Origin of the sequence: Bacteriovorax sp. PP10, from assembly GCF_035013165.1 — a bacterium.
Lineage (GTDB): Bacteria > Bdellovibrionota > Bacteriovoracia > Bacteriovoracales > Bacteriovoracaceae > Bacteriovorax > Bacteriovorax antarcticus.
On sequence record NZ_JAYGJQ010000002.1, the window covers coordinates 863,400 to 1,088,955 of the forward strand.

Annotated in this window: 250 protein-coding genes (2 of these 250 only partly in view); 146 read left to right on the forward strand and 104 right to left on the reverse strand. The window is 38.6% G+C overall.

Features of this window, described 5'->3' with window-relative positions; genetic code table 11:
- On the forward strand, positions 1–615 hold the 3' portion of the coding sequence (locus SHI21_RS14145) for an OmpA family protein (protein ID WP_323577342.1). 15 nt of this gene lie to the left of the window's left edge; only the last 615 of its 630 coding nucleotides appear in the window; its start codon lies beyond the left edge, outside the window; it ends in the stop codon at positions 613–615.
- Positions 616–658: 43 nt separating this feature from the next.
- On the opposite strand, the gene SHI21_RS14150 is transcribed toward SHI21_RS14145, so the two are convergent.
- Both SHI21_RS14150 and SHI21_RS14155 read right to left on the reverse strand, forming a co-directional pair.
- A complete protein-coding gene (locus tag SHI21_RS14150) occupies positions 659–1,024 on the reverse strand; it encodes a DUF1428 domain-containing protein (RefSeq protein WP_323577343.1) in 366 nt (121 codons plus the stop codon).
- Positions 1,025–1,040: 16 nt separating this feature from the next.
- Positions 1,041–1,484: a DoxX family protein gene (locus SHI21_RS14155; RefSeq protein WP_323577345.1), complete on the reverse strand. Its 444-nt coding sequence runs from the start codon at positions 1,482–1,484 to the stop codon at positions 1,041–1,043.
- A gap of 60 nt (positions 1,485–1,544) precedes the next feature.
- Between SHI21_RS14155 and mltA the strand changes: the two genes are divergently transcribed.
- Complete coding sequence (gene mltA / locus SHI21_RS14160; RefSeq protein ID WP_323577347.1) at positions 1,545–2,711, forward strand: murein transglycosylase A; 1,167 nt, start codon at positions 1,545–1,547, stop codon at positions 2,709–2,711.
- Between the two features lie 233 nt (positions 2,712–2,944).
- Here the strand turns inward: mltA and SHI21_RS14165 are convergent, their stop codons facing one another.
- Complete coding sequence (locus SHI21_RS14165; RefSeq protein WP_323577348.1) at positions 2,945–3,715, reverse strand: transporter substrate-binding domain-containing protein; 771 nt, start codon at positions 3,713–3,715, stop codon at positions 2,945–2,947.
- A 251-nt stretch (positions 3,716–3,966) separates the two neighbouring features.
- Between SHI21_RS14165 and SHI21_RS14170 the strand changes: the two genes are divergently transcribed.
- From SHI21_RS14170 to SHI21_RS14180, 3 genes are all read left to right on the forward strand, one after another.
- Positions 3,967–4,182: a hypothetical protein gene (locus tag SHI21_RS14170; protein ID WP_323577349.1), complete on the forward strand. Its 216-nt coding sequence runs from the start codon at positions 3,967–3,969 to the stop codon at positions 4,180–4,182.
- A 12-nt stretch (positions 4,183–4,194) separates the two neighbouring features.
- Complete coding sequence (locus tag SHI21_RS14175) at positions 4,195–5,487, forward strand: erythromycin esterase family protein (protein ID WP_323577351.1); 1,293 nt, start codon at positions 4,195–4,197, stop codon at positions 5,485–5,487.
- 82 nt (positions 5,488–5,569) lie between these two features.
- The gene (locus tag SHI21_RS14180; RefSeq protein WP_323577353.1) at positions 5,570–6,061 is read left to right on the forward strand and encodes a DUF6496 domain-containing protein; all 492 of its coding nucleotides are present in this window, start codon (positions 5,570–5,572) and stop codon (positions 6,059–6,061) included.
- 74 nt (positions 6,062–6,135) lie between these two features.
- Here SHI21_RS14180 and SHI21_RS14185 read toward each other — a convergent pair whose 3' ends face one another.
- From SHI21_RS14185 to SHI21_RS14195, 3 genes are all read right to left on the reverse strand, one after another.
- Positions 6,136–6,540: an SPW repeat domain-containing protein gene (locus SHI21_RS14185; RefSeq protein WP_323577354.1), complete on the reverse strand. Its 405-nt coding sequence runs from the start codon at positions 6,538–6,540 to the stop codon at positions 6,136–6,138.
- A gap of 76 nt (positions 6,541–6,616) precedes the next feature.
- Entirely contained in the window at positions 6,617–7,363 is a 747-nt protein-coding gene (locus SHI21_RS14190; protein ID WP_323577356.1) for a type 1 glutamine amidotransferase, read from the reverse strand.
- Positions 7,364–7,380: 17 nt separating this feature from the next.
- Positions 7,381–8,334: a hypothetical protein gene (locus SHI21_RS14195; protein WP_323577357.1), complete on the reverse strand. Its 954-nt coding sequence runs from the start codon at positions 8,332–8,334 to the stop codon at positions 7,381–7,383.
- Between the two features lie 106 nt (positions 8,335–8,440).
- On the opposite strand from SHI21_RS14195, the gene SHI21_RS14200 reads away from it, so the two are divergent.
- Positions 8,441–9,187, forward strand: a complete 747-nt coding sequence (locus tag SHI21_RS14200; RefSeq protein ID WP_323577359.1) for a YoaK family protein — start codon at positions 8,441–8,443, stop codon at positions 9,185–9,187.
- Between the two features lie 15 nt (positions 9,188–9,202).
- On the forward strand, positions 9,203–9,994 hold the full coding sequence (locus SHI21_RS14205; protein WP_323577360.1) for an ion transporter: 792 nt from the start codon (positions 9,203–9,205) through the stop codon (positions 9,992–9,994).
- 5 nt (positions 9,995–9,999) lie between these two features.
- Here the strand turns inward: SHI21_RS14205 and SHI21_RS14210 are convergent, their stop codons facing one another.
- Positions 10,000–10,254 carry a helix-turn-helix domain-containing protein gene (locus SHI21_RS14210; RefSeq protein WP_323577361.1) on the reverse strand — a complete coding sequence of 85 codons (255 nt, stop codon included), beginning with the start codon at positions 10,252–10,254 and terminating at the stop codon, positions 10,000–10,002.
- Between the two features lie 145 nt (positions 10,255–10,399).
- On the opposite strand from SHI21_RS14210, the gene SHI21_RS14215 reads away from it, so the two are divergent.
- Genes SHI21_RS14215 through SHI21_RS14225 form a run of 3 tightly spaced genes read left to right on the forward strand, consistent with a single transcriptional unit; the run spans position 10,400 to position 13,511 of the window.
- Positions 10,400–10,921: a chemotaxis protein CheW gene (locus SHI21_RS14215; RefSeq protein WP_323577364.1), complete on the forward strand. Its 522-nt coding sequence runs from the start codon at positions 10,400–10,402 to the stop codon at positions 10,919–10,921.
- Positions 10,922–10,944: 23 nt separating this feature from the next.
- A complete protein-coding gene (locus tag SHI21_RS14220; protein WP_323577366.1) occupies positions 10,945–12,663 on the forward strand; it encodes a HAMP domain-containing methyl-accepting chemotaxis protein in 1,719 nt (572 codons plus the stop codon).
- Complete coding sequence (locus SHI21_RS14225; protein WP_323577368.1) at positions 12,663–13,511, forward strand: CheR family methyltransferase; 849 nt, start codon at positions 12,663–12,665, stop codon at positions 13,509–13,511. Before SHI21_RS14220 ends, SHI21_RS14225 begins: the two co-directional genes overlap by 1 nt.
- 1 nt (position 13,512) lies before the next feature.
- Here the strand turns inward: SHI21_RS14225 and SHI21_RS14230 are convergent, their stop codons facing one another.
- The 4 genes from SHI21_RS14230 to SHI21_RS14245 all read right to left on the reverse strand — a co-directional run bounded on the left by SHI21_RS14230 (position 13,513) and on the right by SHI21_RS14245 (position 16,081).
- The gene (locus SHI21_RS14230; RefSeq protein ID WP_323577369.1) at positions 13,513–14,856 is read right to left on the reverse strand and encodes a M1 aminopeptidase family protein; all 1,344 of its coding nucleotides are present in this window, start codon (positions 14,854–14,856) and stop codon (positions 13,513–13,515) included.
- Between the two features lie 109 nt (positions 14,857–14,965).
- Complete coding sequence (locus tag SHI21_RS14235; RefSeq protein WP_323577370.1) at positions 14,966–15,517, reverse strand: YaeQ family protein; 552 nt, start codon at positions 15,515–15,517, stop codon at positions 14,966–14,968.
- A 45-nt stretch (positions 15,518–15,562) separates the two neighbouring features.
- Positions 15,563–15,784: a hypothetical protein gene (locus SHI21_RS14240; RefSeq protein ID WP_323577372.1), complete on the reverse strand. Its 222-nt coding sequence runs from the start codon at positions 15,782–15,784 to the stop codon at positions 15,563–15,565.
- Between the two features lie 9 nt (positions 15,785–15,793).
- Positions 15,794–16,081, reverse strand: coding sequence for a hypothetical protein (locus SHI21_RS14245; RefSeq protein WP_323577374.1), 288 nt, complete (start codon positions 16,079–16,081; stop codon positions 15,794–15,796).
- A 182-nt stretch (positions 16,082–16,263) separates the two neighbouring features.
- On the opposite strand from SHI21_RS14245, the gene SHI21_RS14250 reads away from it, so the two are divergent.
- Positions 16,264–16,716, forward strand: a complete 453-nt coding sequence (locus tag SHI21_RS14250) for a YiiD C-terminal domain-containing protein (protein ID WP_323577376.1) — start codon at positions 16,264–16,266, stop codon at positions 16,714–16,716.
- A 61-nt stretch (positions 16,717–16,777) separates the two neighbouring features.
- Here SHI21_RS14250 and SHI21_RS14255 read toward each other — a convergent pair whose 3' ends face one another.
- On the reverse strand, positions 16,778–17,281 hold the full coding sequence (locus SHI21_RS14255) for a hypothetical protein (protein WP_323577377.1): 504 nt from the start codon (positions 17,279–17,281) through the stop codon (positions 16,778–16,780).
- Positions 17,282–17,687: 406 nt separating this feature from the next.
- Between SHI21_RS14255 and SHI21_RS14260 the strand changes: the two genes are divergently transcribed.
- The 3 genes from SHI21_RS14260 (at position 17,688) to SHI21_RS14270 (ending at position 18,801) form a co-directional block, all read left to right on the forward strand.
- On the forward strand, positions 17,688–18,029 hold the full coding sequence (locus SHI21_RS14260) for a CBS domain-containing protein (protein ID WP_323577378.1): 342 nt from the start codon (positions 17,688–17,690) through the stop codon (positions 18,027–18,029).
- A gap of 168 nt (positions 18,030–18,197) precedes the next feature.
- Positions 18,198–18,416 carry a hypothetical protein gene (locus SHI21_RS14265; protein ID WP_323577379.1) on the forward strand — a complete coding sequence of 73 codons (219 nt, stop codon included), beginning with the start codon at positions 18,198–18,200 and terminating at the stop codon, positions 18,414–18,416.
- Between the two features lies 1 nt (position 18,417).
- Positions 18,418–18,801, forward strand: a complete 384-nt coding sequence (locus tag SHI21_RS14270; protein ID WP_323577381.1) for a CBS domain-containing protein — start codon at positions 18,418–18,420, stop codon at positions 18,799–18,801.
- Between the two features lie 49 nt (positions 18,802–18,850).
- Here the strand turns inward: SHI21_RS14270 and SHI21_RS14275 are convergent, their stop codons facing one another.
- The 4 genes from SHI21_RS14275 to SHI21_RS14290 form a co-directional block, all read right to left on the reverse strand.
- Positions 18,851–19,141 (reverse strand): hypothetical protein, encoded by a 291-nt coding sequence (locus SHI21_RS14275; protein WP_323577382.1) that lies wholly within the window; start codon positions 19,139–19,141, stop codon positions 18,851–18,853.
- An 80-nt stretch (positions 19,142–19,221) separates the two neighbouring features.
- Positions 19,222–19,533 carry a hypothetical protein gene (locus SHI21_RS14280; protein WP_323577384.1) on the reverse strand — a complete coding sequence of 104 codons (312 nt, stop codon included), beginning with the start codon at positions 19,531–19,533 and terminating at the stop codon, positions 19,222–19,224.
- 62 nt (positions 19,534–19,595) lie between these two features.
- Positions 19,596–19,751, reverse strand: a complete 156-nt coding sequence (locus SHI21_RS14285; RefSeq protein ID WP_323577385.1) for a hypothetical protein — start codon at positions 19,749–19,751, stop codon at positions 19,596–19,598.
- Positions 19,752–19,822: 71 nt separating this feature from the next.
- Positions 19,823–20,605 (reverse strand): NYN domain-containing protein, encoded by a 783-nt coding sequence (locus SHI21_RS14290; RefSeq protein WP_323577388.1) that lies wholly within the window; start codon positions 20,603–20,605, stop codon positions 19,823–19,825.
- An 81-nt stretch (positions 20,606–20,686) separates the two neighbouring features.
- Here SHI21_RS14290 and SHI21_RS14295 point away from each other — a divergent pair, with 81 nt between their 5' ends.
- Positions 20,687–21,145, forward strand: coding sequence for a CBS domain-containing protein (locus tag SHI21_RS14295; RefSeq protein ID WP_323577389.1), 459 nt, complete (start codon positions 20,687–20,689; stop codon positions 21,143–21,145).
- Here the strand turns inward: SHI21_RS14295 and SHI21_RS14300 are convergent.
- Positions 21,142–21,372, reverse strand: coding sequence for a hypothetical protein (locus SHI21_RS14300; protein WP_323577391.1), 231 nt, complete (start codon positions 21,370–21,372; stop codon positions 21,142–21,144). The genes SHI21_RS14295 and SHI21_RS14300 overlap by 4 nt on opposite strands.
- A gap of 83 nt (positions 21,373–21,455) precedes the next feature.
- Between SHI21_RS14300 and SHI21_RS14305 the strand changes: the two genes are divergently transcribed.
- From SHI21_RS14305 to SHI21_RS14340, 8 genes are all read left to right on the forward strand, one after another.
- A complete protein-coding gene (locus SHI21_RS14305; RefSeq protein WP_323577392.1) occupies positions 21,456–21,590 on the forward strand; it encodes a hypothetical protein in 135 nt (44 codons plus the stop codon).
- Positions 21,578–22,600 carry a glutathione S-transferase family protein gene (locus SHI21_RS14310; protein ID WP_323577393.1) on the forward strand — a complete coding sequence of 341 codons (1,023 nt, stop codon included), beginning with the start codon at positions 21,578–21,580 and terminating at the stop codon, positions 22,598–22,600. The genes SHI21_RS14305 and SHI21_RS14310 overlap by 13 nt, the downstream gene beginning before the upstream one ends.
- Positions 22,597–23,355: a DUF72 domain-containing protein gene (locus SHI21_RS14315; protein WP_323577394.1), complete on the forward strand. Its 759-nt coding sequence runs from the start codon at positions 22,597–22,599 to the stop codon at positions 23,353–23,355. The genes SHI21_RS14310 and SHI21_RS14315 overlap by 4 nt, the downstream gene beginning before the upstream one ends.
- Positions 23,297–23,680 carry a CBS domain-containing protein gene (locus tag SHI21_RS14320; RefSeq protein ID WP_323577395.1) on the forward strand — a complete coding sequence of 128 codons (384 nt, stop codon included), beginning with the start codon at positions 23,297–23,299 and terminating at the stop codon, positions 23,678–23,680. Before SHI21_RS14315 ends, SHI21_RS14320 begins: the two co-directional genes overlap by 59 nt.
- 24 nt (positions 23,681–23,704) lie before the next feature.
- On the forward strand, positions 23,705–25,420 hold the full coding sequence (locus tag SHI21_RS14325; RefSeq protein ID WP_323577396.1) for a DEAD/DEAH box helicase: 1,716 nt from the start codon (positions 23,705–23,707) through the stop codon (positions 25,418–25,420).
- A 201-nt stretch (positions 25,421–25,621) separates the two neighbouring features.
- Positions 25,622–26,710, forward strand: a complete 1,089-nt coding sequence (gene rsgA / locus SHI21_RS14330) for a ribosome small subunit-dependent GTPase A (protein WP_323577397.1) — start codon at positions 25,622–25,624, stop codon at positions 26,708–26,710.
- 83 nt (positions 26,711–26,793) lie between these two features.
- Positions 26,794–27,609 (forward strand): DUF6279 family lipoprotein, encoded by an 816-nt coding sequence (locus SHI21_RS14335; RefSeq protein WP_323577398.1) that lies wholly within the window; start codon positions 26,794–26,796, stop codon positions 27,607–27,609.
- A 1-nt stretch (position 27,610) separates the two neighbouring features.
- Positions 27,611–28,699 carry an alkene reductase gene (locus tag SHI21_RS14340; protein ID WP_323577399.1) on the forward strand — a complete coding sequence of 363 codons (1,089 nt, stop codon included), beginning with the start codon at positions 27,611–27,613 and terminating at the stop codon, positions 28,697–28,699.
- Here the strand turns inward: SHI21_RS14340 and SHI21_RS14345 are convergent.
- A complete protein-coding gene (locus tag SHI21_RS14345; RefSeq protein ID WP_323577400.1) occupies positions 28,696–29,466 on the reverse strand; it encodes an ABC transporter permease in 771 nt (256 codons plus the stop codon). The genes SHI21_RS14340 and SHI21_RS14345 overlap by 4 nt on opposite strands.
- Positions 29,459–30,370 (reverse strand): ABC transporter ATP-binding protein, encoded by a 912-nt coding sequence (locus tag SHI21_RS14350; protein ID WP_323577401.1) that lies wholly within the window; start codon positions 30,368–30,370, stop codon positions 29,459–29,461. Before SHI21_RS14350 ends, SHI21_RS14345 begins: the two co-directional genes overlap by 8 nt.
- 85 nt (positions 30,371–30,455) lie before the next feature.
- Here SHI21_RS14350 and SHI21_RS14355 point away from each other — a divergent pair, with 85 nt between their 5' ends.
- The 3 genes from SHI21_RS14355 to SHI21_RS14365 are packed head-to-tail and all read left to right on the forward strand — an operon-like array spanning position 30,456 to position 32,685.
- Positions 30,456–31,061 carry a DUF938 domain-containing protein gene (locus SHI21_RS14355; RefSeq protein WP_323577403.1) on the forward strand — a complete coding sequence of 202 codons (606 nt, stop codon included), beginning with the start codon at positions 30,456–30,458 and terminating at the stop codon, positions 31,059–31,061.
- A gap of 4 nt (positions 31,062–31,065) precedes the next feature.
- Positions 31,066–32,394, forward strand: coding sequence for an Nramp family divalent metal transporter (locus SHI21_RS14360; protein WP_323577405.1), 1,329 nt, complete (start codon positions 31,066–31,068; stop codon positions 32,392–32,394).
- A gap of 9 nt (positions 32,395–32,403) precedes the next feature.
- Positions 32,404–32,685, forward strand: coding sequence for a helix-hairpin-helix domain-containing protein (locus SHI21_RS14365; RefSeq protein WP_323577406.1), 282 nt, complete (start codon positions 32,404–32,406; stop codon positions 32,683–32,685).
- Here the strand turns inward: SHI21_RS14365 and SHI21_RS14370 are convergent.
- Genes SHI21_RS14370 through SHI21_RS14380 form a run of 3 tightly spaced genes read right to left on the reverse strand, consistent with a single transcriptional unit; the run spans position 32,675 to position 35,068 of the window.
- On the reverse strand, positions 32,675–33,472 hold the full coding sequence (locus SHI21_RS14370) for an ABC transporter permease (protein ID WP_323577408.1): 798 nt from the start codon (positions 33,470–33,472) through the stop codon (positions 32,675–32,677). The genes SHI21_RS14365 and SHI21_RS14370 overlap by 11 nt on opposite strands.
- Positions 33,469–34,305 (reverse strand): ABC transporter permease, encoded by an 837-nt coding sequence (locus tag SHI21_RS14375; RefSeq protein WP_323577411.1) that lies wholly within the window; start codon positions 34,303–34,305, stop codon positions 33,469–33,471. Before SHI21_RS14375 ends, SHI21_RS14370 begins: the two co-directional genes overlap by 4 nt.
- Positions 34,238–35,068 carry an ATP-binding cassette domain-containing protein gene (locus SHI21_RS14380; protein WP_323577412.1) on the reverse strand — a complete coding sequence of 277 codons (831 nt, stop codon included), beginning with the start codon at positions 35,066–35,068 and terminating at the stop codon, positions 34,238–34,240. The genes SHI21_RS14375 and SHI21_RS14380 overlap by 68 nt, the downstream gene beginning before the upstream one ends.
- A gap of 122 nt (positions 35,069–35,190) precedes the next feature.
- On the opposite strand from SHI21_RS14380, the gene SHI21_RS14385 reads away from it, so the two are divergent.
- A complete protein-coding gene (locus SHI21_RS14385; RefSeq protein ID WP_323577413.1) occupies positions 35,191–35,526 on the forward strand; it encodes a hypothetical protein in 336 nt (111 codons plus the stop codon).
- A 70-nt stretch (positions 35,527–35,596) separates the two neighbouring features.
- Here SHI21_RS14385 and SHI21_RS14390 read toward each other — a convergent pair whose 3' ends face one another.
- On the reverse strand, positions 35,597–36,076 hold the full coding sequence (locus SHI21_RS14390; RefSeq protein WP_323577414.1) for an Hsp20/alpha crystallin family protein: 480 nt from the start codon (positions 36,074–36,076) through the stop codon (positions 35,597–35,599).
- 111 nt (positions 36,077–36,187) lie between these two features.
- On the opposite strand from SHI21_RS14390, the gene SHI21_RS14395 reads away from it, so the two are divergent.
- Positions 36,188–36,613, forward strand: a complete 426-nt coding sequence (locus tag SHI21_RS14395) for a GNAT family N-acetyltransferase (RefSeq protein WP_323577415.1) — start codon at positions 36,188–36,190, stop codon at positions 36,611–36,613.
- A gap of 2 nt (positions 36,614–36,615) precedes the next feature.
- Here the strand turns inward: SHI21_RS14395 and SHI21_RS14400 are convergent, their stop codons facing one another.
- The 6 genes from SHI21_RS14400 to SHI21_RS14425 are packed head-to-tail and all read right to left on the reverse strand — an operon-like array spanning position 36,616 to position 40,640.
- Entirely contained in the window at positions 36,616–37,092 is a 477-nt protein-coding gene (locus SHI21_RS14400; RefSeq protein WP_323577417.1) for a VOC family protein, read from the reverse strand.
- A 3-nt stretch (positions 37,093–37,095) separates the two neighbouring features.
- On the reverse strand, positions 37,096–38,373 hold the full coding sequence (locus tag SHI21_RS14405; protein WP_323577418.1) for a PQQ-dependent sugar dehydrogenase: 1,278 nt from the start codon (positions 38,371–38,373) through the stop codon (positions 37,096–37,098).
- A gap of 50 nt (positions 38,374–38,423) precedes the next feature.
- Complete coding sequence (locus SHI21_RS14410) at positions 38,424–38,804, reverse strand: hypothetical protein (RefSeq protein WP_323577420.1); 381 nt, start codon at positions 38,802–38,804, stop codon at positions 38,424–38,426.
- Complete coding sequence (locus SHI21_RS14415) at positions 38,801–39,070, reverse strand: MerR family transcriptional regulator (protein WP_323577421.1); 270 nt, start codon at positions 39,068–39,070, stop codon at positions 38,801–38,803. Before SHI21_RS14415 ends, SHI21_RS14410 begins: the two co-directional genes overlap by 4 nt.
- On the reverse strand, positions 39,067–39,990 hold the full coding sequence (locus SHI21_RS14420) for a J domain-containing protein (protein WP_323577422.1): 924 nt from the start codon (positions 39,988–39,990) through the stop codon (positions 39,067–39,069). The genes SHI21_RS14415 and SHI21_RS14420 overlap by 4 nt, the downstream gene beginning before the upstream one ends.
- Before the next feature lie 11 nt (positions 39,991–40,001).
- Positions 40,002–40,640: an SOUL family heme-binding protein gene (locus tag SHI21_RS14425; protein ID WP_323577423.1), complete on the reverse strand. Its 639-nt coding sequence runs from the start codon at positions 40,638–40,640 to the stop codon at positions 40,002–40,004.
- A gap of 201 nt (positions 40,641–40,841) precedes the next feature.
- Between SHI21_RS14425 and SHI21_RS14430 the strand changes: the two genes are divergently transcribed.
- Positions 40,842–41,231, forward strand: coding sequence for a hypothetical protein (locus tag SHI21_RS14430; RefSeq protein ID WP_323577424.1), 390 nt, complete (start codon positions 40,842–40,844; stop codon positions 41,229–41,231).
- Positions 41,232–41,291: 60 nt separating this feature from the next.
- Positions 41,292–41,804: a YceI family protein gene (locus SHI21_RS14435; protein ID WP_323577425.1), complete on the forward strand. Its 513-nt coding sequence runs from the start codon at positions 41,292–41,294 to the stop codon at positions 41,802–41,804.
- Positions 41,805–41,813: 9 nt separating this feature from the next.
- On the opposite strand, the gene SHI21_RS14440 is transcribed toward SHI21_RS14435, so the two are convergent.
- The 6 genes from SHI21_RS14440 to SHI21_RS14465 form a co-directional block, all read right to left on the reverse strand.
- The gene (locus tag SHI21_RS14440; RefSeq protein WP_323577426.1) at positions 41,814–42,434 is read right to left on the reverse strand and encodes an SOUL family heme-binding protein; all 621 of its coding nucleotides are present in this window, start codon (positions 42,432–42,434) and stop codon (positions 41,814–41,816) included.
- A 110-nt stretch (positions 42,435–42,544) separates the two neighbouring features.
- The gene (locus tag SHI21_RS14445; protein WP_323577428.1) at positions 42,545–43,189 is read right to left on the reverse strand and encodes a hypothetical protein; all 645 of its coding nucleotides are present in this window, start codon (positions 43,187–43,189) and stop codon (positions 42,545–42,547) included.
- 189 nt (positions 43,190–43,378) lie between these two features.
- Positions 43,379–43,618: a hypothetical protein gene (locus SHI21_RS14450; RefSeq protein ID WP_323577429.1), complete on the reverse strand. Its 240-nt coding sequence runs from the start codon at positions 43,616–43,618 to the stop codon at positions 43,379–43,381.
- A gap of 145 nt (positions 43,619–43,763) precedes the next feature.
- A complete protein-coding gene (locus SHI21_RS14455; protein WP_323577430.1) occupies positions 43,764–44,264 on the reverse strand; it encodes a peroxiredoxin family protein in 501 nt (166 codons plus the stop codon).
- Position 44,265: 1 nt separating this feature from the next.
- Complete coding sequence (locus tag SHI21_RS14460) at positions 44,266–45,606, reverse strand: phospholipase D-like domain-containing protein (protein WP_323577431.1); 1,341 nt, start codon at positions 45,604–45,606, stop codon at positions 44,266–44,268.
- Positions 45,603–46,355: an endonuclease/exonuclease/phosphatase family protein gene (locus SHI21_RS14465; protein WP_323577432.1), complete on the reverse strand. Its 753-nt coding sequence runs from the start codon at positions 46,353–46,355 to the stop codon at positions 45,603–45,605. The genes SHI21_RS14460 and SHI21_RS14465 overlap by 4 nt, the downstream gene beginning before the upstream one ends.
- Positions 46,356–46,582: 227 nt before the next feature.
- On the opposite strand from SHI21_RS14465, the gene SHI21_RS14470 reads away from it, so the two are divergent.
- The gene (locus SHI21_RS14470; protein ID WP_323577434.1) at positions 46,583–47,149 is read left to right on the forward strand and encodes a hypothetical protein; all 567 of its coding nucleotides are present in this window, start codon (positions 46,583–46,585) and stop codon (positions 47,147–47,149) included.
- A gap of 83 nt (positions 47,150–47,232) precedes the next feature.
- Positions 47,233–48,786 carry a bifunctional metallophosphatase/5'-nucleotidase gene (locus SHI21_RS14475; RefSeq protein ID WP_323577435.1) on the forward strand — a complete coding sequence of 518 codons (1,554 nt, stop codon included), beginning with the start codon at positions 47,233–47,235 and terminating at the stop codon, positions 48,784–48,786.
- A gap of 5 nt (positions 48,787–48,791) precedes the next feature.
- Here the strand turns inward: SHI21_RS14475 and SHI21_RS14480 are convergent, their stop codons facing one another.
- From SHI21_RS14480 to SHI21_RS14510, 7 genes are all read right to left on the reverse strand, one after another.
- Positions 48,792–49,340, reverse strand: a complete 549-nt coding sequence (locus SHI21_RS14480; RefSeq protein WP_323577436.1) for an SDR family NAD(P)-dependent oxidoreductase — start codon at positions 49,338–49,340, stop codon at positions 48,792–48,794.
- 14 nt (positions 49,341–49,354) lie between these two features.
- The gene (locus SHI21_RS14485) at positions 49,355–49,537 is read right to left on the reverse strand and encodes a hypothetical protein (RefSeq protein ID WP_323577438.1); all 183 of its coding nucleotides are present in this window, start codon (positions 49,535–49,537) and stop codon (positions 49,355–49,357) included.
- 785 nt (positions 49,538–50,322) lie between these two features.
- Positions 50,323–50,502 carry a hypothetical protein gene (locus tag SHI21_RS14490; RefSeq protein ID WP_323577439.1) on the reverse strand — a complete coding sequence of 60 codons (180 nt, stop codon included), beginning with the start codon at positions 50,500–50,502 and terminating at the stop codon, positions 50,323–50,325.
- A 362-nt stretch (positions 50,503–50,864) separates the two neighbouring features.
- Complete coding sequence (locus SHI21_RS14495) at positions 50,865–52,247, reverse strand: aspartate ammonia-lyase (protein WP_323577440.1); 1,383 nt, start codon at positions 52,245–52,247, stop codon at positions 50,865–50,867.
- A gap of 156 nt (positions 52,248–52,403) precedes the next feature.
- Positions 52,404–52,796: a hypothetical protein gene (locus tag SHI21_RS14500; protein ID WP_323577441.1), complete on the reverse strand. Its 393-nt coding sequence runs from the start codon at positions 52,794–52,796 to the stop codon at positions 52,404–52,406.
- Between the two features lie 719 nt (positions 52,797–53,515).
- Complete coding sequence (locus SHI21_RS14505; protein WP_323577442.1) at positions 53,516–53,662, reverse strand: hypothetical protein; 147 nt, start codon at positions 53,660–53,662, stop codon at positions 53,516–53,518.
- 194 nt (positions 53,663–53,856) lie between these two features.
- Positions 53,857–54,045: a hypothetical protein gene (locus tag SHI21_RS14510; RefSeq protein ID WP_323577444.1), complete on the reverse strand. Its 189-nt coding sequence runs from the start codon at positions 54,043–54,045 to the stop codon at positions 53,857–53,859.
- A gap of 214 nt (positions 54,046–54,259) precedes the next feature.
- Here SHI21_RS14510 and SHI21_RS14515 point away from each other — a divergent pair, with 214 nt between their 5' ends.
- The 4 genes from SHI21_RS14515 (at position 54,260) to SHI21_RS14530 (ending at position 57,295) form a co-directional block, all read left to right on the forward strand.
- Positions 54,260–54,811 (forward strand): NADPH-dependent FMN reductase, encoded by a 552-nt coding sequence (locus SHI21_RS14515; protein WP_323577445.1) that lies wholly within the window; start codon positions 54,260–54,262, stop codon positions 54,809–54,811.
- An 84-nt stretch (positions 54,812–54,895) separates the two neighbouring features.
- Positions 54,896–55,252, forward strand: coding sequence for a hypothetical protein (locus SHI21_RS14520; RefSeq protein WP_323577446.1), 357 nt, complete (start codon positions 54,896–54,898; stop codon positions 55,250–55,252).
- Between the two features lie 74 nt (positions 55,253–55,326).
- Positions 55,327–56,631 carry a guanine deaminase gene (guaD, locus tag SHI21_RS14525; RefSeq protein WP_323577447.1) on the forward strand — a complete coding sequence of 435 codons (1,305 nt, stop codon included), beginning with the start codon at positions 55,327–55,329 and terminating at the stop codon, positions 56,629–56,631.
- Entirely contained in the window at positions 56,621–57,295 is a 675-nt protein-coding gene (locus tag SHI21_RS14530; protein WP_323577448.1) for a hypothetical protein, read from the forward strand. The genes guaD and SHI21_RS14530 overlap by 11 nt, the downstream gene beginning before the upstream one ends.
- A 1-nt stretch (position 57,296) precedes the next feature.
- Here SHI21_RS14530 and SHI21_RS14535 read toward each other — a convergent pair whose 3' ends face one another.
- From SHI21_RS14535 to SHI21_RS14545, 3 genes are all read right to left on the reverse strand, one after another.
- On the reverse strand, positions 57,297–57,719 hold the full coding sequence (locus SHI21_RS14535) for a hypothetical protein (protein WP_323577450.1): 423 nt from the start codon (positions 57,717–57,719) through the stop codon (positions 57,297–57,299).
- 151 nt (positions 57,720–57,870) lie between these two features.
- On the reverse strand, positions 57,871–59,355 hold the full coding sequence (locus SHI21_RS14540) for an outer membrane protein assembly factor BamB family protein (RefSeq protein WP_323577451.1): 1,485 nt from the start codon (positions 59,353–59,355) through the stop codon (positions 57,871–57,873).
- Positions 59,333–61,627, reverse strand: coding sequence for a PEP/pyruvate-binding domain-containing protein (locus tag SHI21_RS14545; protein WP_323577452.1), 2,295 nt, complete (start codon positions 61,625–61,627; stop codon positions 59,333–59,335). The genes SHI21_RS14540 and SHI21_RS14545 overlap by 23 nt, the downstream gene beginning before the upstream one ends.
- A 136-nt stretch (positions 61,628–61,763) precedes the next feature.
- On the opposite strand from SHI21_RS14545, the gene SHI21_RS14550 reads away from it, so the two are divergent.
- Positions 61,764–62,921 carry a hypothetical protein gene (locus SHI21_RS14550; protein ID WP_323577453.1) on the forward strand — a complete coding sequence of 386 codons (1,158 nt, stop codon included), beginning with the start codon at positions 61,764–61,766 and terminating at the stop codon, positions 62,919–62,921.
- A gap of 42 nt (positions 62,922–62,963) precedes the next feature.
- Here SHI21_RS14550 and SHI21_RS14555 read toward each other — a convergent pair whose 3' ends face one another.
- Positions 62,964–63,449 carry a YybH family protein gene (locus SHI21_RS14555; protein ID WP_323577454.1) on the reverse strand — a complete coding sequence of 162 codons (486 nt, stop codon included), beginning with the start codon at positions 63,447–63,449 and terminating at the stop codon, positions 62,964–62,966.
- 203 nt (positions 63,450–63,652) lie between these two features.
- Here SHI21_RS14555 and SHI21_RS14560 point away from each other — a divergent pair, with 203 nt between their 5' ends.
- Both SHI21_RS14560 and SHI21_RS14565 read left to right on the forward strand, forming a co-directional pair.
- A complete protein-coding gene (locus SHI21_RS14560) occupies positions 63,653–64,666 on the forward strand; it encodes a tail protein X (RefSeq protein WP_323577455.1) in 1,014 nt (337 codons plus the stop codon).
- Positions 64,651–67,626: a tail fiber domain-containing protein gene (locus tag SHI21_RS14565; RefSeq protein ID WP_323577456.1), complete on the forward strand. Its 2,976-nt coding sequence runs from the start codon at positions 64,651–64,653 to the stop codon at positions 67,624–67,626. Before SHI21_RS14560 ends, SHI21_RS14565 begins: the two co-directional genes overlap by 16 nt.
- A gap of 2 nt (positions 67,627–67,628) precedes the next feature.
- Here SHI21_RS14565 and SHI21_RS14570 read toward each other — a convergent pair whose 3' ends face one another.
- Entirely contained in the window at positions 67,629–68,438 is an 810-nt protein-coding gene (locus tag SHI21_RS14570) for a TIGR02147 family protein (RefSeq protein ID WP_323577457.1), read from the reverse strand.
- A gap of 229 nt (positions 68,439–68,667) precedes the next feature.
- On the opposite strand from SHI21_RS14570, the gene SHI21_RS14575 reads away from it, so the two are divergent.
- Entirely contained in the window at positions 68,668–69,846 is a 1,179-nt protein-coding gene (locus SHI21_RS14575) for a hypothetical protein (RefSeq protein ID WP_323577458.1), read from the forward strand.
- A gap of 33 nt (positions 69,847–69,879) precedes the next feature.
- Here SHI21_RS14575 and SHI21_RS14580 read toward each other — a convergent pair whose 3' ends face one another.
- Positions 69,880–72,264 (reverse strand): ATP-dependent Clp protease ATP-binding subunit, encoded by a 2,385-nt coding sequence (locus SHI21_RS14580; protein ID WP_323577459.1) that lies wholly within the window; start codon positions 72,262–72,264, stop codon positions 69,880–69,882.
- A 301-nt stretch (positions 72,265–72,565) separates the two neighbouring features.
- On the opposite strand from SHI21_RS14580, the gene SHI21_RS14585 reads away from it, so the two are divergent.
- The 4 genes from SHI21_RS14585 to recQ all read left to right on the forward strand — a co-directional run bounded on the left by SHI21_RS14585 (position 72,566) and on the right by recQ (position 75,241).
- On the forward strand, positions 72,566–72,898 hold the full coding sequence (locus SHI21_RS14585; protein WP_323577460.1) for a hypothetical protein: 333 nt from the start codon (positions 72,566–72,568) through the stop codon (positions 72,896–72,898).
- A 103-nt stretch (positions 72,899–73,001) separates the two neighbouring features.
- The gene (locus SHI21_RS14590; RefSeq protein ID WP_323577461.1) at positions 73,002–73,139 is read left to right on the forward strand and encodes a hypothetical protein; all 138 of its coding nucleotides are present in this window, start codon (positions 73,002–73,004) and stop codon (positions 73,137–73,139) included.
- Between the two features lie 42 nt (positions 73,140–73,181).
- The gene (locus tag SHI21_RS14595; RefSeq protein WP_323577462.1) at positions 73,182–73,403 is read left to right on the forward strand and encodes a DUF3820 family protein; all 222 of its coding nucleotides are present in this window, start codon (positions 73,182–73,184) and stop codon (positions 73,401–73,403) included.
- 11 nt (positions 73,404–73,414) lie between these two features.
- On the forward strand, positions 73,415–75,241 hold the full coding sequence (recQ, locus tag SHI21_RS14600; RefSeq protein ID WP_323577464.1) for a DNA helicase RecQ: 1,827 nt from the start codon (positions 73,415–73,417) through the stop codon (positions 75,239–75,241).
- 185 nt (positions 75,242–75,426) lie between these two features.
- Here recQ and SHI21_RS14605 read toward each other — a convergent pair whose 3' ends face one another.
- Complete coding sequence (locus SHI21_RS14605; protein ID WP_323577465.1) at positions 75,427–75,936, reverse strand: DUF1993 domain-containing protein; 510 nt, start codon at positions 75,934–75,936, stop codon at positions 75,427–75,429.
- 98 nt (positions 75,937–76,034) lie between these two features.
- On the opposite strand from SHI21_RS14605, the gene SHI21_RS14610 reads away from it, so the two are divergent.
- Positions 76,035–77,201: a benzoate/H(+) symporter BenE family transporter gene (locus SHI21_RS14610; protein ID WP_323577466.1), complete on the forward strand. Its 1,167-nt coding sequence runs from the start codon at positions 76,035–76,037 to the stop codon at positions 77,199–77,201.
- Between the two features lie 9 nt (positions 77,202–77,210).
- Positions 77,211–77,723: a DUF1003 domain-containing protein gene (locus SHI21_RS14615; protein ID WP_323577467.1), complete on the forward strand. Its 513-nt coding sequence runs from the start codon at positions 77,211–77,213 to the stop codon at positions 77,721–77,723.
- Here the strand turns inward: SHI21_RS14615 and SHI21_RS14620 are convergent.
- Both SHI21_RS14620 and SHI21_RS14625 read right to left on the reverse strand, forming a co-directional pair.
- Positions 77,720–78,715 (reverse strand): LLM class flavin-dependent oxidoreductase, encoded by a 996-nt coding sequence (locus SHI21_RS14620; protein ID WP_323577469.1) that lies wholly within the window; start codon positions 78,713–78,715, stop codon positions 77,720–77,722. The genes SHI21_RS14615 and SHI21_RS14620 overlap by 4 nt on opposite strands.
- A gap of 74 nt (positions 78,716–78,789) precedes the next feature.
- Positions 78,790–79,602, reverse strand: a complete 813-nt coding sequence (locus tag SHI21_RS14625) for a hypothetical protein (protein WP_323577470.1) — start codon at positions 79,600–79,602, stop codon at positions 78,790–78,792.
- A gap of 162 nt (positions 79,603–79,764) precedes the next feature.
- On the opposite strand from SHI21_RS14625, the gene SHI21_RS14630 reads away from it, so the two are divergent.
- Entirely contained in the window at positions 79,765–80,784 is a 1,020-nt protein-coding gene (locus SHI21_RS14630) for an alpha/beta hydrolase (RefSeq protein ID WP_323577471.1), read from the forward strand.
- Between the two features lie 12 nt (positions 80,785–80,796).
- Entirely contained in the window at positions 80,797–81,606 is an 810-nt protein-coding gene (locus tag SHI21_RS14635) for an alpha/beta fold hydrolase (protein WP_323577472.1), read from the forward strand.
- On the opposite strand, the gene SHI21_RS14640 is transcribed toward SHI21_RS14635, so the two are convergent.
- Positions 81,592–82,197: a DUF924 family protein gene (locus SHI21_RS14640; RefSeq protein WP_323577474.1), complete on the reverse strand. Its 606-nt coding sequence runs from the start codon at positions 82,195–82,197 to the stop codon at positions 81,592–81,594. The two genes, SHI21_RS14635 and SHI21_RS14640, sit on opposite strands and share 15 nt — an antisense overlap.
- Positions 82,198–82,199: 2 nt before the next feature.
- Positions 82,200–82,415, reverse strand: a complete 216-nt coding sequence (locus SHI21_RS14645; RefSeq protein ID WP_323577475.1) for a hypothetical protein — start codon at positions 82,413–82,415, stop codon at positions 82,200–82,202.
- A 294-nt stretch (positions 82,416–82,709) separates the two neighbouring features.
- On the opposite strand from SHI21_RS14645, the gene SHI21_RS14650 reads away from it, so the two are divergent.
- The 3 genes from SHI21_RS14650 to SHI21_RS14660 all read left to right on the forward strand — a co-directional run bounded on the left by SHI21_RS14650 (position 82,710) and on the right by SHI21_RS14660 (position 87,120).
- Positions 82,710–83,288, forward strand: a complete 579-nt coding sequence (locus tag SHI21_RS14650; protein ID WP_323577476.1) for a uracil-DNA glycosylase family protein — start codon at positions 82,710–82,712, stop codon at positions 83,286–83,288.
- Between the two features lie 71 nt (positions 83,289–83,359).
- Positions 83,360–85,114, forward strand: a complete 1,755-nt coding sequence (locus SHI21_RS14655) for an autotransporter assembly complex protein TamA (RefSeq protein WP_323577477.1) — start codon at positions 83,360–83,362, stop codon at positions 85,112–85,114.
- Entirely contained in the window at positions 85,114–87,120 is a 2,007-nt protein-coding gene (locus SHI21_RS14660; RefSeq protein ID WP_323577478.1) for a translocation/assembly module TamB domain-containing protein, read from the forward strand. The genes SHI21_RS14655 and SHI21_RS14660 overlap by 1 nt, the downstream gene beginning before the upstream one ends.
- Here SHI21_RS14660 and SHI21_RS14665 read toward each other — a convergent pair.
- A complete protein-coding gene (locus SHI21_RS14665; protein ID WP_323577480.1) occupies positions 87,117–87,383 on the reverse strand; it encodes a hypothetical protein in 267 nt (88 codons plus the stop codon). The genes SHI21_RS14660 and SHI21_RS14665 overlap by 4 nt on opposite strands.
- A gap of 106 nt (positions 87,384–87,489) precedes the next feature.
- Between SHI21_RS14665 and SHI21_RS14670 the strand changes: the two genes are divergently transcribed.
- The 10 genes from SHI21_RS14670 to malG all read left to right on the forward strand — a co-directional run bounded on the left by SHI21_RS14670 (position 87,490) and on the right by malG (position 100,751).
- Positions 87,490–87,921 carry an MAPEG family protein gene (locus SHI21_RS14670; protein ID WP_323577482.1) on the forward strand — a complete coding sequence of 144 codons (432 nt, stop codon included), beginning with the start codon at positions 87,490–87,492 and terminating at the stop codon, positions 87,919–87,921.
- Complete coding sequence (locus tag SHI21_RS14675) at positions 87,914–88,372, forward strand: gamma-glutamylcyclotransferase family protein (protein ID WP_323577483.1); 459 nt, start codon at positions 87,914–87,916, stop codon at positions 88,370–88,372. Before SHI21_RS14670 ends, SHI21_RS14675 begins: the two co-directional genes overlap by 8 nt.
- Positions 88,373–88,555: 183 nt before the next feature.
- Positions 88,556–89,266: a superoxide dismutase gene (locus SHI21_RS14680; RefSeq protein WP_323577484.1), complete on the forward strand. Its 711-nt coding sequence runs from the start codon at positions 88,556–88,558 to the stop codon at positions 89,264–89,266.
- A 74-nt stretch (positions 89,267–89,340) separates the two neighbouring features.
- Positions 89,341–90,279 carry an ROK family protein gene (locus tag SHI21_RS14685; RefSeq protein ID WP_323577486.1) on the forward strand — a complete coding sequence of 313 codons (939 nt, stop codon included), beginning with the start codon at positions 89,341–89,343 and terminating at the stop codon, positions 90,277–90,279.
- Positions 90,257–91,420 (forward strand): maltose/maltodextrin ABC transporter substrate-binding protein MalE, encoded by a 1,164-nt coding sequence (malE, locus tag SHI21_RS14690; RefSeq protein ID WP_323577487.1) that lies wholly within the window; start codon positions 90,257–90,259, stop codon positions 91,418–91,420. Before SHI21_RS14685 ends, malE begins: the two co-directional genes overlap by 23 nt.
- A 101-nt stretch (positions 91,421–91,521) precedes the next feature.
- Complete coding sequence (locus tag SHI21_RS14695) at positions 91,522–94,371, forward strand: alpha-amylase family glycosyl hydrolase (protein ID WP_323577489.1); 2,850 nt, start codon at positions 91,522–91,524, stop codon at positions 94,369–94,371.
- Between the two features lie 14 nt (positions 94,372–94,385).
- Positions 94,386–96,983, forward strand: a complete 2,598-nt coding sequence (glgP, locus tag SHI21_RS14700) for an alpha-glucan family phosphorylase (RefSeq protein ID WP_323577490.1) — start codon at positions 94,386–94,388, stop codon at positions 96,981–96,983.
- Positions 96,984–96,986: 3 nt separating this feature from the next.
- Positions 96,987–98,462, forward strand: a complete 1,476-nt coding sequence (malQ, locus tag SHI21_RS14705; RefSeq protein ID WP_323577491.1) for a 4-alpha-glucanotransferase — start codon at positions 96,987–96,989, stop codon at positions 98,460–98,462.
- Positions 98,453–99,856: an ABC transporter permease subunit gene (locus tag SHI21_RS14710; RefSeq protein WP_323577492.1), complete on the forward strand. Its 1,404-nt coding sequence runs from the start codon at positions 98,453–98,455 to the stop codon at positions 99,854–99,856. The genes malQ and SHI21_RS14710 overlap by 10 nt, the downstream gene beginning before the upstream one ends.
- Before the next feature lies 1 nt (position 99,857).
- Positions 99,858–100,751: a maltose ABC transporter permease MalG gene (malG, locus tag SHI21_RS14715; protein ID WP_323577494.1), complete on the forward strand. Its 894-nt coding sequence runs from the start codon at positions 99,858–99,860 to the stop codon at positions 100,749–100,751.
- Here malG and SHI21_RS14720 read toward each other — a convergent pair whose 3' ends face one another.
- Together SHI21_RS14720 and SHI21_RS14725 are read right to left on the reverse strand one after the other, a co-directional pair.
- Positions 100,752–101,855, reverse strand: coding sequence for an ABC transporter ATP-binding protein (locus tag SHI21_RS14720; RefSeq protein WP_323577495.1), 1,104 nt, complete (start codon positions 101,853–101,855; stop codon positions 100,752–100,754). It abuts the gene before it with no gap.
- Positions 101,856–101,882: 27 nt separating this feature from the next.
- Entirely contained in the window at positions 101,883–103,139 is a 1,257-nt protein-coding gene (locus SHI21_RS14725) for a carbohydrate porin (RefSeq protein WP_323577496.1), read from the reverse strand.
- Between the two features lie 313 nt (positions 103,140–103,452).
- On the opposite strand from SHI21_RS14725, the gene SHI21_RS14730 reads away from it, so the two are divergent.
- The 3 genes from SHI21_RS14730 to SHI21_RS14740 all read left to right on the forward strand — a co-directional run bounded on the left by SHI21_RS14730 (position 103,453) and on the right by SHI21_RS14740 (position 105,135).
- A complete protein-coding gene (locus SHI21_RS14730; RefSeq protein WP_323577498.1) occupies positions 103,453–103,743 on the forward strand; it encodes a hypothetical protein in 291 nt (96 codons plus the stop codon).
- Between the two features lie 75 nt (positions 103,744–103,818).
- Positions 103,819–104,856, forward strand: a complete 1,038-nt coding sequence (locus SHI21_RS14735; RefSeq protein WP_323577499.1) for a M14 family metallopeptidase — start codon at positions 103,819–103,821, stop codon at positions 104,854–104,856.
- A 9-nt stretch (positions 104,857–104,865) separates the two neighbouring features.
- Positions 104,866–105,135, forward strand: coding sequence for a peptidylprolyl isomerase (locus tag SHI21_RS14740; protein ID WP_323577500.1), 270 nt, complete (start codon positions 104,866–104,868; stop codon positions 105,133–105,135).
- Here the strand turns inward: SHI21_RS14740 and SHI21_RS14745 are convergent.
- From SHI21_RS14745 to SHI21_RS14755, 3 genes are all read right to left on the reverse strand, one after another.
- On the reverse strand, positions 105,128–105,982 hold the full coding sequence (locus SHI21_RS14745; protein WP_323577501.1) for an alpha/beta hydrolase family protein: 855 nt from the start codon (positions 105,980–105,982) through the stop codon (positions 105,128–105,130). The genes SHI21_RS14740 and SHI21_RS14745 overlap by 8 nt on opposite strands.
- A gap of 80 nt (positions 105,983–106,062) precedes the next feature.
- Entirely contained in the window at positions 106,063–106,914 is an 852-nt protein-coding gene (locus SHI21_RS14750) for an alpha/beta hydrolase family protein (RefSeq protein ID WP_323577502.1), read from the reverse strand.
- Positions 106,915–106,976: 62 nt separating this feature from the next.
- Positions 106,977–107,492 (reverse strand): NADPH-dependent FMN reductase, encoded by a 516-nt coding sequence (locus tag SHI21_RS14755; protein WP_323577503.1) that lies wholly within the window; start codon positions 107,490–107,492, stop codon positions 106,977–106,979.
- Positions 107,493–107,659: 167 nt separating this feature from the next.
- Between SHI21_RS14755 and SHI21_RS14760 the strand changes: the two genes are divergently transcribed.
- Positions 107,660–108,982, forward strand: coding sequence for a phospholipase D-like domain-containing protein (locus SHI21_RS14760; RefSeq protein ID WP_323577504.1), 1,323 nt, complete (start codon positions 107,660–107,662; stop codon positions 108,980–108,982).
- Positions 108,983–109,022: 40 nt separating this feature from the next.
- On the opposite strand, the gene SHI21_RS14765 is transcribed toward SHI21_RS14760, so the two are convergent.
- Genes SHI21_RS14765 through SHI21_RS14775 form a run of 3 tightly spaced genes read right to left on the reverse strand, consistent with a single transcriptional unit; the run spans position 109,023 to position 110,930 of the window.
- Positions 109,023–109,637 (reverse strand): glutathione S-transferase family protein, encoded by a 615-nt coding sequence (locus SHI21_RS14765; protein WP_323577506.1) that lies wholly within the window; start codon positions 109,635–109,637, stop codon positions 109,023–109,025.
- A 44-nt stretch (positions 109,638–109,681) separates the two neighbouring features.
- A complete protein-coding gene (locus SHI21_RS14770) occupies positions 109,682–110,461 on the reverse strand; it encodes a hypothetical protein (RefSeq protein ID WP_323577507.1) in 780 nt (259 codons plus the stop codon).
- Positions 110,454–110,930: a hypothetical protein gene (locus tag SHI21_RS14775; RefSeq protein WP_323577508.1), complete on the reverse strand. Its 477-nt coding sequence runs from the start codon at positions 110,928–110,930 to the stop codon at positions 110,454–110,456. Before SHI21_RS14775 ends, SHI21_RS14770 begins: the two co-directional genes overlap by 8 nt.
- A 246-nt stretch (positions 110,931–111,176) precedes the next feature.
- On the opposite strand from SHI21_RS14775, the gene SHI21_RS14780 reads away from it, so the two are divergent.
- Positions 111,177–111,863, forward strand: coding sequence for a penicillin-insensitive murein endopeptidase (locus SHI21_RS14780; RefSeq protein ID WP_323577510.1), 687 nt, complete (start codon positions 111,177–111,179; stop codon positions 111,861–111,863).
- Here SHI21_RS14780 and SHI21_RS14785 read toward each other — a convergent pair.
- The gene (locus SHI21_RS14785) at positions 111,860–112,474 is read right to left on the reverse strand and encodes a hypothetical protein (protein WP_323577511.1); all 615 of its coding nucleotides are present in this window, start codon (positions 112,472–112,474) and stop codon (positions 111,860–111,862) included. The two genes, SHI21_RS14780 and SHI21_RS14785, sit on opposite strands and share 4 nt — an antisense overlap.
- Before the next feature lie 6 nt (positions 112,475–112,480).
- A complete protein-coding gene (locus SHI21_RS14790; protein ID WP_323577512.1) occupies positions 112,481–113,728 on the reverse strand; it encodes a hypothetical protein in 1,248 nt (415 codons plus the stop codon).
- A 242-nt stretch (positions 113,729–113,970) separates the two neighbouring features.
- On the opposite strand from SHI21_RS14790, the gene SHI21_RS14795 reads away from it, so the two are divergent.
- Positions 113,971–114,495: a lipocalin family protein gene (locus SHI21_RS14795; protein ID WP_323577513.1), complete on the forward strand. Its 525-nt coding sequence runs from the start codon at positions 113,971–113,973 to the stop codon at positions 114,493–114,495.
- 32 nt (positions 114,496–114,527) lie between these two features.
- Entirely contained in the window at positions 114,528–115,151 is a 624-nt protein-coding gene (locus SHI21_RS14800) for a lytic transglycosylase domain-containing protein (RefSeq protein WP_323577514.1), read from the forward strand.
- A gap of 33 nt (positions 115,152–115,184) precedes the next feature.
- On the opposite strand, the gene SHI21_RS14805 is transcribed toward SHI21_RS14800, so the two are convergent.
- Entirely contained in the window at positions 115,185–115,580 is a 396-nt protein-coding gene (locus tag SHI21_RS14805; RefSeq protein WP_323577515.1) for a hypothetical protein, read from the reverse strand.
- A 73-nt stretch (positions 115,581–115,653) separates the two neighbouring features.
- Between SHI21_RS14805 and SHI21_RS14810 the strand changes: the two genes are divergently transcribed.
- Entirely contained in the window at positions 115,654–115,962 is a 309-nt protein-coding gene (locus tag SHI21_RS14810) for a hypothetical protein (protein WP_323577518.1), read from the forward strand.
- 12 nt (positions 115,963–115,974) lie between these two features.
- On the opposite strand, the gene SHI21_RS14815 is transcribed toward SHI21_RS14810, so the two are convergent.
- Both SHI21_RS14815 and SHI21_RS14820 read right to left on the reverse strand, forming a co-directional pair.
- A complete protein-coding gene (locus SHI21_RS14815; RefSeq protein WP_323577519.1) occupies positions 115,975–116,985 on the reverse strand; it encodes a fatty acid desaturase in 1,011 nt (336 codons plus the stop codon).
- A gap of 133 nt (positions 116,986–117,118) precedes the next feature.
- Entirely contained in the window at positions 117,119–117,520 is a 402-nt protein-coding gene (locus tag SHI21_RS14820; RefSeq protein ID WP_323577521.1) for a YkgJ family cysteine cluster protein, read from the reverse strand.
- Positions 117,521–117,729: 209 nt separating this feature from the next.
- Between SHI21_RS14820 and mgtE the strand changes: the two genes are divergently transcribed.
- Together mgtE and SHI21_RS14830 are read left to right on the forward strand one after the other, a co-directional pair.
- Positions 117,730–119,055, forward strand: coding sequence for a magnesium transporter (mgtE, locus tag SHI21_RS14825; RefSeq protein ID WP_323577522.1), 1,326 nt, complete (start codon positions 117,730–117,732; stop codon positions 119,053–119,055).
- A gap of 152 nt (positions 119,056–119,207) precedes the next feature.
- The gene (locus tag SHI21_RS14830; protein WP_323577524.1) at positions 119,208–119,405 is read left to right on the forward strand and encodes a hypothetical protein; all 198 of its coding nucleotides are present in this window, start codon (positions 119,208–119,210) and stop codon (positions 119,403–119,405) included.
- A 37-nt stretch (positions 119,406–119,442) separates the two neighbouring features.
- Here the strand turns inward: SHI21_RS14830 and SHI21_RS14835 are convergent, their stop codons facing one another.
- Together SHI21_RS14835 and SHI21_RS14840 are read right to left on the reverse strand one after the other, a co-directional pair.
- A complete protein-coding gene (locus SHI21_RS14835) occupies positions 119,443–120,342 on the reverse strand; it encodes a DMT family transporter (RefSeq protein ID WP_323577526.1) in 900 nt (299 codons plus the stop codon).
- Between the two features lie 3 nt (positions 120,343–120,345).
- Positions 120,346–120,957 carry a hypothetical protein gene (locus SHI21_RS14840; RefSeq protein WP_323577527.1) on the reverse strand — a complete coding sequence of 204 codons (612 nt, stop codon included), beginning with the start codon at positions 120,955–120,957 and terminating at the stop codon, positions 120,346–120,348.
- Positions 120,958–121,045: 88 nt separating this feature from the next.
- Here SHI21_RS14840 and SHI21_RS14845 point away from each other — a divergent pair, with 88 nt between their 5' ends.
- The 7 genes from SHI21_RS14845 (at position 121,046) to SHI21_RS14875 (ending at position 129,692) form a co-directional block, all read left to right on the forward strand.
- Positions 121,046–122,152, forward strand: a complete 1,107-nt coding sequence (locus SHI21_RS14845; RefSeq protein ID WP_323577528.1) for a hypothetical protein — start codon at positions 121,046–121,048, stop codon at positions 122,150–122,152.
- Between the two features lie 15 nt (positions 122,153–122,167).
- Complete coding sequence (locus SHI21_RS14850; RefSeq protein ID WP_323577529.1) at positions 122,168–122,719, forward strand: hypothetical protein; 552 nt, start codon at positions 122,168–122,170, stop codon at positions 122,717–122,719.
- Positions 122,716–123,810, forward strand: coding sequence for a PQQ-dependent sugar dehydrogenase (locus tag SHI21_RS14855; protein ID WP_323577531.1), 1,095 nt, complete (start codon positions 122,716–122,718; stop codon positions 123,808–123,810). The genes SHI21_RS14850 and SHI21_RS14855 overlap by 4 nt, the downstream gene beginning before the upstream one ends.
- Before the next feature lie 124 nt (positions 123,811–123,934).
- Positions 123,935–126,982: a 5-histidylcysteine sulfoxide synthase gene (gene ovoA, locus SHI21_RS14860; RefSeq protein WP_323577532.1), complete on the forward strand. Its 3,048-nt coding sequence runs from the start codon at positions 123,935–123,937 to the stop codon at positions 126,980–126,982.
- Between the two features lie 3 nt (positions 126,983–126,985).
- Complete coding sequence (locus SHI21_RS14865; protein WP_323577533.1) at positions 126,986–128,101, forward strand: aminotransferase class V-fold PLP-dependent enzyme; 1,116 nt, start codon at positions 126,986–126,988, stop codon at positions 128,099–128,101.
- A complete protein-coding gene (locus tag SHI21_RS14870; protein ID WP_323577535.1) occupies positions 128,098–128,973 on the forward strand; it encodes an NAD-dependent epimerase/dehydratase family protein in 876 nt (291 codons plus the stop codon). The genes SHI21_RS14865 and SHI21_RS14870 overlap by 4 nt, the downstream gene beginning before the upstream one ends.
- 272 nt (positions 128,974–129,245) lie before the next feature.
- A complete protein-coding gene (locus SHI21_RS14875; RefSeq protein WP_323577536.1) occupies positions 129,246–129,692 on the forward strand; it encodes a hypothetical protein in 447 nt (148 codons plus the stop codon).
- Here SHI21_RS14875 and arfB read toward each other — a convergent pair.
- A complete protein-coding gene (gene arfB, locus SHI21_RS14880) occupies positions 129,689–130,093 on the reverse strand; it encodes an alternative ribosome rescue aminoacyl-tRNA hydrolase ArfB (protein WP_323577538.1) in 405 nt (134 codons plus the stop codon). The genes SHI21_RS14875 and arfB overlap by 4 nt on opposite strands.
- Before the next feature lie 120 nt (positions 130,094–130,213).
- On the opposite strand from arfB, the gene SHI21_RS14885 reads away from it, so the two are divergent.
- The 3 genes from SHI21_RS14885 to SHI21_RS14895 all read left to right on the forward strand — a co-directional run bounded on the left by SHI21_RS14885 (position 130,214) and on the right by SHI21_RS14895 (position 133,720).
- Positions 130,214–131,155: a hypothetical protein gene (locus SHI21_RS14885; RefSeq protein ID WP_323577540.1), complete on the forward strand. Its 942-nt coding sequence runs from the start codon at positions 130,214–130,216 to the stop codon at positions 131,153–131,155.
- Positions 131,156–131,534: 379 nt separating this feature from the next.
- The gene (locus tag SHI21_RS14890) at positions 131,535–131,801 is read left to right on the forward strand and encodes a hypothetical protein (RefSeq protein WP_323577541.1); all 267 of its coding nucleotides are present in this window, start codon (positions 131,535–131,537) and stop codon (positions 131,799–131,801) included.
- Between the two features lie 62 nt (positions 131,802–131,863).
- A complete protein-coding gene (locus tag SHI21_RS14895; RefSeq protein WP_323577542.1) occupies positions 131,864–133,720 on the forward strand; it encodes a YgiQ family radical SAM protein in 1,857 nt (618 codons plus the stop codon).
- Here the strand turns inward: SHI21_RS14895 and SHI21_RS14900 are convergent.
- Positions 133,717–134,175, reverse strand: coding sequence for a hypothetical protein (locus SHI21_RS14900; RefSeq protein ID WP_323577544.1), 459 nt, complete (start codon positions 134,173–134,175; stop codon positions 133,717–133,719). The two genes, SHI21_RS14895 and SHI21_RS14900, sit on opposite strands and share 4 nt — an antisense overlap.
- An 82-nt stretch (positions 134,176–134,257) precedes the next feature.
- Between SHI21_RS14900 and SHI21_RS14905 the strand changes: the two genes are divergently transcribed.
- From SHI21_RS14905 to SHI21_RS14925, 5 genes are read left to right on the forward strand one after another with little or no spacing between them, the layout of a single operon-like run.
- Positions 134,258–134,467, forward strand: a complete 210-nt coding sequence (locus tag SHI21_RS14905) for a DUF883 C-terminal domain-containing protein (RefSeq protein WP_323577545.1) — start codon at positions 134,258–134,260, stop codon at positions 134,465–134,467.
- Positions 134,464–134,931, forward strand: a complete 468-nt coding sequence (locus SHI21_RS14910; protein ID WP_323577547.1) for a hypothetical protein — start codon at positions 134,464–134,466, stop codon at positions 134,929–134,931. The genes SHI21_RS14905 and SHI21_RS14910 overlap by 4 nt, the downstream gene beginning before the upstream one ends.
- A gap of 6 nt (positions 134,932–134,937) precedes the next feature.
- Complete coding sequence (locus SHI21_RS14915; RefSeq protein ID WP_323577548.1) at positions 134,938–136,032, forward strand: AI-2E family transporter; 1,095 nt, start codon at positions 134,938–134,940, stop codon at positions 136,030–136,032.
- Positions 136,029–136,697, forward strand: coding sequence for a TVP38/TMEM64 family protein (locus SHI21_RS14920; RefSeq protein ID WP_323577550.1), 669 nt, complete (start codon positions 136,029–136,031; stop codon positions 136,695–136,697). The genes SHI21_RS14915 and SHI21_RS14920 overlap by 4 nt, the downstream gene beginning before the upstream one ends.
- 12 nt (positions 136,698–136,709) lie before the next feature.
- Positions 136,710–137,981 carry an NAD(P)/FAD-dependent oxidoreductase gene (locus SHI21_RS14925; protein ID WP_323577552.1) on the forward strand — a complete coding sequence of 424 codons (1,272 nt, stop codon included), beginning with the start codon at positions 136,710–136,712 and terminating at the stop codon, positions 137,979–137,981.
- Here the strand turns inward: SHI21_RS14925 and SHI21_RS14930 are convergent.
- Entirely contained in the window at positions 137,978–139,201 is a 1,224-nt protein-coding gene (locus SHI21_RS14930; protein ID WP_323577553.1) for an MFS transporter, read from the reverse strand. The two genes, SHI21_RS14925 and SHI21_RS14930, sit on opposite strands and share 4 nt — an antisense overlap.
- A gap of 143 nt (positions 139,202–139,344) precedes the next feature.
- On the opposite strand from SHI21_RS14930, the gene SHI21_RS14935 reads away from it, so the two are divergent.
- Positions 139,345–140,238 carry a LysR family transcriptional regulator gene (locus tag SHI21_RS14935; protein ID WP_323577555.1) on the forward strand — a complete coding sequence of 298 codons (894 nt, stop codon included), beginning with the start codon at positions 139,345–139,347 and terminating at the stop codon, positions 140,236–140,238.
- Here the strand turns inward: SHI21_RS14935 and SHI21_RS14940 are convergent, their stop codons facing one another.
- Entirely contained in the window at positions 140,239–140,910 is a 672-nt protein-coding gene (locus tag SHI21_RS14940; RefSeq protein ID WP_323577557.1) for a Dph6-related ATP pyrophosphatase, read from the reverse strand.
- A gap of 84 nt (positions 140,911–140,994) precedes the next feature.
- On the opposite strand from SHI21_RS14940, the gene SHI21_RS14945 reads away from it, so the two are divergent.
- From SHI21_RS14945 to SHI21_RS14960, 4 genes are all read left to right on the forward strand, one after another.
- Positions 140,995–141,852 carry a hypothetical protein gene (locus tag SHI21_RS14945; RefSeq protein WP_323577558.1) on the forward strand — a complete coding sequence of 286 codons (858 nt, stop codon included), beginning with the start codon at positions 140,995–140,997 and terminating at the stop codon, positions 141,850–141,852.
- Between the two features lie 41 nt (positions 141,853–141,893).
- Positions 141,894–143,570, forward strand: a complete 1,677-nt coding sequence (locus tag SHI21_RS14950; protein ID WP_323577559.1) for an ATP-binding protein — start codon at positions 141,894–141,896, stop codon at positions 143,568–143,570.
- Positions 143,571–143,890: 320 nt separating this feature from the next.
- Positions 143,891–144,946 (forward strand): response regulator, encoded by a 1,056-nt coding sequence (locus tag SHI21_RS14955; RefSeq protein ID WP_323577560.1) that lies wholly within the window; start codon positions 143,891–143,893, stop codon positions 144,944–144,946.
- A gap of 9 nt (positions 144,947–144,955) precedes the next feature.
- The gene (locus SHI21_RS14960; protein ID WP_323577562.1) at positions 144,956–145,624 is read left to right on the forward strand and encodes a TatD family hydrolase; all 669 of its coding nucleotides are present in this window, start codon (positions 144,956–144,958) and stop codon (positions 145,622–145,624) included.
- On the opposite strand, the gene SHI21_RS14965 is transcribed toward SHI21_RS14960, so the two are convergent.
- Positions 145,547–146,260: a methyltransferase gene (locus tag SHI21_RS14965; RefSeq protein WP_323577563.1), complete on the reverse strand. Its 714-nt coding sequence runs from the start codon at positions 146,258–146,260 to the stop codon at positions 145,547–145,549. The genes SHI21_RS14960 and SHI21_RS14965 overlap by 78 nt on opposite strands.
- Here SHI21_RS14965 and SHI21_RS14970 point away from each other — a divergent pair.
- The 5 genes from SHI21_RS14970 to SHI21_RS14990 are packed head-to-tail and all read left to right on the forward strand — an operon-like array spanning position 146,237 to position 150,296.
- Positions 146,237–146,596, forward strand: a complete 360-nt coding sequence (locus tag SHI21_RS14970; protein ID WP_323577565.1) for a hypothetical protein — start codon at positions 146,237–146,239, stop codon at positions 146,594–146,596. The two genes, SHI21_RS14965 and SHI21_RS14970, sit on opposite strands and share 24 nt — an antisense overlap.
- A gap of 9 nt (positions 146,597–146,605) precedes the next feature.
- Complete coding sequence (gene msrA, locus SHI21_RS14975; RefSeq protein ID WP_323577567.1) at positions 146,606–147,094, forward strand: peptide-methionine (S)-S-oxide reductase MsrA; 489 nt, start codon at positions 146,606–146,608, stop codon at positions 147,092–147,094.
- Positions 147,095–147,097: 3 nt separating this feature from the next.
- Entirely contained in the window at positions 147,098–148,489 is a 1,392-nt protein-coding gene (locus SHI21_RS14980) for an aldehyde dehydrogenase family protein (RefSeq protein ID WP_323577568.1), read from the forward strand.
- A gap of 18 nt (positions 148,490–148,507) precedes the next feature.
- Positions 148,508–149,809, forward strand: coding sequence for a DNA recombination protein RmuC (locus SHI21_RS14985; RefSeq protein ID WP_323577570.1), 1,302 nt, complete (start codon positions 148,508–148,510; stop codon positions 149,807–149,809).
- Positions 149,810–149,813: 4 nt separating this feature from the next.
- Positions 149,814–150,296, forward strand: coding sequence for an Mpo1 family 2-hydroxy fatty acid dioxygenase (locus SHI21_RS14990; RefSeq protein ID WP_323577572.1), 483 nt, complete (start codon positions 149,814–149,816; stop codon positions 150,294–150,296).
- Here the strand turns inward: SHI21_RS14990 and SHI21_RS14995 are convergent.
- The 4 genes from SHI21_RS14995 to SHI21_RS15010 are packed head-to-tail and all read right to left on the reverse strand — an operon-like array spanning position 150,271 to position 153,371.
- Positions 150,271–151,191: a 1,4-dihydroxy-2-naphthoyl-CoA synthase gene (locus SHI21_RS14995; RefSeq protein ID WP_323577573.1), complete on the reverse strand. Its 921-nt coding sequence runs from the start codon at positions 151,189–151,191 to the stop codon at positions 150,271–150,273. The two genes, SHI21_RS14990 and SHI21_RS14995, sit on opposite strands and share 26 nt — an antisense overlap.
- Entirely contained in the window at positions 151,172–151,891 is a 720-nt protein-coding gene (locus SHI21_RS15000) for a hypothetical protein (RefSeq protein WP_323577575.1), read from the reverse strand. The genes SHI21_RS14995 and SHI21_RS15000 overlap by 20 nt, the downstream gene beginning before the upstream one ends.
- The gene (locus SHI21_RS15005) at positions 151,888–152,463 is read right to left on the reverse strand and encodes a flavodoxin family protein (RefSeq protein WP_323577576.1); all 576 of its coding nucleotides are present in this window, start codon (positions 152,461–152,463) and stop codon (positions 151,888–151,890) included. The genes SHI21_RS15000 and SHI21_RS15005 overlap by 4 nt, the downstream gene beginning before the upstream one ends.
- Complete coding sequence (locus SHI21_RS15010) at positions 152,460–153,371, reverse strand: hypothetical protein (RefSeq protein WP_323577577.1); 912 nt, start codon at positions 153,369–153,371, stop codon at positions 152,460–152,462. The genes SHI21_RS15005 and SHI21_RS15010 overlap by 4 nt, the downstream gene beginning before the upstream one ends.
- Positions 153,372–153,452: 81 nt before the next feature.
- Here SHI21_RS15010 and SHI21_RS15015 point away from each other — a divergent pair, with 81 nt between their 5' ends.
- Both SHI21_RS15015 and SHI21_RS15020 read left to right on the forward strand, forming a co-directional pair.
- Complete coding sequence (locus SHI21_RS15015) at positions 153,453–154,079, forward strand: hypothetical protein (RefSeq protein ID WP_323577579.1); 627 nt, start codon at positions 153,453–153,455, stop codon at positions 154,077–154,079.
- Positions 154,080–155,378: a flavohemoglobin expression-modulating QEGLA motif protein gene (locus SHI21_RS15020; protein ID WP_323577580.1), complete on the forward strand. Its 1,299-nt coding sequence runs from the start codon at positions 154,080–154,082 to the stop codon at positions 155,376–155,378.
- On the opposite strand, the gene SHI21_RS15025 is transcribed toward SHI21_RS15020, so the two are convergent.
- Positions 155,375–155,965, reverse strand: a complete 591-nt coding sequence (locus SHI21_RS15025; RefSeq protein ID WP_323577581.1) for a glutathione S-transferase family protein — start codon at positions 155,963–155,965, stop codon at positions 155,375–155,377. The genes SHI21_RS15020 and SHI21_RS15025 overlap by 4 nt on opposite strands.
- A 69-nt stretch (positions 155,966–156,034) precedes the next feature.
- On the opposite strand from SHI21_RS15025, the gene rlmD reads away from it, so the two are divergent.
- Positions 156,035–157,177 carry a 23S rRNA (uracil(1939)-C(5))-methyltransferase RlmD gene (rlmD, locus tag SHI21_RS15030; RefSeq protein WP_323577583.1) on the forward strand — a complete coding sequence of 381 codons (1,143 nt, stop codon included), beginning with the start codon at positions 156,035–156,037 and terminating at the stop codon, positions 157,175–157,177.
- On the opposite strand, the gene SHI21_RS15035 is transcribed toward rlmD, so the two are convergent.
- Positions 157,149–157,532, reverse strand: coding sequence for a response regulator (locus SHI21_RS15035; RefSeq protein WP_323577584.1), 384 nt, complete (start codon positions 157,530–157,532; stop codon positions 157,149–157,151). The genes rlmD and SHI21_RS15035 overlap by 29 nt on opposite strands.
- Positions 157,533–157,619: 87 nt before the next feature.
- Between SHI21_RS15035 and pdxH the strand changes: the two genes are divergently transcribed.
- Both pdxH and SHI21_RS15045 read left to right on the forward strand, forming a co-directional pair.
- Positions 157,620–158,222, forward strand: coding sequence for a pyridoxamine 5'-phosphate oxidase (gene pdxH / locus SHI21_RS15040; RefSeq protein ID WP_323577585.1), 603 nt, complete (start codon positions 157,620–157,622; stop codon positions 158,220–158,222).
- 16 nt (positions 158,223–158,238) lie between these two features.
- Positions 158,239–158,649: an HIT family protein gene (locus SHI21_RS15045; RefSeq protein WP_323577586.1), complete on the forward strand. Its 411-nt coding sequence runs from the start codon at positions 158,239–158,241 to the stop codon at positions 158,647–158,649.
- 5 nt (positions 158,650–158,654) lie between these two features.
- Here the strand turns inward: SHI21_RS15045 and SHI21_RS15050 are convergent, their stop codons facing one another.
- From SHI21_RS15050 to SHI21_RS15065, 4 genes are all read right to left on the reverse strand, one after another.
- Entirely contained in the window at positions 158,655–159,218 is a 564-nt protein-coding gene (locus SHI21_RS15050) for a hypothetical protein (RefSeq protein WP_323577588.1), read from the reverse strand.
- Positions 159,202–159,954: a hypothetical protein gene (locus SHI21_RS15055; protein WP_323577589.1), complete on the reverse strand. Its 753-nt coding sequence runs from the start codon at positions 159,952–159,954 to the stop codon at positions 159,202–159,204. Before SHI21_RS15055 ends, SHI21_RS15050 begins: the two co-directional genes overlap by 17 nt.
- 252 nt (positions 159,955–160,206) lie before the next feature.
- The gene (locus SHI21_RS15060) at positions 160,207–160,818 is read right to left on the reverse strand and encodes a hypothetical protein (RefSeq protein ID WP_323577591.1); all 612 of its coding nucleotides are present in this window, start codon (positions 160,816–160,818) and stop codon (positions 160,207–160,209) included.
- Between the two features lie 142 nt (positions 160,819–160,960).
- Positions 160,961–161,887 (reverse strand): hypothetical protein, encoded by a 927-nt coding sequence (locus tag SHI21_RS15065; RefSeq protein WP_323577592.1) that lies wholly within the window; start codon positions 161,885–161,887, stop codon positions 160,961–160,963.
- A gap of 192 nt (positions 161,888–162,079) precedes the next feature.
- On the opposite strand from SHI21_RS15065, the gene SHI21_RS15070 reads away from it, so the two are divergent.
- On the forward strand, positions 162,080–164,227 hold the full coding sequence (locus tag SHI21_RS15070; protein ID WP_323577594.1) for an AarF/UbiB family protein: 2,148 nt from the start codon (positions 162,080–162,082) through the stop codon (positions 164,225–164,227).
- A gap of 14 nt (positions 164,228–164,241) precedes the next feature.
- A complete protein-coding gene (locus tag SHI21_RS15075; protein WP_323577595.1) occupies positions 164,242–164,622 on the forward strand; it encodes a response regulator in 381 nt (126 codons plus the stop codon).
- Between the two features lies 1 nt (position 164,623).
- Here SHI21_RS15075 and grxB read toward each other — a convergent pair whose 3' ends face one another.
- A complete protein-coding gene (gene grxB, locus SHI21_RS15080) occupies positions 164,624–165,265 on the reverse strand; it encodes a glutaredoxin 2 (protein WP_323577596.1) in 642 nt (213 codons plus the stop codon).
- 60 nt (positions 165,266–165,325) lie between these two features.
- Here grxB and SHI21_RS15085 point away from each other — a divergent pair, with 60 nt between their 5' ends.
- The 3 genes from SHI21_RS15085 to SHI21_RS15095 all read left to right on the forward strand — a co-directional run bounded on the left by SHI21_RS15085 (position 165,326) and on the right by SHI21_RS15095 (position 168,041).
- A complete protein-coding gene (locus tag SHI21_RS15085) occupies positions 165,326–166,636 on the forward strand; it encodes an MFS transporter (protein ID WP_323577597.1) in 1,311 nt (436 codons plus the stop codon).
- Positions 166,637–167,083, forward strand: a complete 447-nt coding sequence (locus tag SHI21_RS15090; RefSeq protein WP_323577598.1) for a phosphatase domain-containing protein — start codon at positions 166,637–166,639, stop codon at positions 167,081–167,083.
- A 253-nt stretch (positions 167,084–167,336) separates the two neighbouring features.
- Positions 167,337–168,041: a hypothetical protein gene (locus SHI21_RS15095; protein ID WP_323577600.1), complete on the forward strand. Its 705-nt coding sequence runs from the start codon at positions 167,337–167,339 to the stop codon at positions 168,039–168,041.
- Here SHI21_RS15095 and SHI21_RS15100 read toward each other — a convergent pair.
- Complete coding sequence (locus SHI21_RS15100) at positions 168,038–170,032, reverse strand: transketolase C-terminal domain-containing protein (RefSeq protein WP_323577601.1); 1,995 nt, start codon at positions 170,030–170,032, stop codon at positions 168,038–168,040. The genes SHI21_RS15095 and SHI21_RS15100 overlap by 4 nt on opposite strands.
- A gap of 209 nt (positions 170,033–170,241) precedes the next feature.
- Here SHI21_RS15100 and SHI21_RS15105 point away from each other — a divergent pair, with 209 nt between their 5' ends.
- Genes SHI21_RS15105 through gltX form a run of 3 tightly spaced genes read left to right on the forward strand, consistent with a single transcriptional unit; the run spans position 170,242 to position 173,449 of the window.
- Positions 170,242–170,496 carry a hypothetical protein gene (locus tag SHI21_RS15105; protein WP_323577602.1) on the forward strand — a complete coding sequence of 85 codons (255 nt, stop codon included), beginning with the start codon at positions 170,242–170,244 and terminating at the stop codon, positions 170,494–170,496.
- Between the two features lie 25 nt (positions 170,497–170,521).
- On the forward strand, positions 170,522–171,961 hold the full coding sequence (locus SHI21_RS15110; protein WP_323577604.1) for an aldehyde dehydrogenase family protein: 1,440 nt from the start codon (positions 170,522–170,524) through the stop codon (positions 171,959–171,961).
- 54 nt (positions 171,962–172,015) lie between these two features.
- Positions 172,016–173,449: a glutamate--tRNA ligase gene (gltX, locus tag SHI21_RS15115; RefSeq protein ID WP_323577606.1), complete on the forward strand. Its 1,434-nt coding sequence runs from the start codon at positions 172,016–172,018 to the stop codon at positions 173,447–173,449.
- Positions 173,450–173,535: 86 nt separating this feature from the next.
- On the opposite strand, the gene SHI21_RS15120 is transcribed toward gltX, so the two are convergent.
- The gene (locus SHI21_RS15120; protein ID WP_323577607.1) at positions 173,536–174,492 is read right to left on the reverse strand and encodes a hypothetical protein; all 957 of its coding nucleotides are present in this window, start codon (positions 174,490–174,492) and stop codon (positions 173,536–173,538) included.
- A 592-nt stretch (positions 174,493–175,084) separates the two neighbouring features.
- Here SHI21_RS15120 and SHI21_RS15125 point away from each other — a divergent pair.
- Complete coding sequence (locus tag SHI21_RS15125) at positions 175,085–175,519, forward strand: hypothetical protein (protein ID WP_323577608.1); 435 nt, start codon at positions 175,085–175,087, stop codon at positions 175,517–175,519.
- A 110-nt stretch (positions 175,520–175,629) separates the two neighbouring features.
- A complete protein-coding gene (locus SHI21_RS15130; RefSeq protein WP_323577609.1) occupies positions 175,630–177,312 on the forward strand; it encodes a c-type cytochrome in 1,683 nt (560 codons plus the stop codon).
- Here the strand turns inward: SHI21_RS15130 and SHI21_RS15135 are convergent.
- Positions 177,307–177,876, reverse strand: coding sequence for a 3'-5' exonuclease (locus tag SHI21_RS15135; RefSeq protein WP_323577611.1), 570 nt, complete (start codon positions 177,874–177,876; stop codon positions 177,307–177,309). The two genes, SHI21_RS15130 and SHI21_RS15135, sit on opposite strands and share 6 nt — an antisense overlap.
- A gap of 66 nt (positions 177,877–177,942) precedes the next feature.
- Here SHI21_RS15135 and SHI21_RS15140 point away from each other — a divergent pair, with 66 nt between their 5' ends.
- Genes SHI21_RS15140 through SHI21_RS15150 form a run of 3 tightly spaced genes read left to right on the forward strand, consistent with a single transcriptional unit; the run spans position 177,943 to position 179,570 of the window.
- Positions 177,943–178,434 carry a YajQ family cyclic di-GMP-binding protein gene (locus SHI21_RS15140; RefSeq protein WP_323577613.1) on the forward strand — a complete coding sequence of 164 codons (492 nt, stop codon included), beginning with the start codon at positions 177,943–177,945 and terminating at the stop codon, positions 178,432–178,434.
- Positions 178,434–179,021 carry a hypothetical protein gene (locus SHI21_RS15145; protein ID WP_323577615.1) on the forward strand — a complete coding sequence of 196 codons (588 nt, stop codon included), beginning with the start codon at positions 178,434–178,436 and terminating at the stop codon, positions 179,019–179,021. Before SHI21_RS15140 ends, SHI21_RS15145 begins: the two co-directional genes overlap by 1 nt.
- Positions 179,022–179,570 (forward strand): NUDIX hydrolase, encoded by a 549-nt coding sequence (locus SHI21_RS15150; RefSeq protein WP_323577617.1) that lies wholly within the window; start codon positions 179,022–179,024, stop codon positions 179,568–179,570. It abuts the gene before it with no gap.
- On the opposite strand, the gene SHI21_RS15155 is transcribed toward SHI21_RS15150, so the two are convergent.
- Positions 179,537–181,786: a hypothetical protein gene (locus tag SHI21_RS15155; RefSeq protein ID WP_323577620.1), complete on the reverse strand. Its 2,250-nt coding sequence runs from the start codon at positions 181,784–181,786 to the stop codon at positions 179,537–179,539. The genes SHI21_RS15150 and SHI21_RS15155 overlap by 34 nt on opposite strands.
- Before the next feature lie 169 nt (positions 181,787–181,955).
- On the opposite strand from SHI21_RS15155, the gene SHI21_RS15160 reads away from it, so the two are divergent.
- From SHI21_RS15160 to SHI21_RS15185, 6 genes are all read left to right on the forward strand, one after another.
- A complete protein-coding gene (locus tag SHI21_RS15160) occupies positions 181,956–183,269 on the forward strand; it encodes a hypothetical protein (protein WP_323577621.1) in 1,314 nt (437 codons plus the stop codon).
- 9 nt (positions 183,270–183,278) lie between these two features.
- Positions 183,279–185,261 carry a prolyl oligopeptidase family serine peptidase gene (locus SHI21_RS15165; protein WP_323577622.1) on the forward strand — a complete coding sequence of 661 codons (1,983 nt, stop codon included), beginning with the start codon at positions 183,279–183,281 and terminating at the stop codon, positions 185,259–185,261.
- A gap of 13 nt (positions 185,262–185,274) precedes the next feature.
- Positions 185,275–185,607: a hypothetical protein gene (locus SHI21_RS15170; protein ID WP_323577624.1), complete on the forward strand. Its 333-nt coding sequence runs from the start codon at positions 185,275–185,277 to the stop codon at positions 185,605–185,607.
- Between the two features lie 192 nt (positions 185,608–185,799).
- Positions 185,800–186,129 (forward strand): hypothetical protein, encoded by a 330-nt coding sequence (locus SHI21_RS15175; protein WP_323577625.1) that lies wholly within the window; start codon positions 185,800–185,802, stop codon positions 186,127–186,129.
- A gap of 10 nt (positions 186,130–186,139) precedes the next feature.
- A complete protein-coding gene (locus SHI21_RS15180; RefSeq protein ID WP_323577627.1) occupies positions 186,140–186,448 on the forward strand; it encodes a hypothetical protein in 309 nt (102 codons plus the stop codon).
- Between the two features lie 15 nt (positions 186,449–186,463).
- Positions 186,464–186,859: a hypothetical protein gene (locus SHI21_RS15185; protein WP_323577628.1), complete on the forward strand. Its 396-nt coding sequence runs from the start codon at positions 186,464–186,466 to the stop codon at positions 186,857–186,859.
- On the opposite strand, the gene SHI21_RS15190 is transcribed toward SHI21_RS15185, so the two are convergent.
- Positions 186,860–187,687: an Fpg/Nei family DNA glycosylase gene (locus SHI21_RS15190; RefSeq protein ID WP_323577630.1), complete on the reverse strand. Its 828-nt coding sequence runs from the start codon at positions 187,685–187,687 to the stop codon at positions 186,860–186,862.
- 279 nt (positions 187,688–187,966) lie between these two features.
- Here SHI21_RS15190 and ppsA point away from each other — a divergent pair, with 279 nt between their 5' ends.
- The gene (gene ppsA / locus SHI21_RS15195) at positions 187,967–190,393 is read left to right on the forward strand and encodes a phosphoenolpyruvate synthase (protein WP_323577631.1); all 2,427 of its coding nucleotides are present in this window, start codon (positions 187,967–187,969) and stop codon (positions 190,391–190,393) included.
- Positions 190,374–191,372: a 2-hydroxyacid dehydrogenase gene (locus tag SHI21_RS15200; RefSeq protein ID WP_323577633.1), complete on the forward strand. Its 999-nt coding sequence runs from the start codon at positions 190,374–190,376 to the stop codon at positions 191,370–191,372. Before ppsA ends, SHI21_RS15200 begins: the two co-directional genes overlap by 20 nt.
- Here the strand turns inward: SHI21_RS15200 and SHI21_RS15205 are convergent.
- Together SHI21_RS15205 and SHI21_RS15210 are read right to left on the reverse strand one after the other, a co-directional pair.
- The gene (locus tag SHI21_RS15205; protein ID WP_323577637.1) at positions 191,356–191,712 is read right to left on the reverse strand and encodes a rhodanese-like domain-containing protein; all 357 of its coding nucleotides are present in this window, start codon (positions 191,710–191,712) and stop codon (positions 191,356–191,358) included. The genes SHI21_RS15200 and SHI21_RS15205 overlap by 17 nt on opposite strands.
- 8 nt (positions 191,713–191,720) lie before the next feature.
- On the reverse strand, positions 191,721–192,596 hold the full coding sequence (locus SHI21_RS15210; RefSeq protein ID WP_323577639.1) for an MBL fold metallo-hydrolase: 876 nt from the start codon (positions 192,594–192,596) through the stop codon (positions 191,721–191,723).
- Positions 192,597–192,701: 105 nt separating this feature from the next.
- Between SHI21_RS15210 and SHI21_RS15215 the strand changes: the two genes are divergently transcribed.
- The 10 genes from SHI21_RS15215 to SHI21_RS15260 all read left to right on the forward strand — a co-directional run bounded on the left by SHI21_RS15215 (position 192,702) and on the right by SHI21_RS15260 (position 199,644).
- Entirely contained in the window at positions 192,702–193,358 is a 657-nt protein-coding gene (locus tag SHI21_RS15215) for an ArsR/SmtB family transcription factor (protein ID WP_323577640.1), read from the forward strand.
- A 9-nt stretch (positions 193,359–193,367) separates the two neighbouring features.
- Positions 193,368–193,781: a YeeE/YedE family protein gene (locus SHI21_RS15220; protein ID WP_323577642.1), complete on the forward strand. Its 414-nt coding sequence runs from the start codon at positions 193,368–193,370 to the stop codon at positions 193,779–193,781.
- Positions 193,778–194,194 (forward strand): DUF6691 family protein, encoded by a 417-nt coding sequence (locus SHI21_RS15225; RefSeq protein WP_323577644.1) that lies wholly within the window; start codon positions 193,778–193,780, stop codon positions 194,192–194,194. The genes SHI21_RS15220 and SHI21_RS15225 overlap by 4 nt, the downstream gene beginning before the upstream one ends.
- A complete protein-coding gene (locus SHI21_RS15230) occupies positions 194,191–194,931 on the forward strand; it encodes a sulfite exporter TauE/SafE family protein (protein ID WP_323577645.1) in 741 nt (246 codons plus the stop codon). The genes SHI21_RS15225 and SHI21_RS15230 overlap by 4 nt, the downstream gene beginning before the upstream one ends.
- Entirely contained in the window at positions 194,932–196,104 is a 1,173-nt protein-coding gene (chrA, locus tag SHI21_RS15235; RefSeq protein ID WP_323577647.1) for a chromate efflux transporter, read from the forward strand.
- A gap of 107 nt (positions 196,105–196,211) precedes the next feature.
- Complete coding sequence (locus SHI21_RS15240; RefSeq protein ID WP_323577648.1) at positions 196,212–196,568, forward strand: zinc ribbon domain-containing protein YjdM; 357 nt, start codon at positions 196,212–196,214, stop codon at positions 196,566–196,568.
- Positions 196,569–196,854: 286 nt separating this feature from the next.
- Positions 196,855–198,306, forward strand: a complete 1,452-nt coding sequence (locus SHI21_RS15245) for a S8/S53 family peptidase (protein WP_323577649.1) — start codon at positions 196,855–196,857, stop codon at positions 198,304–198,306.
- 73 nt (positions 198,307–198,379) lie between these two features.
- On the forward strand, positions 198,380–198,514 hold the full coding sequence (locus SHI21_RS15250; protein WP_323577650.1) for a hypothetical protein: 135 nt from the start codon (positions 198,380–198,382) through the stop codon (positions 198,512–198,514).
- A 3-nt stretch (positions 198,515–198,517) separates the two neighbouring features.
- Complete coding sequence (locus SHI21_RS15255) at positions 198,518–198,991, forward strand: GrpB family protein (RefSeq protein ID WP_323577652.1); 474 nt, start codon at positions 198,518–198,520, stop codon at positions 198,989–198,991.
- Between the two features lie 134 nt (positions 198,992–199,125).
- A complete protein-coding gene (locus SHI21_RS15260) occupies positions 199,126–199,644 on the forward strand; it encodes a hypothetical protein (RefSeq protein ID WP_323577654.1) in 519 nt (172 codons plus the stop codon).
- Here SHI21_RS15260 and SHI21_RS15265 read toward each other — a convergent pair.
- Entirely contained in the window at positions 199,634–200,047 is a 414-nt protein-coding gene (locus SHI21_RS15265) for a helix-turn-helix domain-containing protein (protein ID WP_323577656.1), read from the reverse strand. The genes SHI21_RS15260 and SHI21_RS15265 overlap by 11 nt on opposite strands.
- Before the next feature lie 97 nt (positions 200,048–200,144).
- On the opposite strand from SHI21_RS15265, the gene SHI21_RS15270 reads away from it, so the two are divergent.
- Positions 200,145–200,615, forward strand: a complete 471-nt coding sequence (locus SHI21_RS15270) for a hypothetical protein (RefSeq protein WP_323577657.1) — start codon at positions 200,145–200,147, stop codon at positions 200,613–200,615.
- Positions 200,612–201,142, forward strand: coding sequence for a permease (locus tag SHI21_RS15275; protein ID WP_323577658.1), 531 nt, complete (start codon positions 200,612–200,614; stop codon positions 201,140–201,142). Before SHI21_RS15270 ends, SHI21_RS15275 begins: the two co-directional genes overlap by 4 nt.
- Here SHI21_RS15275 and SHI21_RS15280 read toward each other — a convergent pair.
- From SHI21_RS15280 to SHI21_RS15300, 5 genes are read right to left on the reverse strand one after another with little or no spacing between them, the layout of a single operon-like run.
- Positions 201,114–201,509, reverse strand: a complete 396-nt coding sequence (locus SHI21_RS15280; RefSeq protein ID WP_323577659.1) for an acyl-CoA thioesterase — start codon at positions 201,507–201,509, stop codon at positions 201,114–201,116. The two genes, SHI21_RS15275 and SHI21_RS15280, sit on opposite strands and share 29 nt — an antisense overlap.
- A 23-nt stretch (positions 201,510–201,532) precedes the next feature.
- Positions 201,533–202,312, reverse strand: coding sequence for an alpha/beta fold hydrolase (locus SHI21_RS15285; protein WP_323577661.1), 780 nt, complete (start codon positions 202,310–202,312; stop codon positions 201,533–201,535).
- 40 nt (positions 202,313–202,352) lie between these two features.
- On the reverse strand, positions 202,353–202,739 hold the full coding sequence (locus SHI21_RS15290; protein WP_323577663.1) for an RrF2 family transcriptional regulator: 387 nt from the start codon (positions 202,737–202,739) through the stop codon (positions 202,353–202,355).
- A gap of 54 nt (positions 202,740–202,793) precedes the next feature.
- Positions 202,794–203,765 carry a 2Fe-2S iron-sulfur cluster binding domain-containing protein gene (locus SHI21_RS15295; RefSeq protein WP_323577664.1) on the reverse strand — a complete coding sequence of 324 codons (972 nt, stop codon included), beginning with the start codon at positions 203,763–203,765 and terminating at the stop codon, positions 202,794–202,796.
- Positions 203,766–203,771: 6 nt separating this feature from the next.
- Positions 203,772–204,143, reverse strand: a complete 372-nt coding sequence (locus SHI21_RS15300; RefSeq protein WP_323577665.1) for a group I truncated hemoglobin — start codon at positions 204,141–204,143, stop codon at positions 203,772–203,774.
- 279 nt (positions 204,144–204,422) lie between these two features.
- Between SHI21_RS15300 and SHI21_RS15305 the strand changes: the two genes are divergently transcribed.
- The 5 genes from SHI21_RS15305 to SHI21_RS15325 are packed head-to-tail and all read left to right on the forward strand — an operon-like array spanning position 204,423 to position 209,334.
- Positions 204,423–205,607, forward strand: a complete 1,185-nt coding sequence (locus SHI21_RS15305) for a cytochrome P450 (protein ID WP_323577667.1) — start codon at positions 204,423–204,425, stop codon at positions 205,605–205,607.
- Positions 205,600–206,481, forward strand: a complete 882-nt coding sequence (locus SHI21_RS15310) for a hypothetical protein (RefSeq protein WP_323577668.1) — start codon at positions 205,600–205,602, stop codon at positions 206,479–206,481. Before SHI21_RS15305 ends, SHI21_RS15310 begins: the two co-directional genes overlap by 8 nt.
- Positions 206,478–207,605 (forward strand): hypothetical protein, encoded by a 1,128-nt coding sequence (locus SHI21_RS15315; protein WP_323577669.1) that lies wholly within the window; start codon positions 206,478–206,480, stop codon positions 207,603–207,605. Before SHI21_RS15310 ends, SHI21_RS15315 begins: the two co-directional genes overlap by 4 nt.
- Positions 207,602–208,306 carry a glutathione S-transferase family protein gene (locus tag SHI21_RS15320; protein ID WP_323577670.1) on the forward strand — a complete coding sequence of 235 codons (705 nt, stop codon included), beginning with the start codon at positions 207,602–207,604 and terminating at the stop codon, positions 208,304–208,306. Before SHI21_RS15315 ends, SHI21_RS15320 begins: the two co-directional genes overlap by 4 nt.
- The gene (locus tag SHI21_RS15325; protein WP_323577672.1) at positions 208,303–209,334 is read left to right on the forward strand and encodes an aromatic ring-hydroxylating oxygenase subunit alpha; all 1,032 of its coding nucleotides are present in this window, start codon (positions 208,303–208,305) and stop codon (positions 209,332–209,334) included. The genes SHI21_RS15320 and SHI21_RS15325 overlap by 4 nt, the downstream gene beginning before the upstream one ends.
- On the opposite strand, the gene SHI21_RS15330 is transcribed toward SHI21_RS15325, so the two are convergent.
- Together SHI21_RS15330 and SHI21_RS15335 are read right to left on the reverse strand one after the other, a co-directional pair.
- The gene (locus SHI21_RS15330; RefSeq protein WP_323577673.1) at positions 209,318–210,226 is read right to left on the reverse strand and encodes a lipoprotein N-acyltransferase Lnb domain-containing protein; all 909 of its coding nucleotides are present in this window, start codon (positions 210,224–210,226) and stop codon (positions 209,318–209,320) included. The two genes, SHI21_RS15325 and SHI21_RS15330, sit on opposite strands and share 17 nt — an antisense overlap.
- Positions 210,227–210,346: 120 nt before the next feature.
- Positions 210,347–212,527, reverse strand: a complete 2,181-nt coding sequence (locus tag SHI21_RS15335) for an OsmC domain/YcaO domain-containing protein (protein WP_323577674.1) — start codon at positions 212,525–212,527, stop codon at positions 210,347–210,349.
- Positions 212,528–212,763: 236 nt separating this feature from the next.
- Between SHI21_RS15335 and SHI21_RS15340 the strand changes: the two genes are divergently transcribed.
- From SHI21_RS15340 to SHI21_RS15365, 6 genes are all read left to right on the forward strand, one after another.
- Positions 212,764–214,233 (forward strand): DASS family sodium-coupled anion symporter, encoded by a 1,470-nt coding sequence (locus SHI21_RS15340; RefSeq protein WP_323577675.1) that lies wholly within the window; start codon positions 212,764–212,766, stop codon positions 214,231–214,233.
- A gap of 213 nt (positions 214,234–214,446) precedes the next feature.
- Positions 214,447–215,424 carry a diiron oxygenase gene (locus SHI21_RS15345; protein ID WP_323577676.1) on the forward strand — a complete coding sequence of 326 codons (978 nt, stop codon included), beginning with the start codon at positions 214,447–214,449 and terminating at the stop codon, positions 215,422–215,424.
- The gene (locus SHI21_RS15350) at positions 215,421–216,233 is read left to right on the forward strand and encodes an alpha/beta fold hydrolase (protein WP_323577677.1); all 813 of its coding nucleotides are present in this window, start codon (positions 215,421–215,423) and stop codon (positions 216,231–216,233) included. The genes SHI21_RS15345 and SHI21_RS15350 overlap by 4 nt, the downstream gene beginning before the upstream one ends.
- Positions 216,230–217,063: a fatty acid desaturase gene (locus SHI21_RS15355; RefSeq protein WP_323577679.1), complete on the forward strand. Its 834-nt coding sequence runs from the start codon at positions 216,230–216,232 to the stop codon at positions 217,061–217,063. Before SHI21_RS15350 ends, SHI21_RS15355 begins: the two co-directional genes overlap by 4 nt.
- 113 nt (positions 217,064–217,176) lie before the next feature.
- A complete protein-coding gene (locus SHI21_RS15360) occupies positions 217,177–217,800 on the forward strand; it encodes a hemerythrin domain-containing protein (protein ID WP_323577680.1) in 624 nt (207 codons plus the stop codon).
- A 127-nt stretch (positions 217,801–217,927) separates the two neighbouring features.
- The gene (locus SHI21_RS15365) at positions 217,928–219,094 is read left to right on the forward strand and encodes an SGNH/GDSL hydrolase family protein (RefSeq protein WP_323577681.1); all 1,167 of its coding nucleotides are present in this window, start codon (positions 217,928–217,930) and stop codon (positions 219,092–219,094) included.
- Between the two features lie 4 nt (positions 219,095–219,098).
- Here SHI21_RS15365 and SHI21_RS15370 read toward each other — a convergent pair whose 3' ends face one another.
- From SHI21_RS15370 to SHI21_RS15385, 4 genes are all read right to left on the reverse strand, one after another.
- Positions 219,099–221,006, reverse strand: coding sequence for a methionine--tRNA ligase (locus tag SHI21_RS15370; RefSeq protein ID WP_323577682.1), 1,908 nt, complete (start codon positions 221,004–221,006; stop codon positions 219,099–219,101).
- A 102-nt stretch (positions 221,007–221,108) separates the two neighbouring features.
- Positions 221,109–221,780, reverse strand: a complete 672-nt coding sequence (locus SHI21_RS15375; RefSeq protein ID WP_323577683.1) for a TIGR02117 family protein — start codon at positions 221,778–221,780, stop codon at positions 221,109–221,111.
- 136 nt (positions 221,781–221,916) lie between these two features.
- Positions 221,917–222,759, reverse strand: a complete 843-nt coding sequence (locus tag SHI21_RS15380; RefSeq protein ID WP_323577684.1) for a hypothetical protein — start codon at positions 222,757–222,759, stop codon at positions 221,917–221,919.
- Between the two features lie 170 nt (positions 222,760–222,929).
- Positions 222,930–223,598, reverse strand: coding sequence for an NADAR family protein (locus SHI21_RS15385; RefSeq protein WP_323577685.1), 669 nt, complete (start codon positions 223,596–223,598; stop codon positions 222,930–222,932).
- A gap of 273 nt (positions 223,599–223,871) precedes the next feature.
- Between SHI21_RS15385 and SHI21_RS15390 the strand changes: the two genes are divergently transcribed.
- On the forward strand, positions 223,872–225,556 hold the 5' portion of the coding sequence (locus SHI21_RS15390) for a hypothetical protein (RefSeq protein WP_323577686.1). It continues 1,198 nt past the right edge of the window; 1,685 of the gene's 2,883 nt are visible here — the first part of the coding sequence; the start codon lies at positions 223,872–223,874; the stop codon falls past the right edge of the window.

Genomic DNA, 225,556 nt, shown 5'->3' on the forward strand with positions numbered 1-225,556 from the left:
ATTATGTCAATTTCAGCAATCTTATTTCTATCGGGATGTGCGAGCAGTGAGCATAAAAATGCTTACCGTGGAACAGCTATAGGTGCTGTTGCTGGAGGAGCTGTCGGTGCTCTTATTGGTAAAGAAAAAGGCGCCATCATTGGTGCAGGTGTCGGTGGTATCGCCGGAGCTTATGCTGGTGGTCGCATGGATAAACAAGCAAAAGAGCTCAAGGCCATTGCAGAAACAAAAAGGACTGAACAAGGTCTGGTGACAAAATTAAAAAGCGATATTCTATTTGATACGGGGAAAGCGAATTTAAAACCGCAGGCGAAAACCAATCTGAATCAAATGGCCGAGATTATGAAAAAATATCCAGAGAACGTTCTGGCCATCAATGGATACACTGACAATACTGGTAGCAATAGTGTGAATGAAGCACTTTCACAAAGACGTGCTCAAGCTGTCAAGGATCAATTGGTAGCTGCTGGAATGCCAAGCTCTGTTATCAGTACTTATGGTAAAGGGCCTAACAATCCTATTGCTGATAATTCTTCTGTCGAGGGAAGAAAACAAAACCGTCGTGTTGAAATCGAAGTGACTATTGATGAATCAAAGCTTCCTAAAGAAAAATAAAACAAATACTCCACCAGATTAAAAGTCTGGTGGAGATTAAAATCTACTTTACAGCTGCAACGACAGAAAACCCGCCGATCACTGCGCGTTTGGGATCAATAAATTTCGGTGTCATATCAATCTTATCCATAGCGGGATCTTTTTCCATCAGTTTAAAAACTTTATCTCTATGAGACTTAGATTTAAATTCAGCAAATGCCATAATAATCACTTCGCCTTTACCGATCTTTACAGCTTTTGGAAAAGAATACTTCTGTGCATTCTCATCATCGCTTACATAATCAGAGCTTGATAAAGCACCATGTTTAATTAAGAGTTTTCCAATATACTTTGTGAGCTTTTTATACTCTGCCAGATTTTTTTTAGGAATTGGTTGCATACAGATGTCGATATACTTACTTGTTGCCATGGGAACTCCTTGTTAATTATTTGTTATTCTTTTCACCGAAAATAAATTTATCTAAAGAAAATTTTCCAGGACCCACTGCCATTAAAACCAAAGCGATTGCAAAATATCCCAGAGCGGGCTCGTATGATGTTCCACCAGATGTTGTTACAAATGGATCATTGAAAACGAATAGATGCACAGACGTTGCCACAAGCATATTAATACTTATACCAAATGAGGCCAGTGGAGTAAGAAGCCCTAGTATCCATGCAATCCCTCCTGCAAATTCGGCCACAGCTGCAAGAAACTGGAAAAGAGCGGGAATGTGAATAGGAGCATTGGCTGGTAACCATCCTAACGGTGATTGGATTTTTCCCATGCCATGAATGATAAACGCAATTCCGGCAATGAGGCGTAAAACAAAAAGTGCAGTAGAAGCAAAATTTGTTTGCACCGATGGTTGAAAGTATTTCTTAATCATTTCTAAACTCCTTTTTATGTTATTCTATTCTCGTTTAATAGTGAAAATAAGGAAAGTGCTATGAAGAAGGTTTTTCTAGTTATTTTATTTGTTATGTTAAGTGCCTGCTCAAGAGCGCCTCTCAAAAATCGTGAAGACTTAATGAGACCAGCATCAGATGCTCCGGCCTTAATTGATAACCTTTCAAAAGAAAGTTTTTTTATCGCACTAAGAAATCATATTGATGTCATGAAAAAATCCAATCAGGTGAAAGACCCGATGGTTTTTGGTAAAAAACAAATCCCAAAAGCAGACTATATTGTCTCGTTAGAAAAAATCTTTGAACATGAATCAGACTGGCTGGATTATATTACTTTAAATTTTGAGGCCTACGAAGTTTATGGCCGCGATGACTGGGCCGATGTCATGGTCACTGGCTATTATGAACCGAAGGTACCGGGTTCAAAAACTAAAACTAAAGATTTTTTTCAACCTGCTTATGCAACACCTTCTGATATGTTGGTTGTCGATTTAAAAAAGTTTGCCAGCAAGTTTCCTAAAGGAGAAAAGCTGGGGACACTCACTGCAAGACTGGAGAATAAAAGAGTCGTGCCTTACTACGATCGCAAAGATATTGATGAAAACAATAAACTTGCCAACCAAAATCTAGAGCTGGCATGGCTGGATCCCATAGATGCTTTTTTTATTCAAATCCAGGGAACTGGTGTCGTTGAATTTGAAGATGGTGAAAAACTTCGCATTGGTTATGATGGACAGAATGGGCATGCTTATTTTCCGATTGGAAAATTTCTTACAGATCATATTCCTATGGAAGAGATGAGTATGCAGAGAATCAGATCGCATTTAAAAACTCTGCCATTTAAAGAACAACAAACTATTTTAAATAAAAATCCCAGCTATGTTTTTTTTAAGAAGTTAGATGGCAAAGCTCTCACTTATGCAGGAATGGAAGTAGAGGATGGAAGAACTATTGCGACTGACCTGCAGTTGTTTCCAAAAGGTGCTTTGGCATTTTTAGATATAGAAGAACCAGTATTTGATTCTGAGGCTGCGATAGTGGCCACAACGTGGGAGAGAAAACCAAGACTAGTTTTTGATCAGGACACAGGTGGAGCGATTAAAGGAAGTGGGAGAGTGGATTTATTTTACGGTGAAGGAGATCCTGCTGCACAAAAAGCGGGCGTGATGAAGCAGAAAGGAAAACTATTTTATTTGGTTCCACGCTAGCTAAACATTAAAATTTTTATGCAAAAACAGGCGACGGCCGTAAGAGAAATTTTAAAAATAAAAACAAATAGATCTTCCATACCCATTAAGTCATCCTCTCTGAAGGCCTATGTATCGTACAGAGTGGAAAAATAGTTGAGAGAATAATAAAAAAACTGAATGAATTGAGATTGGCGGTCTAAGTTAGACCGCTTTAATCGTTTTTTAAGCTGAAAAGATTGAAAGGGAGTTGCCTAAAATCCAGACGCATTTTTTTTGTATTCAGCACTTTCGCGGGCGATTGGAATGGCCTTCCATATTCTGTTTGAAATTTCCGGATGATGTGAGTAGAATTTTTTTGTAAAAAGCAGGTATTGATCGGCCACTTTGAATGGAGGCTTAAGCTCTACGATATTACTTTTTAATTTAGGATTATCATTAAGTGTTTTGATCGTCGCGTACTTTTGTAAAACGGCCACTGTAACGATGCTGGCATCAAGGGCCTGAATTAAGTCCTGTGCAGTAGAAAATGAAGAGTGAGTCGCATAACCTTGATCTTCTAAATCAGTTCCAACGCTGTAGCCGAGTTGAACACCAATAAGATTCTGGCCAAGATTTAAAAATCGTCCGTTCTTAAAACGTACCGGACTTCCTTTTGTAATAAATACCATGAAACTATCTGTATGCAGTCTTAGAGAACGATCAAGTTCTCCAGTTTTTAGAGTAGGATAAACTCCCCAGTTCGTTCTTTCTTTTGTAAAGCTTGCAGCGATTAATCCATCAAGCTTTCCATTTTGAGCATCGATCTGACAGCGCTTCCATGGCAAGCGGATGTAATTGAATTTAATTTTTGCAAGCTTTTCGACTTGCTGAAGTTCTTGAAGTACCAAACCTTTACGATCGCCAGTGATCCATGGATGTACAGTGACATCTTCGTAACACAATTTTATTTCTGGAAGAGCTTCTCCGGATGCGTTGGTATTACTTAAGAAAAGTAGAATAAATAAAAAACCGACAAACTTCATATTGTCCCTAGTGTCACTATTAAAAGTGTTAGATCATAACAAGTAATCCGTTGCGAATACAACTTAATATAACATTGAGAATCACTTGAATAAACGCCTTTCTTGTAAAGAGTCATACAATTTCAGATTAATTAGCAATTTGCGCTACATGTTGCAGCCTGGGATTTGAATATAATAATTTAGTTAAATGTTCCTTGGCACCTTTTATGCTTCTTATTTCTTAGGCGTATTAGAAGTGTGAAGGAGTATATATGACTAAAACAAATAAATTTGCCGACTGTGACGATAACTCTTGTTACACGGATGGGTTTCCCGTTAACGATAACCCTGAAAAAAAAGACAACATTCATTCCAAAGATCCCTCACGCCCTTTTGATTCCGGACGAACACCAGATGAAAGAGAGCGTAAAAAAAATTCTAATTATTCAGGCACAACAATGGATTATCCGGATAAATATAAAAAATAATTAGGAGTCGTTATGGGACAAAGTTTTTTTAATGCTCACTTGAAAAAACATGCAATGCCATTTGGGTCTATAGATGACTTTGGGCCATTGATTGAAACTTATAAAGATAAAAAGATTGTCATGATAGGCGAGAGCTCTCACGGGACTCATGAATTCTATGAATGGCGTGCACGTATTTCAAAAGAGCTGATTGAAAAGCATGGGTTTAATTTTATTGCAGTTGAGGGAGACTGGCCCGCATGTCATCAGGTTCATCAGCGTATTCAGAATCGTTCAAAAGAAAATCCCCTGCGCACTTTAAGTCACTTTTCCAGATGGCCAACCTGGATGTGGGGGAATCTTGAGATGGCAGATGTCATCAAATGGTTGAGCGAATGGAATGATCAAGGTCATAGTGTCGGGTTTCATGGATTGGATGTTTATTCTCTCTATGAATCTATCGAGCAGGTTAAAAAATCAGTGGAAAATAAAAAACCACAAATACTCGAAGTAGTTAAGGAATTTTACTCATGTTTTGATCCTTACCTGCATAATGAAAAGGCGTATGCTCGCTCTCTTTTTCAATATCCGGAAGGTTGTGCAGAAGAAGTCTCTTCTGCTCTAGAAGAAATTTTAAAAAGTAATATTCAAAATGATGAAGCCTTTTTCGATGCCGTTCAAAATGCCAAGATCATCAGGAATGCAGAAAAATATTATCGCACTATGATTACAGGTGAAGACTCATGGAATGTTCGCGATCATCATATGATGGAAACACTGGAGCGATTGATGGAGTTTTACGGCAGCGAGGCCCGCGCTATTGTATGGGCACACAACACTCACATCGGAGACTACCGTGCGACTGATATGCTTTTAGCTAATCAAATTAATATTGGAGGACTTGCAAGAGAGCGCTTTGGTGAAAAGAATGTCGCTCTGATTGGATTTTCAACATATGCAGGAAGTGTTATTGCTGGAGCTGCATGGGATGGGAAAATGGAAATCATGAAAGTGCCAGAAGGAGCACCTGGAAGTCTGGAGTATTATTTACATAGTGCTACTAATTTTATCGGAGCCAAACAATTTTATATTGAAATGAAGAAAGTTAAAGATGTTGAGATCTTCAATGATTTTATCGGCCATCGTGCCATCGGTGTCGTTTATCATCCTACCTATGAATCACGGGGTAATTATGTACCAACGATTGCGGCAAAAAGATACGATGCCCTTATTTTCATAGATAAAACGAGTGCACTATCTCCGCTTGAAATTTATTTTGACAGAGATAAAATTCCCGAAACATATCCATTCGGTGCGCATATGTAAGGATCTTCATAGCCGTTATAAATATTTTGGTATTGCATTTGCAAACGTGTTTTTTAACAACAATGTTATGGAGGATTTTTACATGCCAGAAAAAAGAACAATAAAAAAAGCACAATCGGCAAAACGTCAGGGGAAATCTGCTTCAACTCAAGCAGGACCTTTCGTTCATGAAGCAATTGAACATATTAGAAAGGGGAAGCATGGAGCAAAAAATACAAAGCAGGCGATTGCTATCGGATTATCTGAGGCCAGAAGATCAGGTGTGGCCATTCCAGATAAAAGTAAATTATCATCACCGACAAAAAAAGCAGTTACAAGAAAAGCACCACTTGCTAAGAAAACAGCAACAAGAAAAGCTACACCAGCTTCTTCAACATCACATATCGCTGCAAGAAAAGTTTCACCAGTTAAATCAAAGGCCGCAACAAAAAGGCTTCAAGGTGAACTTACAAGCACAGTGTCTCATGCAGCTCTTTCTCGACATGCTAAAAAAGCGGTCCATGCGCGCACTAAAGCAGACCTTCATGCGTCTGCTTTAAAAGGTGCCCGTACTCGTGCTAAACACCACAGATAATTAAATTTTTATTAGAAAGCTGCATGCAAAGATTTTTCTTCTTGCATGCAGCTTATTCAAAGAGAGATTAAACACTAATGCTTAATGGCCCTGTGATCTTTGTGATGATGTTTACGTAAAAGTCTGTTGTACATAATTTGTTTTTCTGCAATTGGAATTGCCAGAGCTGAAAGAGTGGTGATGGCTATACCGCAAGCAACTGAGTTCCATAATAGGAATGAGTTGTCCCAATAGATTAAAAATAACGGCGAACAAATTAACCAGACACCCACACATAAACTTAACCATTCGGCCCAAACTCTTAAGTGTCTAAGAGCAACGATTGAATTGAATATAACGACTGCCCCAATCATTGTGAAGTTCCACATCACGACGTTAATATCATTTGCTCCAAACCCCCAACTGACAGTCCACGGTATTGAAAAGAGCCAGAGCCCTATAAAAAGAATAACTATATTTTCCCATTTAGCAGTTTTCATATGATCTCCCATTTTTTTAAGCAATTAGGCCAGTGTACCCAACCTTTATAATTGCAAGATGAAAGCCGTCTGTAAGCTAGCGAGATCCCAAGCGAATTGATTTTTGTTTAAGGGAAAAAAGCCCGACGAATTTCTCGAAAGTTTGACGACTTAAGTCCATTGAATGGGGGAGGAATTCTTGTGTTTCAAGACTGATTTGATCTTTTGAAAAGTTTTGATGTGTACTAAACATTTCATCGTAATTTCTAGGATTATCCAGCCATCTTTGAATCATAGGTTGATCAACTTCAAGATGAAATTGTAGACCGTAAACTTTGTCACCGTATCTAAAAGCTTGTCCATGGCAGACATCGGATTTGGCCAGATGAACAGCAGACTTAGGGATATCAAAAGTATCACCGTGAAGTTGAAAGATTTTCTCTCTTGGCCTGAAGTGAGAAAGAAGCGGGTCTTGTAAACCGTCTTCCGTCAGATCAATATCACACCAGCCGATTTCTTTTTCATGATTCTTTTTTACATCAGCACCTAAGACATGGGCGAGGAGTTGGGCCCCAAGACAAATTCCAAGAATTGGGATTTCTTTTTTTAGGGCTTCTTCAATAAGCTGCATTTCAACTTTAATGTGTTTGTATTTTTCAGCTTCATAGACGCCCATGTGGCCGCCGAGAATAATAAGCCCATTATACTTTTGAACTGAAGGCTGTTCATCAGGAGTGCGCTCAAAGTTCACATAACGCATGTTCAGCCCACTTCCTTTAAGAGTAGGGTTGAGCGTACCTAAAATTTTGTGAGCAACGTGCTGGAAGACGAGAACTTTTCTCATATATTAATCATACTCAATCAAAGAAATAAAATAAGGGTGAAAGAGATGTCATGGACCAAAAAGTTATTATAGGCAATTCCAGTGTTAACGTGTTTGTTCCAGAGATACTGAACTCCAGCATAATAATCCCTTTTATCGCGCTCAAATGTTAAGAATCCTTTGTCTTCTTTAAGGTTGTCAGAAGATTCTTTTCTGTAGGCCAGGTTAAAAAGGAATTTTTTATAGTTGTAAGCAGAAGAGTAGATAGTGACCGAAGTTTCATTCTGATAAAACTTGTATTTGGTTTTAATCATTCCGGCATCCAGAGAAAGATTACCGATTTGAGTTCCCACTGATAAAGTTGTTGCTGTGAAAGTTTCAGTATAAGTACTGCTTCCAAATCTAACCGAATAGGGCATCTGACTGTAAGGATCGTAATAGTTTCCAAGATCAAGTTTAGTATCGTCTTTATAAACGTAGGCCCCAAAGTTTAAAAACCCAAGTCTTGCTGAAAAGCCTACACCTGGATTAATTTTTTTTACGTCAGGATTTCTCTTTAAGGAAACTCCCAGGTCAAATGCGTAGTTTTTTCCTTTAAGAATCTTAGCTCCTAAGGCCACATTAAGTTTTTTAGTCTTATAACGCTTTTTTTCATTACGTCTTTGTGCATAGACATCATCAATTTCAATGGCCCTGTTTCCAAAAAAGCTGTTTTCAGATGTAGGGGTAATAAGTGCTCCACCAACGTTTCCAGTACCTGTAACCAGGTTAAAACCGAGTGAATTGTTCGGTTGATAAAGAGTCTCAACTCCCAGTCCTTTAATGTTACTTATATTACTTGGGTTGAAATTGGCCGAACTACCGCTTGAAGGTTGTGACTTAGAAGTACTGCTTTGGCTGCCACTGCCACAGTTTTTAAAATAAGTGCAAAGATCATCCTCTGCTGATGCCTGAAATATGGATGAAAATAGGATGAGGATTATAGCAATCACAAATCCAGTATAAAGTCTTTTAGCGCAGCTTGATACAACTCCTTCATGGGGAGAATATTTCCATATAGAAGATCCTTTTCCGAGTATCGTCTGCTACTATTAAGTCATGTTGTACGGTAATGAATCCATTTCTTATTATTCAAAAAGTAATGTTTCTATCTGGATGCTGATGGCCTTTCAGGCAGGATTATTAAATATTGGCGGCTTTATGGCCTGCCATCGTTTCGTTTCTCATGTCACAGGCTTTGCGACTTTTTTTGGTTATGAAATCAATCAGGCCGATAACAGTCACGCCATTGGAATGCTGGTTGTCCCTTTATTTTTTCTTCTAGGTGCTATGATCAGTGGTTTTTTAGTTGATATACGATTGAAGATGCATAAAAGGCCAAAATACTATTTATCTTTTGGTTTTATTTTTATTTTATTGCTGGCAATTTATATCGGGGGAATTAGCGGCCTTTTTGGCGTCTTTGGAGAGCCTCTTAACAACCGCAGTGATTACCTCTTACTCATCATTCTTTGTTTTACATGCGGAATTCAAAACGGATCGATCACATCAGTTTCCAAATCAGTTATCCGGACTACTCATTTAACTGGGATTACAACTGATCTGGGGATTGGGCTAGCTCGGATGTTGAGTGCAAAAAAACTGAGTGAGACAATGGAAAATGAAAAGAAGGCCACTTTAATGAGAGTGGGGATTATTCTCTTTTTTGGGCTGGGCTCTGTGGCCGGTGGATTTGTTTTTAGCAAGCTTGCTTATTATGGATTTATCATTCCAGTTGCGACGTCAGGAGTTCTATTTTCATTGATGTTGTACTTCCAATTTTTGAAACCTAAGATGGCCAGTTAAATTCAAGAGGTGATTGTGACATTAAAAGAAAAATTACACACCACTATTTTTGAAAGTGAAACCCGTGCCGGAAAAATATTTAATATTGCTCTTATCATTCTTATTTTAATAAGTGTCTCCGCCGTTATTATTGAGAGTATTCCTTCTGTCCACGAAAAATATGGCCAGATTTTTTTGTACCTGGAATTATTCTTCACGGGAATTTTCACAATTGAATACTGCCTGAGATTGTACTCTGTAAAAAAACCTTTAAGTTATGCTTTCAGTTTTTTTGGAGTCGTCGATTTTTTTTCCATTATCCCCACTTTTTTAGTCATCGTACTTCCAGGGGCACAATCACTACTGATTTTGAGATCAATTCGTTTACTGCGAGTGTTTAGGATCTTCAAATTAGGAATTTACTTTGATGAAGGATCATCAATTCTTAACGCCCTTATAAAGAGCCGCTATAAAATTTCAGTTTTTTTCTTTTCGATTATTATCCTTGTCACGATTTCAGGTGGGCTAATGTATATGGTGGAAAGCCCGGAGAGTGGCTTTACAGATATTCCCACGAGTATTTATTGGGCGATTGTGACGATGACCACTGTTGGTTATGGAGATATCGCCCCAGCGACAGCATTGGGAAAAGGACTTGCTTCATTACTCATGATTAGTGGTTATGCCATCATCGCTGTTCCAACCGGAATCGTGACGGCAGAGTTAACAAAGACACATGTAATAACTAATAATGCCTGCCCAACTTGTGGCAGAGAGGGGCATGCAGCTGATGCTGTATTCTGTAAGTTTTGCGGAAGTAAGCTTTAATCTACTTAGGCAGCTTTACTTATTAGAGTTAAAGGGCTCAATCCTAATTGATTAGCAATTGCTGTAATCGTACTCATTCGAAAATCTTCGGCCTTCACATTTTCCAACTCCCATATTGTAGACGTTGAAATTTTTGCCGCTGTGGCAAGCTCTTGCATGCTCAGGCCTTGTTCAGTTCGGGCCTTTTTTAGATTTTTCGCCAGATTATTAATTAAAATTTTTAATTCTCTGTCTTTTATTCCCTTAATATTACGTCCCATAACATGTCTCCTTCTTCTCAGGATACATACTTATGTAAGTTTATATCCATAAGTATATATCCGTAAGGATAAATCCTTAAGGTTTTCATGTTTAGTTCCGATAAAGTCCGCATTCAGTAAGGCAAACACATTATATGGAGGGGCAATGAATCGAATCGAAAAAAATTTGTCTAGCGATCATAGGGCCCAGGCCCAAAGTGATGACAGTTTGCGCTATCTGATCTTCTCACTTTCAGAGGAGGAATTCGCGATTCCACTGTTAGATGTGAAAGAAGTTATCGGGTTATCTGCAACGACACCTATTCCTAATACTCCGGCGTATTTCAAGGGAATAATTAACTTACGAGGGCAGGTCATATCTATTATGGATTTGAGGTTGAAGCTCAATCTTAAAAAAGCAGATTATGGCCCTGAGGCATCCATCATTATCCTCGACATGGATTCACATTTCCTGGGAGTGATTGTTGATTCGATAAATTGCGTTTTGCCATTTACGCCTGAGGAAATGAGTGAGGCACCTTCATCGGCAGTCACTTCAGTTAAAGAGGCCTTTATTAAGAGTATTGGAAAAAAAGATAAACGTCTTATTCTCAATCTTGATATTGGGGCGATCTTAAACCCTGCAGACAGGGGCGCATTGGGAACTGTAAAAAAATTAGTAGCATAAATAAATATATTAGGGGAGTTAGTATGAGTACATGGAGTTTGAATCGTAAAGTATGGGCCATTTTGTCTTTGTTGATCGTGGCCTTTGTTGTGTCTGTTTTTTTAGCTTTAAATAGTATGGGAAAAATTCGTGATGACTTAAATGAAATTACGACAAAAAATGTGAAGCGCGATCAATTAACTTCAGCAATCCAGGACTCTCAAAGAGTTTTAACAATTTCTACTTTTGAGTTAATCCTAGAGCCGGATATGGCAAAGATGGTATCAAGCAAAAAAAAATTTGATAATGAGCTGACTGAACTAAAAAAGAGCATGGGATTGTATCGTGAACTGGCCTCTGAAAAAGGGAGAGGTTTTCTAGCAAGTTATGAAATGGCCCTTGATAAATGGGTTGACGTGGCGATCAAGGCACAGGATCTTGCCGTTAAAAACCAAAATAAAGAAGCATTTGAATTGATTTCCTCTGTCGATGAATCTCGCTCTGAAATGAGAAAATCAGTCCTGGCCATGAATCAGTTAACTGCAGACCAGTTGGCCGAAAAATCAGCTACTGCAAATTCAATGGCCTCTAATTCAATTTTTTTAACACTGATTATTTCGACATCATCAATTGCCGTTTCAATTGCTATCGCATTTTATGCTTTAAGAGCAGTGACGAATGCAATTAATAATGTCGTAAAGAGTCTTTTTGATAGCTCAATTCAAGTAAGTAGTGCAGCTGGGCAGATTGCTTCTTCAGCAGAAGAGCTATCGCAAGCAACGACAGAGCAGGCCGCATCTCTGGAAGAAACAGCAGCTTCAATTGAAGAAATGAATTCCATGGTTGCTAAAAACTCTGATAATGCAAATTCAACAGCAAGAACTTCTGGAGTGTCTCAACAAAAAGCGAGTGAAGGGAAAGTTGTTGTAGAGAAAATGATTAACTCAATGGATGAAATTAATAAAAGTAATTCAATGATTATGGATCAGGTTAATTATAGTAATAATAGAATTGCCGAAATTGTAAAAGTCATCGAAGAGATCGGAAACAAAACTAAGGTTATTAATGACATTGTTTTCCAGACAAAACTTTTATCTTTTAACGCTTCAGTTGAGGCCGCAAGAGCAGGTGAGCATGGGAAAGGATTTGCTGTCGTAGCAGAAGAAGTAGGAAATTTAGCGGCCATGAGTGGAAGTGCAGCGAAAGAAATTACGACACTTCTGGATGAAAGTATTCACAAGGTAAATGAAATCGTCAGCGAAACAAAGACTAAAGTTGAAAAACTTATTGTTGAAGGAAAAGGAATTGTTGAAAGTGGTGGAGTCGTGGCCCGTCAATGTGGTGATGTCCTGGAAGAAATCGTAACCAATGTTGCCAGTGTCTCTCATATGGCGACAGAGATTGCGACGGCCAGCGAAGAGCAGTCTCGTGGAGTCACAGAGATTACAAAGGCCATGGGGCAACTTGATCAGGCCACTCAGCAGAACGCCGCGACAAGTGAAGAATGTGCAAGTGCTGCCGAGGAATTATCAGCTCAGGCAGAGGCCCTGAAGAAATCAGTAGGGCAATTGGTTCTTACAATTAATGGTGCTAATGGAAATACTGAAACGGCCGAAGAAAAGGCTTCAACGAATATTTCTTATTTAAAGAAGAAAACTAAGGCCGCACCAATCGCCCATACAAAACCAGTGGTCCGTGAGGTTAAAAGAGTGTCTGGTGACAATACTCCTCACTATGATCATGATGGCTTTAAGGACGTTTAATGACGACGATGGAAAAAATAATACGAGAGGGTAATGACCCTCTCGTTCTTGATGAAAACGAAATGCAGTTTTTTAGTGAGACAATTTTTAAACTGACAGGGATTCATCTTACGCCTGCAAAATCAGATTTACTAAAAACCAGACTGCGAAAAAGACTACAAGACCGCGGTTTTTCCAGCTACCGCGAGTATAAGGTTTTATTAGAGAACATTCCACAAAGTGATCCTGAGTGGCAGTCTTTTATTAATATCCTTACCACTAATAAAACAGATTTTTTTAGGGAGCCAAAACACTTTGAATACCTTATTGAAAAATTTATACCTGAATGGCTTAAATCTAATGAAGAAACTCTTCGTGTATGGTCAGCTGCTAGCTCTACAGGTGAAGAGGCGTATACTTTGGCGATGGTATTGAGTAAATATCTTCCAAAGGATAGGAGCTTTACTATTTTAGGAACAGATGTCGATACTAATGTTTTAAAAAAGGCACAGAATGCGGTTTATTCAATGATGAAATTTAATGAAATTCCTCCTGAGTATCAATCAATGATTGATATCGGAAAGGATGAGGCCGAAGGATGGTTTCGTATTAAAAATGAAATTAAAAATAGAGTATCTTTCCGTCAGCATAATTTAATTGAAGGCAATTATCCTGCAGAAAATCCTTTTGATGTCGTCTTATGTCGGAATGTCCTCATTTATTTCGCCAGAGAAACAGTCGCAAAAGTTAATCGAAAACTTTATGCAGCGACAAAGGCAGATGGCGTTTGTATGATCGGCCATTCTGAGAGCTTCCACAACATTACTCATCAATGGAAGTCTCATGAAGCTTCTATATATAGAAAATAATTTATAAGTACTGATTCATTTCCGGGATGCTCATTTTCATGTGTCCCGGCTTACTGTCATTGCTCTGACCAGGATTTGTTTTATTGGTATATACATGATCTTTAAATAATGAAGTTAAATCTTCAGAATAATAAGTCGACATCTTCGCTGCAAACTCTTCAGTCGTCATGGGTTTAAAAGCATCATTTTTAATCATGTCATTTAAAAAAGCAGTTAAACCACCATTGCTTTGAAATTTATAATTTAAGTAAGACATAAAAGAGGCACCCTGAGTATAGGCCCTGTATTCCGTATAGCGACGGTATTGTGAATTGCCGGCCATGTTGGCAGCAATACCTTTTAAGTCTGGACGAGTTCCTGAACCTGAATCACTCCATGTCGTAACGGCTTCATCAATCCATCCTGCATTTCCGTTGGCCGGCATGAACCCACCACGGGCAAAATAGGAATGAGTCAGTTCATGATTTAATGAACTTAAATCAGTCATGGTTGCCCCACAGTATTCCATCCCACCATTGCCAGCAATAAAGACGATAATTTTTTGATGTAACCAAGGCCCGTATTTTGATTCCAGAACTTGAATGCTACTGATGATTTTCTTTTTAGCATCTTCCAGATTTGTGTAGGAGTCTTTTGCATAAACCACACCTGGAATATCCCTGCCATCTAGTGTTGTATAAGTGAATTTATTTTCAGGGTACCTGCCAATGGGTGTTGTGTGATAATAAAGTGAAGACGAAGTATAGGTTTCCGGGAATTCAACGGTGAATCTGTTACTGCCTAAGTCTGTCACATTTCCATTAGTATAAAATTTTTGTTTGTCCATCGTTTGGAAATCAATATTAAAAGTCATCTTAACTTGATCATATTCAAAATTGGCCGGCAGATAAGCTTCAAGAAAATTCCTATCTCCTAAATCGTTAAACCAAAAAGAAGAGGAAACTCCAGTCGTTATGAAGTTCACTCCCTGATCGATTACTGAAGTGACAACAAAAGTATGCACGCCTGGTTTAATACTTTTTAAGATAATTCGAAACCATGTATCTTGATCAATTGAGTTGATAACCTTTGTAGAAACTTCAGTGCCGTCCACGAAAAATTTAATTGGATTTTCAACCATGTCGATGACAGGCATTCCTTCTTCAGTATTCTCAAATGTAATTGTAGATTTTGCCGTGACGGTTTTAGACCCAGGGTCATAAGTTAGATCGTAATCGGCCTTCTTGAAATCAACAAAAATGGCGTAACCTTCAGGAGATTTAAAATTGGCCGGAGCATGCCCGATTTTTGCTAAGAGTGTTGAAGGGAGTATTGCCACTAACAGAATTATCAATTTCATTTTCATATACTTTCATCCTTGAGAGTCAGTCACAAGTTTTAGACTATTGTGTTCCGGCCTCAATCGTCAATTTGAAATTAGCATAATAAAATAGTGGTGTTTTATGATCGGATTTTTACAGATGCGAATTTTTTTGCATTGTAAGAGTGACGAGTAATCTTTCATTTTCAGTTGAAAGCCATATCTCATTATCTTCAATGGAAATCGATAAATTCATTCCTCTTTCAACCAGAGTTTCAAGAGATTCGTTATCTACGAAATCAAAGTGCCCGATATCGAGATTGTTAAAGCGGTCAGTTGAGTTTTTCACAGACTCAAACCACTGCAGGCTTTGATTGCCTTGGTAAGTATAGATGGACACTTTTTTAGCTTTTGAAGCAATCTGGCGAATTCTTCTTTCATCGAGATGGCCTAACTCAATCCAGTGATCAATTGAGCCATCGTGATTGATCTTCCATAAATCAGGCTCAGTGTCGGCAGCAATACCTTTAGTGAATGTCAGATTCTCTTCCTGTGCGTTCAGAGCAAAGGCCAGAAGACGTGCCATCATGCGAAGATTGTTCTCAGAAGGATGTCTTGCTAATGTAAGAGAGTAATCATCATAGTGATGAATATTCATGTTAGAGAGCGAAAGCTTTACTTTAAATATCGTTGCTTTTAATGCCATGTCGGACATCATAGTCGCATGACAGACCTTTTTCAATCAGATTAGTTATTGAATGTTTAAAACTCTAATTTTGGGCCTCTTGATAGGCTCTTTGATTGGGGCCTGTATAGGTCCTGGGATATCTGGTTCTGTCGGTTCATCCACTGGAATACTTTTAGGTTTATCTTCAGGGTATTGAGAAGGGATAGGTTGATCGTTGGGGATATGAGAGATATCCGGATGCTCTTCTTTATTATTTCTTTCCCCACTCATATTTAAAATCAACATAATTTTCTCCTAATCCTTTTTAATCAAAGCAATCTTTTTTTCTTCATTTTTTAAATTGTATTCAGTAAGAACTGCCAGAACCTGGATCTTATTTGAAAGCATGTTCATGACCTCTTTGGCCTTTTTCCAAAGATAAAATTTTAGTTTCTGTATTCTTCCTAAAGAAGCAGAGATTGAAGCGAGTGAATCCTCTTTTATTTCTTCAATTATTAACGTGTCAGCAAAGGCATCTAATAGATCTGAATTATCTAAAATTGCACTGACAACGTCGGTCTTTTCTTGATCTATATTATTCATAAAAAATCTTCCTCATGAATAGTTGCTGATTTTTAAATTGCAGAATCAATACCAAAATTTAAGGTATGGAAAATAGATACTAGAAGCGTCAAAAAATGGGGTGAAATTGGATTGGACAAAATTCCCACGGAAAAAATACCTCAAAGTGGTAAAATAATAGACAATGGAGATATAATCTCTGGATGAAGAAAAACATTCAAAACATCATCGAAAAAGAGATCCCAATTGTTAAAAGCATGGGGGTTGAATTTGTCGATTTTCAGGAAGACTCTTGCACAATTACTGTTCCTATCGGGCCTAACCATAATCATAAAGGTACTGTTTTTGGTGGAAGTCTTTATTCGGCCTGTACGTCTGCTTGTTATGGATTGATGTACTCAATTCAAATCGATAAAAAATTAGATGAGTATGACCTGGTGATAGGAGAGGGTTCTATCCGTTATCAAAAACCAGTGCATAACGATTTTCAGGTGAAGGCACAATTAAAACTCACAGATCTGGCAACCTTCATTGGGAAACTTGAAAAAAATGGCTTCGGTAAGATTTCAATAACTGCTTATGTTTTTATTCAAAACGAAGAGACCCATTTGTGTGAGTACTCAGCGACTTTTATTATGATGAAGAAAAAATCTTAAGCGTGGACCACTTTGTGATGATGTTCTTTTTTATCCGCGTTCCTTGAAGACTATTCAACTACTAGTTAAATAATTCGCAGGCCTCTTCATATTTTAAGGCCAGCTCTTTTCTAAAAACATTGGGATCATTGTAGGTAAAGCTCACACGCTTTGATTTGTATGAACCTTTGTGGATTTCATAATTGGGAAAATTCCAATTGATCATTGCTTCAATAATGATTTTGCCGCTGTCTTCTTTAAAGTCTTCCAGAGTCGTTTTAAGAGAGTATTGCACGCGAGGTTTCTCTTCGCGGGGAACACTCTTGGCCAGCCCTTTAATACCTTCTTTGATTTCGGGATCAAGGATCTTAAAAGCTTCGCCCATATTGCTTTCATAACTCACGGCCAATAATGTTTTTTGATCAAGACTTTGGATCTGAATATTTTTATCGCTGGAAGTTTCCATGTAACGATAAAGAAAATTACTTTTCGTTTGTAATAAGTATTCCAGATAAGCTTTGTTATCTTTAAATAGGTGATGGATTTTCTCGTCGAGTTCTTTTTTTAAATTAGTGATGTCATTCATACAATTATTATGAAGTTTTATCTTTGAATGACAACTGGAAAATTTCCCCTTTCATTTTTTCTGGGGCTAAATTCACCAATTAAAAGGCCACCCCGAAGGATGGCCATTATTGAAATTGGGATCAAGAGTTTTCGAGCGTTGAGCGTCGATGTCGAAATCGTCTCCTTTTTAGTCTGGATCCAGTATGTTAAACGGATTATGACATCCTACCTGTCCAGAACATAGTGAGCTCGATGTAACTTGTGTAAAAGACTATCCAATAAGTTCATCTTTTACTTTTAGTCCCGTATTTTTAGTTGCAGTTCCGGTGCCAAAATACTTTAGAGATGCGCACGTGCTTGCGTCCAATGCCTTGAGCGTGGTCTATGGATTGCACTACAAGCTTTGCTGAATCAAGGAGGTTAATATGGATCGAGTCAGTGAAATAATGATAAAAGAATTTGTATGTTGTTCACCAATGGCAAAACTAGAAGAGCCGAAAAATCTGATGGAGAAATATCACTGCTCAAAAATACCAGTGGTAGATAAGAACCATATGATCATAGGATCAATTAGTAGAGCAGATCTCGATAAGGATGCTCATAATGTAATTGAATGCATGTCCAAAAATACTCGCGCAGTAGAAGAAGACTCCACTGTCGATGAGTGTTTAAAGTTAATGATTTTAAATGATATAGAGCAGGTTGCTGTCATTGATAAACAGGGGCACTTTCGCGGTATCGTGACTGAAAAAGAACTTCTGCATTAATCTTTTTTCGGGGCAATTCGCCCTCAAAAAAAATCAGAAATAAAAAATCATATCAAGTGCAAAGCTCATCAAAGAGCTTTTAGTTTCTTTTCATTTATATGTAAACGGCATGGTTGATGCAGTAATCTTTTTATAGAGGATTCATCCATGTCTATATTAGGAGATCATATGAGTATAACGAAAGAAAATAATCGCGATAAGAGTTTGGATAAAAATCTTCAGGATGACTGGATACCTGATCAACAAAGAAGGGCCGGAGCTACATCAGAGGCGATTGCTGAGTACGGTGGAGATATTAAAAGAAAAGACACTATCATAGAGAAGAAAACAAACCAGGCCTCTCAAAAAGATCCAGACAACTGGAAAAAGAAAGACGTAGGAGTTTAAGATGAATTTAGTAACAGATATAATGCTGACTGATCCTGTTCTATGCACCTCAGACATGAGAGTGGCAGAGATAAAATATTTACTAAAAAAATATGACTATGATGAAATGCTGGTTGTCGATTCATTGGAGGAAAAACATCCCATTGGACTTGTCAGCTTAGCTGACATGGATTTACCAGAGATTGAAGAGGCAGACATGCCATCTGATGTCAGTGCGCTGGAGTGCATGCGAGAAATCCCGGCCGTCGTGCTTGATAGTTCAACGTTAGAAGAGTGTTTAAATGTGATGCGTGCAAATCATTTGGATCGAATTCCGGTTGTTGATTTGAATGGGCACTTTGAAGGGATTATTGAAAAAGATCAGATTGCGAAAACATTATATTAAATGAGAGATTCCACCAGGATCAACCTGGTGGAATAGTTTACCAATAGTCTTAATGAAAACGACTTGGCACTTCAGTTTTATCTGATCCATGGGTTTTAACAATTTTATTATAAACACCTAAAAGAAGTAGGCTTGGTACCCAGCTACCAACGAAGTTTGCCCATCCCTTTCTTTTACTCATCACTGCAAGACCCAGAGAGACTGCGACTGCTCCACCTGCTGCTGCAAGAAAATAAGAAGAAGGAATTTTGATCGTTTGATGTTCGATCGCTTTCGTTGTTGAGCCTTCACGAACAGGCATTGCTTTCCCACTGTCATTCAAAAAAGTATCGTTTTGCATTTCTCTCTCCTTGAAAAGGAATATTCCTTAACTTGTTTCATGCAACTTAGAAGCCTAAGTTTATTATTACTCCACATCTTTTAGACGTGGTGGCCTTCAAATTGAGCGCTTTCATCCATTTCATCACTACGGTCAGCATTCACATCCTCTGGGTCTTCATCGCTTTCTAATTCCTCATCAGAGAGCTCTAGAGCGATCTCATGATCTTCTTCATCTTCGAGTTCATCCAAATCTTCTAATTCATATTCCATCCCCATAAGTGTCTCTTCAAGTTGATTGATGTTTTCATCATCAAATAAAACTTCAGAGGGAAGTGGATCGTGATGTGTGTCTGTATGATCGGTGAGTTTGTTAAACTCCTTGTATCCTATAGTATCTGATTTGCGTGCCATGATAGTCTCCTTTTTTGGTACGCATAGGAGTTCAGAATTTCTGACTCCTATACGTAATAATATTATCTGTACTTCGGTAATCCTGACGGATCATTCTTTTTCGGAGCATTCTTACTTGATTTGTTTGAATGCTTATTCATTTGTTGCGATTGATTCTTTGTTGAATCAGATGATGGAGAAATTGATTTTTTTGCGTCTTTGTCTACTTTCTGTACCATAAGAAACCTCCATGGTTGGTACATAAATAGATAGCATCTTTCATGCCATGCTTAAGATTAACTTATTTTACTTAGTCATGACTTGCTAATCGGATCGTGTATTGCCCTGATTTATCATTTCTATTCATGATTAATAGATTATGTTTTTGAGCATCTTCCACTAATTCTCTGAAGGATTGATATCCATAAGCTGATTCAGTGAAACCAGGCTTTCTTCTTTTCATTGTAAGCTTTACCATTGAACCCCAGAATTCATCTTCACCACGTTCGTCTGATAAGGCCTCAAGCGTTTCAACGACAAAATCCATGGCCTCTTGTTTCTTAGAAATAGCAACCGTAGGCGATTTTTTTGCCACTGTTTTTTTAGAAGGGTGTTGAGCACGAATAAGATCATCATAGAAAATAAATTCATCACAGTTAGCACTAAGTAAACTTGATGTTGCATCTCTTACTCCAATGCCAATAACATGTTTGTTATTTTCACGAAGTTTAGAAACAAGAGGAGAGAAGTCAGAGTCTCCACTTAAAATAACAAAAGTATCAAGATGTGATTTGGTGTAACAAAGATCAAGAGCATCGACGACCATGCGGATATCAGCAGAGTTTTTGCCCGACTGTCTGACGTGCGGTATTTCAATTAGCTCAAAGGCCGCTTCGTGCATGGATTTTTTATACTCTTTATAGCGATCCCAATCGCAATAAGCTTTTTTTACGACAATGCTACCTTTTAAAAGTAGTCTCTCTAAAATACTTTGAATATCAAAGTGCGGATGTTTTGAATCCTTCACTCCTAAGACAATATTTTCGAAGTCACAGAACAGGGCAATATTTACGGTTTCATTTATTGATGTCATATAGTTTTTTCCTCAGTTAATCCTAGCGCACTGGTATCTTGATTGCATCTTATTTCATTAGGCAATGAAAAGGGAGCGTTTATGAAACGTGTTGATGAGATTATGACTAAAAATCCAGCATACTGCTTACCAGAGATGGGATTAGTAGACGTTGCGGAACTTATGTTACGTTATGACTGTGGCGAAATTCCTGTCGTCTACAGCAGAACAGAGAAAAAAATAATGGGGGTTATTACCGATAGAGATATCTGCGTCCGCGCGGTTGCTCTTGGGCTCAATCCACTTGCTATGAATGTAGAGCAGTGTATGTCATATCCACCAATTGTTGTAAAAACTTTTACAGATTTAAATGACTGCTGTCAGGTAATGGAAGACCATCAGATAAAAAGAGTTCCAGTGGTTGATGAAAATGAAAATTTGTGTGGAATGGTCTCTCTGGCAGATCTTACACGAAATGATGAAATCTCTCTGGCAGCAGAGGTTGTAAAAGAAATTTCACAACCCCGCGCTCATCACGCACCTAACAAGTATCTTGTTTAATGACAGTGACTACTTTTATCCTGTTTAGATTTCGATCTATGTCCTGGAGGATCACTCGCTGGAAAACTTTCCATGCCCTCCTGATCCAATAATTCATCTTCAGTAAAGGCATGATCTTGAGCATTTCTACTTTCTTTAGAAGATTTTCCTTCTACTTTTTGCTCTACAGTGACAAACCAATTTTTGAATTTGTGACCCATGCATTTAATTTCTTCCATAATAGTCATAATTGACCTCCCTCTTTTATCTAATATGCATCATATGTGCCATTGGCCCGAGGATTGCTTTGATACAGATTAAGGAGGCTTGTATGGCCATGGACATAGGTTTGGAAGAAAGTAATGTGGATCATTTCCTCATTTCAACGCGCGAAAACCAATTTATACTCATCTTTATTGATCAAGTAGAAATGATGAAAGAGGCGTTAAGCATATGGGAAGATTAAAATCCGGTAAATGGATTCAAGAAGAAATCATTCCCAATTCTCATAATGGAGAATTTTATCGCGAAGAAGCGAAGTTCAGAGACACCATAGAAGAAGGGGGCATTTATCCTCCTGAAACTGGACGCTATCATTTATATATTTCTCTTGCATGCCCTTGGGCTTGCCGTGCGTATATTATGATGAAGCTTAAAAAACTTGAAAGTGTGATTACAATGTCAATTGTTAGTCCACATCTGCTGGAGAATGGATGGACTTTTAAAGAAGACTTTCCAGGAGTCATTCAGGATTCAGTGTTAAATAAAAAATACCTTTATGAAGTTTATCAGGAGAGTGATCCAAAGTTTTCCGGCAGAGTGACAGTGCCGGTGCTATTCGATAAAAAAACCAAGACCATTGTCAGTAATGAATCCTCTGAAATTATCCGCATGATGAATACATCGTTTAATAAAATCACGGGAGACTCCAACGATTTTTATCCAGAGGCCCTGCGATCTGAAATTGATCAAGTTAATTCTTTTATATATGACAACATTAATAACGGTGTATACAAAACGGGCTTTGCTAAAAACCAGGATGCTTACAATAAAAATTTCAACTCCTTATTTAAGGCATTAGATAAAATTGAAGAAAGATTAGAGGGAAAAGAAACATTAGTGGGAAAGATTCTCACAGAAGCAGATGTGAGACTATATACAACCCTTGTGCGTTTTGATCCCGTCTATTACCTGCATTTCAAATGTAATAATAAAATGATCAGAGAGTATAAAAATCTTTCCCGCTATTTAAGCAATCTTTATTACAATGTGAAGGCCTTTAAAGATACGACAGATTTCGATCACATTAAGGAACATTACTATTTTTCTCATAAACAACTTAATCCCGGTCAGATTGTGCCAAAAGGACCGGAAATTTTAGTTCCGGAAATAAAAATAGAAAAATTAAATGCTGGGCCTGTTAAAAATGTAATACCGCCGCAGGAGTCAGTGTTTGATGAGGTTGGAGTTTCATGATTTATACTGGAACCGCTGCCTGGAGTATTCCAAAGATAGCAGCAGAACATTTTCCGATTGAGGGAAGCCAGCTCGAGCGATATTCACTACGTTTGAATGCGGTGGAGATTAACTCGTCTTTTTATAAAGATCATAAGGCCAAATCTTATAAAAGATGGGCAGACTCAACTCCGGATAATTTTAGATTTAGTGTAAAGTTGCATAAACGATTCACGCACGAGTGCAATTTAGAAATTGAAGAAGTGGACCTGATGGAAAACTTAAAAGACATTTCAGCGCTTGGAGAGAAGTGGGGCGTATTGTTATTGCAGTTTCCAAAAAGTCAGGATTTTGATCTTGATCATATGAAAATATTTTATCGAACGATTCGAAAAGTTTTTAAAGGTCCGGTTGCCCTCGAAGCAAGAAACCTGAGCTGGATGTCAGCAGAGTCCGTCAGTTTAATGAAGCAGTATCATATTTCGAAAGTTATAGCTGACCCTGAACAATGTCCGGGAGAAGTTGAAGGCGAGATTAAGTACTACCGGCTTCATGGCAGCCCGGAAATTTATAAAAGCAATTATGAGGATGATAATTTAAACAATCTTTATGAAGAAATGAATCATGCTACCACTGATGTCTGGTGCATCTTTGACAATACTACTTTTGGTTACGCAACCAATAATGCAGTCACTATAAGAGACATGGGAGGAAACTATGAGCGATATCAGAGAAATCATGACGGCAGATCCGAATATTTGCACACCATTAACTAGTATTGAAAATATTGAAAAGCTAATGGCCGACACAAATTCAAGAGAAATTGTAGTGGTCGATACGATTGAGGAAAAACATGTCGTTGGAATGATCAATAAAAGTGATATCGATGCAATGGCGGAGGCCCGGGAAGTTAAGCATGAAAGCTTAAATGCTGAGCAATGTATGCGACCAATTATCTTTCAAGTTCGTGAGACGACTCCTATTGAGGAATGTGACCGGATTTTAAAAGCGAATAAGATTGATCACCTGGTCATTGTGGATGAAGAAGGGCATTTATGTGGTCTATATAATCCAGCAGGACTACTTCCTATAGAACAATAGATTTCCGCGTGATACAATTTTTTCATGTATCAGTTAAGACCTTACCAACAAGATGCGGTTAATAGCACCATCAAGCATTTTCAAAAAGAAAATTCTCCCGCTGTTATTGTCCTGCCAACAGGGGCAGGGAAAAGTTTAGTTATTGCTGAACTTGCCCGCGTGGCCCGTGGTCGCGTTTTAGTCTTAGCTCACGTTAAAGAACTAGTTGAACAAAACCATGCCAAATATGAAAGCTATGACCTGAAAGCGGGAATCTATTCCGCTGGACTCAATCGCAAAGACAGCGGACAAAAAGTTATCTTCGGAAGTATTCAGTCCGTTGCCAATGCCGATGAAGAATTCTTTCAAGATTTCTCTTTGCTGGTGATAGACGAATGCCATCGTGTTTCGATGGAAGGTGAGACTCAGTACTTTCAAGTTATCAGTAAACTAAGACATGCAAGTCCCAAACTTTGTATCCTGGGACTCACGGCCACTCCTTACCGTCTTGGGCAAGGATGGATTTACCAATACAATGCTCATAAAGAAGATATGAAAACCGATGAAGATCGTTTTTTCAAAAAATGTATTTATGAACTCTCTATCGGCTACATGATTAAGAATAAGTTTCTTACTCCACCGATAAAAATTGATTCACCAGTGGCCTGTTATGATTTCTCAGCACTAGAGCTTCATGGTGCCCGTTATAATCAAAAAGAAATTGAAGGCATACTCAAAGATCAAAAAAGAATCACTCCTTCAATTATCGGCAATATTGTTGAAATGGCACGCGATCGCCAAGGGGTTATGATCTTTACTAGTTCAGTGGCCCATGCCAGAGAAATCCTTGGATTGCTTCCTATGGGCTCGGCGCTCGTTACTGGGGAAACAGATATTGCTGAACGCGACGAGATCATTACTGATTTCAAACTTAAGAAAATAAAATTCCTGGTTAACGTCTCCGTTCTCACGACTGGATTCGATGCTCCTCATGTTGATGTGATTGCTATTTTACGTCCGACTGAATCAGTGAGTTTATATCAACAAATCGTTGGACGTGGATTAAGACTGAGTCCGGGGAAAACAGATTGCCTGGTACTTGATTATACTGGAGTCGGGCATGATATTTTCTCACCTGAAATTGATGAGGATAGGCCTTCTGAGAACTCAGTGATCGTCGATATTGTTTGCCCGCAATGTGGTCACCATAATGATTTCTGGGGAATTGTTGAACATGAAGAAGTGGTTGAGCACTTTGGGAGAAGATGCAAGGGCGCTTTTGAAGATTTGGATACAGGTGAAATAGAAAAATGTGGATACCGATTCAGATTCAAAAGGTGTGATCAGTGTGGTGAAGAAAATGATATTGCTGCTCGTGTATGCAGCAGCTGTCAGCATTTACTGGTTGATAACGATAATAAGTTAAAAGAGGCCATGTCTTTAAAAGACGCCCATATCATGAAACCAGATACAATGATGTTTTCAAAAAGCTACGACAAAAAAGGCAAAGAGAGAGTTGAGGTTAGGTACTATGACTATGATGGCGAGCACTTAAGTGAAATGTTCTATTTAAATTCGCCGGAAGATGCACGCGCTTTTTATTTCAATTTCACTCGCATGCATAACCGCCTGCCGGAACAAAGTCTAAGGATCAACACAGCGGACGATGTTTTAAAAAATCAAAATCATTTCCGCAAACCAATGTATGTAATTGCACGAAAACAAAAGCACTATTGGGAAATTAGGGAAAAGATTTTTTAACCCACTTGACCAGAATCTAAAAATCGTTTATCTTCAAAAAATAACCACGTAACTCGTTACCAAAAAATGGAGGTCAGTATGTTGAATCAAATCATTAGAAGAGGCCTTCAATCAATTGCATTTTAATCATCTCGATTTAAATCATTACATTTAGAAGGCCTTAAGCATTCAGTTTTTTACAAACTAACTTAAGGAGTATTCATGACTAATTCCCAAAAGGAATTTCTCTCTCACTTTGGTTGGAACGACTTTTTTGAAAGTCAGGTTCTAACTATGTCTTCTGAGAACCTTCGTATCGCCCGAGTGGTGAATGAAGAAAAAAATCTTTATCGCGTTCAAGTTGATAAAGAAAAAACGATCTGGGCCAGCGTTGCCGGCAAGATGCAATTTACAGCATCATCCAGAGAGGATTATCCAGCGGTAGGAGACTGGGTTCTGGTGGCAATGCCACCGGGATCAGAACGGGCCGTTGTACATTTACTATTTAAAAGGAAAACTATTCTACAAAGAAAAAAAGTAGGAGAGGTTTCTGAGACGCAAATTCTGGCCGCCAATGTGGATACGATTTTTATCACCACATCGGTGAATATGGATTTGAATTTTGGCAGACTGGAGCGCTATTTGATTTTTGCATGGGAGTCTGGAGCGACACCGGTTATTTTATTAACCAAGACTGATTTGTGTGAAGACATTCAAAGCATCGTTGAATCAGTGAAAGAAAAATTTCCAGGTGTAGCGATTCACACTGTTAGAAGTGATGCTTTCACTGAATCAGATTATTTTGCGGATTATCTAGGCAGTGGAAAAACAGCAGTGCTGGTAGGATCTTCAGGAGTCGGTAAATCGACGATTGGGAACTATCTCATTGGTAATAATGTCATTGCGACTCAAGAAATCCGCGCTGATGATGAGAAGGGAAAACACACGACTACAAGTCGAGCAATGTATGAGAGCTTTTATGGCGGGCATATTATCGACACTCCGGGTATGCGTGAATTGCAATTCTCTGATCACGAGCAGGGATTTGATCATTTATTCGGTGACGTTGAAGAGTTAATCTCTCAATGCCATTTTAATAATTGTAAGCATCAGGAAGAAAAAGACTGTGCGATTCTTGCAGCACTAGAGTCAGGTGTTCTTGATCCTATTCGCTGGAGAAGTTTTAATAAACTTCAAAAAGAAGTAAGGCACGAACAGCGCAAGCAGCATAAATGGATTATGGCCGAGGATCGCAAGGCCTGGAAAAAGAAATCTATGGAGTGCAGACAGAAGTATAAAGGGTGGCAATAGCCGCCCTTCTTTATATATGACCAAACTCGTTATCCATTCTCACAATAGGCATCAGTATTGCTTACTATATAGTGAGGTGTCTGATGAAAAAAATTGTTTTATTGTGCTTTATTATTTTATGTACTGTCTTTTCATGTTCACGCCTTGATTTGGCCGTTAACCTTGCAAATTCATATATCACCAATAAGACGGACGATTTTTTAGATCTCACTAGAGAGCAGTCGAAATGGCTTAAAAAATCTATTGCGAAAGACATTGATAAAGTAAAAAAGACCATTTTTCCCCAATTGGCGACAGAAATGCTTAAGATTTCTCAAACTATCAATAACCAGAGAACATTTGATACAGCGACGGTTTTAAATAGCTACAAACGCCTGGAGAGTTTATTTTATGAGGGTTTAAGAATCTTTGCTCCAACTGCAGTTGGCCTTGCCGATCAACTTGTTCCTGCACAGATAGTTTACTTACAAAAAGAAGCAGATAAAAAATTCACCGAGATGAAAGAAGATCCTTCTAAAAAATCCTATAAAAAAATTAAAAAGCATTTTGATTCATGGGCGGGGGGAATGAATTCTGAACAAAAAAAAGAATTAAAAATATTTGTGGATAAAAATCCACCTCCCATAAATGAATCAGTCTATAGCAGGCAAAATCTTGTCCATGAATTTGTCCGATCATATTCGGATAAAGTGGCCCGTAAAAAATTTGTTGAGAAACTTTTTACAAATTACGATTCAATGCTAGACCCTAATTATAAAAAATTGCTGGCAGAAAAACATAATCGCGTGGCCGCTTTTGTAACGAATATTTTAAACAAAATGCCTGAGGATCAAAGACAGACTTTAGTGGAAACAATTCGAGACCGCGCCAATCAATTACTTAAAATTTCAAAAGGATAATATGAAAAATACTGAACATGAACTTTTTCAACCTTTTCAATTAGGGCCACTGGTTTTAAAAAACCACATTGTCATGGCCCCATTAACCAGAAGCCGGGCCAGCGAGGGAGATGTTCCCACTGAGATGAATGCTGAGTACTATGCTCAAAGAGCATCGGCCGGACTCATTATCAGTGAAGCGACTAACATTTCTCAACAGGGGAAAGGGTATGCCTTTACTCCAGGGATTTATACACAGGAGCAAATTGCAGGATGGAAGCTAGTGACAGATGCAGTCCATAAAAAAGGTGGATTAATTTTTTGTCAGCTATGGCATGTCGGAAGAATTTCACATCCTTCATTACAGCCTAATAATGAATTACCAGTTTCTGCTTCTGCCGTTAAACCAAATCAGCAGGCCTTCACTGAAACGGGAATGCAGGATTGTGTAACACCCAGAGCACTAGAGTTGATAGAGATTCCAGAAATCATCGAGCAGTACATTCATGCTTCAAAGTGTGCCAAAGAAGCAGGTTTTGATGGAGTTGAAATCCATGCGGCCAATGGTTATTTACTTCAGCAGTTTCTTGGAGAAAAAACCAATCTTCGAAATGACAAATACGGCGGCTCAATTGAAAACCGTGTGCGATTAACTGTCGAAGTGACAGAGGCCGTTTGCCAGATTTGGGAATCACATAGAGTAGGGATTCGTTTATCTCCCGTGACTCCGGCCAATGATATGGATGAAGATGATCCAATGGACACTTATCTTTATCTGGCCCAAAAATTAAATCCGCTAAAGCTTGCTTACGTTCACTTCGTTGAAGGGGCCACTGGTGGAGCACGTGATATCAAACCAGGTTTTGATTTTCATAAACTTCATCGTGCCTTCGATGCTGTGTATATGGCCAATAACGGATACAATTTAAAACTTGCTACCGATACGTTAAAACATGGGGACGCTGAACTCATTTGTTTTGGTCGTCCATTTATTTCCAACCCGGATTTAGTCGAAAGATTAAAACGAAAAATTCCGCTAACTCCTCTAGATCCTAAGACTCTTTATACTAGAGGCCCGGAAGGTTATACCGATTATCCAACTGTGACTTAAGCGATTAGTTTCTTTTTTATTTTATAATAGGCGAGGATGCAAAGGATAACACTTTGGACAACCAGAATGCTTCCGCTGTATAAAAATGCTTCACCTATTCCTCTCTGCCAGAATAAGGCCTGTGCTAATCTCACTCCGTGAATTAATGGAAAGAACTCGGCCACAAAACGAACTGGTGTCGCCATTTGTGAAATCGGAAAAAAGATTCCCGATAAAAAATAAAGTGGTGCAATTAAAAACGAGTACACCGTTTGAAATTGGTTCATGTTATTCACCATGGCAGACGAAAGTAATCCCATTGCTCCACAAGGAAGTGCGACTAAGAATCCCACTGAGGCCAGTGCAGGAATAAGCCATGGATTCACCATCAATCCAAAAAGAGCTAAAACAATGGCCACACCAACGGCCATGACGGCACCTTTAAGGCCTACCCAGATTAGCTCTCCCACAACAACTTCTTTCACTCCAATTGGAGTTGTCAGCATTGCTTTATAAACATTCTCAAAAGTCATACGGACATAAAATCCATAGCTACTTTCAAAGAATGAAGTAAAAAGTGCGGTTGCTACAGTTAGACCAGGAGCTAAGAACTGCATGTAAGTCATGCCTTCAACATTGGTAATGAATGAACCAAGGCCAAGTCCTAGTGAGACTAAAACCAGAGCAGGGTCCGCAACAGTCGGTGAAATATTGGCGATTAGATCTTTTTTATAAACGATCCAATTCCTTCTCGTTATATGCATGCAAAGTTTTAATGAATCAAGCATCGATTGCGAGCTCCTTTCCCGTAAGTTTTAAAAAGACGTCTTCAAGGTTTGAAGGTCTGATTTGTAATGGCAGAAGCCCGTGGTCAGAATGGAAGGCCGTAAGATCTGAAAGAGTCTGAGTTCTTAAATACAATCCAGAAGCATCTTCATGGAAAATATAAGAGTCTGAAGTTGAAATAATCTTTTTGATTTTATCCACATCATTTAAATTAAAAATTCCTACATATCCTGGGGCATGATCAAGAATCATTTTTTGAGGTGAACCCTCAGCTGCGACAGTACCCTGATTTAAAATAACCAGGCGGTCACATAAAACTTCTGCTTCATGCATGTAGTGAGTTGTAAGAACAATCGTCGTTCCATTTTGGTGAAGCTCACGAACTTTTCCCCAAAGAAGGTGCCGAACAGCTGGATCAAGACCAGTTGTCGGTTCATCTAAAATTAAAAGTTCTGGTTTCCCAAGCAAAGCGCGTACGAAAACAAGTCTTCTCTTCATACCACCTGAAAGCGTTTGTATAAGAGCGTCTCTTTTATGAGCTAAATTCATATACTCTAATAATTCATCAATGCGCTTAGTGCGTTCACTTTTTGGAACGCCGATAAATGCACAATAAATCTGCATATTTTCTAAAACTGTTAAACTCTCATCTAGAGCGTTATCTTGAGTGACAACACCGAGGCGGCTTTTAATCTCGCGGCTTTGATTGTTAGGATCGAAACCAAAAACAGTCAGCTCTCCGCCTGTTCTTCTAACAGTTCCATAAGTCATATTGATAAATGTCGATTTTCCCGCACCGTTAGGCCCTAAAAGTCCAAAACATTCACCTTTTTTAACTTCCAAATCGATTCCATTGACGGCATGAAAGTCGCCGAAGGATTTTTTTAAGTTTTTTGCAATGATCACATATCGCTCGTGGTTATAAGATTTAACAATGATAAGGGGGATCTTTCAATTTGTCTCGCTTCATCATTACTGTTATATTTTTCTCATGAAAAAAAATGAAACAGCATGTGACAGAAATCAAGGCCCTATATTAGAAGTACTAAAAGAGGTTATTTCTCCGGAAAATAGAAACCTTTTTGAAATTGGATCTGGCACCGGTCAGCACGCCATTTTTATGGCCCCACATTTTCCGGATATTTTCTGGACGACGTCAGATGTTGTGGCCAATGCTAAACTGATTAAAGAAAATCTGGCTGCAGCAAAAATTTCTAATATCAAAGGTCCGTTCCAATTTGAAATTGGAAAAGATGACTTCCCAAGAGTTCCATACGATCTGATTTTCACGGCCAATACATTTCATATTATGTCGTGGAAAAACTGCAAAACTTTAATGAAGGCATTAGGTACACGTTTAAGAGAAGGCTCTCAGGTTATTATCTATGGGCCATTTAATTACAACGGAACTTTCACAAGCGAGAGCAACGCTGCTTTTGATAAAATGTTAAAAGAGAGAAATCCAGAAAGTGGAATCCGCTCTTTTGAAGACGTGAATGCCAACATGTTAAAAAATGGATTCGCTCTTTATAAAGATTACGAAATGCCAGCGAACAACAGAACACTTGTTTATACACGACTAAATTTTATGAAGTAGGTCTATGAGTATCGCAAAATTTTTTAGATTGCCAAAATTTGCGACTGCCCCTTTTTGTCCTTCAGAAGTCCAAGGGGAAATTCATATTCCGAAAGACGCTTCGATGTGGAAAAAGATTTTAATCTTCATCGGCCCTGGGCTTTTAGTTTCTGTTGGATACATGGACCCAGGGAATTGGGCCACAGATATTGAAGCAGGCTCTAAATTTGGATACTCACTATTATCCATCGTTTTATTTTCAAGTCTCGCAGCGATGTTCCTTCAATGTATCACCATGAAAGTGGGGCTCGTCACTAAACGCGACCTGGCCCAACTTTGTAGTGACCGCTTCCCTAAAAAATTAAATGCAACTTTATGGATACTTGCTGAAATCGCCATCATCGCTACCGATGTCGCAGAAGTTTTAGGTGCGGCCCTGGCGTTTAAACTCCTTCTCGGTGTTTCCTTAAAAACCGGAATTCTCTTAACAGCAATGGATACCTTTATTGTTTTAGGACTCAGAGGAAAAGGCTTTAGAAAAGTAGAGGCCGTTATTTTAGGTTTAATCCTGACGATTGGTATTTGTTTTATGGCCGAACTTATTTTTATCAAACCTTACTGGCCTGATGTGGCCATGGGCTACATTCCCCGTGCCGAAGTACTGATGAATCACGACGCCTGGTATTTAGCGATTGGTATTCTAGGGGCGACCGTTATGCCTCATAATTTATTTTTACATTCATCTATTATCCAAACCAGAAAAATAGGCGACAGTGTAGAAGAAAAGAAATCGGCCATCAGGTATAATACTTTTGATACTGTCGGGTCTCTTTCGCTGGCCTTCCTGGTTAATAGCGCCATTTTAATTCTCGCAGGAGCAGCTTTTCATCATCAAGGAAATTTCACCGTTGCCGGAATTGATGAAGCTTATCATTTACTAGATCCTATAGTCGGCGGAACAATTGCAGGTCTTTTATTCGGGATCGCTCTGCTTGCTGCCGGACAAAGTTCAACTTTCACTGGTACAATCTCTGCTCAAATCGTGATGGAAGGTTTCATGAATTGGAAAATTCCTTGTTGGCAAAGACGATTGATTACCAGAGGACTGGCGCTCATTCCTGCTTATATTGGTGTGTCTATGTGGGGAGATAACTCGACTGGAAGACTCTTGGTTTTAAGTCAGGTTATTTTAAGTCTTCAATTACCATTTACTATTTTTCCTCTACTGATGTTTGCAGGAAATAAAGAATTAATGGGTGAGTTTAAATTGAATATTTTTACTCAGTACAGTGCCTGGTTATTGCTTACTGTGATTGTCACCGCCAATGGAATTTTACTCATTAATTTCTTTTAAGGAGCTTAGATGAAAGCAAAAAAAGCAAGTGAAGCATTAAAGCTGGCTCAAATACCCAACGTCGGAAAATCAATCGCACAAGATCTTATAAATATCGGTATTAAAAAACCAGAACAACTCATTGGAAAAGATCCCATCGCTCTTTATCATAAACTAGAGCGCGTGATGGGCGAACGTCACGATCCATGCGTCTGTGACACTCTCATGGCCGCTGTTGAATTTATGGAAGGTGGTAAGGTGAAACCTTGGTGGGATTTCACCGCAAAAAGAAAAAAACTTCTTAAGAACTAGCACTCGAATAAAACTTTAAAGCAAAATTCCAGAATCTATGTGTTCCATAAACTAACATGGGAGCAAGAATCAAAGGCCAAAGCAGATAAGTCAATTCAGGTGGATTTAACAGTGCCCTTGCTGGAATACTGATAATCACTCCAACCGGTAGAGCTGTCAGCACAACCATTTTCATATAAGGGTTGTACATCGAATCCGGTCTCATCCCCAATTTATAAATCTGCCACCACAAAAACTGCAAATTCTCTGAACGGGTAAAGATCACGGCCGTCGCTGAAAACATAAAGCGAATAGAGTAGACCACCATTAAACTGCAAGGAATTAAAATAACCAGCCATAGTAGGCGGTAGTAATTAAAACCTTCCAGGCCATGTAAGGCATAAAAGAGCCACGATAATGCCAGGATAAGATTTCCAAAAATCGCCGTGTTTGCTTTTTGAAGTGTCAGCATAAATTGTGAATCAACGGGTTTTGCCAGAAGAAGATCGAGATCTCCTTTGCGCACTTTCTCCGAAATGTTTTCCAGGTTCTCGTGAATGATAATCATATATATGGCATCAATCACAAATAAGAGACCTAAGAAAACTCGCATCTGATATTTATTCCAGTCACCAATCGTCTGAGTGTGCTGATAAATAACTTCAAAAGTCATGATCTGAGCAATGTACCAAAGAATGTCTGTCATAATTCTGGTAAAGAAATTCGCACGGTATTCAAGATCGGCAATGAAGCTTGCTTTAAACATGGCGATATATAATAGAATATATTTTTTAATTGTTTTAATCATGCGCCCGTTCCTACGTAACTCTCAAGTCCTTTTTTCCACATGTAGGCACCGATCAGATTTAAAACCACTAAACCAATCGTGACAGAGATAAATCCACTGTACATGGTTTGAATGTCCACACGACCGATAATATATCCCACGGGAATAAAGACTCCACTGGCAAATGGAGCTGCAATAAAGATGGCCTTAAACGGCTCAGGTAATAAATCCAGAGGGAAGAGCTCTCCCATCAAAATCCACATTAAAAGATTTTTGGCCGCAGTCATTGAAGAGATTTTTGTAAAATGAAAGGCCAGTGTTGAAATAATAAAACTGATTGAGTGAACCAGGATTAAATAATAAAAACATAAAAGCATCGCCAGTGGCACTCTCGAATAATCCGTTGGAAGTTTAAAGTACCAGGCAGCAATCAGAGGAATGATCAATGACACTAGAGTCGTCACGAGCTTGTATCCCATCAATTGCGACAAGTAGTACTCGTAAAAACTCATTGGTCTTACGATCAAACTATTAATCGTTCCCGAGCTCACTTCTTCAATCATGCGCGATTCATACATCCAGCTAGTGGCAATACGAGCAAAAAACGCAGACCAAAGAGCGTAACTTAAATAGTTATCTTTAGAAAAACCGGCAATCATATCAGTGTGTGCGCCTTTGAAGACGGCAATCCACAACAGAATTTCAATTCCGGTAGTAAGTGTAGGCTGAACTAATGCATCGATAAAATAATTTAGACGGTATTCTAAATTAGTTACGACAGCAAGGTTAGCGAATGCGAGATTCCGTTTCAAGAAAACGGCGAATGACTTCTTCAAAATCGACCTTGTCGTCATGTGCGAGTTCACTGTTAGTATTGTTGGTAAATTCGTCGACAGTTCCCTGATAAACAATGCGCCCCTTAGAAATTAAAAGAAGGCTATCAGCAAGCGTCGCGATGTCGTCCATGTAGTGACTGGTTAAAATCACTGTTGGCCCTTTATCTTTTACGTATGAACTTAAAAAGTTTCTGATATTTTCCTGAGCGACAATATCCAGACCAATAGTCGGTTCATCTAAAAATAAAATACGAGGCTCATGTAAAAGAGCACCGATAATTTCCATTTTCATACGCTCTCCTAAAGAGAGACGTCTCAATTGAGTATTAAGAACGTGTTTACAGTCCAGCATGGTTGCCAGCTCATCGACACGGATTCTGGTTTTCGCTACATCTAGGTCATAGATGCGGGCAAGCAGGGCATAAGAATCAAGCGGAGAGATATCCCACCACAGCTGATTTTTTTGTCCTAAAAGGATACTCATCTGTCTTAGGAAATCATTCTTTCGCTCCCAGGGTTTGTAACCTAAAACGGTTGCAGTCCCGGAGCTGGGAGTGACCAGACCTGAGAGGATCTTTAAGAGTGTGGTTTTCCCGGCACCGTTAGCGCCAACCAGACCGATAATTTTACCTGATTCAATTTTAAGGGTGGTTTTATCAAGGGCGACCTTGGCGTCGTATTTACGCTCCCAAATACCTTTAATTGAGTTCATCAATCCTTCAGGTTTTTGGTAGGTTTTATAGACTCTCGAAAGATCTTCGGTTTCAATTACGTATTTCATAGTTTTAATAGATTATTGGTCTGTTTACCCTCTGTAAAGAGCCTCTCATGAGTAAACTTTACAGAGATCAACCACCAAAAATGTAACCATGGTAAAAGAGGATTTTAACGGAGATAAACAACATGAAAACATTAATCCTTACGGCAATGGCCCTTAGCATTTCATCAACAGTATTTGCTGCTGATTTAAACCAAAATGCACTAGCGACACTTTTAACGACAAAAAACCTTACTGTGTCTGGTGACGTTCATTCAGATGAGTCTTTTAAATCAATCTACGGAAACGCTGTGAAAAATGGCGCTAAGATTGAGAACACTTGTGAAGTGACAAGTGCCAATACTGCAAAATGTATTCTTTGGTTAACATATGACCTGGGTGAAACGGCGCTTTCATACTCGGTATACCTTCCTGGAAACCAACTCGTTTCAACTAGACTTGATGTTTCTAGAGGCGACTAAAAAAAGTCCCGCCAGATAGGGATATAAACCTATCCTGGCGGAACCCTTCAAGGGGGAGAAATTTAGAAAATTAGTTGAGAGTTTTTTTAGAATCCTCAACCTTACCTGAATCGTCTTTGTTAACGTTCAGGAATTTAGACCAAAACTTAGGTTTTTCACCTGTCGACACTGCAATTTTCTTTTTCGCACTTTCTGCTTTTTTACTCTTATTTAATGCTAAATTTAAAACACCATTTTCATAGTGTGCTGAAATACTGTCTTTATCTACATCCTTTGGGATGCTGAAAGCGTACTCATATTTTTTATAGGATGAGTCTCTTTTATTATAAGTGTCTTTTCTTTCGGCAGTAATACGAATGTAGCTGTCTTCGACATCAATATTGATCTCGGAGGCGTTTACGCCTGGGATATCAACAGTCGTGAAGTAAGCGTCATCACTTTCCTGGAAATCTCTCAGGAAGTTTGTGCTTAGATCATCGTCGAAGTTTGGATCAAAAAAGAAAGGGGAATAGTTGGGTTGTAAATAGTTAACTAATGCTTTGTTTCTCATAAATCCTCCTTAGTTAAAGTCGTATTTATATATTAATAAGATGGGAGCAAACGAAGTGTCGTCAAGGGCCTTTTTTTTGAACATTGCTAATTTTTTTGATAGGATTTTAGTATGAAAATCCATATAGCAAAAACACCATCAGATTTAGAAAGTTTTTATCCACTCTTAACTGAGTTAAGAACTCATTTAACGTATGAGAATTTTCTGGATACTTATCATCATGCCCATAAAAATGATCAATATGAATTAGTAGGTTTTTTTGAAGAAGAAACTGTAATCGCTCTTATTGGTTATAGAGTGCTTTATGATTTTGTGAGAGGAAGACACCTGTATATTGATGACTTAATTACTAGTGAAACAGTCAGGTCACAAGGCATTGGTGCAAGGATATTAGAGTTTGCTGAAGAGAGAGCTAAAGAATTAAAATGCACTGGTGGGCTGCGATTATGCGCCGGAATAGAAAACACCGATGGAATTAAATTTTACGAAAAAAATGGATGGAAGGCGAGAGCGCTCGCCTTCGTTAAAAGAATATAGGTCTAGTTATAAACTTTCTCTGCACGTCTTCTTAATTCTTCAGGGTCCACATCTTCAATGTGCGTTCCAAGAGTCCAGATATGACCGAACGGATCTTCAAAAGTCCCGGCACGGTCACCATAGAATTGGTCCCGCACTTCTTTAATAAGCTTCATACCAGCGCCTAATGCTTTTTCAGCAGCAGCATCCACATCCGGAACATAAACCATAAAACTTACTGAACGGTATTCGCCCCTTTGGGGAGTCAAGTGCATTTCAGGACTGTTGCCGGCCATCATGATGATAGAGTCACCAACTTTAAATTCAGCGTGAGCAATTTCACCTGGAGAAATTTCCATTTTATAAATAACTTTTGCTCCTAATGCTTTTTCATAAAACTCCAAAGCTTTCGCCGGTTCATCGACGATGATATAAGGAGTGACTGCATGAAAGCCTTTAGGAATCGCGCGCACTTCTGATGATTGTTCTGTTGTGTTCATTGTTTACCTCTTTGTTATTTTCTCATTTGTATGAGTGACTTTCCAAACTGTATTACTGACATCGTCTGCTACGAGAATTGATCCATCGTTAAGGACAGTGACACCAACCGGGCGTCCGTAAACTTCGCTCTTTTTTAGATTGCTGACGAAACCAACTAAAAAATCTTCCGGTTCACCTGATGGTTTTCCATTTTTAAAAGGGACGAAGACGACCTTATATCCGGATAAAACAGCGCGGTTCCATGAACCATGCTGACCAATAAAAGCACCGTTGTGATATTTAACGGGAAATAAATTTTTGTCATAGAAGGCGAGACCTAGAGAAGCAGTGTGCGCTCCAAGAGAAACATTGGGGATGATGGCATTCTTCGCTTGATCAGCTCCCGCACCTTTAAGACGCGGATCCATGTGGTCTCCCCAATAAGAGTAAGGCCATCCGTAAAATCCATTTTCTTTTACTTCTGTTAAATAATCTGGAACCAGATCGTTTCCTAATTCATCTCGTTCATTGACGGCCGTCCAGAGTTTCCCTCCTGACCATCCCATTCCAACAGGGTTTCTAAGTCCGCTGGCATAGACGCGGAAACCTGATCCATCCGGATTAATTTCTATAATGCGAGCGCGTACTTTTTCTTTTTCAATTCCATCTTCTGCATGATCTGAAGCGGAACCAATCGCCACATAAATTTTTGAGCCATCGGCATTGGCAATAATATTTTTAGTCCAGTGTCTTCCGTCTGCAGGAAGATCCAGGATTTTCTCGCCCTGCCCGGTAATTTTTGTTTCCCCTGTTTTATACGGGTATCTCCAGAGTGAATCAGAGTTGGCGACATAAAAAGAATCTCTTAATAAAAGCATTCCAAAAGGCTGCTTTAAATCTGTGAGAAAGGATTCACGAAGCTCATAAGTGCCATCGCCATTAGCATCTCTAAAAAGTGTGATTCTATTTCCAGCATCGCCTTTGTTTCCAGACTTGGACGCACCTGACACCATCGCACCTACTTTTTTTATAGGGTTTTTTTCTTCAGTTTTGGCCTCCGCAATCAAGACGTCGCCATTGGGAAGAGCATAGATCCAGCGTGGGCTTTGCAGGTTGTTAGCAAACTTAGAAACCTTAAATCCCTGAGGAGCAACGGGCATTTTTCCCGCGGGCCATCCAATAACTTTACTGTAATTTTTTACGGAGCTTTTTTCATCAGGTGCAGGAAGATTTATATCTGCAGCGAAACTTATTGAACTTAGGAATAGAGCGATAGGTAAACAGGTTAACTTCCATTTCATGACGATCTCCTTGATCTTGAGTCGTAGGAAATCTTTCAAGTTTAGTGCCGTTATCTGCAGTCAATGCGCTCATTAAAATAGCCGCCGAAACTTATCCATCGGACATAATAAGAACCAATCCATCCGGTTAAGCTATACTCACTGTAGTTAACTGGCACAATTCTAAGATTCATAAAATTTCCGTTATAGTAACCTTGAATATTTCCCATTGTGACAAACCATGAAACATAGTTGTTATCAACTGTTCCAAGCAGTTCACCATTTCTGGTTGTTCCTTCCAGTCTAAGGCTTACATAACCTTTGATGGGACAATCTCGACTTATTTTTTCCGTAGAAGAAATATGATCGTCTGCATGAGTGAGATTAAAAACATTCAATCCTAAAATTAAAAATAATGTGAGAAGAACTTTTTCCAATGTGCCGTTCATCATAAAGAGTCTCCATGTGAATTATCTATAATAAAATTAAGTTGATCGACTAAATGTAATATAACCGGAACAGCTTCGTCGTTGACGCCGAATTTTTCCTGCAAGTCATGAATCAGTAGAATGCGGCAAACATCTTCTTCATCAAGCATCCGGAGTTCCTGATCAATGGGATTGACCCATTCTTCTTCAATAAAATGCACAATGACAGTAGAGGGGATTCCAGAGATCTCAGAGACTTCATCAAGTGGTCTTCTTAGTGGTAGTTTCATGCTTGGGCCCTCGGATTGTAGGCATACTGATTTTGAAGCTGGCCTATGGCCTCTCTCATATGGGGATCGATATTTTTTGGCATGACAATTTTTAGTGTGACAATCTGATTGCCTCGCGTTTCACCGTGGCCTGCACCTTTGTGTTTAATTCTAAGTTTAGATCCGGTAGAAACACCGGCAGGCACTTTCAGCATGACAGATCCATCAATAGTTGGAACTTCAATTTCAGCACCATTCAGAGCTTCAAAAAAACTAATGGGCACTTCAGTATGAATATCTTTATCAATGCGAGTGAAGCCTTCCATTGGTTTAATATTAATCTGAACATACACATCACCGGCAGGACCTGTACCTACACCAGGTTGACCGAGACCTTTAAATTTTAATTTTTTCCCGCTTTCGATACCTGCTGGAATTTTGATCTGCAGTTTTTTTCCATTGGGAAGAGTGATTACTTTTTCTCCACCTAATGCGGCCTCTGCGAAATCAACTTCCATTTGATACAGTTCATCTTCGCCAGCGAAGTTCATTCCCTGTGAAGAAAAACCACTGCGTCCACCGCGGGCACCACGTCCACCACCAAAGAGGCTTTCAAATAAATCTTCTCCCTCAAATCCTTCACCAAAAGATGAAGAGTAACGGTGGCCGCCGCTGCTCTGTCTGCCTTGGTGAGCTTTTTGGTATTGTTCATACTGCTGTCTTTGTTGATCTTCGGTTTCACCACGGTCAAATTTTCCTTTGGCCTCTGCTGTTCCGATTAAATCAAAAGCGTGAGAGATATCTTTGAATTTTTTTTCAGCTTCTTTGTTTCCGGGATTTAAATCCGGGTGGTATTGTTTGGCGAGTTTGCGATAGGATTTTTTGATCTCATCGAGAGAAGCCGTTTTTTCAACATGCAAAGTTTTGTATGGATCTATCATGTGTTCACCCGTTAGAGTCCGTTAACTTCAATGAGCACTTCATTTTTTCTGAGAAAAGGAATCGTTGAAGGCCCGTCATACTCTGCTGATTGGATTTCACCAATCGGATCATATAAATGATTTTTACTCAGCCATCGCATAAGCTCCGCTGAGTGTTTTTTTATTTTTTCCTGAGTGTTGACTCCCGAGTATCTTAAAACCGCCAGAACTCTGGCCGGCTGATTGTAGAGATGAATGCGTCTGTCTTTGGGAGTCGGTGCCGTTGCCAGATTGTATTCAACCGGCAGAACAAAAGACATCGTCCATCCTAAACCTGTCGGCTCATGTATTACCGGAGAGGTCATTTCGAGAACGTCGCTATTTTCTTCCTGTAAAACAGGAGTGGTCATTTTTAGATTTTTTTTGTCTTTATTTTTTCCGAATATGTAGCTGGATAGGGCTGCGAAGGCCTCTTTTCTTGCCTGATCAAAACTACCATTGATGGTAATAGAGGCCAGCAGAAGCGGTCTATAGCTTCTTATTTCTACTTCTCCATCTGACGTCAAAACATCGTAGGCAGGACCTCCGCTTAATCTAATACCGAAGATTCCTGGAATGCCTTTCAATTTTTCGGAGAAGGGAACGGTGAGGGAAGAATTTTCTGCGGCCATGAAAACCTCCAGTAAATGCCCAGTAGTAAAATTAGCATTTTTGGTGCCAAATTTTAGCGAGCTTTTTCGGGTTATAAAGGTATGGGTGAGGCAAATTAGTCAACTATGTGAGGCAAAAATAATTAACGCAGAAGACTGCTCTTGAAGAAGTCATGGAGAGCGGATATCATGTGACTTCAGAAAATTATTTTGGTGGGAATTATGGCAAGTTTAAAAGATGCATTATTAAAAGTTGGAATTAAGCCTACTGAGGCGCCAAAAAAACAAAACGAACGTGAGAAGATCGCAAAGAAACATGTGACTGAAGCGGTTACTCATCAAGGGCAAAGAAACTTCTGCGAGGCCTGTGATCAGGTACGTCCGGATGTTGAACTTTATAAACACAGAAATCCAACAACGGAAGCTGAGTGGATTTGTGTTCGTTGTGCTGATCAACTTCAGATTTTAGATAAGTTCAGACAGACAGCTCAAAGTGATACATCAATTAAAAAGATGTTCAGAAGAGAGTATGGTGAAACGATTAAAATCGCAGCGAGTAGTACAGCATCAGCTGGTTCAAAACCTCGTGGCGACTTCGACGGAAATCGTTAGGCACTGGTATTATAATTGCACTTTCATGGATTGAGTTAAGTCTCATACCAGGAGAGTGCAATGATCCATTCATACAAAGCAAATCCCGATAAAAGCACTGCTCATTTCAAATTACACAACATTCTTATACCCGATGTGGAAGGCGATTTCGAATGTCTTAGGGGAAAGTTCATTTACGATCCTGAAAACCTCAAATCAAGCGTTATAGAGGCCTATATCGACGTTAAAACCATTTCCACTGGAAAAGAGTCCAGAGACTCGCAATTCAAAGGAGAGGAGTTTTTTAACGCTAAAAAATACCCAACAATAGTTTTTCATTCGTTGAAGTTTGAAATTCAAGATGATTTGTTGAAGGTCTTAGGAAATCTCACAGTAAAACACATCACTAAAGAAGTGGTGTTGAATGTGGAGAGGCCAGACAATATCCATAAAAGGCAAATGAGTCTTGCCGCCTCAACAATTATTAACCGTGATGAATTTGGATTAGCATTAGGAAGAATTCTGGAAGTAGGTGAAGTATTGGTTGGTGACAATATTCAGATCACAATGGACATTCAATTAACCAAAGAATAGTTAAAAGAGTTAGTGCAGGTGTTTTACTTCAATATGAATTTCATTTTTTCTAAAAAATGGAATCGTTAGTGGCCCGTCAAATTGTGCTGTTTGAAAAGCACTCATTGGAATGTACCAAGGTCTCTTCTTTAGCCATTTTTTTAGAATACCTGTGTATTCTTCAACTTTTTCTTCGTTGTTGATTCCGGGATAACTTATACTGGCCACTAGATGTACTGGAAGCTCATGAAGTGTGATCCTCTTATCTGTTGGTGTGGGAGCAGTACTAATCAAATAATTTTGCGGAAGTATAAAAGACATAATCCAGTCTTTCGTAGGTTCTTTACGATGCTCAATTTTTTGTTCCATAAGGACAGGAGTCGTCATCGGTATTTTATCTTTTATTTGATTGTCGCCAAAAATATATCCGGCCAATAAATTAAAGGCCTCTTTTTGAGCTTCTTTGTATTCACCGTGCACTGACACTCTTGCCTGAGTCTGAGGTCTGTAACAACGTATTTCAATACCGCCATCTGATTTTAAGATATCATATGGTGCCTGTTCTTCAAGATGGATTCCAAAGAAACCAGGTAGAGCTTTTACTTTTTCACTTAACGGAATATCGATGTCAGAATTAGAATTATGACTCATAATCCCTCCTATTAAAGAAGGGTATTACAAAATCTGTGCCGAATGAGATTAACATGCTAATACACTGTTAATAAATAGTTCAACATTAAGAACGGTAAATTATCTGATAGTTATGGGGTATTTTGACTTGAGAGTGCCAGAGCTTTTTGTGTACTCAGCATGCGAGACTCTGCAAGCATCTTCATTCTCACTTCAATTTTAGTTAGGTAATCCATTTTATATTTTGTCGTATTCGAGTGGTATCTTGCATACCAACGACGATCTTTCTTGGCATGACGCTTTTTTAAGATGGAAAGAATCTGTGCCATCTTCTCCATTGCATAGGCCTGGTCTTCTGTCACAAGTTTTGCCTTTTCTATAAGAGGCATCTTCATTCTTTTAAATTCCACATTCCATACTTCAACGTTCACCTGTCCTAGAGAGAGATCTCCAGTAGATGAAACTTTGCTGTATGAAAAGTTACTTTCTGTATCTATTAGAGAGACCACAATTTGCGGCTCTACTTTATATTTTTTAATGGCGTGGTGGATATCGTTGGCAATCTTGTTTCTAGCATTGACTTCAAGTTCTGGCTGAACCACAGAAATCATTTGCGAGATAAGTGGTGCTTCGTTAGGAATGTAAACTTTATCAAAGTTTCCTAGCTTCGCATACAGGTCGCGGTGCTTGTTAATCTTCTTGGGAGCTGATGAACATCCTTGGAATAGGAGCGCAAGACCCAACAATAAAAGTAGTTTTGGTGTAAGTGTTTTCATATTGAAAGCAGTCTACACCAGAAAGGGATACCCAAGGCCATGTTGAAAGAATTCCATGGTAGGTGACTAAAATTTATACGGCCAAAATGCCACCATTCATAGGGGGTATAACAAAACAACGGGCTTAGAGACAACTACTAAATATCCCTAGGCCCGCTGCTTTATAAAAGATTGAACAGAAGCTGAATTTTAACGAGATGATTTCTCATAATCGTTTCGATCATTTCTTCTAGTCTCGTCTCTTTTAGGTTGATTTTTTTGAGACAGATCTGCATCTGATCTTCCACCTTTTAAAGGTAGATCAATTTCAGGTCTTGTTGTTGTTCTCGGTCCAGATCCGATATCTCTTTTTTCTCCGCCTCTTTCAGGCATTTCAGATTTCTTCCCTGGCGTTTGAGCAAATTTTGGGTCTTTTTTATTTTGTTCCATACACTCCTCCTTGGATTGTTTCTGCTTTATGTAAAGCACATCTAGTGCCAAATAATTGCTTAGAAATTTATAGTGCAAAAGATAGACAAGGAGAGAATTGAGGCAGATTAGTCAATTGATTGAGGCAAGGATACATAGTGCAATGCTATTTTAGAAATGAAGTTATGCGAAACTCTAGTGTAGGACTTAATCCAGATGTCATCCAATTCACAATTTGTTTTTCATCAATGAACATAATTGTAGGAGTGGCAGAAACTTGGTATTGATTGGCAATACTACCATTCGTATCAAGACCAATATTAAATAAATAATTTTCCCTCTTGGCCTTTTCTCTTACGATGGACTCTTCTTCATTGCTTGAGATCGCCAGAACATCCGAAGGTAGAATTTTTCTCTCCATCACCATCTTATTGATGCGTTTCAGTTCAATCTCACAAGGGCCGCACCATGTGGCCCAAAAAACGACGACGATTTTTTTTGGTTGTGTAACTAAATTAAAATTTTCACCGTTAGTCATCTTCACTGTAAAGTCAGGCGCTTTTTGATCCTGGTACTTAAAGTGAGTAAGAATAGACGGAAGCTTCAGGTAGAGTGCATACACGGCAACAATAAAAAATAATGTGTTTATAAAATTCTTTTTATTCATATTACATCTGCTGGTCAGCCGTTTTTCTATTTAACAGGATTTGCTTATAGACTAATAAGAAGCTTATAACAAAAAAAGGAAATCCGGGAATAATAGGCAGTAATGCCCCCAGTAAACCTAATATAAAGAAAAAAATTGAGCCGATAATTCTTAAGATATGGTAAAAGCGATGCTCTTTATTGTGGTCTTCCTGAAATGAGAGCCCGATTGAAAAGTTGGCAATGATGGCCAGGATTAAATAAAAAAACAAGCGAGACAGTCTCACTCTAAAAGTGTAGCGCTCTTTAAAAATTTCAGGATCGATTTTTACACACCCATCAGCGATATAATCATCAATCTGTTTATTTAAGTCCATCGTGAATTCTTTTGAATAAATATCGACGTTCATTTCCAGGTTCTGTTGGTAGCTGGTGTAGTTGAGATTAAATGACCCTATTGTCGACCAGCTTTGGTCAATCGTTGCCAGCTTTCCATGTAAAACAGATTTATTCCAAAGATAAATTTCCACACCACGCTTTAAAAAATACTCATACAAATACTCAGAGGCCATAATATAACTAGGCCAGTCCGAGTAACGTGGAAGAATTAATCTCACCCGTACACCACGAGCGGCCGCTTCTGTCAGTTGCTTCATAAATTTCTTACGAGGGAAAAAATAAGAATTAATAATCGTGATTGATTCTTGCGCCTCAAACGTCATACGCGCGTATTGTTTGGTGATTTTTGACCGGCCATGAATCCAGTCATTAACAGAGATCCCGACATCATATCCATGTGAGACGGAAATATAGTCGGTAATTTTTTTAATAGGCGTTTCACTCTTAGAGGCCTTCTTAAAAATATGCTGGCAGTAGTGAGCAAGATCCACTGTTTCAGGGCCTTTCAAATAAACAGCAAAATCCAGCTGGGGAATAGTTGATCCGGGAATGCAGGCGTACAGAACATTGATTCCGCCGACGATGGCCTCTTTATAATCAATCAAGAGGATTTTGTGATGAAGTCTTCTGCCCCAGCGATAAAGCCATTTAAACTGAATACCATTAAAGCGACAAAACTTAACTCCGCCATCTCGAAAAATTTGTTCAGCTTCAGGAGTTAAATTTCTTGAACCAATACTATCGACGAGTACACAAACTTCGACTCCACGTTTAGCTGCAAGAATAAGTTCGTCTCTGACTTTAGTCCCAATGCGATCAATTTCAAAAATATAAGTTTGCAGGTGAATGCTGGTGGTTGCACTGCGGATACAGCTTAGGTATTTTTCGTAATAATGATCGCCGTCTTCAAAAAACTCAATATGATTATTTTTAGTAATGGGAAAAAGAGCTCTTTTTATTTTCATTGAATATCCACCTCACAAAAAATCGGGAGGTGATCAGACAGGTGTTGATCGTAAAAAACAACGTTGGAGTTAATGACCTCCAGGTTTTTTACATAAATTCTATCCAGGCAAAGAATTGGGACATTCGCAGGAAAGGTACGGGCAAAGTTGCCGTTGGCATGTTTATGCACTTCTTTCATTCCTAAAATACGCTCAAAAGTTTCAAATGACTTTTGATTCCAGTCATTAAAATCTCCGGCAACGATAAAGGGGATATCTTTTTCTTCGCGATTTATACCTTCGATGTAGTTACTTATTTGTTGATACTGTTTTTTTCTTCCCGCATGAAATAAATTTAAATGCAGGCAAGAGGCAAAGAGTTTGCGCTCTATTGGATTTTCGGCAGTCACCGGAATTTTGATCTTGCACACCAACATCCCGCGCTTTTCCCACGAGTTGGTCGAAATGTTGAGATTCTCATAAGTCTCTATAGGGTACTTACTCATGATCAGATTGCCGTGGTGGCCGTGGTCATATAAAGCATTTTGAGCGTAAGAAAAATGCGGCCAGACTTCATCAGCTAAAAATTCAAACTGCGAATCAACTAAACCTTTTTCCTTGAAGACTTCACTTTTTCCCACAACTTCTTGCAGGAAAACAATCTCAGCTCCCGTGGACTTAATTAAATTCTTCATCTCCAGAAGGCCGTAGTTACGGTTATTCCAGTCAAAGCCTTTATGAATATTGTAAGATAAAATCTTAATGCGCATTGATCACCAACTCCCGCATATAAAGAAGCAATGTTCGCGCCATTCATATAATGAGCATGTAATAAGGTTTCCGAAGTTTTGCCCCAAACTCATGAGTCAATTAAGGGCAATAAGCCTCAAGTGTACCTAAAATCATCCTGAATACTTGGTACATGCCTTGCAACTTCATCCACATAAATTCCGATTTGCTTGAAGCGAGTCGGATGAACCAACACACGGAGAGATATATGTTTAAAACAGTACTTACAATTGCAGTCATGACGACGTCACTAAGCGCATTTGCGCAAATGTCGAAAGAAGAAAAAAGTAGCGCTCGAAGCAGACTTGAAGGATCACTTCCAGAGCCACAGGCAGTTGAGAGTAAAGATCAATACAGACTTCATATGGGTCTAACTGCTGGTGTAAGTTCACCACGCGGAGACGCTGATTCTTCTCCAGAGTTTGGTATCAACGTTGGTTTCCAACCATACGTACCATTTGGATTAGGAGCTGAAGTTATTACAGCTGAATTAGCTGATACTAATATTCAAAGAACATCAATTCTAGCTCGCGGGACATATAACTTTGGTGGAGACATTCCGGTTTTAAAAAGTAGTTACCTTGGAGTAACAGCGGGGCCAATGTTTGTTGATGGAAAGACTGAATTCGCAACAGGTCCACTTGCCGGATTCGATATTCCATTGCAAAATCAAACGAGTAACTTCTTATCGTTAGGGTTGCAGGCGAAGTACCTTTGGACGACGAATACACAAGATGCGTTGTCGGCTGGTGTCGCTCTTAAGTATTGGTATTAATACCTAAAATTTTTATAAATAAATAGTGCGCCGTCATGGGTCAATCCTTGACGGCGCACCTTGTTTTCGGATACTCCATTCAAATGAAAATGCCATCTTTAATCACTACAATCCTTTTTTCAATTTCTCTATTTGCGACTCCTGCTTATGCTGTTCGTCTGCAGATTCTTCATACGAATGACACTCATTCTTATTTAGACAGCAGTACTCATAATAAAAATGTTGGTGGGGCCGCTAGACTAAAAACTCTTATTGATTTTTATAAAAAGCAAGCGACAGATATCGGACTGAAAACCATAGTTGTTGATTCAGGTGACTTCCTGGAAGGTAATATTTATTACATGGCCGGTGATGGTAAGAGATCTTTCGATGTTCATAATGAAATGGGTTACGACATGGGGACTCTTGGAAACCATGACTACCAAATGGGTTCAGAAGAGTTGAATAAAATTCTTGGAGACATGGATTTAAAATTCGACCTTCTAGTGGCCAACCTTAAAGCAGAAAAACAATACGACAACATCAGAAATAAAGTCAGGCCTTATAAAGAAATTGAATTAGAAGGTTTGAAGATCGCTTTCTTAGGTTTAACAACTGATGAAATTTTATATAAGTGGCGCTTAACGACTGGAGCGATTTCAAATCCAATCGATGCTGCTCAGGAATATGAAAAGAAATTAAAAAATAGAGGAAACGATTTTATTATCGCTCTTACTCACATCGGAGTCCTTCATGATGTGAAGCTTGCAGAAAAAACCAGATATATTGACTTAATCGTTGGTGGTCACTCACACACATCACTTTTTCAACCAGTCTACGGAATCAATAAAGATAAAGGTCGTGTACCTATCGTTCAGGCCGGAATGCACACTGAGTTCTTAGGTAAGCTTGTCGTTGACATGCAAAAAGGTAAAGAGCTTAGAGTTGTGAGCTATGAACTTGTTCCCGTTAATGTCGAATCCTTACATGCAGACCCGGTTATTTCTGAAATGGTAAAACAAGCGGACACTGAACTGGATGTGAGTTATGGAAAAGAGTGGTTGGAAGAAAAAATCGCTTACTCTGATCTAAAACCAAAAGATGAGCAGGGAGCACGTAAGTGGGCCTACTTCATTACAGATGCACTAAGAGAAAAAACCGGAGCAGATATCGCGATTCACGCACCAGAGATGAATGGATCAAACTATCCGGTAGGTGATGTGACAAGACGTTCGATCGTAAACTCAATTCCAAGAGTTTTCGAAATGACTCAGAAATATGGTTGGGATATTTACACGACAAGAATTAAGGGAGCATGGCTTAGATTAACAATCGATGCTCTATCATACGTAGGACAACCTTTAACTTTTTCAGGTTTAAAGATGGAGTACGAACGAGGCCCTCTTGGTTTTAAAGTCAGACATGTGACAATCAACGGACAAAAAATAAATCCATTCAAAACATACACAGTCGCTTTCACAGAAGGAATTATTAGAGGGGCAGCGGGGATTGATCCACGTACAATTGCAATTCTTAGAAATCCAAAAAATACTGGTTTTAAAATTTGGGCAACTCTTGAAGAAAAACTCAAGAATCTAAAAGAGCCAATCAGTGCTATTTGTGAAGAAGGCCACACGACTATGTGGCCTGATAGATAAATTTATTAGTGCAGTAAATTTGGCTCTTCATATCCTTTTTTCAGAAAATAAATTTCAGAATTACCAGAGCGAAGTGCAGTTACAGTGACTCCAGTTCCTTGTGCTTCTTCTTGTAAAGCTTCACAAGCAGGACGAGCGTCTTCGTCTTTGTGAGACCCGGCAAATAAAATGCGGCCACGACCTCTGTCGGCCATATCCTTTAAAACTTTTTTTGCCAGTTCTGTTTCATTTGTTAAGTCTTTACTAATACCGGTGTTGATCACCATGGCCTCTACAGGGCGTCCTGTGGCGATGATTCTTCTGTAGAGTTGCTCTACACCTTCTGTTGTCGACAAGTCTAACTGGAAGCTTACGGCATCAACCCCATACTCTTTAAAGTCAAAAGCTTCTTCAACAATCGATGGATTCCCAGCTGCGACGATAAGGTCGTATCCGTTTTCAGCAAATTGCTTAGCTAGTTTATAGCCATCTGCATTCGTGTTACTAGCAACAACTGCTAGTGGTTTTTCTGAAGACAGCGTGTAAGGCTGTTGTTGTTGTGCTTGACTCATCATTGAAATATCCTCCATTAGGGCAATCGTGCAGTTTCCGTTCTTTTGATTTTTCTCTTCTTGGCGGGAACCGCTTCTTTTGTTGGCCAGTCGGTTTCGACGATATGTTTTGTACGACCCTTTGGTGACAAATCATCGTCTTTAAATTCAGCGATGCTTTTTATTTTTGGTTCTTGAGGTTTTTTAGTATTTTGAATCATAAACTCCTCCGTGATTTATTTAAAAATGAATGTAGTGGGTGATACGAAAATTAAAAAAAAGCCACCCGGAGGTGGCTTCTATATCAATAGGTGGGGATCAAACGTTAGTCAGCACAAATGGTGTATTGATATGTTTCTCCAAGTCTTTCGTCCCCTAGACTGTTTTATTCTTTTAGTTCTTGTACGATAGTGATGCCACCATCATTCGTTATGTATCCTTTAGCAAAAGCAGACGAAATAGTTACAGCCGTTATCAGTGCAATAAATGCGCATAATAAGTTAGACTTTAACATTTAATTTTTTCCTCTACTTTAGCTAAACAATCCAAAAAGTTTTTATAAAAAGCCACTCTTGCGAGTGGCTTCTAACTGAAATTTTGGAACCAGACTAAGTTTCAAGTTTAAGAGCGGACGAAAGTTTTACCTTTCCCGTTTTTCACCTACCATTGAATCGAACTTTCGTTCTCTCTTCGAGTGGGCAATTCTTATTCTGTCATCAGGTCTGTGCAGGAGTTATTACAATTACTTTTTCACTTCTGCCTTGCGATCCGTCCACTTTGGTTTGTCTTGCGACTTACCTCGGCTTCTTACTAATACAATATGCAGAAGAGGTGCCAATTTTTGGCATTTGGAAATATTTGAAAATACGTTTGTGAGATCTGCGTCTGTGGCATGATTCCTCAAAAAAATGCCCCGTAATCCCGATTTATTTAGTCTGAATACGAACAAAAAAACCATTCTGATGAATGGTTTTTTCGTGGATGGTGAGTTGGTCATAGAAAAATATTAAGGAAAGAAGTGATCTAAAAACATGTCTTGAACCAGGAATTCTAACTTGTGCTCTTCATCATTATTGCTGGAAAAGCTTTCATGATTTTTAGAAGAGTTGCCCTGGTATTCATAAGCAGGAAGAGTTTCTTCGAGCATTTCGAATAATCCATTTTCTCCTTGGTTGTTCTCGCTCATATAAGTTCTCCTGATTAAGTTCTTTTTTTAGGGCCACAAGTTCTTCGTGGTTACTAATAAATAGAGCAAGCTCAGGGCCAAATGTAAGAAAGACCAAAAACAATGTCAGAGTAGACTTCTTTCCTCCCCAGAAAAGGTCACCACTTAGTGACCTATTCGTGGATGGGATCAAATAACTAGGATGGTAGTTAGCTATCTGATGAGAAGTTCATATGGAAAATAGAAGGAGTCGCGGCCTTGTATTTCCTTATATTTTATAAATGCATTACGTATGCCGAATATTCTTGACTGAAACACTTTGAAAACCCGTTTCCGACATTATTGCTCGGGGCGTAATTCCCAGAATAATGCCACGAGACGTCCTAATGGGGGACAGTTAATTTTTTTGGATCGAGCAGGTCTTTGATTTGATCTTCAGACAGTAGCCCTTGCTCTCTCACAAGCTCAATAACCGTCTTTTTAGTTCTCAGGGATTCTTTGGTTAGCTCTGCTGCTTTTGCGTATCCAATGACCGGATTCAAGGCCGTGACGATCTGAGATGTCTGAGCAGCATACTTCGCACAGACTTCAACGTTGGCCTCGATGTCATTGATACAAAGTTCGCGGAGAGTTTTTAATGTATTCGTAAGAATGTGTGTCGACTCCAATGCTAATTGGGCCATCACGGGCATCATGACATTGAGTTCGAGTTGACCCGCTTGGATTGCATAGGCCATCGCCTGATCATTGCCTAAAACCTTGTAGAAAACCTGATTGGCCATTTCAAGAATAGAGGGATTTACTTTTCCCGGCATAATGCTTGAGCCTGGTTGTGTAGAAGGAAGATTGATTTCGCCTAAACCATTGGCGGGCCCTGAGCTTAAAAGCCTAAGGTCATTACAGATACGAGTGAGTTCAAGTGCGATCACTCGAAGTGCATTGGAGAAAACCATCATCGGGAGTTGAGACTGCATAGCTGAGCACATATTTTCTGCCATATGAAGATCTTCATCTTCAAAATACTCCTGCAATTCAATTAAAGCGTAATCTCTAAAACCATGAGGAACATTTATACCTGTTCCTACTGCAGAACCTCCGAGACCTAACTCGCGCAGGTAATCCTGAGAGTAGATAAGAATCTCGATGAGATGATCTATCGTTGTCTCGTAAGCTCCGAACTCTTGTCCTAGGCGAATCGGCACAGCATCCTGAAGATGTGTGCGTCCTGATTTAATGACTAAATCGAACTCCTGCGCCTTATCTTTAAAAGCATGAGAGAGTCTTTGAAGTTCAAGAACTAACTGCTTTGATAAGTTGAGAGTCGCAAGTCTCATTGCTGTTGGATAAGTATCGTTGGTACTTTGTGACATATTCACATGATCGTTTGGGTGAATGTGATCATAAGTCCCAAGGCCTCCCCCCAGTAAAACATTCGCTTTATTGGCAATCACTTCATTGGCGTTCATATTTTGAGATGTACCAGCACCTGCCTGATAAGCATCGACGATAAAATGTTTTAAGTAGTCTTCACCTAATAATTTATCAACTGCATCTTGAATCGCAGTTGATTTTTCATTATCAAGTACCTGTGCTTTTTCATTGGCCACAGCACATGCTCTTTTTAATAAAAGAAATGTTTTTATAAGTTCCGGGTGTACCTGTGTGCCACTGATTGGAAAATTCTTTGAGGCACGAAAAGACTGAATACCATAGTAAACATCCTCGGGGATTGATAATTCGCCAAGACCGTCTTTTTCAATACGCATAAATAATTTCCTTAGTAGTAGTGGATGTGGTTTTAGATTTGATTAAATTAATAGGGGATTTTTTTTGGACATAAAAAAAGCGCCAAATACTTTCTAATTTTTTCATAGATGTCTTCAGCGCTTTACAATATAGAATCTAGTAACATGTATTTCATCTTATAGACCTTTCCTTTTAGTAGTAGTGAAATGTCCAAATTCTGCTTTCGGAATGATAATGTCTGAATTATTTCTCCATTGAGTGGGCAAGCTTGGACAATACATTCCATTTCTTTTAGCTATTTTCTTCACAACAGATTCTTTCTCTTTTTTATTATTAGTAATTTTTTCTTTCTTATTCACATCACGGTTAATTCTAATTCCCGCATGTATTGCCGGCTTTTCTAGCGGAGGTCTTCTCGCTGCATAGAAAGCGGCTTCTAGCTCTTTATCTAACCCAATAATCGCTGCGATTTCTGGTGGGTTTTCTTCATTGTTGATATCGTTTTCAACAATATAAAATGCCATTCTTCTTTGTTTCGTTGAGTAATAGTTTTTAAGTTCCGGCGACATATAATCCTCCTTAATCTTGTCGTGCTTTGTTTTTTAACAATGAGTAACAATATAATAAATTCAGTCATAAATGTTTGTCGTTTCGAGAAAGATCACAGTGTGTAAAACGTAAGACTGATAATTGGTTTCTTCACTGAGTTCTTTGTAATTGTCATCCTCTTAAGGTAATCATCTGCCATCTTATACAACGGCTTCGATTCAATAAGTAGAGATCCAGCTTTACTATCGTGATCACTCACAATACCGAACAACGACCTTGACCTTTTCACTTCATCTATTCTGCTGTTCCAACTTGGTCCGTGTTGGAATCTTCTAGTTCCGTCATCTAAATATAAAGCATCTTTTATGCCAATCTTTTGGTGTTGAGCACCCACTCAATCTAGTTGAAAAGAGGTGAGTACCATAGGGTGCTGGGACAAATTTGTGAAGATCTACGAGGCAAAATTGGATTGTGCAACAATGACAAAGGTAAAGGGTATGGAATAAAAATAAACAAGTGCAGCAGAGAACGTTTCATCAAACTAAAATGATCCATTTAAATCAATAATTATAAACTGCTGCACATAAAGTAGTCATAGTCTTTGCAGATGAATTTAAAAAGAATTGAGAAGCCCTTTTCACTTGTACCATTTCATAGACCATTCGGCCGATAAAAGGGAGCTGCGATTGAGCAGTATTTAAAGAAAAATTAAAAGTATCAGTCCATCCTGGCGTAACACTTATAATTGCATTTTTAAATATTGAGTTCTTTTTTTGGCAATTGCATTGACTAAAAAAGAAGCAGTGACCGCGTGAGCGGCCACTGTTACGACTTCCATGAAACCAAATCGAAAAGATGGGAGTTTATAATTGGGTTTCACTTTCATCTATATATATTCTCGTTTTATTATTTCTGTGGAGAATGTAGAGGGAAAGACTCTTGTCAGGCCCTCTACATTAACACCGATACCAATTACGATATCAAATAACGAATGTGTTTTAATTTTTGTATGGTCAATATTCAATTTATCTTTTTCGTTAATGGGTGAAGATAACTTCACCCATTAATAATTTTTTTAAATTACTTACGTGAACCAACGTCGCGCTTTGAGCCGATGTCTTTATCTTTTGAAAGATTTTGGTCTTTCATAGATCCAGAGTGTGCAGTATCTTTATCTGGGGTATGCATATGCCCTTTTCTGTTGTCTAAGTTCTTAGACGTGTCAGTTGTTGCTTTTTTTCCTGAAGAGAATTTTTTGTCTTGTACCACTGAGTCCTCCATGGTTGTTTTTACCTGAAATGGGTTAAGCATGTTTGGTGCCAAGGTTTTTATCCGTTTTTTTTTGCTTAACAGACATACTTGAGGCAAATTGGTTAAGTTCTCGTGGCGAAAAAGGTGATGGAATTAATTTTGAATAGTTTTAATGAAGAGTTATTAACAAAAAATAGTTGATAAAATAAATACGCTAAAAGGAAAAAACAAAATGAAAATTTTATTATTTGCAGGAAGTTTAAGAAAAGATTCTCTTAATAAAAAATTAGTGAGGGTTGCAAATGTCTTAGTCAAAAGTAATAAAGATGTAGAAACAACTCTGGTCGATTTGCAAGAACTGCAGTTTCCAGTTTACGATGGCGACATTGAAGCAAAAGGAATTCCTGAAAGCGTACAAAAATTATCAAAACTTGTAGGTGAAGCCGATGCCATTATTATTTCTTCACCGGAGTACAATGCCTCTATCTCAAGCCCGTTAAAAAATACGATTGATTGGTTGTCGCGTGTGAAGCCTCTGGACCTCGCTAAGAAACAAATTCTTCTTTTAGGAGCATCTCCTGGAGAGCTGGGATCAATGAGGGCCTTGATTCATACGAAGCCTTCTTTTGAAACTCTGGGGAACTTTGTTTACCCTTCAGTCTTTGCTCTACCTAAAGCTGATAAAGCTTTTGATGAGGAGGGCAAACTTGTCGATCCCAAAAGAGAGGAAAGACTGCAGAAACTGGTGAATGAATTTATTGTTTATGCTCAGAAGAAAGAATAGTCCTGTAAAAAGTTCATAAGAGAGAAGAGCCGTGCTTTTTTGTGTTACAAGCTCTCCATTAAACAAACCTATGGAGACGAACATATGAAAGCACTTCTATTTACAGTTGCAACTCTTTTCTCAATCACTGCTATGGCAGACCAATGTGCATACATTTCTCAAGGAGAAGCTGAAAGAGCTGCTCTATTATTACAAAAAGGTTCAGTAGTTGCTGAGTACTGCGAACTTTGTGGTGACACAACAGCAACAGTATCAACTGTTAAGTCTGTATCTTTAGCAAAAGTTGCTAACGGTCAATACACACAAGTATCTGTTAACGGTAAAGCTGTAGACCTTGCTTACTTGTACCTTCAAGTAGCTCCAGGTAAAAAAGTTAACGTGGCTCAAGCTGTAAACTGCGAATCTCTAGACGCAACAACAGTATCAAGCGTTATTAAATAAATTTTAAAATCTAAAAGGGTTCCATCGGATCATTGATCTGGTGGAACCCTTTTTTTTTTGCTATAAGAGCGCCTATGAAAACAAAAATACTTCGCGGACAAGCTCTAAGCTTTAAAGCAGACCCATTTATCGTTGGCGACCAAGCTTCAATTCATTATGAAAGTGATGGTCTAATATTTCTTCAAGATGGCAAGGTCACAGAATTCGGATCTTACAAAAATCTAAAAGACAAAATTCCAGCGGGAGCTGAAATTAAAGTTTATACAGACTCGTTAATCATTCCGGGTTTCGTTGATACTCACGTTCATTACCCTCAGACTCAAATTATCGGGGCCTATGGTAAGCAATTAATTGACTGGCTTAATAATTATACGTTCATTGCTGAACAACAGTTTGCTGATTACTCACACGCTGAAAAGATCGCAAAAGTTTTCGTTCAAGAAAGTCTTCGCGCCGGAACAACAACATCTGCCGTGTTCTGTACAGTTCACCCGCATTCAGTTGATGCCATCTTTGAAGAAGCTCAAAAACTTAATTTAAGAATGGTTGCCGGTAAAGTACTGATGGACAGAAATGCTCCTGCTGCTTTAACTGACACTGCTCAAAGTGCTTATGATGACTCGAAAGCATTAATCAAAAAATGGCATGGCAAAGGAAGACTTTCATATGCCGTGACTCCACGTTTTGCTCCAACGTCATCTCCAGAGCAATTAGAACTTGCCGGTGCCCTTTGGAAGGAAAGCCCGGGAACATACATGCACACTCACATCTCTGAGAATCTTGGAGAGATTGCATGGGTAAAAGATTTATTCCCAGAAAGAAAAAGCTATCTCGATGTTTATGATCACTACGGACTAGTAGGAGAGAGATCTCTACTTGCTCACGGTGTTCACTTAACTGAAGAAGAATTCACGAGAATTCATAAAACAGGAGCGTGCGTATGCCATTGCTCAACTTCAAATGAATTTTTAGGAAGTGGTTTATTCCCATTCGAGCGAGCAAAAGATAAAAAGCGCCCGGTTCGCGTAGGACTTGGAACTGATATCGGTGCTGGAACAAGTTTTTCTCATCTTCAGACAATGAATGAGTCTTATAAGATTGCTCAGCTTCAAGGGTATTCATTATCTTCAGCATGTGCTTTCTATTTGGCAACTAAAGGTGGAGCGAACTCTCTTTACCTTGATGATAAAATCGGATCGATTGCACCTGGAATGGAAGCAGATCTTGTGGTGCTTGATTTAAAATCAACTCCATTAATGGATTTCAGAATGAGTTACTGCAAAGATATTCATGAAGTTCTCTTCATCCTTATGACTCTTGGTGATGACCGCGCTACAAAGGCCGTGTATGTAGCAGGCACTCAGGTTTATGGAGAATAAAAATCCAGAGCGTATTGTTGAATGTGGTGATGCCATTGAATGGCTAAAGGCCCACGACAAATTTGAGGGGGCCTCTGTTGTCGCTTCAATGCCGGATATTTCTGAGTTTACTAATACTACATTAGCGCAGTGGAAAGAGTGGTTCACGACAACTGCTGCGCTTATCATGTCTCGCTGTCCAGATGACGGTGTGGCAGTTTTTTATCAGTCAGACATTAAGTACGAAGGCGTTTGGGTTGATAAGGCCTATTTGGTTCAAAAAGCAGCGGAGAGTGTAGGGATGGAGCAGCTTTGGCATAAAGTTGTATGCCGTGTTCCTGCAGGAATCGCGACTTTTGGAAAACCTTCTTATTCACACATTTTATGTTTTTCGAAAAACGTCAGACTTCACGATATGTCTCGTTCGACTCCCGATGTGATCGGTGACCTGGGGGATAAGACTTGGGTGCGTGGAATGGGGCTTGAGAACTGTTTGATGATCACTAAGTTCATTGCGACTCATACGAATTCAACGAGAGTCGTTCACCCATTTTGTGGTGAGGGAAGTATTCTGGCTGCGGCCAATAAGAATGGGTTAAATGCTCTGGGTATTGAGCGCTCTCCCAAACGTGTTGAGAAAGCGCGGACTCTACAAATATCTGATGATAAAAAATGGATTCTTTAAGTTAAAGGTCTCTGTCACCTTTATCTACGTAAGGGAATAGCATGTTATGTTTAGCGTAGAAATCGGCATATCTTTTACCAATTTTTACAGTACATTCCATTTCCAATGTTTTTATTGAGCCGTCAGTATCTTCATATTTTACGATAGCATCTTTTGTGTTGTCTAATTGAACTCTAATACGAACACCATCTGCGATATCCCAATTCCCTTCTGATACAATTTTCAACTTCTGCTTAGAGTTAGTTAACTTAATCTCATAAGCTTCATTAAGATTTTCTACTCTAGAGTAATAATTGATGACTTTTAGATCAAGCTTGAATTGTTTTGATTCATCCTGGCAGTTTAATTTGTACATTGTTGCATGACCAGCAAATGCAGGAAGTGAAGTGGTAAGTGCAATCGCAAAAATAATTAGTGATTTCATTCTAGTGACTCCATTTTTTTTGTTATGTACATAATTGATAGCACAAATAAGGAGCACCACTATTTTCGTGTAAAATTTATAGGTGCCAGCAGACTTGTGGTAGTGCAGTTGCAAAACTACAAGTTTGCTAAGGCCTGAAATTTCTAAATCCTTAATTAACTTGAAACATCCTCAAATTACCATCGATATCCATTTGGTAAAGATTGCTTCCATCCACACTGATGGATGCATAATTTTCATTCCATTTAGACTGAGTACTGGATGGCACCCAGTGTGAAAGAATTTTTCCACTTTCAGGTTCGATTGCAAATAATCCATTGTTGAAACTTGGATACCACAATAATCCACTTTGAGGGGCGTACTCAAAACTCGTCATTGAATTACTTATTGGCGTTTGAGATGTTGAATGACACCACATTTTTTCTTTTAGATTGAGATTAACTCCACATGCATTTCCATTTATGTCTGCGAGAAAGATAAACTCTTGATCCTGTTTTTTTAGATAAAGAGGTTTTGAAGTTAAGGGAGCATCAAAGGGGATAGAAAAGTGTGGATTACCAGATTTTTTATCCAAACAGTGGAGAAGACCAATAGACGATTTGACATAGATCTCACCGAGAGCAAAACATACATCTTTTTCAGTGATCACCGGATGCATCCAATTTGAAAGTGGTAGCTCTTTTTTCCAAATCGTTTTGCCTGTCTGAAATTCGTAAGCGATAGCATAGCTTCTATCTCGAACAGTTCCTTTTTCTACTCCTGTTCCTGAATAAATAATTCCATTTTGTACCGAGACCGTTGCATCAAGATGTCCATCTTTACGATGCCATAATTCTTTCATCGTCATAGGATCGAGTGCATAGAGTCCATCGTTACCACCAGTAATGAACATTACTTCTTTGTCTTGAAAGTTTTCAATAAGGGGCTGGCCTTCCGTGTGTCCAGCTGTGTTGAAAGCATTAATAAACTTACCAGTGCTTAAATTAAAAGAGTAAATTCTCGCATGGTGAGTGGAGTGATTTCCTTCTCCAGCAAAAAGTCTATTTTTATAAATAATGGGTCTTGTTGTTACCTGAGTGCCAATGAAAAAAGCTCTTTTTATGGCCAGACTTTTTTTGTCAAACTCATAAATCTTTCCATCATCAGAACCATAAAAAATAGAGTTTCCTGAGATGACTCCTGACCTAAAAGCACCTTTGGATATTTTAGTTTCATTTATGAGCTTTAGTGAACTGATTGGTGAAGAAGTAATGTTGTTATCATAATTGTGCTTGCGAAAGCGAGAGTCCGGATAAACTTCATATGAAGGATGTGCATTTTTATTTGAATAATGCTCAATTGTATAAATGAAACTTGGTAGCGTATCTATATAGATGTAGCTTTTATAAATTCCCCATCCAAGAAGATTCATAATCATCATGGAAATAAGCACACGTTTTTTTAATAGCACTTCAAGGAACTGCTTTGGTCCTTCAGTGTGCAACTTAATTCCAAACCAGCCTGCCACTAAACTTGCCAGAGATGTAAGCGCTACTGTCAAGGCTGTCAGTGGTATAAAGACAGTAGGGATAATTCCCGGAATAAATCCTTTGGTGGCAAGTTCATGATTTTGGCTAAGCCAGTGTAATACGTCCATTATTCCCATCCACCCAGATTTTATCGCCATCCTTAAAACGGAGGTGACATTGTTTGATCCCACTTACAGCAGGTAAGTTCATTTCGCGGGCAACGATTGCGCAATGAGAGAGCACGCCTCCCTTTTCCACAATCACGGCCTTTGATTTTAAGAATAATCCTGTCCATCCAGGGTCAGTTGACTCTGCGACTAAGATCGTATTTTTCGGCCAGTTATCAACATCAATATTATCCGGAGAATTCACAACCCTCACTTCACCAAAAACTAATCCAGGAGACAAGGCCATGCCATTGAAAGATTTTATATTTGATTCATCTTTACTGGTCAGAATGTTTTCAAGCTTTGAGAGCTCCAGTATCGTTGGTAAATAAACAGACTTACTCAATTCAGTGGTATCTCTTCTTTTTTTTGCTCTTGAAAGATTAAAGTCGTTGTTTAAAATTTCCTGGAAAGAATGCCAGAATATTTCATTACCGATTTTGTTTCGCTTAGAAATTTCTAAAGCGATATAACGTATATGTGAGTATGGAGAAAGTAGACTCATTTTCCATTTTTCTCTAAGCTCAAGCATGTCACGCAAAAGTTTCCATTCTTTTTCTATAACTTGTTTTTTATATGTTTTAAGTTCATTAATTTCTGACTCAACCGATTTTAAACTAGAGTTATTCATTGCTCTTTCGTCTGCTGAAGATTTGAAAAAAGCATTATCAGAAAGTTCCATCCATCTGGGATGAGACAATTCAAGTTCTCCAGGACCGCGATGGCCATACTTCTGCATAAAATGAATTCTTTTGGCCGGGTCATTAGACGCTTTTTTATAATCCTCATTCATCTCCATTGTCACAGTATGAATGCCGATGGATAACCATTGGTTTAAGCATTTATCAATTTCATCGTGGGGAAGGACCCCTTTTAAAAGTGATCTAAGACTTTGCGAGGTTGATTCAATCAAAGTGATAAGAACTAATGGCCATGTTAAATGATCTTCATAGAAAAGTGTTACTTCTCTCTGAAAAAGTTCATGTAATTCTAGGTCAGAGATTTTTTGATAATGATCCAGTTCTTTTACACGAAAAGATTTATCAGAAAAAACGGTTAGCTCTTTTGCACATTCCAAAAGCCACTGTTGTCTTTGTGTTGAAAGACGAAGTCCTACTTTTAGCATTCTCAGCATTGTAAAAGGTGTGAGAATGAACATTTTTAAAGTCATCTTTTTAAAATCAAATTTTAACTTAGGTGTGCTTTTAAGTTCTAGGCGATACGGGATGGGCCCAAAGTAGAGTGGGGCCAGCATGGAGATGTTTACATAACCACGATTAAAAATTCTCTCTAGTAAAGAATGTGATTCATTTGGAAGTTCTTCATCAATACCTAAATAACCCAACTTCTTAAGTGCTTTGGAAAAAGCATGTTGTTTCGAAAATGCTTCCTTCCATATGCTAAAAGTTAATTCGCTGGGAGGACCATTCCATTCAGCAAAAGTTCCTCCATCCCATAATGTATTTGTTGGATAGGTCGACTTTAAGCGTTTTAATTCTTCTTCAATAATTCTTTTTTCTTCAGATTTACCTGAGAGAGCGGTAATAGGACGGGCCTGTAATATTTTTAGTTTATTGTCTTGATCTATGGCCCACTCGATATCAATTTCGTGGCCAAAAAAATTGCGAATGGCGATACCTGTGTTGACAAGTTCTTCTATGTTGAAAAGCTTTGTTGTTGCCACTTTTTTTTCTTCAAAATGCCATGGTGTTTTTTTCCCGGACACAAGGTCTTCACCAAGTCCTTCTATCGCTTCAATTATCCATCCTGCTTCATTGGTTCTTGGGTCGACACTAAAGAAGACACCAGAGAGCTTTGGGTTTACCATCACCTGTAAAACGACGTTCATTTTCACCAAATCTGATCTTTCTTTCAAAAAGTGTTCACGGTAAAGAGCACTGGATTTTTTATACATGGATTGAAAGCAATTTTTAATAGACGTCTTAATTCCAGTTTCGTTGTCGATATTTAAATAACTAGAATTTTGTCCAGCGAAACTTTGCTCACTTGAATCTTCTCCGATGGCCGAACTCCTGATCGCAAGTTTTGGCGAAGATTGTTTTTTCCACCACGAATAGATTTCATCCCATTCTTTATCACTAACCGGCATTTCGGTCAGGATTAAACCATCAGGAACGGGGAAGCCTGCATTCTTCATAAGACCTAAAGTGAAGCCTTTTCCGCCTAAAAAATTATCTTTCTTTGTAATTTGATCAAAATAATAAGTACTCATATGGATCAAGTTATAGTGTGCAGGGGAAAAAGAGTATGATGTGTGTCAGCCTTTATTTAAAATATACTGACATTGATCATAGTAATCTTTCTCATTATTCAGTTAGCATGACAGATAAACTAACAGAGGTGGATTAATGAAATTGTTGCTACTGATACTAGCTTTGTCTTTTAATACGGCAAATGCGAATACTGAGGCCGTCAATGATGACTCCAAAGTTCAAGCAAAGGCCATCATGAGTGGGGTATATGAGTCTTTTATTAAGGTTATTCCGTATGTTTATTCAGATGAAAATAGCATTGAAGCTTTAAAAAAGGATCCGGCCAAAAAAGCTGAACTGATTAAAAACCTCACAGATATCTCTGAGTTTTTTAAAAGCGCAAAGCATGTGGAGTATTTTCAAAGACCTGGCTTCAGGCCAAGTCTGGATACGATGAATTCTCATTTGGCCGATACTATTGTATCAGTTCAAAATAATAATTTTGCTTTTGCTCAAAAGCGCCTTGATGCTTTGACCTCGCTGTGTATTTCTTGCCATAGTCAATTATCAGCTCATGGAACTGCTAATGCTTTCGGGGATGCTGTCAATAAAGCACGCAGGGAAGATTTTGAATCTGATTATGCATTTGGTAATTACTTATATCTTATACGTCGATTTGATGATTCTGAAAAATATTTAAACCTAGCACTTGAAAAGGCACTTAAAGAATCCAGATCTCACGAACTGTATTCATCATTAAGAAGAATGATTTCAATTCATACAAAAATATCCTTTAATTATAAAAAGGCGAATGATTTTGTGAATAAGTATAAAACGGATCTTCGACTTCCAATACTGGCCAAAACAACATTAAATTCATGGAGTAGCTCACTTACACCCTGGAAAAAATTTGATGCAAGTAAAGTCGATTCTATCGAGCAGTTCATAAAGACTCATTTGAGTCCATTGGAAGAACTTAAAGAGCAAACAGGGAGTGACAATGATATTACTCTATTGATTGCATCCGGGATTTTATCGAAATATCTTAATGATCATCCTCAAACTCAAAATGCTCCATTAATATTATACTGGCTGGCCATTGCTGAACGTCGCTTAAGCAACACGTATTTTTTTACATTAAGTGATCTGTATTTAAAAGATTGCATAAGACTTTATCCTAAAACTGCTTTAGCAAAAAAATGTTATGCGCTATATGAAGAAGGTGTTCAGTTCGGATACAGCGGATCAGGTGGAACTGATATTCCTCCAGATGAAAAGAGAGAGCTTGCCCGAATGAGGGATTTACTTAAATAATTTAAACTGCCCCACAGGAAGACCTGATGGGGCTTAGTTTTATTAATGGAGTAAATTCTCAGGATGTAAATTGGCCAATCCCTTCATCTGATTATCCAAAGGAAGTGAATTATGCTCATGAGTGATAAGCCACTTGTCACCAAACTTTTTTAGACAAGTCGTATTTCTCATCCACATATCAACTTTTTCTTCACCATTTTTTGGTTCACCGCTCATATGCACAAGAGCGTGAGTAAAAGCGACATCGCCCTCAATCGTAAACTTCTGTTTGTCATAGTCAAAATGAACCGGGAATTTAAAGTAATTTATAAAAAACTCTTGCCATGATTTTTGATATTTATCTTTCCCCGCAAATTCTAAAGGCGGCATCATATCGTACGCAATAATATCATCGGAATAAAAAGACATGATGTGCTTAATATCTCCTTCGCGAATGGCCTCTGCAAAACTCTCTAAAGTTTGGTAGACTTCATCTCTTTGGTAAGTTTTATGGTCGTACCGGGGTAATTGAGTATTTAAATTTTCCATAGAATCCTCCTTGATTATGCACTTGAAAAGATATGTGCAAAATTAATTCCGTTTATCGAATGAGGAAGAGGTGACAATGTTTAGTGTGTGTCTTATCAATTATCAAGAAAGCTTAACAAATGAAAATGTTTTGCTTACCGAATCTAGGTAGGAAGTACCGTCTTATTTGTTCATTTTTTTTTTAGCAGTATAATGATGGTTAAATGCTAAAAGAAGTAAGCAAAACTCTATTTATATTTTCTACACTTGCAGGAATTAGTACTCAATCTGCGAGTGCTTTTACATATATTGCTAAAAAAGGCGATACACTATCTGATGTGCTTTATGAGAATGATTACAAACCCATTTATGGAAGAGGTGGCGCTCTTGAGCAAACCTTAAAAATCAATCCTGATATTAAATACGAAAAAGGAAATAAGATTTTTCCAGGGACGAAGATTGTTTTGTCCGGAAATATTGTCCCTGGGAATTATGTCTTGCGTTCTTCTGGTAAAAACACGGTAACTGAATCTGTTATTGAAAAAAATGAACCAGTAGTTATTCCTGAAGCTGCCCCTGTTATTGATCATGTTCGAGAAGTCTCAGATATTTTTGACCAGATTTTTTTCTGGCAGTTGTCTCCTTCAGTTAGTTGGAAAGAGCTGACAGCAAAGGATTCAAATATAAATCAAAATTCAAATGCAAGGGCCCTCTCTGATATGAGTTATGGTGCAACTGTAGTTTATGGGATGCGCTTTAATCCAGATGTGGATATTTACTCTAAGCTATTTTTAGAGGCCGTTAATTTCTCAAGTGATAACTCAATTAATATTGTTAAGAAAAATATTGTGACATCAAGTCTGGGAGTTGGACTCTTTTATAACAAAAAATGGCAAGTTGAAGTAGGAATGGGGGATGAGCTTTTTTTAACCAGTCCCAATGCCACATCAGTCGAAATAAAAAAGGTGAGTATGCCTCATTTTAAATCGGCCTATAAAAATGAATTTTATCAATTTCAAGAAGCAAGTCTTCTTTATGCATTGTCAGGAAAAGTACTACTACCAAGATCCGCTCCCGGAATTGATTCGAAGTTAAGTTATGGTGCTGGAGCAGGAATCGAAGCAAAACTTCGCAATCAATCTTTCTATTTAGGATATGAAAAAACAATTCTCAAAGCTTCTGGCAATTCAACAGATGGCCAAAATATTTTCTGGAGGTATACATGGGAAACACCATAAGTAAAAAGTGCTCGGCAGCTCTGATTGTCGGCTCATTGGTTTTCCAAGGGTGTATTGCCTATGGAAAAAAAGATAAGGTTTCACTAAGCACTGAATCGAAGAATTCTTCTTTAAATGCTTCACTGTCATCGTTTGATGTTTCAAATAATATCGTCTCAATTCATGGAGCGGGATTAGCTGCAGTGACTGGTTTAAAAATTAAGCGCAATGGAGTTGATACAACTTTGAGTATCAATACAAAATCTGATACCCAGATTATTGCTGTGGCCACTAGTGCTTTATCGCTTTTAGTAGGGAGTACATTTGAATTAATTCTGTCTTCTGCGTCGGCACAGGCTTCATTTCCCATTACATTTACACTCGATTCAATGAATGCTCTATCGGGACAAGTTCTAAAATTTGATGGAACAAGCTGGGGACCTGCTAACCTTGCAAGCTCACAAACCTATTTAGGGACATGGAATGCGGCCACGCAAACTCCAGCTTTAGAGGCCAATCCTAATTCGGGTGACTATTATATTGTGACTGTATCAGGGGATTATCCAAACCCTGGTGATACATATGATATTGGCGACTGGATTATTTATAATGGGACAGCGTGGGAAAAAGTGGTTAGTGGTTTAGGAGCAAAACTTTCAAACACTGGTGGTACTTTAACCGGCGATCTTAAATTAGATACGCTTCTAAAATTGAAAGGTGCAGCTAATTATGTCACGTTAAAGGCAAGTGCTTCGCTTGCTGCTGATATTATTTTAACTCTTCCAATAACTGTCGGAACAAATGGACAAGTTTTAACGAGTAATGGAGCAGGTGTTCTTAGCTGGACAACTCCGGCAACGAGTTTAACTCCTACTGGTGCAGCTGGTGGGGATCTTTCTGGAACTTACCCCAATCCAACAATTACTGCTCTTAGTGCAACTAAGATTGCTGATGGAAGTGTGAGTAATGCAAAATTTCAATACCTCTCTGGAGTGACATCCGATATTCAAACTCAACTGGATTCAAAACAATCTGGTGGAAATTTTTTAACGGCCCTTACTGGTGACGTGACAACAGCTGCAGGTCCTGGATCTGTAGCTGCGACAGTTGCTCAAGTTGGTGGTGTGAGTGCGGCCAATATTGCAGCAGGGGCAAATATTGCGAATGCTTCAACAAATACCAATACTGTAAGCACTGCCGTTAAAAGAGATGCTTCTGGAAATTTTAGTGCCGGAACAATTACGGCCACATTAAATGGGACTGCAACAAACGTTTCAGGAGTTGTTGCCGTAGCAAACGGAGGAACAGGAAGTTCTTCTCTCACATTGAATCAACTTTTATTTGGTAACGGAACGTCTGCGATTAGCGGTCTTGCTATCACAGGAACACCCAGTGTTCTTTTAAGTACCAACATAACTGGTGCGCCGGCATGGACGACTTCGACAACGGGAAATTATTTAAAAGCGACAACTGGTGTAGGTGTTTCATTCGGTTCAATTCTTGCTGCCGATTTACCGGCCGGAACTTTGAGTGGTTCTGGAACAATAGGAAAAATTCCTTATTATAGTGCTGCCACAACTCTTGCAGATTCACCAATAGCAATTTCTGGATCGACAGTGGGAATTACTGCTGCCTCAGCAACACCATTATTAGTAGAAAGTACGAGTGGGACAATTTCAGGTATTGAATTTAAAAATACAGGCTCTACTGGATCGGCAGAAGGGATTATGTCGAGTAATGATACAATCTTAGTTCAGACTGGTGGAGCAAATAGACTTTATATTGGAAGTAATTTTGGGGTTGGAGCTGCTGCCCCTTCTGCTGTTCCATTTTATGTCAGAAATGCTAGTCTGGTTGCCAGATTCGAAAATAATTCAGCTGCGAGTAATGCACTTGCAAACAATGGTAGTGGAATTGAGTTAGTAACTGGGAACATGAACACTACTGGAAAGTACGGTGTAGGTATAAAGTTTATGTCGACTGACTCTGATTTCGCGACAGAGCCGGTAAAGTTTTTAGCAGGAATTTATCCAAGAGCGACTGAGTTTTATAATGCTGATTCTCGAGGCGGGATGGCCATTGATTTTTTCGTGAGCCCAAATAATCCAGGGATCAATAATATTCCTGTATCGGCGATGACTATCGATCAATCTGGTTACGTCGGAATTGGAAATACGGCCCCTACGACTAAGCTTGATGTCACTGGAGGGATTACCGCAACCTCAATAAATTCACCAACGATTACCGGAACAACTATCTCTTCGAGTGCATTCTATGGTGCAACTTTATCAATTAATAGCGGGGCCGCTTTTGCATACAATGCTGCTGTTCAAAATACTGCGGCAAACGGTTTTTCTGCCATGGGATTTAACGATGCTGGCGGAACTGCTCAGGCCGTTGTTGGATACTCAAATGCATCAGCGCCATTTTTTACCGATACAGTCTTTTTCTCAGCATACGGTGGAAAGGCCATGACATTCGGTATCGGGCTAAATGAAATTGCCAGAATAACTCCCGGAGGATTCTTTGGAATTGGTACAGATGCACCAACACAAAAACTTCATGTTGTCGGTAATATTTTAGCTTCAGGAACTGTTACAGGTTCATCTGATAGACGACTTAAAAAAGATATCAGACCTATTTCAGATGCCCTGAAAAGATTGGATTCAATTGTTGGGGTTAGATATTTTTGGATTGATCCAGAACAACACAATGAAGGTGAACAAATCGGAGTGATCGCTCAGGATGTAGAAAAGGTTTTCCCGGAAGCCGTTATTACAGGTAGTGATGGGTATAAATCAGTTTCTTATATGGGGTTAGTTGCACCGGTGATCCAGGCGATTAAAGAGCTTCATACAAAGTTTAAAACATTAGTTGCTCATGTCGCTGGATTGGATTCAAGAGTAGAGAAGCTTGAGAAAGAAAACAACGAATTAAGAGAGCGTCTTCTGAAAATTGAAAACGCACTCGCCAAAAAATAATTTCATACTCCAAAGAAGTCGATGCAGATACTTTGAACCTGCTCTTCTTTGGAGTCACGGATAATCTTCCTGCATTCTTCAATCGATTTAATTAAAACTTCTTTGATGTGTGGTACATCAGCGGCCGACATGGAAATAATGGATGAGTAATGGAGATTACTCGGAATGTTCTCATCAATAGCATTGACTGCTTTCATTCTCCAGTTTACGTGATGGCGCTGAATTTGAGGTGAATCTTTTGTTAAGTGAATTTTTGTTACGCCAATTTCATAGCGAGCTCCTATTTTTTTCGCTAGCCCTGTTGATTCAAGAAAGTTTAGAACTTCCATGACTTTTTCTCTATTGAGATTAAGGTGTTTAGCAATGGCCAAAGGCGATTGGAAGTCAGGGATTGCAATCAACATGTGGATACATGTGTAATGCCAGCTAGAGTAGTAAACCTGTTGATCGACTTTCTTAAGTGAGTTTTTTATATCCAGCCTGTTTTTTAAATCAGATCTCTTATCTAGTATTTCTTTCATCTCTTCTTTAAGAAAAGATTTAAGTTCATTCGTTCCGGCCCTTTCACTATGAAGCAATAAAATAAAATAACGTGCTTCATCTTTGGTGTGATCGAAAAATGTATTGAGTTTTACAGCCTGCTCAAAACTAAAATTTGGGTCACCATTTAAAACCTGTGAAATAAAACTGGTATGACAGTTAAGATACTCTGACATTTTAAGCTTGGCCCCACGACCTTTAGAAGGGGAATCGTTGATTCTCTCTCTCAGATAGTTTTTATAATCGTTGAACTCAAAGATGGTTTTCTTCATGCAATTCCTGCTTATCGTGAAGTTTTTATAGGCTAGTCAAAACTTTGGTTAATTGGTCTTGTTGGTTTAATACTACAACAAAATTAGGAAGTTAAAAATCAAAACTTGATAAGATTATCAAGTTTAACGTTATTTTTTAATAAAATAGGTCTATTGCCGTATCCCGATTTCAATTAGTCTCTGGACTAAGAAAAACACTGCTAAAATAGCAAAATATACGGAGAGAATTATGATGACGAAAAAGCTTTTAACTTTAGGATTAGCGCTGACACTAATGAGTCCACTTGCAAGCTATGCGAAGATGGGGACAGAGACAAGTGGCGGTGGTGATGCTGTTTATTTAGACAATCAAATGGTTATTAGAGACTTGCTGGTGCAGGATCAGGTGAAAACATTAAGAAATAATAATTTTCTTAACAGTATCCCGGAGTTTAAAGTTCTTATTCTGAAACTTGCAAAAGTTGACCCACAATTTGCATCTGCTGTTATCAGAGATTTAATGTCTGATAAAATGTATTTGTCTCCGGGAACACTGCCCATTTTACCATATAATCAGACAACAGTTACTGGTAAGGCCGCGGATGTTCAGTTAGCAATTCGTAATGGAAAAGAAATTATTTTTAGTAAGCAGTTTTTAAATAGTAACCAGAAGGAATATATTTTAATTCATGAAGCTTTACATGGAATACTAGCAGATAACTCGGGACCTCTACACCATGTGCGCGTAAGAAACATTGTGAAATATATTTACGATAATCAAAACAATTTAGACTCTGAGGAGCTTAAAGCAACGTTAGCAGATAATAACTATAATACAAACACAGCATTCTTAGAAGAAGATACATATATTTGGAACCCTGAAGCCAATAAAAATTTAAGATGTTACTATTCGGGAGATGACAGATCTATCGTGCTTTTTTTAGGATTAGATTGCACATCCGAAAATACTTACAGAAATAATGTATATCTAAAAAAATTCTTGACTGAAAAACATCCTGAAATTGCAAAGAAAGCAGAAGGGAAAATGTATTATGGGTCCGCTATTTCAGCTCCTTATGCCTATACATTTGATCTTGTAAGAGATCCTGTTCTATTTGATAAATACATTACAACAGTGCAAATGAAAAATTGTAGCGAAAATTCAGACTCAATTGCCTATGTGAAAAAAGCATTAGTAGGAATTGAAGAAGAATTAGAAATGGCAAAACATATTAATACTATATTGGATGATGAGTTGATTCCGAAATTAGAAAAATCAGCTTTAGTTAAGGCAATTGGTAACATTTTTGAAGCAGATAAATTTCAAAAATCTGCTGAAGAAGCTGTTGGTGAAACCGAAGCTCTTTTGGTGAAGCTTGGAAAACAACAAAAGGCATGTGAAAAACAATACCCAAAACTTTTTAAATAATAAAGAAGGCCCCTTATCGGGGCCTTCTTCTTTTTATTGAAGCATTTCGAATTCGATGTGCTGATTGTTCTCATCGTTTTTCCACACACCTTTCATCTGACCTTTTTCCAAATGTCCTTCGAGCACTTTTTTAGACAGTGGGCGAGTGACAATCTGAGAGAAGACCGATTGAAGAGGGCGTGCACCGAAACGAGGGTCATAACCGCGTTTAGCTAACTCTTCGTAGACTTTTTTGTCTAACTGAATTGAAAGCTCTTTACCTTCCAGTCTTTCATTTAACATTTGAACTTGTCGATCAATCAGGTTTGCCATGATTGAAGTATCAAGTGGGTTGTACGTTAAAATCGCATCAAGGCGTCCAAGAACTTCGGGTTTAAAATCAGCTTCTAAATCTTTCGAGTTAGTCGTGATTAAAATGATCGTGTTCTTAAAATCAATAGTGCGACCTTTGTTGTCCGTCAAACGACCATCATCTAAAATCTGTAACAGAATATCAGAGAAGTCGCGATGGGCCTTTTCAACCTCATCAAATAAAATAACCGAGTATGGTTTTCTTCTGATCGCTTCGGTTAGAACACCACCTTCTTCGTAACCTACATAACCTGCAGGCGCACCAATCAGTTTCGAGACGGAATGTTTTTCCGAAAACTCTGAAAGGTCGAAACGAACTAGGTTGTCCTGAGAACCGAATAAGAATTCAGCAAGTGCTTTTGCTGTCTCCGTTTTACCGACACCAGATGGCCCTTTTAATAAGAAAGAACCCAATGGTCTCGATGGATCAGATAAACCCGCATGAGCGGTCACCAGTACTTCCGAAATCTCGTGTAGAGCTTCATCTTGTCCAAAGACCTTATTTTTTAAATATGCTTCCAGTTCAAGGATTTGCTCTTGTTTAGATTTTAAAATCTTCTCAACAGGAATCCCTTTTTGGCGCGAAATAACATTGGCAATATGCTGTGTAGAAAGAACCCATGTATTATGTGAGTTTGCTATTTGTGATTCAATTTCTGGAATCACTGAATATTTTAATTTCGAGGCAGCTTCATAGTCCTGAGTGCGCTGAGCTTGTTCCAGCTCAAACTTAGATCTCTCTAATTGATGTTTTAACTCTGAAACTTTCTTTAGTGCTAAAACTTCATGCTCCCATTTTTCTTTGCCTAACTGAAATTTTTCTTCCAACTGCTTAATTTCTTTTTCGATGTCAGACGATTTACTCTGCGACTTAGCGTAGATTTTTTTCGTTCTGATTTCACCTTCTAGTTCTGCGAGGTCGGCAGGCATTGCTTCTGCGGATAATTTGAGTGCTGAACTCGCTTCATCGATAAGATCAATTGCTTTGTCTGGTAAGTTTTTATCAGGGATATACTGGCTAGACAAAAAGACAGCATCGTAAATAGCTCTGTCAGATATTTTAATTCCATGGTGAATCTCCATCTTTTCTCTGATACCCATCAAAATTTCAATCGCGTCTTCTTTAGTCGGTTCATCCACTGGAACTGCACGAAAACGTCGATCAAGAGCTGAATCATTCAGAATATATTTTTGATACTCTTCGGGCGTCGTTGCCCCAATACAATGTAGCTCTCCACGTGCAAGAGCAGGTTTTAATAAATTAGCTGCGTCCATCGCCCCGTCAGTTCTTCCGGCACCAACAAGTTGGTGAAGCTCATCGATAAAAAGAATCGCTTGCCCGTTTTGGTCTTTAATAAATTTTAATAGAGTTTGTAATCTCTCTTCAAATTCACCACGGTATTTTGTTCCGGCCATTAAAGCACCAAGCTCTAATGAGTAAACTGTTTTACCTTCTAAGACATCAGGCACTTTTCCTTTTACGATAGCGTCCGCTAAACCTTCAACGATCGCAGTCTTACCAACACCGGCAGGTCCTACTAGGACAGGATTATTTTTTCCTCTACGTCCTAGAATTTCCATTACGGCGCGGATCTCTTTCGAGCGGCCGATAACAGGATCTAATTTCCCGCTCTCGGCAAGCTCGTTAAGATTGATAAGGAAGTTTGGCTTTTCAGTGACTCCCTCAGCATTTTCAGTTTTAAGATCATTGTAGTCGATCTTAAATTCTGGCAGCATTTGCGCCAGATATTTCAGCAGGTCGGTCTCAGTTACTTCCTGACGGCCGTTTTGAATGGCGTTTGATGAAGCATAAGTCAGCCACTCAGAGAATTTACTGCTGGCCTTGAGATGCTCCATTTCCAACTTAGTTTTAGTTGTTGGTATGTTTTTCAAAAGAGTTTCTAATTCTTTCGAGTATTTTTTTAGTGATCTACTTGAAAAAGTTTGTGGGTTGTTGATCAATCCATAAACCAGATGTTCCGGAGTTAGTTCACTATGTTTTCTTTTAAGCGCTTCACTTTGAGCAATGGATAGAGATCCCTCAACGATGCTGTCAAATTTGTTCATATTCCTCCCTTAAAGTCAGTCGACGCTTGAAGACGTCTTTCTATTAACTAAGATGGGGTCATAAGTGTGGGTGTCAAGGTTGACGCTAAAGTTTTACTACCTAAGCTTTTGACGAATATGAATAATGCTTATCTAAATGATCAAGAATTCATATTCTTATTATTGCGCTCATATTTAACTGATAGGTCAGCCCTCATTTATTTTTTTATTTCCAATAGTGCCTAGTTATTACCAGTACATCTAGATTCAACTCTAAAAACGCTAGTGCTTATCAAGTCTCCATATAAGGAGCATTGACAAAATGTGCAGTATACCGTACAGTGACAAAGCAGGACATGTTCGAATATTAAAGACATTCGAATTCTCTTCCTGGTTAAAAAAGCAACCACCAAAAACAATGGCCATAGTGACGGCCAGAATAGATATGCTTTCAATTGGACATTACGGTGATCATAAAAGATTTGATGGGCTGATTGAACTTCGTTGGAAAAATGGAATTCGAGTTTATTCTTTTATGTGGAATAAATCTTTGATCGTTGCGATTTCTGGAGGAAACAAAAATGGGCAAAACCGTGACATTAAAAAAGCAAAAAAAATCAGAGAAGAAATCATTAACGGAACACGTTCCGTTTAAGAGTAAAATTTTAAAAGACTCATCGGTTATTGCTGAAGCTCTTTTAGATTGTATTAAAAGTGGAGACCTTTTAACTTTTAGAGAGCTGCTTTATGCGCACCTAATGACGGTAAACAAAGTTGAACTAGCAAAAAAGGCCGGGATTGGACGCAGGACTCTATACGATCTTATTGATCCTAAAAAAGAATTTAATCCAGAATTGTCGACAATTTCTGCACTTATTCAAGCTTTAGCGGCTTAAACTTACTTGGCAACACGCCTTCAAAAACAGATAATTCCACTTATGAATTTTGAACAAAACGATTTAATAAAACTCACCACTGTGACCATGCCTTTTGGTAAGTATCAGGGAAGGCTACTCATAGATCTTCCTGAAAGTTACGTCCTATGGTTTTACGATCAAGGTTTCCCAAAAGGGGAACTTGGAACACTTCTAGGTCTTTTATATGAGATTAAGCTCAACGGACTGGATGATTTAATCAATCCATTAAAAGACTATAAGTGAGATGAATTAAAATGAGAGACCAAAAACTTCACCACATTTTGAAAGAAACATTCGGGTATGATAATTTCAGATTCGAGCAGTACAACATCATCAATTCAATTTTAGATGGTAAAGACACGCTTGCAATTATGCCTACCGGTGGTGGTAAGTCTTTGTGTTACCAAATCCCGGCCTTGTATCTTGATGGAGTGACATTAGTTATCTCTCCATTAATTTCTCTTATGCACGATCAGGTTATGAACTTGAAAGAGTATGGGGTAGAAGCAGTCTTTTTAAATTCATCTCAAAATTACGGTGAAGCTCAAAAAGCAAAAGCTAAAATTTTAAATGGTACTGTTAAAATTATCTACGTTTCACCCGAGGGAATCCTAAGTGGTGCTCTGGCGGGATTCTTTGATCAGATTAATGTTTCACTTATCGCCATTGATGAGGCCCACTGTGTGTCTCAATGGGGACATGAGTTCAGAAAAGACTATACACGCTTAGGTGAATTGAAAGAAAGATTCCCTGACGTTCCGGTGATTGCATTAACTGCTACGGCAGATGCAAAAACAAGAGTTGATATTACCAATCAGTTACATATGAAAGCGCCTTCGGTTTTTGTTTCATCATTTGATCGTCCGAATATTAAATACATGATCCTTGAGCGCAGTGATGAAATTAAGCAGCTTGATGAGTTTATTAAAACTCACCATCCCGATGATACGGGGATTGTTTACTGTCTATCGCGCGATAAAGTTGAGCGTGTTGCAACCGCTTTAAATAAACTTGGGTACAAAGCTGTTCCATATCATGCTGGTCTTTCTCAAAATGAAAGAGCGTTGAATCAGGAACTCTTTAACATTGAAGAAAAAATCATCGTTGTTGCTACCATCGCTTTTGGGATGGGGATCGACAGACCTGACGTTCGTTTTGTGGCCCATCTTGATTTACCAAAAAGTATTGAGAGTTATTACCAGGAAACGGGGCGAGCGGGCCGTGATGGAAAGGCCTCTACTGCATGGATGATCTATGGTCTTCAGGACATTGTGAAGCTTTCACAAATGCTCGAGACAACTGACGCCGATGAAAATTATAAAAAAGTTGCACGCTTTAAATTAGATTGCATGCTTGCTTTATGTGAAGCGGCCGCTTGTCGAAGAAGTTATCTGCTTCGCTACTTTGGCGAGATTGGAGCAGAGACTTGCGGGTATTGTGATTCTTGTATCGAACCACCAACTCTTTGGGACGCAACTGTCGATGCTCAAAAAATGCTATCTACTATCTATAGAACCAATCAGTCCTTTGGTGCCGGTCACATAATCGATGTTATTCGCGGAAGTAAAAACCAAAAGATTAATGATAGAAATCATCATGCGCTTTCAGTTTATGGAATTGGAAAGGATCAGCCTAAGGAGCACTGGAATAGTGTTCTAAGACAGCTTTTAAACCTTAATTACATCCATATAAAAAATTGGGAGTACAGAAGCCTTGCTTTAACCAGCAAAGCTCAGGAAATCCTTACAGGTAAAATTAAGCTTGAATTAAGAAAGCAGGATGAATCGGTGGCCCGTGCTAAAACGGCCGCGAAACAAGATAAGAAAAGAGTGGCCTCGAAAACCACAGGCGCTGCTCACGGTCAAAATGAACTTTTTGATGCTCTTAAAGATCTTAGGAATCGTCTGGCAAAAGAGAAGAATCTCCCTTCTTATATTGTTTTCAATGATAAATCGCTGCACGACATGTGCGCTTTAAGACCTAGAAACGCTTCGGAGTTTTTAATGGTCCATGGGGTTGGGCAAAATAAGCTGGAAAATTACGGGACTGTATTTATTGATACTATAAATAAATTTTTGTAGTAAACTGAAATAGACCGTTAAACCAAAAAAGGAGTTTCCCATGGCTAAAGGACAAGATAAGGGTAAGGATAAAGGCAAGGAAAAAACTAAGCCGAAACTTACGACAAAAGAAAAACAAGATAAGAAAAAAGAAAAAACGAAAAAAGCTTACTAAAAATAAAGGCCCCATTTGGGGCCTTTGTTATTTATGGAAGCTTGTAAGGCATTGCCCCTAAAAAGTCTTTCTTACCCACATCAACACCATTGTGTCTTAAAATCGCGTAAGCAGTTGTCACGTGAAAATAAAGATTCGGAATCATATGGTGAATTACATATTCATTTCCTGTAAGCGTCTTACCTTCCCAACGTGGTTGAGTGATCGTCGCTGTTGCTGCATTTTTGTAATCTTCTGGTTTGAAGCTTTCAAGGTATGCAATCGTCGACTGAATACGAGCTTTAACTTCAGCTAAAGTTTTTTCACTGTCATCGTTAGATGGAGCAGCTTTTCCAGTTAAACGAGAAGCTCCTAGTTTTGCTGTGTCACAAGCAATCTGTACTTGTCTGATTAGGTTAAACTGATCTGGTGCAAGTCTTGATTGAAGAAGAACATCAACATCGAATTTTTTAGAGTCAGCATATCCAGCTGCTTTTTCGAAAAAAGAGTCCATATTTTTTAAAGTTTTGATAAATTGAGTTACTGTAAGTTCATAAATCATGAAGCCTCCAAAATTGAATTTTTTCTACAGTAACTAACCGGTACGAGTTATGTCAATTTTAGATGCATTAAGATTGATTAGTGGATAATATTGATACCATGAAAAATATTATGAATGACTTTAGTCTCTCTACAATTGTCGCAGGTTTTATTGCAGTTCTTGTGGGTTACACCAGTTCGGCCGTTATTGTTTTCCAAGCAGCTACAGCAGCAGGGGCGAGTGCAGCCCAGGCCGGAGCTTGGCTTGGTATCATTTGTGTTGCCATGGGAATTCTTACAATATCTCTTTCAGCAAAATATAAAATTCCTATTATGTTTGCATGGTCAACACCTGGAGCAGCTCTACTAATTACCAGCGTTGGAGGATTTACTCTCTCGGAAGTGATTGGTGTATTTATTTTTTCAGCGGCCATGATTTTTCTCTGTGGTGTTACCGGATTCTTTGAAAAAATGATGAATAAGATTCCGGTAGGTATTGCTTCCGCGATGCTGGCAGGTATTTTACTGCATTTTGCTTTTGAGGTTTTTACTTCAATGAAGACCCAGATCGTTTTATCAATGGTGATGTTTTTTACTTACATGATAGGTAGAAGATTTTTTCAAAGATATAACATCATCGTCGTTTTAGTTTTTGGAGTGATGGTCGCATGGCTTCAAAATCTTCTCCATTTTACACCAGTTGATTTTACAGTTTTGCGTCCAGAGTTTATTGCTCCGACTTTTAGTCTTGCAAGTATTATTGGAGTAGGAATTCCTTTGTTTATTGTGACGATGACTTCTCAAAATATGACTGGAGTTGCTGTCATAAAGGCCTTTGACTACAAACCACAGATTTCAAAGATTATCGGTTGGTCAGGGTTTGTGAACCTTCTCATTGCACCTTTTGGTGGCTACACAATTAACCTAGCCGCTTTGACTGCTGCGATTTGTATGGGGCCTGAATCGCATCCCGATGAGACTAAGCGCTACACTGCAGCTATCAGTTCAGGGATTATCTATATTTTTATTGGCCTGTTTTCGAGTGCAATTGTTGGAATTTTTGTGGCGTTTCCAAAAGAGTTGATCATGACTATTGCCGGACTTGCTTTAATTGGTACTATCAATAGTGGGATCATTTCTGCAGTTCATCACGAAGCAGACCGCGAAGCTTCAATGATGACGTTTTTTGTCACAGCTTCAGGTGTTTCACTTTTTGGAATTGGATCGGCCTTTTGGGGATTAGTTGCAGGATGTGTTTTCAGTTTGATTTTAAAATTAAGAAAGTAAGGACGTTCGATGGAAGAGAAAATTGAAATTAAAGATCTCTTAAGCGAAGAAGAAAACCAGATTAAGAGTATGGAAGACCTGGTTAACCAGGCGCTGGAAGATGAAAAATTTCTCAGTACAAAACTTCACGAAGTCGAAAATGACGATGAAGCGACGTTTGGGCAAAAGGTTTCTGATAAAGTGGCCGACTTCGGCGGAAGCTGGACTTTCATTATTGGCTTTTGTACGTTTCTGGTATTTTGGGTTATCGTAAACACTTTTATCTGGACAGTGAAACCAGCTGATCCATATCCATTTATTTTCTTAAATTTAATACTTTCATGTATTGCCGCTCTACAGGCGCCGATTATAATGATGAGCCAGAATCGTCAGGAAGAAAAAGACAGGAGAAGAGCGCGCTCAGATTTTATGATTAACCTAAAAGCTGAAATGGAAATTAGAAATCTTCACGATAAACTCGATGCCTTTCAAAAAACTCACGAAGAGCTGATTAGAAGGCTTACGGAAAATAAAAATATTTAACTTAGTGCCTGTGCTGCAAGTTCAAATGATCTTAAACGATCTTTGTGATCGTAAAGATCAGATGCAATGATCAACTCGTCTGCACCTGTGGCCTCTGCCAGGGCATAAAGCTGAGCTTTAATTTTTTCAGGACCTCCGCGCACAGAAGTTTGAAGTTTCGCTCTCACATACTGCTCTTCATTGGCATTCCAAAGCCCACTCATATCTTTTACAGGTGGCCTCATCTTAAGCGACTGGCCTTTAATCAGTGCTAAAAATCTTTGATACACACTGGTTGATAAAAATTCTGCCTCTTCATCAGTTGGAGCACCAACCACCTGAACACCAATCATGATGTAAGGCGCTTTTAAGTGCACTGAAGGCGTAAAAAACTGGCGGTAGACATGAACTGCTTCCATCATAAGTTCAGGCGCAAAGTGGCCGGCAAATGAATAGGGAAGACCAAGACGACCGGCAAGTTCAGCGCTGTATAAACTTGAACCTAAAAGCCACACTGGAATTTTTGCTCCCATTCCTGGATTTGCAATCACTCGCGCTCCTTCTTGATTGCTAGAAAAATATTGGAAGAGCTCCTGAACTTGTTCCGCAAAATTTTGTCCAGCTAAATCTCTTCTCATCGCTCTCATCGTCGCCTGGTCACTTCCAGGAGCTCGTCCTAATCCTAAATCAATTCGTCCAGGATAAAGACACTCTAGTGTGCCGAATTGCTCAGCGATAACGAGTGAAGCATGGTTCGGTAGCATGATCCCACCTGAACCAACTCTGATGGTATTTGTTTTACCGGCAATGTGCCCGATTAAAACAGAAGTGGCAGAACTCGCAATCCCATCCATATTATGGTGTTCAGCAAACCAGATGCGATTGTATCCCCATTTTTCTGCATGCTGAGCAAGGTCTACTGAATTTCTAAAAGCATCAGCGGCCGTATGATTAACAGCAATGGGTGCGAGGTCGAGAACAGAATATTTAATTTTTTTGTTTGGTGTATTCATATATTGTGATCATACAATATTTGGAATTAAGAAACTATATGCCATTAGTCTGTAAGTTAGTATCGGCAGAGGAACTAGGCCGGGTTAGTTTTTTCAGTCGAGAAAAGACTCATTAAAGTAGTATAGATCATGTTGTCGATAATTGATTTAGGCATCAATGATCCTATACTCTTACCGTTTAAATCATTAATTTGAATTTTCTGATCGACAATCCCATCTACCATTACATTAAAAGTCATTCCAGAGCTAAATCCCATATTCAGTGTACGAAGTAGGGATCTTAAATCTTGTGAAAGTTTTAAGGCACCAGGATTCTCTTGTAATTTTTCTTCGGCCTGCTCCAGTATGCGGTTTATGAAAACCAGACTCACTCCTAAAACAATTAGTGGGAGAGTGGATTTTGAGAGCATTTTTTGTCTGGCACCTTTTTGAAAGGCCATGGCAAATACTCCGCTGTAAAGTGAGAGTTTTAAAATGTAATTCCCGCGGTCTTCATTGGTTTTTAAATGACTGTAGTCTGTAGCAATTTTTTTTGTAAAACGTGTCAGCCTGTCTTTAGCATCAGGAACATTCACACGGGCACTTTGAATAGAGCCTCTGATCAAATTCTTAGAGTTTTCAGCAAAGTTTTTAAAAACAGATTTAGTTCCGTCTTTTTTTATAGTGGTCTTTAATTCTTTTAATGAAATGATTTTTTTCTTCGTTGAATAGTAAATCGGTTTCATATCTTTAGAAAAAATATTTCCACCAACTGATTTCCAGTCATCAAGTTTTAAAGTTGCAATCGCAGCACCTAATGCAACGAGATTGTCCGTAGGTATCTTCTCATTGAGAAGTTTTTGTAGGAGAGTGATGAATTCTTGTGGAGATATTTTCGCGTTTTGCATTTGTATAGTGTTTCACTCCTAAAAAAAGATTTCAACTAAAACAATGGGGAAAAACGCCCTGATGGGCCTTTGTAAAAGAGGAACAGGACTTGCACTTTAATACTTAACTATTGCGCTATCAACGCGCAAACAAATATTAAACACTGCTAAGAGGATGAAGTTATGTTGAAAGTATTATTACCGGCCCTGCTCACAATCTCCTTACATAGTGCTTATGCGGCAAAAATGGCGACCCCTAATAAGGAAATGAATACTGTCTTAACCGAACTTAATAAAAAAGGTGGCAGGCCTATTGAGACATTAACAGCTGGAGAGGCGAGAAAACAGCCGACTCCAGCAGATGCTGTCAAAGCAGTAATGGAAACTAAAAAAGATATGCCGAAAGCGTTGGTCTCTATTAAAGAAGTTCAGGTCAATGGAGCTGATGGGCCAATCCCTGCCCGAATTTATATTCCAGAAGGCGGAATTAAGCCAATGCCGGTTGTGGTTTATTATCACGGTGGTGGATTTGTTATCGCCGATAATAATGTTTACGATGCAACTCCAAGATCCCTTGCAGATCAGACGAAATCTATTTTTATTTCAGTTGAATATAGAAAAGGTCCAGAACATAAATTCCCAGCAGCTCATGACGATGCTTTTGCCGCCTATAAATGGGTGTTGGCAAATGCAGGATCTTTTGGTGGAGATCCTAAGCGTGTGGCCGTAGCAGGTGAGAGCGCTGGCGGAAACCTTGCACTTAACGTGGCCATTAGAGCGCGTGATGAAAAAGTACAGATCCCTGCTCATGAACTTATCATTTATCCGATTGCTGGAAGTTATATGGGAACAGCTTCATATAAAGAAAACGCCAATGCAAAACCTCTTAACCGAGAAATGATGGGATGGTTTATGAACCAATACTTGTCAGACCCAAAACAAAAAGATGACAAGAGAATCAATCTTCTTACGGCCAATTTTCAAGGGCTCAATGATGCAACAATTATTACAGCACAAATTGATCCATTAAGAAGCGAAGGTTTTGAGTTGGCAGAAAAAATGAAAGCTCAGGGTGTAGATGTGAAATACAAAAACTATAAAGGTGTGACTCACGAATTTTTCGGAATGGCACCGGTTCTTAAAGAAGCTCGTGAAGCTCAAAAGCTTGCAGCTAAAGATCTCACGAAAGCATTTAAACAATAATTAGGAGGCCTCATGGATATTAACACTCTTTACGTACAAACTCAGGGGAGTTTTAGAAATGAGGCCATCATATTTCTTCATGCTTTTCCTATGACATCGGACATGTGGAAAGAGCAGATGAGTTTTTTTTCAAAAACACATTACACGCTTGCTCCAGACCTGCCAGGGTTCGGAAAAGGTGTGCTGCCTTTTCATGCCATTACATTTGAACATTATGTCGATGCGGTTATCAGTTTTTTAAGAGAGGCAGGAATCAAGCGTTCTATATGGTGTGGACTCTCAATGGGGGGCTACCTCGCGATGAGAATGTACGAGCGCGCTCCTGAATTATGTAGCGGCCTAATTCTGGCCAATACTAAAGCGGCAGCAGATGATAATGCGGCCAAAGAAAAAAGATGGAGTACGATTAAAATGCTTCATTCACACCGTGAGGAATTCATTGCAAAGCAGTGGCATGCGATGGTTTCAAAATCTTCTTTGGAAAAAGTTAAATTGAAAAAATGCTTTCAGGAGATTGTTTCTAAAAGTGATGAAGAAGGAATTAGTGCTGGTCTTGTGAGTCTTGCGACTAGAATGGATAATACCGAAACACTTGCCCATATTACAGTTCCGACACTTATCCTGGCAGGTGAGCATGATAAAATCATCCCATTAAGTGAGATGCAATTCCTGCAAGAAAATATTCAAGGAAGTCGTTTGGAGATTATTAAAGGTACAGGCCACTTAAGCAATATGGAAAATCCGGATGACTTTAATAAAGTCATCGCAGACTTCCTTGCAAGTTTACATACAGATCATGTTAATTCTTCATTGTTGAATTGATGTCGTTCTTTCAATTGTAATGCTTTCAAAGCTCGCCATGTTATTTCCAAATAAAGGACCCGCTTGTTTTAAGAATTCAATTTCTTCAGGAGTGGAAGTTCTACCTAAGATTTTATTGCGGTAAGGATAACGTCCAAAACGTTCAATAATTGATTTATGCTTTAATTCGAAATCAAAAGATTCTTCTAATCCTGGCTCTGAAAAAAGCAGCATCGCCGAATTATGAATCATGTCTGATTCACTGTGCATGTAGGGCATATAAAGAAACTGTTTATACTTGGGTGCCAGGTTTTTATTGTATTCACCTCTTACTGCTTCCTGAGCAAGGACTAAGGCCATAGGGTCATAGATAAAAGACTTGGGATCATCGCGGTAAATATTGCGTGAAAATTGGTCGATAACTAAAATTTCGGCCAGCCTTCCCATAGGCTCATTTCTCCAGGATGAATATTCACCGGCCACTACTGAGGAGTGGAGCGCTATAAAACGCTCTGTCATCTTTAAATCAATATTTTCATCTCTTTCAAATCGTTGTGTTGGAGTTAGTTCTTCAAACCAGAAGTCGATGACTTCTTGATAATTAGTAGTCATGACTATTTACCTCTATTCGAGTTTTTATGAGTGAATGATCCATTCACGTAATGATTTTCGACTGCAGCTGTTTCGCCAACTTGAATTCTTGAATTCTCTTTGCTCTTTTCGTCAGCAGCAAATGTAGCAGGTGTAACTTTTCTTTGTGGTGGTTGAGTTTGAGGTTTTTCTGCCTCGGTTTTCTTGGATAGGTCAGTGTCTAGTTTCTGCTTAGTCATGATTTTCTCCTTGAAATAAAAAGCCACCCGAAGGTGGCTTCTTATTGATGATGTGTGGAAATAGATTTTTAAGGTCTACACAATGGCGATCACAATAATCTTTGCCTTTGTCTTGCGTTCCATGGCCAAGATCTCTCTTGGTACTAATATATAATGCATCTGTGGTGCCAAGAATTTAGCTATGAAAATAGGTGATTTCTCATTGGGAATACTGATCGTGGGGAAAATGTCCGCAAGAATTGCGCCCCAGCAAAAAAATTGACAAAAGTATGTGTCGTGAGTGAATAATAAGTAATGGATCTTATCGAGTATCACCCATACAAACCTTTTATTCCACCTCACTCAAAAAAATTAATTATTGGCAATTTTCCGATTGGAAAATTTTCAAATCCAGCGCGCTTTCATGAAATAAAAAATGGAGAAATGAATTTTTATTACGGTGGAGCAAGCAACAAGCTATGGAGGTTACTATCAGAGTGTTTTGGAAGATCATTAACGACTATAAAAGAAATTAAATTTTTTTTGAAAGAACATCACTTTGCTCTGGCCGACATACTTCTGTCTTGTCGAAGAATAAATGGCAGTGGCCTTGATACGGCCTTATATGACAAAACTTACAACACTGATTTAAGAAAAATTATTGAAAAAGAAAACTTCGAAGAGCTGCTTTTTACCTCTCGTCATGTCTACACTCAGTTTAGAAAACATATTGGAAAATTCCCAAATATCAAGCAAACCATACTTATATCGCCATCGCCCACAGCGGTGCGAGGATTAGTCAAAAACAAAGAATACCTCGAATTAAAGAAGAAAAATCGGGACCTTTCAATCGAAGAGTTTCGTCTAATGAAATATAAGCAGGTATTTTCATGATTAGACTTTCAAAAACATGATGTATTACGTATAAAGAGGTAACTTTTTCGGCCTTTTTGATGCGTTGGTAAATGAACTTATCGAATCTCTTTTTCACTATCATTTTTCTCTTTTTACTCCAGGCATGCGCTACCAGTGCACCTAAGAGTGATAAGCTGTGTCCGAAAATTTACATCCATTCAAAAGACGAATTCGAATTAAGCGAAACAGAGCAAAGACTTATTTGCGGAGACAGTGAAATCGACGCTTACAAAGTCATTCCATCTTATCAGGCAAGTTATTTGTTGACGGGGTTTTTGCAATCCCGTGGTTATTCACGGCCTCGTTTTGAATATGAAGGCGATCTGCTTCATGTTTATCCTGAAAGTAAATCCTACTTAAAACATGTGATCGTTGTTTCAGATAGTATTGCCGACAATAAAATGGTGGCAGCAGAGATTATGAGAAAGTATGGTGAAGAAGTGATCACACCAAAACTTCTTGATGCCATTGAAGCCGAGTCAATCACACTTTTAAGAAACAATACTTATCCATGTGTAAAGTTGACTTCCACTGTTGATGCCAGCGTAGAGACAGTGACTATCACTTTGACTGGACTTGAGTCCTTTACGTTCGGCAATATTGAAAAAGAAGAGATTGCTGGAGTTTATAGCGAAGCTCTTGAGCGTTTTTATCCTTTCATCGCAGCTGATTTTTTTTCGGAAAGAAAACTCACACTCGCTGAAAAAAGATTTCTTAGGGCGGGAGTTGTTCAAGGAACATACTTTCAGGAGAAATGTGATTTAAAAAAGAAAACGTTTTCTCTGAATCAACAATTTATTCCTGGAACCAGCAAAACTGTCCGACTTGGAATTGGTGCCACGACAGAAGTGGGACCGATGTTTCGGGCCAGATGGTCCAATCAGAGATCTGGAAATATGGCCTCATTGAGTGAAGCTAATTTACAGTTGTCGTTCAGGAATCAATACTTCAGTTTAACTTCTGACAGGTATTTGTGGAGGGATGCTCCCAGAAGATCACTCTTAACGACACTTGAAGTGGAAAGAGATGATCAGGCCACATATCTGGAAACAACGACTCAATTAAAGCCCCATTTAAAATGGACCCGCGATGGAACTTCAAGACTGTGGACATGGTCGGCAGGACCTACGCTTATTTTTGGTTCATACATTACGAATGCCAACAACTCAGATACTAAAAGAGTGAGAACCGGTGCGCTGGAAGGAATGCTTCAGACTCAGAGTCACACTTATGAAATTTTTGACCTACACCCGGAAGATGGGGACTTCATGCAGTTTAATTTTGATTTCCGTCATCCGAGTATGGGATTTCAAGATCCTTTATTAAAATTAGATTTATCTTATTTAAAACTGCTGCGTCTTGGAAATCTTGGAAAAGGAAGTGCTATTGGAGGAATCCGTTTAAACACTTCTACCACATGGGTGCCTGAGAATGTTTTATTATCATCATTGCAGCCTTCGGTTAAGTATTATGGTGGAGGCAGCGATGATGTCCGCGGCTTTAAGCTGAGTACACTTCCGGATAATAACGGTCTGGGGGCACTGACAAAATTAAGTTTTAAATTTGAATTTAGAAAAACCTATGTCTTCATTCCAACGATAGAGAGTTTTACATTTATTGATACAACCTTCTTTGGTGCAAGACCTTGGGAAGTTGAAAACAGGTTATGGTATTCTCCGGGAACAGGCCTAAGATGGCTTTCTCCCATCGGAATCGTGCAGGGATATGTGGCCCGCGCGCTTTCAACTGAAGAAATTAGGGACAATGGGAATTATTACTATCTTGGTCTTGGAGGAGTTTTTTAATGAAAATTCCTGTGAAACAAATTTTAAAAAGACTTACTCTTGTCATAATAGGTTTTGTCGCTTTAATTCTGATTACAGTGATCACGATTCTCGTGACCTTCTTTTACAATCCTACTATTTTCATCAATCCAAAAAATCTGGATTACGCTCTTACCAGAACAAAAGTTTTAGAAAGCTGGTCTTGGAAAAATGCTGAAATTAATCATCAATGGATAGAGTGGAATCAAAGACGATTTTACGGAGGCTTTGAGGACTTGTGTCTGGTGTATGACAATCCGGATGTGAATGTTGATACATGTTTAGAAAAAATATCATGGAACGTAGAACTTAAGTGGACGCTTAGTGGGGGATTCAGCTATGTGGTGTATGAGCCGCTGATGATTGATTCCAGTAAACTTAAGATTCTTCCAAAGGAAAATGATGAAGAGATACCACCGCCGGATTTGATGAGCTACTGGGACATGTTATGGAGTCCACTCGTTCCGGATTTAAATATGAATTTCAAAAAGATTGAAGTTCTTAAAAAAGAGTCACCGCTAACCTTTGATTTAAAGGTCATTAAAAAGGCCAACTCTCTGACGGCCGAAGCCTTAGGGTTTAATCTTTTAGCGACTCCTAAAAAGATTAATATCTTTGCTCCTAAGAACATTCTTTTGCCTTTTGATTTAAAAACCCAAAATCCACTTTATTTCAGTGAAATAAAGTTAGAGGCCAATATTTTACCAACGACAATTCCTGTTGTTGTGTCGGCAAAATTAGAATCGGCCGTTTTTAAAATTCAAACGACGGTGGCAAAATCTTCTTTAAAAGAAGACCTCTCAAAACCAAAGTTTTTAAGTGATATTATCCTGGGGACAACGGGAAGTGTTGAAGTTTCGAAGGTGAAGTCGACTATCGAAAAGCTGGTGCGCCCACCTTATAATATTTTACCGGCCCCATTCAATGTCATGGAAGGAACTTTAAAAATCGGAGTAGTCACTGAGAAGTATGTTGAAAAAGATTCGGTACTTTTAAAAATTAAAACAGAACTGGATATGACGAGTGCCAAGCAGGACTTAAAACTTACTGTGAACTCTGAAGTGCCTTTCATGCTACGTGATAAAAGTATTGGCTCAATTGTTTTAGGTCTTGAACTTAAAAAAGTGAAACTACTTCTTCCAACACTTGCGCGAAATAGACTTCCACCACAGCTTATTCCTGATTCCAGATTTAAAAACTCAACAGTGGTTGTTAGAGAAAACTTAAATCAGCAAAAGCTTCCTCCCAAACTAAAAAAATCTCCCGTGAAAAAAGAGATGGAAGTGGACATGAAGCTGCAGGCATTGAGAGAAAATGCCCTACAGATTAATACCAATTTACTCGATCAAACATTAAGACTGAATTTTGATATTGAAATAAGTAATGGTGAGATTCAAAAAGGATGGATTCAAGCTCTGCCTCTCACAACCACTCTTTTTAAAAGAAAAATCGTGATTCATTCTCTGCGAGTTGTATTCAATGCACCACTTGAGCCGGAAGTTATTGCGACCATTGAATTCCAGTTGCCGGAATATGACATCACACTTCAACTGGAAGGGCCGGCCTCAAAACCACGTCAGGCCTTCTCAAGCCAGCCGCCACTACCAGTAGATGATATTTACGCCGTTTTATTATTTGGAAGACCATTAAGTGGACTTGATCCTGATGACAAAACAGCGGCACAGAAATCTAACCAGATTATCTCTAAAGGTGTTTTATCACTCGCAGTTCTTTATTACTTTGCTGGCAGTCCTATTGAATCGATTGGATATGATCCAGAATCAAATGAAGTGTCGGCGCAAATTGGTTTAGGTGCTAAGAACTCACTTCGAGTTGGAGGCTCTGGCAGTGGACTGAACTCCGCTGGTGTTAGACGTGCGCTTGGAAAGGGCTGGTATATCGACAGCTCTGTAGAGAGAACGACTAATCAAAATGGTGCGAATGGAAGCGGCTACGGTGTACTGCTAGAGCGAATTATTTCTTACTAGTGCAGTGGCGCGTGCTCTTCAAATAAAATTTTATGTAATAGGCGATCAAATTCCTTCGTGTCGTTAGTGTCCCAATCTGCCTCAATTGCCGGCGGTAATTTTACACTAACAGCTTCCTTTAATAGAGCGTGCTCATTTAAAACGGCCATCATTCTATCTGCATTTACCCACACCACGTCGTCAACTTTGTTAAGTGTATGGTTTATATCGTCTGTCATAGTTTCTAAATAATGATTAATGGCCTGTTGTTTTGATGTATACATGAAATACCTCCCAAATTAGTCACCCATAAAAGTGATGATCATAAGTATATAAGCAAGGCGCATGCCACTAAGCATTAGGTTTACATCATGGTTGATAAGTCAGGTAATGAGCATGTATTATTCTTTTGAGTCTCTTTTACAAAGGCACAGCATGATCTGGATTCATTTGGTTATTTTATTCTCTCTCTTTCAGCTTTTAGTTTTCGTGGTTATGGTTGGAAAGGCGAGAGCGACATTTAAAATAGCAGCACCTGCAATCTCGGGTCACGATGGTTTTGAAAGATACTACCGCGTGCAAATGAACACGATTGAAATGCTGGTGATGTTTATTCCTTCAATTCTTTTAGCTGCTACTTACTGGTCTCCATATTTAATGGCCGCTCTTGGTTTAATTTATTTAATCGGAAGAGTTTTGTACTTCAGAGCGTACGTTACAAGTAAAAAAAGAACGATTCCTTTTTTAATGGGACTTATTCCCATTCTTATTTTTTTAATCCTGGGAATTCTGGGAAGTATGAGAGCGCTGATCAATGTCTAAAATACCTTACTTCGCATACGGCTCTAATATGAATCTCTCACAAATGTTAGAGCGCTGCCCTCATTCAGAAAAAATCGGCATAGGGTTTATGAACGATGCTGAGGTTTTTTTTCCAAGTTTTTACGAACCGTGGAATAGCGGAATGGCCGGGTATAAATCTTCACCTGGAAATAAAATGTGGGGAGTGATTTTTAATCTCGACGAGCGCGACCTTGAAGTCATGCGTGACTATGAAGACTATGTTCCAGGAAGAGAAGCACACTTAAACAACTACAACGAAGTCATGGTTGATATTATTTCCAATGATGAAGTCATCAAATGCATGACTTATGAATCAATCATCACGGGGAATTATAGGCCATCATTAAAATACCTTCAGGGCATTATTCACGGGGCCACTGAAAATAATTTACCTGAAGAGTACATCGAAAAACTTTCTCAAGTCCTTTAGTGTGTTTGTTACAAATTAGTAACATCAATATTTATCACTCATTCTAGTGACTTAAAAATCTATCAAAAAAAGCGAATCATTTGGACAATATTGTGCATTTTTAGGATTCGAACTTGCATGGAAGAATACATTAAGCGGCCTTTATAAAACCGTTACATGTATTAACTTCACTAGGAGAAAAATATGAACTCTACAATTTTAGCAACAGCTGCTGCTATTGGAATTACAGCGGGCACAACAGGTCATGCAATGACTATGGCAGAGATCGGAAAATTAAAACCACCATTTGTCTTAGCAGCACTTCCATATGCGGCCGGATCTCTTGCTCCAACGATTGATCAAAAGACAATGGAAATTCACCATGGCAAACATCATAAGACTTACATTGATAATTTAAATAAACTGGTTGCGGCCGAAAAAGACAAAAAAGATTTGTTATCTATTCTGACTCACTTAAAAGGTAGAGAAGCAGGAGTGAGAAACAATGCCGGTGGACACTGGAACCACACATTTTTCTGGAGCGTTTTAACTCCTGAGAAAGAAAACCAAAAAATGCCAGAGAGATTAGCAAAAGAAATTACAGCACAGTTTGGTTCTGTTGATAAATTCAAAGAAGAGTTTCAAAAAGCAGGGGCCGCTCAATTTGGTTCAGGTTGGGCCTGGCTAATTAGAGATGCCAACGGAAAACTTGCCATCACGACAACGAGTAATCAGGACAACCCATTAATGGATATCGCAGAGACAAAAGGGAGACCGATTTTCACTGTGGACGTCTGGGAGCACGCTTATTACTTAACTTACCAAAATATGCGCGCTGATTACTTAAAGTCAGTTTGGAACGTAGTTAACTGGAATCAAGTAGATGCTTACGATAGAGAAGTGACTGCTCACTAAAAAATCTTATCATCACAGGGGCCCTGGCCTCTGTGATCATAGACAAAAGGTCCGCCAGATAGTAAATATTTTCCATGGAAAAAAAGTTTTATCTGGGGCTTGATGTCGGCGGGACTAAAGTTGAAGGCGCGATCGCATTATTAGATGAGAGTTCGCACTCGATTGCTGTTTTAGCTAAAAAAAGAATTGCATGTATTCAGGAAGTGACGCCATTTATGGAGTCATTAGTTCAGTTGATTCAAGATCTTCTCACAGAGGCGGCCTTATCTTTAACTGATCTTAGAGCGATTGGAATTGGTCTTCCGGGAACGATTCACCCTAAGACAAAAATCATGTTAAACGGCAACACTCAATTTCTTATTGGTGTTGAAGTTCTAAACACTCTTCAACAAAAATTAAATACCGATATTCCCATCGTCGTTCAAAACGACGCCAATCTTTTTGCCCTAGCAGAAGCATGGGGTGGAGCAGGTAAACACTACGCCATGGCCCGTGGAGTCCCTTTCAGTGAACAAATTGTCATCGGTGTAACATTGGGAACTGGTGTTGGTGGAGGATTTGTTTCAAAAGGACAAATCTTAAATGGTGCACATGGATCTGCTTTGGAAGTGGGGCATATTGTTCTTCATTCGGGAGGAAATAAATGCTACTGCGGACAACAAGGTTGCTCAGAAACTTATTTATCAGGAACAGCAATTAATAAGAAAATGGATTCAAAGGTTCTCTTTGAAAAAGCAAACAAAGGTGAAGCCGATGTTCTGCAGACCATGATCGATTACCGCATCGACCTGGTTCAGTTCTTAAGTATTTTAAACAATCTCTTCAACCCACATTACATCGTTTTCGGTGGGGGATTGTCTGCTCAAAAAGTTTTATTCGAAGACTTAAAAACAGACCTGGAAGAAAATATTTTCCTTTCAAAAGAGTACTGCCCTGACATTTATATAAACCATCTGGGTGACAGTGCCGGACTATTTGGGGCCATGATTTATGCTAACGAAATTCTTTCTTAGTTTTTTAGTATTATGTCTTCAAAGCACTTTTGCTTCTGACGTTCTTATCTGGACTTCAAACGAAGGTGCCGCTAAAGCAATCAATGAAATCAAAGTTGATTACGAAAAAGAGTACAAACAAAAAATCATTGTAGAAGTTTTAAATAAAGACTTAACATCACTTTTTAAAACGGCCGCTTTGACTGGCAAAGGCCCCGATATTTTATTATGGGCCAATGATGTAAGCGGCGAGCTTGCTCAATCAGGATTAGTGGAACCACTTGATGAATTGCCATTTTTAACTGAAAACTTTCTTCCTGTTTCACTTAAAGCATTTAAGTACAAAGGAAGACTTTACGGTTACCCATACGCAGTTGAATCATTGGCACTTTTCTACAATAAGAACATGATTAAAACTCCACCTTCGAGCTTTGAAGAGATCGAACAAATCGCTCTTAAAATTAATAATCCTGCAAAAAAGATTTATGGATTTTTATACGACTTCAAAACATTTTTCTTCTCATTTCCAATTTTGAACGCGAGTGGCGGATATATTTTTGGTGAAGACGCAAATGGATTAAATTCAAAAGACATCGGTATCACTCATCAAGGCTTTATTGATGGATTAACTTTCCTTCAAGGCCTAAACACAAAAGGAATCATTCCCTCATCAACTGACCGCGGGATTGCTTTTGAGAATTTTAAATCAAATAAATTAGCATTCATGATTGATGGCCCATGGGCGATTAAAGACCTAAATGAAAGCCGCGTGAATTATGGCATCGCTGTCCTTCCAACATTCAAAGGCAAAGTCGCAAAACCTTTTGTCGGTGTTCACGGATTCATGGTGAGAAGATCGAGTACCAATAAATTGCGTGCAAAAGAATTCATCGAAAAATTTCTTCTCTCGAAGAAAGGAATCACCACTTTTTACAAGTTCGATAACCGTGCTCCGGCCAGAATTGATGTCCTGGATGAACTCTCAAAAACTGACCCCAAGGTCGAAATTTTAAAGAGAAGTGCCGAAAATGGTGTTGCTATGCCCAATATTCCTCAAATGGGTTCTGTCTGGACAGCTATGGGCAAAGCGTTAAGTCTGAGTTTGGAACAGAAAATGCCAGCAAAAGAGGCCTTAAACCTCGTGGTTAACCAAATCAAATAGCTATTTTTTACATTCACACCTCTAATAGGATTTTTGTTTTTTCAAATAGCGTTCCTCCGCGTATATAAGGTGAACTTATATTATCTATTAAGGAAAGAGCGATGAAACTAAACTATAAAGTTTTATGCCTAACATTTTGTTTTGTTATGATTGGGTTGGCCCAAGCTGCAACTCCATTCAAAGACGATTGGACTCAAACTTTTTATACAGATGATTCTTCAGTCTATTTAACTTTGTATCCAGATGGATTTAAACAATTAATCCGCGTGAATGCAGAATCATGTCAGCAAATTTCTAAAGTCAGTATCGTTTTAAAAAACGATTCAAAAAATAAATTCAATACGACTACAAAGTTCAAAGCACTAACAACTCCAACTGTTCCCAAAATTTATGGTTTAGATGCAGCTGATTATTGTTGGTACGAAGTAGAGGTGAGAAACCTCACATCAATCAATGGATTAAAATACGTTATTCAGATTGATGACACTCACAGTGGCTCTCCTTATTTCTTCAAGGGAATCACAAACTCACTTATTCCACTTTACCGTTTAACTCAAAACTCTGCTATCGATGCATGGATTGATCTTGGATCTTTCGGGGCCACTCCAGTTGTTGGTGGTGGTGTGTATTTTAAAATCTGGGAGCCTCTTTCAGATGAAGTGCACCTGTTTTTAAATGCTGATAAACCAGTTAAACTTTTTTCAGAGTACCCGTTAAATGATGAGCGCCGTTACCACTACGCTTACATGAAAGCAGCTAACATCAAAGACAAGTATCACTACCAGTTCGTTAAAGGTGGTAACTACGAAACTCTTGAAGTGGCAAACTTCGATACATTCAGTCCCATTAAAATTGATCCAATGGCCAGAGAGCTTGTGTACGATAACAAAGGTGGACGCTTTAACGGTTACATCAATCCTCGCGGAGTGATTGCCCGTGACAACGAATACACTTGGAAAAACGACGCTGCTTTTAATGGCATGACGGCACTTGATTACAATAACTGGATCATCTATCAGTTATGGCCTTTAACGTTTAACCCGAAAGAAATTGACGGAGCTTACGTTCAAGGAAAATTCTTAGATATCATTCCAAAAATTCCTTACCTGAGTGACCTTGGGGTCAATGCAGTTGAGCTTCTTCCTGTTCATGAAAGCAGATTTAATGCTTCATGGGGATACGCTTTGGATTCATTAATCATTTTAGAAAACACGCTTGGAACAAAAGCGGATATGAAAAAATTGGTGGATGAACTTCACGCTAAAAAAATGCGCGTGCTCTTCGATGTTGTTATCAATCACGTCAATAACACTCTTTTAAGAGAGCCAATCAACGAAACAAATAAAACGTCTAAGTTCTACGGTGGGGACACTGCCTGGGGGCCACAGCCGCGTTTTGAGAGTGTGTGGGTAAGAAAGTGGATCACTGATTCATTAATCCATTTAATCACTGAGTATCACCTTGATGGATTCCGTTTTGATATGACGGATTCAATTTTCAATAACACCAAAGGTGGATATCGTTTTCTTCAAGAATTAACTTACTTAATCAGACAAAACTCGCCGAACTTCTATAACTCAGCTGAGCAGCTTCCAAACAATGTTTGGGTCACATACCCAATCTCTGAAAATGGATTAGGCTTTGATGCTCAATGGAACGATAGATTTAAAAACTTCTTCGAGCTTGAATTCGATCACTACTCGGAAGGAAGCCGCTCGATTGACCTGACTTTTTTAGGTCATTCAATGCAAGGCCTGAGTGATCATCAAATGACTCCGGGAGTGTGGTATCCGTTTGGCCATCCACAAAGAACAGTCAACTATCTTGGAAGCCACGACTTCATTGGAAACAAAGACCCTCTTATTAGAATCGTTTCTAAATATAGAAGTAGTGAAACTGAAGACAATAATGTTTTTTCAAGAGTCAATCCTCTGGAAGAACCGGGTGATCTTCGCATTCCATTTAGAACAATTCACAATCAATTCAGTCATGCAGCGACAAGACTTGCTTACGGTATTTTATTTACGAAACCAGGTGCTTCATTATTTTATCAAGGTGAAGAATTAGCTCAGGACTTAAACATCCAGAACGAGTGGGACTATGTTGACGCTCAAAAAGGAAATAGATTTCCAAGCAAGAACGTGAACATTAACAAGTATGTCCGCTCACACCGTATGCCTTGGTACTACAATGATCTTGCTGGCGGTAAAAGAGGTCCACTTCTAAACTTCACAACAGAGGCCGAAGCTTCTTTATTTGCAGGACATAAAACGTTTTTCAAGGAAATGATCAAGTTCAAGAAAAACAATCCTGAGATCAACAATCAAGACGCTCAAAACGTGCGCATTGATAACGGGTCTAAAACTTTTTCATATGAGTTAAGAACTTCAACTGCTAATTATTTTGTCGTTGGAAATTTCAACGTTGATAATGGTGGTGCTTGGGTACAATTCCCAGGTGACAATAAAACGTGGTGGACTGAAGTGATGAACTCATCACTAAGCAAGTACGGCGGAGATGATGAAAGATTCCAAAATATCATTTCAAATCTTGGTGGAAGAAAAAATCTTCTAAGACTTAAAGGCCCGGGCTTTTATATCTTTAAAGCAGGAGCTACTTCGACGATTTCAAAAAAGTTATACTTTAGAACTCTGGCCCTAAACTGGCTGGCAAACGAAGAAACTGAACTAAAAGTGAATCCAGCAAACAGTGATGAACTGATTATAGAGCTAGCTTTTGCTAAAGCGCAGACAATTGATTTCAAGTTGGGAACAAAGAACTGGGAAGCTGATTTTGGCAAGTCGAACGACTCAAAAGCCGTGAAGTCGCTTCTTTCTGGATCTATGACGTACATCCCGAATTCTGCAAACATTAAAGCAACAGTTGCTGCTGGAAAATACTTATTTAAATTTAACATTAAAAGCTATGCCTATAGCTTAGAAAAACTTTAAAGCGAGACATGATTATGATTAACACTGAAAAGCAATTACAAGACATGGCCTATAATTACTGGTGGAGTTGGACTCAAGAAACTTGGAGTTTATTCTCATCAATTAACAAAGAAGTTTGGACTGAAACAAGAAACCCTGTTTTAGTTTTAAAGAACACAGCAAACCTTGCTGAGATCTTAAAAAATGAAGATATCAAAAAAGAAATCAACACTCTTCATACAAGACTACAAACATACTTAGAAAGAAGAGAAAAAGGGACGACTTGGTTTGCAAAAACTTACCCAACGACAAAAGGACCAATCGCGTACTTCTCAGCTGAGTACGGGATTCACGAAGCACTTCCTATTTACTCAGGTGGATTAGGAGTTCTTTCAGGAGATCATGTTAAGTCTGCTTCAGACCTTGGTATCCCAATGGTTTTCGTTGGATTATTTTATTCAAACGGATACTTCACACAAAGAATTAACGAAGAAGGAAAACAACTAGACCTTTACGGTAAATTTGATCCAGCTAATCTATCGCTTACAACTGTTAATGGTTCTGATGGATCTCCACTTGTTTTCCCTCTGGAGCTTGCTGATAGAACAATTAAAGTTCAAGCATTCAAAGCAACAGTTGGTACAAGTGAATTATACCTTCTAGATTCAAATCATCCGGACAACTCTGACTCTGACAGACTTCTAACTGCAAAACTTTACGGTGGCGACAGAGAGATGAGAATTTCTCAGGAAGTTATCCTTGGTATCGGTGGGGTAAAACTTCTTAAAGCTCTAAACATTGAGCCAGAAGCTTTCCACATGAACGAAGGTCACTCAGGTTTCTTCCAACTTGAGCGTATCAAAAACATCATGAAAGAAAAGAACTTGAACTTCGAAGAAGCTCGCGTTGTAGCAGCAGCAAACTGTCTGTTTACAACTCACACTCCAGTTCCAGCTGGTAACGAAGCTTTCAGCCTTCCATTAATGCACAAGTATTTCTACAAAATGATCAAGGGATTCGATATCTCTTGGAGACGTTTTGTTGAGCTTGGACTTGTTCCAGAAAAATCTGATTACAAGTTCTTCTCGTTAACAGTTTTTGCCATCAACGTTGCAAGATTCTTTAACGGTGTATCTGAACTTCACGGAAAGATCGCGCAGAAAATGTGGCGTGAGTCTTGGCCGAATGTTCCTGAAGTACAAAACCCAATGTCATTCATCACTAATGGTGTTCACGTTCAAACGTGGATGGCCCTTGAAACTAAGAATCTTTTAAACAAGACGATTGGTACAGGTTGGGAAGAAGAATTAGCAAACCACGACTATTGGAAAAAAATAGGAGACGTTGCTAATACTGATATCAGAGCAACAAAGATCGAACTTAAATCTAAAATGATTACTATGGTTCGTGCTCAACTTAAGAAGCAACTTGCTTCTAACAATGAACCACAAGTTGAAATAGATGCTGTTGATAACTACCTTGATGACAAAACTCTTGTAATTGGTTTCGCGAGACGTTTTGCTACATACAAGCGCGCGACTTTAATCTTTAAAGATCTAAAGAAGCTTGAAGCGCTAGTTAACAATCCAGATCGTCCGGTAGCTTTCGTATTCTCAGGAAAAGCTCACCCTCAAGACGTTCCAGGACAAAAGTACATTCAAGACATTTATAAATTCTCTCGCATGCCTCAGTTCAAAGGAAAAATCATCATCCTTGAAAACTACGACATGAACATTTCTCGTCACATGGTTTCTGGATCTGACGTATGGTTAAACAACCCACGCCGTCCAATGGAAGCATCTGGAACATCTGGACAGAAAGTGCCTATCAACTTCGGTCTGAACTTCTCTGTCCTTGATGGATGGTGGAGAGAGGCATTCGATGGAAACAATGGTTGGGCAATCGGAGAAGAAAAAGACTTCGAAAACGACGACATTCAGGATTTAGAAGACGCTCAGGATTTCTACAATACATTAGAGCAGACTATCCTTCCGCTATACTATGCTGATAAGGCAAAGGGAGAAAACGGATCATCTGCAGCTTGGATTGAAAAAACAAAAGTGTCTTTCATTACAAACATCTCTCGTTACTCAACTCATCGTATGGTTCAAGACTATATGACGAAGTTTTATAGCGAAGCGATTAAATACGGTGAGAAGTTCGCTAAGAACCCTGACCTGATTAAGACTTACGTTGATAACCGTCGTTACTTCAAAATGAACTGGAAGACGATTTACTTCTCTTACGTTCACTTTGATGGAAACCATGTTGAAGTTCACTCGAACTTCGATAAGAGTTTTAAAACGCCACTTCACCACGTTGAGTATCCTGCTGAGTACACACTTCCAGGACGCCCATTCGAAACGGCGCAAGCTCACATCCACCTTGGTCTATACCTTGGGGATATTAAGCCAGAGACAATGGTGATTGAAGCGGTTATTGCCAGCTCTAAAACTGACAAAATCGAAACTCAAAAATTCACATTGAAAGGTCCATTAGAAGATGGTGTTGGTCACTTTGAATTAAAATTCAATTCTGATGATGCTAAAACTAAAAAACTTCGTTTCAGAGTATACGGGCATGATGAATTTTTAGTTCATCCGTTCGAGTACGGTTACATGATGTGGTACTAATTAATGGATAAAGTCGGCGGTATTAAAAATTCTGGTGTTCTTTGTCACGTGACGAGTCTCTCTACTTCTTATGGAGTAGGAGACTTCGGTCCTGTTGCTTACGAGTTTATCGACCGGATGAGTGAGGCTCACCAACACTATTGGCAGATTCTTCCAATCGGAAATACAAATGATTCAGGATGCCCTTATGCAACTGACTCAGCCTTTGGATGTGCGGACTACTACATTTCTCCTGATCTTCTAAGTAAAGAGTACGATATTTCGCCTCAGGCGTTTAATAAGTATTTTTTTAATTCAGAAAGAGTAGACTTTAAAAAAGTCGCAGAAAATAAGCAAAAGATGCTTCACACCGCTTATGAAAAATTCTTGCCGAATCCTAAATATGAAGCGTTTTTAAAAGAAGAAGAAAGCTGGATTGCGGCCTACTGCCTTTTTAGAACGTTTACTGAAACTCGTGGGTTTGATTGGAAAAAATGGCCTCATTTTTCTGATGCTGAAGCTTCAATGACGGCCGCAGAAAAAGAAAAATATAATTTTCATCTATTTGTTCAGTACACATGTTTTACTCAGCTTGCTGAGCTAAAAAAATACGCTAACAAAAAAAATATCAAGCTAGTGGGAGATCTTCCTATTTTCGTTTCCTATTACAGTATGGACGTTTGGAAAAATCCAAGTCAGTTCTATTTAGATAAAGAAACTCTGGATATGAAATATGAGACAGGAGCTGCTCCTGATGGATTCTCAGCAACCGGACAAAAGTGGGGAACACCAATCTATGATTGGGAATACCAAAAGAAAGACAACTATGAATGGTGGAATGTTCGTTTAAGTTTTCTTAAGCGTTATTTCGATATTATCAGAATCGATCACTTTAGAGGATTCTGTGCAACCTGGATTTCTGAAGTCACTGCTCCAGATGCTAGTGGTGGACAGTGGTACCCAGGGCCAGGTGCTGACTTATTTAAAAACCTTCGCAATTACCCGGAAGTTATCGCTGAAGACTTAGGTTATATCACTCCTGATGTAGAGGCCCTTCGTGATGAATTTAATTTCCCAGGAATGAAAGTTTTCCAATTTCAATTAGGGGATTCAACAAACCCACATAAGCTGCAGAATTATTATTATAATTGTGTGGCCTATTCAGGGACTCATGATTGTGACACTTTGATGGGATGGTATAAACACCTGACTCCATCGGAGAGAGATACACTTAATAAAGATCTTCATGTTCAATTTCCAAATCATTGGGACTTTTTAGATATTCTTTTAAAGACTCCGGCGAAAATCGTTTTAATTCAGGTTCAGGATCTTTTAGGTCTTGGAAGTGAAGCACGATTTAATTATCCAGGCACAGTTCAGGAAACGAATTGGTCATGGAAATTAAGTTTTAAAGAAACAAAGCATATCGATTGGGAACGCTTAAGAAGATTAACGATTGATAGCAACCGCTCAGTGACGAAGGGGCAGGTATGTGGCTAAGCTACGCACTATCGATCTCGGCAATCGTTTTAGCGCTTGTTGGAATATGGATCTATGCTTTTCAAAAGAAAGACGCTTATAAGTTTTTCTTTCCGGCATTAGTGCTCTTTGTCCTATTTAGTTTAGTTCCTATCTCATACAGTATTTATGTATCATTCACGAATTTAAAGACCGGACATTTACTAGAACGCAAAAATGTTATCGAGCTTTTTGAAAACGAAAAAATGATTGAGCCGAAATCGGAGCTTTTAAATTTTCAGGTTTTCAAAGACCAGGAGGATTATCTTTTAGTTGTTGATAATCTTTCAGCGAAATTTAAAGCGAAAGATAAAAGTATTAGTCTCGGGTCTATGGCAGGCCTGCCTCCCGGTGTAACTAAAATTTCGAATGGTGATGTTCTAGACTTAATTGAAAAGAATCCTGAGATGAAGATTGTTCATCCAGCTCTTGGAGATTATTACTTCTTTAGATCTGACATCCTTGCAAAAATCAAACCTCGTTATGAGCGTCTTGGTAATGATAAGTTTAAAGATAATATTACAGGTGAAAACCTGACGGAAGACACAGAGATCGGACAGTTCAAGCTGGCCGGAGAAAGTGTGGGCCCGGGATATTATACTTTTACCGGACTGAGCAATTACAAAGAGCTCTTCTTTGATCCTGCAACTAATATGGTTTTTCTAAAGACGCTGTCGTGGACATTTGTCTGGGCCGCTCTGTCAGTGATTCTGACTTTCTCACTTGGGTCTTTCCTGGCCGTTTTATTAAATGACCTGGAAGGGAAGTCGAAGCTTATTTATAGAATGGTTTTCATCATTCCTTATTCAATCCCATTTTTTATTTCAGTCTTGATCTTTAAAGGGATGTTAAATAAAGACTTCGGTGAAGTGAATACGATTTTAAGTTACTTCTCGATTAGTCCGGTTCCTTGGTTGGAGAATAAACTATGGGCACGCGTGAGTGTTCTCATGGTGAACCTGTGGCTTGGATTCCCGTACATGCTTTTAGTGATCACCGGGATTATCCAGTCGATTCCCAAATCAATTTACGAAGCTTCATCACTTGAAGGGGCGACTAAGTTTCAGAACTTCAGGTTTTTAACTTTTCCTCTTGTGTTGCGTGCGATGATCCCACTTTTAATCGGGTCGTTTGGATTTAACTTAAACAACTTCGTTGGAATTTATCTTCTGACAGGTGGTGGCCCGGTTATGTCCGATGTCAGCACACCGATTGGGCATACAGATATTTTAATTTCTTATACCTATAGATTGGCATTTGAAGGATCACAAGGTCAGAACTTCGCTATGGCCGCGGCCGTATCAATGCTTATTTTTGTGATTGTTGTGGCATTAACTTTCTTAAACTTCAAAGTTTCAAAACTTTTAAAGAGATAATATGAGCGGATATAATAGAAAGAAACAAAGCCTGGATAAATTGCTGTCGCATCTGATGTTGATTGCGATTGCTATTATCGTTCTTCTTCCGGTGTTTGTTGTCGTCTCAGTTTCTTTGAGTAAAGGTGGATCGCTTAAGACGGGACTTATTCCAGATGCGATTAGTTTTGATAATTGGAAATATATCTTAGGTATCCCTTACGTGAACGCATTAGGGGAGAAAGTTGTTTCTCCTTATCCAATAATGCTTTGGCTTTTTAATAGTATTAAAGTTTCAGTGATCAGCGCATTTTTAATGCTGCTTTTTTCAACGACGGCCGCTTATTCACTTTCTCGCTTTAAGTTTAAAGGCAAAGAGATGAGTTTAATGTTTTTGATGGTCATGCAAATGTTTCCAAACATGATGGCGATGGTGGCATTTTACTTTATGCTGGATTTTATCGGTCAGGGAGTTCCGTGGTTGGGGATTGATACGCACTGGGGATTAATTCTGATTTATCTTGGCGGGACACCTTTTAATATTTGGCTTCTAAAAGGTTACTTCGATACGCTTCCGCGCTCAATTGAAGAGTCGGCGAGAATGGATGGATGCACACACTTCCAGGCCTTCTATAAGATCGTTTTACCGCTGTGTACGCCGATCCTGGCCGTTATCGGTCTACTTACATTCATCAGTACATTTTCGGATTTTATTTTGCCGTCGATCCTTTTAAAGTCGCAAGACCAGATGACGTTTGCCGTTGGGATTCAGATTTTTATCAGTGAGTCTTTTGCCAGTCGATGGGGGCAATTTGCTGCCGCTTCGATTTTAGGAGCGCTGCCAGTTTCACTTCTTTTCTTTTCTATCCACCGCTACATTGTAGATGGTCTATCGCACGGTGGAGTCAAAGGTTAATTATAAGTTTAGGTTTTCGCCTGAAATGCTATCGAATAGGTGAGCAAAGTGTAGCTTGAAGTAGAACTCAGCTGACTTTAAATCTTTTGGCATATGCATAGCTGGGATTAAGCTTGTTAATTCTTCATTACCATACTTTAAGATTAAATTTGCTTCGTGACCTAAAAGTTCAGTGAAGAGAACTTCAAATTTCGCGTTCCAGCCAGCTTCTTCAGTTGTATGAAGGATAATGTCTGTCGGGCGGATTCCAAGCACTGCAGTCTTTGGAGATTTTTTCTTTTCTGTGTGAAACTTTGTTTTATTGTCTGGTAGTTTGAAATGGAATGCTTGGTTTCTTCCAGTGGCGTAGACACCACCATCTTTGTATTCAAGATCCACTTCGATTAAGTTCATCGCAGGAGTTCCAATGAATTCTCCAACGAATGAATTTTTTGGATTGTTAAAAACTTCCTGAGGTGTTCCAACTTGCTCGATCACACCAGCTCTGATGATAACTAACTTGTCTGCAAGGGTAAGAGCTTCTAGTTGATCGTGAGTGACATAAATAGATGTCCCTTTTTGATCGATGTGGAATTTTTTAATTTCCGCTCTCATCTTATGGCGAAGTTTAGCATCCAGGTTTGAAAGAGGTTCATCGAATAAGAAGATTTTAGCATCTTTTACGATCGCTCTTCCCATCGCTACTCTTTGTCTTTGCCCACCTGATAGATCTGATGGTTTTCTTTCTAGGTATGTTGTGAGGTCTAAGATCTCAGCGGCCTTTAAAACTTTTTCTTTGATGATCGCGGGATCAACTTTTTTAATCATTAAACCAAACGCCAGATTGTCGTAAACATTCATGTGTGGGTAGAGAGCGTAGTCCTGGAAAACCATCGCTACTTCGCGCTTACTTGGCTCGAAAGTAGAGATGTCCTTACCGTTTAATAAAAGCTGTCCTGAAGTGATTTCTTCCAGACCGGCAACCATTCTTAGCAGTGTTGATTTACCACAACCAGAAGGTCCAACGATAACGACGAATTCACCTGGATTGATATCAAGGTTGAAGTTGTTGATGATCGTTAATTTATTATCGTAGCTCTTTCTAATGTTTTTTAGTTGTAACATAAGTACTGATCTCTTCTATCAAAAGGTTTAGAAAAACGTTTCCATTTGAAATCCGTAAGCGCCACCGGCCGTTTTATCAGCATAGGTAGGAGCGTTTTGAGCGATGTTCGCTTTGTTTTTCGAATTCCAGAATGAGTGAGTGTAAAAAGCACGAAGAACCGGGCGGCCCCAGATGTCTTCGCTTAATCCTAATTGAGGAGCGATGGTTACGCGAGATAATCTTCTGGCACCGTTGTTTTGAACGATAGAACTCCCAGCTTCTGTTACCAGGTGGAAAGTTTCAGTGATTCTATAAACCGGACGAATCCCAAGACCCATCCATTGCTCTTTTGTCTCTCCGCCGGCCATTAAGCGCTCGTGGTTAAGAGATAAGTGGAAGGCCCATTTTTTATTAACGTTGTAAGTTGTGTGGTTGATGAAACGCAGGCGTTTCTCAGAACTCTGTTGGTTTCCAAGAGTGATTGTACTGTCACCGTAAAGGTTGAAGTTGTTCATTAAACCTTGACCGAACAATACAGCGAAGTGGTTGAAGCCATTATCATTGATGTTATAGTCAAGAAGTGTTCCTACGATATATCCATTGGCCTTTTCGTATTTTACTTTTGTCGTCGTATCGGTTGCTTCAGGAGCACTTCCGAAAGCTACCCAGAAGTTTTGTTTTAAAGAGTTATTCCATGGAACATTTTTTAAACGGGCATCGTACACAGTGATTCCCTGAGTTCCGATGTTTGTTTTTGTATCAGTCACTTCACGAAGGTAAGCAAGAGAGAATTTCCCACCTAAGACATCAACGTTACCCATACCGGCACCGTTTCCGTTCATACTTCCGAAGTAGTAGTAGTCATCGATATAAACATCTTGGTCACGGTAGAATCTTTTACCAACCCAAAAGCTGTATGGAAGATCATTCATTCCCTGGATTTCTGCGAAGGCCTCTACAAAGTTTGTGCTTTGCTTAGCTGATTCAAAAGAGTCGTTTCCGGGGCTTGTATTGGCAATACGAAATTGTGTGTAGACATTTTTTGTCTCACTTTTAATATGATTGAATCTGAAACCAAGCTCGAGATAGTTTGAGCATTCGTTGGCAAGACGGAATTCGTTTCTTCCCACTCCTGATCCACCACCGGCACCTTGGTTATAAAAACATTCCTGATCGCCGCCGTAAGTGTTGGTTCCAACTCCTGCGCGAAGATAGCCAAACATCTCAACATTTTTAGTGTCGAAAGCGCGAGCGTTTCCTGAAATTAAGATAAGAAATAACAATGAAGAAAAGAATGATTTCATACGTTTTGGCCCTTGGGAAATGTAAGTGAAATTTGCCAGAAAGTGCACGAAAATTCCACCTTTTTTAGTTAGGTGTTAGCGATTGTTTGAGAGGGGGAAGTGGCGATTTAAGACCACATTTAAGCTACTTAAAACGAAAGTTGAAAACTATTGGATTTAATGGCACAATACTCAACATGAATATCTAAAAGCCCGCCATTTTTGTCCCCATTTAAAAATCTAAATTCACGTTTATATCAGGAGTTCGCCATGAATTTTTCTCATGTCTGTATTGGTTTAATTATTTGTCACTTTAAGACACGAGAAGGTCATTATGTTCATAAAGAAACTCATCATAGGGTTATTAAGTTTTTACGCAGTTGAAGTCAGACGCGTTTCAATAAGGGATGAGGGATCCTCTCTTAATGAATCGCAAATCGAACGTTTATATGAGTCACGCAAAAAGCGTGAGCAGGAAAGAAAGAAAACCAAACTCTATGACAGGAGTAAGTGGAAGAAGAGGAAGAAATATCATGAGCAGCATTATAAATTAAAAGGCACTAACTCTAAAGACTCCCGCTATTCAAACCAGCAGAAGTTAAGACGTATGTACCGAAACACATAAGATAGTTTTCATTAGTTTTCAAAACATGGAATCTTTGTCAGACTTAAGGCACACAATGCCTTTGGCGGAGATCTCATGTTTAGAAAACTATTATTTTTGTCGTTACTCCTTGCTGTAAATGTCACTTTAGCTGCTGAACAAATCAGAAGCTATCAGGTTTCAGTTAATCCTTTAAAGATGAATAAGATTGCCAAGCAATTTGAAGTTGTTCAGAAATTAGAAAAGGGTTTTGAAGTTTATGTTCTGGAAGAGCGTGTGCCCGAGTTTTTAAAACTGGCACCCCATGCTGTTTTATTACAAAAGAACATTCATTCTGAAACTGCTGATAAGGCCATTCCCGTTTATAGAAATTACGCACAGGTTGAAAATGACCTGAAAGCGTTTGCTGCTGATTTTAAAAATCTAGCGACACTGGAAACTTATGGCGTAACAAAACAAGGGCGCAACCTTTATGTTTTAAAATTATCAACTGGTGGAGAAAATAAACCTCGGCTGATGATCACGGCCGCAACTCACGGTGATGAATTAATTACAACGGAAGTTCTCTTCAATTTAACGGGAGAGTTACTAAAAGGTTATGGAGTTGATGCTCGTCTGACAAAAATTCTTGATGGACGCGATATTTATATTATCCCAGTAGTGAGTGCTGATAGTTTTGAAGCGCGCCAAAGATATGTACAAAACATGGACCCGAACAGAGCTTACCCGTGGCCGGATGAACCGAATAACAAAACTGTCGATGTTATTCAGTCGATGATGGACCTGACAAATAAAGTGAAGTTTACGGGATCGCTTGATCTGCACGCTTATGGAAAACTTGTGATGTACCCTTGGGGTTATACAAGAAAAGCTCCTACAAACGCAGCTGACGTTGTTACATTTAAAGATCTTGTTGTCTCAATGGCAAAAGACAATCAATACAAAGCTGGTCAGATTTCAACAACAATTTATGTTGCAGAAGGAAGTAGTGCAGATTACTTTTACTGGAAAACAGGAACAAAAGCAGTAGCTGCTGAACTAGGAAAAGAAAAGATTCCTCATTGGGATAAGATCCCGGCAATTACCACTGAAGCACGCGAAATGGTTTGGACATTTTTAGAATATTTTAATTAAGGAGTTCTCATGAAAGTTACAGCACAGCATATTTTAGTTAACCAAGAATTCGAAATCAAAGACATCCAAAAGAAGCTTTCAGAAGGTGTTTCATTTGAAGACCTGGCACGCGATTTTTCAACTTGCCCGTCTGGAAAAGAGGGTGGGAATCTTGGAGAGTTCGGTAAAGGAATGATGGTTCCATCGTTTGAGAAAGCGGCCTTTGCTCTTCTTCCAGGTGAAGTTTCTGAACCAGTAAGAACTCAATTTGGTTTTCACTTAATTAAGAGAACTAAATAAGGTCATCGAAATAATCCATAATCTGTTGTCTCTCGAGGACGGTGGTGACTGTGCCTGCTGCGTGATTCATGTTTTTTCTTGAAATATCGTGAGGTGGGCATTCATCAACCAGAAGTTCCTGCGTACTTGTAGGGACTGATGTGTCTCTCAACGCAATCGTTTGATGAAATGGCACTTTGATTTCTTTACATGAAATTGTCGGATCATTTTTTAGATACAGTCTTAAATAATCTTCATAATCTTTCATTTTAGTCATTCCTAAAATCCTCATATGGTTTTTTCTGAATTTAGCCAGCTCTTCAACATCAGAGTAAGCATAAATATGCGGTAGATCTCCACCGGTCACAGCAAACCATGCGCCCTTAATTCTGGGAACATGAGCAGCGATAATAAGAGTAAAAATTCCTCCCTGGCTTGCACCTAAAGCGAAGATGGGAAGCGTTTCAGGAAGATTTAGTTTTTGATCAACAGCATTTATAAAACTAATGGCGGCCAGTGCTGGTTTATAATAATCCGCATTGAGTTTTTCCGGATCAGGGTTTGGGCTATTGAGTTCTGTGTAAAATTGTTCAGTCGCAATCACTACGTATCCTCGTTTAGAAAAATACTGCGCATTGGATTCTTCAATGGAAGTCATTCCTTTAATTGTTGGTGAGATGATTAAGAGTGCTTTGATTTTTAATTTTGTAGGACGATAAACGAAGGCCTTGTAGGAAGTAGAGTTCACCTCTATTTTTAGATCAAAAATACTATAATCACGGTCTTTGTTGGTGTCTGCTGGGTTAGAGGCCCATGCAGGGGTCTGAGAGAGTAAAGTGAATATGAGAGAGATCATAAACAGCTTCATAAAACTAAACTAGGCCTGAAAAATGGAAGCTGCAAGAAAATTAATTTATGACAAAAAAAGTTTTTTTATAGAAGAGTTTTCTACAGTGATTCTTCAAAGAAACGTCTGATTTTATGTCGCCAGTTCACTGTTGAAAGTGATCCTGCAACATGTCCAGTATTAAGTGTTAGTATCATATGTTCCGGACAACTTTTTACCAATAGTTCTTGATTGGCAGTAGGAACTTTATCATCTCTTAAAGTCATTGTTTGAACGAATGGTGTTTTGATGTCGGCACATGCAGTGGCCGGATCATGAGTTAAATGCTCTCTTAGATAAATTTCATATTCTCTTGGATCAGTGATCCCTAAAACTTTCATATGCTTCATTCTGAAGCTGGCAATCTTTTCAACTACTGAGCGAGCATAAATAGCAGGGAAGTCTCCACCGGCCGTTGCAAACCATGAAGCGGTAATTCGCGCTGAGTGAGAAGCAATGATTAATGTCCTGATACCACCCTGACTTGCACCCATGGCAAAGACCGGAAGATTCACTGGTAGTTTAAATTTTGTTTCAGAGAGAGCAATGAAGCTATCAGCAGCAAAAGCAGGTTTATAAAATTCATCATCAAGTTTCACGATATCTGGTTTAGCACTATCCACTTCGCTTTTATAAGGAAGAGGGATGATGATAAGGTAGCCAGCTTTAGAAAAATACTGAGCGTTTGATTTTTCAATAATCGTAACTCCAGCAATCGTTGGAGTTAGTACCAGCATGGCCTTAATTTTTGTTGTTGTAGGAAGATAGATTGAAGCTTCAAAATTTCCTTCAGGAATTTCAGTCTTCATCTGATAAATATCGTAGTGACGTTTAGAATCCACGGCCGTGACTGAGTCAGCTGCGTATGTTTGAGTCAATATAGTGAAGAGAGTAATGGCGATTAATGTTTTCATGAACTGGACATTAAACCAAAAAAATAGACCGTGGTACTAGACCACGGCCATACAATGATTTTTTATAGAGCTTTATTTGGAATAGTGCTTAAAAGTTGAAGGCAAATCCCTTCTACTTCAGCTTCTGGAGCAGGTCTGCTCATAGTAGAGATTAGTTGTCTCCCCATGATGTTCATTCCAATAAATGATAACTGCATTCTCATAATGTTAATGGCCTGGATTCCGTTGCCAGCACTTGCTGTTGCTACGACACCAGTTTTAGCATTAAAAGTTTCGCGCCAATTTTTTGTTGAGCGACTTACCCAAGCAAGAAAATTGTTGAACACAGGTGGAGTTGATCCATTGTATTCTGGAGAAACAAACACGAAAGCATCGGCCGCTAGTCTGTCCTTAAAAGGAGCAACTAAGACTTCTGCCTGATGACGAGTTTCTGCTACTGTTGAATAAAGAGGAAGATCTAGTTCTACCAGATTTAAAAGGCCAGCATCTGCACCATGTTTTTTAAGGTGAGCTACTATTGCCTCAGCTAGTTCTAAATTTTTCCCGACACTTGCTGTAATTACACATATTTTTTTCATCCCAAGAATTTACCTTAATGGCCTTAAAAATGAAAGTAGAAAGGTTTAGTTACCAAAAAGTAAGCCTTTAACTAATAGATTTTATTGATGTTTTTAGGTCTAGTATTCGTCCACTGTAATCTTTTCAAGAAGGCACCTAGAATTTTTGGTTCTGATACCATGAGTGCATGAGGAATTTACTTGGGTTGTTACTATTGTCACTGTGCTTGTCATCGAGTGCCTATTCGAAGGTCTACGATTACACTCACAATAATCGTCTATCGTTGATAGAAGATCCACGCACGTCTGTCGACTTGAAAGTTGAACTGATTAGAAGTGCAAAACACCATATCAACATTGTTACTTTTTTCTGGGATGACTCTGCTGTCCCCGCACGTCTTGCTGTTGAATTAAATAAAGCGCACGATCGTGGAGTTGAAGTGAGAATCCTGACTTCTTATATCGCTACACTTGGAACTGATCCGTTAGGAAAAGGAAAAAGAAATCTTAATTTAAAATCTAAAAATCATGCAACTTATAGTTACCTGTCACTGACACCAGGTACTTCTTTTTCAGTGAACAACAGCCTTCATGAGAAGATCTTTGTTATCGATGGTGAAAAAGCAATTATCGGTGGAAGAAATGCTTCTAATAGTAGTCTTTCTGGAAAAGATCTTGAAGTCTTAATGGAAGGGCCGGTAGTGAACCAAGTTCAAGATCATTTTAAAAGAATGTTCGACTTTATTATTGATCAAAGAATTAGTACACACTGTAATCAAAACGATAGTGTAGATTCTCAATGTGTACAAGAGTATAAAAAATTGGAATTCTCTTCTAAAGATGCAAACTTCTTCCCGGAGCAAGCTGGATTTACTGGTGGAGAAGACGCGAGAATTTTATCTCATGAAGCTTTAATTCACCAAAAAGAATTAGGGTTATCAAGATCAGAACGTTTAACTCAACAAGATGATATTTTAGATACAGTGACGAAGATTGAATTTAAAAAACTTCGCGCTTATAACTATTTTATTATCCCTACTCCAAAATATAAAAAGTTTTTAGAAGACAGTCTTGCTGAAGGTGACTCTATCGAAATGATCACAAACAGCTATGAATCAGCAAAGTTCTCAAGCAACTATGGTTATATTTATTCAATCCCGGATGCGATGGATTTAGTAGAGGATGGATTAGAACTTCACCAATGGCAGAGAAATCAGAAACTCAATTACGTGCATGAGAAAGTGATGATCTTTGATGAAGACCATGTGATCGTAGGTTCTCATAACTTTGGTGTGGGAAGTACGGCCGTCAGTAATGAAATCGCCATTGAGTTTAAATCGAAACCGATAGCAGATAGATTGATTGAAGTTTTTGAGTATGAGTCAGGGAATCCGGCCATCACGATGAAAGCGGACTTAAATTTCTTAGAGCAGGAGTATGAAAAGTACAAGATGCAGATTAAGATCCTGAGAATGAAGATAGTGGAAGGAATTTTAAGAGAAATTTATTAGCATAAAAAAAGGGAGCTTTAAGCTCCCTTTTTATTTTATATTATCCCATTCTTAGTTTTGAATATGCCTGATAAGCAGGACGATCACTAATCGCTTTCATCCACGCATCAACATTCTTGTATTTTGATAAATCAAAACCAACATGTGGAGCAATGCTTACAACAGTGTGAGTGTTTAAATCAGCAAGAGTAAATGTCTTTCCGTTTAAATATGTTTTTGAAGCTAGAGCATTGTTTAGAGTTTCGAAGAAAGCTGGAAGCTTTGCTAAGTTCTCATCAATCACAGCTTGAGATCTTTTTTCTTCCGGCATGAAAACCTTTTGAATAAAGACCTGAATAATTGGGTCTTGAAGTTCTGAAGAGGCCCAGAAACTCCATTGGTATGATAGAGCGCGCTCTTCTGGAGTTAGTCCAAGAAGCTCAGGCTTATATTTATCAGCAAGGTAAAAGTTAATTGCCATTGATTCAAAAAGAGTGACATCTCCATCAACCATTGCAGGGACTTTTCCGTTTGGATTTAATTTTAAGAAAGCTTCTGACTTATGTTCTTTTGCTCTCATGTCGACATTCTTATTTTCATAAGCGACACCAGTTTCTTCTAAACACCACAGACATCTACCAGCACTTGTACGTGCAGATCCGTAAAGAGTAATCATTCCAATATCCTTGTTAGAGTTAGTGATATTGAAGATACGATGCCTTAAATTAAATGGCCACAGTAATAGAGTGCCGGATAGCTTGCGCACCATACCCAGAAAAAGCGATTGAGACCAAATGTCATAAAGTTAACTAAATGAAAGATGGCGCCTGCTATAAGGTAGAAATTGGTAAGCCAAGGAAGTGAAAGAACCAGCGGGAAAGATAATTCAAAAAGTATGATCGACCATGCAATGGCCTGTGCCCATGCAGGATTCCTGCTTTTTTCGACAATGAAGCGCGGTGTTTTGTAGTTTGGTGAAGAAACAAATCCATAAACTGCTGTGCCCAGTCTCCATTTCGTTTCTTTAATTTTATAGAGACCTGCTAAAAAATATGAGCTGATCACTTGCAACGTAATATACCAAAGTGCGGCCTTGGCAAGAAGTGGGTGAAGAAATCCGATTGAAAGACAAAGAAGAATGATCAGTGTCAGGTAATCGCTTCCACCATTAAAAGATCCACGCCAGCGCAGTGTGATCATGAAAGTTGAGAAAAAAAGAATAAAGAAAATAACAAAAATATTTGGATAGATAATTGTGATGATGGCCGCTGCAAAACGAATCGTCATCATTTCGATGAAGCGCTTGTCAGTCATTATCCAGTCGAGGGCCTTGACTATTTTTTTAGGCAAAAATAAATACTCAGTACGCAGCTGACTCCAGCGCCAGATACCAGTCTCAGTAATACTTTCTTTCATCTTGATAAATTCCAGCGATTGAAACATCACTGCGATTCCCATCAAGCGGGCAATTAAAACAAGAACGTTGTGTGAATCAGTCATCAAATCCCTCTTGATAAAGTGGAGAGATGATAATGTCTTCACGCGGATGGGCCTTTTCATCTACCGAAGCAAGCTTGAACTGGTAGTAAAAAGATTTCGGGTATTTTTTTCTAATTGCATAGATCACCAGGTTTTGCGTGATCTTGTAACTTAGAGTGTCTTCGAATGGTTTTGTTTCGTCGTGAACTTCAATATCGTGCAGGAGTTGCTGGATGTGGGACTGTGCCGCCAGCATCAGGTTTCCCTGGTTCACAAAAAGTGATGAGAATGTGGCCTTAGGGTTTTGGTATAACGGTGCCCATTCATTAAAAGTTTCTTCGGAGGTGGTTTTGGCACGGTAGAAAAGCAAGCGCGTTTCTTCAAAGTCATCATAGAACTTCCACGAAGGGATTAAGGGTTTGATGAGATTTAAGTATTGATTGTCGATTCCTTGCGATGTTTTTTTAAATAGAGAAAAAACAATGATCAAAACAAAGTAGAGGAGGACGCAGAGTAAAATAATTAATGAATTCAAGAGTGTTTGATTCCTAAATTTAAAGTATAGACAAGTATAACTCTACAATAGTTGAAAAATGAACTCAAAACCAACAACATGGCATAAAAGAAAGTGGATTAGTCCGCTATCATAGCTCACTTTTTTCCCCTCAGAGAAACGATTCCAAAGCTTAGGTAAAATAGAGTCATCTATAAAAACCCTATTTCTAGGAAGAGAGCGATGAAAAAATCAGCACTGATTCTTGCATTCATATTCATTCAAACGACTGCAATACAGGCTTCAGAGGCCATTGGGTATTACTCAGCAGGAAGTATTAAAGATGCGGAGTCGATTCAGGATCGCGGGACACCAATAAGAAAACTATTTCTTCAAAGAGGAAGATTTTTTGGAACTCAGGAAATGCAAGACATCATCAGTGATGCTGCTGACTTTGTTCGCCAGGAATTTCCAGAATCTGAAATGCTACAGGTTGGAGATATCGCCAATAAAAATGGCGGGGCCTTAAAAGAACACGGCAGTCACCAAAATGGACTGGATGCTGACATCGTTTATTTAACCAGAAATGGAAATCTTCAATCACAGACTGCTGTTTACTGGCAGGAAGAGTTTGTAAAAGGTGGAGTGGTGACAGCAAACTTTAATACAGAAAGAAACCTGGCGCTGTTTAAGCATTTAATTATGAATACGCCGACAGAGCGCATTTTTGTTGATGCCGCGATTAAAAATCATTTCTGTTCGTATGCTAAGAAAAATAATTTATTAAATGATTCAGAGACGAAAGAAACACTAAGACGTCTTCGTGTAGAGAAGCTTCATACAAATCACTTTCATATGCGTATAAAATGCCCGACAACGGATTTAAAGTGTAAAGCACAGGCGGCAGTCCCAGTGGGAACTGGCTGTTAAAAACGGCACTCGATAAAGTCTTTTTCAGGCCTTTGGGGACTGACACCCTGAAGGTCTTTTAAAACTTTATTTTCATAGTGAAGGAATAGATCCTGATCTGCTCCAATATTCACACCTTCTTCAGTATAAATAATTGTTCCAGGGGCCTTTTCAATTTTTAAGTATTGAGGGCCTTTTTTATAAGGTGATGTTTCAATTAAATGATCTTCTTCATTATGGTCTTCACGGTAAAGAAGATAAGTAGGGATTTCACTTTCACTTGAATCTTTATAGAAGAATCTCGTTCTATAAACCACACCATCAACTTTTTTATGAATATTCACAAAACGAATTGACGTTTTTTCCATCTTTTGAACTTCACTAAGAGTTTGATAATGATCGCGCATTGATTGGCAAAGATCACTTGGAACGGCCGGGTTTTGCGATGTCACAGCTTCTTCAGGGGCCTTTGAGAGATTAGCATCAGGGTTGATAACCTGAATTTCAGCAGGGGTTGCAGTAGGAGATAAAAGCGTATGATCTGCCTTTTTATTTTCCAGTACAACAATCACAATTCTGGCAACAACGAGTGCTGCCAGAACGATGATTAAAATGTTCTTTTTAGATTTCATTAAAAATTAATACCAACGTTTGCATTTCGTAAGTGGTTTTGTCGTTTCTCCCCAGCGAACTCCAACAATGTCGTTCGGGTGGCTAGACATACGATCGTTTTTCATTCTACTCCAGAAAGTTGCCAGGTCAATTGTCGCTCCATCGCGGTATGCAATTGGACAAGCAGCAAGAAGTTCAGCTTGAACTGATCCTTTTCCAGTGAAGATATAATCAGCGAATGAAAGAATAACTGGGTCCACTCCGCCTTGAGACTGAGCACCTTTAAAAGTTGATTCTAAGTTTAAGAACATATCTTTTAGAGCGCCATCACGAGCAGGTGTTGAGTAAGCATCAAACGCAGCGTAGTCCATACATGCATTGTTTGTTTTTTTAGCGAACTCCAGAGCTTCATTAACGTACATGATACGTGCTTGAGCTTCCTGACAAACGTTATTGAAAACTCGTGTCAGACGCTCTCCTGATGATTCAGTCGTCGTTGCCAGTTGCTTGCTTACGTATTTAAAGAATCCCGATCCTAATGAATTTGCCAGAGCAAATTGTTCAGTCGAAGCACCAAGTTCAGCAGGAATTACTTCAAGTCCTAAACCTAAATGTTCAGGCCATTTGAATCTTCTGTATCCCCATGGATCACTTGGAAGGTTTTCAAATTCTCTGTCTCTTCTTCTTAGAAGGTCACCGCGTTTTTCGTGGTTTGCTTGAGTAGAGTAGATAACGTCATAAGTTCCAACCGGGTTTACAACTTTGATGTTGTAAGTGTGACGAATGAATTTTCCAAATTTCGCTTTCATTTTATAAGTGAATAGTGATCCACCTTTAATTGTTTTAATAGCGATTGGGTAAGTGTCGTAACGAGTAAGGTTTTCTGTTCCAACTGATTCACCAATTTCAGTGATCAATGCCACTAATCTTTTATTCTCAGCGCCAGCGTAATCAAACTTGTTTGATTTGTTGTTAAGAGTTTTACTGATGTCACGAGACCCAGAAGGATTAATGATGGCGAATGGAAGTTTGTTTTCATAAGCAAACACAGCTCTTAGAGCGTAAGCAGTATCAGCACAGTCAGTGTTCACTCCATAGTAGGGAGATGATTTGTCAGTAAACATTCCTTCACGAACAGAAGTACTTCCCATCCATGTCGTAAATTTATTTTCGTAGTCGATTGACCATGAGTTTGTGTCTTCCCAAACAGCGGCAGATGCGTTCTTTGTTGAAACTGTAAAAAGTACAACAAGAATTGTTAAAAGGATTTTCATATGATTTCTCCAATAAAAGGCGAGGCATAAGTTTCTAATCACGTTCATGACAAAGGTCAAGATAACTTAAATTTGTTAAAAGCGTTAAGTAAGTAATAAACTGAATCACCTCAAGAAAATAAAAAGTAATCAAGAGCGTCATTCTTACATCTGGTGAAATCTGCCCCAGAATCCGTGGCATTCATTTTGCTTTTAATTGTTCGTGTTACTGAACAAGTATTTTAAAATCCAAGGAGAGAATGATGAAAAAATTAATTTTGTGCCTCAGTTTATTAGTTTCAATATGTGCTTTTGCAAAGCCTGAGCCACTTCCTGTTGCAAGTGATGTTGATGTCGCGCGCTTCATTGGTAAGTGGTACACAATCACATCACTGCCACAATTTTTTACAAGAAATTGCGAAGGACAAACAGCGGAGTATGGAATCATTAATGAGAAAACGATTAGTGTTCACAATGTTTGTTATAAGGAAAATGGAAAGACAAAAGACATTAATGGAAAAGGTGTGATTCAAGATGCCCCAAACAATGCTCGATTGATTGTTACGTTTGATACATTTTGGACCAGATTATTCAGAGTGAAAGGTGATTACAATATCATTAAACTTGGTGGAGGTTACGACACTGTCATGGTGGGATCAAATGATAAAAAAACTTTGTGGATTATGTCACGCACTCCAACGATGGACCCAACAGTACTGCAAGATTATAAAACATATGCAAAAGAGCTTGGGTTTTCCACAGAGCAGCTTAAGAATTCAAAATACTAGACAGAAACATTCGGTTTAGTCCAAAATAGGGGATGAAATTTTTTCTTCCCCTATTACTCTTAGTCACGAGTTCATCTTTACATTCTAAAGTTGAAATCCTTCCTTACAAATCAAACTACTCTTGGGACAATTCCTGGAATGAAGCTGTTCGTGCAGAATTAGAACTCGAAGCTGAATCAGTTATTATGAATCAAGAGATCAATGCAGAAGATCTGAAAGAATTAGATTGCCCGGGATACAATAGTGTCACTGACAATGAATTGAAAAAAGATTTCTGGATTGTTTTTTTATCGTCATTAACTCGCGCAGAAAGTGGCTTCAATACAAAGGTCCGTTCACGTGGCGGAAATATTGGTCTGCTACAATTTTCAAAAGCAACGGCAAGAACCAATTGTGGCCTGAAAACTTCAGAAGAAATTGCTGAGCCTAATGATCATCTTCGTTGTGGAGTGAGAATGCTTTCATGGCAACTTGAAGGTGCACCAACTGCAAGTGGAAGAATGCTTCGTCCTGATTTGAAAGGGCAGTTATTTGGAAAACATATTTTATTATGGGGACCACTTCGTCAGAATGATAAGAGCGGAAGAAAACTATTAACAACTTGGTTTAAAAAACATCTCGATCAATTGCCATTTTGCTCATCTAAAGCAGAATAAAAAAAGGCCATCACTAGGATGGCCTTAGATAACTTATTTTCTTACAAGCGGTCTGAAATCTGACCATCTCGATTTAACAAGAATAACAAATAAAATGACCACGAAGATTGCCATTGGTAAACCAGAGCGTTCTGCGAAGACGTGAATAAGGAAAATGTTAACAATGATTGGTCCAAGAAAAACGATTGCAGCGTTGATGTAGAATCCACTTAATAGAAGTACACCTGAAAGAAATTGTAGTAGCGAGACTAATCCCATTAAGTAACCAGTTGCCGCAAATCCAGTCATGATTGTAATCATATTCTCTGGAGGAGGAGGCATTGGAATGAAGCCATTTCCAGTGAAGGCCATCATAAGTCCATTTGCACCAAAGACCGTAAACATTAGACCGAGAATGTAACGTGAAGCGAGAGCAACTTTTGAAAACATATTTTCTTCCTTGATAAGAGTAATGCTATTATCATTTAAACATAGAAGGTTTATTTTTCAAAGGATGTATATAATGAAAATTTTAACGATCACGATGACTTTGTTACTTTCAATATCTCTGCATGCAGAAACTGCAAAGACGACGACAACTACAACGACTACTGAGAAAAAAGAAATTCCAACGAAAGAAGATAAAGGGAAGATCCAGGCGACTGCTGAGAAGGTTTCTGGGGAGACCAAGAGACTCTTAAGAAAGATTGGAAGAAAGTCTATGGATGAGACTTGTGAGCTTAATACGAGCAAAGAAGAGTGTGATAAGCAGAAAGCTGAACATAAAGCTTTGACTGAGAAGGAAGCGATTGAAGGGGTTCCTGGTAACTAAAAACTTTAAAGACTAGAAGAACGTCTCAATCACTTCTTTAGAATAAAGATTTTTCTCATTATCCACCGCCGCCTTCGGGTGGCGATCTGGATGAACCATTCTGGTATACGAATCAATCTTCGGATTGAATAAGAAATTTATTAAAACAGCAGTCCAAGAATTATAACTCACAAGCGTATCGTAATACTCCGGCGCCATCTTCTTAACTTTCGGTTGGTTAATCCACGCTACATTCATGAAGTCATGGTGCTCATTATGGTAACCCATATTGAAAGCTAACTTATTAAGAGGGCCATAGTAACTGTAAGTTTCTTGTCCTTCTTTCGTAATAAAATGCTCTTGAATCCAACGTCCACCTAATGGGTGTAAACCAAGGGCAAACAAAGTTGAAAGAGTTAAATAAAGAAGTGCCATCGGTCCGATATAAATAAACACGGCAACGTTGATTGCGATATTTAAAATTGTATTTGTGATCGTCCAAAAGTTTAGTGGTTTATAAAACTGAACTTTAAGCGGGCGAAGAGCTTGTGAAAGAGAGAAGAAAGTAATCCAAAGAGTTTTTTTGATCGCAGAGTTTCCAACAAGTCTTGCTTCTGTATGACTGACGATATCCGGATCGTACGAGTATTCACCTAAATGTTTATGGTGAATCATATGATATTTTCTAAATCCCATTGCTGATGGCAAGACAAGAGGGATGTCACAAACAAGACCCATGATCTTATTTCCCAGCGCTGTTTTTAAAACAACGTTGTGTGTGCATTCGTGAATCATGACGTAAAGAGAGTGGTTAGCGAAAGCTCCGACAGCGTAAGCAACAAGAGCGATAACCCACCAAGCTTGGTCTTTTAAAAAATATGAAAGTGCTAATTGGAAAGCGACGATTAAAACAATGTATAAAGCAGAGGGAGTGTAAGGCCCGTAAAGATCTCTGATCTCTGGGTGCTTTGCTATAATTTCACGTCTTCTACTGATGTGATAATTAGGGCCGTCTGTATGAATAAAATCGCGCTCTGTCTTCATGGGGGGCACATTAGCTCAACTCAAAAGCTTTTTGAATGGCCCTTATAAAAAATTTTAAAGAAATTATGGTGAACTTGGTTACCTTAAGCTGCCGGAACAATAGAGGGAGATGGTTACTTTCGAGGTACGCTTCTTATTCTTTCTTCATGTAGGCACAAAAGCCTGGACGGGGTCCGATTTTAGGATGGTTGCGACAAGTGTCGGGACGGGTTTCATATTGAGTACATCTTTTGTTTGCATCCAGGAAGAAACATGAGCCATCAGGTTTTTGGGTCAGGGTGAATTTGGACGTGGAAGGCGTGTATCTCAGAACACCGGGGTGTCTAAGGGCATCTTTAATTTGTTCTTTTTCTGAAAGCTCTAAATGAAACTCAGCTAGAATCCCAAGTCTTATCAGGTCGGGGGTCATTACCTCGACGGGCATATAACAGCATAAACCTTCGCACGTATCGCACATTCCCTTCTTATAAGGGAGCCAGCGGTTCAAATCTTTAAGGTGTTCCTGAATTTTCCCAGGCGTGTTTTTTTTACTCATCTTGCAGGGGATACTATAAAAGTGTTTGCCATTTAGATAGAGTGAGTTTAAATTTCGGTAAATATTATTAACTCTACTGAGGCTACAAAAATGGACGAAGATCCCAAGAGATTTGTATTAAATTGCTCAGTGGAGAATCACTTTAAGTCGTAAGACTTCCTGTACCCTCCACTTAAGATTCACCGATTGTATTTGAATATGGTGCTTAAATGGAAAACAACCTTCTAAATGACGATTTCTCTCTAGAAAACTTACTGGATAACTGGCAAAGCTTAACGCATAACCAGCGTGAACAAGTGTTCATGATGCTTGGGCGTATTGACCAGGAAGAACTCTTTATTAATCTGTCGTCAGATTATCAGGCCGAAATTTTCGAACTGATCCCACATGCTGAAAGACGTTCATGGATTCGTTTGCTGGCACCGGATGATATCGCCGATTTAATTCAAAATTTATTTGATGAGTCTCAAGCAGAAGCTCTTCGCTATCTTGATTATGCAACACTGGTAGAAGTTAAAGCGCTACTAGCGTACGCAGAAGATGAGGCGGGGGGATTAATGAACTCGCGTTTTGCTCGTCTTCGCCCGGAGATGACAGTAGAAGAAGCGATCAGATACCTGCGTGCTCAATCGAAATCACATATTGAAACAATTTATTACGCTTACGTTTTAGACCGTACACAAATTCTTTTGGGTGTTATCTCTCTTCGTGAATTGTTCCTCGCTAAAGCGCAGACGACAGTTGAAGAGAATATGAACACTGACCTGGTGACGATTCTTCAAGATGAAGATCAGGAAAGTATTTCGAAAACTTTTTCTAATCACAATCTACTTGCGATTCCCGTTGTTGATGAAAACAATGTCATGAAAGGTATTATTACAGTAGATGACGTTGTTGAAGTTATCGAAGAAGAAGCGACTGAAGATATTCAAAAGATCGGGGGTATGGAAGCACTAGGTGAGCCGTATCTTGATATCAGTTTACCGTCGATGATTAAAAAACGTGCGGGTTGGCTGATGGCACTTTTCATTGGGGAAATGTTCACAGCAACAGCGATGAGCCATTACGAACACGATATCGCAAAGGCCGTTGTTCTCGCTTTATTCATCCCACTTGTTATCAGCTCTGGTGGTAACTCTGGATCGCAAGCAACTACACTTATCATTCGTGCGATGGCACTTGGTGAAGTTCGTCTGCGTGACTGGTGGAGAGTTTTAAATAGAGAATTAATTTCAGGTGTATGCTTAGGTTTAATTCTTGGATCTATTGGTCTTATGAGAATTTTATTATGGCCTGGTAAAGAAACACTTTATGGTGAGCACTATGTTTTAGTGGCGGTCACAGTTGCTTGTAGTTTAGTGGGGATTGTATTGTGGGGGACACTTGCAGGATCAATGCTTCCATTTTTACTGCGAAGATTAGGTCTCGATCCGGCCACTTCGTCTGCACCATTTGTCGCGACATTAGTCGATGTAACAGGATTAGTCATTTATTTTACTGTGGCGAGCCTATTCCTAAAGGGCATTTTGCTCTGACCCTAGTCCTTGAAAATACTCAATTTTATACTTAAAAATGGGATTAAAATTAATTAATCCCATTTAAATCTCGTCTTAATATCATAGGTCCAGAATGTATCCATAGACAACCAACACTGCTCATAACGAGTGGTAGAATTATGGAGATATTTATGAAAAACGCACTAATCATCGCTCTTGCTCTTTCAACTGTTACAGCTTTCGCTGGAACAAAAGTTTCTAAAGAAGCTCGTAAAGAAGCTGTTACTGCTTGTAAGTCAGAAGGTAAAACTAAGAAAGAACTTAAGTCATGTGTAAAAGCTAAACTTGCTGCTCCTACTGCTTCTACAGAAGCTGCTCCTGTAAAATAGTTTTTTGCCCTATATTGATTAAGCAAAAACGGGAGTGTTAAAACTCCTGTTTTTGTTTTTCTTTTGATAAGGCCAGCAAGACCATCGCAATCAAAATTAAAACCCCGCCGCTAATTTGAATCATAGATAATTTTTCTTCCAACACCATAGCTGCAATCAAAACTCCAAAGAGAGGCTCTGTCGTGCTTAAGATCGAAGCTTCGCTCGAAGTGATTCTTCTTAAACCTGCAAGAAATAGTGTCATCGCCATGAATGAGCAGATGATGGCCATGCCTATGATAATGGCCGGATGACTTATGACAATTGAAACGGGTCTTTCGAAATTATGAAAATGAATAAGAGATAAGACAGTCCCCGCACCAAGCTGTACGTAAAAAGATGAAGGCATCGCGGGAACATCACTTAAGTATTTTCTTGAGTACATTATGTAGATTGAATAAAAAAAGGCGGCACCAACTCCGTAGAGTAAAAACTTTGGATCACTGATTGAAAGCTCTCCCCAGACTAAACCAATCATTCCGACAGAAGCGAGGCCCAGGGCCATGACTCCTTTTTTTCCCAGATGCTCTTTTAAAATAAATTGAGAAAGTACTGCGACCATCACTGGGTAGGTATAGAGAAGTAAAACTGTGAGTGAAGCTGAGAGTCCAGTCAGAGCGATAAAAAAGAAACTAGAAAAAAGTGCGTATCCACAAATTCCTAAAAGAAGAGAGGAGATTAATTGGAAGCGAGTAAGAATAAAAGATTTCGGATTCGTGAAGAGGATTGTGAGTCCCATAAAAATGGCCGAGATTGAATAACGAAGGGCCAGCAATTCTCCGGGCCCAACCGAAACTCTGTAGGCCATTTTCCCAAAAAAACCTAAAGCGCCAAAACACATCCCGGAAAGGATAATTTGGATAAAGCCTACTTGTCTGCTGCTAAGATTTTTAAACATCCCTTAATTGTATAGGGCAAGCGCCGTATCTAAAAGGGCCTGAGGAATATTTTGTTTAATCCATGGAAGATTTAACTCTTTTCTAATTTGGGCGTTTACCAAATCTTCTTTAGATTGGAAGGAATGCTCTCGAACTTCCAGCACTTCAATGTTTGATGAGCAAGTTTGTCCATTATCATCACTGGTTTTTGGATTGAAGCCTAGACATCCATAAGGTTTGGCCGAACGGGAAAGACCACAGCCAAGGGATCCATTATTAAAAAATGGGCAGGTGTAGTTTTTTCTTAATGCTGATGAATTTTTTTTGCCGGTGTAGATTTCAACGTTCAGGCGGTAACCTGAAACTGTGCTGGTCATGCGTTCTTTAAAGGCGCTCATTTGGGAATTGTCGAATTGGTCGACTTGTAAACTTTGTAAAATTTCTAAGGCCTCGATAGGTGTGATTTGCATCGAGTTTGCCTGGGAAGTGCAGCAGGTTCCTGGACATGTAAAACAATGGATTGTTTTACCTTCCAGGAGTTCCATCTCTTTGATCAGTGCAAATCTTCTGTCATGGGAAGACGGAAGTCCGTTAGTCTCATAGAGATCACTTAAATAATTTTTTAGCTCTGGCATGAATTATTCTTATCACGGCCGCGAATTCTGTGCAAATTTACGCACCCCGTTTTGCCTAAGGAATTTTGTCTAATATACTTTTAATCCTATGGAACCTTTCAAAAATATGATCAATGACAAAGTAGCTCTTCAAACTGCAAAAGCTATCAGTCGCAACTATCCAGATTTCGATCAAAAGAACTTTATGAAAGGCATGAGTGATGCCCTGGCACCTTTGGAGTTAAAAGATCGCGTGATCTTTTTGGCCAACAGGCTTCATGAGTTTTTACCGAAGGACCTTAAAAAATCCCTGAAGATTTTAAAAGGGGCGATTCAACTAAACGAGAAAGACAGTGTAGGGCTTTCAGGTTTTGCTGCCTGGCCGTTAACTGAATTTGTCGCCCGCTTTGGACTTACTGAATTTGATTTATCAATGAATGTTTTAAAAGAGATGACGAAAGTTTTTACCGCTGAGTTTGCTGTCCGAGCTTTTTTTATTCACGATGAAAAAAGAACGCTGACGTTTTTTGAGTCATGGGTAGATGATAAAAATGAACATGTGAGAAGACTGGTGAGTGAAGGCTCACGTCCATTACTGCCTTGGGGGCAAAAGCTTCATAGTTTTGTGAAGGACCCGATGGCGACATGGGATCTTTTAGAAACATTAAAAGATGATGAGTCGGAGTATGTGAGAAAGTCAGTGGCCAATCACGTGAATGACCATTCGAAAAATCATCCTGATCTCGTTGTGAAGAAATTATTGGAATGGAAAAAAGCGAGTGCCGGCGATAAAAATGTCGACTGGATCATTCGTCATGCCAGCAGGACTCTGATTAAAAAAGGGCATCAGAAAGCTTTTCTTCTTCACGGAGTTGAGTCTGGTCTGGTGGAAGTGATCACTTCAAAAATTATCACGAAGAAAGTTGATCTTGGAAGTGTACTGCAAGTTGAAGTTGAATTTAAAAACATGGGAAAGAAGAAATTAAAGATCATTCTTGATCATGAAGTTCATCTGTTAAAAGCAAACAGCACTCACAATATTAAATGTTTTAAAGGCAAGAGTATTGAGCTTGAATCTTTAGAGCAAAAGAAAATGTCGTTTAACATTCCGCTGAAGCCGGTGACGACGAGAACGTATTATAGCGGAAAACATTACTGGAATATCAAAGTGAATGGGAAAAGCGAGGAAAGGCTGGCCTTCACTTTAAATGTATAAATGGAGTTGTACACAATGAAAAAAATGATTTTTGGTCTGGTTTTATTGATGAGTTTAAGTGTCCACGCATGGGATGCTCCTGAGGTTTTTAAAGGGGCCTGCGATTATGGTTGCACGCCAAAAATGCAGGCGTTGTTCGATGAATTTTTAGCGACACCAAACGCTCTGGCATTTTATCCGGGAATGTATTCGGGAGAGTGTAATCATCTTTCAAGTTCACTTAATCCAGATACAACTCATTATGCAGGAATGCTTTTTAATACTGACGAAATGGGCGCTTACATGACGGGCTCGATGCAGTATTTTGGTGAAAGTAATGGCCTTGGGAATTTGTCTTTTGAAGAAGCAAAAGAAAAGTTTTTACCTAACTGGAAAGGAAATGGAAGACTGACATTTCATCCAACGTCGACAACGACTCAGTTCTTAAACAAAGACGGCAACCCGCAAATTATTTACTGGGCAAGACAGAACTTAGAAACAAAAGACATTCTCTTTCTTATGTATATGAAAGATTTCAGTACAGCTTTTTGCAGACTAAAACCTAATCCTAATGGATTTCCTCTATGAAAAAATTCATCTTTCTAATCGCGGCACTTTCATCAATGAATATTTTTTCTAAAGACTATGTCTCTGAGGGACAAAAGTTTACAGTCGAAACTCTTTTTGAAGGAAAGGATGTGATCTGGGGATTTGATTTTTTAAATCCTAAAGAAGAAAGTCTTATGATTTTCACTGAGCGCGATGGAAAGATGAGAGTTCTTGATTTGAAAACTAAGAAGGCAACTGAAATAACGGGAGTACCAAAAGTTTTCAATCATGGTCAAGGTGGGTTGCTTGATGTTTATGTTAAAAATGATGAAGTGTTTTTAACATACTCGGACCCTGTCGACAAAAAAGGCACGACGAGTTTAATGAAAGGAAAACTTTCAAGTGATAAGAAGTCTTTTACCGGTACGAGAATCTTCCAGGCAAAGGCACTTGAGAGTACGGGTGAGCACTTTGGATCACGTATCGCTATCGATAAAGATGGATTCCTTTTCATGGGTGTTGGTGAAAGAAATATTCGATCCCGCGCTCAGGATTTAACTACTCATCATGGAAAAATTCTTAGACTTACGACTGATGGAAAGGCACCGAGTGATAATCCCTTTGTAAAAACGAAAGATGCACTTCCTGAGATCTGGAGTTACGGTCACAGAAACCCACAAGGATTAATTATTGATTCGAAAGGTGTTTTATTAGATGCAGAGTTTGGCCCACGTGGTGGTGATGAAGTTAATTTAATTGAAAAGGGTGCAAACTACGGATGGCCTGTGATTACTTACGGCCGCGAGTACTGGGGACCAACCATTGGAACGACAGAAAAGGCGGGAATGAAGCAGCCACTCTATTATTGGGTTCCATCAATTAGTCCTTCGGGGATGATGATGTATGAAGGAAGGGCCTTTCCAAAATTTGAAGGAAATTTATTTTTAGCAACATTAGCGGGGAGTCATCTTCACCGCATCGTGACTGATGCTCATCGAAAAATCGTGAAGGAAGAAAAGCTTCTGGAAGACTTAGGAGAGCGTTTTAGACAAGTAAAAACAGGCCCCGATGGGCTCATCTATTTATCTACTGATAGCGGTAAAATCTTAAGACTAAAACCAGTACCATAAGTTACCAATACGGAACCTAACTTAGTCAAAGCTTAGGCTGACAACTCTTCCAATGACAAAACTTTAAAAGTGGCAGAAAATGAGAGGGAATTATTAATGACTCTCTCATCTTATTGAGGCCCTTATGTCTGTCAGTATCACACGAAATCCGAACCTCTCTAAGGCCGGAAAACAAGTCACTTTCGAACACCAGTTAAAAAAAGAATTTGGTGATTCATGGTGGACTGGTTTGCCTCCAGAAAAATGTCCTGGTTTTGATCAGGAAAGAAATTGTCTGGTTGCTCTACCATTACTTAATCTTAGTATCTGTACGCGCGAAGATATCTTAGCTTACTTCAATAACTCATGGACACTGACAGAATTACTTTTTCAAAGTTTAAAAGTTGAAGAAGCTTATATCAGACCTCCATACCACGCTCTAAGACATCCACTTATTTTTTATTATGGTCACCCGGCAGTTTTATATATTAATAAACTCCGCCTGGCCGGATTCCAAAGTGAGCCGATCAATATCTATCTGGAAAAAGTTCTGGAGACTGGTGTTGATGAGATGAGCTGGGATGATATGTCCAAAAACGAAATGAACTGGCCGAAAGTTTCTGCTGTTCATGCGTATCGAAAAATCGTCTATGACATCATCGTTGACTTGATTAAAACTCACCCGGACTTAAATCAATTAAAGACTCACAATCAGTCTTCACCATGGTGGTCACTATGGATGGGAATGGAGCACGAGAAAATTCACTTTGAAACTTCAAGCGTATTGATGCGTGAACTTCCGATTGAGTATGTTGAAACTCCAAAGTTCTGGGTGCCACTTCACCCGTCGAAAAATACTCCGAAGAATATTATAGAAAATTCTTGGGAGAAAAAAACAGGTGAGACTGTCACAATTGGAAAACCTTTTGAGACTGAATCTTATGGTTGGGATAATGAATACGGAAGCCGTACTGTTAGTATTAAAGATTTTGAGTATACAAAAAATCAAATCACTAATCATGAATACTTAGATTTCGTGGCCTCTGGTGGATACATCACTGATAAGTACTGGAGCGAAGAAGGACTTCTTTGGAGAAAATTTAGAAACACTAAACGCCCGACGTTCTGGGTAGCAACAGGCCCTGAAGGCTCACACGAGTATGAGCTAAGAACTGTTTTTGAAATGATTCCTCTTCCAATGTCATGGCCGGTAGAAGTAAACTTTCACGAAGCCCAGGCCTTCTGCAATTGGAAAACAGAATTAGATAAAACCAATTTGAAATACCGTCTGTTAACTGAAGCAGAATTCGTTTCACTAACTCCAAAAACAAAAGATCCTGTTTTACAAAAACACGCTTATAAAACTTATAAAGGTTTTACTGACTACAATGATGAGTACAAACAAAATTTTAACTTCATCTGGTCATCGGCAAAAGACGTAAACAGCGACCTGTACGGAAATACATGGCACTGGTTAGTCGATCAGTTCAATCCGCTTGAAGGATTTAAGATCGATCCATTGTATGATGATTTTTCTACACCATGCTTTGATGGAAAACACCAAATGATCAGAGGTGGATCTTTCATGAGCTGTGGGCACGAAGCAAGTCACTGGGCGAGATTTCATTTCCGTCCACACTTCTATCAGCACTCAGGTTTTAGAATGGCCGCAACTCTTGATGGATCAAGTGACAACGGAGCAAAACTTTTATTAAAAGCAAAAGAGTACATTCACCCTCGTCGTGAAAACATCTTGGATCAGATGAATACGAAAGACTGGTGGAAAAACATTGAGCAGCCGCTTGAGTTAGCTCATGATGAAATGAAAGCGATCTTTGATCAGACTGAAACTCAAGTGTTGAAGTACATGGAAGAGATGCCTTCTAAATCTCCAATGGGGGAAGCTCATGATCCGGCCGTTAATGGATTAAAAGAAAATTTCAGCATTCCATACCAAACGACAAAAAACTTTCCAGCTCACCCCGAAAATTACGGTGTGCTGATGAAAACTATTTTTGAAGACATGGCAAAGTACTCACAGCTTCCAGGGCATCCGGGATTTGCCGCTTACGTTGCTGGTGCTGGAAACTTTATTTCTAATACAGCTCAATTGATTGCCCAGACACTAAATCCTTTCACTGGCCATTACATGATGGCACCAGGTCTTGTGACTCTGGAGATGGAAGTGATCAAGTGGTTTCAAACTTTAGTAGGCTACAATGAAATGTCGTCACAAGGGTTTTTAACAACGGGAAGCTCATACGCAACACTAAGTGCACTAGCAATGGCGAGAAAAGAAAAACTTGAAGGGCATGACTTTTCTAAAGTCACAGCTTACGCTTCAAGTGACTCTCACCACTGTATTGCTAAAGCGTGGGCCATTTTAGGATTCAAAAAAGAAAACCTAAGACTTGTTCCTCTTCGCGATTTTAAAATGGATACAAAACTTCTTGAAGCTAAGGTTGAAGAAGATACTGCTCGTGGATTTAAGCCATTCTTAGTTGTGGCGACACTAGGTTCAACAAAAACTGGTTGTGTCGATTCTCTTCAAGACATTCTTCCTATCTCGAAAAAACATAATCTATGGCTACATGCTGATGGTGCTTATGGTGCCTTGTTCATGCTGACAGGAGCGGGGAAAGAGATCTTAAAAGGAATTGAATCAACTGACTCAGTTGCGCTTGATCCACACAAAGCACTTTCTATTCCCTACGGAACAGGATGTTTATTAGTAAAAAATAAAGATCATATGTTGTTTGATTATTTATCAGACGATTCATATATGCCACCTCGTCCAGTTGATCAGGTTGACTATGCAGACATCACTCCGGAGCTCTCAAGAGACTTCAGAGGGCTGCGTGTATGGCTTCCGATTAAGACTCTAGGAATTGGTCCATTCCAATTAAACCTGGAAGAGAAATTAAAATTAGCAGAATGGTTAGCTAAAGAAATATCTCAGATTCCTGAACTTGAAATTGTTTCAAAACCAGAGCTGACGATTTTAACTTTCGCTCATAAAAAAGGCGACGAGGCGACGAAGAAGTTGATGGAAAAAATTAACAATCAAGGAACACTATTTTTGTCATCGTGTTCGATTGATGGAAAAGTCGCGATTCGTTTTTGCTTACTAGGATTCAGATTACACTTTGATCGCTTACAAAAAGCGGTGAACGAAATGAAGACGATGGTGTAATCAGTGACGATTGAAAAATTTAAATCAGAGTTTTATCAGGGGACGGAGCGTATCCATTTAAACAATGGTGGGCTTGCTCCTATATCTGCACCTGCGAGAGAGCGCATTCTTTATTGGGGAGACCGCTTTTATAAAGAAGGGTTTTATACTGATTTAGATTACGTTGAGAACGTTTTTAATTCGAGAAAATCTCTGGCCACACTTATTGGATGTGATCATTCGGAAGTCGCTTTTTTTCAAAGCACTGCAAGTGCAGTTAGTCAGTTTGCTTTTCAATACCCTTTAGAAGAAGGTGACGAAGTGATTACGTGGGCAGAAGAGTATGGCTCGCATTTGTTTCCCTGGCTAGAGGCTTGTAAAAGAGCAAAGGCCAATCTTATTGAAGTGAAGTCTGGTGAAAATCTGTCAACTCCTTATCAATTATTAGTTGAAAGGATAACGAATAAGACAAAAATTATTGCCGTGTCTTGGGTGCAATTTCTAACTGGAGCTAAAACTGATTTAGAAGCTCTTGGAAAAATCACTCGCGCTAAAAATATCTTTTTATTCGTCGATATTATTCAAGGATTGGGACTTCATCCATTTGATATGAAAAAACTTGGAGTCGATGCGGTTGCAGGTGGCTCTCACAAGTGGTTATTCAGTCCTGTGGGCGTGGGTTACCTTGCCATTGATCAGAAACATATCGGAAAAGTAAAACCTCATAACGTCGGCTCTTATACGTTTGGAACATGCGATGACCCGACTGATTCGGTCTGTATGCCAAAACTAGATGCACTTAAATTTGAAGCAGGATCAAAACAAGTTTTAGAAATTACCGCTCTTGGTGCTTCAGTTGATTTGATTTTAAAAACAGGTGTGAGTGTGATTGAAAAAGAAACTCTCAGACTGGCGACGAAACTCAGAGTAGGGCTGGAAGCAAAGGGATACAAAGTTCATTCACCCTATAGTGTTGATAATCACCAATCGGCGATGGTTAACTTCATTCCCAAAGATCATACAATTGAAGCATTAAAATCACTTCCATGTAACTTTGCGATTCGAGGACCTGGAGTGAGATTAACTCCTGCTGCTTTTGTTTCTGATTTAACAATTGAAAGAGTCCTGAAGGTTTTATGAAAATTCTAGTTTTAGGTGGCACGAGATTCTTCGGAGCTCATTTAGTTAAGTCTTTAATTGTGGAAGGACACAATGTCATCGTTGCCACTCGTGGAAATAGTGATTTTGCTTTTCAAGGCCAGGCTCAATTTGAAAAAGCAGACCGAAATAACCTTGATGATCTAAAAAGACTAGCTGAGCTTGAACCTTTCGATTTGATTTACGATCAAGTTTGTATGTCTGCTAAAAATGCTAACGATGCTTGCACGGCCTTTAAAGGAAAATGTAAGCGTTATATTTTTACCAGCACAGGATCAGTTTACGATCCGGAGAATGATCTTGAGTTAAGTGAAGAGTTGTTTGATCACAAACATTACCCCATAAAATTGGAAGACACAGATCCTTACGACTATCAGGAAGCCAAACGCCAGGCAGAAGCGGTGTTTAGCCAGACGGCTTCTTTCCCCGTGGTGATGGTAAGGTTTCCACATGTCATAGGACAAGACGATTACACTCATCGATTAAAATTTCACATCGATGCGATTAAGAATGGAAAAGAAATTTATTTCCCTTCTTTTTCGAGCAGATTAGGCTTTATTCAATCACATGTAGCAGGGCAATTCTTAAATTACATTGGGAAACAAAGCTTTACTGGTGCCGTGAATGCAGTCGGTACAGGTTATATTTCCATGGCAGATTTAGTGGCCATGATTGAACAAAAAACCGGAAAGAAAGCAGTGATAGCGAGTGTGGCAACTGAGGCCAATCATTCTCCATTTGGATTTAGCACTGACTTCATGATGCCAAATCAAAAAGCAAGATCACTTGGATTTCAATTTGATTCATTAACTCAATATTTGCCGGAGTTGATTGACTGGTATGCAAAATCCTAGAAACGACTTTATGGATCTTCGTCAGATTAAAGCGGCAGCATTTGCTCTTTATCATGTTTAAATTTCTTTAAAAGGTTTTTAAATTCAAAAAAAGTATATTACACAAGGAATAATTATATTTTTTTCTCTATTTTGGAAAATGAATTTTCATTGGTAAATATAAATTTAAATATTTTATAGTATGTTTAGCTTAGTATTCTTCTAGCATCAGTTTCAAATTTTTCATTGAATTACTTGTTGTTAATTTTTTTGTTTAAAATAGACTCAAGAATATGAAATACACAAAAACATTAATACTCCTTGGTGCACTATTATTAACCGTGTCTTGTAAGAAAGATGATGTAGTTGCCGCTGCAGCAGCGGGAGCTGGTGGTGGTGGTGGTGGAACAACGACTAAAGAACTATTCAGTACAGTCTGGTCAGTCAGTAACAATGCATGGGAATTAAATTGGGGAGCAGGGAACTTAGTTGGAACACCTTTTACTTCGCAAGTAACATATGCGGGTGGTGGGACATGTACTTGTACAACAACTATTGCTGGAACTCAGTCAGCTGGAACATATTTAACAGATTGTTCTGTTAATACTCCGGTTAGTGGTGTTCCTAATGCTGGTACATGCGATGGTCTCGACTATACACCGACAGGTTCATATACAAATACAGGTGGATATTTAACTTTATGTAGAAGTTCTGGAAGTTGTTCTTTGGTTTATCACTAAAAAAATTTTTCCTGGCGGCCCTTCTTAGTGTCGCCTTTTGCTTTTTTAGATTTGATTCTCTCGTTAACTGAAGACTTAGTAGGTTTAGTTGGCTTCCTGACTTTTGGTGGAAGCGCGATTGTTTCAATTAAGTCATGCAGCTTTTTTACCACTTCAGAAATATTCATATGCTGAGTTCTATGCTCCTGACTTGTTAAAGTCACAAAACCATCAGCACTAATTCTATTCCCATATTTTTTATAAAATCTTTCAATCACAACAGGTGGAAGAACTTGAGTGTCACGGACATTCCAATGCAAAGTCGCCTTGGTATTGACCTTATTAACGTTCTGTCCGCCAGCACCACCGCTGCGGGAAAAACTTAATTCATACTCATTTTCGGGGATATTAAACTTATACATACTGGGAGTGTAACCTAAAAAGAAGGGGATGGGTAGGCTCCCTCGGGAAAGTGACCTTTAGAGGGCCGTAATCTTTACAAACTGGCCCGGTAAAACCCAGGTTTTTGGTATAATTCTCCAATGAAATTCTTATTGTTGGCAGCTCTTATTTTAAACTTTTCAAAGGTCATGGCAAATGACCTAAGCGCCGTTTATGCGACTAAAATGAAGGAGCAAACTTTTTCAACATCAGAACTTACAAAATTAAAAAGCTTAAAAGTTCTCATCGTTCCCGGAGTTCTTGCTGAGTCTTTTGACAGCAACAGTGGAAATCAAATTAAAGTCGGATTTATTTTTGAAGAAGGCTTTAGAGAACAACGAAGATTATTAGAAAAAAATCAAATCAATTACGAGTATCTAAAATTTGATACTGAAAGTCCTCCTACGGTAAATGCGAAGGCGATTATCCGTGCTATTCAAAATTCGCTGGTGCCTGTTGTGATTTATTCTCACTCAAAAGGTGGATTGGATACATTAGAGGCCTTTAGACAAAGACCAGATTTACTTCCTAAGGTTCGCGGATGGGTGAGTGTGCAAAGTCCTTTTTGGGGAGCACCGGTAGCAAGTCTTATGTACGATAACACTCTTTTAAAAGACAGTGGTAAAACGTTATTCGAATGGATGGGCGGAGATGTTGGGGGCATGAGTGCACTGACAATTCCTGAACGTCAAAGTTATATGGAATCAGCAGAAATAAAAAATCTTATTGGTGATATTAAAAAGAAAACCAAGTTTTTGAACTTTGCTTCTTTTAAGTCCAATGTTTTTGGACTTGATACACCGTTGGAGCTTTTTAGAAACCTGACTCAGTCGAGAGCAGGCAACAACGATGGCGTTGTCCCACTAACGAGTGCTTTGATGCATTCACATGGTTATGAGGTGGACTATGCAATTGAGGCCAATGTTGATCACCTGATGCCGATGACAAAGTACCGTCCGGATAAAATAGATATCTTTCATCTTTCGAGATCACAATATGATCAACAAGCTCACACTATGAGTTTGATTAAAATGCTGCTGTAGAAAACGATGGCCTAAAATATGACCTCTAGGTAGATTGAGTGTATGGATCAAAGTCAGGAACTTGAAAATTTAATCCTCTCAACATTGTCCTTTTACGAGCCAATGTCCTTTTCAAAAATTGTTTTTGATATCGATACTGACGTTTTGAAAAAATACCCCAATTTCGACAAAGATCAGATGTTTTTGATTCTTAAATCTCTGGAAAAAAGAGGAATGGTCCACAAAACCGGAGAGGGCACTGAGACCCAATGGCAGCGAATTCACAAAAAACGCTCTCTTTGGAAGAGGCTTTTTTCCTTCTAAACAATTACCGACTAAAGTATGTCCCGAAAACTCCGATCAGTTTACTGAACTGGGCCTACTAAATCAGGAGTGGATAATGAAATTTCTAGCTATGTTAATTCTTTCAATTATTTCAATTTCGGCCTTTGCAGACGAAAGTGGCTATTTACTGCAAGGTAAGAAGTTTGTTGTTTATAAAGACGGTGTAAAGCAGGACAAGGTACCGGAACGTGCACCTTCTTCTGTAAATGAGTATAAAAGTGCGGCAGTAGATTTCATCACAGACGATGTAAAAGGTGTGACATGTTACTGGTTTTCAAATGCCGGTACAGGCAATGCTCTTTCATGCGTAAAGACCAAGTAAAAGTCCTGTAAATATCACCATAGTCATTGCCAGAGAGCGTGTTTTTACATACTTTCTGGCCTATGACAAAAAATCAAGACACCCAAAATTCTCCAGAGACACTACCCATTACGGCATGGCTTCCTACAACTGTGAAAGAAGCTAAGAAGCGTGGATGGGATGAACTCGATGTTATCCTTGTGACAGGTGACGCTTACGTTGATCACCCGGCATTCGGTACAGCTGTTATGGGAAGAATTTTAGAAGCTCTTGGTTTAAGAGTCGCGATTATTTCTCAACCAAACTGGCGCGATGATCTTCGTGACTTCAAAAAATTTGGAGCGCCAAAATATTTCTTCGGAGTGACTTCGGGAAATATGGACTCGATGGTTAACAAGTATACGGCAGGAAAAAGACTGCGCTCAACTGATGCATACACTCCAGGTGGATCACCGGATTTCAGACCTGACTACGCAACTAGCGTGTACACAAAAATCTTAAAAGAACTTTATCCAGAGACTCCGGTGATGATCGGTGGGATTGAAGCATCTCTTCGTCGAGTGACTCATTACGATTTTTGGTCTGATAAATTAATGCCGAATATTTTAACGAGTTCAGGTGCTGATTTGCTAGTTTATGGAATGGGTGAGCAACCGATTAAAGACCTGGTAAAAATGCTTTTAGCAGGAGTTCCTTTTAACGAAATTAAAACGATTCCTCAGACTGCTTTTTTACATCCACAAAATGAAAAACTTCCAATGAACAATGTGTTCTGGGAAGACTTGGAATTAACCTCTCACGAAGTTTGTTTGACTGATAAAAAGCTTTACTCAAAAAACTTCATGCACGTTGAAGTAGAATCAAATAAACAATTCGCTAATCGTTTATTGCAAAAGGTACAAGGGCAGACTCTGGTCATCAACCCTCCATACCAGACGATGACAGAAGCAGAAATTGATTCATCATTTGATTTACCTTACACAAGATACCCACATCCAAAATATAAAGACAGAGGGCCGATCGCTGCTTACGAGATGATTAAGTTTTCACTTAACACTCACCGCGGATGTTTTGGTGGATGTTCATTCTGTACGATCTCTGCTCACCAGGGAAAGATGATCGCGAGTCGTTCGAAAGAATCTGTTATGAAAGAACTGGACGTTATTGCCAATATGTCTGACTTCAAAGGCTACATCAGCGATATGGGTGGACCTTCAGCGAATATGTATCAGATGAAAGGGATTGATCAGGCAGCATGTGATAAATGTGCGGCACCTTCATGTGTGTTCCCGGTTATCTGTAAAAACCTTGATGCCTCTCCAGAAAAGATGACTCAACTTTATAGAGAAGTGGCAAAACACCCGAAAGTTAAAAAAGCATTCGTGAGTTCAGGGCTTCGTTACGATTTAATGTTCAATGAAAGATCACGTGACCCGAAAAAAGATAATGAATACGTTGAGCAGTTAATCACTCACCACGTTTCAGGACGATTGAAAGTAGCTCCAGAGCATACGGAAGATCACGTTTTAAAATCAATGAGAAAACCGGCCTTCCATTATTTTGAAACTTTCAAAAGAAAATTTGAAGAGATCTCTGCTAAAAAAGGAATCCGTCAGGAAATTATCCCGTACTTCATTTCATCTCACCCGGGATGTACTCCGGAAGATATGGCACAGCTGGCGATTAAAACGAAGAGACTGGGTTACCGCTTAGAGCAGGTTCAGGATTTCACGCCAACACCAATGACTGTGGCGACAGAGATTTATTACTCTGGATACCACCCGTACACGTTGAAAGAAGTGAAGACGGCCATCACGCTTGATGAGAAGACTCGCCAGAGAACTTTCTTTTTCTGGTACAAACCGGAAAACAAAAATTACGTGAAGAATTATCTGGCAAAAAATAAGTTATTTGATTTAACGAAAGAGTTGTTTGGTTAAGGAAAATAGAACTTCAGAAAATCTGCCATATCTACCTGTGGCAGATTGAGAGTTTCTAGTTCTTCTTTAATCACCACGATTTCTTCTGACGTGAGTTTTTTGTACCCGCGTTTTTCTGTCCAACCCCAACTCCATTGAGTTTTATTTTTCACAGGTGAATGATGCCCCGTACGCACTCCGGTATAAATTAAATTTGCCCAAGTTGCCCCGGCCATTTTATTTACGCAGGATTTTAGTCTCAAGTCAGTAGCATCCATATCTTCAGTGCTGCCGCCAAACCAATAACGCAAATCATGTTCTATACAACAATTTTTCCACAGCCCCGGCTCTTTGGGTGTGCCATCGATAAACATGGTGCAACCATCAGTTTCAAATGGCTTAAGCTTTAATTCTGCTTGAACTGCAGGCGCGAGTATTAATGTACAAAGTAGTGTGAGAAGTTTTAAGTTTTTCATTGGTTAATAGTAACTTGTTATTTAATTGCGTGCTAGACGAACTTCGTAAAGATCTCTAAGCTATTAAAAAATGGAGTTAACAATGGAAAAGAAAGATAAAAATGGCCCTCTGGACATTCTCTCGGAGCTTCCGGGTCTGGATAAAAACAGCATTTCAGATATTGAAGACCGCCTGAAAGAAATTAAAGACAGGACTACGGATTTTGTCCAAAAAAACCCACTGACATCCATCGCGATCGCGGTTGGGATTGGCTATGTTATTGCTAAACTTTTTTCAGGAAGGCGCTCATGAATGATCTTTTTAAAGTCGGAGAGTTTTTTCTTAACTATTTTTTAGGAAAGAAAAATTTTATTGGTGAGAAATCACTGGAAATTTCTGCAGAAATTCTTAATCAATTGCGTAGAATTTTAATCTTAGTTGTGATGACAGTTGGAAGTCTGGCACTTTTTTGTATGGGGATGAGTTATCTGATTGAAAGGTTTTTAAATAACCTGGATAACGGACAAGCACTGTTCACTCCATCAATCTGGTTTATTTTAGGATTTTTAATTATTTGTATCGGAGTGATGGTCTACGCAACTAGAAAACAAAACTGGCTGGATATTTTTAAATCAGAAAAGAAAGAAGTTCAGGCCTCGCCTGCGCCGGTTGGTGGGAATGCGATTGAATCTGTGATCAGTCTTCTTATTTTAGATTTCATTAAAGAGCGCGAATTAAAAAGAGAACAAGAAAAACATCATAGCAAAAGAGAGTAGTCACAAATGAATAATGGATTTCACGAAACATTCTTTAGAAATTTTTTCAAACTTGCTACTGCGTTTTTAATTGTCGCATCTTTCTTATATATATTAAGCCCGTTTATCGTTCCATTCTTTTTTGGTGGAATGCTGGCCCTGGCCCTTAGTCCATTTCTAACTGCTTTCATGAGAAAGTATGGCTGGACTAAAAAGAAAGCTCTGATCATTATGTCGATCGTACTCTTTTTTATCTTTGCTGTTCCTGTCACTATCTTTTGTATCAGGGGAGCAAGAATCATTACTGAGTTTTTCTCTCAGCAATCTGTTTCAGGGCTTACGCAAAAGACTCAAGAATACGTTTATAATTTCCTGGATCACTTTGCGACAGACAATCATCTTGAAGCAGAAATGGTTAAAGAGAAGTTTAATAACTTTTTACAAAATGCCGGATCATGGACACTTAAAACTTTTAGCGATCTAGTTACTCAGATTCCTGATTTGCTATTAGGTTTACTGGTTATGATGCTTTCATTTTTCTTCTTTCTGCTTAAGGAAAGTCACATTCGTGAGATCTTTGATCGTTATTTTTATTTTACGAAATCCCATTCAGATAAATTCGTGGGTGTATTGAAATCGAGTTGCAGGGAAGTTTTCTTTTCGAATGTTTTAACAGGGATATTACAATCTTCGATTGTTGCCCTTGGAGCACTGGCCTGTGGGATTGGGGATTTCTATATTATTTTCTTTTTCACATTTATTATTTCTTTTATTCCCATTATTGGTGCGGCACCGATGGCATTTGCGATTGCTCTTTTTGCTTTCCTGATTGAAAAGAGAACAGGAGCAGGGGTTGCAATGTCGATTATCGGCGTGGTTAGTGGACTCGCTGACAACGTTATCAGACCTTATTTAGTAAGCCTTGGTGAGGTTGAAGTTCCGGCGTTTATTGGGTTTCTAGCTGTTATCGGTGGAGTTATTGTTATGGGGCTTCCAGGACTTTTTGTCGGTCCATTACTGGCCTCGATGATGTATGGGGTTTTACCAATTATTATTGAAGAATATTTTCCACCGAAAGTTCAGATGATTCAGACAGAGGAAGATTTTAATAAAAATCCATGAAGAAAATTTTAACTTTTGTCCTTATTATTTTTGTCCTTTTAATATCTTTGTATTTATTTTTTCCTGATGTAACGCTTTTTACGACTCTCGAACATATAAAGGCCTCTCACGATAAGTGGGTGGCCTTATATCAACAAAAGCCTTTCAAAATTATTACACTTTTTATTGTCTTCAATATTTTTATGGCCATGCTTCCAGTGCCGGGAATTTCTATGATCAGTCTTCTTGGCGGATCAATCTTTGGATTTGTGCCGGGAGTGATTTATTCATCAAGTGCCACGGCCATTGGAAATCTAGCGGGATTTTTCATCGCCAGGTATTTTTTGCAGGATTATGTTTACGCCCGTTATGGAGACAAGCTGAACCTGTTTCGCTCTTCATTTCAGGTCGAAGGAACTATGGCACTTTTTTCATTCAGGCTATTTCCTTTTGTTCCTTCTTTTGTGGCCAATCTTATTATGGGAGTCTCACCACTTAGTTGGTGGAATTTCTTTTGGGCCAGTTGGGTGGGAAGAATACCAATGGTTCTGGTGTATACCTGGAGCGGAGTGCAGATTGCCAAGGTGAGAAGTTTGGAGGATATTTTAAGTCCAGGGATAGTGATTGCTTTTATTTTACTAGCAGGACTGCCGTGGTTTTTTAGAATGGCCATTAGAAAATTCTAACCTGAGTGATGTATGAAAAAACATGTCGTGATTATCGGTGGTGGTTTTGGTGGATTAAAAGCAGCTAAGGTTTTAGCAGACTATACTGACTTAGTTGATGTCACGCTCATCGATAAAAGAAACTATCACTTATTTCAACCCTTACTCTATCAAGTGGCAACGGCCGGATTATCTCCCGCTGATATCGCAACACCTATTCGAAATGTTTTATCCGATGCTAAAAACGTAACCGTTTATATGGATGAAATTAAATCGGTTAATCCGCAAATCAATTCATTTGAAGCTGGCACTGTCTCTTCGAAATACGACTATATCATTCTTGCTTGTGGAGCGACTCATAGTTATTTCGGTAAAGATCATTGGGAAGAGTTTGCTCCCGGATTAAAAACACTTGAGATGGCCACAGAGATCAGAAGAAGAATTCTTATGGCCTTTGAGTCAGCTGAAAAAGAAGCAGATAAAAATCGCCAGAAAGAATGGCTGACATTTGTTGTGGTTGGCGGAGGTCCTACAGGAGTAGAGATGGCCGGAGCGATTTCTGAAATTGCCCGTCAGACAATGGAGGCAGATTTTAGGAATATTGATCCAAAGGATACGAGAGTGATTTTAATTGAAGCAGGCAAGAGAGTGCTGGCAAGTTTCAATGAAACACTTTCTATCGATGCCAAAGCAGATCTGAAAAACTTAGGTGTCGAAGTTTTAAATGAAGCTCGTGTAACAGATATTAATGCTAATGGCGTTGCACTGGCAGATGCAGCTGGAGTAGAGCAAAAAATTGCTTCAAAAACGGTTGTATGGGCCGCAGGTGTTAGGCCATCACCGATCAATGCCACTTTAAATGTTCCTCTGGATAAAGCTGGAAGAATTATTGTATCGAAAAAATTATCGGTAGAGAGTTATCCAAATTTATTTGTTATCGGCGATCAGGCCCATTTTGATGAACCAGATGGAAAAGTTCTTCCAGGACTTGCTCCTGTGGCGATTCAAATGGGGAAGCATGCTGCAAAAAATATTATCCGCTTAATTAAAAATGAAGCATCTTTGGATTTTAAGTATGTCGATAAGGGACAGATGGCAACGATCGGAAGAAAACTTGCAGTTATGGAATTTAAAGGAATCAAAGCGCGTGGGACATTTGCATGGCTTGCTTGGCTCTTTGTGCATATTTATTATTTGATTGGATTTAAAAATAGAATGTTTGTTATGATGCAATGGACTTGGTCATATATTACATTCAATAGAGGAGCGCGCTTAATTACGAAAAAAGACTGGAAAGATTTTTAAGCTGTTCTCATCGCCACATATTCATCAATCTTAGGAGCTTTCTTTAAAAAGTAACTTGCACCAATCAAGATAATCACACCATTAATTAAAAGTGCTGTATGCAGTCCTAAATGTTCAGCAGAAAATCCCATGATTAAACTTCCAAAAGGTGCCAGACCTTGGAGAGAGACGTTGAAGAAACTTAAAACTCTCCCACGTTTATCATCATCGACAGTACTTTGAATCATAGTGTTACTTGAGGCCATTTGAAGCATCAAGGTCATTCCTGTTGTAAAGACACTGAATAAAATAAAATGAAAATTATCAAGTCTTGATAAAATAATTAGAAAAATAGAAAATGCAATACCTGAAACTGCGACAACCTTGGCCAGTGTTGGTTGTCCTTTTCTGTTACTTAAATAAAGCGCACTGATAAAAGATCCCACACCCACACAGCTCGTAATCCATCCAAGTGCACTGGCACCCATTTCAGGAGATTTACCAGCAATGGCCGGGAAAAAAGTTGTGTAAGGAATAGCAAAGAAACTGATAAAAATTAAATATAATAAAATATTTCTAATACTCGGATTTTTGAAAGTGGCATCGTAGCCAACTTTCAAACCTGAGATCATTTTTCTGTAATGGAATTCAACAGGAACATGAGGAGCAACTTTTAAAACAAGGAGTGCACTGATAACTCCTAAATAGCTTACGCCGTTTAAAAGAAAACACATGCCTTCACCGACAACTGCAATCATAAGTCCAGCGAAGGCCGGGCCCAGGAGTCTGGTTAAGTTGTTGACTGAAGAGTTAATCGCGATGGCGTTGGGAAGATCTTTTCTATCTTTTACAATTTGGACAATGAAGGCCTGTCTGGTTGTTAAGTCAAAAGCATTGATTGTACCAAGAGTGAAATCGAGGATGATCAGTTGAGTAAGTGTGATCTTTCCAGAGAATGTTAAGGCCGCAAGTGCAAAGGCCTGCAGACACGCAAGAACCTGAGTCCAAAGAAGAAGTTTATATCGATTCACGTGATCGACAATAACACCTGCAAATAATCCAAAAATAAAAATGGGAAGTTGAGCACTGAAGCCTGCAATACCAAGCCACATCGGAGAATTAGTTAGTTTGAAAATCATCCAACTCATCGCCAGCTGTTGCATGGATGTACCCATCAATGAAATGAATTGGCCACTAATGTAAATGCGATAATCTTTGTGCTTTAATGCTGGAAATGCCATTTATCCTTCAATCAAGATTTAGTGGATTAAACAATTTTACTGTCATGATTGTTCTCAACGTTGATTCTAACACTACAATAGTCTAATTCGAGATAGTGGACAATAGACTTGAATGTTGATTTAATGTTAACCAGAGGTTTACAATGATTCTAAGGGATATTAACCAGATCAGGTCTTTCATTGCGATCTACCAGGCGAGAAGTCTGACGGTGGCGGCAAAAAAGATGGGAATGTCGAAAGCGGCGATGGCCAAGAGGCTGGGACTTCTTGAAGCTGAGATGGGGTATAGTTTATTTAGACGAAGCACGAGAAAAATTGTTCCTACACCTGAGGCGGATAGAATCTTTCTGGAAGCTCAAAGACTCATTGATCACGTTCATGAATTTGAAGCGGCGTTTGGAAAAGACGATGCGATGAAAGGACTGATCCGTGTGACGTGCTCAATTACTATGGCACAAGACTTTCTTGCAAAAGTTCTGGCGAGTTTTCAAGCGAAGTATCCTGAGATTACAATTGAATTGCTTGCGACAGACAGTGCACTTGATATGATTGAAAATAATATCGACCTGGCCATTAGAATGAATCCGGCTGAAGTGGCCAATCAATTAGGAAGAAGAATCGGTCAGCACAAAATGGTGCTGGTGGCTTCACCTGAATACTTAAAGAAACATAAAAAAATAAAGTCATTGGAAGATTTAAAAAATCATTCGGTGCAATTTATAAATCATCATAGTGATTTGCAGTTTAAAACTAATAAAATGAAGTTGAAGAACTTTTTCCCAACTAGAAGTTTTCTGACCAATGATCCGGGAGTGCTTACAAAACTTTCTTTAGAAGGAATGTTTATTAGTGTGCGCCCATGGTGGAACGTTAAAGATCATGTTGAGAATAAAAAGCTTGAGGTCGTGCTTAAAAATGAATTGTTCACATCTCTGGGAGATGTGTGGATCTTATCATCGGTCGGGAAAAGACAAACCCACAGAGTCAGAATTTTATTTGATGAAATGGTTGAGCAGCTTGCACCTTACTTTGCTTAGTTAAGGCTCTTTTACCAGGCTGACAATGTAGGGGCCTTCTTCAACTGCAATTGATTTTGAAAATCCTACGCGCATTTTAAATGTTGGGCCGAAAGTCACGAAGGTATGGAACTCTCCATTTTCTCCAGCGTGATCAATTCCTTCAGGAAGGCGGTTTAAGTATTCCTGATTGTATTCGCAAGCAAGAAAACTGTAACCAAGTTTTTCTTCGTTAACTGAAGTCACCAGAGCTTTGTGTCCGGTTTGAAAAAACTTTGCAGCGACTTCTTTTGTATCCATTCCCCAAAGAGGGAAGACAGCTTTCATATCTAAATCAAAAATCATTTTTTCTTTGAAGTCGCGGTCTGCCTGTTGATTGATATCACCAAAGGCCACGGTTTTAATTCCGCGTTTTGCGTACATTGAAAGAATCGCACTGACTTGTTTTACATATTCATCATCAGTCGCATCTTCTGGAAGAAAAATTCTTTGTAGTGGAAGCTTTAAAAGCTTCGCTTGCTCTAAAACAAGAACGTCAGGAATTCCATGAAGTGGAACACGATTTTTATCGCGATTAAGGGTTGTGATTAGTCCTTTCACTTCGTACTGGGGATTCTGACTTAATTCATAAAGGGCCAGGGCGCTGTCTTTTCCGCCACTCCAAAACATCAAAACTTTTTCTTTATTTTCCATAGCAGGCATTATCCCATACTTAGCATAGATTGTTGACTAAAAAAGACGGTTGAGTGCTTCTCAATACTTGTCGATAGGCTAAGGATGAAATGGACTCTTTTAATTTTCGTTCTCCTTTTTTCGGCATGCGCTGAGCTTACGCGCTATCCGGCCAATACGGATGAAATCCGTCATGTGGTTTTTGATATCGACTGGACAATTGTTTCCGAAATCAAGGAAGGCCACAAAGTTCCTTCAAAAAGAGTGATAGAAGTGCAAGGGCATAAGTATTTTATCGCTGAAGGTTTAGAAGAATTCATTCAAAGCATACTGGATAAAAAAGATGTGAAGATTTCTTTTTTTAGTGGTGGAACGCTTGTACGTAATCACGAGCTACTTTCAAAAATAAAATTAAAAGATCAGCGTTCGTTGAAAGACATTGCTTACAAAGTTTTAAATTTTGAAGACCTGGTGACCGTCGATACAACAGAGGGTGTTCCTTTTGCTGAAAGAAATAAAAAAGACCTGACAAAAGTTTCCAAAGATCTGGATCAATTAATTATGTTTGATGATACCTATAATTTTGCTCTCGAAACAAAGGTGCCACAAAACAATAATGTTTTCTTTATTGGAAGTGCCTTGGAGCATTTTGACTCCTTTAAGGATGCGCAAGGATTAACTGGAAAGTACATACCAGTGAGTTATGAGCAGTGGCTTCTTAACAATAAGAAACTCTATATTCTAAATATGGCCTTCAACGAAGCATACATGGAATCCAAGTCGGGTAATATAACTTTCAGTGAGGCGATGAAGAGAAAAGAAGACGCATTAAATTTGAAATCTCACGAATGGAATGAAGTATCCGAGCATTATTACAAAACTTATTTTAAAACTGCGCCATTGAAGAATGCTCAAGATTCATTCAAATGTGCTGAGGGGATGAAACTCCTGATAGGGTGGTAATTTCACCATAGACAAAACTCCATGTTGTTTTAGTATTAGCTATGAATATTTTTCAGTCAGTAGTTAAAAAATCCAAAAATTATAAAATTATTATCGCAACACTTCTGTTGTTTCTCATTTTTTTGAGCGGTTTTATTTATGAAAGCTATATCTCCTACAAGGGAGAGCTTCATAGGGCCGAAGTAGAAACCATTAACCTGACACGTGTTTTGCAGGAGCATATTAACGGCTCGTTTAAATCCATCGACCTGGTATTAACTGAGTTGCAAAAAGTGGTCTCTAATCGCCATGATCCAAAATGGTTAAAAAAAGATAGTCTAAATAGTCTTTTCCTGGAAAGAAGATTGAGCCTTCCGCAACTGCGCAGCTTCAAGGCCGTCGATAAAAATGGTGAGTATATTGTTGATGATAGTGGACTGGTGAACACTGTTAACCTGGCCGACCGCGATTATTTTCAGATGTTGAAAAAAACGAATACTGATGAGCTTGTTATTTCAAAACCAGTAATCAGCAAAAGAAATCATATTTGGGTTATCGTACTGGCAAGAAGGCTGGTTGATAGCAAAGGAAATTTTGATGGGATCGTCTTTGGAACAATACCATTAGAGTATTTTAAAGAGCAGTTTGAAAAACTTGATTTAGGTGAAGGCGGGGTTCTAAATCTTCTGGATAGCCATATGACAATTCATATGAGGATTCCCTGGTCAGAGTCTTATATGGGAAGGGCAATAAAGGCCCGAGACTATATGCAGAAGTTTTTTAATAGCGATGAACTTTTTCTTGTCTCAAGAAGTGTCTCAGAAGTTGATGGCATTGAAAGACTTTATACCACGAGAAAACTGGAGAACTATCCTTTTGTTGTCGTAGTAGGATTATCTACTAAGCAAATTTTGGAGTCCTGGAAAAAACGCACGACACTTTATACTGTCTCGATTTTCTTTCTTTTTACATTTTTCCTTATTTTTCTTTTTATTTTTCTGCGCTCTCAGGATCAGCTGGAAGAACAGCGCAATCAGGCGATACAGGCCTCAAAACTTTCTTCTTTAGGAGAGATGGCCGGAGGAATCGCTCATGAGATTAATAACCCGTTAACAATTATCTCGGCACTGGCGACGAGGACAAAAAAGAATTTACTGGATAAGAATATTCCTATCGAAAAGTCATTTGAAAATTTAGACAAAGTGATTGTTACTGTCGATCGCATTGCTAAAATTATTAAAGGACTACGTGCTTTTTCGAGAGATTCAAATGGCGAAGCCTTCAGGTACAAAAAAGTTAATGAGGTTGTTGAAATGACTCTGGAGCTTTGCCAGGAGAGATTCCGTGATAACGGGATTGAGATCAAGCAGTATTTAAATCCAGATGTTGAAGTTCATTGCCGTGAAATTCAAATCGTTCAGGTTTTGGTGAATCTGCTTAATAACTCTCTCGATGCTATTTCAGAATTGCCGGTTAAGTGGATTGAAATATCTGCCTGTGATTTAGGTGGAATGGTTATGATCCGCGTGAAAGATAGTGGGAAAGGAATCCATCAGGACGTGGTTGATCAGATCATGCTTCCATTTTTTACAACCAAAGAAGTTGGAAAGGGAACAGGGCTTGGATTAAGTATTTCAAAAGGGATTGTTGAAGCTCACGAAGGTAAGTTTTATTATGAACTGCATGAAGGCCATACTAGTTTTGTTCTCGAACTAAAAAAGTATCTAACAAAGTCCTAATATAATTTTTATTGTCATCATTACAAATGCCCCGTGGGGGCATTAAAGACAGTGTGGGCCTTAAAATCCATCTGGTGCTACAAACGCATCAATTAAAATTTGAAACACCGTAAAAGGGCGCAATGGCCCTCAGATAGAATTCATTTGTCAGGTACTATTGGCCGACGGTTTTACTGTTTTCATTTACGAAATGGTTTCATAATCAAAAATAATTTAAACTCATCTTGAGGTAGAATAAAGATTACTTTTCATTGGGGGATTAGCGATGAAGGCAGTGTTTCCCTGCTTGTAAAAAAAAACCTTTAACATACAATGAACAGATGGAGAAAGTACTACTTATTGTAGACGACAACAGAGAAATCATTGATGTCGTTCAGGAAATTTTAAAAGATCAATTCGATAGAATTGAAGCTGCTGCGACTGTTGAAGAAGCTCAACAGAAGCTTAATGAAACTCTATTCTCTTTTATGATTCTAGATATCAAGCTCGAGGCCCGCAATGGAGCAGAAGTTGTAAAGTATCTTGTCGAAAACCCGGAAAATGAAAATAATAAATGTCCGGTACTTATCCTGAGCGGAATTATCAATGCTCAGTTCGCAGAAAAATTTGGTTCGCGTTTTGCCGGCGTTGTGATGAAGCCTTTTAACCACGATAAGCTTCTCACAATGGTGAAGGCAATTATGCTTAATGGAAAAGTTGATCCGGATAGTTCAGAAGATTTTCCAGAAGCACCATGTGAGCTTCCATTTTCTATTCCTCAGCTGGAGCAAAAAGTTGCCAAAGTTCTGGATGTCGTTAAAAAGAATGCCAAGCTAAAACAACTTTTTGCAGATATGGCCATTGACCGTAGTGCTGACAATTATGTGATGTCACATATTGGAATGCTGATTAATATTTCGACTGGTATTTGTATGAAGCTGGAGTGGAGTACAGAAAAAACGCTTGAGAAATTTGTATTTGCTTCTTACTTGCATGATATGGCAATTTCTCATCGTCCGGATCTGGCCCGCGTTCATGGAAGTATGTTTGAAATTGAATTAATGCAGGAGCAGTTGTCCCCAAACGATTTAAGAATAGTTATGGAGCATCCAACTCTGGCCGCAAATAAAATAGCGACAATCCCGGAAATTCCTCCGGACGTGGAAATGATGATTCGTCAGCACCATGAACTTCCAAAAGAAAACGGATGGCCGGGGAAACTCTCACACGCTAAAATTACACCGCTTGCAACAGTCTTTATTGTTGCTCACGACCTGACAGACTACATTATTGATAATCCTAAGTGGGACCTGAAAGATTATATGGCCAAGGCCAAGTTAAAATTTAAAGGGCCACATTTTTCAAAAGTCCTTTCCGCATTAAACGAGATGATTTAAGCTTTTTAAATGCAAATAGATGCTCACGCTCATCAAATTTCGACCAGTACACAAATTGTTGTAGGAGTTCATACTCTAGGGATTCATCCTTGGGAGTTAACACTGCCGTTTGACCGCACAGAGTTTGATCAGAAATGGGCAGAACTTATCAAGCGCACTGATGGTGTTTATGCCATTGGAGAGTGTGGTCTTGATCGCGTTCATGAAAATATTGCAACGATAGAAGATCAAAAATATGTTTTGATGAAACATTTTGAAGAAGCGGCAAAAAGAAAAATCCCTCTTATTTTACATTCAGTGCGAACCTACTCTGATGTCCTTGAGATTCTAAAAAAGATAAAATTCCAACAACCCGTTTTACTACATGCTTATGGTGGCAATGATCATGAGATGCATGAGCTTTTAAAATACCCGGTGTATTTTTCTTATGGTGCCAGATTGTTTAATACGGATAAAAGGCTTCTGATTACACCTATAGATAAGCTCTTACTAGAAACCGGCGATCAATTGGATTACACCATTGCCGATATCTATAAAAAGGCCAGTGAGAGTCTGGGAATGGATCTTGATAAGCTGGAAAATATTCTGGAAAAAAACTTTCTAACTTTCTTTGATAAGCTCGATGATATTAGTGCCGCGGACTTCATCCATGATCTGAACACGCGCAAAACCAACTGAAAGCTTTTTTATTTCTTCCAATAAATCTCTGCCATGATGAGTGCCGGGTCTAGCTAAAATAAAAGCTCGTCCTTTTGGTTTTAAAACAAATAATGTTGCCTGGATAAGATTATGAAAGTCGCTGTCGATAAAAAAGCGGCAACGGTTTTTGAAATCATTATTGGGAGACAATAATCCTTCGCCTTGAAAGAAATAGGGAGGATTGGAGACAATGACATCGTATTTTTCACGGTGATCGTTATTAAGTAAATCAGCATAATTCATATGCAGAAAATTAAACTCTGAATCGGTCTTTTTGGCCTGTTCAACGTTCTTTTCAAAGTATGGGAGATAAACTTCCTGAACTTCCAAAAAGTCGATTTTTCTTAAAGATGGAAGATGAAAATGCAATTCCAGGCCCACGACTCCGCAACCCGAACAGAGATCCAGAACGCGAAGATCTTCCGGATGGAGCTCCGATTTCAGGGCTTCGGCCACTTTTTGCGCAAGAAACACCGAGTCTAGAGAGAATCGGTAGTCTTTAGGCTGATAATAGTCGTAACTGTAGTGAGTATTTTTGATCATTTGTTTTTTATTATCTAAAATAATCAAAGAATCAACAGGAGTTTGCAGTTGGGAATCTCTCAAATCGTTCATATACCGATTATTGCTTTAATTAATCTAGGGATTATTTATTTCTGGAACCTAAAAGTGAGAAATCGTGCCTTCAGAAGTAAGACTGTCTGGCTTTTTTCCTTTTTTGGCTCATTGTTTAATGTTTGGGGACTAGATGTTGTCCAAAGAGATTTTGTCGTAGAAAGTGTCCCTAATATGGTGATTGTAAGTGCTGGCTGTTGGCTGGTATTTGTACTCGCAACCAATGCAAAATACCTGGCAATTTATGGTTGGTCTAAGCGTGATTTTTGGCTAGACTATGCCGGGGATTTGGTAAGTTTTATCATCTCCGGGATTCTTATCTACCTTGCTACATAAGGAGAATTTATGACTATTGAAAAAGCGCTTTTAGGAGCGGGATGTTTTTGGGGTGTCGACAAAATTTTAAGATCGATTCCTGGAATTGTTTCAACTGAAGTGGGTTATGCCGGTGGCACAACGAAGAACCCGACGTACGAAGAAGTTTGTACGGGAAGAACAGATCACGCTGAAGTGGTACTGGTTGGATTTGATCCGGCAGTGATTTCATACGAAGGTGTGTTGGATGTTTTTTTCAGACTTCATGATCCGACAACTCTTAATCGTCAGCATAACGATATTGGAACTCAATACCGTTCGGTGATTTTTACTTATAACGACGAACAAAGAGCTGTGGCCCTTGAGAAAATTAAACAAGTGGATGCTTCTAAAGTTTTTAGAAGTCCGGTTGTGACTCAAGTGATGACAGCGCCTGATTATTATAGTGCAGAAGCTTACCACCAGGATTATTTAATAAAAAATCCGAGTGGATATATGTGCCACATTCTTAGAGATTAATTGATGGATAATGTACAGGCCTTATTTGATGTTCAGAGTGCTCATCGCTGGACGATGGCACAATCTACTACGAGTGAACGTAAGGCGATGCTGCTTGCTTTAAAAAAAGAGATCATCTCTCGTCGCGAGGAAATCAAGGCAGCGATGTATGCGGACTTTAAAAAGCCGTATGCGGAAAGTGAGTTGACTGAAATTCATACGTCGATTGATGAGATTAACTTTGCCGTTAAGAAATTATCAAAATGGATGAAACCTAAAAAAGTTAAAACACCGATTGCTCTTTTTGGATCAAAATCTTTCATCCAGTACGAAGCAAAAGGTGTGGTACTAATTTTAGCTCCGTGGAATTATCCTTTTTCACTTTTGATTAATCCTTTAGTGGCAGCGATTGCAGCAGGTAACTGTGTGATTGCCAGACCATCAGAGAAGACTCCTCATACAGCTAAAATTTTAGAGAGTGTAATTGGAAATGTTTTTTCAGATAAGATCGCAAAAGTTGTTATTGGTGAAATCGATCTTGCTGAAAAATTATTAGAGTTACCTTTTGATCATATCTTTTTTACGGGAAGCACTCAGGTTGGGAAAGTGGTTATGGCCGCGGCCGCGAAACACTTAACTCCTGTGACTCTAGAGTTGGGAGGAAAGTCTCCGGTGATTATTGACCGTGATGTGAATCTTGAAGACTGTGCTGAGAAATTATTCTGGGGAAAATTTATGAATGGCGGGCAGACTTGTGTGGCCCCTGATTATCTTTTTATCCCAGAAGAGCTGAAAGCTGATTTTATTGAATTGTTTAAAAAACAAATCGAAAAGAGATTTGGTGAGACCAGCAGTGAGAGACTTAAGACGGAAGACTTCGCTCGCATGGTCGATGTGAAAGCTTACGATCGTCTGGCAAATAAGATTAAAGATGAGAAGAAGTTGTTAGAAGATGGGCCTCAGAGTGATGAGAGGTTTATTCCTCCAACTCTTTTAACGGATGTGACTCTAAATAGTCCGGTGATGGAAGATGAAATCTTCGGGCCAATCCTGCCACTTTTAACTTATAAAAAATTAGAAACAGTCATTGATTATATTAGAGCTCACCCGAAGCCATTAGCGCTTTATGTTTTTTCTAAAAATAAAAAGATGATTAAGAATGTTTTGAAGTCTACCACTTCAGGTGGTGCGGCCATTAATCATGTGGTGCTACATCTGGCGAATCCCAATCTGCCTTTCGGTGGAGTTGGGCATTCGGGAATGGGGAGTTATCACGGAGAGTTTGGATTTAAAACATTTTCTCATGAAAGAGCCGTTTTAAATCAGGGGCGCTTCACGCTTACGAGTCTTTACTTTCCACCATACACAACGGCGCTTAGTAAGTTTGCATTTAGAGTTTTACGCTGGCTTGAATAGTCAGATTTTGGAGATATTATGTTAATTGTTCTATGTGTTCTGGTCGTATTAAACCTTGTTGGGATTGGATTTTTATTTTTAAGATCTAACCAGACTCAAGATTTTAGTTTTTTAAGTCAGGAGATTAAACCACTCTCAGACAAGATGGTGCAGCTTGAAGTGATTATGCAACAGCGTTTTGAGAACCAAAAAGAAGTCACAAGGCTTCAGGTTTCAGAAATCATCGAAGACAAATTTAAGAAAATTGCAGCTGAACAAAATAAAACATCCCAGGATTTAATTGAGAAGTTTGGTAATTTTCAACACATTCTTACTCAACAGCTTGTGGCGGTTAATGAAAAATTAACTCAAGAAATGGTAGGGATGAATACTAAGATGACTGTAGAGTTAGTTGGTATGAAAGAGAAGATGGCCCAGGAGCTGGTTGTGATGAATGAAAAAATCACAAAGAGCATGCAGGAAAAACTGAATGAAATCTCTGACCGCGTTCGCGAGAACCTGGATCAAGGATTCAAGAAAACAAACGAAACATTTACCAGCGTTATTGAGAGACTTGCTAAAATTGATGAAGCTCAAAAGAAGATTGAGTCGCTTTCAACAAACGTTGTATCTCTTCAGGATATTTTAACGGATAAAAAAAGCCGTGGTATCTTCGGCGAAGTTCAGTTGAATCAGATTTTAAATTCTGTATTTGGTGATAAGAACGATAAAGTTTATAAAATTCAGCATAAGTTATCGAACGGAACGATTTGTGACTCAATTTTATTTTTACCAGAGCCAACAGGAAGCATCGTTGTCGATTCTAAATTCCCTCTGGAAAACTTCAGAAGAATGTTCGACTTAGCTTTTACAGATCTGGAGCGCAGAGAATTTGCGAAAGACTTCAAGATCAACTTAAAAAAACACATTGATGATATTTCTAATAAGTACATCATCGCGGGAGAGACAACTGATCAGGCGATCTTATTCCTTCCTGCTGAAGCGATCTTTGCTGAGATCTATGCTTACCATTCGGACATTATCGAGTATGCACAAAATAAGAAAGTATGGCTGACAAGTCCTACGACATTTATGGCAATGATTACAACAATCCAGGTTGTGATCCAAAATATTGAACGCAGCAAGTACACGAATGTGATTCATCAGGAATTAAATAAACTGGCCGATGAGTTTGGACGTTATAAAAAACGTTGGGACAACCTGGCATCTCATATTGAAACGGTTAGTAAGGATGTTAAAGATATCCATACGACAACCGAAAAAATAACGAATCGCTTCAGTCAGATTTCTGAAGTTAAGATTGATAACTTACTAGAGTAGAAGAATGTTAACACTCAAAGCTTACCTTGAAGAGTACTCAGAATCTCATATGAACCCGACGAATGTCTGGATCCACAAGATCTGTGTGCCGGCGATCATGTTTAGTACACTGGGAATCATTAAGGCCTTTCCTGTGCCTGCTAGCTGGCCTTTGTGGCTTGACTGGAGCGTGATCGTTGTAGCTCTTGTTATGATCTTTTATGCGAGCTTTAAAAACATCAGAGTGTTTTTATCTCAGCTCGTTTTAGTCATTCCGATGATGTTGATTCTTGAACTATTAAGGCCAAGATTTTTTCTATTATGTATAGGGATTTTTATCGTGGCATGGATTGGGCAATTTATCGGACACAAGATTGAAGGGAAGAAACCGAGTTTTTTTAGAGATTTGTTTTATCTTTTAATCGGCCCTGTCTGGACCATGAATTCACTCACGGCCCAGATGGGGATTGATTTAAAAATTACTAGTAATGCCACGGATATTTGCTGAAATCGCGAGGGCGTTTTTCAACAAATGAATTACGTCCTTCCACTGCTTCTTCTGTTCCGTAAGCTAGTCTTGTCGCTTCACCAGCAAATAACTGCTGACCAACTAAACCATCATCAACCATGTTGAAACCAAATTTAAGCATTCTGATTGCTGTAGGTGACTTTGTATTCATCTCACGTGCCCAGTTAAGTGCTTCCGTCTCTAAATGCTCATGAGGAATGACAGCGTTAACCATTCCCATGTCCATTGCTTCTTGAGCAGAGTAGTTAGCTCCTAAGAAGAAAATTTCACGAGCGCGCTTTTGTCCTACCATGCGAGCAAGGTAAGCAGATCCGTAACCAGAGTCGAAACTTGCCACGTCTGCGTCTGTTTGTTTGAAGACAGCGTGCTCTTTTGAAGCAAGAGTTAAATCACAAACAACATGCAGAGAGTGTCCACCACCAACTGCCCAGCCAGGAACAACGGCCACAACAACTTTTGGCATGAAGCGGATTAAGCGTTGAACTTCTAGAATGTGTAAGCGTCCTAAACGGCCTAGGTCAACTTTTGCGTTTCCTGTTCCATTGTTATCGTCACCTTCATATTTGTATCCATCTTTTCCACGAATACGTTGGTCTCCACCAGAGCAGAATGCCCAACCGGCATCTTTTGGTGAAGGACCGTTACCAGTAAGTAAAACGACACCTACGTCAGCGCTGATGCGGGCATGTTCAAGGGCCATATATAATTCATCAACTGTCTGAGGGCGAAAAGCGTTTCTCACTTCAGGGCGATTGAAAGCAACTCTTACTGTGCCTTGGTCTTTTGCTCTATGGTAAGTGATATCCTGGAAATTAAATCCGGGAACTTCATCCCAAAGGTTTGGATCGAAAATATCAGAGACTTTTTTTGTCATTATCTACTCCTGGATAGCTCATTTTTATTTTTAATATTTGTGAATCGCGTTTATCTGAATCAATGTTTGTGAGTCCTTCAAAGGTCAATAGCGAGTGGTCTTTCATTCTGTAATCCACTGCGATTTCTTTAACTAGGATTCTTAAAACCCAGCTAGAAATTTTAAGAATAAAGCGTCTTTGTCCTTCTGCTTTAGCAGGTTCTTGCTCAAAGTAAAAAGAATAATAATCTAGTTTTGGTAAAACGATAAACTTGATGTCAGTTCTATCTTCATTGAAATTTTTTAAAATATAGTTGTGAAATCCCTGACCTGAAACCATGTTTTCTGTTCTTTTAATTTCATTGCTTTTAAATTTTCCAGTATTCATATCAGTGATCTTCATTGAGACCAGTTTTGAATCTTTGTTATAAGAGAGTTCTTGTTTTTCGTTGAAGCGGTGATCGATAAAAATAGTGTCGGGTATAAAAGGGTCTTTGCTAAAATCTGATGAAACATCAGCAATCAATTTACCGGCTGCATTGTGATAAGTGGTTTTAATGGCCGAGATTTCGCCAGAGGGAAGGCGTTTGTAATTGTGAGTTTCTACATAGACAAGTTTGTTGTCTTTATCAAAAGCTTCACCTTTCATGATGACATTTTCTTGTGAAAAAGCGATTGAACTCATAATGAGTAAGCAGAAAATTAAAACTAAATGCTTCATTCTTTTACCCATAATCTTTTAGGATCTTTATGATCTACTGGCCACGGTTTATATGTTAATTCACGATTGACTGCAGTCATTAAATTATGAGCGATAATATCAACGTCTTCGAGACTCCAGAAATCTTCTGCAAACGAAGACTGCGTTTCAAGAGCAAGCTGGCCTGCTAATGAATAAACGATACCACTCATTGGAGGAATCATCATTCCAAGCGTGTTTAAAACACCCTGCAGACGAGAAAGAACTCCTTTTCCACCCACTGAATGCATCGTGATCATGACCGCAGCAGGTTTTCCCATGAAAATGTCAGAAGCTTCAAACTCAGTGGCCGCTTCAAGAAAGTATTGCATCGGGCTTCCCCAGCTGTCCCAATAGGTTCCGCTGGTAAAAACAAAACCATCAGCATTTTGTAATTTTGTTTTCAATTCTTTGATGTCGATCTTTTTTTCTAATAAATCTTTTAAGTGAACAACTTCACTTGAGGTGATTTTCTTTTGTAAACGCTCTAGTAAAAATTCAGTATTACCTGAGTTTCCACCTAAACTTCCATTTAAAATCAAAATCTTTTTCATACAAACACCACCTGTGAGCTTTCAAAGAAATTTTTTAAATGCAATTCATCTTCATCTCTAAACTCTGGAGTGTTGAGTTTATGAGCAGCTGATTGAACATGCACGGGCATGTCCCACCATTGAAGAATTTTAGGAAAAAGAGGATCAGCACTTTCTGCGTCTGTGCGAATGAAAGCAGACTTAAAACATTTAAACAAATGGATAACGTAAGCATTCATATCAGAGACGACATATTCAAATTCAGATTTAAACTGAGTGTCTTCTTTTAATGATTTTTTTAATTGTGGTTGATCATAAATTTGATTTACCAGTGAATAGAAACCAAGCTGTCCCTTTAAACTTTCATCCTGATTAAAAAAATGATCAGCGTGATGAAGATCGTGAAGAACGAAACTCAGGGGATCGCGAGAAGATAAAACTAAGCGATCGATCTCATCATGATTCGTTGTCAGAGTGATACAGCGAGTGTTTTTCACCTGCATTCTTAGAAGCTCACGAGGACTAGGGATGTGAGTCAGTAGTTCAATATTCCAGTCGCCATTGGCCCAATTTAATATTGTTCTATTAACAGCAAGAGGAATGCCTTTTAAATTATAGTGATTAAAAAGATCTTTCGCACAAAGGCCTTGAAGTTTTTCTTTTTCCCAATCGTTTAAATTAAATTCTTCCGGAATGATATCCAGTAAAAGTTTTTCTGACGGGCGAGAAATGAAATTTGTTTTCTTCTGTAACCAGTTTTTTGGGTGACGAATTCGTAGAAAAAGCAGGATATACAGGGTGCATAATTCAAAGGGTGCTACCGGGAGTTTGGTGATCAAATCGATGTTTTTGATTAAAGTCTGCCTGTTAGGACCAAGGAGTCCTTCGGCAATGAGTACTTTTTTATATGAGCCAGAGCGGTTTTTCATGACTTAAGTCTATGATTTTAATAAGTTTAATGGTTTCGAGAATGTCTCAAGTTTAGCCTGAAATTTTCCGATTAGTCCACTATGAAAAGGACTCATTTTCACTATTACATTTCATTCATTTTACTCTTCATGACTTATGTCGTTATGCCGGTGAATGCTGATGAAAATAAGGAAGCACAAGAAGTTCTTCACGGCATGAAAGCATTGGGAAAAATCAATGAACATGTTCAAAAAGTAGGAACTGTTAAAGAAGACTGCTTAAGTTGTCTTGATAAAAATCCTATCGTAGCAGTGGCATTGGATAAATCGACAGTTGATTTAGGAAAACCATTATTTACTGCAGATGATGTTCCTCACGTGATTTATTTAAAACGCACTTCAGGCACTCCAGCTAAAATCAATTTGAAATTAAAAAACAGTTACCGCTATTGCGAAAAAACGTTGATCAGTGGAATGGCCACAGGATGCCTACTGTATTTGTACAAAGATATCGATGAAGAACTCTCGCTTAATTTAAAAAATCTTCCAAAACTTAAAGAAGGCACTGAAGAAATCATTGAACTTAAATTAACAAAACCAAATGTAGATAATCCTAAGTATACACTTGAGGTACAAAATCTTTCTAACAGCGCTGCTCGTGGTAGTGTCGATAGTAAGTTTTTCAGCGACGGATTTAATGTAGATTTTAAAATGGCCGCAGGGGAATAAGTGAAAGATCAAAAATACAAAAACACTATTCTTGACCTCTCGCTTATTTTAAATGAGCTGCAAAAACCAATTCAAATTCTTGATTCAGTAAAATGGCAAGAAGGCGTTGATGACTTCATTATCAAAAATAATTTTAAAGAGCTTCCGACTATCAGTTATGACAATCGTCCGCTTAAGTATGATCCGTCAAAAAAACTTCAGGAGTTTAAAGAGCTGCGTCTTAAAATCAGCAGAGAGTTAGGGCCTAGTGATCCATTGGGATTAATCATCGCCAGAAACTGCATGCAGTACGAAGATGTTATTAGAATGTTGATGGTAAGAGGGAAACCTCAGTTCTACGACTATTCAAAAAAGTTGTATGGAAGTGCCAATGAAACGATGGGTGATGGGAAAACCAAACTCAGCGATCTGGCTAAAATCATGTCAAAGCTGCTTGATTCTTTAAATGAAAATATGTTGGGAGAAAACTTCGAGCGCAGTATGACTTCTGAGCAAGTGGTTGATGAATTAAAAGGCCGCCTGGGGACATATTTTAAAGACGAAAAAATTAAAATAAAACTCTCCGACGGAATTATCTCAGATGCCTCAGCGGGATCTGACTATATTAAAATTAAAAGTGATTTAAAGTTCTCTCGCAAAGACTTGGATATTTTTGAAGTGCATGAAGGATGGGTTCACTTAGGAACAACTCTTAATGGACAAACTCAGCCATACGCCAAGTGGCTGGCGAAAGGGCCGCCGTGCTCGACTGTGACTCAAGAGGGTCTTGCCGTTATTATGGAGCTTTTTAATTTTGCGCTTTTTCCAAGAAGAGCAAAGAGATTAAATGATCGCCTGGTTGCCTGTCAGATGGCCGAAAATGGAGCTGATTTATTACAGGTCATAGAGTTCTTCAGAAATAAAGGACAGGCCGATTCTCAGGCGATTAAAAACGCCAGCAGGATTTTTAGAGGAGCACCATTAACTGGTGGGACACCTTTTACAAAAGACATTGCTTACCTGAAAGGGTTTGTGATGATTTATAATTTTATGCGCACATCAATTCAGGAAGGAAAAGTGGATCTGATTCCATTTTTATTTGCGGGTAAAGTGACGCTGGAAGAACTTCCAACATTAAAAGAGTACCACGACCTGGGAGTCATCACGCTTCCCAAATATCTACCACCACAGATTAAAGACATGAATGGTCTGGCGATCTGGATGGCCTTCTCGAGTTTCTTAGATCACATGAGACTAGATGATATTCTCAAGGAAAATAGAAACCAAGAAGGGACTAATCCATTCAGGAAAGCTTCTTAAGCTTTCGGAATATCAGTTTCAGCTACACCCGGACAATTTTTAAAACGTTCTACGAATGCTGTCATTTCTGGCATATGGGAATAGTCGTACACTTCACGGAAGTTCATCCAGTAAAGCAGCGAGTACATTGTCATGGTTAAGTAGTTCCAGTTATTTTCTGGTTTTTGAGCTGCTACCCATGGTGTGATCATCTTCATCAGAGAGGGGATGCGCTCTTTTTGTCTGACCAAAAAATAATTAGAGCTATCGTCGATATCCACTCCACCTTTTTTTAGAGAAAAAAGATTTACACCTGTTGCAATAATCGTATCCATCGCTGAAAGAATGTTTTCTTCATCAATCGTTAACGGCTTCAAATTCTTTTTCTTGGCGATGTAATTAAAGATGACACGTGAATCATAAATAGGCTGATCACCATCTAAAAGCATCGGGATTTGATTGAATGGATTGATGGATTTTAAATACTTATTTCCCTCTTCTTCGAAGTAATTGACTGCTTGAAAAGTAACGCTTGGATCACCATGAAGCAGCAGGCGAATTTTTCTAACATAAGGAGATGTATATGAGCCAATTAATGTAAGTGCCATGGGTATTTCCTTGGAAAATGTGATATCCTAAAGCTACTTTTACAAAAACGATAAATCAATTGGATTTTTATGGACTGCCACTGGTTCAAGACTAATCATTGCCACTCATGTGAGCTTCTGGATAGAAGTTATGCTGAAACTATTTTATTAAAAGAAAAAAAGCTCAGCGAGTTGTTTGCGGGACATCATCTTTTTTTGAAAGAAAGCGTAGGGCTAAATGACAAGGTGGAGAATTCAAGAAACAAAGCAAAGCTTGCAATGTTTGGAGATAGTAGCGATATTCAATTTGGTTTCTACGACAGTCAGCTTAACTTTAAAAAATTAGAAGAGTGTCCACTGCATATGGAAGGTTTAAATAATCTTCTGCCGGTATTAAAAACCAAACTAATGGAATACAAAATTATTCCTTACTCACTGACTGAGAAGAAAGGTGAGTTAAAGTATGTGATTTTATCGAAGAGTCAAAGTCATCATGATCTACTTGTCCGCTTCGTTCTAAGATCAAAAGAGTCATTGGATCGTTTGAAAAAAATGGCCGCTGACTTAGTCACAGAATTTCCTTTCATAAAAGTAGTCACGGCGAATCTTCAACCAGAGCACAAAGCAGTGATGGAAGGGGATGAAGAAATCGTTTTAACGAGCGAAGATAAAATCCTTCATCAGTTTGATGATGTCTTTTTAACTTTAGGACCTAGAAGCTTTTTTCAGGTCACACCAGAGATCGCCGGAAAACTTTATGCAAGTGCCGGGCGAGCTGTTGAAGAGTATAAAGTGAAATCGTTTCTGGATCTGTTTTGTGGAGTAGGAGCTTTCTCTTATTTTGCAGCAAAGAGTTGTCCTGATGTTTTAGGAGTCGAGCTCTCTAAAGAAGCTATCGTCTGTGCTCAAAGCTCGCAGAAGCTCAATAAGGTCAGTGGAAAGATTGCCTTTGAAGCACTAGATGTTGAGGCCTTTTTAAAAAATCTGGATAAAAACTTTGAAGCGATTCTGGTGAACCCACCGAGACGTGGCCTTAATAAATCTATTATCAAGGATATTTTGGTTCAGAAACCAAAGTTAATCATTTACTCGAGCTGTAACGCTGAAACGCTTTCGCGGGATTTCTCTGATATGAATCATGAATATAAAATTGTGAGCACGCAGATCTTCGACATGTTTCCTTACACGGAACATTTCGAAACGCTTATGATAATGCTTCGTACAGACGCTTAATTTCCTTAATCAATAACTTTTCACTAAAAGGTTTGTTAAAGAATCGGTTGTTCGGGTTGAGCGTATTAAAGTGCTCAAACTCAGGATAATCAGAGAGATCCCCACCTGAAAACAGAAAGAAAGCAATGTTGTGACGAGTAGAGTTGAAATGAAACAACTCTCCTCCAGACACCTTTGGCATCTTATAGTCTGATAGGATCAGTTGAAAATCTGAATCTGCTTCGAGAATTTTCATCGCCTCATGGCCGTCAGTCGCCGTGGTAATCTCACAGTCAATCTCGCCAGAAATTAACATCTCGAATAAATCGAGTAACATTTCTTCATCATCTACAATTAGTATTTTAAATTTTTTCATATTATTTCTTTTTTAACATATCGGACTACAGTAAAGTAAGGTGATGCTTACTAGTTTAATTAAAACTTAATTTTCGAAGGCAAATATATGGATAGTTTAATCGAGTATTCTCTTAAGAATAGCCCCCTGGACTCTTTTTCCTCTTGGTACGAAGACGCGAAGAAAGTAGAACAGAACCCGGACGCGATGACCCTATCAACGATAGATCTAAAGAACAATCGTCCTGATTCAAGAACTGTACTTTTTAAGGGAATAAAAGACGGTTGCTGCACCTTCTACACAAACTATATGAGTAACAAAGCATTGGAGCTGGAGAGCAACAATGAGGCCTGCCTGCTATTTTACTGGCATGTTTCCAAGAGACAAGTGCGCATTCAGGGCAGAGTCAGAAAGATGAGTCAGGGAGATTCCGAAAAATATTTTCAATCCCGCGATCGTCAAAGCCAGCTGGCCTCGATGATTTCAAATCAAAGTAGCCCGATTGCTGATAAAGATGCACTTCTAAAAAAACTCACTGAAGCGACAGAAAAATATGAGGGGATAGATATCCCATATCCGACAAACTGGGGCGGATATTTATTTGAACCATATGAATTTGAATTTTTTGTGTATGGGGATTATCGTATAAACGATCGCTTTCTTTTTAAAAAACAAAACAACGACTGGTCGGTGACCCGTCTACAGCCTTAGGATGAGGAATATATCAATGAACGCTAGATTCTCTGTTGACCCTGTAATCGAACAAAACTCAATCTTCATTAAGAATCTTGGACTGAGTACTATCTATTTAAAAAATGATAAAGAAAACCCTTGGTTTATTCTGGTTCCCAGAAAGGCCGGAGCTGTGGAGTTGATTGATTTAAATCATGAAGAGCAGACGATGCTGATGGAAGAAATCACAATCGTATCTGAGTTCTTAAAGTCTCACTACCGCCCTCATAAAATGAATGTGGGCTCGCTTGGAAACATTGTCACTCAACTTCATATTCATGTGATTGCGAGAAACCCAAGTGACCGAGCATGGCCGGGTCCCATTTGGGGAACACCGACCACACAAGAATTTGATCATAATGAATTAGAGAATATTAAATCGAACTTTGAAGAGTTTCTTAACTAAAAATCTTAAGCTACTTTTTCTGTTTCTGGGGTTGTTGTCACACCCGCTCTGGTTGTTTCAGTGGCCCCAGCATTCATACTATCAATATATTTATTGATCGACTCTGGAACCTCTTGGAAAAAGTCTCCGTCACGGAAGTAAACTTTGTTCTTAAGAGGAGCACTGTCCACTGCTGCTTGTGTAAAGTAGCGGTGAAGGCGATACAGAGGTCCTGCAATTTTATGTGAGTAGAATAATCCCCAGATCCCTGCAGTTCCCGAAATAGCTAGTGCCACCACGATAAATACATTCGTCATAAATTTTTTCTGCTCATGAATCATTAAGAAGAAAGGGTGATCCGGTGGAAGATTAAGTGCTTCACCTCTTTGCATATAAGAGTGGAAGAAATAATCATTTGCCAGATAAATGATCGACATCGAGCAAATTGAAATCAGTAATACTGAAATCATAAACTGAATCTGGAAGTCGTTGTTGATCAAGAATTTCTTTTCTCTTAACAGTAAACTTACGATAGGAATTCTTTTTTTAGTTGTGTTCATTGTATGATCCTGATTATTGATTGTGCCCATATCTCATTTCCTCTCTCTCTGATTCGTTGTAATTCATTTCAATGAGTTTATCTTCGATAGTTGATCCATCGTCGTTAACATCAGTGATAAAATCATCCACTTCTTTTGGTTTCTTCTTAGCAGATGCCACAGCTCGTCCGGCCACTTCACTTTGAGATTTGAAGGCCATGATTCTTTCAGTGAATGAGTCTTCACGGATAAGTTCATTGATGTATTCAATCTCTTCCATGTTAAGTCCGTTTTCTGCAAGCGACTTAATCATGTTGATCTCAGGATAGGTATAGTTCTCCTGGATCATAAGGTAGTAAACAAAGCGTGGGTCCCACTTCTCAGAGTTCGTAGGCTCTTGTTTCAGCTTCAACTTCATTTCAGTGATTTGTCCCTGGATACGTTTAATATCCTTGATGGAAGAGTTGCGGTCTAAGTAACTTTGCTCAAGCATCGCTTGAAGTTCTTTGACTCCTTCCTTGTTGTCGTAACCAGCTTTCGCTGTTTTGATCTGCTCTTTAGTTTCGTCATCAAGTCGAACTGTCTTCTCGTTGATTACGGCACCGATCTGATCAAGGTCACGTTTTCTCTTAGCAGTTAGAACGCTTCCCTTGGTATCAAGGTCCTGTTCCAATGCTTCGTTGTCAGCAGTGCTTACTGCTGGATTTTTACTGCTATCCTTCAAGAGGAAATAGGCTCCCCAAAGAAGCAGAAAGCTTGCGAAGGCAATAATAGAAATTGTTCTCATAAGGTTTCTTTCTTTAGATAGATGAGATGATGTTCTAAAAATCAAACGACGTGCAACAGACAAAATCTCATAGTTGATTGAACCTATTGTAGTGAATATAAAAATTGCTTCAATGAAAGACGAATGATGTGGATAGAAAGACAAAAGATACGAGTAGTTGAGAGTGATTTTAGAGGATTTTTAGAGAATGAAAAAAGGCCTGAAAAGTGACCATAAAAAAAGGCAGGGACTGGCCCTGCCTTGATATTTTAACTATTTTCCTTCAACACTTGCAGGCATACGCCCATGAGTGACTTGAGTAGGTGCTGGCTTCGCTGCCATGGCCTCATTCGTTTGAAGTTGAATGATTGCTAGTTGATCATTACTTTTTCTAAGCTCAACCGCTAGAGCAGCATTAGAATTGATCAGACTCTTAAGTTCTTCAGACGGCTTGATCTTCTCAAGTTGTCTTTGGTATTCCATTAGTGTCTTTGTCTTAGCAACAAGTTCTTTCTTTAAATAAGAAGACTCTTCAGAAAAACGTTTTTCAACGTTGGCCTGCATCTTCTCTGTATTAATTGATTTTTCAATTAAGCGCTCTTTTGATTTTTTCAACTCATCTTGAAGATAAGAAATTTTCTCATCATAAGAGTGTTGTTGTTGATCAAGCAACTTATTAAGGTTGGCGATCTTCATGTCTTTTTCACTTTCCATCATGGCAACTGATGCACCACCAGGAACTCCATTCTTAAATGGATTGGCATTTCCATCTTCGGCCGCGTAGGCCTTATAAGCAGTAAGACCACCTTCAACATACATTGCTTCTTTAGCAGAAACAGTCGTTGCGAGTGTTAATAATGTTAAAACTAATAGATTTGCTTTCATATGTAATCCTCTGGATGATTAACGGGTACATATGTCTTCTCGGATGATAATCAGGAATACTTTAGTAAAATCGTCGGTGGTCTGAAAATAAAAAGGCCTGGAGTAATCCAGGCCTTTGAAAGTATAGGAATTTTTTTAAAAATTATAGGCTTTCTGGAGCTGCATCCCAATCAGTAGCTGGAACACCTTTACGAGTAGTGTGGATAATTCTGCTAGCGCTATCTAGAGCGATTGCTTTTAGAACTTCAACATCTCTTGGAGAACAAGTTTCATCACATGACTTAATCATCTCAGTCATCATTACTGCACCAACTGTGTATGGACCGTTAAGGTTCTCATCACAAGCGTATTGTCCTTCCATATCGTGGCCAGCTAAACACTTAGAGTGAGCGAAAGCTAAGCTCACACCGTTACCATCACTGTGTCTTGCTTCGTGGAAGAAAGTTGCTAAACGGTTAAGGCTGTTAGCTAATGATTTTTCGTTTTCTGGATTAACAGTTAAACGTGGATCGAATAGACCTTCACCAACCTGAATAACACCAGCTCTTGGAGAGTCGATTGTAACTTTAATTTGCTTCTTAAGAAGTCCTCTTGAAACTTTCATACCGTAAAGTTTCTTTTCAGATTTTCCACCCATATAAAGAGCAGCACCCATGTTAGACATAACAGTAATACCTTCTTCTTTAGCTGTGAAGTCTTTAGCTACGAATTGGTTTGCTGGGTTTTGAGAGTATGGAAGAACATTTCCGTTCGGGTAAGACACACCGTCTTGCTCAACGTAGATAACTCTTTTAACCAGAAGCTTGAATACAGTAAGAGCGTTTTCTTCGATTACGTAGTTTACGCGATCGTTTAACCATTTACTTGCTGATGTTGTGTTAAGAGCTGGAAGACCCATAACTTCAAGAGTTCTTGGGTTTGCTTCTTTGAATTTTAGATTGTCTAGAACATCCATATCTCTTTCGATCTTTTTCATAAGACCATTTTTGATTTTTTCAGAAAGAACGATGTCGTTAGCTTGAGCGAGAGTCGCTGTCGCTAATAATGATGCCAGGATTAGTTTCTTCATTAGGTTTCCTTTGATTGGTATAGGGAAGTTTTAGTTGGCCTTTTTTAGGCCTTCCGACACAGATACTCAAGTAATGGAGGGCTTAAAGTAATTTTTACAGGGAATTTCAAGCTATTAGTGTTGTTAAATAATTTATTTATATAATTTTCAGCAGCTTATAAAGGGTTTTCACAAATTTGCCGATAAAACCGCATGAGCAAAAATAAAATAAATCTTATCCCCATCATCTTAATACTCACTCTGTTTTTATCAGCGTGCTCTTTCCAAAAGAGTGTTGTTAATCAAACACCTAGTGATCAAAATAGGGTTATTGCCAACTCTGATTTAGAAATTCTGATTGATGAATTTAAAGGTTATGTTGATGCCAATCTGAGTGTTGAGCGCAAGCAGGAAATTAAGACAGTTCAGGAAAATTTACTGAAGTACTTAATTGAGGCCACTGAGAGTACTGATGCTTATAAGATTAAGATCTATAGAGAAGCCAATAACTATTTCAATAAAGTCTATCCACTAGTTCTGCAAAATATTAGAAACGAAAAACTTGGAGTGAAAGAGTTTAACGTTATTAAGAAAGCACCTCTGTGGTCATTAAAAGAAGAGCTTCGCTACCTTAATAAGGAAGCAGACTCTCTTCCTTCGCCAAAAGTTAAAATCGACCTGATTGAAGGTCTGACTCTTTTTTCTGAGATCTATAAAAATATCGATCAAGAGCAAAGAACACAAATGGGTGCTAACTACGAAACAACTGTTCAAAAATTTATGGGGCAGGAGTTTAACCTTCACCCAAGTTATGCTGAACTTGAAACTCTCGTTGAGGGGCAGGGAACAGAAGAGCAAAAAATTCTAAAAGTGATTAACCTGGTTGATTCAAAAATCAGTAAGCACGAAGCAAGAATCAGACATATCGGTTCAGAGATCGGAAAGAGCGGTCAGGTTGATATGAATAACCCTCAGATTAAAGTGGTTGTGTCTTTTATGGACTACTACTTTAATAAACTTCCAAGTGATGTTGTAAAAACTATTATGTCGGAGCTGGTGACTGGCGGAGCAAAACTTCCTGAAGAAGAAGTGATGAAAATCGTTTTCCAAAATACAGGTCCAGGCCTTGGAAAGGTTTTACAACAAATCGGAAAAGAAAAAGGTGTAGGGCCTGAGTTCTCAAAACTCACAGCGATCTTAGAGTCTTCTGGAAAAGAAGTTCCATTCCATTTAGTTGAAGAAGTCGTTAAGGGTGATAAAGGTGGATTTGAAGTTAGATCAATTGAGCCAAAGTCTGTGGGGACGGGAACAATTGCTCAGGTTAACAAAGCTACTATTTGGGTTGATGATAAAGAGAAAGATGTTGCTTTAAGATTTTTAAAGCCGGGAGTCGCGGCCCGCTGTAAAGAAGACATCGCGATTTTAAGACAGTTCGTTCCTGATCATGAAGCATTATTTGCTCAACAGGGGATTGAAGATTTAAAAATGATGAGTACGCTGATTGATAGCGTGGAAAAATTCCTTAATGATGAAGTTGATTTAAGTGTTGCTGTTGAAAGACAGAAAAAAGCTTTTGAAGTTTATAACCGCACGGTAAAAGTTTCGGCAGATAAGTTCGACATGCTGGAAATGCGTGTACCGGAAGTTTATCTTCCACCTAATGGGAAATCGAATCTTCACGTGCAAGAGTTTGCAGCGGGGGGAGTAAAGTTTGCTAACTTAAAAGACAATGCTGTTAAAAAAGCAGTGGCCCAGGAAATGGTAAGAATGTGGTTTGAAGAAGCACTTTTTAGAAGTGGGTTCTTGAACGCCGATCTTCACCAGGGGAATTTTAGAGTTGTTCTGGTTGAAGAAAATAATAAAATTAAAATTCTTCTTTATGACTTTGGACTTTCTTCGACTTTATCAAAAGAAGAGCAAAGAGCATTCCTGCTAGTTGGTGCGGGTGCCTATATGAAGTCGTCAAAAACTCTGACGGACGGATTAATGGTATCGATGAATAGTGAAGACCCGGCACTTCGAGCGAAGTTACTCAAAGATATTAAAGCTGAAATGAAGGCCTATCCAAATAAGAAACCAGAAGACTGGGTTGTTTGGTGTGTTCAGAAAAACTACTTCGTCTCAGATAACCTTGGGGCCCTTGCTCGTGGATCGCTTTTATTAAAGCAGCTTCCGGAGAGTATGGGAGAGTCGGAAATGTTTAAGGATACGATCGTGAAGACAGCGCTTGCGAACCTTGGTCACGCCATGGCCGATCGCGATTACGATTATCCGTTGACTAAAATAGACATGCTTAAGTTGGGTATTGCTCAATCAAAATCTTACTGCATTGATCTTATTAAGAAGTTTTTCGGAAACTAGTATATACTTTTTTTATGAACTCAAAAAATAAGATAAAAGTATTAGTAGTGGATGATGACAAAGGTTTGCTGGAGCTTTTTAAAGAAGGCCTGGAAGATCTTTCGTTTGATGTACTGACTGCTGAAAATGGTCTGGAAGCTAAGAAGCTCCTGGCCAGCAATAAAGATATTGATGGAATTGTCACTGACATTACGATGCCTGAAATGAATGGGGTTGAACTAGTGACTTACCTTCGCGGTGAAGACAATCAGATTCCAGTCTTTTTTATTACGGGTTATCAAGACTACTCTCGTGAAGTTTTAAACTCTTTTAGGCCAAAGGCCGTGATCTTCAAGCCGTTTGATATTGAAGAGGCTTCTTTGCTAATTAAGAATCATTTTTTAAGAATGTCGTAATCTATCGCCAGTAATCTTCGTGATAGTTGAAGTGGGCGATCGCTTTTACTTTTTGAAGATAATTATTCACGGCTTCGCTGAATCTAAATTCAGGCACCACATACATTCCCCACAAGTGAGCAGCAATCATGATATCCATGATAGTGAATTTATCACTTTTATAGAAAGGCCTTAATTCTGTAACAAGTTCATCTTCCAGAAGTTTCGCTAAATCATCAGCAAAGCTTTTTTGATTGTGAACCAGGTTTTTAAAAGGCCCGCGTTTTACTTCTTTTTTTGTTTGAAAATACTTTCTCGAACTCTCGTTAAATTCCGGAGTCCAAATCCAGTAGGGCATCGCCAGGTTGTGAACCAGAGCACCTGACTTATCAAGTAGTGGATTGATCGCTTCAAGATTTTTTGCCAGCGCATCCCATCCAAGGAGGTTGTTTGTATCCTGTGCTTTTATAATGTCCAGGCTTTCATTCTGGGCCTTGCCGTCGTCGTACACAACAATTGGCAGCATCTTTTTACCAGTGAGCTTCACGGGCGTTTCTTCGTCGTCATAAGCGGTGACAATGGATTCGTATTTAGTTCCTAAAAAACCAAATCCTAATCGAACGCGGACGCAAAAAGGGCAATGTACATAGTGGTAAAGCTTCATGACGCTATTGTACTGCATATTGGGCGTGACAATCAAATATTAATTGATCACCATAGTCCAATGAGAAAAATTACTCCGGAGCTTAACTCACTATTTTGGACTCAATTATATGGCGCTTTAAACGACAACCTTTTTAAGAGCGCGTTGGTTATTTTAATTGCCTATAAAAATATTAGTTTGTTTGGCGTTAACTCTGCTTCAATGGTGGCGTTGTGCGGTGGTGTGTTTATCCTGCCTTTCTTCTTTCTTTCGGCGACCAGCGGGCAGTTAGCAGATAAGCTGGATAAAGTCTGGCTTACTCATCGAATTAAAGAAGCAGAAGTTTTGATGGCCGTGCTTGGATGCATCGGAATTATTTTTCAGAATTACTACATCATGCTTTTTGTACTTTTCTTACTCGGTCTGCAGGCCACATTCTTTGGGCCGATTAAATACTCACTAATTCCTCATTACACTTCTAAAGATCAATTGATCTTTGCCAATGCCATGGTGAGCTCCGGAACATTCGTCGCGATTTTGATCGGGACTATTATCGGAGGTGTCGCCGCTGGTTTTCAAAATAACTATTGGCCTTTAATTGCCGTGTTATTAATCGTGGCCTACTTGGGCTTGCATTATGCTAAAAAACTTCCGCTGGAAAATATCAATGTTGAAGAAAGAGCAGCGATCGTTGTCGACTGGAATTTTTTCACTTCAACTCGCGATATTTTAAAATTGATTTTTCAGAGTCCAATGATTGCACTTTTGATTGTTGGTCTTTCATGGTTTTGGTTTATGGGAGCAGGACTGCTTTCAATTCTTCCTTTGATTGCCAAAAATGTTTTCAACGGAAATGAAAATGTCGCAACCATGATGCTTTTTACATTCACTATCGGAATGGGAGTAGGTCCTTTTTTACTTGAGAAAATCACGAAAGGAAAAGTCCGTCGTTGGGTTATCCCGTTAAGTTTAATTGCCATGACGCTTTTTATTTTTGATTTATCATTTGTTATTAAAGCATCGTCTAAAGCAAGTTTTCTTCTTTCTATCGGTGAATCCATTTCAGTGAGAGACTTCTTTAAATTAAATTCAAGTGCTCGCGTGATCTTCGATTTATTCATGCTGTCTCTTTTTGGTGGGATGTTCACTGTCCCTCAGTTTGCTGAACTTCAAAGAGTCACAAAAGAGTCGGAACTCTCAAGAGTAGTGGCAGGAAATAACGTGATCAACGCACTGGCCATGGTGAGTGTTTCTATCCTGCTTATGATTTTTCATCAGCAAAAATTAAGTCTTTCAACAATTCTGTCCTTATTAGGTTTTTTAAATATCCTGATGTGCCTGGGACTGGTGTATTTTTACAAAGAAGAATTTAATAAGTTCTGGAGGTTCTAATTGAGTCTGCATAAAGCGATTATCGTCGATCTGGACGGAACTCTTTGTGATGTTGAACACAGAGTTCATCATGTGAGATCCAAACCAAAAAACTGGAGTGCGTTTAATCAAGCAATGGACCAGGATAAACCATACTTCTGGTGTATCGAACTTATTGCAGCGATGCAGGCACGTGGGTATAGAGTTTACTTTGTAACAGGACGCGATGAAAACTTTCGTGAGATGACAACGGCCTGGCTTAAATTTCACAATGTCTCTTATGATGAACTTTACATGAGAGCGGATCAGGATTTCCGCGAAGACTCTGAAGTCAAAGAGGAAATTTACCTCGCTCATATTGAGAAAAACTCTCAAGTATTATTTGTCGTCGACGATAGAAGAAGTGTTGTAGAGCGCTGGAGAAAACTAGGGCTTACATGCCTTCAATGTGCTCCTGGCGATTTTTAGGAAATCTTAAATTCTAATTCGTATAATTCCCATGATAGAAATTCACGTCCATTAACCCATAAAAAGGATTTTATGATGGCGATGAATTCAATGTTTCTATTCCCCAATTGGCCGCTATCACAACTTGGTGACGCAGAGGACTTTGTAGAACTTCTGACACTCAAGAAAATGTTTTTTAATTGGTTAATTTCCCATATTCGTTTAATCTATTCCTAGATTAATCATCAGTTCAAAAATGCTAAGGAAGGTATTCATGAAAAAAACATCACTTTTATTATTGGTAGTGGTCGCTCTTGTTGGTTGTAAAGCAAGTGAAACCAAAAAAGATCCTGAAGTCGGCGGAAGGATTGGTTTAATCACTGTACCAAAAGAAAGAAACTACACAGCTTCTGAATTAGTTATTGGAAGAAGAATTTGTGCTGCTCTAAAAAATAAGCGCACATTATTTGATTCGTTAACAAATATGCAAGAGCAGTTTCGTTTTAGAGGCGAGCTAAAAAACTGTGACAGTACAATCATTTACGGACAGACAGAATTCACAGCAGCGATTTCAAATGTTAGCTCAACTGAATTCGAATATGTTGCTACAACAAATAGAACAAATTATTTCAAAGACGTTGTGACTGATCAAAATGGAGCAATGAGAGCTCTTTGTGATTCTCTTGCGACGACAGATTCAATTTCAAATACAACATTAAGTGGAAGTTCATACCTGACTATTAGTTTAATGATCAGTGAAGGGTACGACCGATTTGAAGTAGCGAAACAATCAAGAGATTCAGCAGGGAATTATAATCTTGTAAGCGGTGAAGCGGTTTCTGTGATTACACAGAAGACTCAAGCAGCAGAGAAGTTCTTTGGAGTTGAAAAAGGTCGCGTAAGATACAGCGCTTGTTCAGGATCAAAAGACTACTCTGCTGTTGGACAAACTTGGTTGACGGCACTCACTTCTTTTTAAGAAAGTGAGTGGTACGCCTTAACGATTCCAGAAGCACTTAAATCAAAACGAGCATAAAGCTGGTCTGCCTTATAAGCAGACTGGCCGAACTCTCCGCCAATTCCTAAACTCTTTACTTTAAAATCTACACCATTCATTTTTAGTGCATGAACGATCATTGATCCCATTCCGTTTAGAACCTGGTGGTCTTCGATTGTAATTAATTTACCTTTTGTTTTAGCAAGAGATGCCTTTAATGTTTCAACGTCTACGTGGTTAACGTGAGAGTGGTTAACAACTAAAGCTTTCACACCAGCAGCTTCTAATTCTTTTGCTGCTGCAAGAGCTTTTCCAACCATCGGTCCAGCTGCAACGATCGTTACATCAGATCCTTCAGTTAAAATATTAGCTTTGTTCCAAGTGTATTTTACACCGTCAACATAACTTACCGGGTGATTTTCTCTTCCTAAAAAGAACACAGTTGAGTTGGGAGTCTTTCCAGCTTCACGGTCTTTTGCAAAAGTCGTAATCGCTTCGTACATAAGAGCTTCTGCTTCACTTGATGAAGAGCAGTTTACAACGTTCATGTGTGGAATAGATGAAAGAGCTGCAAAGTATGTTGTCGCCTGGTGAGAAGCTCCATCAGCAGCATCCTGGAAACCAGTGTGCGAGAATAATGCGATAACCGGACCTTCAGATAATCCTGCCATGATGAATGGAAGATTTCCTTTTGTGATACCAAATTGTGCGAATGTATCAACGATAGGAATTAATCCTACTTTTGATAAACCGATGGCCGTTGAAACCATGTTTGATTCAGCGATACCGATATCGATGTAGTGATCAGGGAATTCTTTATGGAAAGCTTTGATACCTGTTGAGCTTTGTAGATCTGAAGAGATTGAGAAAACAGGGAAGCCTTCTTTAGCTGCTTTGATTACTGCGCGAGCAAAACCATCTTGAACTTTTTCAGACTTAGGTCCTGCTGCTCCAGCTTCTTTCGGAGCTGGTTTTGATTTCATGATTTCTTCTGCCCAGTTAACAAATTCAGCTGGAGCTTCACCGTTATAAATTTCTTTTACGAATGCTACAAACTTATCGTCGTAAGCAGCTAGGGGATAACCATGTCCACCACTTGCTGATTCAACAGTTGCTTTGTTTCCGAAACCTTTTGTTGTTTTACAAACAAGAGCGATTGGTTTTGTAGAATCTGCTTTCGCGTCTTCAACTGCTTTTTCAATAGCAGAGTAAACTTTTTGAATGTCTTGCCCTTCTTGAACGCGAACAAGTTTCCATCCAAGAGTTTCAAGAGAATTAAATGTTGGCTCCATTGAAAAAGAGTCAGCATCAATTCTTCCACCAAGCTTTGTGTTGTTATCAGAAATGATAAGCACGAATGGATTCATTTTATTTTTTGAAGCAAGACCTGGAATAGCAGCGAAAGATTCTTTTGCTTCTCCTTCCATTGCTCCACCGTCAGATAGAGTACAAATTGTTACGCGATTGTTTCCAACAATTTTATCGGCCATAGCAAGACCTTGTGCTTGAGGAACACCAGATCCAAGTGGACCGTTAGAAATGAAAACACCTTCCGGGTTTAAGTGAGCTTCACCGTGACCTGTAAGTTTACTTTCGATACTTCTGAATTTGCGAAGGTCTTCAAAAGTTAAATTATCAAATCCGTAGTTCGCGCGAAGAGCGTAGACACCGTTTTCAGTGTGGCCAGCATCGTTTACGAAATGAAAATTTTCATGCCAAGCTTTCGTTGTATCTTTGAACATTAGTGCGTGAGTTGCTGACATAATTTCAGCGAAGGCAGCAGGGCCTCCCCAGTGGCAAGCAGCTCCACCAATCGTTGCATGTTGATTCATTAGAGCAACTAGTGCGCGAGTTGCACGAGGGTCACCAACGATAACGTCAGTTCCTTTCGCATCTTTTACAGTAAGAGCGTATTTTGGAGATTGTTTAGGAGTGGGTGCAAGTTTGTTCTTTAAGTTAAGCGCCTTAATCATTCAGATCTCCTCGGGGTGTGTTTGATAAAAATTTGTACAAGCATAGCAAATCTTTGTGGCAATTTTTAGAACTATTTCCTACGATTTTTTATGCTTAGGGCCTAAAACTAAAGTGGATACCCCTGAATCTACTCGGCTTACAGTGAAAACCCCAAAAAACCTTAAGAATATCCGTCAGATGACGATAAAATCTATTGTGAGGTATTGATATGTGCGAAATTTGTAAATCTGAAGGGAAAGACTATCGTTTTGTTAATGGTGCAAAAGACCTTTTAACGACTCAGCAACTTTACAAAGTTTATAAGAACTCTGTTGCCCCAGTGCGTTTATGTTACATCCACAGCATCGAGCTTTTCATGATCGGAGAAACCAGATTTCTCCGCGAGCATTTATCCTTTGCGCGTGCCTTAGCAACGCGGTCAAAAAAATTATCTGCAGTGGCCGACTCTCCATTTGGCTTTTAGTACCAGCGAGAGTTAAAATACCTCTATGGAAAATAGAGACGTATTACAGGCAAAAAGTTTTATTAATAATGAATGGGTAGGACACTCAACAACCAACGTTTTGATGGTGAAGAATAAGTTCGACCAGACACCATTAGCGACCGTAGCGTATGCTGATGCATCTGAAGTGCAGTTTGCTGTTGCGAACTCTGTACAGGCCTTTCAAAGCTATTCAAAGCTATCGGCAGCTGAGCGAAGAGATTTCCTTTTAAAACTGAGAGAAGGCCTTCACCAGGAAAAAGATAAGTTCATCAACCTGATTATTTCTGAAGCAGGAAAGCCTGCTGATTACGCTCGTCAAGAAGTTGAGAGAGCACTCTTCCAATTACAGGCTGCAGCTGATGAAGCTCTTCGTGTTGGTGGTGAAGTCATCCCAATGGATTTTGGTTTGGGGAAAGGTAAAACTGCTCACACTAAAAATTATCCGATCGGGCCGATCCTTGCGATTTCTCCTTTCAATTTTCCTCTAAACCTAGCTATGCATAAGATTGCTCCGGCACTAGCAGCTGGTTGTACGGTTATTTTAAAACCATCTCCATTCACTCCGTTAACGGCCCTGGCATTAGCATCGCTTTGCAAACGTGTTGGTCTTCCAGCAGGTGTATTAAACGTTGTGATTTGTCAGAATGAAGAAGCTTCAATCATGTTAAAAGATGAGCGTTTAAAAATGCTTTCATTTACTGGTTCTGCAGAAGTCGGCTGGCAGTTAAAAGCTCAAGCAGGAAAGAAAAAAGTTGTCCTTGAATTAGGTGGAAACGCGGCCGTTATTGTTGACCGCTCAGCTAATCTTGATGAAGCAGCAAAAGCAATTGCAATGGGTGCCTATAATTACTCAGGACAAGTGTGTATTTCGGTTCAAAGAATTTATGTTGATCACTCAGTGTTTGATCAATTCTTAGAAAAATTTAAACATGAAGTAAGTGAATTAAAAATTGGAAATCCTTCTGAAGAAGGAACTGTGGTCGGGCCGTTAATTGATCGTGTTCACGTTAACAGAATCGATAGCTGGGTGAACGAAGCGAAAGCTCGTGGCGCTGAAGTTTTAATCGGTGGACATATTCTCGATTTAGAAAATAATCTTTACGCTCCAACTCTTTTAACTAATACACAAGCGGATATGAAAATCGTCTCGGAAGAGGCGTTCGGTCCGGTTGCGATTATCGAAAAAGTTCAATATTTCGACGAAGTCATCCGTGAAGTTAACCGTTCACGTTATGGACTTCAAGCAGGATTGTTTACAAACCAGATCTCTCAGATGAAGTATGCTCAGGAAAACCTTGAAGTGGGTGCTTTAATCATCAATGGAGTGCCAGGATTCAGAATCGACACAATGCCGTACGGCGGAGTGAAAGATTCAGGATTAGGTCGCGAAGGAATTCGCTATGCCATGGCCGAGATGCTGGAGACACGTCTTATCGTGTACTAATCGCTCCAGACCTGTTAAACTCAATTTTCATTAAATCTCATTGGAGAAATCGCCATGACTGTTCGCGTACGCTTTGCCCCGTCACCAACTGGATACCTTCACATCGGTGGTGCCAGAACTGCTATGTACAACTACTTATTCGCTAAAGCGATGGGTGGAACTTATGTTCTTCGTATTGAAGACACTGACACTGATAGATCAGAACGTAAATTTGAGGAAGCTCAAATTGAAGATCTAAAATGGTTAGGCCTTCCTCACAATGAAGGGCCGGATGTCGGTGGAGATTACGGGCCGTACAGACAATCAGAACGTCTGCATATCTACAAAGAATGGGCAGATAAACTTCTTAAAGAAAAGAAAGCATACCCATGTTTTTGTACTGAAGCAGAACTAACAGCAAAAAAAGAAATCGCAGTTGCAGCGAAACTTGCTCCTCATTACGATGGGACTTGTAGAAACTTAACTGATGCTGAAGTAGAAGCAAAAACAAAAGCTGGTCTTGAATCAGTTATCAGATTTAAAGCTCCGGCAAAAGCTTACGAGTTCAATGATCATGTTCGCGGACACGTTGTGTTCCCAGAAGGAATGGTAGGGGATTTCGTCATCGTTAGAGCTAACGGTATTCCAGTTTATAACTACGCTGTAGTTGTTGATGATGCTGCTATGAAGATTACTCACGTCATCCGCGCTGAAGAGCATTTACCAAATACACTTAGACAGTTAATGCTTTATGAAGCATTCGGTGAAACTCCACCTGAGTTCACTCACGTTTCACTTTTAATCGGTGAAGACAGACAAAAATTATCTAAACGTCACGGAGCAACTTCTGTGCGTTTATACAAAGAACAAAATTATCTTCCATCAGCGATGTTAAACTACCTTCTTCTTTTAGGTTGGTCTCACCCTGAAGAAAAAGATATTTTTGATATCCATGAACTTCCACCATTCACACTTGATCGCTTCACTAAATCAGCGGCGATTTACGACATTGTGAAATTAAACCACATCAATGGTGAGCACCTTCGTTTACTTCCAACTGATACATTGATTGCTGAAGTAGAAAAAGTTCTTCCAGCAGGTCATCCATTCTTAAAAATGGATCACGATTGGAAAGTTCGTTGTGTGACTTTAAGTAAAGAGAAGATGAACTTCTTTAACGATATTATTCCTCTTCTAGATTTATACTTCGGATCTGAAGTTTCGACTGAAGCTGATTATGTTGAAGCGAGAAGCTGGGAGACGACTCCGCAAATTCAAGCTTACTTAAAAGGTGAGATTGCTAAAGCGAAAGCAGAAGGCAAAAAATTTGTTACTGAAGCTGAATACAATGAGTGGAGTAACCACGTTAAGGGCGAGCTTAAGATTAAAGGTAAGCAGCTTTTCATGGGGATTAGAGCGGTTTTAACTCTTCAGGCGCATGGATCGGATCTGAAGTTTATTGTGCCGTTGACGCCTATTGAAGTTTTAGAAAAAAGATTGAGTATGTAATATGAAAGGGGCCAACATGAGGCCCCTTTTTTTTGTATTTTATTTCTTTGTTTTAATGATTAGAGATTGATTCGATTGTTAGTGTTTTATTCAACTTTAGTAGCATTAAAGAATTCAATAACGTCAGTACGCGTGTTAGCACCTGTTTCGTGGCCTAGATCTTTATAAAGTTTGAATTTTGCATTTAAACCGGCATCTTGATAAAGCTTTTCCGCAATTGACCAGCGCTCAACAGGTTTTTTGCCAAAAGTTGAAAACACTAAATCTTCGTTTTCTTTTGTATAGCTATCACGAAAAATCACAGAGTCATTTTCATCTTTATCACCAATATAAAAGAAAAAAGGAACTTGCTTTAAATTTGGTAAATCAATATTTTCATTTGTTATTTCATCAAGATCAGAAATCCCAACTGGATATGGGAGGAGTTTATTCTTAAATTTTTTTAAAGGAGCTAAAGGCCATCCGCCAGGTGCACCAACAGCAACTCCTGCAACTAATGTTGGATGAATAAATGCAAAACGATTCACAAACATAGCAGACGCAGAAAAACCAGATAAGAAAAACTTTTGACGAAGACTTATTTTATACTTTTTTTTCAATAAAATTCTTGCAGCTTCACTCATTTTAATTAACTGAAGATCTATTCTTTTAAGGGGACCATCTTTTACCAAAAGAGTACTACGCGATAACGAATGCGTATAAATAGGTGGTTCAATATTAGGCCGTGGGAAACCAGGAATAAGTAAAACACTCGATGTTTTAACTGCGAGTGAAGCTTCCACTAATGCTTGCCGTTGAGTTATACTGTTTTGCTCTTCAAGATCAGTAATAGAGCTACCCGTATTATTGGGAACTATAAGCAGATTTTGCTTTTTAGTATTGGTAACTGGAATATAAAGGAAAAATGGAAAATTAAATCCATGTTCTTGATTGGCTTCTACTTTGATGAGTTGTCCAAGTGGAGCTATTTTAAAGTTTGTAGTCTTTGCACTTATTGATTCAATTGAAATCAATATTGCTATAAAAAATAAAAATCTAAGCATAAACAATAGTTCACCATAAGGTATTTCCATTGTCTAGAAAGCTAATGCAATATGCACTTCACGCAATCTACAACTCTTTGTGTTTCAATTCAGAAAAATTTAATGAGTCTTGTTTCGATATAGGTCTAATAAAAAACCCCTCATGGTAAGAGGGGTTTAAGCATTGAAAATTCCCTTTTTGGTCTAACAAACCAGAATTTGGGGGTGATTCATCCTAACATATTTTTACATTTGATCAAAGCGGAGAGCTCCTTTCGCCAATGAAGGCGACTTAGGAGGCAAGGATGCTCAAAGCATTGAAAATTCTAGAACTTATTATCCTGTTTTTAAAACTGCTAACAACTGTTTTAAAATTGTTAATGGGTCTGTTCTAGAATTTGGGGGGAGAAGAAATTCTCTCCCTTTTTTTGTCAAAAAATTATAAGCACAGATTTTCGGTTACACCCAATTGAAGATGTAGCCTTAAATTTAAGGCAGCAAGAGATCTAATTTAATCGTAAGGTCTCCTCACAAAAATGACTATTTAGACAATTTCTTATAAGGGCGGAGTGATTTCCGCCCTTTTTTTTTGGATCGAACTTATTCTTAATTCATGAAAATATTTTTAATGAGTATGCTCTTTTCAGGCGCATTTTATTCGGCAAATTCATTTGCTACATGCCAAGGCTATGAAGAGCTTAGACCTTCTAAAAATCCTTGCAATGATGTCATTGTCTACAATGAAGGTAAAAATGAATACCCTGCAGATAAATTAAAAGAAGATCAAGCTAGGGCAGCCGAGGCCAAAGTTAAAGTTGTGGATAAGGATTATTTAAGTGAAGCTAAAAATAGCGCCCTGGATATGCTCATTAAAGCGTCGAACGAGTATAAAAAAGGGACGATTACAAAAGATCAGTACATCCAAATTGCCAATCAAGTAAGTCAGATGGCCGAGTACGCTAATAACAATAAAACTGAGAGTAAATGTGTTAACACTGGGCTTACTGGTAACTGCGATAAGCTGGTGGTGAGTACTCCGAAGAAATAATCCCTTTCAATTCTTACAATTCCTCATTTACGGCTAAGTTTCCTTGCCGGATTCCTCTCATTTAGGATTTAATTTTTAAATTCAAGAACATTGAACTCACGGGAGAGTTTATGCTTAATTTAATCATTGGATTGATGATTGGTTTCACATCACCATCATACGCTAGCGTTGACCCTGACTGGTCAGAAAACGCGACCATCATTCCAGGTGAAAACCGCGCCAACATTTATGAGGCTACACCAACTGAACTCGAGCAATTGAGAAACGACGGTTATATTCACGCTATGAAATACCCAGTGACAGTAACTGGTCTATTAATTCCATACCGCCCACTAATTAATTTTTTAACTTCAGGAACTGATAACCCAATCAAAAAACTTCTGCTTGCTATGGGCAAGAAAATGGCCGGCTTTCAAACTGAAGCTGAAATGTATGAGTGGATTGGACTCTCAAAATTCAATTCTCCCAATGCTCAAGGAATTTATAAAATGCCTCGCCCTGAAGGGCAGTCAGATGCTTTATATGTTGGTGCTGGGATTATTAAGACAGCTCAAGGTGAAGGTTTAACTTTTAGTTGTTTTGCTTGTCACGCGACTAGTTTGTTTGGAACGACTGTAATGGGTCTGACGAATAAGCGTCCGCACTCAAATAAACTTTTCCATATGGCCCGCACCTACGTTCCGAATATCCCAACAGGGATTTTTAAGTCGAGTACGAAAGCTACTGACGGTGAAGTGTTAATGTTCAATAGAACAAAAAAGAACATCATGGCCGTTGATAGTGTTGTGCCTCAGGTTTATGGATTGGATACGTCTCTTCCACATACTGCTTTGAGTTTAGCGAGAAGAAACGACGATGATTATGCGACTAAAAATCCAGTTTTAGAGAGATACCCAAGAGACCAAGAGCTTGCGACATTTGTAGCAGACTCAAAACCAATGCCATGGTGGAACTTAAAATATAAAACAAGATGGCTCTCTGATGGATCAATCGTCAGTGGAAATCCGATTTTCACAAACTTCTTATGGAATGAAATTGGAAGAGGGACTGATTTAAAAGAATTAGAGAAATGGATGCAGGATAATTCTAAAGCAGTTAAAGAAATTACTGCGGCAGCTTTTTCAACTGAAGCTCCAAGATATACTGACTTTTTCCCAGCTAATACTATTGATGTAACGAGTGCGAAACGTGGAGAGAAACTTTTCAACTCAAGTTGCTTAAAGTGCCATGGTGAATACCAAAAAGCATGGTCTGGAGAAAATGCAGATCAATTATCAGACGTGGAATTACTTGCGACAACAAAAGTGATCTATCACGATAAAACTCCTGTGAAAGATGTTGGAACTGATCCCAACAGATACCAGGCGATGAAATACTTTGCTTCCGATTTAAACAACCTGGCAATTTCAAAATGGATGAAGACGAAAGTCGAACCGCAAGTTGGATATGTTCCACCTCCGCTAGTAGGTGTGTGGGCGAGATATCCATACTTCCATAACAACTCAGTCCCGACTTTATGTGATGTTTTATCAACTGAACAAAACCGTCCGAAGAAGTTCGTACTTGGCCCTGCAGTTAATAAAGAAACTGATTTCGACCAGGACTGTGTTGGTTACCCAATCGCAAACAAGATTCCAAAAGAATGGTTAAAAGATTCAGAGGCGGCGTTTGATACATCAAAACCGGGACTGCGTAACATTGGTCACACGAAAATGCTTCTTAAAGAAGATGGAACTGAGAAATTCAGTGCCCTTGATAAGAAAGATATGGTGATGTTCTTAAAAACTTTATAAATGATCTGGATTTAGTTTTTGATACAGCTTGCGGCCGATCCATGCATCGGTTGCAGCGTATTGAAGCTGGTCGTGCTTAAGTTCGTGGCCTTCCCAGTTAGAAAGCTTGGCCTTTTTACTCAAAGTTAAGTTCAGAATCTCTTCCGTCATACCTTTTAGTCCAAAATTTTTCAGCGCTCTTTCTTTGGCAATATCTGAGAGTTCAACGAATCCGTGGGGAGTGAAATGGAATAGCTTCTGCAGGGCCTTAATATCGTCCCTGATCGCGACGCCGGTCTTAACGATGGTCTTGTCTTCGAAAAGGATTTTAACCAGCTCAAAGTCTTTTAAGAAGTGCAGGCGAAATAGCAGAGCATAGTCGTCTGAAGCTAGTTGTAATAGGGAGACGTGATAAAACTCACCCTTCTTAAACGAAGGTTTTGTTTCTGTGTCAAAGCCGATAATGCGAACATCTTTTAGTAATTCCATCGCAGGAGCGATTTCTTCATCTTTGGTAATCGTGATGATTTTTCCGGAAAACTGGGCCTTTGCGTAATTTGGAGCGGGGTCTAATTTATCATTCATTGAAATTCCACCTAACTATTTGTACCATCATGCCTAACTAAAAGTTAAGCATAAAATGGAGAGTCCATGCCTTCTTTCGATTTAGTTTCTAAAACAGACATGATGGAAATGAAAAATGCCATCCTGATGGCCCAAAAAGAGATCAATGCCCGCTACGATTTTAAGGGGAGCGATGTGTCCCTGGAGTTGAAAGACACCACGATAGAGCTTAAGGCAGAAGACGATTATAAAATGAAAGCGGCCCTTGAGATCCTTCGAGGCCAGCTGGTGAAAAGAAATATCGGCCAGCGCTGCATCGATCCTCAGAAGATCGAGCCATCGGGAAACCGCATGATGAAGCAGACCATTAATATCAAGAATGGTATTGAAAAAGAGAAGGCCAAGGCCATCAACAAGATCATCAAGGAATCGGGGTTAAAGGTTACTTCGAGTATCATGGATGACAAGATCAGAATGACTGCTAAGAAGATCGACGATCTTCAGGGTGCCTATCAGATGCTTCGTACCAACAAAGAAGTTGATATTGAGCTTCAGATGGAAAACATGAAAAGAGACTAATGGAAAAGTTCAAAAAGTTTATTCCTTATTTTTTAATCGCCCTTTTGACGGTGTGGTTCTCTTATAAATTTTTTGTAGAGAGAAAAACTCCTAAAGAACAAAATATGGCCCTTGATTGGGATCAATTAGATTCAACATCCGGTTCTAATCCTTTGGATACTCCTGCTTCAATTAAAAAAGAAGAACAAGTCCCGCATATGCGTGAGCACAGCAATCTGACGAAAGAAGATGAAGAGCAGTTCGCTGCTTTTGATAGAATGGAGAAAGCTTGGCTGGCAAAAGCGGAGTCTATTATCGGAGTTAATCATTACGCTCGCTATCTTGAAATGCGCGAGAATAACGATAAAGAAAAGATGATGGCCTATAAAGAATATCACGATTATCTTCGTCAAAAATTCGGTGACAAGTTCACTTATAATATTTCAGAAGACCAAAGCATTCGTGAAAAAGAAATCAACCAACGTTACCTGAAAGAGCTGCTTGCTATAATTGGCGAGACAAAATTCCAGGCCTACCTGAAGGCCCGCGATCAGATCAACGAAGAAAATCGCCGCAAGAATAAAGAATTTATCCAAATTGAGTTCTAAATGAAAATTGAAAAATGGAAAACGATCAGCACTGAAGTCATCTTTAAAGCAAAAGTTTTTCGCTATTTAAAAATGAAGAGCCAGTCTCCGACAACCGGTGAGATTGGAGATTTTGATATTGTTCAATGTTACAACTGGGTCAACGTCATTGCGATTACACCTGATCAGAAAATTGTTTTAATTAAACAGTACCGTCACGGTGCTGATGATGTGACGGTGGAAATTCCTGGTGGGGCAGTTGATATCGGTGAAGACATGCAAATCGCTGCGGCCAGAGAGCTTCGTGAAGAAACTGGTTACACTTCAAGCAATTGGAAATTTTTAGGGAAGGTCGCTGCTAATCCTGCTTTTATGATGAACTCTTGCGAGACTTACTTAGCATTAGACGCCGTGAAGACTCATGATCAAGAGCTGGATCCATTCGAAGAAATTGAAGTTTATCTGAGGGATAAAAAAGATATTAGAGAGATTATCGGGAGTGGAGAAATCAATCACTCATTAGTTGTCGCTGCTTTTTATTTTTTTACTGCGACAGCTGAAGGCGCTTGATTCACCATATAGTATAGAAGTTTTCCGATGTTTAAGCGTTTCGCCTGAACTTCATCCATAAAAAGTTTTCTACATGTCGTCGACTGCACACAACTATTAAACGTTCCAAACTTAGCGTCTGACATCCATGTACCAGTTTTTGGTATTTCCATTTTTGAGGCCATGTATAAGAAAATACCTTTTGCGTATTTTTCCTGTTCAGGCTTAAGTCCAGCAAGAGAAATGATTGATGCTTTGTAAGTTAAGAACGCGACCGAAAGCTCATCGTAGTCGATAATATTGTCGCTGTTTTTATCAAAACGAATGAATGTTGATTCAATGTTAATCATTGCACCAAGAATAAGAGTTGCATCACGGCGACCAACTGGCACACCGGGCGCATTGTTATCGCGGGCAAACCCTTCAACACCTTTTAGGTAATCCAGAGACTCTTCTTTAGACACTGTTTTAAAGTAGGTATCAAGGCGAGGGAAGCTTTTTTCATACCCAAGCTTGCTCAGGATCACTTCGTAGAAATTATTGTTAAAACAGTCAGCATCGAAGACTGGATCGTCCGAGTTAATTCCCGGGTCACAAGAATTTATCAGTGTTTTATTGAATTTTCCTGAAACTTCCACGGCCGTTAAAAGCATTCCGATATACTCAGTTGCTTCGTTGATGTTGATTAACTGGTCACCATTAGAATTTTGTTGAAAAAGGTCAGCTAGTAAAACGGCATTTCTTGAAAATGTCGTAAAGTTGGGAGACCACAGTTTAAATTCTTCTAATAATGGCTTGGCATCTAATAAGAACTTAGAAAACTCATCCATTGAAAGTTGCATTTCACCTTTAGCGTCCAGGTGTCCGTAGGCCTTTAATAATTTCCAGCTGGCCCATTTAGCAAGGTTCACTTCATTGAAGCCGTCTTTATTTCTAAGAATCTTTGTATCGTAGATCGCAGACCCTGTAGTGTAATCTCTAAAGTATCTAAAGTTGATTGCTGTATCAGTGAAGCTTGAAAAAAGCTGAGCAAGTCTGACTTTGTTCGGGAACATGTCATAACCTGGAAGCACTTTATAAGGGATATCTTTTTCAAAAAGAGGGACGTCACGTCCTAAGATAATTTTGTTAGATCTGTCGTCGTAAGTCACATGATTGAAATAGAGCTTTTCAAGGAAGTCGTGAACCATTTCCATTACGGTCTGAAGGTCTTTAAGAGTCACAGAGTCTTTTTTACCACCAATAAAGCGCTGTTTTAGGGCCTCAATACTTGGCTTGAATGATTCAACGTCGTAGTTCTTTAGAATCTTTTCAGCAAGAGACACCAGCTGTTTTGAGTTCATTAACTCAAAATCTACTTGCTCGAACTTAATTGAGTGATAAACGTTTCTTGTCGCTTCCAGGTAAAATTTTACTTCTTCGGCCTTTGACCTGAAGTTTTCAGCTTTACAATAATAAACATCAAATACTAATCCCATGATTCTTGGGAGTTTCGTGATCACTTCTTTAAGCTCACTAGTTGTCAGAATTTCTTCATCACCACCAACAAGTACTTTTTTAAGATAAATAAATGCATCGATGGTTTCATTGTCAATTTCATGGTCGCCAATCTTCTTGCTCATATCTCTGATGAATGTGCGCATGTTGAGCTTTTGTTCCATTCCTGGAGCATTTTCAATCACACCAACGGCAGATTTCGCAAAGCGAGCTGTCGATTCATTGAATTTTTCACGCAGAAACCAGAAGTCTTTCTGGTGAGTTTCATCATCCATCATCTTGATGATGTTGGTAAGGATCACAGCTTCCTGATTGACCTGAACCAGAAGTTCAAATAGAGGGCTGATTTTTGAATGAGAAATGCGGTCAGCTTCATCTTTTAAAAGAATCATGTTCAATTGGAAAATTAAACTAAGCCCTTTAACGATGGCATCACTTTGATCAGTGAAGAATTTCTTAACGAAAATCCCAAGCTCAGCTTCAGTGATTGAACCAGGATGTTTTGCTCTTACGTATTTAGTGAATTGAACGAAGTTTTCTTGAAGGCATCTGATCTGCTCTTTTTGATCGGCAGTAAAGATTTCACCTAGTTTCGAGACATCGATTTTACATGTTTGCAGTTCATCAGTTTTATAAACGTCTATGTTTTGAACCGGTTTATCAGAAACGTATCCACAGCTTGCTAGCAGCAGCGCTGGAATGATCACTAGGTGATTTACGAATCTTTTAAAATATATCATTTTAGTAGTGTAAAGACTGAGCATATAATGTCAAAATAGTTTCATCATAAATAGGTGTTTTTTACAGGCTTTCCACAATGGTATTGTGTCAGGGAAATGTTAGGTAAAATGAGTTTTTAAGCAATAGGGAGTTAGGGTGTCCAAACATAGGTATAATTTACAGAGTCTATTGTTTCTAGCTCTAATCTCATTGGGAAATACGTCTCTTTTTGCGGCCACTGCTGAGCTAACTTATGAGAAATTTTATCGTTTAAATAAGCCTCTGTACCGTAGTGAGTCGGGAGACTGGCTAGGATTCAACTTTGAGACAGCGCCTCCAACACAAAATTTAGATACATTTTTAAACACAGATTTGAGATTTTATTTTCAAGATAATAATTCATTAAATTATTCCGTTCAGGAAGCATACGCACAATATAAAGGCGACACTTACACAATTACTGCAGGTCGAAAAATTCTCGACTGGAATTTAAATGAAAAATACTGGAGCCTTGGTTATTTAAATGCTGTGCAGTCATTCACACTTTTAAGCACTGAAGAAGAAGGTGTTACAGGAGTTTTATTTAATAAGCGTCTTGGCAATTTTGAATTTGATATTCTTGCTTCTTATTTATTCATTCCACAAATTAACCCGGCCATCGATTTTAAAAATGGCGATGTTCACAGTAAAAGTGAATGGGTGAGATTGCCTCCGAAGAAAACGGTGATCAGCGGAACTGAAGTACCGATTTATTACAGCATTACTGATTACAAAATTAGCAAAATTATTTTCAATAAATCCTTGGGTGGAAATATTAGATACTCATGGGAGAATGGCGGAGTTTCAGCATTCGCGATTTATAAACCAGAAAATAAACTGAGAATTAATGCCAGTGCTTATTATGACAATCTTGGAACTGGAAAAGTTAATGTAACAGCTGACCCAACAATCAACCACCATGCTTATTATGGTTTTCAGGCCTATCATGCTTTTGGCGACATCAAGGCGCGCGGAGGTGTGAGTTATGTTGATCCAAATGCCAAACTAGGAAAAGATTTTTTAGTGGATATTTCTAACGGCAGAAAAACCTTCAAGTCTGAATACTTCAACATCAATCCTCGTTATGACAAAGAAGCTTATGCTCACATGAGTTTGAATTACGACAAACATAGAAAGTACAAACTCACGTTGAACTACATTCACTTAATTTCGGGCAATATCCGCGGAAACGATGACTTCTTCAGTGATACAGTAAAATGGAAAAGTACGATCGGTGGAGGAATCCAGTATTTCTTCAACGACTCTTTCGATGCTGCTGTCGATTTAAAGTACGATCTTATTAGAAGTGACAACATCATCAAAGGTGAAGTGAAATACAGTTATCAAAAACACATCACCCTTGCTCTCGGATTAGAAATCTTAAAAGCACCGGATGATGCTTCTTACTGGAGTTACTACCGTACGAACGATACTCTCTACAGCACAGTTGGATTTATTTTTTAAGGATAAAAAATGGAAGACAAGTATTTATGGCTTGAAGATGTTTTGGGTGACAGTAGTCTTGCATGGGCAAGAGAGCGCAATAAAAAAACCATTGCAATGTTTGAAAAAGAAGAATGGTTCAATCAAGATGTTGAGAACCTACAGACGATTTTACAATCAAAAGAAAAAATCCCGGTTGTTTATTTCATCGAAGATGGTTTCGTCTATAATTTCTGGACAGATGAAACAAATATCCAAGGTCAATTGAGACGTTCAACTTTTGAAAGTTATAAAAAATCAGAACCTGGCTGGGATGTTCTTCTCGATTTAGATGCACTTTCAAAAGTAGAAGGACAAAAGTGGGTCTTCCACGATTTTGATATCTCTCCAAATAAAAAACGCGCTTTAGTTTTTCTGTCTCCCGGCGGAACCGATGCTGATGTGGTGAGAGAGTTCGATCTATTCACAAGAACATTTGTGAGTGGTGGTTTTGAACTTCCTGTTGCTAAAGGTAGCGTGCAATGGATGAGCGATGATGAGTTGTTTGTCAGCCGAGATTTTGGACCGGAAACAGTCACCAATAGCGGTTATGCAAGATTAATCAAAAGATGGAAAAGAGGTGAGTCTGTAGATAAGGCCCAAACTATTTTTGAAATTCCTAAAGAAAATAATGCCACTGACATGAGAGTTTATCATGAAGATGGCAAAGCTAGTTTTGTGGCCTCAGTTCATATAGATTTTTACACTACTGAATTTTTCAAATACGACGGATCTCAGTTTAAGCAACTTGATCTTCCCAAAAAGTTTGAATCAACGGGAGGCAATCTTACTGGATTTAATTTTGTATTAAGCCAGGATTGGAAAGAGTTTCTCATTGGAGATGTTCTTCATTTTGACTACACCACAGAAGTGGCCGAGCTGGTGTATAGAGCTCCTGCTCATTCTGCCATTTACTCTGCGCGAACGATTAAGAGTGGACTCTTTATCATTGTAGACACTGATGTAAAAGGCAGCTTCTTCTATGTAAAAAAAGAAAATGGAAAATGGATATCTGAAAAAATTGCACTACCGGAAAACGGAAGTCTCGATACATTAACGACATCTGTGAAGACGGATGATTTTTTTATTATGTTCGATTCATTCAATACTCCTGTGTCTTATTATTATGGAAATAAAAATAAGATAGAGGGCATCGTAAAAAGACAACCAGGATTTTTTGATTTCGAAAATACAGAAGTTTCCCAGCACTTCACAAAAAGTCCTGATGGTACAAGAGTTCCTTATTTTGTAGTTCACAAAAAAGGTCTTAAGTATGATGGAAAAAATCCTACTATCCTTTACGGATACGGTGGTTTTGAAATTTCATTAAAACCTCACTTCAGTAATATATTAGGCAAAGTATGGTTTGAAAAAGGTGGTGTGTATGTTCTGGCAAATATCAGAGGTGGCGGTGAGTATGGGCCTGCTTGGCACCAGAGTGCACTAAAAGAGAAACGTCAGCGTGCCTATGATGACTTTTATGCTATCGCTGAAGACGTGATTGCCAAGAATATTACTTCGTCACAACACTTGGGAGCTCATGGTGGGAGTAACGGTGGACTGTTAATGGGAGTTTGTTTCACACAAAGGCCGGAGTTATTCAAGGCCATTAATTGTGGAGTGCCTTTGTTGGATATGCGCCGCTATCATAAACTGCTTGCTGGTTATAGCTGGATTGCTGAGTACGGAAATCCTGATGAAGCAGATGGAGCTTTCATTAGTAAACTGTCGCCTTATCACAATATTAACGAAGAGCAAAAGAACTACCCGATGATGTTCTTAAACACTTCAACGAAGGATGATAGAGTTCATCCTGGGCATGCCAGAAAATTTGCAGCGACTTTAGAAGAGTACGGAATTGATTATATTTATCATGAAAATATTGATGGTGGACATGCAGGTGCTTCTAATTTGAAGGAGCTGGCTTTTATGAAGGCAATGGATTATGCTTTTTTCTGGAAGTATTTAAAATAAAGAGGATGTTATTATGAAGTATTTACTATTGGCGCTATTAGTTCTTTCGACAACTGCAATCGCGGCAGAAAAAAAAGTTGTAGCTCAAACGACGAAAAAAAATACGGTTGTAGAGCAGAATTCAAACACTTTGGATGTTACACCAGCAGATAAAACTCAAGAAAGAGCAGATGAAACTGCACTTTATACAGATGCTCCAGAAGTGAAAGCAAAAGTTACATGTAAAACAAAAGACGGGCACGAACTAAAAGCTGGTGATAAAGGTTATAAAGCTTGCCTTAAAAAAGTGAAAGCAAGTAAGCATGATCCCAAAGCAGAAGTTAAAGTAGAATTCGAAAAACAATAAGTCTAATGCCCGTGCAACCCACGGGCGTAGTTTACCTTACAATATTCCCTGTAGCATTTTGTCTCGGACTCTTTTTGTCACACAAATAAATTCTAATCATTGATGTTACTTACGGCCGGCATGTTACTTGAATCCAATACATTAAGTTAATTTGAATTTTTAATTCAATGTTTAATTTTTTAAGGAGGATTTATGAAACATGTGTTGTTATTAATCTTAACGGTTTCACTTGCCGGACAAGTTTACGGGAAATCAAATTTGCCAGTAAGCAAGGCCGCAGCCCCATCATCAGATAAGTCAATTACAGTTCATAAGAATGCTCAGGAAGAGACTAGTCAGGAAGCGATTTATCATGACTACGATAATTCTGATGTCATCCAGACAGGACAATCAGCAACAAAAAGAGAATATCAATACGACGCAAAAGTTAAATCCTGTAGAAGTGTAGATGGAGCGTGGCTTCGCTTTGGCGATGTCGGATACGCAAACTGCATGGATAATTCAAAGACCATGAAAAAATAGCGGAGTTGTAATGAAAAATTTATTTCTCGCATGCTTTTGTATTTTTACTTTTGAAGAAGCTTTTTCTCAAACCAGATTTATAGACATCGATAAAGAACAAGAAGGCAGAGAGCTAGAATTGAGAAAGCAAAGTGGTGATGAAGTTGTAACCGGACAGTCTGCGACTGAAAGGAAAACTCATCCCCCGGGCTCCTTAAAAGGAGTTCAAAAGAGCGATTCAATTAAAGGTGTGAATTGCGTGGATACGAGAGGACAAGCTTACGCTCCTAACAGCAAAGGATACAAGAAGTGTGTGGACAATGCTAACAGGGTTGAATGACCTTAAGGAGATTATATGAAAACATTATTAACACTTGTGATGGCCTTGTCGCTATCACAAGCTTATGGACAAATGTCTGGGACACCAGCTCCCTCGACAGGTGTGCCTGCAGCAGGAACTTCCTCGATGCCTGGGATGCTCAATAACAATAATCCCAATATGAATCGTCCTGCAGATCGCGCAACAGGTATTCGTAGATCAAATACAATGAACAATACGAATACAACTACTGATACGATTGGGACAAGTCAGTCTTCGACGACGAGAGGAGTGCTGCCTAATACGCCGGGAACAATTACTCCACCCAATTTAAATGCGACTGGAGTTAATTGCGTAGACCGCTCTGGTAGAACCTACGGAAATAATGATGCTGGATACACTGCTTGTGTTAATTCTATGAGAACAAGATAATTATTTTTGGTGGCGAGGGCAGTGATATGTCCCTCGTCCGCCTTGAATTGTCTTGATAACTTTTGTGACGATTCCTTCTTCCAAACACATCTGACAATGATTCTGATAAAAAACCACTAAGTGTTTTACTCCTTCGCCTTTATCGCCGTTAGCATCACGGTAGCCGCCACTGAAAGTTGTTCCTTTCGTTTCAACTGCACCATTCACAACGACATTCATTGCATCTTTAATTTTTTGGATTTCATCGGCTTCGATGTTTCCTGTAAGTCTTGTCGGTAAAATTCCAGCTCGCGCACAAATTTCCGAGGCCATGTAGTTACCGACACCAGGGAATGCTTTTTGATCGAGCAGGAAAGGCTTAATAGGCTTATTGGGGTATTTGAAGAAAATTTCTGCAATATGATCCACGTCGAAATCAGGTGAGGTGATATCGATTGGTAGAGCGTCTTCTTTGATTTTGAAGTTTTCGTTTGTGAGTAGGTAGAAATGCCCGAAGCGGCGTGGGTCGATGTAGGTTAGAACTCCGAACTGTGCTTTTGATTTATCGATGAATTCGATGTGACCGTGTTTTTCTGCTAGAGGGGCGTGGGACATTTGCCATGAACCGCTCATTCCTAGGTGAGATAAGATGTATCCGTATGGAGAGAGTTCGAAGATGAGCCACTTGGCGTGTCTGCGAATTTTAGTGATGGTGAAATTTGTTGGATCGAAATCCATTTGTTTGACCATGCGTTTTGTTAGAGGGGAGAAGACGGCCGCTTCAATCTTGAAAGGTAAGATTGGAGTGAGTTGGTTTTTTATGGTTTCGACTTCGGGTAGTTCTGGCAAGCGCGTTATCCTTTTTATATATGATCAATATACAAGAGCAATTATATATTAGCTGGCTTTCATAATGCTATTTTTAAAAGAGATGTCGGTGAAATATCTAACCTCATTTCTAGTTTTAATTTTTTGTTCGTTCATTAATAAACCTTATGACTATCTGGGCATAATACCCCAATGCTTCCTGCTTGTTACTTACTAACAGAGAGTGTGCCAGTGGCCTTTATCTTGCTTGAATTAAATTCAGTGTTCATTTGAATTTAATGTTTAGCATGAGGTGGTTTTATGGATAAATATATACGATGGTTTAATGAAATTTCTATGAAAGATCTCCCTCTTGTTGGGGGGAAGAATGCGTCACTTGGCGAAATGTTTCAGGCATTAACTCCTCATGGAATTCAAATACCTCAAGGTTTTGCTATAACTGCTGATGCTTTTTCTGTTCTGATTCAATCTAATCACCTTGAAGATAAAATCTACCCATTGCTAGAAGGATTAAATTCTCAGGATACAAAAAGACTTTCGGAAGTTGGACTGAAGATTAGGTCTCATGTTCGAAGTGCCTCATTACCAGAAGATATACAAGAAGAGATTCGGAAAAACTACGAGATGCTTTCAAAATTGGCAGGAGTTGAAGAGCTTGATGTTGCAGTTAGATCTTCAGCTACAGCAGAAGATCTTCCAGGAGTTTCATTTGCAGGACAGCAAGAAACATTTTTGAATGTTCGTGGTGTGGTGGACTTATTATCTGCATGCCGTAATTGTTTTGCGTCTCTTTTCACAGATAGAGCAATTAGTTATCGTGTTGCTAATGGATTCGAACATTCCAAGGTAAAATTATCAATTGGAATTCAGCAAATGGTAAGATCAGATCTTGCTTCTTCAGGTGTTATATTTACTTTAGATACTGAGTCTGGCGCTAGGAATGTCATTCTTATAAATAGCTCCTACGGCCTTGGTGAAAACATTGTTGGCGGAAGAGTTGATCCTGATGAATTTGTGATACAAAAATCACTTCTTGGAAAATCGTTTTTACCAATTCTTAGACGCAAGGTTGGATCAAAGCAGTTAAGAATGGTGTATTCAGGTCATGGAAGTCGTTCAACTAAAAATATCGAAGTTTCTAAAGCAGATCAGCGAAAATTATCAATTTCAGATGATGAAGTTATGACTCTTGCAAATTGGTCACTGAAAATTGAGGAGTACTATTCTAATCTCAATAAACGTGAAACACCTATGGATATTGAATGGGCAAAGGATGGTAAAACAGGCGATATCTTTATACTGCAAGCAAGGCCCGAAACAATTCATTCGAATAAATTAAAATTAGATACAGGTGTGTTTGTCCTAAAAGAGCGATCAAAAGTATTAATTACTGGGCGAGCTGTTGGTATGAAAATTGGAGCAGGCCCAGTAAAGATTATTCGAGATGTTTCTGAGTTGCATAGCTTTCAAGTCGGAGATGTTTTAGTCACTGATATGACTGACCCGGATTGGGAGCCTGTAATGAAGAAAGCTTCAGCTATTGTGACTAATAGAGGCGGAAGAACTTGTCACGCGGCCATAATTAGTCGAGAGCATGGAGTGCCTTGTGTTGTTGGAACAGAATCGGCCACTGAATTATTAAACGATAATCAAAATATTACTGTTTCATGCGCAGAGGGCGATGAAGGAATAGTTTATGAAGGTATTCTTCCTTTTAAGGAAGAGAAAGTTGATTGGAAACAAATTCAAAAAACAAAAACCAAGATCATGGTTAATATGGGAAACCCGGCCCAGGCCCTCACTGCCTCACTTTTACCCGTAGATGGAGTAGGTCTGGTGAGAATTGAATTTATAATCACGGAGTCTATTCGAATTCACCCAATGGCCTTGGCCCACTACGATCAAATAAAAGACTTATCCGTACTCAATCAAATTCGTGATGTTCTAGGTGTCTATGGAAATAATCCAGAACAATATTTTATCGATAAACTTTCTGAAGGCGTGGGGATAATTGCAGGAGCATTTTATCCTCGTCCTGTGATTGTTCGTTTCTCTGATTTTAAAACAAATGAGTATGCCAGTTTGGTAGGAGGCAAGCAGTTTGAATCCTCTGAAGAAAATCCAATGATAGGTTTTAGAGGGGCCTCTAGATATTATGATGATCTCTATCGTGATGGCTTTGCCCTTGAATGTAAGGCCATTAAAAAGTTAAGAGAAGTTGTTGGGTTGACTAATATAAAAGTCATGATTCCTTTTTGTCGTTCCCCGGAAGAAGGTCAAAAAGTTATTGAAGAGATGAAAAAAAATGGCATTATTCAAGGTGAGGCGGGTTTAGAAATTTATGTCATGTCTGAAATTCCAACCAATGTTTTAAGAGCACAGGAATTTGCAAAATATTTTGATGGTTTTTCAATTGGTTCAAATGATTTAACTCAAATGGTACTTGGAGTTGATCGTGATTCGTCAAAGATTAGTCATCTTTTCAATGAGAAAGATCCGGCAGTCTTAAAAATGCTTCAAATGGCAATAAGTGCAGCTAAAAAAGCGGGACGTCCTATTGGAATTTGCGGACAGGCACCAAGTGATTACCCGGAAATTTCTGAACTTCTGGTTAAAGAAGGAATAAATTCTATATCGGTTACTACTGATGCGGTTTTTAAAACAATTCGAATTGTATCTGAAGTTGAAAAAATGGATGGGAGACTTTATGAAAGTCGCCATGTTTAGCACTCATGAATATGAAAAAGAATATTTTTTGCAAGAATCAAAAAGTTTTAATCATGAACTCATTTTTTTAGAAACGCGACTGACCGAAGAAACGGCAAAAGAAGCAAATGCTATTCCTTGTGTTTGTGCTTTCGTTAATGACAACCTGGATTTCAAAACACTTTCGCTCCTTACTCAGGGAGGCACTAAGTTAGTGGCCTTACGTTCTACCGGGTTTAATCATGTAGATCTTATTGCCTGTAAGAAATTAGGTTTAAGTGTTGTGCGTGTACCTGATCACTCACCCCACGCAGTTGCTGAGCATGCAGTCTCATTGATTCTATCGTTGAACAGGCAAATTCCTCGTTCTTATAATCGAGTGAGGGATGGCAATTTCTCAATTGAAGGTCTGGTAGGGTTTGACCTAAGTAAAAAAACTGTGGGAATTATAGGTACAGGAAAAATAGGGAGTGTAATGGCCAGAATTATGCTTGGATTTGGTTGTGATGTGATTGCGCATGACTTAATTCATAATCAGACACTTTCAAGTATTGGTGTTCAATATGTTTCTTTAGATAAACTCTTAAGAACTTCAGACATCATTTCATTGCATCTCCCTTTAACGAATAAAACACATTACATTATTAATGAAGAAGCTTTGGCAAAGACAAAAGATGGAGTCATGCTGATTAATACTGGGCGAGGTGCTTTAATAGATACAAAAGAGCTTATTGAATCCTTAAAACAGGGGAGGATTGGTTATGCTGGTCTAGATGTATACGAGAAGGAGGAAGGAATTTTTTTTGAAGATCATTCAGGAAAAATAATTGAAGATGATATGCTTTCAAGATTAATGACATTTCCTAATGTTATAATTACTTCCCACCACGCCTTTTTGACTAAAGAAGCACTTCGAAATATTGCATTAACTACGCTTCAGAATATTGCAGATTTCGAAAGTGAGGGAACACTCATAAATGAGGTTATTCCTGAATTTTAAACTCTCTCCAAACTGGTAGCTTTAGAGCATTCCACTTCAGCATTCCTCCATCCATATTATACACTTCAGAAAATCCGGCCGATAAAGCGTCCTGAGTTGCTTGGCCCGAGCGCCCTCCTGATCGACAGACAAAAATAAGTTGTTTGGTTTTCTCAGTTTTGTTGATAAAATTTTTCAAATCTGGACCTAGGGTTACAAGTTTTGCACTCTCAATATGCCCAAGTTCTGCAGTGAATTCTTCCAGTCTTCTAACATCAATGATCTCAAAATTTGAAAGCTCATTAACATCTTCTGGGTTAATCGTTGGTATTCCATCTTTTATGTAAAATTTAGTACTCATTTTTCCTCCTACAATTTTCCAGATTTTAACTGAACATTTAAAGGCAATTTTAAATATGATTTTCCGTTTGCCTCGGCGCTTGGTAAGTGACCAGCATCAATATTTACTTGAATGCTCGGTAAAAGCAATCTGGGCGTTGCTAATTTTTTGTCTCTGGATTCTCGAAATTCAACATATTCAGTTTCAGTTGTCTTGGCAGAGAGCTGGATATTTTTTAACTTACTTTCACCGATAGTTGTATGGAAAAGCATTTCTCGGCCATTAGGACTGTAGTCATGCCCTACATAAACATTGGTCTCATCAGGAAGTGAGTACAAGTTTTTTGAAATAGAATGATAGAGATCGTGAGCACTTCCTTTAGGGAAATCACATCTTCCTGTACCGTAGTCAGGCATAAATAAGGCATCCCCAACAAAGACAGAATTTTCAAATTGATAACTCATACAGGCCGGTGTGTGACCAGGAGTGGGGAAAGCTTTCATATGGAGGGAGCCAAAATTAATCTCTTCAAAATCTTTGAAGAGATGATCGAATTGAGATCCATCTATCTTGAGATCATTTAAATTGAAATGTGATTTAAAAACTTCTTGAACAATTTTTATTTTTTCACCAATGCCATGCACGGCCTTGGGAAATAATTGTTTTAATATTTGCGAACTTGAAAGGTGATCGGCATGTGCGTGTGTTTCGAGAATCGCTTTTACATTAAGTTGGTTCTGATTGATATAATCAATAACTTTTTGAATGCTATGGTCATCAATTTTTCCCGAAGGTGGATCAAAATCAAGTACAGGGTCAATGATCACTGTATCGTTTGTTTTTTCATCGATAACTAAATAAGTAAGAGTAAAAGTATCCGGATCAAAGAAGTGTTGTATTTTCATTTTATACCTCCAACTTGGCCTATTTTTATAATACTCCCCTTAGTTACGCTATTCAATTGATTAATTGAATAATGAGTGGTATATTAATACTATTGAGAGGTTAGAGTGGATAAATTGCAACTATTAAAGAAACAACAAGGAAGTATCTTCGAATCTATGGCGGGGATATTAAGTGCAATTGCTGCACCTGTTAGAATTCGATTAATCCATTTTCTCTCACAGGCACCGCTAACAGTTGAAGTCTTAGCGGCCAAGACTGATCAAAGTGTAGCGAACACTTCAATGCACTTAAGAAAAATGCTTAATGAAGGTTTGGTAAATGTAGAGAGCATGGGACAAAAAAGACTTTATACTTTAGAACCTGCAGTTTTAGACTTCTGGGAATCCTATCAGGATTTCATTCAAAAATTGGATCCAACTTTGAAAATAAATTCGCAGGAATTGGGTGGAGATATTAGTTGGACAGAAGATTGGGAAGAAACAAGAAAGCTTATAAAGAAGCAAGAAATTATTTTTTTGGATGTTAGGCCAAACGACGAAGTAACTGATGAAAAAGAATTTCCTTCAATTGTGCATATTTCACAACAAGATTTAAAACAAAATTTAAGTAAGCTTCCCAAACGAAAAAAGATTCTCGTTTTTTGTCGTGGTCGCATGTGTGCACTTTCTGCCTATTCTGTTAATTATCTAAGAGAGAATGGATACAAGGCCTATCGCCTGGAAGAGTCATGGACGCGTTTGAAAAAAGAATTATTAAAGTAGGAGTCTAAAATGATAAATGCAATTATTGGCGGAGTGCTTATTGGACTTGCTGTAAGTTTGATGCTGTTGTTTAACGGAAGAGTGACCGGAATTAGCGGAATCCTCGGCGGTATTATCAAGCCTCAAAAAAATGATCTCAACTGGAGAGTGGCCTTTGTAGGTGGTCTTCTATTTGGTGGTATAATTCTTCGCTTTTTAAAACCGGAAGCCTTTATCCAGGTTTCTTCAGCGCTATCGATTGATTATATCATTGCAGGGCTTTTAGTCGGATTTGGAACACTCTTAGGTAACGGATGTACTTCTGGTCATGGAGTGTGTGGGATCTCACGACTTTCAATTCGCTCCATCGTAGCGACTTTAACTTTCATTCTTTTTGGAGTGATCAGCGTTCTTATTTTTAAATTTGTGCGAGGTTCTCTATGAAAATTTTTATAGCATTTATTGTGGGTCTTATTTTTGCTTTAGGTCTTGGAATAAGCGGCATGACAGAAGTTCAAGTCGTGAGAGGTTTTTTAGATGTAACTGGAGATTGGAATTACTCCTTAGTAGGAGTTATGGCCGGGGCCATCTTTGTTCATTCTATTTTTTTTTATTTCATAAAAAAGAGAAGTTCTCCGTTACTAGATACTAAATTTCATCTACCTACACGTAAAGATTTAGACTGGCGATTGATTACTGGTGCGGCCATATTTGGATTAGGCTGGGGATGGGCAGGGATTTGTCCTGGTCCAGGAATCGTTGCGGTGACCAGTGGTAATATTAATATCATAATCTTTATCGTGTCTATGTTAGTTGGTATGGGAATATTTAAACTATTCGAAGATAAGATAAAATGATTGAACTAATATGTGGAATATTAATTGGAACTGTAATGGGTCTAACAGGGGCCGGGGGAGCACTCGTTGCGATTCCTCTGTTCATGCAGTTTATGGGGCAAAGCTTAAAAGAAGCCTCTCTTTATTCTTTAGTCGCTGTAGTATTGGCATCACTATTAAATTTTTTGGCCCAAAAATCCTTTGCACAATATAAAACTGGATTGCTGATTGTTATTGCTTCGGCCGCAGGAAGCTATCTGACGGCACCATTTAAGGCCGCATTATCTTCATTCTGGATCGCGATTATATTATCGCTCGTTTCTTTATATGCTTTGTATAGTGTCTGGTTTCCAGTAAAAATAAAAACGGATGATCAACCATCTCATGAAAGCTTTTGGCTCTCAACTTTAGTTGGATTGGCCTTAGGAGCACTGACGACTTTTACTGGTCTCGGCGGTGGTGTACTGATGCTTCCAATACTGCTTGGTCTTTATCATTTCAAACAACCGAATGCCGTGGCTACAAGTCTTTTTGCAGTGGGGCTGTCTTCGCTGAGTTCTTTAGTAATCCAAATTCATCAAGGGGCAGATTTTAAAATAGGAATAGGCTTTTTTTATCTGTTAGGTGGAATTTTAGCAGCAGTATTCTTATTAAAAAGACTTTCGCAGCGTTTGAGTATGGATATTTTAATCAAGATAAGACAGATCGTATTTTCTGGTGTCGTTTTATTGGCCCTAGCAAAAATCTTAAGGTTTTAAATGAAATATTTTGAAGTTTTTTTTACATTTTTTCGATTGGGTTTAACTTCGTTTGGAGGCCCCGTTGCACATTTAAGTTATTTCCATGATGAATTTGTTAAAAAGAAAAAATGGATAAATGAACACGCTTATGCTGACCTTGTGGCCTTATGCCAATTTCTTCCGGGGCCTGCCAGTAGTCAAGTCGGAATGGCGATTGGATTAAATCGAGCAGGCATCATTGGGGCAATTGTAGCATGGATAGGATTTACAATTCCTTCCGCAATCATTCTCATCCTTTTTGGATTAGGAATGACCCACTTAAATTTGAATGCACACCAAGGCTGGCTTCACGGTCTTAAAGTTGTTGCTGTTTCAGTTGTTGCCCAAGCAGTTTATAATATGGGAAAAAAACTTTGCCCAGATAAAGAGCGTATTTCAATTGCTCTTTTTTCTAGCGTGATTGTATTGTTCTTCAATTCAGCTTTTATTCAGATTTTAGTATTAGTCCTGGCAGGAATTTTTGGTGCCTACTTTTTTAAAGAAACAAAAGAGCTTCCTCATATTCCCATGGAGAGTGGAGTTAAGAAAAAAACGGGAGCAAGTTTTTTAATTATCTTTTTAGTCATATTAATTTTACTTCCGGTATTTAGATCAGTTTTTCATTATCAGGCAATAAATCTTTTTGATAGCTTCTATAGAGTCGGTTCACTCGTTTTTGGTGGAGGACATGTCGTTCTCCCTCTAATTCAGTCGGAAGTTGTTCCAACTGGATGGGTCTCAAAAGATTTATTTATGGCAGGCTATGGTTTGGCCCAAGCTATCCCTGGACCGCTATTTGCTTTTAGTGCTTATATCGGTGCTGTTTCTAATTTATATCCTAATGGATGGTTAGGGGGGATACTTTGTTTGGTTGCGGCCTTCCTACCAGCATTTCTTTTAATCGTTGGTATATTACCATTTTGGGAAAGGCTCAGAAGTTTCCCACGCATAAGACAATCAATGCTTGGAATAAATGCTTCTGTCGTTGGAATTTTGCTAGCGGCACTTTATCATCCGGTTTGGACGAGTGCAGTTTTTTCGGCGAAAGATTTTGCATTAGCTTCTGTTGGTTTTTTATTATTAGAGCGCTGGAAGCTTGCTTCATGGATAGTCGTACTGTTAACTGTTTTAATAAGCTTTTTGATTTATTGATTATAGCGAAACGGCATGAAGACCATTACATATAACGCGCAGGCACTTAAAGAAAAAGAAAATAAGTTCTAAAGTATTGGCTTACTAATTTATTACAAGGTTATTATATGTCAGATGAAAGTCAGGTCTGTCCGAAATGCAATTCACCTTATGGGTATCAAGATAGAAATTTATGGGTTTGTCCAGAGTGTGCGCATGAGTGGACATTGGCAACTGTAGAAGCTCCTAAGGAAGTTGTCGCTGGTCCAAAGTTTTTAGACTCTAATGGAGTTCAACTTCAAAATGGTGACACCGTTAGAACAATCAAAGATTTAAAAGTTGGTGGTGAAAACCTTAAGTCTGGAACAAAAGTAAAAGGGATACGTTTATTAGAAGATCCTGTCGATGGCCACGATATTTCATGTAAGGTTGATGGGCATGGATCAATTTATTTAAAGTGTTCTGTCGTTAAAAAAGATTCTTAAAAAAAGAATAAAGTTCCAATATACTTTTCTGGTCGCTATCTAACAAACTTCAATCTTGATAGGTAAGATTGAAGTTTGTTGGTTTTTGATAGTTTTGACTTCGGGTAATTCAGGTACCCTTAGCTACTCTTGGCAGTTAAACTTCAATTCAGGACAGTTAAAGAGCAAAAAACTCCTTCTTATCAAATAAGTCAGGTATTTCTTTTTAGCTAAATACCTATCATCCGATTAGAGACCTATGAAGTGTCTCTATTTTTCAATAATTTTTCTTTTACTCGTCAACGTCTTGAACGCTGAGTGTATTAATTCAAAAGACGAATGTATCAATACAGCTGATAAAAACTTATGGGCCCAAAACTTAACGGGTATTGATCTTTATCGTGATAATTTTAAAGATCATCATAAAATTAAGATTGGTGTATGGGATTTGCCAACATCGATAGAGAAAGTGAAAGGGATTGGTCCTGATTTAAGAAAGAAATTGAATCAAGGAAATTTAAATTGGGAGAAGGCAAAGAAGCCTGATGCTCCTGAAGAGTTAGAACATGCATATCTTGTAAGTAATTTAATTGCAGGTGTGCCATCAATTAGTACTGGAAAGAGCGGAGTAATAACAAATATTGGTGTCATTGAAAATGATGGTGGTGGCTATAAAGCAATATTAGAAGATTTAAAAAAATACCCTGAACTCGTTCCTGATTTAGTTAATATCTCTCATGATAATAAGCCTTATGATTTTGATCCTGCGGCGAAAGAACTTAAAACCTATTTGAAAGATACTATTTTCATATGTTCTTCTGGAAATTATTATCCGAGCAAGGCCGATAGCGAAGGTGATTCACCATGTATATTTGTAGGCTCTATTGCTGACGATGGTCGAGTAAGTGAATTCTCGGCGGAAGGGAGATCTGTAAATATCTTAGCACCTGCTGATATAAGCATTATGAGCTTTGATGGAAAAGAACCAAGTAAATTTGGCGGGACAAGTGCAGCAAGTCCTTATGTTGCAGGAGTCGTCTCCGATTTTCTATCAGAAATATATCCTTTAAAGATAGACCGCAAGAAATTAGTAGAAATCTTAGACAAGACTTCTCTTAAAAATCAGCAGAATTTAAAATCAAGTTTCTCTAATGCTGGGATTATCAATTCATTTAAACTTCATGAAGTTGCACTTCGATTAAAATCTAATCCGGAATTAATTAATTCTGATTCACTTTTTGATTTCAGTAAGGAACTCAATAAGGATCTTATGAGTGCAGCAGTCTCTTTGGTGCAAATGGATTGTGTGAAAAGAAAAGAAGCTATAAAGTTTTTGCGAAAGGTATTTTTTCTTTCAGCGCAGAATTCAATTGAGCAAAAAGATGCAGCGAAGGCGCTATTGGCATTTGATGATAATTTAGTCGCGAATAAATCATTTTATGAGTCTTTTATAGAAAAGAATAAATTGGATCTTGGAGAGCTATATAAATCAGATGAGAGTACGCATTCAAGAATCGTCAGAAGTTTGTTTGATCTATTTCCAAGTGAAGATGTTATTAAAGGCCTAGAAAGTGACTTGAATAAATTGTCAGGATCGGCTTCTGTTGCACTGATGAAAGAATTGGCCAAAAGAAATATTCGAAAAGATCTAATTGAAAAAATAATGAAAGATTCTCCTGCGAAAATGGATAGTGGAATGTCATTGAAAGAATGGGGCGATTACTTAATAGAGCGCTTTATGAATGTTGAGAATATATAATTAATTTAAGCATTCATTTTAGATGATTACCAAGAGTAATAAAGGTTCCACAATGAAAATATGGAAATTAAAAATGAAAGATACCCGCGTTATTAAAACAGTTGCCGACACCTTAAGTGCATCACCTGATAAAGAATATAAGGATTATGTTAATTCTAGTTCTAAGAAATGCGCGGATGTTTTCGATTTTGTGAGGAGTGATGAATAAGATATGTTATTAAAACCATATGAAGATTATTCTAAACATGTAAATGATCTCTTTGTCATATTATCTAAAGAGCTTCGATCAATTCTACCAGATGCAAGAATCGAGCATATTGGATCTTCTGCAGTGCCAGGATCAATTTCAAAAGGTGATCTAGATGTATTTGTGGGAGTCGATCACTCTCACTTTAATCAAGCTTTATCTTTAATTAAATCCTTAGATTTCTATGAGAAAAAGGGGACTTTTCGTTCAGATGAGTTATGCATGCTTGTGACAGACAAGTTTAACTACGATGTGGCTGTTCAGTTAGTATCAAATGGATCAGAGTTTGAAGATTTTCTAAAATTTAGAGATCTACTCAAAACTAATGATGAGTTTGTGAAAGAGTACAACGAGGTAAAGTTGATGGCCCAGTATCTAGATGGGAATGAATACCGTCAAAAGAAGAGCATTTTTATTACAAAAATTTTAAATTCTTAAAGATACATATCTCTGTGATTCTATAGAGTATATCCAATTCATTCACATTTTTATGGGCTTCTCATTTGACTTCAAGTCAACTTGAAGTTGTATGATTTATTGTAACAGCAATCTAATACAACAAGAGGAGCCAAATGAATCAACAACAAATAAATCTTTTCTTTGATGATTTGAAATTATCTTGGAATAAACAAAATGAAGAAACCATTAAAGCTGGCAAGCATGTAATGGAAAAAATGTTAAAGAGGGAAGATCTAAAAAAATATTTAACTAATCAATCTGACAATCTTGCCAAAGGAATCGAGCTCTATCGAGACAGTGAGTTTGGTTTTATCCTGTTAGCTTATTCTGAAACAAAAGGCCTGTATCGCATGCCACACAATCATGGAAACGGTTGGGTGATCTACTCAGTAGTCGATGGAATAATCGAAATGGGAACCTATGCTTTAATTGGGGATATGAACCTAATTAAAAAGGAAAAGCATCAAGTTCAAATTGGGAGTAGCGAAGTGTACTTCCCTGGAGATATTCACGATACTCAATGTGTAAGTGATTCTGTCATCATTCTAAGATTAACAAGCTGTGATTTAAAAGAAGAAGAGAAACAAGGGAGAATAAAGAAATTTCAAAAACCTTGTTCGCTTAAAACTTAATAGATAATTTTTTTGAAGAGAGTCTTGTCGCGACCTTCATGAGTTTTATGAACGTAGGGCATTCAAGATGATTCTCAGCTTTGCAATTTGAAGCGTGAATAAGAGAGTCTCGAACCGCAGTGAGTTTTGCTATTTTCTTGTCAATTTCTTTGGCCTTTTCTTTGAGTGTTGATCTGTCTATTTGAACATCGTGATTAGACTGATTAAACATAGATGCAATTTCATCTAAGCTAAAGCCTGCAAGACGTCCAAGATTAATCAAAGCGAGGCGTTCGAGAACACTGGAATGGTATTGTCTGCGAAGTCCCTTTCTTCCTGTGCTGCTGATAAGACCAATTTCTTCGTAGTAGCGCAAAGTTGATGTTGAGACATGTGATTGTTTTGAAACGTTACCAATATCCAAGAAGACTCCGTTGATAATCGAGAATAGGTAATATTAATTCCTGCCTCGTTGAATATCAAGAGGTCTTAATAGAGTCACTAAGGTGTAGGAGAAAAGTATGGTGCTTGTAGTATGGTCGATCACTCTTTTAGCTTTTGTCGTTTCTTTGGTAAAAGATAAGGAGCGTACCTTGAGGGCCGCAAAGCATAGTTGGAACTCTTTTAAAAATTTAACCTCTGGCGTACTTGCAATGGTTGGAATAGTGGGATTAATGTTAGCGGTTGTCTCTCCTGAAGTCCTGAAAATGATTTTTACCTATAAAGGATTTATGGGATTTGTTATCGTCTCAAGTGTGGGTGCGATTGTTACAATTCCAGGACCGATTGCTTTTCCACTCGCGGGATCATTACTAAAAATTGGAGCGAGCTATGGAACGATCGCTTCTTTCATTACAACTTTAACAATGGTTGGTCTTGTCACTTCACCTCTTGAAGCTTCTTACTTTGGAAAAAAGTTTACATTTATGCGCCAGCTTTTTAGTTTTCTTGCGGCCATTGCGATAGGACTCATCATGGGAGCATTTATATGATTGTAGAGATCATTAGAAAGTATCGTCTTTTTATGATTGTGATTTTGATTAATGTTCTCTTGTTTTTTGTTATGCCTGACATCGCTCAAAAATCGATGACCAATTCATTTAATTTTTTATTTGAGGTATTAAAAATTCTTCCACCGGTGATGTTGTTGATGGGACTTTTTGAAGTGTGGGTGTCTCGGGAAACTATTGAAAATCATCTTGGAGCTGAATCAGGTTTTCATGGATCTCTTATTGCCATTCTTTTAGGATCAGTCGCAGTCGGCCCGCTATTTACAGCGTTTCCCATTGCTCTTTCGTTAAAGAATAAAGGGGTACGGACTTCCAATATCGTTATTTTTTTAGGATCGTGGGCGACGATCAAGATTCCCATGATACTTATGGAAAGTAGCTTTATTGGACTTCGATTTGCCATTATGCGTTTAGTTATTACCATTCCTTTTATTCTGGGAATTGGTTACTTAATGGAAAAAATTTTAAAAAATCAGCAAGTCACACAGGTGGCAGTAAATGGGCCTTAAGTTTTTCCTTAATTGATTCAGGGATTGGAGTAGATTTTTGATTTGCATAATCAAAGCAGACTAAAAAAGATTTTCCGCGGCTGACAATTATGCCGTCTTGTATTGCTTCTTGTACGAGAACAAAAGAAGAGTTTCCAATCTTTTCTACTGCCGTTTTTACAGTAACAGATTTTTGATAATATCCTTGTGCCAGATAATCAATTTCTAATCTCGCAATGATGAGGTTCCATTTTTTGGGATCAAGGTCGGGGACAAAGTATTCGAAAATTGATCTTCGGCCTTCTTCAAACCAAGTTGCAATACTGGCATTGTTAATATGCCCTAAAGCATCGGTGTCGTTGAAGCGAGGTTTAAAAGTGTATTCCATAAGCTGTCCAGTTTGAAAGTCGATCAATTTATTAATTCACGCAGGTAATTTTCAAGAGCAATATTAAATTCTTCAGGCTTCTCCAGCATCGGATAATGACCAACCCCTTCAATCACAGAGTAATTAAAGTCAGCAAAGTATTTTCTATTAATCTGTTTATTCGTAACACCAACATCAGAATTAATGGCCCTTACAGGAATATTAAGTTTCTTAGCAAAGTCTCGAGCATCAGTTTGATAAAGAGGCTCAATGCACTTAATTGCAAAGTCCGGGCTATTTGTTAAAAACTCATTTTGAAGTTGAGTCTTAACTTCTGGAGGAGTGTCTTTTGCAAAGAGGTATTGGGGAAGAACATTTTCAACAGTGGCCTTAAAGTCTTTACGATAAAGATCAAACAGCTGGCCGGCCTGCTCAAGAGTTATCATTTGATCCAAATCTTTTAATGTATCAACTAAGATTAAAGCTTTTACGTTTGGAATTTTAACGGCAGCTTCAGTCGCGTAGACGCCACTCATTGAATGGCCCACTAAAATAATATCTTTGACCGACAGATCATCAGCAACCGCGACAATATCCTTCGCGTAATTTTCTGCTGTCCACTTAGTTCTCATTCTTCCAGAGTCGCCATGTCCCGCCAGATCCATTTGGACGATAAGATATTTATCTGAAAAGAAATCTCGCTGAGAATCCCACCAGCGCTTATTACCAAGCCAGCCATGGACAAAAAGCAAGGCCGTTTCGCCATTGCCTGATACTTCATAAGAAATTTGAGTTTGATCGTTTGATAAGACTGTTTTTTTCATGTTAAAAGCATAACAAGTCTACTTAAGGATAGAAATAAATTTATACCAGGTCTTTAATTTTATACTGACCTAATTCATCGAGAAAAGATTTTTGTGCTTTGTGAAGATAGGACTTAAGCTTGCATCCTGGACTGAGCCTACACGTATTTGATTTACTATCAAAACATTCAACTAACGTTAGGTCTTCAAATTGAATGAGAACTTCTGACAACGAAATATTAAGGGCACTCTTATTAAGAAAAATCCCACCAGCAGGCCCTGGAGTAGAAGTAATATATCCCAGCTCAGAGAGTCTATTCACAACAACACTTAAGTGATTTTTCTTAATTTTATAAAACTCCGCTATTTCCTTAATCGTTGCTTTTTCTTCCATTTGAAGAAATGTAAGCACGCGTAGTGAATAATCGGTTTTTAATGTAAGTTTCATCGTTATTTAAAACTACCACAAAGTTTAAATTTATTATAGGGCCTTATAAAAAACTCAGCTTTTGGGTTTCGCAGCGACAAATGAATCGCTTAAAATCTTCTTTGAAGAAACCCCTTTCATAAAGACCGTTTGCTTAATCTTTTTAACCATATCGGGATCACCGCAAACCATAACAGTCGTATTAAATTTATCTATGAAGCTATTTTGCAGAAGCTCTATCAGGTCTCCCTTGATAAAACCTTCACGCTCTTCACCTTTTAAATAAACAGGAGAGTAACTAAATTGCTCAAATTTATTCTCAAGATTTTTTAAATACTCAATCAGGTATAAACTCTCGATCGTAAGACCGCCGTGATAGAGTCTTATTTTATTTTTGAAGCCTCTTGCAAGGGCATCAATAGCTATACCCATGAGAGGTGCTAGTCCTGTTCCTACACCTAGAAGAAGCAGGTCATCGTTAAACATTTCCTGGGTCAAATAACATTCACCAATAGGACCGTTAACTTTAATCATTTTTCCTATCAAATCTGTATCATAAAGCCAGCTGGACATGACCCCGCCGTGCATCTTTCTTACGTGAAATTTAATAATGCGATCATTGGAGACGCTGGCAATTGAATAAGAGCGGGATAAGTTGTCATCTCGAATGATATTCAGAAACTGACCAGCATGATAGGCAAGAGGAGTGACAAGTCGAATAGCTAAAATAACAACACTCGACGAAACTCTATCCTGCGAAAGGATTTGTCCCACAATTTGATTATTGGATTCTGCAGGTTTTGTGACCTCAAAATCTTTAGTCAGACGCTGCTGGCAGGAAAGAAATAAACCAGACTCTTTTTTTTGAGCGCTTAATCCTTTTTGAGCAATAGCGTCTGCACCTGAAGTTGTCTTCAATGTGCATGACTGGCAAACTCCTCCTCTGCATGAGTTGGGAATTATCTGACCGTTTCGAATTAAACAATCCAAAACGGTTTCAGATTCATGGCCTTCAAATATATGTTCATTGTATTTTAAAAGAGGCATTTCTAGTTATCCTTCTCTGTTTAAAACCTGTCCGCGTACACTTTCTGCGATAGCTCCAACTTGCATGATTAATTCTTTGGGAACATTTAACTCCACCAAAGTTCCTGCGAGTAATTCAATTACTGCATCGACGTGAGAGTCGTTTAATCCTCTTTCAACAAGGTGTTTGTGACCATCTCTCATATTCTGGCCGCTGTAGTTAACCGGGCCACCGAAAGCGTAAGTTAAAAAAGATTTTTGTTTTGCAATCTGCTCGTCCATATCAACATCGTCAAAGAATCTGCTGATTCGGTCATCTGCTAAAACTTTGCGATAAAAAATATCTACTGCTGCATCAACTGCTTGCTCGCCACCAATTTGCTCATAGACTGAACTCATATAATCTCCTTTAGATCCGTATTGATATATTTTAAATATATCAATTGGCGTGAACGGTAAACTTAATTTTTAAGAAAATGATGGGGTCAAGTTTCCTCCTTTTTGAAAATTGGAGATTTTACGGGGCCTTGGAGAAGTTAGGTCTTATTTAATTTCAAGTGCTTAACTTGGTTGATTTATAGCCATTAGTTAATCATTTGTGAATTAAATTCACTTTTAGTTATCTGAGTTCTTCTGTAAAAAATTGAAATGCAAAGTTTTAAAAATCTAAAAATGTTTATGAAAAATCCTATTGAGCTTTTGGATGAAAAGTTTTCACCAGAATCATCGGGAGGAGTTCAAAAAATAAAGATTGGGCCTAAAAGGTTCATCCTGGTGTTTGATCCAGAGATCGCTCATGAGGTTTTGCTTGGAAAGGATAATACGTTCGTTCAAAACAGGGTCATCTTTGATCGCATAAAACCTATTACTGGTGAAAAAGGTTTAGTTCAATTGAATGGAAAATTGTCTGAAGAAACTCGTCATAAGTTTATGCCAATGTTCACACCTCAAAACTTAGCGAAGATGAAAGAGCAAATCTTAGTCAATACCGAAGAGGCCTTAGCTGAACTTCGTCCGAATACTGAAATCGAAATTGCCTCTGTTATGGCAGATCTTGTTTTAAGAAATGCTTTCAAGTTATTTTTAGGACTGGATATTAAGCATGAAGCAAAAGAGATGGCAGAAGAGTTCCAGGAATTAAATACACTTTGTGGTGAGCGAATGATTTCGCTTTTTCCAATGCCGCTAGCATTTCCCACTTCGAAAAATAGAAGAATAAAATATTTAAGATCGAGCTTACGCTTAAAGATAGCAGCTGCACTCAAAACCAATAAACCAGACAGTAGTATCAACATCCATAAATTGTTTCAGAATGACGATACATTGATTGATCAATGCATGACTTTTTTATTTGCAGGCCATGAAACGACGGCCTCGTCACTTTCTTTCACTTTTCTTCTGCTCGGCAATCATCCTGAGTACCGTCAGAGAATTATAGCAGGGGATGAAGGTCTCGCTCTGATGGTTTACAAAGAGGCCTTAAGACTTTATCCGCCGGCGTATATGCTGGTCAGGCAAGCAACACGAGGAGCGGTTCTCGGTGGTGTCGAAGTTAAAAAAGGGGATCAGGTTATTATTGGTGTAAAACAAATTCATCGGCATCCATCTTTTCATCAGTCGGCAGCAACATTTATCCCCGAGAGATTTAAAGAGTCAACTCGCGCCTTCTTACCATTTGGAGCTGGCCCGAAGGATTGTATTGGAGAAGGACTGGCCTATATTGAGGCCTTAACTATCATTAAAAGTTTTTGCAAAAGTTTTGAATTTTCGTCGCTTCAAAAAGAAATTACAAGTTTTCCTCTTGTGACTCTTCATCCTGGGGCCGGACAGTATTTAAGTCTATCGGAGCTGAGTCATGGGTGAACGAATGTTAATGGGTCTTCAAACCCTGGAAGAAAGAATTGAGAGTCTGGTTTTAAAGTATGAAGCTGTTTCAAAAATCAGAGACAGAAGACTCTTTACTCATTTTTTAGCTAATGGCTACAAAGTGACAACCCTGAGTTGTGTTTCTTCAAAAGACTCGGATAATGTCGTTTATGCAAAAATATGCCTGGGGATGATCATCACTCTTTATGATGACCTGGCAGATAATCCTCAATACTATAATCCAAAACTTTTAAAATATTTATACCAACTCAATGTCGGTGAAAATTATTCTCATTATCCAGTGCTCGATCCAGTAGACTTGTCGACTTATGATCTTGCTTATCAGCTTTTTTCAAATTTGCAGACAACGATTCAGTCTTTTTCAGGTTACTCATCAATGGTTGAAGTTCTCGCCTTTGATATTAAGCAAGTCTTCCTGGCCAATCAGTATTCTGAGTTAATCACGGCCAATCCAGATATGAGAAATATGACGGAGAGTAAAAGTCTAGGTCCATACAATATGGGAATGGTGGCCGCGGGAACAATTGATTTAATGGCCTCAACTTATTTTAATAAGGCAGAGATGGGGCAGATTAGAGAGTTTCTGATTAAGGGGCAAAGGCTTGGCAGAATTGGGAATTTAGTTTCAACATATGAGCGAGAGTTAAGTGAAGGTGATGTGACCAATGAGATTTTACTTGATCCATCTGGAGCAACAAATTATAAAAATGTTTTAATGAAAGAGTTTTACGAAGGTCTTTTAGATATCAAAAAACTTGAAGATGAAGTCAAAAGTATCGATCTTAATTCTTATATTGATGGACTACTAAAGCTCTATCATCTGCATATCGATCTTGAAGGAATCATATGACAAAAGCAGTTGTGATTGGTGGTGGGATCGCGGGACTCGCGGCCGCTAAGGTTTTAAGTCCTCACTTTAAACAAGTCATTATTTACGACAAGGGAGAAATTAAGCAGTCTCTTCATCAGCATGTTCTTTTAAAGTCTGGTCAGACAATTCTTGAAAACCTCTTTCCTGGCATTAAGAAAAAACTGGCACTGGCCGGGTGTCTTGAGATTGACTGGGCAAAAGACACTCTTTGGGAAAATTTTGATGGATCTTTTCCAAGGTATGATTCATCTGTCAAAACTTTATCGATGAGCAGAATCCTGCTTCAGAAAATGATCATTAAAGAACTCGCGAGTATGCCAAATATTCAGTTTAAAGATGAGAGAGTTGAGAAGATTGCAGACCTAGAGGCTTCGTTGGTTGTTGTGGCCGGTGGACAGAACTTTCCTCTCAATAGATTTGCAGGCAGCGTTTATTCAAAAGAGAAAATTCTTTCTATCGATTTAACTTACAGAAGTTATGTTTTTAATCAGAATGAATTACAGCTGGATGGATTTAAACAATATTATTATCAAATAGACCCTCCTAAATCTTTACTAGGAGGAGTCATTTGCCCGATCGAAGATGGCAAGGCCATGGTCACAATCATTGAAAAAGAAGCAAGAGTTTCGAAGTGTGAAAGTTATGAAGATTTCTTAAATAAAGCAAGACAGATACCTGGTGGCAAATTTTATGAAATTATTAAAAATGCTCAACCACTAACACCAATGGCAACATTCAGAAAGACGAATACCTATAGAAGAATTTTAGATGAAAAGAAAATCGCTAAAGGCATCGTCATCATAGGGGATGTACTTAATTCTTTAAATCCTGTTTTCGGACAAGGGATGACCCTCTCACTTATGCAGGTCGAGCTTTTAGAAAAAATGTTATCAAGTAAGAATTTTGATGAAAAAAACTTTCATATAAAATGTAATGGCCTGGGAGTTATTCCATACTTGCTTTCCAAAACAGGTTCTGAAGAAAAAAGCTTTGGAAAAACTATTTTAAGACTATACCTACAGCTTTGCCAAAAATCGCGAGGCCTTCATCATCACTTCTTAAAAGTCCTACACGGGCTTGGTTCCCCAGGGAAAGCAATATGATCACACTTCATCAATACCCAGAGGCCTTTGGCCTTTCCAGCTTAAGCCCATTTTGCATCAAAGTAGAATTCTTTTTAAAGGTCGCCAAGCTTCCTTATAAGAATCACGTTGAAGTTAATCCAGCAAAAGGTCCAAAAGGAAAAATGCCCTTTATTAATGTTGATGGAGATAAAATTCCGGATTCGAGTTTTATCATCGACTATTTAATGAATAAACATTCTCTAAAGGATCTGGAGATTAAAGACCCTGGAGCACAGGCGCAGGCGATCGCATTCAAATCTATGATTGAAGACGCTCTTTATTTTGGACTGCTGTATTCAAGATGGGTTGATCCCGTTGGATTCAAAAGAATGAAGTCTGAATTTAAATCTATGTTTCCTCCATTCATCGGAGGGCCATTTTTAGAATTCATTAGAAGAAATTTAACTAAACAATCCAGAGCGCAAGGGCTTGGAAGGCATTCGGCCGAAGAAGTGTATGCACTCAGTGCAAAGCAGATTTCTGCTTTAGCGACTCTCTTGGGTGAAAATGCATTTTTCTTTGAGAATAAAATAACGTATTTCGATGCCACTAGCTACGCTTTTTTAACGACGATTCTTAAACAACCAATAGATTCACCAATCAAGAAAGCTATTTTATCCCATCAAAATCTTTGTGATTATGTTGACCGTCTGGATGTTGTGTCAGGAGTGAGGAAATGAGTTCGTTGCTAGAAATTAAACATGAGTTGCAGGAGTATATTCAAAAAGAGAAGGATACACCAGCCAGACCAGATAATTTTATTATTACGAACTCTGTTTACTCTTCATTAGAAAGATATGAGCAAGAAAGCACTGCTCTTGAAAATTTCCCAAAAATTCTGGGGCCTTTAACTGAAGTTAAAAAATTAAAAGAATTTATTGTTAGTGAAACAGAATCTACTTTTAAAGTCTTTTATAATTCATGCCCACACAGAGGTGCTCGTCTTGAAAGCAATCCCGCAAGCGATCATCTGACTTGTCCATATCATGGATGGACATTTGATAAGGAAGGGCAGTTATTAAAATCTACCGGTCATAATTGTCCTTTCCCAAAAGGAGCTCTTAAACTTCGTGAGCTTAAAAATCATGTTGTCGGAGGGATGATCTTCACGGGAGATTCTAGTCAGATGGATAGTGGATTCCATCAAGAAATCCAATCTTTCTCAAAAAAAGCAAAGTATCTCACAAGCAAGAATTATGAAGTGGCATGCAATTGGAAGTTCTTAGTAGAGTCTCTTTTAGAGACCTATCATTTTCCATTTGCGCACGATACTTTCCTCGCCGGATTTAACAATGCTTTTTTCTCTTTGGGGACCTCGTCAGGATTCGATTCGAGGATCGTTGTACCTTTGGAAAACTTTGATGAGACGAGAAGTATTGATGGATTTGATGGTATCAATGTTATGTACTTTCTTTTCCCTTATTCTTTTGTATTGTTTATGAGTGCAGGCTACGTATGGTTTAAGATAGATCCATTAGGTAAAGATCAATGCCGATTTACGTTCTCATTATTTTCTTATCATGATGATTTGGATGAAGTGGCCAGAAAAAGCTTTGTCGTCTTAGAGAAGATCTTAAATCAGGATTTTGTTATTCTCGAAGGACAGCAGCAAAATACTGTCCATAACCAGCGCAATCATTTTACGGGATATGAAAAGCTCATCAAACAAATGCATAAGAACTTAAATGAGCTTATTGCTGAGAGATAAATGTTTCGTTAAACGTCGGTACTTCTTCATTGCTTAAGACTTTAAGGGAGTCGAGCATTGCAGGAAGTTTATTAGAAACAAACCCTACAGTATTAAATTTTTTAGTCCCTAATACAGCATTTAAAATATCTAAGAGCTCAGTTGAGCAATTAAGATTAAAAGAATCATACGGCCTACCAGAGCCGTATTCTGTTCCTCTTTTAATTCCTTCAAGCAAGTAAGAAACTTGATTGTATTGAGTCAGGTTGAACCTTCTTTGACTTACAGTATGGCCTTGTTCTGCAATCATCCAGTTGTATTTGTCTTCTAGCGAAACTACACGATAAGCAACATTGAAGTGACCTTTGGCTCCACCGAAAAAGTCAAAAGCTTCTCCGTAAGGCCCGATGTTTTCTTCTGAGAGAATCAAGTCGTTAAGTTCAAGAGTTTCACGAGGTCCATCTGTCGCTTGAGAGATAAGCTGAATCGGTTCAGAAAAAGCAAAGTGAATTTGAGTGTGATCAATTTCAATTTTGATTGGTTTACTGACCATTGGGAAATGCTCAGATTGTAAAATCATATCCGTCATTGAAGAAAGTGGTATCTGGGCAATCCAGTATTTATTTTTATGACTGAAGTTAGCGACAACGATCTTTCCATCAGCTGGAGGGAAGTACTTAGCGGCTTCATTACCAATTAATGCTTTCACACTACGTCTTAGCGTAGAGTTCACGCATACACCCTTATCAGGTCCCGTAACCATTCTCACGCGTGGTTCATAGGGATCGTTTGGATTAGTAATACAGTTTGGGTCAGTGTTGGCAGGAATAGGTTTAAGGCCTGGGCCGCTAGCAAATGCCATCGGTGCCATTAACGAAATTAATGTTGAAGCAATTAAGATACTTTTAATCATTTTCGAAACCCATGTCTAAATTAGTACAGACCAGGTTTATAACAGGAAACGCCGAGGGGAGAATTATTTTGAAAAGATTACAGATTTATCTCCCGTTGCAGAGAGATAAATCAGCAACACTTATGACTTAAATTTTCTTTTTGCGGTCTGAAGCTTCTGGTAACTCTCAATCAATTTAAGGTGCTTATCAAGCCCTTCAAGTTTCGTATTCGTTGGAGTTAATCCCATGAATCTAACTTCACCAGTCACTGTCCCAATGGCATTATTTAATGTCTCAGCACCAAACATTCTTGTCATATTGGGAACGTAGTCTTGAACATCAAACTCATTGAGCTCGATATCTAAAATAGCATTAAGCGCCTGGTAGTATTTTTTTCTAGCAGTCGAGTTGTCGTTAAAAGTTAAGAACATTTCAACTAGTGGCTTAGCTTCTTCAAAACGCTTAAGCGCCAGAAGCGAAAGGCACTTCAATTCACCAATGTTTAATTGTCCCCATGGCGTGTTTTCATCAAAAGCTACACCGATCAATTCAGAGATCTTTGTGTAGTCATCAATTTCACTTTCTTCTAGTTTATCAACTAGCTTTGAAAGCGCTTTATCGTTTAATGAATGCAAGTTCAGGATGTCTGCTCTAAACGCGATCGACTTATTATGGTTATCCCAAATCAAATCGTCAGTAGAGTAGATTTCAGAGTAGTCAGGAACTAAAATTCTGCAGGCCTTTACACCTAGTTCTTCGAAGTCAGAAATATAAACTTCTTTTTCTAGCTGAGAAAGAATGTCCATCAGGTAGTTGTATTCTTCTTCAGTTGATCCAGAGAAATCCCATTCAGTAAATTCATAGTCAGCTTTTTCGCTGAAGAATTTCCAGGAAATAACTCCAGTTGAATCGATGAAGTGATCGACAATATTATTTGGATCACAGATCGTGTTTTGATTGAAAGTAGGTGGAGTTAAAACGTTAAGACCTTCGAAGCTTCTTCCTTGAAGAAGTTCAGTCAGTGTACGCTCAAGGGCCACTTCAAATTTAGGGTGAGCTCCAAAAGAAGCAAAGACACCACCATTTCTTGGGTTCATTAAAGTCACACTCATAACCGGGAATTTCCCACCAAGAGACGCGTCTTTAACGACAATTGGATACCCTTCAGCTTCAAGCTTGTTGATACCTTCCATAATCGTTGGGTATTTTTCCAGAACGCTTCTTGGAACGTCTGGAAGAGTGATCTCTTCAAGAATGATTTGGTTTTTTACTGCACGTTCAAAAATTTCAGATAGACACTGAACTCTTGCTTCGTATTTTGTGTTACCAGCACTCATACCGTTACTTACGAATAAGTTTCCGATCAAGTTGACTGGGATGTAAACCATTTCTTTATCTGACTGTCTCTCGTAAGGGACAGCGCAAATTCCGCGTTTAGTATTTCCAGAATTTGTATCGATCAAGTTAGATGCTTTTAATTCACCGTCGGCATTGTATAGATCCAGAAGGTAGTCATCCATTAATCCATCTGGCAGAGAATCTTTAGGGCCGGCCTTAAACCATTTTTCACTCGGGTAATGAACGAAATCACCGTTAGCGATTTCTTCACCAAGGTATTGGTCGTTGTACAAATAGTTATTGCTAATGCGTTCAAGGTATTCACCAAGTGCAGAACAAAGTGCAGCGTCTTTTGTTGCTCCTTTACCGTTCGTAAAACACATTGGAGAGTCTGCATCGCGGATATGCACTGACCAAACGTGAGGAATTGGATTTCTCCATGAAGCGACTTCAATCTTAATTCCAAGAGCGGCGATGATGGCCGTCATGCTGGCGATTGTATCTTCAAGAGAAGCATCTTTTCCAAGGATCATTGTTTTTGAATCTGACTCAAAAGCAGTTTTGTACATCAGGCCTGAGTCTGTTCCAAGAACATTGACGATTTCAATTTGAAATTCAGGCCCTTGTTGAATAACTTTTTTAACAGTACATCTATCAATTGATTTTAAAATTCCTTCACGGTCATGCTCAGAAATACTTTCTGGAAGTTCAACTTGAATCTGGAAGATTTGTTTGTATCTATTTTCAGGATCAACAATGTTGTTTTGAGTAAGCCTGATATCTTCTGTTGGAATGTCGCGAGCGGCACAATAGACTTTCACAAAATAGGCAGCACACATAGCAGATGAAGCTAAGAAGTAATCGAATGGGCCTGGTGCCGTTCCATTTCCTTTGTAGCGAATAGGCTGGTCTGCAACTAACGTGTAGTCGTCAAAAGTGGCCTCAACTTTTAAATTGTCTAAAAAACGAGTATTGATTTTCATAGTGAGAACCTAGTATCACCAAACACTTAGACTTTATATTCAATTTTCCCAGGATGGGTAAGAATTACAAGAATCTCCCTATACAAAAGGGGTCATTGCCAGGTCTGCAAAGTTGCGTAGCGCCGTATATGGCCTAGCTCAGTGAAAACTATGATAAATCTTATAAGAATGACCGTGTCTTTTCTCATAAATAAAAATTACAATATGTATGGAATACAAATTTAAATCAAGGATTTATGATGAAATTGTCTCATGTGAAAGTCATACCGGCCGTCATTGCCTTTATTGTGACTTGCCTGTTCTGGTTTATCATTGCTCCTCCTGAAGGAGTCGACATCAATGCCTGGCGCTTATTGGGAATTTTTGTTGGAACGATTGTAGCAATTATTGGAAAAGCTCTACCGATTGGTGGCGCGGCCATGATTGGTATTTTATTAGTTGGTATTACTCAAGTGACCAATCCGGGAGAACCGGCCAAAGCAATGTCGGATGCTCTTAGTGGATTTTCAAATTCATTAATTTGGTTAATCGGAATTGCATTTTTTATTTCACGTGGATTTATTAAAACGGGACTCGGCTCAAGGATTGCTTATCACTTTGTAAAATTGTTTGGGAAAAGTACACTTGGGATTAGTTACGGTTTATCTTTTGCTGAGCTAGTTCTCTCACCAGTTATGCCAAGTAATACGGCCAGAGGTGGTGGGGTTATGTATCCTATCAATCGCTCGATTTCTGAATCGATGGGTTCATCACCTGATGAGGCCACTCGTATGAAGATCGGGGCCTTCTTAACTTTGGTCGCTTATCAAGTGAACATCATCACATCAGCGATGTTTATCACAGCGACTGCGCCGAATCCTTTAGTGACTGCTGGAATTAAAGAAGTGTCTGGTATTGATGTGAGTTGGGGACAATGGGCGCTTGCTGCTTTCGTTCCGGGAATGCTTGCTCTGTTATTAATTCCGTTAATTCTTTATGTCTTGTATCCACCAGAAATTAAGAAAACTCCCAATGCTCCAGAGATGGCAAAACAAAAATTGCTAGAGATGGGTGCCGTTAAGGTTGAAGAATGGATCATGATTGGTGTGTTCTTTCTTTTATTATTTATCTGGGCAGGTGGACCTCAATTATTCTCTGATTCACCATTATTTAAAGTTGATGCAACAGCAGGGGCCTTTGTTGGTCTTGGTGTTTTACTTTTCTCAGGTGTTTTAAGCTGGGATGATTTACTAAAAGAAAAAGGGGCGTGGGATACTGTAACGTGGTTCTCGTCTCTGGTTATGATGGCCACATTCTTAAATAAACTTGGGATTATCAAATGGTTTTCTCATTTGGTTGAAACTTCGATTCAACATTGGGGTCTTGGATGGATGGCAGCCGCGGTTATCCTGATTCTAATCTATGTCTACATTCATTATTTCTTTGCAAGTAATACAGCTCACATTTCTGCCTTGTTTGCTTCGTTCTTTGGTGTCGGTGTTGCTTTAGGTGCACCTCCATTAATGTTCGGATTATTTCTAGGATTTGCTTCTTCACTTTGTGCTTCAATCACACATTATGGAACTGGCTCAGCTCCAGTTTTATTTGGTTCTGGATATGTGACGATGACTGAGTGGTGGAAGTGGGGATTCTTTATTAGTGTGATCAATCTTCTGGTTTTTGGAATTGGTTGTGCTGTTTGGTGGAAAGTTTTAGGTTACTGGTAAGTTCATAATGCCGCTTCTCTTGTTTTAAAGAGAAGCGGTACCTATCTAGATGTTTTCACATTCAAATTAAGACTTTTTCCCAATGAAGTAGCAGTGACTATTTTTTAGACACCTTTGTAATGTTTATCAGTCCTCCGTGTATTTTTACAGGGGATTCCCGTCTCTTGATACCTTTAGAATAGTATTAATATTTACGATTTTTAAAGGTAGTTTGTGAACTATTCGAAAGAATTTTTAAAGAGAAGGCTGCAGGTCCAAACTGTTCAGCAATGGGATATCGAAAATGATATCTCATGGGAGTTAGGCATTGACCTGACTAAATCTCTATTACCACCTGTTAAGTCTCCCTCAATCATTCCTAATGGTACCCCAGAAGAAGAGCATGCTTTTTCTCAGTTTATGGGACTAATTGCAGCGGCAGCGATTGCTGAACATGAAAAATTAATTGAAGAAATTAAAGAGTATAGTTTTGATCGTACACTTAAAAATTACAATGTTTCGGAAGAGTTTGTTGAACTTGGAGAGTCCTTTTTTGAGGATGAGGCCAAACATTCAAAGGCCTTTACAAAGTATATTGAGATGTATGCTCAAGAGCTTAATCTTACTCCGGATGAATTAAAATCTATTCTTCCCGCACATCATAAAAACTCAATTTTTTGCAATCTTTTCAAACTTAATTCATACCTTGGTGGTATGGCCTTCTGGTGGACTGTGGCCACAACTGAAGAGCATAGTATGGAAATTTTTAGAATCATTCGTCCGATGCAAAAGAAGGTTGATCCACTTTATTATCAAATTCATAAATTACATTTTGAAGAAGAGGTAAGACATTCATCGTTTGCTCAAATGATGCTTGATTTACAACGCTCTAAAGAAGCTCCTTTTCTTTCAAGATTGTTAAGAAAATGTGATTTCGCTTTTTCAGACTTACTGGAAAAGGCATGGACTATTATTCAATTAAAGAAATTATCAAGAGTTCATCGCTTTAAAGACAGGCATCCACTACTTAATACTATTTCTATAGTTATTGGGAAAATTAACTCAATTCCACTGCACAAAAGAATCAATCTTTTAAGAGGGGATATTGATTATCTTTCTCTAATGATTAACCCTCGAAAACATAAAAATATCCAAAAGCAGATTTCAAAAAGCAATGCCTTTGTCTTGAAAATTCTGGAGGGATCAAAATGAATTATTTTGAATCCTATATGGATGCACCTTTAATTGTTATGCTTCATGGTTTTCCCAATAATTATTTGGTATTTGAAAATCAAATTGAAGATTTTAAAAAAGATCACCATATCCTGGCAATCAATATGCCGGGGTGTAATGATGATTCAAGTCCTACTGAAAAAGATTATGAACTAAATGTTTTAGTTTCTAAGTTAGAGACTTTAATCCTTCAAAAAGTAAGCAATAAAGAAAATCAAAAAATTATTCTTTTTGGCCATGATCTTGGTTGTTATGTTTTGGATCAAGTTGCCAACAAATTGAATAAGAAAATAGCTCTTCAAGTGTATATAAGCGGAATGGGATTGAACCAGTATGTAGGGAGACGTTTCTCACTAAAACAATGGATCAAATCTCATTACATTGTACTTTTACATATTCCTGGATCTATTAAGTTGATTCAAAATCACTTAACTGGATCTATCAGAAAGATTATCTATGGACTCTCAGGTATTGATAAAAAGTCTAGTTTATACAATGAAGCGCCTCATGGTTTTAATGCCATCACGCTTTATTTAAGCCTGGCAAAACATTCCAGAAAACTATTATTAAAGAAAATATCCAATGAGAAGTCAGCCATTCCTACATTGTTTATTTTTGGGAAGAATGAAAAATTTTTAAATCTAACGACTGATAAAGAAATTAATAATTTTTACCTGAATGGAAAGAATAAAATTATTGAAGGTGGGCATTGGGTCTTAAAAGATAAATATATTGAAGTCAATTCTGCCATTAGAGAATTCATGACAGTTAAAACAGAGGCCGTATGAAAATAAGTTTTGCAGAGTTTAGAAAAAGTCCTTATTTTTTCTTGAAATATTTTTCAATGCAAATGATAGTGATGATTGTTTTAAGTTTAGTCGTTGTACTAACATTAGGGCTTTCTCTAGATTTCGTACCTCACCTAAAAAGCTATCACTTGCTTATGCTTCCTTTCGCTTTTTGTTTTGGTATTCAAGTGCCGGTGATGTTACACAATGTGGTTCACCATAATATTAAACCTAAGTGGCTTAATGAGATCATAGGGGAGCTGTGCGGATTTTTCGTGCTCTTTGGAATGGCCCCTTTTAGAATCAGCCACGTTCTCCACCATGCATACCCGGATGATCATGAGAAAGACCCTCATGCTCCTCAAGGAAGAAACTTTTTGCATTTTCTTTCTATCACACAGCTTAATTCGATTAAGACGATTGCTAATAAATATTACGAATTTCACGGACGCTCAGTTAAAACTTACAGCATCATGGGTGTGCAGATGGCCTGCTACTATGTAGGACTTGTTTTAAGAGCTTATATTTGGTTTAAAGTTTTGGGGCCAACACTCTTTGTCGCTTTTTATATACCGGCATACTTAACGAACGTAATCGTTTTTGCTCACATTAACTTTGCTACTCACAAGACACTTCCAAGTGGAGAAGTGGAGATCGTAAACTTAAATCATAATTTTTATTACAAGATGGTAAATTTCATTGGTAGTGGCGCTTACTTCCACAAGAACCACCATACAAATCCTAATCTTTATAATCCGTCTCTTTTGAAGGTAGAACAGGCGCAGTATGCGGCCCCTCGAAATAGAGTAAGGGTGACGAGCTCTGTTTAACTGCTGACTTATGGCCCTTCAATTGCAATTTATTTTGTATGTAATGCGAAAGAGACTTTCTGTCTCACTATTAGCTCTACAACAAATTAACAATCGCAATCGAGGAGTCAAAAATGGCCAACTTTTTAAAAGAAATGGTAAGAACCGAACCCCATACACTTGAGGAAATTAAGGTTTCTCTCGACAAAGATATGGCCGATCACAAACAATTTGTTCCACTATTACGCGAACATCATAACTATCTGGAAGAATCAATTTCTGTCTTGATGGATAATGAAACAACTGACTTTCAAAAACAAGAACATCTCGAAAGATTCTTTCACATTTTAGAAATGCATGGGAAAGCTGAGCAGGAAGTACTCTACAATCATTTGAAGGCCAACGATGCCAGAGAAGTACGTCTGGAAGGCTTTGGTGGCCAGGATGAACACGATATCGCGTTTCAGCTTGAAGCTGAGTTGGTCAAGATGGGCTACAAGACAGAGTGGAATGAAGAGATTGAAGCGAAGGCAAAAGTTCTCGCAGGCCTTGTGAAAAAACACATTAAAGAAGAAGAAGACGTCATGTTTCCAATTGCCACTTCTCATATGACTGAAGAAGAGTTGGAAGATATGAGAGATTCTTATATCCAAAAATGCACAGGGTATTTAATTAATAGTAGAGCAGAGGAAATCTATTCTGGGACTTGGAATAAAGATAATTTTTCAGATAAGAGCACAGATACGATTCATCATTAATTTTAGAAAAGAGCTTTTCTGGTAAGAAACTATTCATAGTTTTTGTAGGAAGTTGTAAAAGAGTTGCGACATGGCGCATAGCTATCTATTTATAGACTAAACAAGATATTTATCTCTATAATTTGTAATGGACTCTTCAAGAAATGAATTACTATTTAAAAAAGTATGCCTATACCTTTTACCTATTATTGCCCCTTTGCTATTTATAGTAATTTTGGAAGACATTTTATCTACAGCTAAGGTCAAACTTTTCGTTGAAAAAAATGAGAATCAACAAATTTTAAATATTCAACAATGCCGTTATGGAACGCAAAATGTAGAAGAGATTTGCCATTTTGTTCCTAGGAGTTATAGAGACGGCCAGAAACTTGTACTCGTACTTGGAGATAGTACGGCCGCAGGCTATCCTGATTATAGATCGAATAATTTTAGTTCTCTTTTAGAATTATCTTTAAATAAAACAAATCAAAATTTTCATAGAGTAGAAAATTATGCATCTTCCTGCAAAGATAGTGATTTTGTAAGACGTTGTTTTGAAAAATCACTAAAGGCAAGACCAGATATGGTTGTCATATATACAGGTCATAATGATTTTACAAATCGTTTTCATCCACATGCAATTTCTTCTCTTGTGCAAAAAGTGCCCTGGATTTTTGATCTAGTGACATATTTACGTTTTCACTCCAGAACTTATTCCTTAGTTGCAGAGTTTTTTAATGATAAGAGTCGTCCAAACGGAAGTTACGGAATAAATTCTGAAATTGAATACCAGGCAAGACATAAAGAAGTGACAGGACATTTAATCGAAAATTTTCAGATAGTCTCAGGCATTGCAGAAGAAAATAAAATAAAACTCGTCATGATTGTTCCAGTATCAAATTTAACAGAGTTTGAACCACCACCACGTGAACTTAATAATGTTTTCTTTGATACTAAAAGAAATCAGGCCATGAAGCTTATCAGCGATGGGAGAGATAATCTTAAAAAAGGAAAAACCGATCTAGCATTATTTGATTTCATAAAAGCTAGAGATAATGACCCTGTTCCGTCTCGATTGACAACAGAAGCTTATAAACAGCTTAAAACTAATTTTAGTGATAGGGACAATCTTCTTTTAGTTGATTTTGAAAAAGAACTTGAAACAACTTTTCCTGATAAACATAAATTTGGATGTGACCTCTTTGGAGGACATGAAACTGCCCAATGTGACCAGTTTCATTTAAATGCTCGAGGCCATCAGCTTTTGTCTGATTTTTTATTAAAAAATATTCAGCAGAAATGGCCCGATTTTTAGAAGCTTATTCTTCAGAACTTCCTTCCACTGCCGCGAAGTACTGTTGCTTTTGTCCGATTGCATGCCCTGCTGGAATCGGTTTTCCTAATTCATCAATCGAGAAAACATCCTCTGGAAGATTAAGCGACAGACGAACCTTTTCCATCGTTGCAGGAACAAATGGATGAAGCATGATCATCAGGTTCTTTAAAATGTAAAAACAAGTGAATAAAGCATCTTTACGTTCAGTCTCATCATGACGGTCATCATGTGGCTTGTATTGAACAAACATACTATTGATCAAACGAGCATAGTTTTCAATCTGGCCAAGAAGCGTAATGTGATCAGCTTTTTCCATGTTCTTCACATACATCTGAACAATCTTCATTGTCTCTTTTTCGGCCTTTTCTAAAATTTTTCCGTCTGGAACAACTCCACCAAATTTAGAATGAACAGCAGCGATTGGTTTTTCCATCGCAGCGTTTAGAGGACCTGCTAGAAATTTATTTCTTTCATTGAAAGTATCGAAATCAAAGTTTGATTGTTTTTCAGCTAAGCTTAGAGTTGAAAGGAAATATCTCACTTGATCAGGATCGTAACCCATCTCTTCTGTAAGCTGGTCACCACTATAAAAGTTTCCACGGGACTTACTCATCTTCTCACCGTTAACCATCAAGTGGAAAACAGAGTAGACGTCAGTCATTGTGTAATTATCATTTACGCCGATCCACATCGCTCCTTGCATAAGAACATAGAAGTAAACGTTATCTTGTCCAAGGAATTGGAAAATTCTCGCTTCAGGATCTTTCCAGAAACGTTCCCATTCTTTTGGATCTCTTCCTTGTTTTGCTAAGGCAACTTTTGTAAAAGAAATGGGAGCAATCAGTGAATCAGGCCATACATAAAGAGTTTTACCACTCATGTCTGGATCGATTTCAGCTGGCACAGGAATTCCCCATGTCACATCTCTTGTGATCGAGCGGTGGGCCCAGCCATCAAGAGGTTCACACGTGATACCTTTTTCTTCCATTGCGCTTTTTCCAGTTTGATAATCAGCAAGATTTTCAAATTGAACAACGACTTTTTTTCCAGGAGCATAACGTGACTTATGTTTTGGAAGAGTCGCACGCATTTCTTTAAATGCTGGCTCATTAGTATTATCAAATTGGAAAGCTGGTTGAACCGTTTCATAAACTTCGTTAAAGACACCTTTGCGCCATTTATTTTGTTTTGATTTAATCCATTCAGTTAATTGATCTGAAACTTTCCACATATCCAGCCAAAGATGATTTGTGTCTCTTAGCTCTGGAGTTGCATCTGATAAAGATGATTTAGGATTAATCAGTTGTGAAGGATCGTATTGTGTACCACAAACTTCACATTCGTCACTGTAGGCCATCTCATTCGTACAATTTGGATTCGGACATTTTCCAGTCACATTTCTGTCCTGAAGGAAACGTTGAATCTTTGGATCAAACCATTGTTTCGTGGTTTTTTTCTCCAGCATTTTATTTTGCCAAAGTTTGATCATGAAATCTTGAGACGTCTCTTTGTGAACTGGATAACAATCAGGTTGAGATGTTCCTGAGAAAATATCGTATGAAATCCCATAACGAGTTGTCGTTTGTACTTGTTTGTCGTGAATCTGGTCGATGAACTCTCTAACCGGCATTCCTGCTTTAATGGCCGCGACTTCAGAAGTTGAGCCGTGGTCATCATTTCCACTGACGAATAAAACATTCTGCTTACCGATCAACATTCTCATATAACGGGCCATAATATCCGGTGGAACCATTGCACCTGCAAGGTGACCAAGATGAAGAGGGCCGTTAGCGTAAGGCATTCCGCCTGTGACGACCGCAGTCTTTGGGCGCTTTACGAGTTGAAGGATTGATTTAACGTCTGTTGGGGGAGTGTATTGTGGTTTATTCATGGGGAATATCATATCGCAATAGTTGGGTAGGTAACAAGGGTATAATTGTTACTTTTCATTGGAAGATCTCTCTAATCTCTAGTGCGCTGAAGCAGCAAGGAATTAATGAACTTGCATGGCATTTTCAATACCATACTTAAACGGCGCCCAGATTGGTCTTTTAGCGTCTATTGCTTCTAAACCTTTCTGAGTCCACATGTTGCATGTATTGAGCATGTGGTAAGAGTGATGACTCTTAAAAAACTTATCAGTTTCGTAGTGACTAAATTCACTTATTTTCTGAGCGTGCCCTTTTTCATCAAGAACAAAGTAGCTTTTTATAAATGAAACCAATTTGAGGTAATCATCTTTTGTTAAATAGAGCGGGTAGATTTTAGGAGATTCGCTTAAATCTTTTAAGTATTCAACGTGTAAAACAGATTCTCCAGGAAGGAAGACTGCTTTTAGAATAACACCCCATTTGATTTCATCCCACGTTTTCATATTGAAGAAAAAATTCCGACTTCCCCAGCCAATAGCAATGTATTTAGGATCTGGAATTTGAGTAGTAACAGAGCTAACAGGAATAAATTGATTCCAGCTGAAGAGGGTGTTGGATACAGGGAAGACAAATTCAGTATGAATCTCACTCGAAGAAACATAGGCTTCAAATTTAGTCTGGTCTTGTGATTTATATTCACCGGTAAAGATGTTTTGCAATATTAGGGCAAGGCCTAGGTAGGTACCGATAATGAAAAGAAGAAAAAGAGCTAAATATTTCAAAGTTTTTTTCATATGTTTTATGAAGTAAATTTTTCAACTAGAATTTCTATTCTTTTCTTTAGAGCAGTCGTCGTTGGCAAATCCATCATCAGGCCTTTGAAAATGTAATTCTCCTTGGGGATTGGCCCAAGGAGAACTCTATTTTGAATTAATTATAATCTAAAGCTGTCCAGTCAGAGAATCCACCATGAATTCTTGTCGTCACGTAATCCCCAGTCGCATTGACCGTCCATAGAGAAATATCGCCCCATGTGGCCTGCCATAAAAGTCTTCCGTTGGCATAACTCTTAGCAATCCATCCAGCGTAAGGGCCATGCAATCTATGAGTCACGTATTCTCCGGCATTATTAACTGTCCAAAGAGATACTTGTCCATCCGTATGTTGCCACAAAACTTTTCCATTAGCATAGTTGATTGCTTTCCATCCATCAAAAGGGCCATGGATTCTATGAGTGATATAATCGCCAGCAGCATTCATGGTCCAGATAGAGATCTCTCCCGTTGTCGCTTGCCATAAAATTTTTCCGTTAGCGTAATTGATGGCCGTCCATCCAGGATAGGGCCCATAAATTTTATTGGATACGTACTCACCATTATTATTTACTACCCATAATGAAATGGACCCGTCGGTATGTTGCCAAAGAATGCGATTGGTAGCGTAGCTTTTTGCCGTCCATCCCGCATAAGGGCCATGCAGACGATGAGTGACATAGTCGCCATTACTATTCACTGTCCATAATGAAACCTGACCGCCGGAGTGTTGCCAGAGAATTTTTCCATCGGCGTAGTTGATGGCCTTCCATCCGGCATAAGGCCCGTACTCTCTATGAAATAAGTAATCGCCATTGGTATTCATAGTCCAAAGCGAAATGTTGGTAGAGGTGCCTTGCCATAAAACTTTGTCTGCGAAGGCGACGGAGATGGTTAGGTTTAATAAGAGAATGAAAAAGAGCGCTCTTATTATTGCGGGGTACTTAGTAAATCTTTTCATGAATCTCTCCTGGAAAATAAATTTGTCTGATAATGAACGCAAAAAGTTATGCGCATACAGTGATATTTAATTTGCAATGAGAGTGCCGCTGGATTTTTTTTATAGGGAGTACGCCAAAATTTTCTGCGTACATATAAGAATTAAAATTAAATTAAGAAGACGAAGCTCTTTTACAGAGCTTTGTCTTTTAATAATTCTGCACGAATTTTTTCTAAGATTTCATGGTATTTGTAAGAAGGTAGTGAATCTTCGCTCATTTGGTGATCAGGTTTTAAGTTTAATCCAGCTGTTTTTAAAAGCAGGGCCTTGATCTCAGGATTTTGCATAACCTTAGCGCGAATCGCACGAGTGATTAATTCTAAGTGAAATTGACTTCCTTCTTTTCCGTCATTGTACATAAAACGGCGGTCAAAATAAGTGATGAATTTTAAATTATGATCTTTGTAAATTTGATTGGCCACATTTCCTGCTGTCTTACTTTCCCAACTAGACATTAAATAAACTTGTGCCCTTGTATTAGGCCATCCTGTTACTTTAGATCTTTCATCGTTTGCTAAAGTTGGGTCAGGGTATTTCATTCCTTGCCACAGCCCTTCAATCGAAGCGTAAGAGATGCCATCAAGAGTGAATGGGGCCTTGGATAGGTTGGAGAAAACTCCAAGCTCTGTGCGTTTGGAGAGAATGACTTCACCAGGTTTTGCCGATTGCGGAAGAATTTCCCATTTCGGTGCTGTTTGTTCATCTGCAGGTTTCCACCAGTCACTTGGGTAGTCGGCCGATGAGGCCAGGGGGGAGATGAATAAGGTAAACAGCAGTGAAAGGAGAATGTTTTTCGTCATAATAGGCCCTCTTTAACATTAAGTCGTATGGCGTACGCAGGGAAATTTAGGAAAATATACCTAATTTGATATAAATTAACAATTTTGAGGATCGCCATTTTTGGCCTAAAAACCACATATAGTTGGCAGCTGATTTACTGTGAGTTTCCCAATGAAACCCTCTAAGTGATTATTTTAATCAGCTATTAAGAAGCGATAACTGCCTATAATATTTTTTTTCCCAGTTCTATGGTTAAATTTATTTAATATTCTGTAGTTACATAAGAGATAAATATGAAACGAAATCCACAACAAGGTTCGGTTTTAATCGGTGTCGTGCTGGCCTTAGGGTTTGCCGGATTTGCCTATGTTGCTACTTCAACTAGCTTTTTTAAAAGCATCACACAGCAAAAGGCCAAGACTGAGCTTGATGTTTTATCCAAGTCGTTAACCAATGCTATTTTCAATTACACAACTTACGCCATTAAAGAGCGTTGGTGTATGGATGATAACTGGGGAAGAGATCAGAAGTGTGGTGCTTCTGGAAGTGCTGACATGAAGGGCTTTGTTACTCATCCAAGAAACCTTGAACGTTTTTTATGGTCTAAGACAACACTCAACGATATGAGCAATCGTTATGAAAAAATTTATGGAAGTGTACCAACAAAAGCATTGGGGTTAAGCAAATTAGAACAAAATATTTCAATCACTAGCCTGGAGTCTTTAGGGGAGTCACATCCTCTGAACTTAGTTATAGATGACAATATTAAAAAATGCTTGAGTTCTGTGACGGTGACAATTGAAAAACCGATGGCGAGTTACTACAAGTCTCAAGGTGATGAAGTTTATCTTCTAATTTCAGTGAAAGGAAATTTAAGCGCCAATCCTCTGAATCGCTGCTCGCTTATCAAGCAGACACCGGTTTTAAAAGGGATGGTTATTGTTTATCCAAAAACTCTTAACCAGTACGCTTTAATTAAGGCAGAAGATTTCAAGATCAGCGATTACGGAAGTTCAAATAAAGGTCTGGATTTTTACGGGCCGGTTTATGTTCAAAGACATCTCATTATCCCTTCAGCTGGTAAGTATGGTGTGAGCTTTAAAGATAAAGTGAGAATCGGAGAAGGGATCCTTCAGGTTGATGGAAAACCTTTTAAGCCTGATACTCCCGGTGGCCTAGATAACCAGTACCTGTCACAAATTCCGACGATGAATGGTTTTTTAAATGGGGTCAGTCTTGAGGCGGAAGTGGATGAAGGGCTTCCGAGATTGTTTGGTGGAGCTTATGATTATCCAACTAATGTGAACATGGCCATGTGTAAAAGTCGTAAGGATTTAAAGGATAATTTTTCACTGACAAAAAACTCACGTCTTTTTGTTAAAGGCTCTAACGGTAGTTATACTTTTGCTTTATCAGAATCAAATGAGTTTAGAGAGTATATAAGAAACGGGGCAAGTGAAAATGGTAAGTATATTTACAATACTTATATGCAAAGTTTCGTGAATGCTCAGCCATCGACAAAAAATCAATTTGCAGTTGAAGTGAAAGATGAACCTGTAGAAGTTAAGCCGATTATGGAAGCTTATATTTCAGTTAATGGCAGAGAGTATGCCAAGGTTTTATTAGGGCGTAGCTCTGAGGCAAAAATCACTTTTGGAAACAAAGAATTTTATCAAAAACAAAAAGAGATTTTAGATACAGAAGATACAACTTATCTTGATATCGATAAAGTTGATCTTAATGGTCTAAGAGTCGATTCTTCACTTAGAAATGCTTATAATTCTTTCGAAGATAAATGTGATGATGCCAAAGGTGACGACGTCAGTATTCCTGAGTGTAAAAAAGTTAAAAAACATAATAAAACTGAAGTAGCGACAGATTGTAGTACTATCACTAAAAATTGGGAAAAAGAAAAGTGTATCGATACTATTAAAGAGCTTAATCAAAGAAAACAAAACTATCTGACGAAGCAACATGC

Coding starts and splice junctions, on each gene's coding strand:
- SHI21_RS15230 (WP_323577645.1), top strand. CDS start 194,191: ATGATTGAACTAATATGTGGAATATTAATTGGAACTGTAATGGGTCTA.
- SHI21_RS15315 (WP_323577669.1), top strand. CDS start 206,478: ATGACAAAAGCAGTTGTGATTGGTGGTGGGATCGCGGGACTCGCGGCC.
- SHI21_RS14580 (WP_323577459.1), bottom strand. CDS start 72,264: ATGAACAAATTTGACAGCATCGTTGAGGGATCTCTATCCATTGCTCAA.
- SHI21_RS15025 (WP_323577581.1), bottom strand. CDS start 155,965: ATGGCACTTACATTAATTGGCTCATATACATCTCCTTATGTTAGAAAA.
- SHI21_RS14670 (WP_323577482.1), top strand. CDS start 87,490: ATGAGCATGTATTATTCTTTTGAGTCTCTTTTACAAAGGCACAGCATG.
- SHI21_RS14790 (WP_323577512.1), bottom strand. CDS start 113,728: ATGAAAATCCTTTTAACAATTCTTGTTGTACTTTTTACAGTTTCAACA.
- SHI21_RS14875 (WP_323577536.1), top strand. CDS start 129,246: ATGAAATACACAAAAACATTAATACTCCTTGGTGCACTATTATTAACC.
- SHI21_RS15015 (WP_323577579.1), top strand. CDS start 153,453: ATGAAAAGGACTCATTTTCACTATTACATTTCATTCATTTTACTCTTC.
- malE (WP_323577487.1), top strand. CDS start 90,257: ATGCTAACGAAATTCTTTCTTAGTTTTTTAGTATTATGTCTTCAAAGC.
- SHI21_RS14300 (WP_323577391.1), bottom strand. CDS start 21,372: ATGACTATTATGGAAGAAATTAAATGCATGGGTCACAAATTCAAAAAT.
- SHI21_RS15010 (WP_323577577.1), bottom strand. CDS start 153,371: ATGAAAAACCGCTCTGGCTCATATAAAAAAGTACTCATTGCCGAAGGA.
- chrA (WP_323577647.1), top strand. CDS start 194,932: ATGAAATATTTTGAAGTTTTTTTTACATTTTTTCGATTGGGTTTAACT.
- SHI21_RS14570 (WP_323577457.1), bottom strand. CDS start 68,438: ATGAAGAAAACCATCTTTGAGTTCAACGATTATAAAAACTATCTGAGA.
- SHI21_RS14625 (WP_323577470.1), bottom strand. CDS start 79,602: ATGCAAAACGCGAAAATATCTCCACAAGAATTCATCACTCTCCTACAA.
- malQ (WP_323577491.1), top strand. CDS start 96,987: ATGGATAAAGTCGGCGGTATTAAAAATTCTGGTGTTCTTTGTCACGTG.
- SHI21_RS15155 (WP_323577620.1), bottom strand. CDS start 181,786: ATGATATATTTTAAAAGATTCGTAAATCACCTAGTGATCATTCCAGCG.
- SHI21_RS14165 (WP_323577348.1), bottom strand. CDS start 3,715: ATGAAGTTTGTCGGTTTTTTATTTATTCTACTTTTCTTAAGTAATACC.
- SHI21_RS14535 (WP_323577450.1), bottom strand. CDS start 57,719: ATGAAATCACTAATTATTTTTGCGATTGCACTTACCACTTCACTTCCT.
- SHI21_RS14200 (WP_323577359.1), top strand. CDS start 8,441: ATGTTGTACGGTAATGAATCCATTTCTTATTATTCAAAAAGTAATGTT.
- SHI21_RS14720 (WP_323577495.1), bottom strand. CDS start 101,855: ATGTTACAACTAAAAAACATTAGAAAGAGCTACGATAATAAATTAACG.
- SHI21_RS14725 (WP_323577496.1), bottom strand. CDS start 103,139: ATGAAATCATTCTTTTCTTCATTGTTATTTCTTATCTTAATTTCAGGA.
- SHI21_RS15210 (WP_323577639.1), bottom strand. CDS start 192,596: ATGAAAATACAACACTTCTTTGATCCGGATACTTTTACTCTTACTTAT.
- SHI21_RS14310 (WP_323577393.1), top strand. CDS start 21,578: ATGGGAAGATTAAAATCCGGTAAATGGATTCAAGAAGAAATCATTCCC.
- SHI21_RS14490 (WP_323577439.1), bottom strand. CDS start 50,502: ATGAGCGAGAACAACCAAGGAGAAAATGGATTATTCGAAATGCTCGAA.
- SHI21_RS14210 (WP_323577361.1), bottom strand. CDS start 10,254: ATGGGACGTAATATTAAGGGAATAAAAGACAGAGAATTAAAAATTTTA.
- SHI21_RS15045 (WP_323577586.1), top strand. CDS start 158,239: ATGAACGCTAGATTCTCTGTTGACCCTGTAATCGAACAAAACTCAATC.
- SHI21_RS14635 (WP_323577472.1), top strand. CDS start 80,797: ATGGATATTAACACTCTTTACGTACAAACTCAGGGGAGTTTTAGAAAT.
- SHI21_RS14380 (WP_323577412.1), bottom strand. CDS start 35,068: ATGAAATACGTAATTGAAACCGAAGATCTTTCGAGAGTCTATAAAACC.
- SHI21_RS14175 (WP_323577351.1), top strand. CDS start 4,195: ATGGGACAAAGTTTTTTTAATGCTCACTTGAAAAAACATGCAATGCCA.
- SHI21_RS14590 (WP_323577461.1), top strand. CDS start 73,002: ATGACGGTAAACAAAGTTGAACTAGCAAAAAAGGCCGGGATTGGACGC.
- recQ (WP_323577464.1), top strand. CDS start 73,415: ATGAGAGACCAAAAACTTCACCACATTTTGAAAGAAACATTCGGGTAT.
- SHI21_RS14800 (WP_323577514.1), top strand. CDS start 114,528: ATGAAATTTTTTCTTCCCCTATTACTCTTAGTCACGAGTTCATCTTTA.
- SHI21_RS15365 (WP_323577681.1), top strand. CDS start 217,928: ATGGACTCTTCAAGAAATGAATTACTATTTAAAAAAGTATGCCTATAC.
- SHI21_RS14480 (WP_323577436.1), bottom strand. CDS start 49,340: ATGATGAGTCAAGCACAACAACAACAGCCTTACACGCTGTCTTCAGAA.
- SHI21_RS15205 (WP_323577637.1), bottom strand. CDS start 191,712: ATGAGTACTAAATTTTACATAAAAGATGGAATACCAACGATTAACCCA.
- SHI21_RS14815 (WP_323577519.1), bottom strand. CDS start 116,985: ATGAAGACAGAGCGCGATTTTATTCATACAGACGGCCCTAATTATCAC.
- SHI21_RS15150 (WP_323577617.1), top strand. CDS start 179,022: ATGAAAATTGAAAAATGGAAAACGATCAGCACTGAAGTCATCTTTAAA.
- SHI21_RS14340 (WP_323577399.1), top strand. CDS start 27,611: ATGAAAAATACTGAACATGAACTTTTTCAACCTTTTCAATTAGGGCCA.
- SHI21_RS15310 (WP_323577668.1), top strand. CDS start 205,600: ATGGGTGAACGAATGTTAATGGGTCTTCAAACCCTGGAAGAAAGAATT.
- SHI21_RS15325 (WP_323577672.1), top strand. CDS start 208,303: ATGAGTTCGTTGCTAGAAATTAAACATGAGTTGCAGGAGTATATTCAA.
- SHI21_RS14755 (WP_323577503.1), bottom strand. CDS start 107,492: ATGAAAAAAATATGTGTAATTACAGCAAGTGTCGGGAAAAATTTAGAA.
- SHI21_RS14650 (WP_323577476.1), top strand. CDS start 82,710: ATGGATCTTATCGAGTATCACCCATACAAACCTTTTATTCCACCTCAC.
- SHI21_RS14260 (WP_323577378.1), top strand. CDS start 17,688: ATGGATCGAGTCAGTGAAATAATGATAAAAGAATTTGTATGTTGTTCA.
- SHI21_RS14430 (WP_323577424.1), top strand. CDS start 40,842: ATGGCAAGTTTAAAAGATGCATTATTAAAAGTTGGAATTAAGCCTACT.
- SHI21_RS14375 (WP_323577411.1), bottom strand. CDS start 34,305: ATGACGACAAGGTCGATTTTGAAGAAGTCATTCGCCGTTTTCTTGAAA.
- SHI21_RS14410 (WP_323577420.1), bottom strand. CDS start 38,804: ATGATGAACGGCACATTGGAAAAAGTTCTTCTCACATTATTTTTAATT.
- SHI21_RS15185 (WP_323577628.1), top strand. CDS start 186,464: ATGAAAACATTATTAACACTTGTGATGGCCTTGTCGCTATCACAAGCT.
- SHI21_RS14215 (WP_323577364.1), top strand. CDS start 10,400: ATGAATCGAATCGAAAAAAATTTGTCTAGCGATCATAGGGCCCAGGCC.
- SHI21_RS15095 (WP_323577600.1), top strand. CDS start 167,337: ATGAAAAAAACATCACTTTTATTATTGGTAGTGGTCGCTCTTGTTGGT.
- SHI21_RS14150 (WP_323577343.1), bottom strand. CDS start 1,024: ATGGCAACAAGTAAGTATATCGACATCTGTATGCAACCAATTCCTAAA.
- ppsA (WP_323577631.1), top strand. CDS start 187,967: ATGGATAAATATATACGATGGTTTAATGAAATTTCTATGAAAGATCTC.
- SHI21_RS14765 (WP_323577506.1), bottom strand. CDS start 109,637: ATGATTACTCTTTACGGATCTGCACGTACAAGTGCTGGTAGATGTCTG.
- SHI21_RS15260 (WP_323577654.1), top strand. CDS start 199,126: ATGAATCAACAACAAATAAATCTTTTCTTTGATGATTTGAAATTATCT.
- SHI21_RS14395 (WP_323577415.1), top strand. CDS start 36,188: ATGAAAATCCATATAGCAAAAACACCATCAGATTTAGAAAGTTTTTAT.
- SHI21_RS14435 (WP_323577425.1), top strand. CDS start 41,292: ATGATCCATTCATACAAAGCAAATCCCGATAAAAGCACTGCTCATTTC.
- SHI21_RS14780 (WP_323577510.1), top strand. CDS start 111,177: ATGAAAAAATCAGCACTGATTCTTGCATTCATATTCATTCAAACGACT.
- SHI21_RS14655 (WP_323577477.1), top strand. CDS start 83,360: ATGAACTTATCGAATCTCTTTTTCACTATCATTTTTCTCTTTTTACTC.
- SHI21_RS15320 (WP_323577670.1), top strand. CDS start 207,602: ATGATCACACTTCATCAATACCCAGAGGCCTTTGGCCTTTCCAGCTTA.
- SHI21_RS14745 (WP_323577501.1), bottom strand. CDS start 105,982: ATGAAGCTGTTTATGATCTCTCTCATATTCACTTTACTCTCTCAGACC.
- SHI21_RS14265 (WP_323577379.1), top strand. CDS start 18,198: ATGAGTATAACGAAAGAAAATAATCGCGATAAGAGTTTGGATAAAAAT.
- SHI21_RS15085 (WP_323577597.1), top strand. CDS start 165,326: ATGAGAAAAATTACTCCGGAGCTTAACTCACTATTTTGGACTCAATTA.
- guaD (WP_323577447.1), top strand. CDS start 55,327: ATGAAAACAAAAATACTTCGCGGACAAGCTCTAAGCTTTAAAGCAGAC.
- SHI21_RS14185 (WP_323577354.1), bottom strand. CDS start 6,540: ATGAAAACTGCTAAATGGGAAAATATAGTTATTCTTTTTATAGGGCTC.
- SHI21_RS14890 (WP_323577541.1), top strand. CDS start 131,535: ATGAAATTTCTAGCTATGTTAATTCTTTCAATTATTTCAATTTCGGCC.
- SHI21_RS14680 (WP_323577484.1), top strand. CDS start 88,556: ATGAACTCTACAATTTTAGCAACAGCTGCTGCTATTGGAATTACAGCG.
- SHI21_RS14945 (WP_323577558.1), top strand. CDS start 140,995: ATGAAATGGACTCTTTTAATTTTCGTTCTCCTTTTTTCGGCATGCGCT.
- SHI21_RS15330 (WP_323577673.1), bottom strand. CDS start 210,226: ATGATTAAAAGTATCTTAATTGCTTCAACATTAATTTCGTTAATGGCA.
- SHI21_RS15355 (WP_323577679.1), top strand. CDS start 216,230: ATGAAAATAAGTTTTGCAGAGTTTAGAAAAAGTCCTTATTTTTTCTTG.
- SHI21_RS14955 (WP_323577560.1), top strand. CDS start 143,891: ATGGAGAAAGTACTACTTATTGTAGACGACAACAGAGAAATCATTGAT.
- SHI21_RS14630 (WP_323577471.1), top strand. CDS start 79,765: ATGTTGAAAGTATTATTACCGGCCCTGCTCACAATCTCCTTACATAGT.
- SHI21_RS14845 (WP_323577528.1), top strand. CDS start 121,046: ATGGAACCTTTCAAAAATATGATCAATGACAAAGTAGCTCTTCAAACT.
- SHI21_RS14740 (WP_323577500.1), top strand. CDS start 104,866: ATGAAAGTTACAGCACAGCATATTTTAGTTAACCAAGAATTCGAAATC.
- SHI21_RS14910 (WP_323577547.1), top strand. CDS start 134,464: ATGAATGATCTTTTTAAAGTCGGAGAGTTTTTTCTTAACTATTTTTTA.
- SHI21_RS15255 (WP_323577652.1), top strand. CDS start 198,518: ATGTTATTAAAACCATATGAAGATTATTCTAAACATGTAAATGATCTC.
- SHI21_RS14225 (WP_323577368.1), top strand. CDS start 12,663: ATGACGACGATGGAAAAAATAATACGAGAGGGTAATGACCCTCTCGTT.
- SHI21_RS15280 (WP_323577659.1), bottom strand. CDS start 201,509: ATGGAATACACTTTTAAACCTCGCTTCAACGACACCGATGCTTTAGGG.
- SHI21_RS14515 (WP_323577445.1), top strand. CDS start 54,260: ATGAAAATTTTATTATTTGCAGGAAGTTTAAGAAAAGATTCTCTTAAT.
- SHI21_RS14995 (WP_323577573.1), bottom strand. CDS start 151,191: ATGACAAAAAAAGTCTCTGATATTTTCGATCCAAACCTTTGGGATGAA.
- SHI21_RS14555 (WP_323577454.1), bottom strand. CDS start 63,449: ATGGAAAATTTAAATACTCAATTACCCCGGTACGACCATAAAACTTAC.
- SHI21_RS14420 (WP_323577422.1), bottom strand. CDS start 39,990: ATGATAGATCCATACAAAACTTTGCATGTTGAAAAAACGGCTTCTCTC.
- SHI21_RS15135 (WP_323577611.1), bottom strand. CDS start 177,876: ATGAATGATAAATTAGACCCCGCTCCAAATTACGCAAAGGCCCAGTTT.
- SHI21_RS14855 (WP_323577531.1), top strand. CDS start 122,716: ATGAAAAAATTCATCTTTCTAATCGCGGCACTTTCATCAATGAATATT.
- SHI21_RS15240 (WP_323577648.1), top strand. CDS start 196,212: ATGTCAGATGAAAGTCAGGTCTGTCCGAAATGCAATTCACCTTATGGG.
- SHI21_RS14735 (WP_323577499.1), top strand. CDS start 103,819: ATGTTTAGAAAACTATTATTTTTGTCGTTACTCCTTGCTGTAAATGTC.
- SHI21_RS14810 (WP_323577518.1), top strand. CDS start 115,654: ATGAAAATTTTAACGATCACGATGACTTTGTTACTTTCAATATCTCTG.
- SHI21_RS14190 (WP_323577356.1), bottom strand. CDS start 7,363: ATGAGAAAAGTTCTCGTCTTCCAGCACGTTGCTCACAAAATTTTAGGT.
- SHI21_RS14335 (WP_323577398.1), top strand. CDS start 26,794: ATGAAAAAAATTGTTTTATTGTGCTTTATTATTTTATGTACTGTCTTT.
- SHI21_RS15140 (WP_323577613.1), top strand. CDS start 177,943: ATGCCTTCTTTCGATTTAGTTTCTAAAACAGACATGATGGAAATGAAA.
- SHI21_RS14520 (WP_323577446.1), top strand. CDS start 54,896: ATGAAAGCACTTCTATTTACAGTTGCAACTCTTTTCTCAATCACTGCT.
- SHI21_RS14980 (WP_323577568.1), top strand. CDS start 147,098: ATGGATAATGTACAGGCCTTATTTGATGTTCAGAGTGCTCATCGCTGG.
- SHI21_RS14610 (WP_323577466.1), top strand. CDS start 76,035: ATGAAAAATATTATGAATGACTTTAGTCTCTCTACAATTGTCGCAGGT.
- SHI21_RS14915 (WP_323577548.1), top strand. CDS start 134,938: ATGAATAATGGATTTCACGAAACATTCTTTAGAAATTTTTTCAAACTT.
- SHI21_RS15290 (WP_323577663.1), bottom strand. CDS start 202,739: ATGAAACTTACATTAAAAACCGATTATTCACTACGCGTGCTTACATTT.
- SHI21_RS14665 (WP_323577480.1), bottom strand. CDS start 87,383: ATGTATACATCAAAACAACAGGCCATTAATCATTATTTAGAAACTATG.
- SHI21_RS15220 (WP_323577642.1), top strand. CDS start 193,368: ATGATAAATGCAATTATTGGCGGAGTGCTTATTGGACTTGCTGTAAGT.
- SHI21_RS15050 (WP_323577588.1), bottom strand. CDS start 159,218: ATGGGCACAATCAATAATCAGGATCATACAATGAACACAACTAAAAAA.
- SHI21_RS14685 (WP_323577486.1), top strand. CDS start 89,341: ATGGAAAAAAAGTTTTATCTGGGGCTTGATGTCGGCGGGACTAAAGTT.
- mltA (WP_323577347.1), top strand. CDS start 1,545: ATGAAGAAGGTTTTTCTAGTTATTTTATTTGTTATGTTAAGTGCCTGC.
- SHI21_RS14960 (WP_323577562.1), top strand. CDS start 144,956: ATGCAAATAGATGCTCACGCTCATCAAATTTCGACCAGTACACAAATT.
- SHI21_RS14440 (WP_323577426.1), bottom strand. CDS start 42,434: ATGAGTCATAATTCTAATTCTGACATCGATATTCCGTTAAGTGAAAAA.
- malG (WP_323577494.1), top strand. CDS start 99,858: ATGAGCGGATATAATAGAAAGAAACAAAGCCTGGATAAATTGCTGTCG.
- SHI21_RS15055 (WP_323577589.1), bottom strand. CDS start 159,954: ATGAGAACAATTTCTATTATTGCCTTCGCAAGCTTTCTGCTTCTTTGG.
- SHI21_RS14475 (WP_323577435.1), top strand. CDS start 47,233: ATGAAAATGCCATCTTTAATCACTACAATCCTTTTTTCAATTTCTCTA.
- ovoA (WP_323577532.1), top strand. CDS start 123,935: ATGTCTGTCAGTATCACACGAAATCCGAACCTCTCTAAGGCCGGAAAA.
- SHI21_RS14315 (WP_323577394.1), top strand. CDS start 22,597: ATGATTTATACTGGAACCGCTGCCTGGAGTATTCCAAAGATAGCAGCA.
- SHI21_RS14415 (WP_323577421.1), bottom strand. CDS start 39,070: ATGAAACTACCACTAAGAAGACCACTTGATGAAGTCTCTGAGATCTCT.
- gltX (WP_323577606.1), top strand. CDS start 172,016: ATGACTGTTCGCGTACGCTTTGCCCCGTCACCAACTGGATACCTTCAC.
- mgtE (WP_323577522.1), top strand. CDS start 117,730: ATGGAAAACAACCTTCTAAATGACGATTTCTCTCTAGAAAACTTACTG.
- SHI21_RS14940 (WP_323577557.1), bottom strand. CDS start 140,910: ATGGAAAATAAAGAAAAAGTTTTGATGTTTTGGAGTGGCGGAAAAGAC.
- SHI21_RS14530 (WP_323577448.1), top strand. CDS start 56,621: ATGGAGAATAAAAATCCAGAGCGTATTGTTGAATGTGGTGATGCCATT.
- SHI21_RS14760 (WP_323577504.1), top strand. CDS start 107,660: ATGAGGAATTTACTTGGGTTGTTACTATTGTCACTGTGCTTGTCATCG.
- SHI21_RS14445 (WP_323577428.1), bottom strand. CDS start 43,189: ATGAAAACACTTACACCAAAACTACTTTTATTGTTGGGTCTTGCGCTC.
- SHI21_RS14645 (WP_323577475.1), bottom strand. CDS start 82,415: ATGACTAAGCAGAAACTAGACACTGACCTATCCAAGAAAACCGAGGCA.
- SHI21_RS15385 (WP_323577685.1), bottom strand. CDS start 223,598: ATGACGAAAAACATTCTCCTTTCACTGCTGTTTACCTTATTCATCTCC.
- SHI21_RS15125 (WP_323577608.1), top strand. CDS start 175,085: ATGAAAATATTTTTAATGAGTATGCTCTTTTCAGGCGCATTTTATTCG.
- SHI21_RS14245 (WP_323577374.1), bottom strand. CDS start 16,081: ATGAATAATATAGATCAAGAAAAGACCGACGTTGTCAGTGCAATTTTA.
- SHI21_RS14710 (WP_323577492.1), top strand. CDS start 98,453: ATGTGGCTAAGCTACGCACTATCGATCTCGGCAATCGTTTTAGCGCTT.
- SHI21_RS15285 (WP_323577661.1), bottom strand. CDS start 202,312: ATGAAAAAAACAGTCTTATCAAACGATCAAACTCAAATTTCTTATGAA.
- SHI21_RS14370 (WP_323577408.1), bottom strand. CDS start 33,472: ATGATTAAAACAATTAAAAAATATATTCTATTATATATCGCCATGTTT.
- SHI21_RS15120 (WP_323577607.1), bottom strand. CDS start 174,492: ATGCTTAGATTTTTATTTTTTATAGCAATATTGATTTCAATTGAATCA.
- SHI21_RS14360 (WP_323577405.1), top strand. CDS start 31,066: ATGAGTATCGCAAAATTTTTTAGATTGCCAAAATTTGCGACTGCCCCT.
- SHI21_RS14155 (WP_323577345.1), bottom strand. CDS start 1,484: ATGATTAAGAAATACTTTCAACCATCGGTGCAAACAAATTTTGCTTCT.
- SHI21_RS15375 (WP_323577683.1), bottom strand. CDS start 221,780: ATGAAAAAAACTTTGAAATATTTAGCTCTTTTTCTTCTTTTCATTATC.
- SHI21_RS14550 (WP_323577453.1), top strand. CDS start 61,764: ATGAAATTGTTGCTACTGATACTAGCTTTGTCTTTTAATACGGCAAAT.
- SHI21_RS15130 (WP_323577609.1), top strand. CDS start 175,630: ATGCTTAATTTAATCATTGGATTGATGATTGGTTTCACATCACCATCA.
- SHI21_RS14295 (WP_323577389.1), top strand. CDS start 20,687: ATGAAACGTGTTGATGAGATTATGACTAAAAATCCAGCATACTGCTTA.
- SHI21_RS15175 (WP_323577625.1), top strand. CDS start 185,800: ATGAAACATGTGTTGTTATTAATCTTAACGGTTTCACTTGCCGGACAA.
- SHI21_RS14560 (WP_323577455.1), top strand. CDS start 63,653: ATGCTAAAAGAAGTAAGCAAAACTCTATTTATATTTTCTACACTTGCA.
- SHI21_RS14605 (WP_323577465.1), bottom strand. CDS start 75,936: ATGATTTATGAACTTACAGTAACTCAATTTATCAAAACTTTAAAAAAT.
- SHI21_RS15270 (WP_323577657.1), top strand. CDS start 200,145: ATGGTGCTTGTAGTATGGTCGATCACTCTTTTAGCTTTTGTCGTTTCT.
- SHI21_RS14640 (WP_323577474.1), bottom strand. CDS start 82,197: ATGACTACTAATTATCAAGAAGTCATCGACTTCTGGTTTGAAGAACTA.
- SHI21_RS14505 (WP_323577442.1), bottom strand. CDS start 53,662: ATGAAAGTGAAACCCAATTATAAACTCCCATCTTTTCGATTTGGTTTC.
- SHI21_RS14620 (WP_323577469.1), bottom strand. CDS start 78,715: ATGAATACACCAAACAAAAAAATTAAATATTCTGTTCTCGACCTCGCA.
- SHI21_RS14470 (WP_323577434.1), top strand. CDS start 46,583: ATGTTTAAAACAGTACTTACAATTGCAGTCATGACGACGTCACTAAGC.
- SHI21_RS14830 (WP_323577524.1), top strand. CDS start 119,208: ATGAAAAACGCACTAATCATCGCTCTTGCTCTTTCAACTGTTACAGCT.
- SHI21_RS14835 (WP_323577526.1), bottom strand. CDS start 120,342: ATGTTTAAAAATCTTAGCAGCAGACAAGTAGGCTTTATCCAAATTATC.
- SHI21_RS15005 (WP_323577576.1), bottom strand. CDS start 152,463: ATGAAAAAGATTTTGATTTTAAATGGAAGTTTAGGTGGAAACTCAGGT.
- SHI21_RS14675 (WP_323577483.1), top strand. CDS start 87,914: ATGTCTAAAATACCTTACTTCGCATACGGCTCTAATATGAATCTCTCA.
- SHI21_RS15105 (WP_323577602.1), top strand. CDS start 170,242: ATGTGCGAAATTTGTAAATCTGAAGGGAAAGACTATCGTTTTGTTAAT.
- SHI21_RS14885 (WP_323577540.1), top strand. CDS start 130,214: ATGAAATTCTTATTGTTGGCAGCTCTTATTTTAAACTTTTCAAAGGTC.
- SHI21_RS14230 (WP_323577369.1), bottom strand. CDS start 14,856: ATGAAAATGAAATTGATAATTCTGTTAGTGGCAATACTCCCTTCAACA.
- grxB (WP_323577596.1), bottom strand. CDS start 165,265: ATGAAGCTTTACCACTATGTACATTGCCCTTTTTGCGTCCGCGTTCGA.
- SHI21_RS14455 (WP_323577430.1), bottom strand. CDS start 44,264: ATGAATAAAAAGAATTTTATAAACACATTATTTTTTATTGTTGCCGTG.
- msrA (WP_323577567.1), top strand. CDS start 146,606: ATGACTATTGAAAAAGCGCTTTTAGGAGCGGGATGTTTTTGGGGTGTC.
- SHI21_RS14240 (WP_323577372.1), bottom strand. CDS start 15,784: ATGTTGATTTTAAATATGAGTGGGGAAAGAAATAATAAAGAAGAGCAT.
- SHI21_RS14220 (WP_323577366.1), top strand. CDS start 10,945: ATGAGTACATGGAGTTTGAATCGTAAAGTATGGGCCATTTTGTCTTTG.
- SHI21_RS15200 (WP_323577633.1), top strand. CDS start 190,374: ATGAAAGTCGCCATGTTTAGCACTCATGAATATGAAAAAGAATATTTT.
- SHI21_RS14495 (WP_323577440.1), bottom strand. CDS start 52,247: ATGCGTATTGAAAAAGACGGTCTTGGCGAATTATCAATCCCCGAGGAT.
- SHI21_RS14405 (WP_323577418.1), bottom strand. CDS start 38,373: ATGAAATGGAAGTTAACCTGTTTACCTATCGCTCTATTCCTAAGTTCA.
- SHI21_RS14355 (WP_323577403.1), top strand. CDS start 30,456: ATGAAAAAAAATGAAACAGCATGTGACAGAAATCAAGGCCCTATATTA.
- SHI21_RS15370 (WP_323577682.1), bottom strand. CDS start 221,006: ATGAATAAACCACAATACACTCCCCCAACAGACGTTAAATCAATCCTT.
- SHI21_RS15225 (WP_323577644.1), top strand. CDS start 193,778: ATGAAAATTTTTATAGCATTTATTGTGGGTCTTATTTTTGCTTTAGGT.
- SHI21_RS15100 (WP_323577601.1), bottom strand. CDS start 170,032: ATGATTAAGGCGCTTAACTTAAAGAACAAACTTGCACCCACTCCTAAA.
- SHI21_RS14500 (WP_323577441.1), bottom strand. CDS start 52,796: ATGTCGCCGGAACTTAAAAACTATTACTCAACGAAACAAAGAAGAATG.
- SHI21_RS15165 (WP_323577622.1), top strand. CDS start 183,279: ATGGAAGACAAGTATTTATGGCTTGAAGATGTTTTGGGTGACAGTAGT.
- SHI21_RS14250 (WP_323577376.1), top strand. CDS start 16,264: ATGAAGAAAAACATTCAAAACATCATCGAAAAAGAGATCCCAATTGTT.
- SHI21_RS15250 (WP_323577650.1), top strand. CDS start 198,380: ATGAAAGATACCCGCGTTATTAAAACAGTTGCCGACACCTTAAGTGCA.
- SHI21_RS15075 (WP_323577595.1), top strand. CDS start 164,242: ATGAACTCAAAAAATAAGATAAAAGTATTAGTAGTGGATGATGACAAA.
- glgP (WP_323577490.1), top strand. CDS start 94,386: ATGATTAACACTGAAAAGCAATTACAAGACATGGCCTATAATTACTGG.
- SHI21_RS14905 (WP_323577545.1), top strand. CDS start 134,258: ATGGAAAAGAAAGATAAAAATGGCCCTCTGGACATTCTCTCGGAGCTT.
- SHI21_RS14275 (WP_323577382.1), bottom strand. CDS start 19,141: ATGCAAAACGATACTTTTTTGAATGACAGTGGGAAAGCAATGCCTGTT.
- SHI21_RS14425 (WP_323577423.1), bottom strand. CDS start 40,640: ATGGCCGCAGAAAATTCTTCCCTCACCGTTCCCTTCTCCGAAAAATTG.
- SHI21_RS14750 (WP_323577502.1), bottom strand. CDS start 106,914: ATGAAAACATTAATCGCCATTACTCTCTTCACTATATTGACTCAAACA.
- SHI21_RS14805 (WP_323577515.1), bottom strand. CDS start 115,580: ATGTTTTCAAAAGTTGCTCTCGCTTCACGTTACATTCTCGGTCTAATG.
- pdxH (WP_323577585.1), top strand. CDS start 157,620: ATGGATAGTTTAATCGAGTATTCTCTTAAGAATAGCCCCCTGGACTCT.
- SHI21_RS14575 (WP_323577458.1), top strand. CDS start 68,668: ATGATGACGAAAAAGCTTTTAACTTTAGGATTAGCGCTGACACTAATG.
- SHI21_RS14320 (WP_323577395.1), top strand. CDS start 23,297: ATGAGCGATATCAGAGAAATCATGACGGCAGATCCGAATATTTGCACA.
- SHI21_RS14770 (WP_323577507.1), bottom strand. CDS start 110,461: ATGACTGATTCACACAACGTTCTTGTTTTAATTGCCCGCTTGATGGGA.
- SHI21_RS14920 (WP_323577550.1), top strand. CDS start 136,029: ATGAAGAAAATTTTAACTTTTGTCCTTATTATTTTTGTCCTTTTAATA.
- SHI21_RS14280 (WP_323577384.1), bottom strand. CDS start 19,533: ATGGCACGCAAATCAGATACTATAGGATACAAGGAGTTTAACAAACTC.
- SHI21_RS14660 (WP_323577478.1), top strand. CDS start 85,114: ATGAAAATTCCTGTGAAACAAATTTTAAAAAGACTTACTCTTGTCATA.
- SHI21_RS14895 (WP_323577542.1), top strand. CDS start 131,864: ATGACAAAAAATCAAGACACCCAAAATTCTCCAGAGACACTACCCATT.
- SHI21_RS14305 (WP_323577392.1), top strand. CDS start 21,456: ATGGCCATGGACATAGGTTTGGAAGAAAGTAATGTGGATCATTTCCTC.
- SHI21_RS14795 (WP_323577513.1), top strand. CDS start 113,971: ATGAAAAAATTAATTTTGTGCCTCAGTTTATTAGTTTCAATATGTGCT.
- SHI21_RS14460 (WP_323577431.1), bottom strand. CDS start 45,606: ATGAAAATAAAAAGAGCTCTTTTTCCCATTACTAAAAATAATCATATT.
- SHI21_RS15110 (WP_323577604.1), top strand. CDS start 170,522: ATGGAAAATAGAGACGTATTACAGGCAAAAAGTTTTATTAATAATGAA.
- SHI21_RS14820 (WP_323577521.1), bottom strand. CDS start 117,520: ATGAGTAAAAAAAACACGCCTGGGAAAATTCAGGAACACCTTAAAGAT.
- SHI21_RS14325 (WP_323577396.1), top strand. CDS start 23,705: ATGTATCAGTTAAGACCTTACCAACAAGATGCGGTTAATAGCACCATC.
- SHI21_RS15000 (WP_323577575.1), bottom strand. CDS start 151,891: ATGAAGCATTTAGTTTTAATTTTCTGCTTACTCATTATGAGTTCAATC.
- rsgA (WP_323577397.1), top strand. CDS start 25,622: ATGACTAATTCCCAAAAGGAATTTCTCTCTCACTTTGGTTGGAACGAC.
- SHI21_RS14540 (WP_323577451.1), bottom strand. CDS start 59,355: ATGGACGTATTACACTGGCTTAGCCAAAATCATGAACTTGCCACCAAA.
- SHI21_RS14870 (WP_323577535.1), top strand. CDS start 128,098: ATGAAAATTCTAGTTTTAGGTGGCACGAGATTCTTCGGAGCTCATTTA.
- SHI21_RS15070 (WP_323577594.1), top strand. CDS start 162,080: ATGAGCAAAAATAAAATAAATCTTATCCCCATCATCTTAATACTCACT.
- SHI21_RS15035 (WP_323577584.1), bottom strand. CDS start 157,532: ATGAAAAAATTTAAAATACTAATTGTAGATGATGAAGAAATGTTACTC.
- SHI21_RS14450 (WP_323577429.1), bottom strand. CDS start 43,618: ATGGAACAAAATAAAAAAGACCCAAAATTTGCTCAAACGCCAGGGAAG.
- SHI21_RS14925 (WP_323577552.1), top strand. CDS start 136,710: ATGAAAAAACATGTCGTGATTATCGGTGGTGGTTTTGGTGGATTAAAA.
- SHI21_RS14850 (WP_323577529.1), top strand. CDS start 122,168: ATGAAAAAAATGATTTTTGGTCTGGTTTTATTGATGAGTTTAAGTGTC.
- SHI21_RS14545 (WP_323577452.1), bottom strand. CDS start 61,627: ATGAGTACTTATTATTTTGATCAAATTACAAAGAAAGATAATTTTTTA.
- SHI21_RS15340 (WP_323577675.1), top strand. CDS start 212,764: ATGATGAAATTGTCTCATGTGAAAGTCATACCGGCCGTCATTGCCTTT.
- SHI21_RS15350 (WP_323577677.1), top strand. CDS start 215,421: ATGAATTATTTTGAATCCTATATGGATGCACCTTTAATTGTTATGCTT.
- SHI21_RS14585 (WP_323577460.1), top strand. CDS start 72,566: ATGTGCAGTATACCGTACAGTGACAAAGCAGGACATGTTCGAATATTA.
- SHI21_RS14385 (WP_323577413.1), top strand. CDS start 35,191: ATGAAAACATTAATCCTTACGGCAATGGCCCTTAGCATTTCATCAACA.
- SHI21_RS15305 (WP_323577667.1), top strand. CDS start 204,423: ATGAAAAATCCTATTGAGCTTTTGGATGAAAAGTTTTCACCAGAATCA.
- SHI21_RS14345 (WP_323577400.1), bottom strand. CDS start 29,466: ATGCTTGATTCATTAAAACTTTGCATGCATATAACGAGAAGGAATTGG.
- SHI21_RS15275 (WP_323577658.1), top strand. CDS start 200,612: ATGATTGTAGAGATCATTAGAAAGTATCGTCTTTTTATGATTGTGATT.
- SHI21_RS14285 (WP_323577385.1), bottom strand. CDS start 19,751: ATGGTACAGAAAGTAGACAAAGACGCAAAAAAATCAATTTCTCCATCA.
- SHI21_RS14400 (WP_323577417.1), bottom strand. CDS start 37,092: ATGAACACAACAGAACAATCATCAGAAGTGCGCGCGATTCCTAAAGGC.
- SHI21_RS15335 (WP_323577674.1), bottom strand. CDS start 212,527: ATGAAAATCAATACTCGTTTTTTAGACAATTTAAAAGTTGAGGCCACT.
- SHI21_RS14170 (WP_323577349.1), top strand. CDS start 3,967: ATGACTAAAACAAATAAATTTGCCGACTGTGACGATAACTCTTGTTAC.
- SHI21_RS14615 (WP_323577467.1), top strand. CDS start 77,211: ATGGAAGAGAAAATTGAAATTAAAGATCTCTTAAGCGAAGAAGAAAAC.
- SHI21_RS14235 (WP_323577370.1), bottom strand. CDS start 15,517: ATGGCATTAAAAGCAACGATATTTAAAGTAAAGCTTTCGCTCTCTAAC.
- SHI21_RS14290 (WP_323577388.1), bottom strand. CDS start 20,605: ATGACATCAATAAATGAAACCGTAAATATTGCCCTGTTCTGTGACTTC.
- SHI21_RS15300 (WP_323577665.1), bottom strand. CDS start 204,143: ATGAGTTCAGTCTATGAGCAAATTGGTGGCGAGCAAGCAGTTGATGCA.
- SHI21_RS14840 (WP_323577527.1), bottom strand. CDS start 120,957: ATGCCAGAGCTAAAAAATTATTTAAGTGATCTCTATGAGACTAACGGA.
- SHI21_RS14695 (WP_323577489.1), top strand. CDS start 91,522: ATGAAACTAAACTATAAAGTTTTATGCCTAACATTTTGTTTTGTTATG.
- SHI21_RS14465 (WP_323577432.1), bottom strand. CDS start 46,355: ATGCGCATTAAGATTTTATCTTACAATATTCATAAAGGCTTTGACTGG.
- SHI21_RS14935 (WP_323577555.1), top strand. CDS start 139,345: ATGATTCTAAGGGATATTAACCAGATCAGGTCTTTCATTGCGATCTAC.
- SHI21_RS14730 (WP_323577498.1), top strand. CDS start 103,453: ATGTTCATAAAGAAACTCATCATAGGGTTATTAAGTTTTTACGCAGTT.
- SHI21_RS14990 (WP_323577572.1), top strand. CDS start 149,814: ATGTTAACACTCAAAGCTTACCTTGAAGAGTACTCAGAATCTCATATG.
- SHI21_RS14930 (WP_323577553.1), bottom strand. CDS start 139,201: ATGGCATTTCCAGCATTAAAGCACAAAGATTATCGCATTTACATTAGT.
- SHI21_RS14390 (WP_323577414.1), bottom strand. CDS start 36,076: ATGAGAAACAAAGCATTAGTTAACTATTTACAACCCAACTATTCCCCT.
- SHI21_RS15180 (WP_323577627.1), top strand. CDS start 186,140: ATGAAAAATTTATTTCTCGCATGCTTTTGTATTTTTACTTTTGAAGAA.
- SHI21_RS14485 (WP_323577438.1), bottom strand. CDS start 49,537: ATGATTCAAAATACTAAAAAACCTCAAGAACCAAAAATAAAAAGCATC.
- SHI21_RS14950 (WP_323577559.1), top strand. CDS start 141,894: ATGAATATTTTTCAGTCAGTAGTTAAAAAATCCAAAAATTATAAAATT.
- SHI21_RS15145 (WP_323577615.1), top strand. CDS start 178,434: ATGGAAAAGTTCAAAAAGTTTATTCCTTATTTTTTAATCGCCCTTTTG.
- SHI21_RS15065 (WP_323577592.1), bottom strand. CDS start 161,887: ATGAAGAAACTAATCCTGGCATCATTATTAGCGACAGCGACTCTCGCT.
- SHI21_RS14965 (WP_323577563.1), bottom strand. CDS start 146,260: ATGAACGATTTGAGAGATTCCCAACTGCAAACTCCTGTTGATTCTTTG.
- SHI21_RS15380 (WP_323577684.1), bottom strand. CDS start 222,759: ATGAAAAGATTTACTAAGTACCCCGCAATAATAAGAGCGCTCTTTTTC.
- SHI21_RS14565 (WP_323577456.1), top strand. CDS start 64,651: ATGGGAAACACCATAAGTAAAAAGTGCTCGGCAGCTCTGATTGTCGGC.
- SHI21_RS15170 (WP_323577624.1), top strand. CDS start 185,275: ATGAAGTATTTACTATTGGCGCTATTAGTTCTTTCGACAACTGCAATC.
- SHI21_RS14180 (WP_323577353.1), top strand. CDS start 5,570: ATGCCAGAAAAAAGAACAATAAAAAAAGCACAATCGGCAAAACGTCAG.
- SHI21_RS15295 (WP_323577664.1), bottom strand. CDS start 203,765: ATGCCTCTTTTAAAATACAATGAACATATATTTGAAGGCCATGAATCT.
- SHI21_RS14365 (WP_323577406.1), top strand. CDS start 32,404: ATGAAAGCAAAAAAAGCAAGTGAAGCATTAAAGCTGGCTCAAATACCC.
- SHI21_RS15360 (WP_323577680.1), top strand. CDS start 217,177: ATGGCCAACTTTTTAAAAGAAATGGTAAGAACCGAACCCCATACACTT.
- SHI21_RS14985 (WP_323577570.1), top strand. CDS start 148,508: ATGTTAATTGTTCTATGTGTTCTGGTCGTATTAAACCTTGTTGGGATT.
- SHI21_RS14270 (WP_323577381.1), top strand. CDS start 18,418: ATGAATTTAGTAACAGATATAATGCTGACTGATCCTGTTCTATGCACC.
- rlmD (WP_323577583.1), top strand. CDS start 156,035: ATGGACTGCCACTGGTTCAAGACTAATCATTGCCACTCATGTGAGCTT.
- SHI21_RS14900 (WP_323577544.1), bottom strand. CDS start 134,175: ATGAAAAACTTAAAACTTCTCACACTACTTTGTACATTAATACTCGCG.
- SHI21_RS15060 (WP_323577591.1), bottom strand. CDS start 160,818: ATGAAAGCAAATCTATTAGTTTTAACATTATTAACACTCGCAACGACT.
- SHI21_RS14255 (WP_323577377.1), bottom strand. CDS start 17,281: ATGAATGACATCACTAATTTAAAAAAAGAACTCGACGAGAAAATCCAT.
- arfB (WP_323577538.1), bottom strand. CDS start 130,093: ATGTATAAGTTTAATATCCCCGAAAATGAGTATGAATTAAGTTTTTCC.
- SHI21_RS14595 (WP_323577462.1), top strand. CDS start 73,182: ATGAATTTTGAACAAAACGATTTAATAAAACTCACCACTGTGACCATG.
- SHI21_RS14785 (WP_323577511.1), bottom strand. CDS start 112,474: ATGAAATCTAAAAAGAACATTTTAATCATCGTTCTGGCAGCACTCGTT.